This window comes from Streptomyces seoulensis (assembly GCF_022846655.1).
Taxonomy (GTDB): domain Bacteria; phylum Actinomycetota; class Actinomycetes; order Streptomycetales; family Streptomycetaceae; genus Streptomyces.
The window spans coordinates 2,266,606-2,489,956 of the sequence record NZ_AP025667.1 but is presented as its reverse complement, the minus strand read 5'-3'; the positions used below and the strand labels follow the sequence as shown (position 1 = coordinate 2,489,956).

226 protein-coding genes, 3 rRNA genes, 2 pseudogenes and 2 riboswitches (2 of these 233 running past the window's edge) are annotated in these 223,351 nt (G+C 72.1%); of the genes and pseudogenes, 80 read left to right on the top strand and 151 right to left on the bottom strand.

Annotated elements, in window-relative coordinates:
• From HEK131_RS11610 to HEK131_RS11600, 3 genes are all read left to right on the top strand, one after another.
• On the top strand, positions 1-417 hold the 3' portion of the coding sequence (locus tag HEK131_RS11610) for an alpha/beta fold hydrolase (RefSeq protein WP_244334728.1). The gene continues 357 nt to the left of window position 1, outside the view; only the last 417 of its 774 coding nucleotides appear in the window; its start codon lies off the left edge, out of view; the stop codon is at positions 415-417.
• 111 nt (positions 418-528) lie between these two features.
• On the top strand, positions 529-1,374 hold the full coding sequence (locus tag HEK131_RS11605) for an alpha/beta fold hydrolase (RefSeq protein ID WP_244334726.1): 846 nt from the start codon (positions 529-531) through the stop codon (positions 1,372-1,374).
• 291 nt (positions 1,375-1,665) lie between these two features.
• Positions 1,666-3,015 (top strand): GNAT family N-acetyltransferase, encoded by a 1,350-nt coding sequence (locus tag HEK131_RS11600; protein ID WP_244451992.1) that lies wholly within the window; start codon positions 1,666-1,668, stop codon positions 3,013-3,015.
• A 76-nt stretch (positions 3,016-3,091) separates the two neighbouring features.
• On the opposite strand, the gene HEK131_RS11595 is transcribed toward HEK131_RS11600, so the two are convergent.
• Positions 3,092-4,291, bottom strand: a complete 1,200-nt coding sequence (locus HEK131_RS11595) for a trans-sulfuration enzyme family protein (protein ID WP_244334724.1) — start codon at positions 4,289-4,291, stop codon at positions 3,092-3,094.
• Between the two features lie 59 nt (positions 4,292-4,350).
• On the opposite strand from HEK131_RS11595, the gene HEK131_RS11590 reads away from it, so the two are divergent.
• The 6 genes from HEK131_RS11590 to HEK131_RS11565 all read left to right on the top strand — a co-directional run bounded on the left by HEK131_RS11590 (position 4,351) and on the right by HEK131_RS11565 (position 10,371).
• Positions 4,351-4,836, top strand: a complete 486-nt coding sequence (locus HEK131_RS11590) for an Lrp/AsnC family transcriptional regulator (protein ID WP_217460553.1) — start codon at positions 4,351-4,353, stop codon at positions 4,834-4,836.
• Positions 4,837-4,889: 53 nt separating this feature from the next.
• Entirely contained in the window at positions 4,890-6,578 is a 1,689-nt protein-coding gene (locus HEK131_RS11585; RefSeq protein WP_244334722.1) for a DUF885 domain-containing protein, read from the top strand.
• Positions 6,579-6,669: 91 nt separating this feature from the next.
• Positions 6,670-7,341 (top strand): hypothetical protein, encoded by a 672-nt coding sequence (locus tag HEK131_RS11580; protein WP_244334720.1) that lies wholly within the window; start codon positions 6,670-6,672, stop codon positions 7,339-7,341.
• Between the two features lie 107 nt (positions 7,342-7,448).
• Complete coding sequence (locus HEK131_RS11575; RefSeq protein ID WP_217460550.1) at positions 7,449-7,709, top strand: ferredoxin; 261 nt, start codon at positions 7,449-7,451, stop codon at positions 7,707-7,709.
• Positions 7,699-9,090 (top strand): NAD(P)/FAD-dependent oxidoreductase, encoded by a 1,392-nt coding sequence (locus HEK131_RS11570; protein ID WP_244334718.1) that lies wholly within the window; start codon positions 7,699-7,701, stop codon positions 9,088-9,090. The genes HEK131_RS11575 and HEK131_RS11570 overlap by 11 nt, the downstream gene beginning before the upstream one ends.
• A gap of 45 nt (positions 9,091-9,135) precedes the next feature.
• Positions 9,136-10,371, top strand: coding sequence for a cytochrome P450 (locus HEK131_RS11565; protein WP_217460548.1), 1,236 nt, complete (start codon positions 9,136-9,138; stop codon positions 10,369-10,371).
• A 4-nt stretch (positions 10,372-10,375) separates the two neighbouring features.
• Here the strand turns inward: HEK131_RS11565 and HEK131_RS11560 are convergent, their stop codons facing one another.
• The 3 genes from HEK131_RS11560 to HEK131_RS11550 all read right to left on the bottom strand — a co-directional run bounded on the left by HEK131_RS11560 (position 10,376) and on the right by HEK131_RS11550 (position 15,232).
• Entirely contained in the window at positions 10,376-13,366 is a 2,991-nt protein-coding gene (locus tag HEK131_RS11560; protein ID WP_244334716.1) for an AAA family ATPase, read from the bottom strand.
• The gene (locus tag HEK131_RS11555; RefSeq protein WP_244334714.1) at positions 13,363-14,526 is read right to left on the bottom strand and encodes an exonuclease SbcCD subunit D; all 1,164 of its coding nucleotides are present in this window, start codon (positions 14,524-14,526) and stop codon (positions 13,363-13,365) included. The genes HEK131_RS11560 and HEK131_RS11555 overlap by 4 nt, the downstream gene beginning before the upstream one ends.
• Positions 14,527-14,605: 79 nt before the next feature.
• Positions 14,606-15,232: a YigZ family protein gene (locus HEK131_RS11550; protein ID WP_244334712.1), complete on the bottom strand. Its 627-nt coding sequence runs from the start codon at positions 15,230-15,232 to the stop codon at positions 14,606-14,608.
• 123 nt (positions 15,233-15,355) lie between these two features.
• On the opposite strand from HEK131_RS11550, the gene HEK131_RS11545 reads away from it, so the two are divergent.
• Complete coding sequence (locus HEK131_RS11545; protein WP_217460544.1) at positions 15,356-17,338, top strand: amino acid transporter; 1,983 nt, start codon at positions 15,356-15,358, stop codon at positions 17,336-17,338.
• 6 nt (positions 17,339-17,344) lie between these two features.
• Here the strand turns inward: HEK131_RS11545 and HEK131_RS11540 are convergent, their stop codons facing one another.
• Positions 17,345-18,082 (bottom strand): hypothetical protein, encoded by a 738-nt coding sequence (locus HEK131_RS11540; protein ID WP_217460543.1) that lies wholly within the window; start codon positions 18,080-18,082, stop codon positions 17,345-17,347.
• Positions 18,083-18,223: 141 nt separating this feature from the next.
• Between HEK131_RS11540 and HEK131_RS11535 the strand changes: the two genes are divergently transcribed.
• Entirely contained in the window at positions 18,224-18,631 is a 408-nt protein-coding gene (locus HEK131_RS11535) for a CoA-binding protein (protein WP_244451991.1), read from the top strand.
• Here HEK131_RS11535 and HEK131_RS11530 read toward each other — a convergent pair.
• The 3 genes from HEK131_RS11530 to HEK131_RS11520 all read right to left on the bottom strand — a co-directional run bounded on the left by HEK131_RS11530 (position 18,628) and on the right by HEK131_RS11520 (position 20,707).
• Positions 18,628-19,188 carry a YbaK/EbsC family protein gene (locus HEK131_RS11530; RefSeq protein ID WP_217460542.1) on the bottom strand — a complete coding sequence of 187 codons (561 nt, stop codon included), beginning with the start codon at positions 19,186-19,188 and terminating at the stop codon, positions 18,628-18,630. The two genes, HEK131_RS11535 and HEK131_RS11530, sit on opposite strands and share 4 nt — an antisense overlap.
• A gap of 30 nt (positions 19,189-19,218) precedes the next feature.
• A complete protein-coding gene (locus tag HEK131_RS11525; protein ID WP_244334710.1) occupies positions 19,219-19,791 on the bottom strand; it encodes a helix-turn-helix domain-containing protein in 573 nt (190 codons plus the stop codon).
• Between the two features lie 151 nt (positions 19,792-19,942).
• Positions 19,943-20,707, bottom strand: a complete 765-nt coding sequence (locus tag HEK131_RS11520; RefSeq protein ID WP_244334708.1) for an acyltransferase — start codon at positions 20,705-20,707, stop codon at positions 19,943-19,945.
• A 154-nt stretch (positions 20,708-20,861) separates the two neighbouring features.
• On the opposite strand from HEK131_RS11520, the gene HEK131_RS11515 reads away from it, so the two are divergent.
• Positions 20,862-21,389: a gamma carbonic anhydrase family protein gene (locus tag HEK131_RS11515; RefSeq protein WP_244334706.1), complete on the top strand. Its 528-nt coding sequence runs from the start codon at positions 20,862-20,864 to the stop codon at positions 21,387-21,389.
• A 20-nt stretch (positions 21,390-21,409) separates the two neighbouring features.
• Here HEK131_RS11515 and HEK131_RS11510 read toward each other — a convergent pair whose 3' ends face one another.
• Both HEK131_RS11510 and HEK131_RS11505 read right to left on the bottom strand, forming a co-directional pair.
• Positions 21,410-22,063, bottom strand: coding sequence for a DedA family protein (locus HEK131_RS11510; RefSeq protein ID WP_244334704.1), 654 nt, complete (start codon positions 22,061-22,063; stop codon positions 21,410-21,412).
• Between the two features lie 161 nt (positions 22,064-22,224).
• Positions 22,225-22,677 carry a DUF4442 domain-containing protein gene (locus HEK131_RS11505; RefSeq protein ID WP_161147355.1) on the bottom strand — a complete coding sequence of 151 codons (453 nt, stop codon included), beginning with the start codon at positions 22,675-22,677 and terminating at the stop codon, positions 22,225-22,227.
• 119 nt (positions 22,678-22,796) lie between these two features.
• On the opposite strand from HEK131_RS11505, the gene HEK131_RS11500 reads away from it, so the two are divergent.
• From HEK131_RS11500 to HEK131_RS11490, 3 genes are all read left to right on the top strand, one after another.
• Positions 22,797-23,789, top strand: a complete 993-nt coding sequence (locus tag HEK131_RS11500) for a hypothetical protein (RefSeq protein ID WP_244334702.1) — start codon at positions 22,797-22,799, stop codon at positions 23,787-23,789.
• A gap of 58 nt (positions 23,790-23,847) precedes the next feature.
• Positions 23,848-25,155 carry an MFS transporter gene (locus HEK131_RS11495; RefSeq protein ID WP_244451990.1) on the top strand — a complete coding sequence of 436 codons (1,308 nt, stop codon included), beginning with the start codon at positions 23,848-23,850 and terminating at the stop codon, positions 25,153-25,155.
• Between the two features lie 159 nt (positions 25,156-25,314).
• Positions 25,315-25,455, top strand: a complete 141-nt coding sequence (locus HEK131_RS11490) for a hypothetical protein (RefSeq protein ID WP_217460537.1) — start codon at positions 25,315-25,317, stop codon at positions 25,453-25,455.
• 32 nt (positions 25,456-25,487) lie between these two features.
• On the opposite strand, the gene HEK131_RS11485 is transcribed toward HEK131_RS11490, so the two are convergent.
• Positions 25,488-26,333, bottom strand: coding sequence for a spermidine synthase (locus HEK131_RS11485; protein WP_244334700.1), 846 nt, complete (start codon positions 26,331-26,333; stop codon positions 25,488-25,490).
• Positions 26,334-26,395: 62 nt separating this feature from the next.
• Positions 26,396-27,565 (bottom strand): elongation factor Tu, encoded by a 1,170-nt coding sequence (gene tuf / locus HEK131_RS11480; protein ID WP_244334698.1) that lies wholly within the window; start codon positions 27,563-27,565, stop codon positions 26,396-26,398.
• A gap of 314 nt (positions 27,566-27,879) precedes the next feature.
• Between tuf and HEK131_RS11475 the strand changes: the two genes are divergently transcribed.
• Positions 27,880-28,659, top strand: a complete 780-nt coding sequence (locus HEK131_RS11475; RefSeq protein WP_217460534.1) for a TVP38/TMEM64 family protein — start codon at positions 27,880-27,882, stop codon at positions 28,657-28,659.
• Between the two features lie 159 nt (positions 28,660-28,818).
• Positions 28,819-29,697 carry an undecaprenyl-diphosphate phosphatase gene (locus HEK131_RS11470; RefSeq protein ID WP_217460533.1) on the top strand — a complete coding sequence of 293 codons (879 nt, stop codon included), beginning with the start codon at positions 28,819-28,821 and terminating at the stop codon, positions 29,695-29,697.
• 51 nt (positions 29,698-29,748) lie between these two features.
• Here the strand turns inward: HEK131_RS11470 and HEK131_RS11465 are convergent, their stop codons facing one another.
• On the bottom strand, positions 29,749-30,411 hold the full coding sequence (locus HEK131_RS11465) for an HAD family hydrolase (RefSeq protein WP_244334696.1): 663 nt from the start codon (positions 30,409-30,411) through the stop codon (positions 29,749-29,751).
• A 37-nt stretch (positions 30,412-30,448) separates the two neighbouring features.
• Positions 30,449-31,059, bottom strand: a pseudogene (locus tag HEK131_RS11460) (DUF4291 domain-containing protein).
• Between the two features lie 117 nt (positions 31,060-31,176).
• Between HEK131_RS11460 and lnt the strand changes: the two are divergent.
• Positions 31,177-32,757, top strand: a complete 1,581-nt coding sequence (gene lnt / locus HEK131_RS11455) for an apolipoprotein N-acyltransferase (protein ID WP_244334694.1) — start codon at positions 31,177-31,179, stop codon at positions 32,755-32,757.
• On the opposite strand, the gene HEK131_RS11450 is transcribed toward lnt, so the two are convergent.
• On the bottom strand, positions 32,675-33,586 hold the full coding sequence (locus tag HEK131_RS11450; RefSeq protein ID WP_244334692.1) for a Gfo/Idh/MocA family protein: 912 nt from the start codon (positions 33,584-33,586) through the stop codon (positions 32,675-32,677). The two genes, lnt and HEK131_RS11450, sit on opposite strands and share 83 nt — an antisense overlap.
• A gap of 160 nt (positions 33,587-33,746) precedes the next feature.
• On the opposite strand from HEK131_RS11450, the gene HEK131_RS11445 reads away from it, so the two are divergent.
• Both HEK131_RS11445 and HEK131_RS11440 read left to right on the top strand, forming a co-directional pair.
• On the top strand, positions 33,747-34,259 hold the full coding sequence (locus tag HEK131_RS11445) for a DinB family protein (RefSeq protein WP_244334690.1): 513 nt from the start codon (positions 33,747-33,749) through the stop codon (positions 34,257-34,259).
• Positions 34,260-34,438: 179 nt separating this feature from the next.
• Entirely contained in the window at positions 34,439-34,831 is a 393-nt protein-coding gene (locus tag HEK131_RS11440) for a hypothetical protein (protein ID WP_347881852.1), read from the top strand.
• A 1-nt stretch (position 34,832) separates the two neighbouring features.
• Here HEK131_RS11440 and HEK131_RS11435 read toward each other — a convergent pair whose 3' ends face one another.
• The 7 genes from HEK131_RS11435 to HEK131_RS11405 all read right to left on the bottom strand — a co-directional run bounded on the left by HEK131_RS11435 (position 34,833) and on the right by HEK131_RS11405 (position 40,958).
• Entirely contained in the window at positions 34,833-35,354 is a 522-nt protein-coding gene (locus HEK131_RS11435; RefSeq protein ID WP_217462495.1) for a hypothetical protein, read from the bottom strand.
• A gap of 145 nt (positions 35,355-35,499) precedes the next feature.
• Positions 35,500-36,183 carry a uracil-DNA glycosylase gene (gene ung, locus HEK131_RS11430; protein WP_217462530.1) on the bottom strand — a complete coding sequence of 228 codons (684 nt, stop codon included), beginning with the start codon at positions 36,181-36,183 and terminating at the stop codon, positions 35,500-35,502.
• An 82-nt stretch (positions 36,184-36,265) separates the two neighbouring features.
• Positions 36,266-37,855, bottom strand: a complete 1,590-nt coding sequence (locus HEK131_RS11425) for an ABC transporter substrate-binding protein (RefSeq protein WP_244334686.1) — start codon at positions 37,853-37,855, stop codon at positions 36,266-36,268.
• A gap of 196 nt (positions 37,856-38,051) precedes the next feature.
• The gene (locus tag HEK131_RS11420; RefSeq protein WP_244334684.1) at positions 38,052-38,813 is read right to left on the bottom strand and encodes an SDR family oxidoreductase; all 762 of its coding nucleotides are present in this window, start codon (positions 38,811-38,813) and stop codon (positions 38,052-38,054) included.
• Between the two features lie 27 nt (positions 38,814-38,840).
• The gene (gene fabG, locus HEK131_RS11415) at positions 38,841-39,602 is read right to left on the bottom strand and encodes a 3-oxoacyl-ACP reductase FabG (protein WP_217462498.1); all 762 of its coding nucleotides are present in this window, start codon (positions 39,600-39,602) and stop codon (positions 38,841-38,843) included.
• Positions 39,603-39,747: 145 nt separating this feature from the next.
• Positions 39,748-40,197 (bottom strand): DUF3037 domain-containing protein, encoded by a 450-nt coding sequence (locus tag HEK131_RS11410; protein WP_217462499.1) that lies wholly within the window; start codon positions 40,195-40,197, stop codon positions 39,748-39,750.
• On the bottom strand, positions 40,194-40,958 hold the full coding sequence (locus tag HEK131_RS11405; RefSeq protein WP_244334682.1) for a HipA family kinase: 765 nt from the start codon (positions 40,956-40,958) through the stop codon (positions 40,194-40,196). Before HEK131_RS11405 ends, HEK131_RS11410 begins: the two co-directional genes overlap by 4 nt.
• A gap of 173 nt (positions 40,959-41,131) precedes the next feature.
• Here HEK131_RS11405 and HEK131_RS11400 point away from each other — a divergent pair.
• Positions 41,132-42,376 (top strand): annotated as a pseudogene (locus tag HEK131_RS11400) (cytochrome P450 family protein).
• 7 nt (positions 42,377-42,383) lie between these two features.
• On the opposite strand, the gene HEK131_RS11395 reads toward HEK131_RS11400, so the two are convergent.
• The gene (locus HEK131_RS11395) at positions 42,384-42,986 is read right to left on the bottom strand and encodes a ScbR family autoregulator-binding transcription factor (protein ID WP_217462502.1); all 603 of its coding nucleotides are present in this window, start codon (positions 42,984-42,986) and stop codon (positions 42,384-42,386) included.
• Positions 42,987-43,397: 411 nt separating this feature from the next.
• Here HEK131_RS11395 and HEK131_RS11390 point away from each other — a divergent pair, with 411 nt between their 5' ends.
• The 3 genes from HEK131_RS11390 to HEK131_RS11380 all read left to right on the top strand — a co-directional run bounded on the left by HEK131_RS11390 (position 43,398) and on the right by HEK131_RS11380 (position 45,170).
• Complete coding sequence (locus HEK131_RS11390) at positions 43,398-44,117, top strand: HAD family hydrolase (RefSeq protein WP_217462531.1); 720 nt, start codon at positions 43,398-43,400, stop codon at positions 44,115-44,117.
• Positions 44,118-44,250: 133 nt separating this feature from the next.
• Entirely contained in the window at positions 44,251-44,682 is a 432-nt protein-coding gene (locus HEK131_RS11385; RefSeq protein WP_217462503.1) for a Rieske (2Fe-2S) protein, read from the top strand.
• 17 nt (positions 44,683-44,699) lie between these two features.
• The gene (locus tag HEK131_RS11380; RefSeq protein WP_217462504.1) at positions 44,700-45,170 is read left to right on the top strand and encodes a pyridoxamine 5'-phosphate oxidase family protein; all 471 of its coding nucleotides are present in this window, start codon (positions 44,700-44,702) and stop codon (positions 45,168-45,170) included.
• Positions 45,171-45,174: 4 nt separating this feature from the next.
• Here the strand turns inward: HEK131_RS11380 and HEK131_RS11375 are convergent, their stop codons facing one another.
• Positions 45,175-46,077: a LysR family transcriptional regulator gene (locus HEK131_RS11375; RefSeq protein WP_217462505.1), complete on the bottom strand. Its 903-nt coding sequence runs from the start codon at positions 46,075-46,077 to the stop codon at positions 45,175-45,177.
• A gap of 74 nt (positions 46,078-46,151) precedes the next feature.
• Here HEK131_RS11375 and HEK131_RS11370 point away from each other — a divergent pair, with 74 nt between their 5' ends.
• Positions 46,152-47,093, top strand: coding sequence for a DMT family transporter (locus tag HEK131_RS11370; RefSeq protein WP_217462506.1), 942 nt, complete (start codon positions 46,152-46,154; stop codon positions 47,091-47,093).
• A gap of 9 nt (positions 47,094-47,102) precedes the next feature.
• Here HEK131_RS11370 and HEK131_RS11365 read toward each other — a convergent pair whose 3' ends face one another.
• Complete coding sequence (locus tag HEK131_RS11365; protein WP_244334680.1) at positions 47,103-48,431, bottom strand: aminotransferase class I/II-fold pyridoxal phosphate-dependent enzyme; 1,329 nt, start codon at positions 48,429-48,431, stop codon at positions 47,103-47,105.
• A 49-nt stretch (positions 48,432-48,480) separates the two neighbouring features.
• Here HEK131_RS11365 and HEK131_RS11360 point away from each other — a divergent pair, with 49 nt between their 5' ends.
• Positions 48,481-49,197, top strand: a complete 717-nt coding sequence (locus tag HEK131_RS11360) for a pyridoxamine 5'-phosphate oxidase family protein (RefSeq protein WP_244334678.1) — start codon at positions 48,481-48,483, stop codon at positions 49,195-49,197.
• Between the two features lie 87 nt (positions 49,198-49,284).
• Here the strand turns inward: HEK131_RS11360 and HEK131_RS11355 are convergent, their stop codons facing one another.
• Both HEK131_RS11355 and HEK131_RS11350 read right to left on the bottom strand, forming a co-directional pair.
• Positions 49,285-50,277: an EamA family transporter gene (locus tag HEK131_RS11355; protein WP_244334676.1), complete on the bottom strand. Its 993-nt coding sequence runs from the start codon at positions 50,275-50,277 to the stop codon at positions 49,285-49,287.
• Between the two features lie 80 nt (positions 50,278-50,357).
• Complete coding sequence (locus tag HEK131_RS11350; protein WP_244334674.1) at positions 50,358-50,918, bottom strand: Clp protease N-terminal domain-containing protein; 561 nt, start codon at positions 50,916-50,918, stop codon at positions 50,358-50,360.
• Positions 50,919-51,111: 193 nt separating this feature from the next.
• On the opposite strand from HEK131_RS11350, the gene HEK131_RS11345 reads away from it, so the two are divergent.
• Positions 51,112-51,309: a hypothetical protein gene (locus HEK131_RS11345; RefSeq protein WP_244452183.1), complete on the top strand. Its 198-nt coding sequence runs from the start codon at positions 51,112-51,114 to the stop codon at positions 51,307-51,309.
• Between the two features lie 3 nt (positions 51,310-51,312).
• Here the strand turns inward: HEK131_RS11345 and HEK131_RS11340 are convergent, their stop codons facing one another.
• On the bottom strand, positions 51,313-51,957 hold the full coding sequence (locus HEK131_RS11340) for a PadR family transcriptional regulator (RefSeq protein ID WP_244451989.1): 645 nt from the start codon (positions 51,955-51,957) through the stop codon (positions 51,313-51,315).
• A gap of 153 nt (positions 51,958-52,110) precedes the next feature.
• On the opposite strand from HEK131_RS11340, the gene HEK131_RS11335 reads away from it, so the two are divergent.
• The 4 genes from HEK131_RS11335 to HEK131_RS11320 all read left to right on the top strand — a co-directional run bounded on the left by HEK131_RS11335 (position 52,111) and on the right by HEK131_RS11320 (position 55,364).
• A complete protein-coding gene (locus tag HEK131_RS11335) occupies positions 52,111-52,848 on the top strand; it encodes a VOC family protein (RefSeq protein WP_244334672.1) in 738 nt (245 codons plus the stop codon).
• A 118-nt stretch (positions 52,849-52,966) separates the two neighbouring features.
• Entirely contained in the window at positions 52,967-53,560 is a 594-nt protein-coding gene (locus HEK131_RS11330; protein WP_244334670.1) for a DinB family protein, read from the top strand.
• 86 nt (positions 53,561-53,646) lie between these two features.
• Positions 53,647-54,477, top strand: a complete 831-nt coding sequence (nadE, locus tag HEK131_RS11325) for an ammonia-dependent NAD(+) synthetase (protein WP_244334668.1) — start codon at positions 53,647-53,649, stop codon at positions 54,475-54,477.
• Positions 54,478-54,551: 74 nt separating this feature from the next.
• Positions 54,552-55,364, top strand: coding sequence for a PhzF family phenazine biosynthesis protein (locus HEK131_RS11320; RefSeq protein ID WP_244334666.1), 813 nt, complete (start codon positions 54,552-54,554; stop codon positions 55,362-55,364).
• 20 nt (positions 55,365-55,384) lie between these two features.
• Here HEK131_RS11320 and HEK131_RS11315 read toward each other — a convergent pair whose 3' ends face one another.
• Complete coding sequence (locus HEK131_RS11315; protein WP_217462533.1) at positions 55,385-56,152, bottom strand: CPBP family intramembrane glutamic endopeptidase; 768 nt, start codon at positions 56,150-56,152, stop codon at positions 55,385-55,387.
• A 189-nt stretch (positions 56,153-56,341) separates the two neighbouring features.
• Entirely contained in the window at positions 56,342-57,859 is a 1,518-nt protein-coding gene (locus tag HEK131_RS11310; RefSeq protein ID WP_244334664.1) for a glutamate--cysteine ligase, read from the bottom strand.
• 574 nt (positions 57,860-58,433) lie between these two features.
• On the opposite strand from HEK131_RS11310, the gene HEK131_RS11305 reads away from it, so the two are divergent.
• From HEK131_RS11305 to HEK131_RS11285, 5 genes are all read left to right on the top strand, one after another.
• On the top strand, positions 58,434-59,018 hold the full coding sequence (locus HEK131_RS11305) for a hypothetical protein (RefSeq protein ID WP_217462516.1): 585 nt from the start codon (positions 58,434-58,436) through the stop codon (positions 59,016-59,018).
• A gap of 372 nt (positions 59,019-59,390) precedes the next feature.
• The gene (locus tag HEK131_RS11300) at positions 59,391-59,597 is read left to right on the top strand and encodes a DUF5999 family protein (RefSeq protein ID WP_161149892.1); all 207 of its coding nucleotides are present in this window, start codon (positions 59,391-59,393) and stop codon (positions 59,595-59,597) included.
• Between the two features lie 194 nt (positions 59,598-59,791).
• Positions 59,792-60,322 (top strand): universal stress protein, encoded by a 531-nt coding sequence (locus HEK131_RS11295; protein ID WP_244334662.1) that lies wholly within the window; start codon positions 59,792-59,794, stop codon positions 60,320-60,322.
• A gap of 352 nt (positions 60,323-60,674) precedes the next feature.
• Positions 60,675-62,627 carry an APC family permease gene (locus HEK131_RS11290; protein WP_217462518.1) on the top strand — a complete coding sequence of 651 codons (1,953 nt, stop codon included), beginning with the start codon at positions 60,675-60,677 and terminating at the stop codon, positions 62,625-62,627.
• Positions 62,628-62,706: 79 nt separating this feature from the next.
• Positions 62,707-63,102 carry a TOBE domain-containing protein gene (locus HEK131_RS11285; RefSeq protein ID WP_217462519.1) on the top strand — a complete coding sequence of 132 codons (396 nt, stop codon included), beginning with the start codon at positions 62,707-62,709 and terminating at the stop codon, positions 63,100-63,102.
• A gap of 54 nt (positions 63,103-63,156) precedes the next feature.
• Here the strand turns inward: HEK131_RS11285 and HEK131_RS11280 are convergent, their stop codons facing one another.
• Entirely contained in the window at positions 63,157-63,624 is a 468-nt protein-coding gene (locus HEK131_RS11280) for a molybdopterin-dependent oxidoreductase (protein ID WP_244451988.1), read from the bottom strand.
• 229 nt (positions 63,625-63,853) lie between these two features.
• Here HEK131_RS11280 and modA point away from each other — a divergent pair, with 229 nt between their 5' ends.
• Genes modA through HEK131_RS11260 form a run of 4 tightly spaced genes read left to right on the top strand, consistent with a single transcriptional unit; the run spans position 63,854 to position 67,122 of the window.
• Positions 63,854-64,675 (top strand): molybdate ABC transporter substrate-binding protein, encoded by an 822-nt coding sequence (gene modA / locus HEK131_RS11275; RefSeq protein ID WP_244334660.1) that lies wholly within the window; start codon positions 63,854-63,856, stop codon positions 64,673-64,675.
• The gene (gene modB, locus HEK131_RS11270; RefSeq protein WP_432215621.1) at positions 64,672-65,529 is read left to right on the top strand and encodes a molybdate ABC transporter permease subunit; all 858 of its coding nucleotides are present in this window, start codon (positions 64,672-64,674) and stop codon (positions 65,527-65,529) included. The genes modA and modB overlap by 4 nt, the downstream gene beginning before the upstream one ends.
• Before the next feature lie 59 nt (positions 65,530-65,588).
• The gene (locus HEK131_RS11265) at positions 65,589-66,674 is read left to right on the top strand and encodes an ABC transporter ATP-binding protein (protein ID WP_217462522.1); all 1,086 of its coding nucleotides are present in this window, start codon (positions 65,589-65,591) and stop codon (positions 66,672-66,674) included.
• Positions 66,675-66,702: 28 nt separating this feature from the next.
• Complete coding sequence (locus HEK131_RS11260; RefSeq protein ID WP_244334658.1) at positions 66,703-67,122, top strand: TOBE domain-containing protein; 420 nt, start codon at positions 66,703-66,705, stop codon at positions 67,120-67,122.
• A gap of 64 nt (positions 67,123-67,186) precedes the next feature.
• On the opposite strand, the gene gcvP is transcribed toward HEK131_RS11260, so the two are convergent.
• Entirely contained in the window at positions 67,187-70,072 is a 2,886-nt protein-coding gene (gcvP, locus tag HEK131_RS11255; protein ID WP_244334656.1) for an aminomethyl-transferring glycine dehydrogenase, read from the bottom strand.
• Positions 70,073-70,247: 175 nt separating this feature from the next.
• A riboswitch (glycine riboswitch) is annotated at positions 70,248-70,342 on the bottom strand.
• A 119-nt stretch (positions 70,343-70,461) separates the two neighbouring features.
• On the opposite strand from gcvP, the gene HEK131_RS11250 reads away from it, so the two are divergent.
• The gene (locus tag HEK131_RS11250; RefSeq protein WP_244334654.1) at positions 70,462-70,833 is read left to right on the top strand and encodes a PRC-barrel domain-containing protein; all 372 of its coding nucleotides are present in this window, start codon (positions 70,462-70,464) and stop codon (positions 70,831-70,833) included.
• 7 nt (positions 70,834-70,840) lie between these two features.
• Here HEK131_RS11250 and HEK131_RS11245 read toward each other — a convergent pair whose 3' ends face one another.
• From HEK131_RS11245 to HEK131_RS11185, 13 genes are all read right to left on the bottom strand, one after another.
• On the bottom strand, positions 70,841-72,226 hold the full coding sequence (locus tag HEK131_RS11245; protein WP_244334652.1) for a DNA polymerase IV: 1,386 nt from the start codon (positions 72,224-72,226) through the stop codon (positions 70,841-70,843).
• Positions 72,227-72,301: 75 nt separating this feature from the next.
• Positions 72,302-72,985 carry a MerR family transcriptional regulator gene (locus HEK131_RS11240; protein ID WP_217462526.1) on the bottom strand — a complete coding sequence of 228 codons (684 nt, stop codon included), beginning with the start codon at positions 72,983-72,985 and terminating at the stop codon, positions 72,302-72,304.
• Between the two features lie 265 nt (positions 72,986-73,250).
• On the bottom strand, positions 73,251-73,724 hold the full coding sequence (locus tag HEK131_RS11235) for a bifunctional nuclease family protein (RefSeq protein ID WP_026281837.1): 474 nt from the start codon (positions 73,722-73,724) through the stop codon (positions 73,251-73,253).
• A 97-nt stretch (positions 73,725-73,821) separates the two neighbouring features.
• A complete protein-coding gene (gene ftsR, locus HEK131_RS11230) occupies positions 73,822-74,559 on the bottom strand; it encodes a transcriptional regulator FtsR (protein WP_217462527.1) in 738 nt (245 codons plus the stop codon).
• 43 nt (positions 74,560-74,602) lie between these two features.
• The gene (locus HEK131_RS11225) at positions 74,603-75,427 is read right to left on the bottom strand and encodes an FHA domain-containing protein (protein WP_244334649.1); all 825 of its coding nucleotides are present in this window, start codon (positions 75,425-75,427) and stop codon (positions 74,603-74,605) included.
• 190 nt (positions 75,428-75,617) lie between these two features.
• Entirely contained in the window at positions 75,618-76,499 is an 882-nt protein-coding gene (locus HEK131_RS11220; RefSeq protein WP_244334647.1) for a DUF881 domain-containing protein, read from the bottom strand.
• A gap of 5 nt (positions 76,500-76,504) precedes the next feature.
• Positions 76,505-76,837: a small basic family protein gene (locus tag HEK131_RS11215; RefSeq protein WP_030808725.1), complete on the bottom strand. Its 333-nt coding sequence runs from the start codon at positions 76,835-76,837 to the stop codon at positions 76,505-76,507.
• Positions 76,834-77,754 carry a DUF881 domain-containing protein gene (locus HEK131_RS11210; protein WP_217462529.1) on the bottom strand — a complete coding sequence of 307 codons (921 nt, stop codon included), beginning with the start codon at positions 77,752-77,754 and terminating at the stop codon, positions 76,834-76,836. Before HEK131_RS11210 ends, HEK131_RS11215 begins: the two co-directional genes overlap by 4 nt.
• 100 nt (positions 77,755-77,854) lie before the next feature.
• Positions 77,855-80,350 carry a mannose-1-phosphate guanyltransferase gene (locus HEK131_RS11205; protein ID WP_161146903.1) on the bottom strand — a complete coding sequence of 832 codons (2,496 nt, stop codon included), beginning with the start codon at positions 80,348-80,350 and terminating at the stop codon, positions 77,855-77,857.
• Positions 80,351-80,441: 91 nt separating this feature from the next.
• The gene (locus tag HEK131_RS11200; protein ID WP_161146904.1) at positions 80,442-81,074 is read right to left on the bottom strand and encodes a CDP-alcohol phosphatidyltransferase family protein; all 633 of its coding nucleotides are present in this window, start codon (positions 81,072-81,074) and stop codon (positions 80,442-80,444) included.
• Between the two features lie 109 nt (positions 81,075-81,183).
• Positions 81,184-81,300 (bottom strand): 5S ribosomal RNA (gene rrf / locus HEK131_RS11195).
• An 89-nt stretch (positions 81,301-81,389) separates the two neighbouring features.
• Positions 81,390-84,511, bottom strand: a 23S ribosomal RNA gene (locus HEK131_RS11190).
• A gap of 293 nt (positions 84,512-84,804) precedes the next feature.
• Positions 84,805-86,330 (bottom strand): 16S ribosomal RNA (locus HEK131_RS11185).
• Together the 16S, 23S and 5S rRNA genes form the textbook arrangement of a ribosomal RNA operon.
• Positions 86,331-86,904: 574 nt before the next feature.
• Here HEK131_RS11185 and HEK131_RS11180 point away from each other — a divergent pair.
• A complete protein-coding gene (locus HEK131_RS11180) occupies positions 86,905-87,354 on the top strand; it encodes a PTS sugar transporter subunit IIA (protein ID WP_217460689.1) in 450 nt (149 codons plus the stop codon).
• Between the two features lie 88 nt (positions 87,355-87,442).
• Positions 87,443-89,113 carry a phosphoenolpyruvate--protein phosphotransferase gene (ptsP, locus tag HEK131_RS11175; protein ID WP_244334645.1) on the top strand — a complete coding sequence of 557 codons (1,671 nt, stop codon included), beginning with the start codon at positions 87,443-87,445 and terminating at the stop codon, positions 89,111-89,113.
• 75 nt (positions 89,114-89,188) lie between these two features.
• On the opposite strand, the gene HEK131_RS11170 is transcribed toward ptsP, so the two are convergent.
• Both HEK131_RS11170 and HEK131_RS11165 read right to left on the bottom strand, forming a co-directional pair.
• Positions 89,189-90,082 carry a hypothetical protein gene (locus tag HEK131_RS11170; protein ID WP_244334643.1) on the bottom strand — a complete coding sequence of 298 codons (894 nt, stop codon included), beginning with the start codon at positions 90,080-90,082 and terminating at the stop codon, positions 89,189-89,191.
• 25 nt (positions 90,083-90,107) lie between these two features.
• Complete coding sequence (locus HEK131_RS11165; RefSeq protein WP_279614250.1) at positions 90,108-91,376, bottom strand: MFS transporter; 1,269 nt, start codon at positions 91,374-91,376, stop codon at positions 90,108-90,110.
• 45 nt (positions 91,377-91,421) lie between these two features.
• Here HEK131_RS11165 and HEK131_RS11160 point away from each other — a divergent pair, with 45 nt between their 5' ends.
• Complete coding sequence (locus HEK131_RS11160; protein WP_244334641.1) at positions 91,422-92,741, top strand: aminotransferase class I/II-fold pyridoxal phosphate-dependent enzyme; 1,320 nt, start codon at positions 91,422-91,424, stop codon at positions 92,739-92,741.
• A 6-nt stretch (positions 92,742-92,747) separates the two neighbouring features.
• Here the strand turns inward: HEK131_RS11160 and HEK131_RS11155 are convergent, their stop codons facing one another.
• Positions 92,748-94,715, bottom strand: coding sequence for an acetoacetate--CoA ligase (locus HEK131_RS11155; RefSeq protein ID WP_244334639.1), 1,968 nt, complete (start codon positions 94,713-94,715; stop codon positions 92,748-92,750).
• A gap of 211 nt (positions 94,716-94,926) precedes the next feature.
• Between HEK131_RS11155 and HEK131_RS11150 the strand changes: the two genes are divergently transcribed.
• Positions 94,927-97,269 carry a glycoside hydrolase family 31 protein gene (locus HEK131_RS11150; RefSeq protein ID WP_244451985.1) on the top strand — a complete coding sequence of 781 codons (2,343 nt, stop codon included), beginning with the start codon at positions 94,927-94,929 and terminating at the stop codon, positions 97,267-97,269.
• Here HEK131_RS11150 and HEK131_RS11145 read toward each other — a convergent pair.
• The 6 genes from HEK131_RS11145 to HEK131_RS11120 all read right to left on the bottom strand — a co-directional run bounded on the left by HEK131_RS11145 (position 97,263) and on the right by HEK131_RS11120 (position 105,721).
• Complete coding sequence (locus HEK131_RS11145; protein WP_244334637.1) at positions 97,263-97,796, bottom strand: NUDIX domain-containing protein; 534 nt, start codon at positions 97,794-97,796, stop codon at positions 97,263-97,265. The two genes, HEK131_RS11150 and HEK131_RS11145, sit on opposite strands and share 7 nt — an antisense overlap.
• A gap of 76 nt (positions 97,797-97,872) precedes the next feature.
• Positions 97,873-98,481 (bottom strand): GTP-binding protein, encoded by a 609-nt coding sequence (locus HEK131_RS11140; protein WP_217460696.1) that lies wholly within the window; start codon positions 98,479-98,481, stop codon positions 97,873-97,875.
• Entirely contained in the window at positions 98,459-102,115 is a 3,657-nt protein-coding gene (locus HEK131_RS11135; RefSeq protein ID WP_244334635.1) for a hydantoinase B/oxoprolinase family protein, read from the bottom strand. The genes HEK131_RS11140 and HEK131_RS11135 overlap by 23 nt, the downstream gene beginning before the upstream one ends.
• Positions 102,116-102,139: 24 nt before the next feature.
• On the bottom strand, positions 102,140-102,535 hold the full coding sequence (locus tag HEK131_RS11130; RefSeq protein WP_217460698.1) for a DUF742 domain-containing protein: 396 nt from the start codon (positions 102,533-102,535) through the stop codon (positions 102,140-102,142).
• A 10-nt stretch (positions 102,536-102,545) separates the two neighbouring features.
• Positions 102,546-102,980 carry a roadblock/LC7 domain-containing protein gene (locus HEK131_RS11125; RefSeq protein WP_217460699.1) on the bottom strand — a complete coding sequence of 145 codons (435 nt, stop codon included), beginning with the start codon at positions 102,978-102,980 and terminating at the stop codon, positions 102,546-102,548.
• Entirely contained in the window at positions 102,977-105,721 is a 2,745-nt protein-coding gene (locus HEK131_RS11120; protein ID WP_244334633.1) for a sensor histidine kinase, read from the bottom strand. The genes HEK131_RS11125 and HEK131_RS11120 overlap by 4 nt, the downstream gene beginning before the upstream one ends.
• 413 nt (positions 105,722-106,134) lie before the next feature.
• Here HEK131_RS11120 and HEK131_RS11115 point away from each other — a divergent pair, with 413 nt between their 5' ends.
• The gene (locus HEK131_RS11115) at positions 106,135-106,665 is read left to right on the top strand and encodes a hypothetical protein (RefSeq protein ID WP_217460729.1); all 531 of its coding nucleotides are present in this window, start codon (positions 106,135-106,137) and stop codon (positions 106,663-106,665) included.
• 31 nt (positions 106,666-106,696) lie between these two features.
• Here HEK131_RS11115 and HEK131_RS11110 read toward each other — a convergent pair whose 3' ends face one another.
• Entirely contained in the window at positions 106,697-107,869 is a 1,173-nt protein-coding gene (locus tag HEK131_RS11110; protein ID WP_244334631.1) for an NAD(P)/FAD-dependent oxidoreductase, read from the bottom strand.
• Positions 107,870-107,900: 31 nt separating this feature from the next.
• Positions 107,901-108,224 (bottom strand): bifunctional 3-phenylpropionate/cinnamic acid dioxygenase ferredoxin subunit, encoded by a 324-nt coding sequence (locus tag HEK131_RS11105; RefSeq protein WP_244334629.1) that lies wholly within the window; start codon positions 108,222-108,224, stop codon positions 107,901-107,903.
• A gap of 400 nt (positions 108,225-108,624) precedes the next feature.
• On the opposite strand from HEK131_RS11105, the gene HEK131_RS11100 reads away from it, so the two are divergent.
• From HEK131_RS11100 to HEK131_RS11075, 6 genes are all read left to right on the top strand, one after another.
• Positions 108,625-109,368, top strand: coding sequence for an IclR family transcriptional regulator (locus HEK131_RS11100; protein ID WP_244451984.1), 744 nt, complete (start codon positions 108,625-108,627; stop codon positions 109,366-109,368).
• A gap of 262 nt (positions 109,369-109,630) precedes the next feature.
• Positions 109,631-110,716 (top strand): S-(hydroxymethyl)mycothiol dehydrogenase, encoded by a 1,086-nt coding sequence (locus HEK131_RS11095; protein ID WP_244334627.1) that lies wholly within the window; start codon positions 109,631-109,633, stop codon positions 110,714-110,716.
• 120 nt (positions 110,717-110,836) lie between these two features.
• On the top strand, positions 110,837-113,353 hold the full coding sequence (locus HEK131_RS11090) for a GcvT family protein (protein WP_244334625.1): 2,517 nt from the start codon (positions 110,837-110,839) through the stop codon (positions 113,351-113,353).
• A 31-nt stretch (positions 113,354-113,384) separates the two neighbouring features.
• Positions 113,385-114,554 (top strand): N-methyl-L-tryptophan oxidase, encoded by a 1,170-nt coding sequence (gene solA, locus HEK131_RS11085; protein ID WP_244334623.1) that lies wholly within the window; start codon positions 113,385-113,387, stop codon positions 114,552-114,554.
• Positions 114,551-115,681 carry an aromatic ring-hydroxylating oxygenase subunit alpha gene (locus HEK131_RS11080; protein WP_217460707.1) on the top strand — a complete coding sequence of 377 codons (1,131 nt, stop codon included), beginning with the start codon at positions 114,551-114,553 and terminating at the stop codon, positions 115,679-115,681. The genes solA and HEK131_RS11080 overlap by 4 nt, the downstream gene beginning before the upstream one ends.
• A gap of 60 nt (positions 115,682-115,741) precedes the next feature.
• Entirely contained in the window at positions 115,742-117,304 is a 1,563-nt protein-coding gene (locus HEK131_RS11075; RefSeq protein ID WP_217460708.1) for an APC family permease, read from the top strand.
• Between the two features lie 11 nt (positions 117,305-117,315).
• Here HEK131_RS11075 and HEK131_RS11070 read toward each other — a convergent pair whose 3' ends face one another.
• The 4 genes from HEK131_RS11070 to HEK131_RS11055 form a co-directional block, all read right to left on the bottom strand.
• Entirely contained in the window at positions 117,316-121,968 is a 4,653-nt protein-coding gene (locus HEK131_RS11070; RefSeq protein WP_244334621.1) for a hypothetical protein, read from the bottom strand.
• Positions 121,969-122,024: 56 nt separating this feature from the next.
• Positions 122,025-122,897 (bottom strand): hypothetical protein, encoded by an 873-nt coding sequence (locus HEK131_RS11065; RefSeq protein ID WP_244334619.1) that lies wholly within the window; start codon positions 122,895-122,897, stop codon positions 122,025-122,027.
• A 97-nt stretch (positions 122,898-122,994) separates the two neighbouring features.
• Positions 122,995-124,524 carry a hypothetical protein gene (locus HEK131_RS11060; protein WP_244334617.1) on the bottom strand — a complete coding sequence of 510 codons (1,530 nt, stop codon included), beginning with the start codon at positions 124,522-124,524 and terminating at the stop codon, positions 122,995-122,997.
• 108 nt (positions 124,525-124,632) lie between these two features.
• Entirely contained in the window at positions 124,633-125,325 is a 693-nt protein-coding gene (locus tag HEK131_RS11055; protein ID WP_217460712.1) for a GntR family transcriptional regulator, read from the bottom strand.
• Positions 125,326-125,510: 185 nt separating this feature from the next.
• Here HEK131_RS11055 and HEK131_RS11050 point away from each other — a divergent pair, with 185 nt between their 5' ends.
• Genes HEK131_RS11050 through HEK131_RS11030 form a run of 5 tightly spaced genes read left to right on the top strand, consistent with a single transcriptional unit; the run spans position 125,511 to position 129,936 of the window.
• A complete protein-coding gene (locus tag HEK131_RS11050) occupies positions 125,511-126,815 on the top strand; it encodes an MFS transporter (protein WP_244334615.1) in 1,305 nt (434 codons plus the stop codon).
• Complete coding sequence (locus HEK131_RS11045; protein ID WP_244334613.1) at positions 126,812-127,651, top strand: putative hydro-lyase; 840 nt, start codon at positions 126,812-126,814, stop codon at positions 127,649-127,651. Before HEK131_RS11050 ends, HEK131_RS11045 begins: the two co-directional genes overlap by 4 nt.
• 37 nt (positions 127,652-127,688) lie before the next feature.
• A complete protein-coding gene (locus HEK131_RS11040) occupies positions 127,689-128,456 on the top strand; it encodes a LamB/YcsF family protein (protein ID WP_244334611.1) in 768 nt (255 codons plus the stop codon).
• On the top strand, positions 128,453-129,070 hold the full coding sequence (gene pxpB, locus HEK131_RS11035) for a 5-oxoprolinase subunit PxpB (RefSeq protein ID WP_244334609.1): 618 nt from the start codon (positions 128,453-128,455) through the stop codon (positions 129,068-129,070). The genes HEK131_RS11040 and pxpB overlap by 4 nt, the downstream gene beginning before the upstream one ends.
• Positions 129,067-129,936 carry a biotin-dependent carboxyltransferase family protein gene (locus HEK131_RS11030; protein ID WP_217460717.1) on the top strand — a complete coding sequence of 290 codons (870 nt, stop codon included), beginning with the start codon at positions 129,067-129,069 and terminating at the stop codon, positions 129,934-129,936. The genes pxpB and HEK131_RS11030 overlap by 4 nt, the downstream gene beginning before the upstream one ends.
• 54 nt (positions 129,937-129,990) lie before the next feature.
• Here the strand turns inward: HEK131_RS11030 and HEK131_RS11025 are convergent, their stop codons facing one another.
• The gene (locus tag HEK131_RS11025) at positions 129,991-131,409 is read right to left on the bottom strand and encodes a HEAT repeat domain-containing protein (RefSeq protein WP_244334607.1); all 1,419 of its coding nucleotides are present in this window, start codon (positions 131,407-131,409) and stop codon (positions 129,991-129,993) included.
• A gap of 319 nt (positions 131,410-131,728) precedes the next feature.
• Entirely contained in the window at positions 131,729-132,121 is a 393-nt protein-coding gene (locus HEK131_RS11020) for an ankyrin repeat domain-containing protein (RefSeq protein WP_161146008.1), read from the bottom strand.
• Positions 132,122-132,341: 220 nt separating this feature from the next.
• Between HEK131_RS11020 and HEK131_RS11015 the strand changes: the two genes are divergently transcribed.
• Positions 132,342-132,536, top strand: coding sequence for a hypothetical protein (locus HEK131_RS11015; protein WP_030810431.1), 195 nt, complete (start codon positions 132,342-132,344; stop codon positions 132,534-132,536).
• A 142-nt stretch (positions 132,537-132,678) separates the two neighbouring features.
• Entirely contained in the window at positions 132,679-134,229 is a 1,551-nt protein-coding gene (locus tag HEK131_RS11010) for an ATP-binding protein (protein WP_244451983.1), read from the top strand.
• Positions 134,230-134,343: 114 nt separating this feature from the next.
• Here HEK131_RS11010 and HEK131_RS11005 read toward each other — a convergent pair whose 3' ends face one another.
• Positions 134,344-135,849: a PLP-dependent aminotransferase family protein gene (locus HEK131_RS11005; protein ID WP_244334605.1), complete on the bottom strand. Its 1,506-nt coding sequence runs from the start codon at positions 135,847-135,849 to the stop codon at positions 134,344-134,346.
• A 118-nt stretch (positions 135,850-135,967) separates the two neighbouring features.
• Here HEK131_RS11005 and HEK131_RS11000 point away from each other — a divergent pair, with 118 nt between their 5' ends.
• The 4 genes from HEK131_RS11000 to HEK131_RS10985 all read left to right on the top strand — a co-directional run bounded on the left by HEK131_RS11000 (position 135,968) and on the right by HEK131_RS10985 (position 139,435).
• On the top strand, positions 135,968-136,621 hold the full coding sequence (locus HEK131_RS11000; protein ID WP_244334603.1) for a YczE/YyaS/YitT family protein: 654 nt from the start codon (positions 135,968-135,970) through the stop codon (positions 136,619-136,621).
• Positions 136,618-137,382: a glycerophosphodiester phosphodiesterase gene (locus HEK131_RS10995; protein WP_217460721.1), complete on the top strand. Its 765-nt coding sequence runs from the start codon at positions 136,618-136,620 to the stop codon at positions 137,380-137,382. Before HEK131_RS11000 ends, HEK131_RS10995 begins: the two co-directional genes overlap by 4 nt.
• 64 nt (positions 137,383-137,446) lie before the next feature.
• Positions 137,447-138,793 (top strand): MFS transporter, encoded by a 1,347-nt coding sequence (locus HEK131_RS10990; protein WP_244334601.1) that lies wholly within the window; start codon positions 137,447-137,449, stop codon positions 138,791-138,793.
• 267 nt (positions 138,794-139,060) lie between these two features.
• Positions 139,061-139,435, top strand: a complete 375-nt coding sequence (locus HEK131_RS10985; protein ID WP_003977404.1) for an RNA polymerase-binding protein RbpA — start codon at positions 139,061-139,063, stop codon at positions 139,433-139,435.
• A 125-nt stretch (positions 139,436-139,560) separates the two neighbouring features.
• Here the strand turns inward: HEK131_RS10985 and fxsA are convergent, their stop codons facing one another.
• The 4 genes from fxsA to HEK131_RS10965 form a co-directional block, all read right to left on the bottom strand.
• On the bottom strand, positions 139,561-140,115 hold the full coding sequence (gene fxsA / locus HEK131_RS10980; protein ID WP_244334599.1) for an FxsA family membrane protein: 555 nt from the start codon (positions 140,113-140,115) through the stop codon (positions 139,561-139,563).
• 75 nt (positions 140,116-140,190) lie between these two features.
• The gene (locus HEK131_RS10975) at positions 140,191-140,979 is read right to left on the bottom strand and encodes a polyprenol monophosphomannose synthase (protein WP_244334597.1); all 789 of its coding nucleotides are present in this window, start codon (positions 140,977-140,979) and stop codon (positions 140,191-140,193) included.
• A 575-nt stretch (positions 140,980-141,554) separates the two neighbouring features.
• A complete protein-coding gene (locus HEK131_RS10970; protein ID WP_244334595.1) occupies positions 141,555-143,159 on the bottom strand; it encodes an amidohydrolase in 1,605 nt (534 codons plus the stop codon).
• 59 nt (positions 143,160-143,218) lie between these two features.
• Complete coding sequence (locus HEK131_RS10965; protein WP_161150974.1) at positions 143,219-143,662, bottom strand: Lrp/AsnC family transcriptional regulator; 444 nt, start codon at positions 143,660-143,662, stop codon at positions 143,219-143,221.
• Between the two features lie 235 nt (positions 143,663-143,897).
• On the opposite strand from HEK131_RS10965, the gene HEK131_RS10960 reads away from it, so the two are divergent.
• Both HEK131_RS10960 and HEK131_RS10955 read left to right on the top strand, forming a co-directional pair.
• Positions 143,898-144,341: a hypothetical protein gene (locus tag HEK131_RS10960; RefSeq protein ID WP_217460725.1), complete on the top strand. Its 444-nt coding sequence runs from the start codon at positions 143,898-143,900 to the stop codon at positions 144,339-144,341.
• 156 nt (positions 144,342-144,497) lie between these two features.
• On the top strand, positions 144,498-144,734 hold the full coding sequence (locus HEK131_RS10955) for a hypothetical protein (RefSeq protein WP_217460726.1): 237 nt from the start codon (positions 144,498-144,500) through the stop codon (positions 144,732-144,734).
• Here HEK131_RS10955 and HEK131_RS10950 read toward each other — a convergent pair.
• The 5 genes from HEK131_RS10950 to HEK131_RS10930 all read right to left on the bottom strand — a co-directional run bounded on the left by HEK131_RS10950 (position 144,697) and on the right by HEK131_RS10930 (position 151,067).
• Positions 144,697-145,869, bottom strand: a complete 1,173-nt coding sequence (locus HEK131_RS10950) for an acyl-CoA dehydrogenase (RefSeq protein WP_244334593.1) — start codon at positions 145,867-145,869, stop codon at positions 144,697-144,699. The genes HEK131_RS10955 and HEK131_RS10950 overlap by 38 nt on opposite strands.
• Positions 145,870-146,086: 217 nt before the next feature.
• Positions 146,087-146,785 (bottom strand): TetR/AcrR family transcriptional regulator, encoded by a 699-nt coding sequence (locus HEK131_RS10945; protein ID WP_432215620.1) that lies wholly within the window; start codon positions 146,783-146,785, stop codon positions 146,087-146,089.
• Between the two features lie 130 nt (positions 146,786-146,915).
• On the bottom strand, positions 146,916-148,286 hold the full coding sequence (locus HEK131_RS10940) for a peptidase C39 family protein (protein WP_244334589.1): 1,371 nt from the start codon (positions 148,284-148,286) through the stop codon (positions 146,916-146,918).
• A gap of 238 nt (positions 148,287-148,524) precedes the next feature.
• Positions 148,525-150,066, bottom strand: coding sequence for an amino acid permease (locus HEK131_RS10935; protein ID WP_217460962.1), 1,542 nt, complete (start codon positions 150,064-150,066; stop codon positions 148,525-148,527).
• A 44-nt stretch (positions 150,067-150,110) separates the two neighbouring features.
• Entirely contained in the window at positions 150,111-151,067 is a 957-nt protein-coding gene (locus HEK131_RS10930; protein WP_161147851.1) for a hypothetical protein, read from the bottom strand.
• 254 nt (positions 151,068-151,321) lie between these two features.
• Here HEK131_RS10930 and HEK131_RS10925 point away from each other — a divergent pair, with 254 nt between their 5' ends.
• Both HEK131_RS10925 and HEK131_RS10920 read left to right on the top strand, forming a co-directional pair.
• On the top strand, positions 151,322-151,894 hold the full coding sequence (locus HEK131_RS10925; RefSeq protein ID WP_244451982.1) for a uridine kinase family protein: 573 nt from the start codon (positions 151,322-151,324) through the stop codon (positions 151,892-151,894).
• 489 nt (positions 151,895-152,383) lie between these two features.
• Entirely contained in the window at positions 152,384-154,246 is a 1,863-nt protein-coding gene (locus HEK131_RS10920) for an AAA family ATPase (RefSeq protein ID WP_244451981.1), read from the top strand.
• Between the two features lie 22 nt (positions 154,247-154,268).
• On the opposite strand, the gene HEK131_RS10915 is transcribed toward HEK131_RS10920, so the two are convergent.
• From HEK131_RS10915 to HEK131_RS10875, 9 genes are all read right to left on the bottom strand, one after another.
• Positions 154,269-155,390, bottom strand: coding sequence for a hemolysin family protein (locus HEK131_RS10915; protein WP_217460961.1), 1,122 nt, complete (start codon positions 155,388-155,390; stop codon positions 154,269-154,271).
• Complete coding sequence (locus tag HEK131_RS10910) at positions 155,387-156,721, bottom strand: hemolysin family protein (RefSeq protein WP_217460960.1); 1,335 nt, start codon at positions 156,719-156,721, stop codon at positions 155,387-155,389. Before HEK131_RS10910 ends, HEK131_RS10915 begins: the two co-directional genes overlap by 4 nt.
• 281 nt (positions 156,722-157,002) lie before the next feature.
• Positions 157,003-157,473, bottom strand: a complete 471-nt coding sequence (locus HEK131_RS10905; protein WP_217460959.1) for a PH domain-containing protein — start codon at positions 157,471-157,473, stop codon at positions 157,003-157,005.
• A gap of 14 nt (positions 157,474-157,487) precedes the next feature.
• Positions 157,488-158,336 carry an ATP phosphoribosyltransferase gene (hisG, locus tag HEK131_RS10900; protein ID WP_217460958.1) on the bottom strand — a complete coding sequence of 283 codons (849 nt, stop codon included), beginning with the start codon at positions 158,334-158,336 and terminating at the stop codon, positions 157,488-157,490.
• Between the two features lie 51 nt (positions 158,337-158,387).
• A complete protein-coding gene (locus HEK131_RS10895) occupies positions 158,388-158,660 on the bottom strand; it encodes a phosphoribosyl-ATP diphosphatase (RefSeq protein ID WP_006378313.1) in 273 nt (90 codons plus the stop codon).
• Positions 158,661-158,694: 34 nt separating this feature from the next.
• A complete protein-coding gene (gene ribH / locus HEK131_RS10890) occupies positions 158,695-159,183 on the bottom strand; it encodes a 6,7-dimethyl-8-ribityllumazine synthase (RefSeq protein WP_161147126.1) in 489 nt (162 codons plus the stop codon).
• Positions 159,184-159,204: 21 nt separating this feature from the next.
• Positions 159,205-160,530, bottom strand: coding sequence for a bifunctional 3,4-dihydroxy-2-butanone-4-phosphate synthase/GTP cyclohydrolase II (locus tag HEK131_RS10885; protein ID WP_244334587.1), 1,326 nt, complete (start codon positions 160,528-160,530; stop codon positions 159,205-159,207).
• Positions 160,527-161,168: a nicotinamide mononucleotide transporter family protein gene (locus HEK131_RS10880; RefSeq protein ID WP_244334585.1), complete on the bottom strand. Its 642-nt coding sequence runs from the start codon at positions 161,166-161,168 to the stop codon at positions 160,527-160,529. Before HEK131_RS10880 ends, HEK131_RS10885 begins: the two co-directional genes overlap by 4 nt.
• Positions 161,165-161,770: a riboflavin synthase gene (locus HEK131_RS10875; protein ID WP_244334583.1), complete on the bottom strand. Its 606-nt coding sequence runs from the start codon at positions 161,768-161,770 to the stop codon at positions 161,165-161,167. Before HEK131_RS10875 ends, HEK131_RS10880 begins: the two co-directional genes overlap by 4 nt.
• A 156-nt stretch (positions 161,771-161,926) precedes the next feature.
• Positions 161,927-162,057: riboswitch (FMN riboswitch) on the bottom strand.
• A 352-nt stretch (positions 162,058-162,409) separates the two neighbouring features.
• Here HEK131_RS10875 and HEK131_RS10870 point away from each other — a divergent pair.
• Together HEK131_RS10870 and HEK131_RS10865 are read left to right on the top strand one after the other, a co-directional pair.
• Entirely contained in the window at positions 162,410-163,150 is a 741-nt protein-coding gene (locus HEK131_RS10870; protein WP_244334581.1) for an SDR family oxidoreductase, read from the top strand.
• Positions 163,151-163,258: 108 nt separating this feature from the next.
• The gene (locus HEK131_RS10865; protein ID WP_244334579.1) at positions 163,259-163,471 is read left to right on the top strand and encodes a hypothetical protein; all 213 of its coding nucleotides are present in this window, start codon (positions 163,259-163,261) and stop codon (positions 163,469-163,471) included.
• A gap of 6 nt (positions 163,472-163,477) precedes the next feature.
• On the opposite strand, the gene HEK131_RS10860 is transcribed toward HEK131_RS10865, so the two are convergent.
• Positions 163,478-164,698: an ROK family transcriptional regulator gene (locus HEK131_RS10860; protein ID WP_244334577.1), complete on the bottom strand. Its 1,221-nt coding sequence runs from the start codon at positions 164,696-164,698 to the stop codon at positions 163,478-163,480.
• Between the two features lie 121 nt (positions 164,699-164,819).
• On the opposite strand from HEK131_RS10860, the gene HEK131_RS10855 reads away from it, so the two are divergent.
• Entirely contained in the window at positions 164,820-166,031 is a 1,212-nt protein-coding gene (locus tag HEK131_RS10855) for an MFS transporter (RefSeq protein WP_244334575.1), read from the top strand.
• Here HEK131_RS10855 and HEK131_RS10850 read toward each other — a convergent pair.
• A complete protein-coding gene (locus HEK131_RS10850; protein WP_217460950.1) occupies positions 165,991-166,449 on the bottom strand; it encodes an acyl-CoA thioesterase in 459 nt (152 codons plus the stop codon). The two genes, HEK131_RS10855 and HEK131_RS10850, sit on opposite strands and share 41 nt — an antisense overlap.
• Before the next feature lie 623 nt (positions 166,450-167,072).
• On the opposite strand from HEK131_RS10850, the gene HEK131_RS10845 reads away from it, so the two are divergent.
• On the top strand, positions 167,073-167,324 hold the full coding sequence (locus HEK131_RS10845) for a helix-turn-helix domain-containing protein (RefSeq protein ID WP_244334573.1): 252 nt from the start codon (positions 167,073-167,075) through the stop codon (positions 167,322-167,324).
• A gap of 23 nt (positions 167,325-167,347) precedes the next feature.
• On the opposite strand, the gene HEK131_RS10840 is transcribed toward HEK131_RS10845, so the two are convergent.
• The 4 genes from HEK131_RS10840 to HEK131_RS10825 form a co-directional block, all read right to left on the bottom strand.
• Positions 167,348-167,773, bottom strand: coding sequence for a DUF6082 family protein (locus HEK131_RS10840; RefSeq protein WP_244334571.1), 426 nt, complete (start codon positions 167,771-167,773; stop codon positions 167,348-167,350).
• Between the two features lie 100 nt (positions 167,774-167,873).
• Positions 167,874-168,077, bottom strand: a complete 204-nt coding sequence (locus tag HEK131_RS10835; protein WP_244334569.1) for a DUF397 domain-containing protein — start codon at positions 168,075-168,077, stop codon at positions 167,874-167,876.
• Between the two features lie 57 nt (positions 168,078-168,134).
• Complete coding sequence (locus tag HEK131_RS10830) at positions 168,135-168,716, bottom strand: hypothetical protein (protein WP_244334567.1); 582 nt, start codon at positions 168,714-168,716, stop codon at positions 168,135-168,137.
• The gene (locus HEK131_RS10825) at positions 168,713-169,114 is read right to left on the bottom strand and encodes a hypothetical protein (RefSeq protein ID WP_244334565.1); all 402 of its coding nucleotides are present in this window, start codon (positions 169,112-169,114) and stop codon (positions 168,713-168,715) included. The genes HEK131_RS10830 and HEK131_RS10825 overlap by 4 nt, the downstream gene beginning before the upstream one ends.
• Positions 169,115-169,213: 99 nt before the next feature.
• Here HEK131_RS10825 and HEK131_RS10820 point away from each other — a divergent pair, with 99 nt between their 5' ends.
• Positions 169,214-170,260 (top strand): helix-turn-helix domain-containing protein, encoded by a 1,047-nt coding sequence (locus HEK131_RS10820; protein ID WP_244334563.1) that lies wholly within the window; start codon positions 169,214-169,216, stop codon positions 170,258-170,260.
• Here the strand turns inward: HEK131_RS10820 and HEK131_RS10815 are convergent.
• The 39 genes from HEK131_RS10815 to HEK131_RS10625 all read right to left on the bottom strand — a co-directional run bounded on the left by HEK131_RS10815 (position 170,257) and on the right by HEK131_RS10625 (position 202,168).
• Positions 170,257-170,460, bottom strand: coding sequence for a hypothetical protein (locus HEK131_RS10815; protein WP_244334561.1), 204 nt, complete (start codon positions 170,458-170,460; stop codon positions 170,257-170,259). The two genes, HEK131_RS10820 and HEK131_RS10815, sit on opposite strands and share 4 nt — an antisense overlap.
• Positions 170,461-170,597: 137 nt before the next feature.
• The gene (locus tag HEK131_RS10810; RefSeq protein WP_244334559.1) at positions 170,598-170,954 is read right to left on the bottom strand and encodes a hypothetical protein; all 357 of its coding nucleotides are present in this window, start codon (positions 170,952-170,954) and stop codon (positions 170,598-170,600) included.
• Positions 170,947-171,366 (bottom strand): hypothetical protein, encoded by a 420-nt coding sequence (locus tag HEK131_RS10805; RefSeq protein ID WP_244334557.1) that lies wholly within the window; start codon positions 171,364-171,366, stop codon positions 170,947-170,949. The genes HEK131_RS10810 and HEK131_RS10805 overlap by 8 nt, the downstream gene beginning before the upstream one ends.
• Positions 171,363-171,677 (bottom strand): hypothetical protein, encoded by a 315-nt coding sequence (locus tag HEK131_RS10800; protein ID WP_244334555.1) that lies wholly within the window; start codon positions 171,675-171,677, stop codon positions 171,363-171,365. The genes HEK131_RS10805 and HEK131_RS10800 overlap by 4 nt, the downstream gene beginning before the upstream one ends.
• 116 nt (positions 171,678-171,793) lie before the next feature.
• On the bottom strand, positions 171,794-172,600 hold the full coding sequence (locus tag HEK131_RS10795; protein ID WP_244334553.1) for a CHAP domain-containing protein: 807 nt from the start codon (positions 172,598-172,600) through the stop codon (positions 171,794-171,796).
• Positions 172,597-172,884 (bottom strand): hypothetical protein, encoded by a 288-nt coding sequence (locus HEK131_RS10790; protein WP_244334551.1) that lies wholly within the window; start codon positions 172,882-172,884, stop codon positions 172,597-172,599. Before HEK131_RS10790 ends, HEK131_RS10795 begins: the two co-directional genes overlap by 4 nt.
• An 83-nt stretch (positions 172,885-172,967) precedes the next feature.
• On the bottom strand, positions 172,968-173,765 hold the full coding sequence (locus HEK131_RS10785; protein WP_244334549.1) for a hypothetical protein: 798 nt from the start codon (positions 173,763-173,765) through the stop codon (positions 172,968-172,970).
• An 11-nt stretch (positions 173,766-173,776) separates the two neighbouring features.
• Positions 173,777-175,294, bottom strand: coding sequence for a glycoside hydrolase family 55 protein (locus tag HEK131_RS10780; protein ID WP_244334547.1), 1,518 nt, complete (start codon positions 175,292-175,294; stop codon positions 173,777-173,779).
• Positions 175,294-176,232 (bottom strand): hypothetical protein, encoded by a 939-nt coding sequence (locus tag HEK131_RS10775; protein WP_244334545.1) that lies wholly within the window; start codon positions 176,230-176,232, stop codon positions 175,294-175,296. The genes HEK131_RS10780 and HEK131_RS10775 overlap by 1 nt, the downstream gene beginning before the upstream one ends.
• A gap of 16 nt (positions 176,233-176,248) precedes the next feature.
• Positions 176,249-177,400, bottom strand: coding sequence for a siphovirus ReqiPepy6 Gp37-like family protein (locus HEK131_RS10770; protein ID WP_244334543.1), 1,152 nt, complete (start codon positions 177,398-177,400; stop codon positions 176,249-176,251).
• A 13-nt stretch (positions 177,401-177,413) separates the two neighbouring features.
• Positions 177,414-178,394 carry a phage tail family protein gene (locus tag HEK131_RS10765; protein ID WP_244334541.1) on the bottom strand — a complete coding sequence of 327 codons (981 nt, stop codon included), beginning with the start codon at positions 178,392-178,394 and terminating at the stop codon, positions 177,414-177,416.
• Positions 178,395-182,762: a phage tail tape measure protein gene (locus HEK131_RS10760; protein WP_244334539.1), complete on the bottom strand. Its 4,368-nt coding sequence runs from the start codon at positions 182,760-182,762 to the stop codon at positions 178,395-178,397.
• A gap of 3 nt (positions 182,763-182,765) precedes the next feature.
• On the bottom strand, positions 182,766-183,191 hold the full coding sequence (locus HEK131_RS10755) for a hypothetical protein (RefSeq protein ID WP_244334537.1): 426 nt from the start codon (positions 183,189-183,191) through the stop codon (positions 182,766-182,768).
• A gap of 41 nt (positions 183,192-183,232) precedes the next feature.
• Positions 183,233-183,565 (bottom strand): hypothetical protein, encoded by a 333-nt coding sequence (locus HEK131_RS10750; RefSeq protein ID WP_244334535.1) that lies wholly within the window; start codon positions 183,563-183,565, stop codon positions 183,233-183,235.
• Between the two features lie 102 nt (positions 183,566-183,667).
• Positions 183,668-184,324 (bottom strand): phage tail protein, encoded by a 657-nt coding sequence (locus HEK131_RS10745; protein ID WP_244334533.1) that lies wholly within the window; start codon positions 184,322-184,324, stop codon positions 183,668-183,670.
• A 76-nt stretch (positions 184,325-184,400) separates the two neighbouring features.
• Complete coding sequence (locus tag HEK131_RS10740) at positions 184,401-184,811, bottom strand: hypothetical protein (protein ID WP_244334531.1); 411 nt, start codon at positions 184,809-184,811, stop codon at positions 184,401-184,403.
• A complete protein-coding gene (locus tag HEK131_RS10735) occupies positions 184,811-185,083 on the bottom strand; it encodes a hypothetical protein (RefSeq protein WP_244334529.1) in 273 nt (90 codons plus the stop codon). The genes HEK131_RS10740 and HEK131_RS10735 overlap by 1 nt, the downstream gene beginning before the upstream one ends.
• 2 nt (positions 185,084-185,085) lie before the next feature.
• Complete coding sequence (locus tag HEK131_RS10730; protein ID WP_244334527.1) at positions 185,086-185,439, bottom strand: hypothetical protein; 354 nt, start codon at positions 185,437-185,439, stop codon at positions 185,086-185,088.
• On the bottom strand, positions 185,436-185,882 hold the full coding sequence (locus HEK131_RS10725) for a hypothetical protein (protein WP_244334525.1): 447 nt from the start codon (positions 185,880-185,882) through the stop codon (positions 185,436-185,438). Before HEK131_RS10725 ends, HEK131_RS10730 begins: the two co-directional genes overlap by 4 nt.
• A 4-nt stretch (positions 185,883-185,886) precedes the next feature.
• On the bottom strand, positions 185,887-186,213 hold the full coding sequence (locus HEK131_RS10720) for a hypothetical protein (protein ID WP_244334523.1): 327 nt from the start codon (positions 186,211-186,213) through the stop codon (positions 185,887-185,889).
• A complete protein-coding gene (locus HEK131_RS10715) occupies positions 186,210-187,256 on the bottom strand; it encodes a major capsid protein (protein ID WP_244334521.1) in 1,047 nt (348 codons plus the stop codon). The genes HEK131_RS10720 and HEK131_RS10715 overlap by 4 nt, the downstream gene beginning before the upstream one ends.
• 14 nt (positions 187,257-187,270) lie before the next feature.
• Positions 187,271-187,660: a head decoration protein gene (locus HEK131_RS10710; protein WP_244334519.1), complete on the bottom strand. Its 390-nt coding sequence runs from the start codon at positions 187,658-187,660 to the stop codon at positions 187,271-187,273.
• A gap of 17 nt (positions 187,661-187,677) precedes the next feature.
• Positions 187,678-188,400, bottom strand: coding sequence for a hypothetical protein (locus HEK131_RS10705; protein ID WP_244334517.1), 723 nt, complete (start codon positions 188,398-188,400; stop codon positions 187,678-187,680).
• A gap of 59 nt (positions 188,401-188,459) precedes the next feature.
• Positions 188,460-189,266: a hypothetical protein gene (locus tag HEK131_RS10700; RefSeq protein WP_244334515.1), complete on the bottom strand. Its 807-nt coding sequence runs from the start codon at positions 189,264-189,266 to the stop codon at positions 188,460-188,462.
• A complete protein-coding gene (locus HEK131_RS10695; RefSeq protein WP_244334513.1) occupies positions 189,259-190,689 on the bottom strand; it encodes a phage portal protein in 1,431 nt (476 codons plus the stop codon). The genes HEK131_RS10700 and HEK131_RS10695 overlap by 8 nt, the downstream gene beginning before the upstream one ends.
• A gap of 20 nt (positions 190,690-190,709) precedes the next feature.
• The gene (locus HEK131_RS10690; RefSeq protein WP_244334511.1) at positions 190,710-192,386 is read right to left on the bottom strand and encodes a terminase; all 1,677 of its coding nucleotides are present in this window, start codon (positions 192,384-192,386) and stop codon (positions 190,710-190,712) included.
• Positions 192,387-192,399: 13 nt separating this feature from the next.
• Complete coding sequence (locus tag HEK131_RS10685) at positions 192,400-192,891, bottom strand: hypothetical protein (protein ID WP_244334509.1); 492 nt, start codon at positions 192,889-192,891, stop codon at positions 192,400-192,402.
• 50 nt (positions 192,892-192,941) lie between these two features.
• Positions 192,942-193,529: a DNA primase gene (locus tag HEK131_RS10680; protein ID WP_244334507.1), complete on the bottom strand. Its 588-nt coding sequence runs from the start codon at positions 193,527-193,529 to the stop codon at positions 192,942-192,944.
• A gap of 896 nt (positions 193,530-194,425) precedes the next feature.
• Complete coding sequence (locus HEK131_RS10675) at positions 194,426-194,725, bottom strand: HNH endonuclease (RefSeq protein ID WP_244334505.1); 300 nt, start codon at positions 194,723-194,725, stop codon at positions 194,426-194,428.
• Positions 194,722-194,997: a hypothetical protein gene (locus tag HEK131_RS10670; protein WP_244334503.1), complete on the bottom strand. Its 276-nt coding sequence runs from the start codon at positions 194,995-194,997 to the stop codon at positions 194,722-194,724. Before HEK131_RS10670 ends, HEK131_RS10675 begins: the two co-directional genes overlap by 4 nt.
• A 521-nt stretch (positions 194,998-195,518) precedes the next feature.
• A complete protein-coding gene (locus HEK131_RS10665) occupies positions 195,519-195,695 on the bottom strand; it encodes a hypothetical protein (RefSeq protein ID WP_244334501.1) in 177 nt (58 codons plus the stop codon).
• Positions 195,696-195,699: 4 nt separating this feature from the next.
• Positions 195,700-195,942 (bottom strand): hypothetical protein, encoded by a 243-nt coding sequence (locus HEK131_RS10660; protein ID WP_244334499.1) that lies wholly within the window; start codon positions 195,940-195,942, stop codon positions 195,700-195,702.
• A gap of 72 nt (positions 195,943-196,014) precedes the next feature.
• Positions 196,015-196,299 carry a hypothetical protein gene (locus HEK131_RS10655; RefSeq protein ID WP_244334497.1) on the bottom strand — a complete coding sequence of 95 codons (285 nt, stop codon included), beginning with the start codon at positions 196,297-196,299 and terminating at the stop codon, positions 196,015-196,017.
• A gap of 14 nt (positions 196,300-196,313) precedes the next feature.
• Positions 196,314-196,727 carry a hypothetical protein gene (locus HEK131_RS10650; protein WP_244334495.1) on the bottom strand — a complete coding sequence of 138 codons (414 nt, stop codon included), beginning with the start codon at positions 196,725-196,727 and terminating at the stop codon, positions 196,314-196,316.
• Between the two features lie 55 nt (positions 196,728-196,782).
• Entirely contained in the window at positions 196,783-197,043 is a 261-nt protein-coding gene (locus HEK131_RS10645) for a hypothetical protein (RefSeq protein ID WP_244334494.1), read from the bottom strand.
• Complete coding sequence (locus HEK131_RS10640; protein ID WP_244334493.1) at positions 197,040-199,139, bottom strand: hypothetical protein; 2,100 nt, start codon at positions 199,137-199,139, stop codon at positions 197,040-197,042. Before HEK131_RS10640 ends, HEK131_RS10645 begins: the two co-directional genes overlap by 4 nt.
• 11 nt (positions 199,140-199,150) lie before the next feature.
• Positions 199,151-200,638: a hypothetical protein gene (locus tag HEK131_RS10635; RefSeq protein ID WP_244334492.1), complete on the bottom strand. Its 1,488-nt coding sequence runs from the start codon at positions 200,636-200,638 to the stop codon at positions 199,151-199,153.
• A gap of 124 nt (positions 200,639-200,762) precedes the next feature.
• Positions 200,763-201,008 (bottom strand): hypothetical protein, encoded by a 246-nt coding sequence (locus HEK131_RS10630; protein WP_244334491.1) that lies wholly within the window; start codon positions 201,006-201,008, stop codon positions 200,763-200,765.
• 17 nt (positions 201,009-201,025) lie between these two features.
• Entirely contained in the window at positions 201,026-202,168 is a 1,143-nt protein-coding gene (locus tag HEK131_RS10625; protein WP_244451980.1) for a DUF2637 domain-containing protein, read from the bottom strand.
• 212 nt (positions 202,169-202,380) lie between these two features.
• Here HEK131_RS10625 and HEK131_RS10620 point away from each other — a divergent pair, with 212 nt between their 5' ends.
• From HEK131_RS10620 to HEK131_RS10610, 3 genes are all read left to right on the top strand, one after another.
• Positions 202,381-202,662 carry a hypothetical protein gene (locus HEK131_RS10620; protein ID WP_244334490.1) on the top strand — a complete coding sequence of 94 codons (282 nt, stop codon included), beginning with the start codon at positions 202,381-202,383 and terminating at the stop codon, positions 202,660-202,662.
• Positions 202,652-202,867, top strand: a complete 216-nt coding sequence (locus tag HEK131_RS10615; RefSeq protein ID WP_244334489.1) for a hypothetical protein — start codon at positions 202,652-202,654, stop codon at positions 202,865-202,867. The genes HEK131_RS10620 and HEK131_RS10615 overlap by 11 nt, the downstream gene beginning before the upstream one ends.
• Positions 202,868-202,999: 132 nt before the next feature.
• Positions 203,000-203,227: a hypothetical protein gene (locus tag HEK131_RS10610; protein ID WP_244334488.1), complete on the top strand. Its 228-nt coding sequence runs from the start codon at positions 203,000-203,002 to the stop codon at positions 203,225-203,227.
• Between the two features lie 3 nt (positions 203,228-203,230).
• On the opposite strand, the gene HEK131_RS10605 is transcribed toward HEK131_RS10610, so the two are convergent.
• From HEK131_RS10605 to HEK131_RS10495, 23 genes are all read right to left on the bottom strand, one after another.
• Complete coding sequence (locus HEK131_RS10605; RefSeq protein ID WP_244334487.1) at positions 203,231-204,196, bottom strand: hypothetical protein; 966 nt, start codon at positions 204,194-204,196, stop codon at positions 203,231-203,233.
• A gap of 96 nt (positions 204,197-204,292) precedes the next feature.
• Entirely contained in the window at positions 204,293-204,625 is a 333-nt protein-coding gene (locus HEK131_RS10600; protein WP_244334486.1) for a hypothetical protein, read from the bottom strand.
• A 34-nt stretch (positions 204,626-204,659) separates the two neighbouring features.
• A complete protein-coding gene (locus tag HEK131_RS10595; RefSeq protein WP_244334485.1) occupies positions 204,660-205,247 on the bottom strand; it encodes a hypothetical protein in 588 nt (195 codons plus the stop codon).
• Positions 205,240-205,386: a hypothetical protein gene (locus tag HEK131_RS10590; protein WP_244334484.1), complete on the bottom strand. Its 147-nt coding sequence runs from the start codon at positions 205,384-205,386 to the stop codon at positions 205,240-205,242. Before HEK131_RS10590 ends, HEK131_RS10595 begins: the two co-directional genes overlap by 8 nt.
• Positions 205,383-205,583, bottom strand: a complete 201-nt coding sequence (locus tag HEK131_RS10585; protein ID WP_244334483.1) for a hypothetical protein — start codon at positions 205,581-205,583, stop codon at positions 205,383-205,385. Before HEK131_RS10585 ends, HEK131_RS10590 begins: the two co-directional genes overlap by 4 nt.
• Positions 205,580-206,236: a zinc finger domain-containing protein gene (locus HEK131_RS10580; RefSeq protein WP_244334482.1), complete on the bottom strand. Its 657-nt coding sequence runs from the start codon at positions 206,234-206,236 to the stop codon at positions 205,580-205,582. The genes HEK131_RS10585 and HEK131_RS10580 overlap by 4 nt, the downstream gene beginning before the upstream one ends.
• Positions 206,233-207,003, bottom strand: a complete 771-nt coding sequence (locus tag HEK131_RS10575; protein ID WP_244334481.1) for a hypothetical protein — start codon at positions 207,001-207,003, stop codon at positions 206,233-206,235. The genes HEK131_RS10580 and HEK131_RS10575 overlap by 4 nt, the downstream gene beginning before the upstream one ends.
• A gap of 11 nt (positions 207,004-207,014) precedes the next feature.
• Positions 207,015-207,371, bottom strand: a complete 357-nt coding sequence (locus HEK131_RS10570; protein ID WP_244334480.1) for a hypothetical protein — start codon at positions 207,369-207,371, stop codon at positions 207,015-207,017.
• On the bottom strand, positions 207,368-207,811 hold the full coding sequence (locus HEK131_RS10565) for a hypothetical protein (RefSeq protein WP_244334479.1): 444 nt from the start codon (positions 207,809-207,811) through the stop codon (positions 207,368-207,370). The genes HEK131_RS10570 and HEK131_RS10565 overlap by 4 nt, the downstream gene beginning before the upstream one ends.
• A gap of 2 nt (positions 207,812-207,813) precedes the next feature.
• Positions 207,814-208,086 carry a hypothetical protein gene (locus tag HEK131_RS10560; RefSeq protein WP_244334478.1) on the bottom strand — a complete coding sequence of 91 codons (273 nt, stop codon included), beginning with the start codon at positions 208,084-208,086 and terminating at the stop codon, positions 207,814-207,816.
• On the bottom strand, positions 208,083-208,457 hold the full coding sequence (locus HEK131_RS10555) for a hypothetical protein (protein WP_244334477.1): 375 nt from the start codon (positions 208,455-208,457) through the stop codon (positions 208,083-208,085). The genes HEK131_RS10560 and HEK131_RS10555 overlap by 4 nt, the downstream gene beginning before the upstream one ends.
• A complete protein-coding gene (locus HEK131_RS10550) occupies positions 208,454-209,077 on the bottom strand; it encodes a hypothetical protein (protein ID WP_244334476.1) in 624 nt (207 codons plus the stop codon). The genes HEK131_RS10555 and HEK131_RS10550 overlap by 4 nt, the downstream gene beginning before the upstream one ends.
• Positions 209,074-209,535, bottom strand: coding sequence for a phiSA1p31-related protein (locus HEK131_RS10545; RefSeq protein WP_244334475.1), 462 nt, complete (start codon positions 209,533-209,535; stop codon positions 209,074-209,076). Before HEK131_RS10545 ends, HEK131_RS10550 begins: the two co-directional genes overlap by 4 nt.
• Entirely contained in the window at positions 209,532-210,344 is an 813-nt protein-coding gene (locus HEK131_RS10540; protein ID WP_244334474.1) for an exonuclease domain-containing protein, read from the bottom strand. The genes HEK131_RS10545 and HEK131_RS10540 overlap by 4 nt, the downstream gene beginning before the upstream one ends.
• On the bottom strand, positions 210,341-211,423 hold the full coding sequence (locus tag HEK131_RS10535) for a hypothetical protein (RefSeq protein ID WP_244451979.1): 1,083 nt from the start codon (positions 211,421-211,423) through the stop codon (positions 210,341-210,343). Before HEK131_RS10535 ends, HEK131_RS10540 begins: the two co-directional genes overlap by 4 nt.
• A gap of 2 nt (positions 211,424-211,425) precedes the next feature.
• Complete coding sequence (locus HEK131_RS10530; protein WP_244334473.1) at positions 211,426-212,250, bottom strand: hypothetical protein; 825 nt, start codon at positions 212,248-212,250, stop codon at positions 211,426-211,428.
• Positions 212,247-212,519: a hypothetical protein gene (locus tag HEK131_RS10525; protein WP_244334472.1), complete on the bottom strand. Its 273-nt coding sequence runs from the start codon at positions 212,517-212,519 to the stop codon at positions 212,247-212,249. Before HEK131_RS10525 ends, HEK131_RS10530 begins: the two co-directional genes overlap by 4 nt.
• Positions 212,516-213,181, bottom strand: coding sequence for a hypothetical protein (locus HEK131_RS10520; RefSeq protein ID WP_244334471.1), 666 nt, complete (start codon positions 213,179-213,181; stop codon positions 212,516-212,518). The genes HEK131_RS10525 and HEK131_RS10520 overlap by 4 nt, the downstream gene beginning before the upstream one ends.
• On the bottom strand, positions 213,178-213,555 hold the full coding sequence (locus HEK131_RS10515) for a hypothetical protein (protein WP_244334470.1): 378 nt from the start codon (positions 213,553-213,555) through the stop codon (positions 213,178-213,180). Before HEK131_RS10515 ends, HEK131_RS10520 begins: the two co-directional genes overlap by 4 nt.
• Positions 213,552-214,043: a hypothetical protein gene (locus tag HEK131_RS10510; protein ID WP_244334469.1), complete on the bottom strand. Its 492-nt coding sequence runs from the start codon at positions 214,041-214,043 to the stop codon at positions 213,552-213,554. Before HEK131_RS10510 ends, HEK131_RS10515 begins: the two co-directional genes overlap by 4 nt.
• Positions 214,040-214,393, bottom strand: coding sequence for a hypothetical protein (locus HEK131_RS10505; RefSeq protein ID WP_244334468.1), 354 nt, complete (start codon positions 214,391-214,393; stop codon positions 214,040-214,042). Before HEK131_RS10505 ends, HEK131_RS10510 begins: the two co-directional genes overlap by 4 nt.
• Positions 214,394-214,495: 102 nt before the next feature.
• On the bottom strand, positions 214,496-214,711 hold the full coding sequence (locus HEK131_RS10500) for a hypothetical protein (protein ID WP_244334467.1): 216 nt from the start codon (positions 214,709-214,711) through the stop codon (positions 214,496-214,498).
• Positions 214,711-214,959: a helix-turn-helix domain-containing protein gene (locus tag HEK131_RS10495; protein ID WP_244334466.1), complete on the bottom strand. Its 249-nt coding sequence runs from the start codon at positions 214,957-214,959 to the stop codon at positions 214,711-214,713. The genes HEK131_RS10500 and HEK131_RS10495 overlap by 1 nt, the downstream gene beginning before the upstream one ends.
• Positions 214,960-215,700: 741 nt before the next feature.
• Here HEK131_RS10495 and HEK131_RS10490 point away from each other — a divergent pair.
• The 5 genes from HEK131_RS10490 to HEK131_RS10470 all read left to right on the top strand — a co-directional run bounded on the left by HEK131_RS10490 (position 215,701) and on the right by HEK131_RS10470 (position 220,891).
• The gene (locus HEK131_RS10490) at positions 215,701-216,069 is read left to right on the top strand and encodes a hypothetical protein (RefSeq protein WP_244334465.1); all 369 of its coding nucleotides are present in this window, start codon (positions 215,701-215,703) and stop codon (positions 216,067-216,069) included.
• 17 nt (positions 216,070-216,086) lie between these two features.
• Positions 216,087-217,691, top strand: coding sequence for a recombinase family protein (locus HEK131_RS10485; protein ID WP_279614249.1), 1,605 nt, complete (start codon positions 216,087-216,089; stop codon positions 217,689-217,691).
• A gap of 10 nt (positions 217,692-217,701) precedes the next feature.
• Positions 217,702-219,093 (top strand): uracil-xanthine permease family protein, encoded by a 1,392-nt coding sequence (locus HEK131_RS10480; RefSeq protein ID WP_244451978.1) that lies wholly within the window; start codon positions 217,702-217,704, stop codon positions 219,091-219,093.
• 89 nt (positions 219,094-219,182) lie between these two features.
• Entirely contained in the window at positions 219,183-219,869 is a 687-nt protein-coding gene (locus HEK131_RS10475; RefSeq protein ID WP_244334463.1) for a DUF5995 family protein, read from the top strand.
• Between the two features lie 92 nt (positions 219,870-219,961).
• Positions 219,962-220,891: an LLM class F420-dependent oxidoreductase gene (locus HEK131_RS10470; RefSeq protein WP_244334462.1), complete on the top strand. Its 930-nt coding sequence runs from the start codon at positions 219,962-219,964 to the stop codon at positions 220,889-220,891.
• A 23-nt stretch (positions 220,892-220,914) separates the two neighbouring features.
• Here the strand turns inward: HEK131_RS10470 and HEK131_RS10465 are convergent, their stop codons facing one another.
• The gene (locus tag HEK131_RS10465; protein ID WP_244334461.1) at positions 220,915-222,612 is read right to left on the bottom strand and encodes a flavin monoamine oxidase family protein; all 1,698 of its coding nucleotides are present in this window, start codon (positions 222,610-222,612) and stop codon (positions 220,915-220,917) included.
• Positions 222,613-222,664: 52 nt separating this feature from the next.
• Positions 222,665-223,351, bottom strand: the 3' portion of a protein-coding gene (locus HEK131_RS10460) for a carbon-nitrogen hydrolase family protein (RefSeq protein ID WP_244334460.1). The gene runs 114 nt beyond the window's last position; only the last 687 of its 801 coding nucleotides appear in the window; the start codon falls outside the window, past its right edge; its stop codon occupies positions 222,665-222,667.

Genomic DNA, 223,351 nt, shown 5'->3' with positions numbered 1-223,351 from the left:
CGGCTGGTGCTGATCGACGCCAACCTCGACCCGGTCGACCCGGTGGAGGGGGCCCTCGGCAGCAGCGGCATCGCGGCCTGGGCCGAGGCGGAGTTCGTGGACGGCGGGTGGGAGGAGATCCGCGACCGGGTCGGCCCGTTCTGGTGGGCCACCATGCGCCTGACCGACCCTACGGCGCTTCACCGCAGCGCGGTGGGGCTCACCCGCGGCACCGTGCCCACCATGCGCGAGCTGCTGGTGCGCTCGCGCATCCCGCGCACCTTCCTGTACCCCGAGGCCGACGGGCCGCTGCCCGGCGAGAACGGCCTGCGGGAGGCCGGGGTGTCCGTGGTGGCGGTGGCGGACTGCGGCCACAACATCATGCTCGACGCGCCGGAAGCCTTCGCGAGCCTGGTCGCGGCGGCGCTCGCGGCCTGACGGCACACGGGTTCCGCGACACGGCACCGGGGGCTACCCGCCGGTAGCCATTGCTGACAAGCTGTCTACGGCGTCCGTCAGCAGTCCGGCAGTGCGATTGAGGTGTTCCCTATGACCGCCACCGTCTCCTTCAAGGTTCCCGTCCCGGCCGGGACGAAGGATGTGACCGTCTCGTACCAGCGGGTGGGGCGGGGTGATCCGCTGGTGCTGCTGCACGGCATCGGGCACCACCGGCAGGCGTGGGACCCGGTGGTGGACATCCTGGCCACCGAGCGCGAGGTGATCGCCGTGGACCTGCCCGGCTTCGGCGCCTCGCCGGGCCTGCCGAACGGCCTGACCTACGACCTGCCGACGACCAACTCCGTGCTGGGCTCGCTGTTCGAGGCGCTGGAAATCGACCGCCCGCACGTGGCCGGGAACTCGCTGGGCGGCCTGCTCGCCCTGGAGCTGGGCCGGGCGAAGGCCGTACGGTCCGTCACCGCGCTGGCGCCGGCCGGGTTCTGGACCGAGGCCGAGCGGCGCTACGCCTTCGGGGTGCTGCTCACCATGCGGGGGCTCGCCCAGCGGCTGCCCCTGCCGGTGGTGGAGACGATGTCGCGCAGCGCGGTCGGCCGCACCGCGCTGACCAGCACCATCTACCGCCGCCCCGCGCGCCGGGCCCCGGAGGCGGTGGTCGCCGAGACACTGGCGCTGGCCGGGGCGACCGGGTTCGAGGCGACGCTGCGGACCGGCAACACCGTGCGGTTCACCGACGCGCTGCCGGGTGTTCCGGTCACCGTGGCCTGGGGCGAGCACGACCGGATCCTGCTGCGCCGCCAGGGCGTACGGGCCAAGCGGATCATCCCGCACGCCCGGCTGGTCCGGCTGCCCGGCTGCGGGCACGTCCCGATGAACGACGACCCGGCTCTCGTCGCCCGCGTCATCCTCGACGGCAGCAGCCGACCGGCAGGTCTCTGACGTCCCGTACCCTCGAAGGCGTGTCGCGCACCGGCGTCATCCCCCGGAGCGCGGCACGCCAAGTGCTGTGTCCAGCAGACCTTCTGACGAGCCGTCCGTCGTTCTGTCCGATGGTAGAAAGCGCGACGAACTCGGGCACAAGCACGCTTAACCCATCGGTCACAGAGCGTTCGTGATCACGCAACACCATTCCTGCACAGTGGCCGCATGACTGCGGACATCTCTCGAACGAACCGGACCTCGAACCGGAAATCGGCGCGGAACTCGGCCCGGACCAAGCACGGGCGGCCCGTGCACCACTGGCGGCGCGACCTCGTCGAGCTCGCGGCGCTGTTCACGGCCGTCGCGGTCGCCGACGGGGTGGCGAACCTGATCGGACACGGCCCCGACGGCCCCGCACTGCTGCTGATCTCGGCGCTCACGCTGGCCGCGACGGCCGGCTTCCACACCTGGTGGGCACGGCGCCATGTGCACGCACCGCCCACCGGCGACACCGGCGATACCGGCGCCCGGCCGAGCGCGCACGCGCACGCGGCCGGGCCGTCCGAGCAGGCCGCGACCGGCGTCCTGTGGCGGATGCGGACGACCGTACGGGACGAACCCGGCTCGCTGGCCGCGCTGTGCACGGCGCTGGCCACCCGCCGGGTCGACATCCTGAGCCTGCAGACCCACCCCCTGGCCGACGGCACGGTGGACGAGTTCCTGCTGCGGGCGCCGGACTCCCTGGTGGCCGCCGAACTGACCCGCGTGGTCGCGGAGTCGGGCGGCAGCTCCACCTGGACCGAGCGGGCCGACGCCCACGATCTGGTCGACGCCCCCACCCGCATCCTCGGCCTCGCCACCCGCACCGCGCTCGACGCGGCCGAACTCCCGCTGGCACTGCGCCAGTTGCTGGGCCGCTGCACGATCCGTTCGCTGCCCGTCGGTACCGGCGGCGAGCCGGTGCCGGCCGAAGGGGTGCTGGAGGACACCGTGCTGCGCCTGCGGGCACCGGGCGGTGGCGTGCTGAGCGTGGAGCGGCCGTATCTGCCCTTCACCCCGACCGAGTTCGCGCGGGCGCGGGCGCTGGTGGAGCTGGACAGCCGCCTCGGCCCGCGCATCCCGCGCGCGCGGGACGTGCTGACGCTGCCGGAGGGCAACGCCATCACCGTGCGCCGCGTCGACACCGGGGACCTGGACGCGGCCAGGGCGATGCACGAACGCTGCTCGGAGCGCACCCTCGATCTGCGCTACCACGGCCCGGTCCGGGACGCCGACCGCTACCTGAACCACCTGCTCAGCCCGCGCTTCGGCCGCACCCTGGCCGCGCAGACCGCGTCGGGCCGCCTGGTGGCCCTCGGCCATCTGCTGTGGGACGGCGAGGAGACCGAGGTCGCCCTGCTGGTCGAGGACGACTGGCAGCGGCGCGGCGTCGGCACCGAACTGCTGGAGCGGCTGGTACGGATGGCGACGGACGCGGGCTGCGCGAGCGTGTACGCGGTGACCCGGTCCGCCAACACCGGGATGGTCGCGGCGATGCGCGGCCTCGGGCTGCCCCTGGACTACCAGGTCGAGGAGGGCACGCTCGTCATCACCGCCCGCCTGACGCCCACCCGCTCCGGCGCCCCTCGGGTGAGCGGCGGCGAGCAGATCCGGCTCTGAGGCCATGAGCGTGGCGGACGGCCCGGCGGTGACCAGCCGCCGGGCCGTCGTCATGTGATCCCCCGTGCGGGACGCCTCAGTTGACGGCCTCGTGCAGCGGCACAGGCACCCGCACCGGCTCCCCGAGCGCCCCGGACAGGTCCGCCCACAGGTCGTCGGCGTCCTCCAGACCGACCGAGAGCCGCAGCAGCCGGTCGCTCACCCCGGAGTCGTGCCGGTCGGCGCTGTCCACGATGCGGTGGCTGATGGACGCGGGATGCTGGATGAGGGTGTCGACGCTGCCCAGGCTGACCGCCGGGGTGATCAGCCGGACGCGGGCGATCACCTCGTGCGGGTCGCCGTGCACCTCGAAGGCGACCATCGCACCGCCCAGCTTCGGATAGTGGACGCGGGCCACGCGCGGGTCGTCGGCGAGCCTGCGGGCCAGCTCGGCGGCGGTCGCGGAGGCCGCGCGGACCCGGACCGGCAGCGTGGGCAGCCCGCGCAGCAGCAGATAGCCCGCCAGCGGATGCAGCACCCCGCCGGTGGCGAACCGTATGCGCCGCAGTTGCCCCGCGAACTCCTCGTCGCAGGCCACCACTCCGGCCATCACGTCACCGTGGCCGCCGAGGTACTTGGTGGCGCTGTGCAGCACCAGCCGCGCGCCGTGCTCGGCGGGGCGCTGCAGCACGGGCGTGGCGAAGGTGTTGTCGACGAGCAGCGGTACCGAGCCGCAGGAGTGGGCGACGGCCCGGAGGTCGACCTCGGTGAGGGTGGGGTTGGCCGGGGACTCGACCAGCACGAGACCGGTGTCGGGGCGCAGCGCGTCCGCGATACCGGCCGGGTCGGTCCAGGTGACCTCGGTGCCGAGCAGCCCGGCGGTGAGGAGGTGGTCGCTGCATCCGTACAGCGGGCGGACGGCGACCACATGGCGCAGGCCGGCCGCCGACCGGGCGAGGAGGACCGCGCTGAGCGCGGCCATGCCGCTGGCGAACGCGACGGCGGACTCGGTGCCTTCGAGCCGGGCGAGCCCGGTCTCGAAGCGGGCGACGGTCGGGTTGCCGAGCCGGGCGTAGACGGGCTGCCCCTCGGGGAGGATGCCCTCGGCCGCGAAGGCGTCGATGCGGGCGGCCTCTTCCCGGCTGTCGCGGGAGGGGTAGGTGGTGGACAGGTCGATGGGCGGGATGTGCAGGCCCTGTGCGGCCAAGTCCTCCCGTCCGGCGTGCACGGCCTCGGTGGCCAGTGCCCTGGTCGCGGTGCGTACGGTGTCGGCGGCGCCGTTGCTGCTCGAATCCATGACCGAAGGGTGAACACCGGACGGGTCCAGGTGGCTAGGAGCCGTGTTACGTTCGGCCGATGGACGCCTCCGTCGTACTGGATCCGGTGGATCTGCATCTGCTCCGGCTGCTGCAGAACGACGCCCGGACCACGTACCGCGATCTCGCCGCGCGGGTGGGGGTGGCGCCCTCGACCTGTCTGGACCGGGTGGCCCGGCTGCGCCGGTCGGGTGTGATCCTCGGCCATCGGCTGCGGCTGGACCCGGCGAAGCTGGGGCGGGGTCTGCAGGCGTTGCTGTCGGTGCAGGTCCGGCCGCACCGGCGGGAGCTGGTGGGACCGTTCGTGGAACGCATCCGGGCGCTGCCGGAGGCCCGGACGGTGTTCCATCTGACCGGCCCGGACGACTACCTGGTGCATGTGGCGGTCGCCGACATGGCCGATCTCCAGCGGCTGGTGCTCGACGAGTTCACCTCCCAGCGCGAAGTGGCGCGGGTGGAGACCCGGTTGATCTTCCAGCAGTGGGAGTGCGGGCCGCTGCTGCCGCCCGGTCATGCCGAGAGCTGAAATGGCCGGTGCACGGGTGACGTGGACGCGCTCTCGGTATCAGGATGGGCGCCATGTCCGACACCAAGAGCTTGCTGCCCCGTCAGGTCGCCGACGCCTACGTCGACGGCCTCATCGCACTCGATCCGGTCACCGGCACCTACCTCGGCGTACGGGAGAGTTCCAGCCGGCTGCCCGACTACTCCCCCGCCGGCCAGGCCGCGCTGGCCGGCCTGGCCCGGACGACGCTCGCCGCGCTGGACGAGGCCGAGCGCCTGCCCGGCGCGGACAGTGACGCCGAGCGCCGCTGCGGACGGCTGCTGCGGGAACGGCTGACCGCCGACCTGGCCATGCACGACGCGGACGAACACCTGCGCGCGGTCGGCAACATGCACACGCCCGGCCACTCGGTGCGGGACATCTTCTCCGTGACCCCGGCGGAGACGGACGAGGACTGGGCGGCGATCGCCGAGCGGCTGCGCGCGGTCCCGGCCGCCTACGAGGGCTACCGCGCCTCCCTCGCGCTGGGCTTGGAGCGCGGACTGTACGCGGCGCCCCGGCCGACGGCGACCTTCGTCGGGCAGCTCACCGAGTGGGCGGACACCGGCGAGGGGCGCGGCTGGTTCGAGGACTTCGCCGCCGCCGGTCCGAAGGCGCTGCGCGCCGAGCTGGACGAGGCCGCCCGCGCGGCGACCGCCTCGGTGGCCGCGCTGCGCGACTGGATGCGGGACGTGTACGCCCCGGCCGTCGCGGGCGCCCCGGACACGGCGGGCCGGGAGCGGTACGCCCGCAGCGCCCGGTACTTCAACGGCACCGACCTGGACCTGGACGAGGCGTACGCGTACGGCTGGTCGGAGTTCCACCGGCTGCTGGGCGAGATGGAGAAGGAGGCGCAGAAGGTGCTGCCGGGCGCCGGGACGCCGTGGGTGGCGCTGGCGCACCTGGACGAGCACGGCCGGCACATCGAGGGCGTGGACGAGGTCCGCGAATGGCTCCAGGGCCTGATGGACCGGGCCATCGCCGACCTGGACGGCACGCACTTCGAACTCGCCGAGCGGGTACGGCGGGTGGAGTCCCGTATCGCCCCGCCGGGCGGCGCCGCGGCCCCGTACTACACGGGTCCGTCGGAGGACTTCTCCCGGCCGGGCCGGACCTGGCTGCCGACCATGGGCGAGACCCGGTTCCCGGTGTACGACCTGGTCTCCACCTGGTACCACGAGGGCGTCCCGGGCCATCACCTCCAGATCGCGCAGTGGGCGCACGTCGCCGAGGACCTGTCGCGCTACCAGGCCACGGTGGGCATGGTCAGCGCCAACGCCGAGGGCTGGGCGCTGTACGCGGAGCGGCTGATGGACGAGCTGGGCTACCTGGCCGACGCGGAGGAGCGGCTCGGATATCTGGACGCGCAGATGATGCGCGCGGTCCGGGTGATCATCGACATCGGCATGCACCTGGGTCTGGAGATCCCGGCGGACTCCCCGTTCCACCCCGGTGAGCGGTGGACGCCGGAGCTGGCCGAGGAGTTCTTCCGGGCGCACAGCAGCCGCCCGGCGGACTTCGTGGTGAGCGAGCTGACCCGCTATCTGACGATGCCGGGCCAGGCGATCGGCTACAAGCTGGGCGAGCGGGCGTGGCTGACGGGCCGGGAGCGGGCGCGTGAGCGGCACGGCGACGCCTTCGACCTGAAGGCGTGGCACATGGCGGCGCTGTCCCAGGGTTCGCTGGGCCTGGACGACCTGGTGGACGAGCTGTCCCGGCTCTGACTCGGCCGTACGGCCCTGTCGCGGTGGCGCGTCCCCCGTACCGGCTGCTTGCTGGTGCGGGGGACCGTCGCTCGCGGGAGGTGGGCCGTTCATGCAGCGCAACAGGCCGGGTCGGCGGGCGCTCGAGACGCCTCGGGCGGCCGGGCTGGCCGGGGTGGTGTTCGCGCTGCTGCTGGCGGCGACGATCGTGCTGATGCGGCTCGGCATCCCGGAGGGGGCCGACGCGGCCGGCGCCGGGGCGTTCACGGACTCGGCGCGGCGGGACGCGGTGCGTACGGCGCTGGCGCTGATCCCGTTCGCCGGCATCTTCTTCCTGTGGTTCCTGGGCGCCGTGCGCGCCCACGTGGGCGATGTGGAGGACCGGTTCCTGGCCACCGTGCTGCTGGGCAGCGGGCTGGTCTTCACCGCGACCCTGTTCGGCGCGGCCGCCTCGGCCTCGGCGGTGCTGGCCCTGGCGCGTCCGGCCGGTGCCGCGCCCTCGCCCGCCGCCTGGGACTTCGGCCGCCATTTCGCGTACACGCTGATGACGGACTACGCGATGCGGATGGCGGCCGTCTTCGTGTCGTCCATGTCGGTGATCGGCAAGCGCATGGGTGTGCTGCCGCGCTGGCTGACAGTGGTGGGCGCCGTGAGCGCGCTGCTGCTGCTCTTCGTCTCCTCGAACGTGCCCTGGGCCGAACTGGTCTTCCCCGCCTGGTCGCTGCTGCTCAGCATGCACATCCTGCTGGTCGGCGGGCGTCGGCGGCGGGTGAGGCTGTCCTGACCCGCTCACCCGATCGGCGGGCCCCGGCGCGCGGCCCGCACCCCGGCGCGCCGATGCTTGCGTTCGGGGGACGACCGGAGCAGACCACCGGAAAGGGCGGAGCGTCGATGCGGATCGTCGTCGATCTCAACAAGTGCCAGGGATACGCCCAGTGCGCGTTCCTCGCCCCCGACGTCTTCACCATGCACGGCGAGGAGGCGCTCCTCTACGACCCGCGCGCCGCCGACGAGCACCGCGACGCGGTCGCGCGGGCGGCCGCCGCCTGCCCGGTGCAGGCGATCACGGTGGAGGGCCTGCACCAGGGCGCCCCCGCCGAGCCCGAGCAGGTCCTCACCGGTGCTCCCTGGGAGCCGCGCGATGGCCGCTGACTACGTGGACTGGCTGCGCCGCGAGGGCCGGATCGTGATCGTCGGCGCCTCGCTGGCGGGGCTGCGGGCCGCCGAGACGCTGCGCGAGGAGGGCTTCACCGGTTCCCTCACCCTCATCGGCGACGAACCGTACGAGCCCTACGACCGGCCGCCGCTGTCCAAGTCGGTCCTGCTGGGCAAGGCGTCGCCCGAGCACACCGAGCTGCCCCGGCGCCGGGAGCTGGACGCCGAGTGGCGGCTCGGCGTACCGGCGGCGGGGCTGGACCTGACGGGCAAGCGGGTGCTGCTCGCGGACGGCGAGGAGGTGGACTACGACCGGCTGCTGATCGCCACCGGTGTGCGCGCCCGCCCCTGGCCGGTGCCCGAGGAGGCGGAGCTGGACGGCGTGTTCGTGCTCCGCACCCGCGACGACGCGACCGCCCTCACCGAGAAGCTGCGGGCGGGGGCGCGGCGGGTGGTGGTGATCGGGGCCGGGTTCGCCGGGTCCGAGGTCGCCTCCGCCTGCCGGGAGATGGGCCTGGAGGTCACGGTCGCCGAACGCGCGGGCGCCCCCCTGGTGGGCGCCCTCGGCGGGGTGATCGGGGCGGTCGCCGCCGAACTCCATCTGGAGAACGGCGTGGACCTGCGCACCCGGGTCACCGTGACCGCGCTGGAGGGCGACGCGATGGGCAGGGTGCGCGCGGTGCACCTGTCCGACGAGAGCGTGGTCGAGGCGGACGTCGTGGTGGTCTCGCTGGGGTCGATGCGCAACACCGAGTGGCTGAGCGGTTCGGGGCTGGGGGCGGGGCCGCGCGGCATCGCCAGCGACGCGGGCTGCCGGGCCTTCGACTTCCGGGGGATCGTCACCGACGATGTGTTCGTCGCCGGTGACGTGGCCCGCTCCCCGCATGCCCTGTTCGGCTACCAGTTCCTGTCGCTGGAGCACTGGGGCAACGCGGTGGCACAGGCGGAGACGGCCGCGCACAACATGATCTGCCCCGCCTCCGACCGGCGCCCGCACATGTGGATGCCCGCCTTCTGGTCCTCGCAGTTCGGGGTGAACATCAAGTCGGTGGGCGTACCGCCCATGGGCGACGAGCTGATGATCATCCAGGGGTCGACGGCCGAGCGCCGGTTCGTCGGCGTGTACGGCTTCAAGGGCCGGGTCGTGGCCGCCGTGACCTTCGACAACGCGCGCTGGCTGGAGTACTGCCAGCGGCAGATCGAGCAGGGCGCGCCGTTCCCGGTGGAGTACCCCACGGTGGACCGCCGCCCGGAGGGGCGGCAGCCGGTCGCGGCGGACTTCCCCGACCCTTCCCTGCCGACCCACGGCCCGACCGTGACCCTCAGCGGCTACTCACCGGCCGACCGCCGTCTGGTCTTCACCCCCGGCCACCACTGACCGCCGTCCGGCCCCGCTGCCGCGCCCGAGCCCCTAGGACCTGTCATGACGCAACCCTCGCTGGTGGCCCGGATCACCGACTTCGCCAACCGCGCCGACCCCTACCCGCTCTACGCCGAGCTGCGCCGCACCCCGGTGCTGCACGAGGAGGAGGGCGAACCGTACGTCATCAGCTCGTACTGGGACATCGAGAGCCTGCTGCACGACCCCCGGATCAGCTCCGACGCGGCCAACATGACGGCGGCGGGCGCGGACGAGCTGCAGTCGGAGAGCACCGGGCTGCCGCCGTCGTTCATCCGGCTGGACCCGCCGGAGCACGACCGGCTGCGGCGCATCGCCAACAGCGCGTTCGGGCCGCCGCACGAGCCGCGCCGGGTCGACGACATGCGGGGCGAGCTGCACACGATCGTCACCGAGCTGATCGACGGGTTCGCGGGCCGGACCGAGGTGGACCTCGTCGACCAGTTCGCGTACCCCTTCCCGGTGACGGTGATCTGCCGGCTGCTCGGGGTGCCCCGCGAGGACGAGCCGAGGTTCCGTTCCTGGGTGGACCCGCTGGTGGCGAGCCTCGACCCGGAGACCCGGCAGAGTGCGGGCCCCGAGTTCGTGCAGGCCGCGCAGGAGGCGCGCACCCAGCTCGGCATGTATCTGGCCGGACTGGTGGAGGAGCGGTCCAAGGACCCGCGCGACGACATGCTCTCCGACCTGGCCGCCGGGAAGGGGCCGGACGGCGCCATGACCATGATGGAGGTGCTCAGCACGGCCGTGCTGCTGCTGATCGCCGGTCATGAGACCACCGTCAACCTCATCACCAACGGGATGCTGACCCTGCTGCGCCACCCGGAGTACCTGCAGCGGCTGCGGGAGGACCCGGAACTGGCGGTCAACATCGTGGAGGAACTGCTGCGCTACGAGCCTCCGGTGCAGCTCGTGCCGCAGCGCACCTGCATCACCGACATCGAGGTGCGCGGGGTGACGATCCCCAAGGGCTCGCGGATCTGGCTGATGCTGGCTGCAGGCAACCGGGACCCGGAGCGCTTCAAGGACCCGGAGCGTTTCGACCCCGACCGGGACGACCTCCAGCACCTCGGGTTCGGCAGCGGAATCCACAGTTGCTTCGGCGCCCCCGTGGCCCGGCTGGAGACGCAGATCGCCCTGGCCGAGCTGGCCCGGCGGCTCCAGGACCCGCGTCTGGTGGCGGACCCGCCGCCGTACCGGCCGAACGCGGTGCTGCGCGGCCCGCGCCATCTGACGGTCACCTTCGACGGCCTCAACCCCTGACGCCTCAGGCACCGCGCCGGCGCAGCGACGACCCCGTCCGGTCCTTGACTACCTCCAGTTGGGCGTGGATGCGGCGGCGCAGGTCGCCGACGTGGCTGACGATGCCGACGCTACGGTCGCGTTCACGCAGGGAGTCCAGGACGTCGAGGACCTCGTCGAGCGTCTGGTCGTCCAGGCTGCCGAAGCCCTCGTCGATGAAGAGGGTGTCGAGCCGGACACCGCCTGCCTCGTCGGTGACGACGTCGGCGAGGCCCAGGGCGAGGGCGAGGGAGGCGAAGAAGGTCTCGCCGCCGGACAGGGTCGCGGTGTCCCGCTCCCGGCCGGTCCACGCGTCCACGACATGCAGGCCGAGACCGCTGCGCCCGCGCCCGCTGCGGTCGTCGGAGTGGACGAGGGTGTAGCGCCCGGCGGACATCAGCCTGAGGCGTGCCGTCGCGGCGGCGGCGACCTGCTCCAGGCGGGCGGCGAGGACGTAGGACTCCAGGCGCATCCGGCGTTCGTTGTCCGCGCTGGTGCCTGCCGCGAGGGCGGCGAGCCGGGCCACCCGGTCGTACTCCTCGCGCAGCGGGGCGAGGCGGCGGGCGCCGTCCTCGGCGCGGGCGGAGAGCCGGTCCAGCTCGGCCGTGCGACGGGCGGCCTCGTCGCGGGCGGAGGCGGCTTCCCGCAGCCGTCGCTCGGCACCGGCGGCGCGCTCTCCCGCTGCGACGAGGTCGGCGGGGGCGTGCCGGGAGGCCGCCACCGTCTCGGGCTCGGCGAGGACCGCGCGTACGGCGGACTCCTCCGACTGCCTTTCGTCCAGGCGGTGTTGGAGTGCGCGGTGGGTGGCGGGGTCCAGCAGGGCACCGGCCGCGGCGCTCGGGGTGTCGAAGCCGGCGCGGTAGGCGGCGTCGGCGAGGCGGGCGTCGGCTTCCTTCAGGCGTACGGCGGCTTCCTCGGCGGTTCGGGCGGCGTCGGCGGCCTCGGTGAGCACGGCCGCCAGCCGCTCCAACTGCGCGGCACGGGCGGCGACGCTCTCGGCGGCTCCGCGCGCCCGCGTCAACTCGGCTTCGAGGGTGGTCTGTTCACCGTCGAGTGTGTCGCGCCTCGTCAGCCGGGCGGCGGCCCGGACTGCGGACTGCTGGCGCGACTGGAGCCGCTGCTCGCGCTCCGCCTCGGCCCGGCGCAGCTCCTCGCGCGCGGCGTGCAGGGCGGAGGCGCCCTGGCGGGCCTGCTCGAACTCGCGCTCCAGCTCGGCGACTTCGTCCGCGATCCGGTCGGCGGGGGTGTCCCCGGCCTCGGCGGTGACGGCGTCCAGCGCGGCTCGCAGTTCGGTGCCGCGTTGCTTGTGCTCGCCGTGCTCCCGCTCGGCCTCCTGGTGCTCCTCGAAGGCGTGCTGCTCGGCCTCGCGGTCGACGTGTCCGGCGTCCTTGCGGGCCGGGGCGGGGTGCTCGGTGGCGCCGCAGACCGCGCAGGGCGCGCCGTCGGTGAGGTGGGCGGCCAGCTCGGCGGCGATGCCGGTCAGGCGCTGTTCCTTGAGGTCGAGCCAGCGCCCGCGCAGGTCCTGGGCGCGCTGACCGGAGTCGAGGGTCTGACGCTCGGCGGCCGTGAGGTCCGAGGTCAGCCGGTCGCGGCGGCGGGCCGCGTCCAGCCGCCGCCGGGCGGGCTCGCGCCGGGCGGCGAGGGCCTCGGCACGGGACGCGGACTCCTGGGCGGACTCGATACGGGTCTGGAGGGCCGCGCGGGCGGCCTCCCAGCCGTCGAGCCACGCGTCCGCCTCGCGGGCGGTGTCCTCGTCCTCGCGCTCCTCCCGGTCGAGGCCGTCGCGTTCGGCGAGCAGTCCGGTGAGCCGGTGCTCGGCGCGGCGGGCGGAGGCGAGGCCGCCCAGCTCCTCGGCAGCGCGCCGGGCGCCGGCCGCGAGACCGGGGGCGCCGGAGTCCGCGTGATCGTCGGGCAGGGCCCGCCGGGCGTCCTCCTCGGCCTGGACGGCCCGCCGGTGCGCCCGCTCGGCGTCCTCGCGCAGCTCCAGCGCGGGCGCCACGTTCTCCGCCTTGCGGCCGCGCTCCATGCGGGCCCGCGTCTCCTCGTACTCCCCGGCCCGCTCCGCGAGACGCGCGGCGCGCTCCCGGGCCTCGGCGAACCGGTGCTGGAGCCGGGCGATGTCGCGGGTGCCGGCCAGCTCCTCCTGGGCGCTGCCGTGGGCCGACTCGGCGGCGGTGAGTCGGCAGTGGGCCACGGTGAGGCGTTCGCGGGCGGTGCTGCGGGCGACGGCAGCGGCCGCGAGGACGGCGACGGCGAGACCCGGGTCGCCGGGCGCGAGGTCGGGCAGCTCCATGGCGTCACCGGCCGCCTGCTGCATGCGGTGGGCGTCGGCGAGCAGGGCGGTGTCGCCCTCGCGCACCCGTGCCTCGGTGGCGCGCCTGCGCTCCGCCAGCCGCTTCTCCACGTCGGCGAAGCGCCGGGTGTCGAAGAGGCGACCGAGGAGCTTGCCGCGTGCCTCGGCGTCGGCGCGCAGGAAGCGGGCGAAGTCGCCCTGGGGCAGCAGGACGACCTGGCAGAACTGCTCGCGGCTCATACCGAGGAGCTGGGTGATCTCCTCGCCGATCTCGTTGTGCGAGCGGCTGAGGTCCTTCCAGGCACCGCGCACGGCGTCGTACTCGCGCAGCCAGGTCTGGGCCTTGTCGAGGGTGGTGCCGGTGCCGCGCTTCTTGGGCCGTTCCCAGGGCGGCTGCCGGGTGATCTCCAGCCGGCGTCCGGCGACGGTGAGTTCGAGCCGGACCTCGGTGCGGGTGCGGGGGTCGGCGTGGTCGCTGCGCAGGTGGGTGCCCTGGCCGCCCTGCCGGGCGCCGGGGACGGAGCCGTAGAGGGCGTAGCAGACGGCGTCGAGCACGGAGGTCTTCCCGGCGCCGGTCGGGCCGTGCAGCAGGAACAGTCCGGCGGCCGAGAGGGCGTCGAAGTCGACGCTCTGGGCGCCGCCGAAGGGCCCGAAGGCGGTGATGTCCAGCCGGTGCAGCCTCATCGGGCCACCTCCCGCACCGCGTCGTCGGCGCGCACGGCGTCGAAGGCGTCGCGCAGCACGGCGGTCTCCCGCTCGTCGGGGGCACAGCCGCGCACATGGGCGACGAAGTCCTCGGCGATCTGCTGGTCGCCGCGTCCGGCCAGGCGCCGGGCGTAGGACACGGCGGGGTCGTCCTCGGCCCGCTCGGGGGCGAAGACGAGGCTGAGGGTGTGCGGGAAGCGGGCGGCGATCCGGGCCATGGGGTCGGCGGGGCGGACGGCGTCGGTCAGGGTGGCCTCGACCCAGGCGTCCTCGTGGCGGCTCAGCGCGGGGTCGGCGAGCAGCTCCTCCAGGGTGCCCCGGACCCGCGCGAGCGGGCGCGGCACCGGGCAGTCGAGGCGCTCGGCGGTGACGGCGCCCTCGGCGTCCAGGTCGACGAGCCACATGCTCTTGCGGTGGTCGGTCTCGGAGAAGGAGTAGGCGAGCGGGGAGCCGGAGTAGCGGACGCGCTCGCCGAGGGTCTGGCAGCCGTGCAGGTGACCGAGGGCGACGTAGTCCGCACCCGCGAAGATCCCGGCGGGGACGGCGGCCACTCCCCCGACGGTGATGTCCCGTTCGCTGTCGCTCGCCTCGCCGCCGGTGACGAAGGCGTGGGCGAGGACGACCGAGCGGGTGCCGGGCGCGCGGCCGGCGAGGTCGGCGCGGACGCGGTCCATGGCGGCGGCGAGGACGGCCTCGTGTCCGGCCTTCGGTACCGCGAACTCGTCCTTGACCAGGGCGGGTTCGAGATAGGGCAGGCCGTAGAAGGCGACGTCGCCGTGGTCGTCGGCGAGGACGACGGGCGTGCCGACGGCGGCCGGGTCGGTGCGCAGGTGGATGCCCGCGCGGTCGATGAGCCCGGCGCCGACACCGAGGCGGCGGGCCGAGTCGTGGTTGCCGGAGATCATCACGGTGGGCACGCCCAGCTCGGCGAGGCGGTGCAGCGTGTCGTCGAACAGCTCGACGGCGGCCAGCGGGGGGACCGCGCGGTCGTACACGTCTCCCGACACCACGACGGCGTCCACGGCCCGCTCGCGCACGGTGGCGACGAGGTGACCGATGAACTCGGCCTGGGCACCGAGCATGTTCACCCGGTGGAACGCCCGGCCGAGATGCCAGTCGGAGGTGTGCAGGAGTCTCATGGCTCCCGAGACTAACGGGAGGCTCGGACAACGCGCCCCGGTCACTGCGAATTTGGGCGTTATGCCCTATTGGTCCCAATCAGGCGTCGCCGTACGCCTCGCCGCCCAGCTCGAAGTCCGCCGAGCCCGCCGTCGCGTCGGCGAGCCACCCGCGGAAGGCGTCCACGTCGGCGTCCGGCAGGGCGATCTCGATGGCGACCGCCTCGCCGTAGCGCACGTCGCGGACCTCGCGGCCGGTGGAGCGCAGGTCGTTCTGCACCTTGCCCGCCCGCTGGTGGTCGACGGTCACCGTGGCCAGCCGGTAGCGGCGCCGGGTGCGGGTGCCGACGGCGTCCAGCGCCTCACCGACCGAGCCGCCGTAGGCGCGGATCAACCCGCCCGCACCGAGCTTCACACCGCCGTAGTACCGGGTGACGACGGCGACGACGTACCGCATGTCGCGGCGCAGCAGCATCTGGAGCATGGGCACTCCGGCGGTGCCGCCGGGCTCGCCGTCGTCGCTGGCCTTCTGGGTGGAGGCGTCGGCGCCGATCACGTACGCCCAGCAGTTGTGCGAGGCGTCGGCGTGCTCCTTGCGGATGGCGGCGACGAACTCCTGCGCCTCCCGCTCGGTGGCGGCCGGGGCGAGCGCGCACAGGAAACGGGAGCGGTTGATCTCGGTCTCGTGCACACCCGCGCGGGCCACTGTGCGGTACTCGTCCTGCATCCCGCCAGCCTATGCGGAGCGCCGAGCCCGCCCGTCCCCGGTGTGCGGGGGAGGATGCGGGGCACACGCGCTCAGCGATCAGGCGGCCCGCGCGGTGGGCCGCGGGTGAGGAGGCAGCAGCGTATGACCAGCGTCCCCGTGCAGCCCTCGGACCCCGGCGGCCCCACCCCGGACTCCGTGCGGGCCCGCTGCCGCGGCTGGCTGCTGGAGGGCCTGAGCGAGCGGACCGCCCGCCATCCGGGACCGCACCGCACCCCGCATCCGGACCAGAAGGAACACCGGTGGTGGCGGGTGATGTGCCTGACGGGGGTGGACTACTTCTCCACGCTCGGCTACCAGCCCGGCATCGCCGCCCTCGCGGCCGGCACCCTCTCGCCGCTGGCGACCCTGGTACTGATCGCGCTCACCCTCTTCGGCGCCCTACCGGTCTACCGCAGGGTCGCGCACGAGAGCCCGCACGGCGAGGGCTCGATCGCCATGCTGGAGCGGCTGCTGTCCTGGTGGTCGGGGAAGATCCTGGTCCTGGTGCTGCTGGGGTTCGCCGCCACCGACTTCATGATCACCATGACCCTGTCCTCGGCGGACGCGGCCGCCCATGTGCTGGAGAACCCGTTCGCCCCGCACTGGACCGAGGGCGGCAACGTCTGGATCACCCTGGTCCTGCTCGGGCTGCTCGGCGCGGTCTTCCTGAAGGGCTTCCAGGAGGCCATCGGGATCGCCGTGGTCCTGGTCGTCACCTATCTCACGCTCAACGTGGTGGTGCTCGCCGTCTGCGGCTACGAGATCCTCTCCCACCCGGTGCGCGTCGAGGACTGGACGAACCTGCTGACGACGGAGCACTCCTCCCCGCTCGCCATGGTCGGCGTGGCCCTGCTGGTCTTCCCCAAGCTCGCGCTCGGCATGTCCGGCTTCGAGACCGGGGTGGCGGTGATGCCGCAGATCAAGGGCGCCCCGCAGGACACCTACGAGAACCCGGCGGGCCGTATCCGGGGCGCCCGCAAACTGCTGACCACCGCCGCGCTGATCATGAGCTGCCTTCTGCTGCTGTCCAGCCTGGCGACGACGATCCTGATCCCGGAGAAGGACTTCGAGTCCGGCGGCCCCGCCAACGGTCGCGCCCTCGCCTATCTGGCCCACCGGTACCTGGGCGAGATCTTCGGCACGGTCTACGACCTCTCCACCATCACCATCCTGTGGTTCGCGGGCGCCTCCGCCATGGCCGGGCTGCTCAACCTGGTCCCGCGCTATCTGCCCCGCTACGGCATGGCTCCCGAGTGGGCGCGGGCGGTACGGCCCCTGGTGCTGGTGTTCCTGGTGGCGGCGGTGCTGATCACCCTGTGGTTCCACGCGAGCGTGGACGCGCAGAGCGGCGCGTACGCGACCGGCGTGCTGGTGCTGATGCTCTCGGCGGCCTTCGCCTCCACGGTCGCCGTGCACCGGCGCGGGCGCCGGGCCGCCACGACCGGCTTCGGGGTGATCACCGCCGTCTTCGCCTACACCCTGGTCGCCAACGTCATCGAGCGGCCCGACGGCATCAAGATCGCGTCCATCTTCATCGTGCTGATCGTGCTGACCTCGATCGGCTCGCGGGTGCACCGCGCCTTCGAACTCCGCGCCACCGACGTGGTGTTCGACGAGGCCGCGCTGCGCATCATCGACGCGGCCGCCGAGCACGGCCCGCTCCAGCTCATCGCCAACGAGCCGGAGGAGCACAGCCGGCAGGAGTACCGGGCCAAGGAGCGGGAGCAGCGCCAGCACACCCGGCTCCCCAAGGGCGCCTCCGTGGTGTTCCTGGAGGTCTTCGTCCAGGACTCGTCCGAGTTCACCGGCGAGATCACGGTCCACGGCGACGAGAAGCACGGGGTACGGCGGCTGCGCGCGGACGGGCCGACGGTGCCCAACACCATCGCGGCCGTGCTGCTGGCGCTGCGCGACCGCACCGGCCAGGTGCCGCACGTCTACTTCAACTGGACCGAGGGCAACCCGGTCGGCCATCTGGTCAAGTTCCTGGTCTTCGGCAACGGCGAGGCGGCGCCGGTCACCCGCGAGGTGCTGCGGCGCGCGGAGCCGGACCCGGAGCGGCGTCCCTGGGTGCATGTCGGCTGAGCGGGCTCACAGCGGGTTGCCCAGCTCCCCGGCGAGGTCGAGGGCGAGCAGCCGGTCGGCGTAGAGGAAGGTCTCGAAGCGGGCGCCGTCCGGCAGGTCGGGCGACTCCGCCACGTCCCGCAGCACCGCGAGCACGCCGGGCAGGTCGAGGTCGTCCTCCCAGGCCGCGCGGAGCCGGGCCCGCACCTCGTCCGGCACCGGGCGCGAGGGCCGGTTGCCCCACCGGGCCACCCCGGCCCGCCACTCGGCCACGGTCCGCGCGGCCTCGTGCAGCGCACCGTCGTCCAGCCGGGCGGGCTCGTCGCGCGGGACGCGGAGCAGAGCCAGGCGCAGGGCGGCGGGGTCGTCGAGGAGTCCCTGTACGTCCTCCTCCGCCCCCGCCCGCCCGGCCGGGGCCACGGCGACCACCACTCCGGCCTCGGGGGGCTCCTGCGTCGCCGCCCGTACATGGACGACCTGCGCCTCCCCCAGGCCCGACGCCACATCCCGGCTGTCCTCGAAGGGGCGGATGCTCAACGCGTTGGCCGCGCTGCCGAGTTCGGCCTGTTCACGGGGTGCGGTGAGCATCGTCCAGACGGGGGTGCCGCCGAGTTCGAGGGCGCGGACGAGGAGGTCGGCGGTGAGCAGGACGCGCAGCGCGGTCAGGTCGAGGCCACCCGCGTGGGCCTCCACGCGGGTCAGACCGCGGCGGGCGGGGGTTGCGGGGACGGGCTCACCGGTCCGGGCGTCCAGGATGTGCAGCACGCAGCGAGCGTAGGCGCGCGGACGCCCGGACGCAGCACCTTGTGCCGATTCCGGACAGCGTGGCGGGCCGATCGGGGGAATCGGCGCGCGGTGTCCGCTGTTGTCCGGACGGCACAGTTCCCGCGCTTGGAGGAGGCCGCCGTGTACGGCGACGAGGCGACGATCCGCAGCATCCTGACCGGACCGGGCGACACCTGGGCGGTGGTCGGCCTGTCGAACAACCGGTCCAGGGCCGCCTACGGGGTGGCGGAGGTGCTGCGGCGCCACGGCAAGCGGGTCGTGCCGGTGCACCCGAAGGCGGAGCCGGTGGCCGGCGAACCGGGGTACGCCCGGCTCGCCGACATCCCGTTCGACGTGGACGTGGTCGACGTGTTCGTCAACAGCGAGCTGGCGGGCGCGGTGGCCGACGAGGCCGTGGCCCGGGGGGCCCGCGCGGTCTGGTTCCAGCTCGGTGTGGTGGACGAGGCCGCGTACGAGCGGACGCGGGCGGCGGGGCTCGCGATGGTGATGGACGCCTGCCCGGCGATCGAGATCCCCCGGCTCGGTTAGAGCGCCACTCCGAGTCCCTCGATCACGGTCGCACCGGGGATCTCCGCGAACGCCTTGCCCGGCAGTAGGAGTTTGCCACGCCTGCGGCCGCTGCCGACGAGCACGTAGGGCAGGTCCACCACGGCCGAGTCGATCAACAGCGGCCAGGCGGCGGGGAGTCCGAGCGGGGTGATGCCGCCGTACTCCATGCCGGTCTCGCCGGTCGCCAGGTCCATCGGGGCGAACGAGGCTTTGCGGGCGCCGAGTTGACGGCGCACCGTGCCGTTGACGTCGACCTTGGTCCGGGAGAGCACCAGGCAGGCGGCGAGCGTGGTCTCACCGCCGCGCTTGCCCGCCACCACCACGCAGTTGGCGCTGCGCTCGGGCAGGTCCGCGCCGTAGTGCTCGACGAAGACGGCCGTGTCCGCGAGGTCGGGGTCGGTGTCCACGTAGAGGATCTGCTCGGCGGGGACGGCCCCTTGCCAGTTCCGTACGGCGTCGGCGACCGGTGTGGTCAGCTCGGCCAGGCAGTCGGGGGCGGGGATGGCGTTGTCGAAGTCTCCGATGGGCGCGCGCATGGCGGCACGGTAACAGCCCGTGCGGGGGCCTCAGCGCACGGGCGGTACGGAGACCGCCATCACCATCCGCATCGGCACGTCGCCGTCGTTGCCGTAGGTGTGCGGGGCGTCGGCCTCGAAGGTGGCGCTCGCCCCGGCGGGGACCGCGTGCCGTACCCCGTCCACTTCGAGGGTGAGTTCGCCGGAGGTGACGTGGACCAGTTCGACCGTGCCGGACGGGTGCGGGTCGGCGCTGCTGTGCTCGCCGGGCATCAGCTTCCAGTCCCACAGCTCCAGCGGGCCGGGCGCCTCGGTGCCGGCCAGCAGCCGGTTGTAGCTGCCGCCCTCAGTGTGCCAGAGCCGGACCGCCTGGTCGGCGGGGACGACGCGGACCCTGGGGCCCTGTTCGTAGTCGAGCAGGGTGGTGACGCTGATGCCGAGCGCGTCCCCGATCTTGACGACGGTGCCGATGCTGGGGTTGGTGCGGGCCTGCTCGATCTGGATGAGCATGCCCCGGCTGACCCCGGCGCGGGCGGCCAGCGTCTCCAGCGTGAAGCCGCGCTCGGTGCGCCAGCGGCGGACGTTGCGCGCAAGGAACTGGGTCAGCAGGTCGAGGTCCGCCACATCACGTCCATCGGGGTTCACAGGGGCCACAGGGGTCCCGGAGGTCACGGGAAGGAATGACCGGATCGAGTGCACGGGACCGCGGTGTGCCGCACCCGATCGTGCACCGCACTGTACTGCGCGGTCCGGTACGGAGCACGCGCCCGCCCGCTCAGCCCTCCGCGTCCAGCTCGGCCAGCCGCTCGACCTGCTCCTCGTCCAGGGCGGCCAGCGCGCCCAGTTGCGCGGAGGTCACCCCGGCCGGGGGCGGCACCGGGGCGGGTGTGCGCAGCGGAGGCTGCCAGCCGTCCTCGGGGGTCCAGCGCCGTACGACGCGGGCGGGCGCCCCGGCGACCACGGCGTGGTCCGGGACCGTGCCGCGCACCACCGCGCCGGCCGCGACCACCACGTTCCGGCCGATGCGGGCGCCGGGCAGGATCACCGCACCGGTGCCGATCCAGCAGCCGGGGCCGATCTCCACCGGTTCCATCCGGGGCCACTGGCGGCCGATGGGCTCGTGCGGGTCGTCGTAGGAGTGGTTGGTGGAGGTGACGTAGACGTAGGGGCCGAAGTAGCAGTCGCGGCCGATGGTGACCGTGGTGTCGGCGATGACGTGGCTGCCCCGGCCGAGGACGACGCCGTCGCCTATCCGCAGGATCGGCTCGGGGCCGAGGTCGAGGTCCGGCATGAGCCCGGCGGTGAGGGTGACCTGTTCGCCGACGATGCAGTGGGAGCCGAGCGTGATCCAGCGCTCGCCGAAGACCGTGCCGAGCGGGAAGGCGAGCCGGGTGGCCTCGCCGATCGCGCCGAACCGGAACCGGCCCGGATGCGCCGCGGTGACCGCTCCGCTGCGCTGCGCCCAGCCCCACGCCGCATGGACGGCGCGCTGGGCGAGCCCCTGTCGCCAGGAGGAGAACGTGTTCTTGCGCTTCGGCACCCGCCCACGTTACTCAGCGGTCGCTCACCGGGAGGCGCCGGACGGCTGTGATCTTCACCCCATCCGATGAGCCCTGTGATGCCCTACCGTGCGCGGGGAGACCGCCCGGCGCGGTCTCCCTCGATTTCGCCCGGCAGAGAGACGGTGGACACGGATGACGCACAAGGCCCTGATCGCAGGGATCGGCGGCAGGGAACCGGCGATCGACCCGGAGGCGTTCGTCGCCCCGAACGCCTCGGTGATCGGCGACGTGACCCTGCGGGCGGGGGCGAGCGTCTGGTACGGCGCGGTGGTGCGAGGGGACGTGGAGCGGATCACCGTCGGCGCGGACGCCAACGTCCAGGACAACGTCACCCTGCACGCCGACCCCGGCTTCCCGGTCACGATCGGCGAACGCGTCTCCATCGGCCACAACGCCGTCGTCCACGGCGCCACCGTCGAGGACGACTGCCTGATCGGCATGGGCGCGACGGTCCTGAACGGCGCGGTGATCGGCGCGGGTTCCCTGATCGCGGCCCAGGCCCTGGTCCCCGAGGGCATGGTCGTACCCCCCGGCTCCCTGGTGGCGGGCGTCCCGGCCAAGATCCGCCGTGAACTCTCGGAGGAGGAACGCCAGGGCGTCACCCTGAACGGCACCCTGTACGCGGACCTGGCGAAGACCCACCGGGCGGTGCACGAGTAGGCCGGACGCGGACAGGGCCCCTACGGCTGGTCGGCGCCGACCGGCTCGGCCTCGGGGGTCCGCTCCGTGGACCCGTTGCGCTTCGCGCGGCGCTTCATGAGCAGGAGGGAGGTGAGGCCGATGACGACGGCGGCGACCAGGCCCAGCCAGGAGAAGCGCTTGAGCCAGTCCTCAGCGACCATGCCGACGTAGTAGACGACGGCGGTGGTGCCGCCCGCCCAGACGATGCCGCCGAGGACGTTGGCCATCAGGAACTTCCAGTAGGGCATGCGGAGCACGCCCGCCAGGGGGCCGGCGAAGATGCGGAGCAGGGCGATGAAGCGGCCGAAGAAGACCGCCCACATGCCCCACTTCTCGAAGGACCGCTCGGCGGTGGCGACGTGCGCCTCGCTGAAGTGGCTCGGGAACTTCTGCCCCAGCCACGCCAGCAGCGGGCGGCCGCCCTTGCGGCCGATCGCGTAGCCGATGGAGTCACCGATCACCGCGCCGGCCGTGGCGCACACACCGAGGACGACCGGGTTGATCCCGGTGTGCTGGGAGGACATGAGCGCGGCCGAGACGAGCACGATCTCGCCGGGCAGCGGGATGCCGAGGCTCTCCAGCCCGATCACCAGGCTCACCACGGCATAGACGGCGACCGCGGGCACCGAGTCGAGCCATTCCTGCACGTGCACCGCCGGTTCCTCCCAGTCGCTGTCGCACCCTGCCGAAGACGCCGCGCACGGGCACCTTCGGGGGAAGGCTACCCGGTCGGCGCACACCGGCGACGAGCGCGAACCGGCGGCCGGGGGCGCGGGCCGGTGTCCGGCGCGCCCCCGGGAGTCCCCGAGCGGCCTCAGCCGTTCGGACGCAGGGTCCAGACCACGGTCATCTCGCCGGAGACGGAACCGTCCTCGCGCTCGATGGTGATGGCGACGGGGAACTCCGGACGGCTGCCCGCGTCGAGCTCCGCGACGACCTCGGCGGCCGGGCGGCCCAGGGTGGCGGTGGCGGTCACCGGGCCGAGGGCGAGCTTCTTGTAGTCGATCTCGGCGCGCACCGCGAGCGGCACGGCCCGCGAGAGCTGGTCGCCGAAGGCGGTGAGCACGATGGCGCCGCTCGCGGACTCGGCCAGCGTGAACATCGCGCCGGCGTGCGGTCCGCCGAGGTGGTTGTGGTACTCGGACTGGTCCGGCAACCGGAGCACCGCGCGCTCCGGGGTGACCTCGATGAACTCCAGGTTCAGGGTCCGCACCATCGGCACGGCGGCGGCCAGCATGTCGCCCATGGAGGCGCTCTCAACTGTCATGACCGTGATGTTACCGACGGGTAGCGAGCCTGGCCAGCCCCGCCCCTCTCCGTTTCGGTACGCCCCTGACGAGGGACGGTGACCGAAACGTGTCCCGTGGCGCATTAGGGTTGCTGGCCATGTGGCCAGGAGAGCAGCCGCCAGGGGGCGCGCAGAACCCGCAGGACAACCCGTACCAGCAGCCGGGTTACCAGCAGCCGAATCCGTATCAGCAGCCCGGCTACCAGCAGTACCCGCAGCCGAACCCCTATGGGCAGCAGCCCCAGTGGGGTCCGCCGCAGCCGCCGGGGAAGCCGGGGGGCGGGAGCAAGCGGGTCAAGGTCGTCGCCATCGTCTCGGCTCTCGCGGTCGTCGTCACCGCTGGGGTGACGGGGTATCTGGTCCTCGGATCCGAGGACGACGGCCCGAACGAGGCCAAGGGCGGCGGGAGGACGAGCCAGTCGCCCACGCCCGAACCGTCGGTGAGTGAGTCCGCGACGGACGACAACCCGCGCGGCGGTGACGGCGAGAAGCCGGTCATCGCGGGCTGGAAGGTCGTCGTCAACCCGAAGTTCGGCACCGCCTTCGACGTACCGGCGGACTGGCAGCTCGAGTCCACGGACACCTCCTACTTCATGGAGGACCACGCGGACGACGACAAGCTGATCACCTCGGTGTCCGCGCCCGCCGTCTACAAGTCCAAGTGGTGCACGGACGACAGCGACAAGGACGGCCGCAAGGAGGACACTTCGCTCGCCGTCGCCGGCACGCGTGGCGAGAGCGGCGCGAAGAGCCCCGAGCAGGCCGCGGTCATGCGGGTGCCGTGGTACGTCTACGGCGGCTACACCCAGCCGGACAAGAAGAGCCTCACGTACGACAAGAAGACCAAGTCCTACGTCACCACCTCGGGCGTCAAGGGCGCCTACGCGTGGGCGCGTTCGTCGGGCAGCCCGCAGAAGGGCAAGTGCGCGAGCGACGGCAAGGCCATCTCGTTCGCCTTCCGCAACTCCGCACAGGACATCGTGTCGTTCGACTTCTACGGCGCCAAGGGCGTGAAGGGGGAGGTCGACACGGCGACCATCATGAAGATCCTCTCCTCGGTGCGGCTGCACGGCGACCCCACGGAGAGCTGACGGACGGCTCGTAATCGGGTTGGCAGTCCCGGGGTCACGCGGCCATAGTCGGCCGGTGATCCCGGACTCCTCCGCACGCCCCTCCTGGGCGGGCCGCAACTACTCCCTGCTGACCGCCGCGGCCGTCGTCGCCGGCCTCGGCGCCAACGGGTCGCTGATAGCGGCCGCGTTCGCGGTGCTGGACGCGGGCGGCGACGGCGGCGACGTGGGCCTGGTCGCCGCCGCCCGCACCCTGCCGCTGGTGGTGTTCCTGCTCATCGGCGGCGCGGTCGCGGACCGGCTGCCCCGGCACCGGGTGATGGTCGCGGCCAACGCCCTCAACTGCGTCTCGCAGGGCGCGTTCGCCGTGCTGGTTCTCACCGGTGAACCCCGGCTGTGGCAGATGATGCTGCTCAGCGCGCTCGGCGGCACCGGTCAGGCGTTCTTCAGCCCGGCGGCCGAGGGCATGCTGCTCTCCTCCGTGGAGGGGGAGCACGCGGGCCGGGCCTTCGCCCTGTTCCGGATGGCCACCCAGGGTGCGGCGCTCGGCGGGGCGGCACTGGGCGGCGCGCTGGTGGCCATGATCGGCCCCGGCTGGGTGCTGGCGCTGGACGCGGCCTGCTTCGCCCTCGCCGGTGCGCTCCGCGCGTTCCTCGACGTGAGCCACATCCCGGCCCGCGAACCGGGCAGCGGCATGCTGGCCGATCTCCGCGAGGGCTGGCGGGAGTTCATCGGCAGGCCCTGGCTGTGGGGCATCGTCGTCCAGTTCTCCCTGGTCAACGCGGTGGTCAGCGCGGCCAACGCGGTCTACGGCCCCCTGGTGGCCCGCGACAGCCTGGGCGGTGCGGGCCCCTGGGGCCTGGCCCTGGGCGCCTTCGGCGCGGGCACGGCGGCGGGCGCCCTGCTGATGACGCGCTACCGCCCCCGTCGGCTCCTCCTCGCCGGCACCCTCTGCGTCTTCCCCCTGGCCCTCCCCTCGGCCGCCCTGGCGGTGCCGGTGCCCGTGGGGGTCCTGTACGGGGTCATGTTCGTCGCCGGTGCCGCGGTGGAGGTGTTCGGCGTCTCCTGGATGACCGCCCTGCACCAGGAGATCCCCGAGGACAAGCTCTCCCGCGTCTCGGCCTACGACTGGTTCGGCTCGGTGGCCCTGATCCCCCTGGCCACGGCCCTGGCAGGCCCCACCCAGTCGGCCTTCGGCCGCACCCCGGCCCTGTGGGGCACCTCAGCCCTCATCCTCCTGGCCACGGCCCTGGTCCTCCTGATCCCGGACATCCGCACGCTGCGCCGCGGGGACGGGCGGGATGCGGCGGCGCCCCACTTGCCCCTCGACACCAAGAGCACGCCGGTAGCGGCAGCCAGCCAAAAGTCAATGGCCTCTGATGACTAGTCATTTATGACCAGGGCCGGAATGCTGGGCGGAGCGTCGGTCCGGACGCACTCGCGCACCCGTCGAGAGGCAGCATGCATGTCTTCCGAACCTGCAACCGAGTCATCCAAGTCACGCCACTCACCCGAATACAGGCCGCCGGTCCCCTGGTGGGTCATCGTGCTGGCGCTGATCATCTCCACGGGGGCGTACGTCCTTTTGGTGGTGCTCGGAAAGCAGGACGGCGCGGCCACTGCCGGCTCCCTGGCTGCCCTGCTCACAGGTGTCCTGGCAGCTTTGGCGGCCTTCGGACGCAAGTAGTAGCGCGACAGGCCGAACTCGCAGCGCGCCCCTCAGCCGATGCCGAAGGCCCCGGCCGGGGGCTCGGGGGACGGGACGGCGTCCGGGTCGGAGACGGGGCGGGCGGAGCCGATGAACTTGCCTAGGGAGGCGCCGTGTTCGACGCGGGCGGGGAAGGCGTCGGCGGCGGTGCGGCGGGCCAGGGGAGCCGTGTCCAGGGGGTGGTGGGAGGCGAGGAGGACCGCGTTGCCGAAGCGGCGGCCGCGCAGGACCGCCGGCTCCGCGATCAGGGCCAGCTCCTCGAACGTCGCCGCCAGGTTGGCCAGTTGGGAGCGGAGGAAGCCGAACGGGGCCGCGTCGGCGAGGTTGGCCAGGTAGACGCCGTCCGGGCGGAGCACCCGTTCCGCCTCGCGGACGTAGTCCAGGGAGGTGAGGTGGGCCGGGACGCGGGAGCCGCCGAAGACGTCCGCCATCAGGACGTCGGCGCTGTCGTCGGGGGCCGCCTCCAGCCAGGCGCGGGCGTCGGCGGCATGCGTGGTGATGCCCGAGCCGGGCGGCAGCGGCAGGTGCTCGGTGACCAGGTCCAGCAGCCCCTTGTCGGCCTCCACCACGTCCTGCCGGGAACCGGGCCGGGTCGCGGCCACGTACCGGGGCAGGGTGAGGGCTCCCCCGCCCAGGTGCAGCACGTCCAGTGGCCGGCCGGGCTCGGCCACCACGTCGAGGGCGTGGCCGAGCCGCCGGGCGTACTCGAACTCCAGGTGCTCCGGCTCGTCCAGGTCGACGTAGGACTGCGGAGCCCCGTCGACGGTGAGCAGCCAGGCCCGGTCCCGGTCGACGTCGGGCATCAGCTTGGCGGTGCCGTGGTCGACGGTCCTGCTCACGGGTACGGATTCACTCACCCGGCCATTGTCGCCGCTCGGGCGGGGTGCGCGGGGACGAGCCCCCGCGCACCCCGCACCGCTCAGCCGACGGAGGTGACCGTCCCGGCGCCCACGGTCCGCCCGCCCTCACGGATGGCGAACCCGAGCCCCGGCTCCAGCGGGACCTCCCGGTCCAGCTCCACGGTCATCTCCACCGTCTCGCCGGGCCGGGCGACCGCCAACGGGCCGAGGTCGATGTCACCGGCCACGTCCGCCGTGCGGATGTAGAACTGCGGCCGGTACCCGGTGGACAGCGGCTTGGTGCGGCCGCCATCGGACCCGGCGAGCACGTACACCCGCGCCGAGAACCGGCGGCTCGGCACCACACTGCCGGGCGCCGCGACGACGTGCCCGCGCCGCACCGCGTCCCGCGGCACCCCGCGCAGCAGGATCGCCACGTTGTCCCCGGCCTGCGCCTCCGGCATCGGCTTGCCGAAGGTCTCCAGCCCGGTGACCACGCTCTCCACCCCGGCGCCGAGCACCTCCACCCGGTCGCCGACGCGCAGCGTGCCCCGCTCGACGGCACCGGTGACGACGGTGCCGCGACCGGTGATGGTGAGCACGTTCTCCACCGGCAGCAGGAACGGCGCGTCCAGGTACCGCTCCGGCATCGGCACGTACGTGTCGACCGCGTCGAGCAGCGCCTCCACGGAGGCCGTCCAACGGGGCTCGCCCGCCAGCGCCTTGAGCCCGGAGACCCGTATGACGGGCACGGTCTCCCCCGGATACCCCTGCGAGGTGAGCAGTTCCCGCACCTCGAGCTCGACCAGGTCGGTCAGCTCCTCGTCACCGGCGTCCGCCTTGTTCAGCGCGACCACGATGTGGTCGACACCCACCTGCCGGGCGAGCAGCACGTGTTCGGCGGTCTGCGGCATGATCCCGTCGAGCGCGGAGACGACCAGGATCGCCCCGTCGAGCTGGGCGGCGCCGGTCACCATGTTCTTGACGTAGTCCGCGTGGCCGGGCATGTCGACGTGGGCGTAGTGCCGGGTGTCGGTCTCGTACTCGACGTGCGCGATGTTGATGGTGATGCCGCGCGCGGCCTCCTCCGGGGCGCGGTCGATGCGGTCGAAGGGCACGAAGGTGCCGGTGCCGCGCTCGGCGAGCACCTTGGTGATGGCGGCGGTCAGCGTGGTCTTGCCGTGGTCGACGTGGCCCATGGTGCCGATGTTCAGGTGCGGCTTGGTGCGCACGTACGCCGTCTTGGGCATGGCTGTTCCTCGTGGTCTTGGTGGTGCGTGGAGAGCACGGGGACCCCTGGGACTCGCCGACCCTCCCCTCGCGGGGTCCGCCGGACTATCCGGAGAGGGTCAGCTTCGGGCGCCGTCGACGGCGGCCACGAGGACGAGGACGGCAGCCTTCGGTGCGTCCGCGACCGCGGATGCTGCGAGGAAGGCGTACCGGAACATGACGCAGATCATGGCGCACGCGTCGTCCCACGTCGAACGGTTTTCCGCGGCCCGTAAGGGGTCAACGGCCGTGAACCATACGCCGATCACACCCCTGTGTCGGTTAGTGTCGCCGAATGCCCGATGCCACCACCCGCTCTGGGGGCACCGCCACGGCCGCTCCCCCGGCCGTCGCCCTGAGGCCGACCGTCGCCGTGCCCGTCCCCCTCCTCACCCGCGCCGGACTCGTCGCGCGCGCCACGCTCGTGTGGCCGTCGCCGTACGCCCGCCTCGCCCTGCTGCTCCTGCTGCTCGCGGGCGCGGCCACGACCGTGCTGGTCCTCGATCCGCAGCGTTACCTCACCCAGGGCTGGCCGCCGCAGCTCGGCGGGTTCACGGCGGCCGGGGTGTTCGCGCTGGCGTACGGGGTGTGCACGGTGGCGTTCGTGCCGCGCCCGCTGCTGAACCTGGCGGCCGGCGCGCTGTTCGGCTCCGCGCTGGGGCTGACCTCGGCGCTGGCGGGCACGGTGCTGGGCGCGGGGCTGGCGTTCGGCCTCGGCCGGGCGCTGGGCCAGGACGCGCTGCGCCCGCTGCTGCGCGGGCGCTGGCTGAAGGCGGCCGACGGGCAGCTCAGCCGGCACGGCTTCCGGTCGATGCTGGCGGCCCGGCTCTTTCCCGGCGTGCCGTTCTGGGCGGCGAACTACTGCGCGGCCGTCTCCCGGATGCGCGCGCTGCCCTTCCTGCTCGCCACGGCGCTCGGCTCGATCCCGAACACGGCCGCCTACGCCGTCGCCGGGGCCCGCGCCTCCACGCCGACCTCCCCCGCGTTCCTCATCGCGCTGGCCGTGATCGGGCTGCCCGCGCTGGCCGGTACGGCGCTGGCCTGGCGCAAGCGGCACCAGTTGCGCGGGCGTTGACGCCACCGCCCCGACGCCCCTCGTACCCCCGCCGATCGCCCGCCGTTCATGACCAGCGCATGACCAACCCCCTGTGAAGGCTTTGCCAACGGCGCCCGCTACGCTGCCCTGCGTCGCATGATCCCCCTACGCTCCCCAGCGCTTGGACGCCACACCTCCATGTCTTGGTTTGAATCCCTCGTCCTCGGACTCGTCCAGGGACTCACCGAGTTCCTGCCCGTCTCCTCCAGCGCGCATCTGCGGCTGACGGCGGCCTTCTCGGGCTGGCAGGATCCCGGCGCGGCCTTCACCGCGATCACGCAGATCGGTACGGAGGCGGCGGTCATTATCTACTTCCGCAAGGACATCGGGCGGATCATCTCGTCCTGGTTCCGCTCGCTGTTCGACAAGTCGATGCGGCACGACCACGACGCGCAGATGGGCTGGCTGGTGATCGTCGGCTCGATCCCGATCGGCGTGCTCGGGGTGACGCTGAAGGACCAGATCGAGGGGCCGTTCAGGGACCTCAGGATCACGGCGACCATGCTGATCGTGGTCGGTGTGGTCATCGGCATCGCCGACCGGCTGGCGGCCCGCGACGAGTCCGGCGGACGGCACCGCAGCCCGAAGCAGCGCAAGACCCTGGAGAACCTCGGCATCCGGGACGGCCTGATCTTCGGCCTCTGCCAGGCATGCGCCCTCATCCCGGGCGTCTCACGCTCCGGCGCCACCATCAGCGGCGGCCTGTTCATGGGTTACAAGCGCGAGGCCGCGGCCCGCTACTCCTTCCTCCTCGCCATCCCGGCCGTCCTCGCCTCCGGCGTCTTCGAGGTCAAGGACTCCCTGGGCGAGAACAGCGAGGTGGCCTGGGGTCCCACCCTCTTCGCCACGGTCATCGCCTTCGCGTCGGGATACGCGGTCATCGCATGGTTCATGAAGTGGATCTCCAACAAGAGCTTCATGCCCTTCGTCTACTACCGGGTGGTCCTGGGCATCGTCATCATCGCCCTGGTCGGCGCGGGCGTACTGAGCCCGCACGCGGCGGAGTCGTCGGGGTGATCGCGGGCACCGCCGGTCCAGCGATGACGGACGGCCGGCGGGGCCCGGACCTCAGCGTCGGCTGGTGTTGAACTCCCTGATCAGCCCCGACAGTTCCAGCAGGCTCTCGATGCGGAACAGGGGAAGCCGTTCCGCGTCCCTCGTGTTCCAGGTCAGCCGCGCCCAGGGGCCCCGGTGGATCAGGGCCGTGTGCGTGCCGGCCCGGCGAGCCGGGCGGAGGTCGTCGTCCAGGCGGTCGCCCACGTAGAGGATCTCGTCCGGTTCGGCCGGGACCATGGTGGTCAGGCGGGCGAAGAAGGCGGGGTCGGGCTTGGAGACACCCCAGTCGGCCGAGGTGCCGATCAGGTCCACGTCCGTCGCGAAGAGCTCGCGCAGGACGCGGGCCGCGTGCTCGTCCTGGTTGCCCGCGATGCCGAGCCACAGGCCGTCCGCCCGGAGCGTGGCCAGGGTGTCGCGGACATCGGGGTACACGTCGGCCTCGCCGAACATCCGGGGCACCCCGGCTGCGGCCCGCCGCTCCCGCTCCTCCGCCAGGTCGAAGCCGGGCCGGAACTCCTCGAAGACCTCGTGGTGATCACGCCCCTGGGCGATCACCGCGCCGAACACCGCCGAGAACGTGTGCCGGGGCACGCCCAGCCAGTCCGCCCAGGTCCCGAACTCCGTCGTCTCGTCCACCAGGCACTCACCGACATCGAAGACCGCGGCGCGAATCATGGTGGCCAGCGTAGTGCGCGCACCCGGTCCCGGTGATCTACGCGCCCAGGTGGGCCAGAAGTCCTCCGGCCACGGGGTACGGGCTCTCCCGCGGCAGCAGCCCGGCCGCCTCCTCCAGCCGCCCCGCCCGTACCGCCCCGTGGACCTCCCGCGCCAGCGGGGTCACGTCGCGGATGCCCACGATCCACTCGTCGGCGTACCGGGCGGCCGCCTCCCCCGCGAGGCCCAGTTGGAGGGCGCGATGGGGAAGCGGGTTCAGGTGCAGGTCCCGCTCGGGGTCCCACTGGACGCGGCCGGAGCCTCGCGGAGACGGCGCTTCCAGTCGGCCGGGGTGCCGTGCAGCTCGGCCACGTGGTGCGAGAGGCAGGCGTTGCGCAGGGCCCATTCGAAACCGTCACGGGTGATGTCCACGGCGAGGACCGTCTCCTGGCCCTCCTTGGCGCTCCAGCCGCAGCGGTACATCATCCACAGGAAGGAGGGCTTGATCCAGGTCATCCGGGACCGGCTCCAGGCCGCGGGGAAACGGCCGGTACGGGCCGCCGCCTCGCCGATCTCCGGCCGGTACGCCTGGTACACCGTGATCGTGTCGGACGTGTGGGCGGCGCGGATGCGGAACTTCGGCTCGGTGGCGGCGGGTTGGTCGATCATGGGACCAGGTTCGGCCACCCGGGCCCCGGCTGCCACCCGATTTCGCCGGTGGTCCCCTGTCATGGATCACGCGACGCGCGCACACTGGAGTGAGGGCCCTGGGGAGGGAGACTCCGGATGAGGAGCACGAGGACGTTCGGCCGGCCGCTGGGCTCCCCCTGGCCCCGTTCCGGCGCCGCCGCCCTGGCGGGCGCGCTGCCGGTGCTCGCGTTCCCGGCGCCCGCCCTCTGGTGGTTCGCCTACGTCGCCCTCGTCCCCTGGATCGCGCTGGCCCGCTCCGCGCCGACCGCCCGCCGGGCCGCGCTCGACGGCTGGTGCGGGGGCGTCGGGTTCATGCTGGCGGTGCACCACTGGCTGCTGCCGAGCCTGCATGTGTTCATCTTCCTGATAGCCGCCCTGCTGGGCGTGCTCTGGGCGCCCTGGGGATGGCTGGCGCACCGCTTCCTGGGCGGCACCCCCTCGCCCGGCCGGGCCTCGGCCGCCCTGCTGGTGCTGCCCTCGGCGTGGCTGGCGGTGGAGCTGGTCCGCTCCTGGCAGGGGCTCGGCGGGCCGTGGGGCATGCTCGGCTCCACCCAGTGGCAGGTGGGCCCGGCGCTGCGGCTCGCCTCGGTGGGCGGGGTGTGGCTGCTCAGCTTCCTGGTGGTCGCCGTCGACGTGGCGCTGGCGGTGCTGATCTCGGTACGCGCCTCCCGCGTGCCCGCCATCGCCTCGCTGATCGCCACCGCGGCCGCCACGAGCGCCGCGTACGCCTGGGCGCCGCGCGCGGACGTGGACGGGCGGGCGCGGATCGCGGTGGTCCAGCCGGGGGTGTACGACGGTCCGCGGGGCCCCGAGCGGCGGTTCGCGCGGGAGGAGTCGCTGACCCGGCGGTTGGCGGGGCGGGACGTGGACCTGATCGTCTGGGGCGAGAGCAGTGTCGGCCACGACCTCGGCGACCGGCCCGACCTGGCCCGCCGGATCGCCGCCCTGTCCCGGCAGACCGGCGCCGAGGTGCTGGTGAACGTGGACGCCCGCCGCTCCGACCGCCCCGGCATCTACAAGAGTTCCGTACTGGTCGGCCCGGACGGCCCCACCGGGGACCGGTACGACAAGATGCGGCTGGTGCCGTTCGGCGAGTACGTCCCGGCCCGCGCACTGCTCGGCTGGGCCACCTCGGTCGGCAAGGCGGCGGGCGAGGACCGGCACCGGGGCGAGGAGCAGGTGGTGATGGACGCCGGGGGCCTCGGGCTCGGCCCCCTGGTCTGCTTCGAGACCGCGTTCCCCGACATGGGCCGCCGGCTCACCGAGGACGGCGCGGACGTCCTGCTCGGCCAGTCCGCCACCTCCACGTTCCAGGAGAGCTGGGCCCCGGAGCAGCACGCCTCGCTGGCCGCGCTGCGGGCCGCCGAGACCGGCCGCCCGATGGTGCACGCCACCCTGACCGGCGTCTCCGCGGTATACGGCCCGGACGGCGAGCGCGTCGGCCCCTGGCTCGGCACCGGCGCGAGCGCCGCCCGTGTGTACGACGTACCGCTCGCGCACGGCGTCACCCCGTACGTCCGGCACGGCGACTGGCCGGTGGACGGCGCGCTGCTGGTGCTGACGGTGCTGGGTGTGGCGGAGGGGCTGCGGACGCTCAGGCCGCGCCGGACGGGTCCTCGGCCGCTCGTACCACGCGCTCGCACAGCTCGTGAGTCGCCAGCGCGTCCCGTGCGCTGAGCGGTTCGCCCGCGCGGACGGCGTCGAGGAAGGTGAGGACGGCTCCCTCGATGCCGCGCTGCCGCGACACCGGGACCCAGTCGCCCCGGCGGCGCACGGTGGGCTGGCCCTTGTGGTCGATCACCTCGGCGAGGTTGACCACCTGGCGCTTGGTGTCCTGCCCGGAGACCTCGAGGATCTCCTCGGCCGAGCCGGAGAGCCGGTTCATCACGCCGAGCGCGGTGAAGCCGTCCCCGGAGAGCTGGAGCACGACGTGGTGGAGCAGCCCGGCCTCGCTGCGGACCCGCACGGTGACGTCGTCCACCGGGCCGGGCGCCAGGAAGCGCAGGGTGTCGACGACGTGGATGAAGTCGTCCAGGATCATCGAGCGCGGCTCCTCGGGGAGGCCGACCCGGTTCTTCTGGAGCAGGATCAGGTCGCGCGGGTGCTCCAGGACCTGCGCGTAGGAGGGGGCGTAGCGGCGGTTGAAGCCGACGAAGAGGGGGACGCCCCGGCGCTCGGCCAGCTCCACCAGCCGTTCGGAGTCGGCGAGTTCGTAGGCGAGTGGCTTGTCCACGTACGTGGGTACGCCCGCCTCCAGGAGCCGGGTGACGATCTCCGGGTGGACGGCGGTGGGCGCGTGCACGAAGGCGGCGTCGAGACCCGCGTCCAGCAGGGAGTCCAGCGTCTCGTGCCGCCGCTCGGCGGGCAGGTGCAGCGAGTCGGCGACGCGGGCGAGCGTGGCGGGGGTGCGCGTCTGGAGGTGGAGGTCGAGACCGGGCTGTGTGCCGAGGACCGGCAGATACGCCTTCCGCGCGATGTCGCCGAGTCCGATGCAGCCGACCTTCACGTGTGCTCTCCCTACCGCTGTCCTGCGTCTTCCTCCTCGGAAGCATACGGCGGGCGCCGGTCGGCGATGCCGTCGAAGGACTGCGGCGGCAGGTCCCGCCCGGCCTTGGCGAGCCGAAAACTCCTGTCCATCACGCGGGAGTTGGGCGAGGATGCGCGGCATGACGAACATACGCCGAGAGCCCGCCATCGACGCCGGTGAGCGCGACATGCTGGAGGGCTGGCTGGACTACCACCGGCAGACCCTGATCGAGAAGTGCGCGGACCTGACCGACCAGCAGCTCCGGACCCCCTCCGTGGAGCCCTCCACCATGACGCTCCTGGGCCTGGTGCGGCACCTGGCCGAGGTCGAGCGGTACTGGTTCCACGAGATCCTGCTCGGCGAGGACCCGGGGGTGCTGTACTCCACCGAGGAGGACCCGGACGCCGACTGGCACATCACCGAGGCCGACACCTGGCAGGACGCGTACGCGACCTGGCTGACCGAGGTGGGGACGGCGCGGCGCAACGCGGCCGGTTTCGGGCTGGACGACTTCTCCAAGGGCCTGCGCAGATCCGCGGGCGATCCGTTCAACGTCCGCTGGATCTACACCCACATGATCGAGGAGTACGCCCGCCACAACGGTCACGCCGACCTGATCCGTGAGCGGGTCGACGGGCGGACCGGCGAGTAGCGTCAGCCCGCGTCCGCGCCACGCCCTCCCGGCGGGGCGAGAGATCACTCGTGCGGGGCATCGGCGGCCCGTCACCGACGCCGGGCGGACGGCGGGGCGCGCAGAGTGGTCGGGTGGATCGAACTACGACTGCCGCAGCGCTTCTTGTCACCGTGGCCGTCTCGGCTCTCACCGGGTGCATGACCGTGCACGGGCCGGCGGTACCCGCGTCGGGCCCGGCCGGCCCGCCGTCCCGGCCCGCGGCGGCACGGCCGGACGGGAGCGCGCTGCCCCGGATGGAACAGGGGCCCGCGCGGGAGGCGCTGGAGCGTACCGGGCACTCCCCCGCCGCCCCCGCACCGCGCCCCCCGGCCGCCGCCGCGCCCGCCCCGCCCGAGCCGCAGCGGCCCCCCGCGGCTCCCGCGCCCCGCCGGGCGTACCCGGAGCAGCGGCGCCAGCGCGCCGACACCCCGCACCCGCCGCCCCGGACGGTGCCGAGGGTCCCGAACGTGTGCGCGCTGGGCAAGAAGTACGGCGGCTGGCCCAGGAACAGCCCCCAGTCGACGATCTGCGACCGGGCGTACGGGCACTGAGCTAGCTCTGCGGCCGCTGTCTCGGCGGGCCCCAGCCGTCCCCCTCGGCGGGGCCGGTGTCGGGGAAGCGGAGTTCGAGGCGGGTGATCGCGGCCCGGACGCCGGTGCCGTAGCCGTCGTCGGCGAGGGTGTCCGCCGCTCTGCGGGCGCGGCGCAGGTGGGTGCGGGCGGCTTCCGCGCGGTCCAGCTTGAGGTAGTCGGCCGCGAGGTTGAGGTGCAGGGAGGGATAGAAGCCGCGCACGCTCGTGGGGTCCGCGCCGGGGCGGCCGTCGGTCAGTTCGTCGGCCGCCGACAGGGCCCGCAGATCCCAGGCGAGTTCGTCCGCCGGGTCGTCCTGGGTGTCGGCCAGGTAGTGGGCGAGGGTGCAGCGGTGCAGCGGGTCACCGGACTCGGCCGCCTGGGCCCACAGCTCCAGCAGCCGGCGCCGGGCCTCCTCGCGGTCGCCGCCGCGGTGGAGCATGACGATCTGTCCGACCCGGGTGAGCAGGGCGTCGGGCGCCGTCTGCTCCTGTCGCTCCGCCACCGCGCCCTCCGGACCCGTCATCCGGCCGCTCGTCGGCCGTCCGCCCCCGACGCTAACCGCAGGCGGGGGCGATACCGGGCAGGCGGCCCCGGACGACACGGCGACACGCCCGGACCGGCGCCACCGCGGTCCGGGCCGGTGCAGGTCAGCCCAGGTCGGGAATGCGCCAGTCGATCGGCTCGTGCCCCTGCGCGGCGACGGCCTCGTCGATCTGGGTGAAGGGCCGCGAGCCGAAGAACTTCTTCGCGGACAGCGGCGAGGGGTGCGCGCCCTTGACCACCACGTGCCGCGTCTCGTCGATCAGCGGCAGCTTCTTCTGCGCGTAGTTGCCCCACAGCACGAAGACCGCCGGGTCGGGACGGGAGGCCACCGCGCGGATCACCGCGTCCGTGAACTTCTCCCAGCCCTTGCCCTTGTGCGAGTTGGCCTCGCCGGAGCGCACGGTGAGGACCGCGTTCAGCAGCAGGACGCCCTGCTCGGCCCACGGCATCAGATAGCCGTTGTCCGGGACGGGCAGGTCCAGCTCCTGGTGCATCTCCTTGTAGATGTTCCGCAGGGACGGCGGGGTCTTCACACCCGGCCGGACCGAGAAGCACAGGCCATGCCCCTGGCCCTCGCCGTGGTAGGGATCCTGGCCGAGGACGAGGACCTTGACCTTCTCGTAAGGCGTCGCGGCGAGCGCGGCGAAGACCTCCTCGCGCGGCGGGTAGACGGGACCGTTCGCCCGCTCCTCCTCGACGAACTCGGCCAGCTCCTTGAAGTACGGCTGCTGGAGCTCGTCACCCAGGACGCCCTGCCAGGACTCGGGCAGCATGGCGATGTCGGTCACGTCGGTGTCCCTCACGATCGGCGGTCACTTCCAAGGCTTCAGAACCTACAGGCGACCACTGACAACGCGTGGGGCAGGCCGCTCACCAGCTCGTCTTACGGTGCAGCTCCCACATCGTCATGATCGTCGAGGGGTCGAGGGCGCGCTCGCCGCCGGCGATGTCCTGGCTCGCCGCGACGTACTGGCGTCCCTGCCACAGCGGGATCAGCCGGGCGTCCTCCACCATGATCCGCTGGGCGGACGTCATGTCCTTGACCACCTCGGCGCGGTTCCCCTGCGCCCGCGAGCGGGGCAGCAGCTCGCCGGTGATCTTCTTGGTGACGTACGGGGTGCCGAGGGCGTTGTGCTCGCCGACGAAGGGCGCGATGAAGTTGTCCGCGTCGGGGAAGTCCGGGAACCAGCCGCGGCCGAACACCGGGTACTCCCCCTTCTGGTAGCCGGTCACGTAGGTCTTCCAGGGGCGGGTGCGCAGGGTGACCGTGAACAGTCCGGAGCCCTCCAACTGCCGCTTCAGCTCCTGGAACATCACGGCGGTCTCGGAGCCGTAGCGGTCGGAGGTGTACCAGAAGGTGAGCGGGACCCGCCGGTCGATGCCGGCGCGGGTGAGGATGGCGCGGGCCTTGTCCCCGCTGGGGTCGCCGAAGCGGTCGAAGTAGGAGGTGGCGTGGCCGGTGAGGCCCTTGGGGACCATCGAGTACAGCGGTTCGACGGTGTCCCGGTACACCTTGTGCGCGATCGCGCCCCGGTCCACGACCTGCGCGACGGCCTTGCGCACGGCCGCGTTGCCGGCCCAGCGGTCCTTGGGGTTGAACACCAGGTAGCTGATGTCGGTGCCGGTGCCGTCGACCAGTTGGAGATCGGCCGGGGACTGCTTCTGCAGGGCGAGGATGTCGTCGGCGGCGAGTCCCCGGTAGGTGACGTCGATCCGCTTCTCGCGCAGCGCCTTGACCATCGCGCCGGAGTCCTGGAAGTAGCGGATGGTGACCGCGTGGTTCTCCCGCTCGGCGAAGCCCTTGTAGCTGTCGTTGCGCACCAGCACCGCCTCCTCGCCCTCGTCGTAGGACTCCAGCCGGTAGGGGCCGGAGCCGCGCACGTCCTTGTCCGTGCGCAGCGAGTTGGCGGGGTACTCGCGCGGGTCGACCAGCGACATGGCCGGGGTGGCGAGCACGAACGGGAAGGTGGCGTCGGGCTTCTTCAGATGGAAGACGATCTCCCGCGTGCCGACGGTCTCCACCCGGTCCAGGCCCTCCAGCAGTCCGGCCGGGCCGCTGGGGGCGTTGATGGTGCGGATGCGGTCGATGGAGTGCTGGACGGCCTTGGCGTCCAGCGGGTCACCGTCGGCGAACTTCAGCCCGGACCGCAGCTTGCAGCGGTAGGTGCGGCTGGTGGAGTCGGTGAAGGAACAGCTCTCGGCGGCGTCAGGCTGGGGGGTGGTCGCGCCGTTCGGGTAGGCCAGGAGGGTCTGGTAGACGTTGCGGAACAGTTCCCAGGAGCCGTCCCAGGCGCCGGCCGGGTCCAGGGTGCTCGGCGCGCTCGTCGTCCCCACCACGATCGGACTGCTGTCGTCGGGGCCGCCGTCGGAGAGCAGGCCACAGCCGGGCAGCAGGGTGATGAGTGAGGTCAGGGACGCGGCCGCCGCGACCCTGCGCCGGACTCTGTTCCGCTTGAACACGCGCTCGCTCCTCGATCCGCCGTACCAAGGTCGGCAGACCATACCGCAGCCCGAGACCTCCTGAACCTCCCCTGAAACATGGGTTGTTGAACGGTTACCGATGACTACGTTGTCATGACCGCGCCCCGCTCGGGAACGCGTACGGGCGCCGCTCCCCGAAGGGAACGGCGCCCGTGGTGGCGCGGGCCGGGAGGGGTCAGCCCACCCCGGCGTTGAGGAAGATGCCGCCGTCCACGACGAGCGTCTGACCGGTGACCCAGTCGGACTGCTCGGAGGTGAGGAAGGCCGCGGCCCCGCCGATGTCGGAGGGGACGCCGAGCCGGCCGAGCGGGTAGGCGGCGGCCGCCTCCGCCTCGCGGCCCTCGTACAGGGCCTCGGCGAACTTGGTCTTCACCACCGCCGGGGCGATGGCGTTGACCCGCACCTTGGGCGCGAACTCGTGCGCGAGCTGCTGGGTCAGGTTGATCATCGCGGCCTTGCTGACGCCGTAGGCGCCGATGAACGGCGAGGGCGCGAGTCCGGCGACGGAGGCGATGTTGACGATCGCGCCGCCGTTCTCCCGCTGCCAGGCGTGCCAGGTCTTCTGGGCGAAGCCGAGCGCCGAGATCACGTTGGTCTCGAACACCTTGCGGGCCACGTCCAGGTCGACGTCGGCGATGGGGCCGAAGACCGGGTTGGTGCCCGCGTTGTTGACCAGGAAGTCGACGCGGCCGAACGCCTCCATGGCGCGTTCGACGGCCTCGGTCTGGTGGGCGAGGTCGTGGGCCTTGCCGGCGACGCCGATGACGCGGTCGGCACCGAGCCGCTCGACGGCCTCCTTCAGCGCATCCTCGTTGCGGCCGGTGATGACCACGCGGTCGCCGCGCGCCACGAGGGCCTCCGCGACGCCGTAGCCGATGCCCCGGCTGGCGCCCGTGACGAGCGCGGCCTTGCCGGAGAGTGCGGGAAGTTCAATCATGTCCGTGTGCTCCAGGGTCCCGAGTGACTAGTCGAGCGGTCCGCCCGCGACGTACAGCACCTGGCCGGAGACGAATCCGGCCGCATCCCCGGTGAAGAAGGCGATGGCGTTGGCGATGTCCTCGGGCGTCCCGACGCGCTGGACCGGGATCTGGGTGGCGGCGGCCTTCTTGAAGTCGTCGAAGTCCATGCCCACGCGGTCGGCGGTGGCCTTGGTCATCTCGGTGGCGATGAAGCCCGGCGCGACGGCGTTGGCGGTGATGCCGAACTTGCCCAGCTCGATGGCGAGGGTCTTGGTGAAGCCCTGCAGACCCGCCTTGGCGGCCGAGTAGTTGGCCTGGCCGCGATTGCCGAGCGCTGAGGACGAGGACAGGTTGACGACCCGGCCGAAGCCCGCGTCCACCATGTGCTTCTGGACCGCCTTGGTCATCAGGAACGAGCCGCGCAGGTGCACGCCGAGCACGGTGTCCCAGTCGGACACGCTCATCTTGAACAGCAGGTTGTCGCGGAGCACACCGGCGTTGTTGACGAGGATGGTCGGCGCGCCCAGCTCTTCCACGATCCGCGCCACGGCCGCCTCGACCTGCGCCTCGTCGGAGACGTCGGCACCGACCGCGACGGCCTTGCCGCCCGCCGAGGTGATCTTCTCGACGGTGTCCTTGCAGGCGGCCTCGTCCAGGTCGATCACGGCGACGGCGTGACCCTCGGCGGCCAGCCGTACGGCGGTGGCGGCGCCGATACCGCGCGCCGCGCCGGTGACTACCGCGACCCGCTGTTCATTGGTGGACATTGCTGCTTCTCCTCGCCCTTGAGAGAACCCGACGGGTCCGGCACCGGACCCGCCGTGCGGTGAGCGACCGCTTAGTACCTTCAGCACCCGTGACGCTAGAAGCCCTGGCACCCGGTGTCAACGGGACACCGGGCGGTGTGATCCATTACCTCACCAGGAGGTCCAGCAGGCGCTCGGTCTCGGCCACCGGGTCGGCGGTCAGTCCGGTGTGCACCGGGCCGGGCCGGACGATGGTCGAGCGGGGCGCGATCAGCCAGCGGAAACGCCGCCCGGCGTCGTCGCGGGCCGCCTGGCCGGACTCCTCCCCGCCCGCGCAGATCCGCTCCACGGCACCGAGCGCGGCGCGCACCCCGGCCACGTCCGCCGCCGGGTCGAGCGCGAGCAGCCGGGCCTCGTCCAGGTGGGTGCGGGCACCGACGTAACCCCGGGCGCGGCAGTAGACGAGGACACCCGCGTTGATCCGCTCGCCGCGCTCGACGCGGGGTACGACCCGCAGCAGGGCGTACTCGTACACCTCGCGGTCGCCGCCCTGGCCGCCCCGGATGATGTGGCGCTCGACCACGCTGCCGGCCATGTGGATGTGGTGCTCGCTCACTTGCTCTCCTTGAGGCCCTCGATGCGTTCGTGGACGGTGCCCGCGCGGGCGAGCAGCGGGCGCGCGTAGGCACGGCGCAGGTCGTCGGGGGTGTCGAAGCCGGGCTCGTCGGCCAGCCAGGCGTCGGGGATCTGGGCGGTGACCTCGGCGAGCAGGTCCTCGGTGACCAGGTGGGCCAGGTCGGCCGCGGCGGCGGTGACGTCGGGCGCGAAGCCCGCGAGGGCGTGGTCGGCGGCGTCGTAGGGCCGGGCGGCTGAGGCGTCGACGGAGGGCCAGTTGTGGTGCCAGATCATGGTGGCGCCGTGGTCGATGAGCCACAGCCCGCCCCGGTGCACCAGGAGGTTGGGGTTGCGCCAGGAGCGGTCGACGTTGTTGACCAGCGCGTCGAACCAGACGATCCGGCCGGCCTCCTCCGGGTCGACGGGGAAGGCGAGGGGGTCGTAGCCGAGGGCGCCGGAGAGGAAGTCCATGCCGAGGTTGGCGCCGCCGCTGGCGCGCAGCAGATCCTGCACCTGCCGCTCGGGCTCGCCGAGACCGAGCACGGGGTCCAGCCCGACGGTCACCAGTCCGGGCACCCGGAAGCCGAGGCGCCGGGCGAGTTCCCCGCAGACGACCTCGGCGACGAGGGTCTTGCGGCCCTGCCCGGCGCCGCTGAACTTCAGGACGTAGAGCCCGAGATCGTCGGCCTCGACGAGCCCCGGCATGGAACCGCCCTCACGCAGGGGCGTGATGTACCGGGTGACGGTGACTTCGGTCAGCATCCGCCCAGGCTATCGCGCATGCGGCGGCCCGACGGGGCCCCTTCGAACCGGACGACGGCGGCCACGCGCACCACCTCGGCCGAGCCCCCTCCGTCCGGGCCCGCGCGCGCCTACGATCGGCCACGCACCCTCCCCGCACCACCCGGACCGGCCGTACGACCGTCAGGAGAACCGTGGAGAGCTCACCCACCGGACCCCCGCACCGCCTGAACCCCGCCGGGGGCTGCCCGCACGCCGACAACGCCCGCCTGCTGGCCCTCGGCGGGGTGGCCCCCGTCGAACTGCCGGGCGGGATCGAGGGGATGGCCGTCCTGGGGCACGACGCGTTGCGGGAGTTTCTCCAGCATCCCGAAGTCGCCAAGGACGTAAGGCACTTCAGGGCCCTGCACGAGGGGCGGATCGAGCCGGGCTGGCCGCTGCTGACGTTCGCCACCGTGCGCGGGATGACCACGGCCGACGGGGACGACCACCGGCGGCTGCGGTCCCTGGTCAGCCGTGCCTTCACCCCGCGCCGGGTGGAAGGACTGCGGCCTCGGGTCGAGGAGTTGACCGACACGCTGCTGGACGGCCTGGCCGCGGCGGGTGACGGTGCCGTCGACCTGCGGCGGCACTTCGCGCTGCCGCTGCCCATGGGCGTCATCTGCGAACTCCTCGGCGTGGAGGAGCGGTTCCGCGACCGCCTGCACCGCCTCAGCAACCTCGTGGTGGCGACCGGCATCGAGCCGGAAGCGGTACTGGCGGCCAACCGCGAACTCCTGGCCGTGCTGGGCGAGATGGTGGCAGGCAAGGCCGAGCGTCCCGGCGACGATCTGACCAGCGCCCTCATCGCGGCCCGCGACGAGGGCGGCGACCGGCTCGGGCAGGAGGAGCTGATCGGCACCCTGGTGCTGCTGATCGTCGCGGGGCACGAGACCACGCTGAACCTGATCACCAACGCCGTGCGGGCGCTGTGCGGCCACCGCGACCAGCTCGACCTGGTCCGCACGGGCGGCGCGAGCTGAGCCGACGTGGTGGAGGAGACCCTGCGCTGGGACTCGCCGGTGAGCTACTTCCCGTTCCGCTACCCGGTGCGGGACCTCACCGTCGAGGGAACGACGATCCCGGCGGGCACCCCGGTCCTCGCCGGCTACTCGGCCGCCGGGCGCGACAAGAAGGCTCACGGCCCGGACGCCGACCGGTTCGACGTCCGGCGCCCGGCCCGCGCCGACGCCGTGCGCAGCCTGTCCCTCGGCCACGGCGCCCACTACTGCCTGGGCGCTCCCCTGGCGCGGCTGGAGGCGACGGTCGCGCTGGAGCGTCTGTTCACCCGCTTCCCCGACCTCGAACCGGCCGTGCCGGAGACGGATCTGCCCGCGCATGCCGGCTTCGTCGGCAACAGCGTGCAGGAGCTGCCGGTGCGGCTCGCGCCGCGCGCCTGACCGGTCCTCAGCGCTTGGGCGCCGCCTGGAGGGACGGCAGGGTGAGGTGCCACCACTCGGCGAGGCGGGCGGTGATGGTCGCCGTCCCCTCCAGCGCCTCGGTCAGGGAGCAGAGGCCGAAGAAGGCGCGCACCAGGGCGCGGGCGGTGGGGGCGGGCCGGATGTGGGGCGCCAGTTGACCGGTGGCCCGCGCCTGGGCCAGCAGGCGGGTGGTGGCGGCGGTCCACAGGGCGAAGGGGTCGGGGAGCGTCGCGTTGATGGTGTCGCGCTCGGCCCACAGCCGGGCGCCCCCGCGCGTCACGGGGTCCTCGGCGAGGGCCTTGGCGATGTCGTAGCTCAGCGCGACGAGCCGCTCCATGGGCGGGACCGTCTCGTTCGTATACCGCGCGGTGAGGCCGGGCCAGGTGGCGAAACGATCCTGGACGACGGCGAGGGCGATGCCCTCCTTGCTCGCGTAGTGGAAGTACACGGAGCCGCTCGTCCGTCCCGACCTGCTGCTTATGTCGTTGACGCTGGTGCCCGCGTACCCGCGTTCGGCGAAGAGGGAGGCGGCCGCCTCCAGGAGTGATCGGCGCGTTGCCCTGGCCCGTTCCTGCAACGTCCCGTCCACCCTCGCTCAACGTTCCCGACGCCGAAGAATCTAGTGCGCCCGCGTGCGCCGGGAGGCCCGGCAGCCACACTCGCGCGGTAATTGCGCATTTCTTTCGAGGATGAACGCGGGCGAGTGGTAAAGGGTGCGCTCCGCCACCGTTTCGGTACCGCACCGGCGGATCGGCGGTGACGGCACGGCGGGACCGGCCGTCCGGCGAACACGCCTCAACTGTGCCTTCACACAAAGATGTTGGCGCCTCGATCGGCGACTCCCGCCTCCGACACCCCCGCCTGCGCATACACCCCGGAACCTCTCACGTCGATAACTCTTTGTAGTCATTTCCTCACTCTGGGCGCATGAATAACGTAGCGGCCACGATGTTTCCGTTTCCCGAGCTTTGCCGGGAATGCCCGTTCCAGGGAGGTCATGGTGTCCACCACAGGTCATCACCTGCTCGACTGGTCCCCCAGGGCCGTCGTCTTCGACTGCGACGGCACGCTGATGGACAGCGAGCGCCACTGGCAGGACGCCCGCAGCCGGGCCTTCCGGGGCTTCGGCCTCCAGGCGCCGCCGGGGTTCGCCGAGCAGGCCAAGGGGGTGCACTACGCCGACTGCGGGCGGCTCATGGCCGAGTCGGTGCACAAGCCCGAGCTGACCGCCGACCTGACGGCGGCGCTCCTCCACCACTTCCTGGAACTCGTCGCGGACGACCCGGTGACGATGCCCGGCGCCGTCGAACTCGTACGGCTGCTCTCCGGCCGGCTCCCCCTGGCCGTGGCGAGCAACTGCCCCTCGGAGGTGGTGGAGGAGAGCCTGGAGCGGGCCGGGCTGCGCTCCCACTTCGAGCACGTCGTCGTGCCGTCGGCGAGCCCGTCCGGCGACGCCGGGACGCCGGTGCGCCCCAAGCCGTGGCCGGACGTGTACGAGACCGCGGCCCGGCTGTGCGGGGTGCCCGCGGACGAGGCCCTGGCGGTCGAGGACTCGCTGACCGGCGTCGAGTCGGCCCGCCGCGCCAAACTGCGTGTACTGGGCATCGGCCCCCGGCCGCACGGCGACGACGCGCACCGGGCCGACCTGTGGGTCCCGGCGCTGCACACCCCGGAGTTGCTGACGTGGGTGCACTCCTGGGCGCCGCTCGCCGGGCGTTGATCCGCCGCACCGCCCTTACGCCCTCCTCATGCCCCGGACGCGAGGATCGGGCCCGTCGCTGAACGGCAGGTGCCACGGGGCCGTACCCCTGGACGGATCAAGAACGCTTCACTCCGGCGGAAGGAAACGCCCCATGACCAGCGCATCGCCCCGACCCACAGCCGGACCGGACCGACGTACCGTGATCGCGGCGGCGGGAGCGGCCGGACTCACCGTGGCGCTGGCGGCCTGCGGTTCGGACGACGGCGGTTCGGACGCGGCCGGCACCGGTTCCGCCGGGGACGCCCTCGCGAAGACCTCCGACATCCCGGAGGGCGGCGGGAAGATCTTCAAGGACCAGGGCGTGGTGGTGACCCAGCCGAGCGCGGGCACGTACAAGGCGTTCTCCGCGAAGTGCACCCACCAGGGCTGCGCGGTGGGCAGCGTCGCCGACGGGGTGATCGTCTGCCCCTGCCACAACAGCCACTTCTCGGTGACGGACGGCAGCGTGAAGCAGGGGCCCGCGACGGCGCCGCTGCCCGAGGAGAAGATCACCGTGTCCGGCGACGAGATCAAGCTGGCCTGAACGGCGAGGGGGGCCGCATGACCGTCACTCAGCAGCGCCGGGGCCGGAAGATCATGATGACGCCCGGTGAGCTGGACGAGTTCCTGACCAGCCAGCGCACCTGCCGGGTGGCGACCGTCTCGGCGGACGGCACCCCGCACGTCAGCGCGCTGTGGTTCGTCTGGGACGGCACCTCGCTCTGGCTCTACTCCGTGGTGCGCAGCAGACGCTGGACCCAGTTGCGGCACGACTCACGGGTGGCGGTGGTCGTCGACTCGGGCGAGGAGTACGACCAGTTGCGCGGGGCCGAGCTGTCCGGGCGGGTGGAGTTCGTGGGCGAGGTGCCGCGCACGGGCGAGCTGTGCGCCGAACTCGACACGGCGGAGACGCTGTTCGCGCGGAAGAACTTCGGCATGGACGAGATGCCGCACGACGGCCGCCACGCCTGGGCCCGGCTGACGCCGGAGAAGGTGGTCTCCTGGGACTTCCGCAAGCTCGGCGGCCGTTGAGGGTTCAGCCGAGCCGCGCGGCCGCCGCGCGCAGCGCCTCGACGGCGGCACGGATCGAGGGCCGCCGGTCGGCGTCGGCACGCCACAGCACGTAGACGTGCCGCCGCACCCGCTGCCTGAGCGGGACCAGGGCGACGCCGGGCGGTACGGGGTCACGGCCCAGCACGGGCGCGATGCACACCCCGAGCCCGGCGGCGACCAGCGCGAGCTGGGTGTGGGTCTCGCCCGCGCGGTGGCCGACGATGGGCTCGACTCCCTTGGAACGCAGGGTGAACAGCAGCCACTCGTGGCAGAACTCGCCCTCGCCCCAGGTGATCCACTCGTCCCCGGCGAACTCCGCGAGGTCCACCTCGTCCCGCCCGGCGAGCGGGTGCCCGGCCGGCAGCGCGACCTCGGCCGGGTCGTCCAGGAGCTGTTCCTTGACCAGGCCGTCGGGCACGGGCATCGGCTTGTTGTACCAGTCGAGGACGACCGCGAGGTCCAGGTCGCCGCGCGCGACCCCGGCGACGCCGAGTTCCGGCTCCAGCTCGCAGGAGCGCAGCCGCAGGGCCGGGTGCCGGGCGCGCAGGGAGGCGAGCGCGGTCGGGAAGAGTCCCCTGGCGGCGGTGGGGAACGCCGACATCCTGAGCTCCCCGGCGACCTGGCCCCGGTGTGCCTCCAGGTCGGACTGGGCCAGCTCGACCTGGGAGAGGATGCGCGCGGCGTGCTCGGACAGCAGGCGTCCGGCGTCCGTGAGCCGCACCCCGCGCCCGTTCTTGGCCAGGAGCCGCTGTCCCGCCTCCCGCTCCAGCTTGCCGAGCTGCTGCGAGACCGCGGACGTGGTCACATGCAGCGCCTCGGCGGCGGCGCTGACCGAGCCGTGCCGGGCGAAGGCGTGCAGGGTGCGCAGGCGCTCCAGGTTCAACATGTAAGCGATCCTAAAAGGTATCGAGCGGGAATTCTCGATTGTGCTACGAAGTTGCGTCCAGCATCTTTGACGGCATGAGCACGGTCACCCCTTCCCGGACCCAGTCCCCCGCCGCCACTTCGGCCCCCACCCGCCCGCCCCGCCTTCTCGACTGGCGCCTGCGCTTCGGCCTGCTGTCCCTGATCTGGGGCTTCAGCTTCCTGCTGATCAAGGTCGGCACGGGCGCCTACGCCCCCTTCCAGGTCACCCTGGGCCGCCTGCTGTTCGGTACGGCCGTGCTGGTGGCGGCCATGGCCGTGAAGCGGGAGCGGCTGCCGCGCGGGGGCCGCACCTGGGCCCACCTGACGGTCGCCGCGTTCTTCCTGAACGCCCTGCCCTTCTCCCTCTTCGCGTTCGCCGAGCTGACGATCCCCTCCACGCTGGCCGGCATCTGCAACGCCACCTCACCGCTGTGGGGCATGGCGTTCTCCCTGGTCGCCCTCTCCGAGGACCGGCCGACCAGGGTCCGCGTCGCCGGGCTCGGGCTCGGCTTCCTCGGGGTGCTCACCGTCCTCGGCGCCTGGCAGGGCTTCCACGGCCTGGACGCCAGGGGCACCGCACTGGCCCTGCTGGCCTCGCTGAGCTACCCGGTCGGCTGGATCTACGTGCGGCGGACGCTGGCGGGCACGGGCAACTCGCATCTGTCGATGACCGGCGCGCAGTTGCTGCTCGCCACCGTCCAGCTCGCCGTCGTCACGCCGCTGTTCACCTCGCTCCCGGCCCGCTTCGCGGTGGGTCCGCTGCTGGCGGTGGCCGCGCTGGGCGCCGTCGGCACGGGCCTGGCGATGCTCATCCAGTACGGGCTGGTCGCCGAGGTCGGCCCGACCACGGCTCAGATGGTCACCTACTTCGTCCCGGTGATCGCCACCGTGGCCGGGGTGACGATCCTCGGCGAGTCGCTGCGCTGGACCACTCCGGTGGGTGCGGTGATCGTCATCGTCGGGGCGGCGCTGACGCAGGTCAGGCGCAAGGGCTGAGCCCCACGCTCACCCGTAGGAGCGGGCCGGGGACGGGCGTACCGCGGCGGCCACCGCGTCCGCGAGCGGTGCGATGTCCGCCTCGGTCAGCGGCGAGACCGTGATGCGGACCGCGGGCGGTGAGTCCAGCCGGAAGCGGGCGCCGGGGGCCACCGCCCAGCCGTGCTGGAGGAGCCGGGCGACCGCGCCGGTCTCGTCGGGCACCGGCACCCAGACGTTCATGCCGCTGCGGCCGTACGCGGCGACCCCGCGTACGGCGAGCGCGTCGAGCAGCCGCCGCCGGCGCGCGCTGTACGCGGCCGCCACCTCCGGCCCCACCGCGTCGTCCGCCCAGAGCCGGGCGACGGCGCGCTGCATCAGGTGGCTCACCCAGCCGGGGCCGAGCCGCTGACGTCCGCGCACCAGGTCGACGGTGCGGGCGTCCCCGGCGAGGACGGCGAGCCGGAGATCGGGTCCGTAGGTCTTGGACACGGAACGGACGAACGCCCAGTGCCGGGTGGCGCCCGCGAGGGGGTGCGCCGGGAGGTCGACGAAGCCGTGGCCGTGGTCGTCCTCGATCAGCACGGTTCCCGGATGCTCGCGCAGCACGGCGCGCAGCCGGCGTGCGCGGGAGGCGCTCACCGAGGCGCCGGTGGGGTTCTGGGCGCGGGCGGTGACGATCAGGGCGCGGGCGCCGGAGCGCAGGGCCACGTCCAGTCCGTCGGGCAGCGGGCCCTCGTCGTCCACGCCCACGGGGACGACTCGCAGCCCGAGCGCGGGGATCAGGTCGAGCATGCTCCCCCAGCCGGGATCCTCCACGGCGACCGCGTCGCCCGGCCTCAGGTGGGCTGCGAGGACGCGTTCGACGGCGTCGAGGGAGCCGGAGGCGAGGGTGAGCGGCCCGGCGGGGACACCGTCGGCGTCGAGTGCGGCCCGGGCGGCGCGGACGAGGCCGGGGTCGGCCGGGTCGTCGCCGTAGAGCACCGGGTCGCGGTCGGCGTGGGCGGCGGCCGCCGCGAACGCCGGGGCGAGCGCGGGCAGCAGTGCGGGGTCGGGGTTGCCGGTGGACAGGTCCCGCGCACCCTCGGGCACGTCGACGCGCAGCTCCTCCCGGCCGGTCGTCGCCGGTTTCGGGCGGACCCTGCTCCCCCTGCGGCCGGCGGTCTCGATCACTCCGCGCTCGCGCAGGGTGCGGTAGGCGGCCGCGACCGTATTGGGATTCACGTCGAGCCGGGCCGCCAACTCCCGCATGGGCGGCAGCGATTGGCCCGGCAGCAGCTCCCCTGAGCCGACCGCGTGTTCGACGCTGGCCGCGATCTCAGCCGCGCCGCGCCCCTGAATCGGATACTCTCCTAGCACAAACATCATTATGCACTAGTGCAATTGAGCAGTCCAGGGAGGGACCGCCATGCAGGGGACCGGACAGGAAGCACCGCAGGCCGCCTACGCACCGACCGACCGCACCGTGCCCACGCGGGCCGCGCAGCGCGCGTCGTACGACCGGGAGGCGGTGCACGCGATCCTCGACGAGGGCTACCTCTGCCACCTCGGCTTCGTCCGCGACGGCGCTCCCGTGGTGCTCCCGACGCTGTACGGCCGGGTCGGCGAGCGGCTGTACGTGCACGGGTCCACGGGTTCGCGCCCGCTGCGGATGACCGGCGCCGCCGATCCCGGACTCCCGGTGTGCCTGACGGTCACCCATGTCGACGGGCTGGTGCTGGCGCGGTCCGCGTTCCACCACTCGATCAACTACCGCTCGGTGGTGGTGCACGGCGTCGCCCACGAGGTCACCGACCCCGAGGAGCGGCGGATCGCGCTGGACGCCGTGGTGGACCAGGTGGTGCCCGGCCGGTCGGCCGACTCCCGCCCCGCCAACCGCAAGGAGCTGGCGGCCACGGCGGTGATCCGGCTGGACCTGGAGGAGGTGTCGGCCAAGGTCCGCACCGGCGGCGTGAACGACGAGCCCGAGGACCTCACCCTGCCGTACTGGGCCGGAGTCGTCCCCGTGCACAAGACCTACGCGGCCCCGCTCGCCGACGCCGACCTCGCGCCCGGCACCGGACTCCCCGGCTATCTCGCGGAGTTGACCGGCACGGATGCGGCTCAGCCGGCCACGGGCGCCTGACCGGTCCCACCCGTGACCACCGGGGTGCCGGTCACCGGCACCCCGGCGCCTCGTCGGCGATCGGCGGCACGCGTCACCGGACAGGCCCTACGCGGCGGTCCCCCGCGCCGACAACTCCCTTTCCGCGCCGCCCTCCGCGACCGGCTCGCAACTCCCCTCGGCGGGTGCCGAGGACTGCGCGATGAAGGCTCCGACGAGGACGACCGCGCCCCCGGCCACCTGCGGCAGCGACAGATGCTCGCCGAGCAGCACCCAGGCCAGCACGGTGGCGATAACCGCCTCCAGGCACGCCACGACACCCGCCACCTGCGGCGACAGCCGCCGCACCGACAGCACGCCGGTGACATAGGCGACGACCGTGGCGACGAGCACGATCCAGGCGAGCAGCGCGAGAGCGGGCACCGGGGTGCCGTCGAGGCGCGCGGTGCCGGTCAGCACGGACCGGTCCATGGTCCAGGGCCGGGCCACGGCGGTGAGCACGACGGCGCCGACCAGCAGGCCGTACGCGATCACGCCGAGCGGGTCGGGTGCCCGCTCCCCGGCCTCGCCACCGTGGTCGGACAGGACGAAGTAGCCGACCTGGCAGCAGGCGGCACCGAGGGCGAGAAGCAGACCGAGCGCGTCGAAGCGCAGCCCGGACCACACCTCGACCACGCAGGCGAGTCCCCCGGCCGCGAGGACCACACCGAGCGCGGCCGCCCTCGTCACCGGTCGGCGCTGCACGAACCGCACCCAGCCGAGCACCAGCGCCGGGGCCAGGTACTCCACCAGCAGCGCGACGCCGACCGGGATGCGGGAGAGCGCGGCGAAGTAGCACGCCTGCACTCCGGCGACCGCGAGCAGCCCGAACCCGGCGAGCAGCGCCGGGCGTTGCCGGAGCAGCGCGCGGTGCCGCACCGCGAGGGGCAGCATCACCAGGGCCGCGCCGGTCACCCGCAGCCAGACGACGTGCAGCGGGTCGAGGCCCGCTTCGATCAGCGGCTTGGCCGCGACTCCCGACCCGCCGAAGGCCAGCGCCGACGCCAGCGCGAGGCCGAGCCCCGCCCCGCGGCCGCTCCAATTGTTTCCGGACGAACGCACGCGCACATGATGACAGGCGATGACATGAGCGTCACCCCCGTTCGCACCTGTCTCAGAGGCTGGACCGGGGGGTGCGTGGTTCAGCGCTCGGTGCCGTCCGTGGCGCGGGGTGCGTGCCGGGCGGGCAGGCCGCCCGCGGGGATCCCGGCGCGCTCCAGGACCTCGACGGCCCGCGAGCGGGGGTCGGCCACCAGGGCGGCGAGCAGATCGACGCCGGTGGCATGGGATTCGCCCCGGCGGGCGGCGCGGCGGCGGGCTTCCCGCATGGCCTCGGCCGCCGTCGGCGACCAGCGTTCGGGGCCTTCGAACGTGCCGTCGCCCCGCACCGGCCTCGGCACGGCGCCCGGCGGGCCGCCGCCCTCCGCGCCGCGCTGCCAGCCGAGTCCGTAGCCGATGCTGCGCTGCACGAGATAGCCGAGCAGCCGGACCAGTTGGGGGCCGATGGCGGCGCGGGCCTCCGGATCGGCGTCGAGGAGCGAGTGCAGCAGATGCGCGGTGTCGATCTGCCGGTCACCGTCCCGCACCGCGCGGCGGCGGGCACCGGCGACGACCGCCGCCAGTGTCGCGTCGATACCGGTGTCGTCCTGTGCGCCGGCGCCGCCCTCGTCAGGGACGGCCCGGCCGGCTGTACGGGGTTCCACGGACCCACCCCATCAGTCACGGCGGTCCCTTCACATCAGCGAGGGGAACCATTCGCGGGTCCCACGCAGAGTGGAGACCCGCGCCCGCCGTCTCCTCCTCACGGATGAGGCCGGGCCGCGCCACTCAGGGGCGCACCCGGCGCGCCACGCGCCCCGGCGCAACCACACGGCACCCTCACACGTCTCACACGAAGTGGAGGAAGGTCGCCTGTGCTGGCTGGTGGGTCTGCCCGCGGTCGACGGCAAGCAGTACGTGTACCGGGTGTACGCCCCGTCGGACGCACTGCCCGCCGACCTGTTCTGGGACGCCTGGCACTGCCACGACGAGAGTCCCTTTCCGCGGGCGTGGGACCTGTTCGACGCGGCGGTGATACGACGCGTGCCCGCGTGAACCTCAGTCCTCGTCGGCGAGGATGAGGTACAGCTTCTTGCGGGCGTCGTTGAGGACGGTCAGCGCCTTGTCCCGCTGCTCCTTGGTGCCGGTCTTCCAGACCTGGCCGAACGCCTCCATCAGGCCGGCCCCGGCCTGGCGGATCTCGCCGAGCGCCTCCCAGTCGACGCCGCGTGAGGCCTCCTCCCAGGGGGCGTCCGGCCCCTCCTCGGCGGCGGTGCGGCCGCTGTCGGTGAGGGCGAACAGCTTCTTGCCGCCCTCGCTCCGGCTGACGATCAGACCCTCGTCCTCCAGCAACTGCAGGGTCGGGTAGACCGAGCCGGGGCTCGGCTTCCACGCGCCGCCGCTGCGTTCGGCGATCTCCTGGATCATCTCGTAGCCGTGCATCGACCGGTCCTTGAGCAGGGCCAGGATCGAGGCCCGCACATCACCGCGCCGCGCCCGTCCCCTGGGCCCGCCGCGCCCGCGTCCGCCTCCGAAGCCGGGGCCGCCTCCGAAACCGGGGGGCCCGCCGAACACAGGGCCGCCGAAGCCGGGACCACCCGGCCCGAAGGGCCCGAAGGCGCCCCGCTCCCCCTCGAACCCGCCCCGACCGTGCCCACCGGGACCGGCGGCCCAGGGTCCCCGCCTGAATCCATGACCGTGCATCACGATCACTCCGTCCTGTCGTCGATCCATCACATCCCATCGCGTTCTTTACGCGACACGTCAACGATATATCGGTAATCTGCTCACCGACAAGCCCCTGCCGCGAGAAAAATGGTCGTCTGCCGCGAGCGGCGCGGGCATACGATCTGCCGCATGACGACGCGTCTGGTGCAGATCTCGATGAAGGCCACGGACAAGTCCGCGCTCGGCCGGTTCTGGGCGGACGCGCTCGGCTGGACGGTCACCGGGGACACGCCCGACGAGACCGACGTCCAGCCCGAGGGCGTCACCTACCCCTCCCCCGAGGCCGTCCGCATCGACGTCCTCACCGTCCCGGTCCCCAAGACGGTGAAGAACCGCGTCCACCTCGACCTCGCCACCACCAGCACGGCCCACCAGGCGGAACTGGTCGCGCGCCTGAGGGACCTCGGCGCCACACCCGCCGACGTGGGCCAGGGCGACGTCCCCTGGACGGTCCTCGCGGACCCGGAGGGCAACGAGTTCTGCGTACTGGAGCCTCGGGAGATCTACCGGGACACCGGCCCGGTGGCCGCGGTCGTCGTCGACTGCGCGGACCCGCACGCCATGGCCCGCTTCTGGGGCGAGGCGACGGACTGGACCGTGCACGAGGTCACCGACGGCCACGCGAGGCTCCGCTCCGCCAGGGCCGCCGGCCCCTACCTCGAGTTCATCAGCACTCCCGACGTGAAGACCGGCCTGAACCGGGTCCACCTCGACATCCGCCCCTACCCCGGCGACGACCGGGCGGCGGAGGCGGACCGGCTGCGCGCCCTCGGCGCCACCGACCTCGACCTTGGCCAGGGCGACGTCCCCTGGACGGTCCTCGCGGACCCCGAGGGCAACGAGTTCTGCGTCCTGACCCCACTGTGACGCGGACCGACGAGCCCCGCCTGACCGTCCGCCGCCGGGACGCCCGGTCCGTCGGCGCGACGTCCCGCTACCGGTCCGGCCTCCGGCACCTCCTGGCCGGGAAAGAGGAAGGCACCCCATGACCCCGCCCGGCCCCAAGGCCGACCTGCTCCGCTATCTGCGGTCCGCCCGCGAAGCCCTGCTCTGGAAGCTCGACGGGCTCTCGGAGTACGACGCCCGCCGCCCGCTCACCCCGACGGGCACCAACCTCCTGGGCCTGGTCAAGCACGCGGCCGGGATCGAGCTGGGCTACCTCGGGGACACCTTCGGACGCCCGTCCGGCGAGGAGCTGCCCTGGCTCTCCGAGGCCGCGGAGACCAACGCGGACATGTGGGCCACCCCAGAGGAGTCGCGCGCGGACATCGTGGGCCTCTACCGACGGGCCTGGGCGCACGCGGACGCGACCGTAGAGGCGCTGCCGCTGGACACCGTCGGCCGGGTGCCCTGGTGGCCGAGCGGCCGGGACGAGGTGACCCTGCACCACGCCGTCGTACGTGTCCTCGCCGACACCCAGCGCCACGCCGGGCACGCCGACGTCGTCCGGGAGCTCATGGACGGCGCCACCGGCATGGACCGGGGCGACACCAGCATGCCGTCGGACGACCCGGCCTGGTGGGAGGAGCACCGGGCGCGGGTGGAGCGCGCGGCGAGGGAGGCCGGGCAGCGGGCGTGACCCGTCGCGTGCCGGCGGAAGGGGCGTTTGCCAGAATGGCACCCGGCCCGCAGGTGAGGGCCGCCGCCGAAGTGTGAGGAACGAGCATGACCGACCTGGCCGCCGCGTCGCAGCAGCAGGAGATCGCCCGCGATCTCCAGGTGCCCGAGTCCTTCGACGCGGAGCACGAGATCGAGCGCCGGATCGCCTTCCTCGCGGAGCGTCTGACCTCCACCGGCCTGCGCGCGCTGGTGCTCGGGATCAGCGGCGGGGTGGACTCGACCACGACGGGCCGGCTGTGCCAGCTCGCGGTCGAGCGTGCCCGCGCGGCCGGGCACGAGGCGACCTTCTACGCGATGCGGCTGCCGTACGGCGTCCAGGCCGACGAGGCCGACGCCCAGCGGGCGCTGGAGTTCATCCGCCCCGACCGGACCCTGACCGTCGACGTGCGGCCCGCGAGCGACGCCGCGCTGGACGCGGTCGTCGCGGGCGGCACGGTCTTCCGCGACGCGCACCACCAGGACTTCGTGCACGGCAACATCAAGGCCCGCCAGCGCATGATCGCCCAGTACGCGGTCGCGGGCGCCCACAACGGTCTGGTCGTCGGCACCGACCACGCGGCGGAGGCGGTCTCCGGCTTCTTCACCAAGTTCGGCGACGGCGCGGCCGACGTGGTCCCGCTCACCGGCCTGACCAAGCGCCGCGTGCGTGCCGTGGCAGACGCCCTGGGCGCCCCCGCCGAGCTGGTCTGGAAGACGCCCACCGCCGACCTGGAGACCCTGGACCCGGGCAAGGCCGACGAGACGGCGCTCGGCGTCACGTACGACGACATCGACGACCTCCTGGAGGGCAAGCCGGTGGCGGAGCCCGCCTTCACCACCATCGTCGACCGCTACCGCCTCACCGAGCACAAGCGCCAGTTGCCGCTGGCCCCCTGAGCCCCGCCGGCCAAGGCCACCGGTCTCCAACTGGCCTTGGCCGCCCAGGTGTCGGACCCCCTAGGGTCTGCCGCATGCGCATCCGAATCGTCGACGCCTTCGCCGACCTCCCCTTCACCGGCAACCCCGCCGGAGTCCTGCTCCTGGACGACGTGTTCCCGGACGACGACTGGCTCCAGCAGGTCGCCTCCGAGGTCAACCACTCCGAGACGGCCTTCGCCCACCGGCTGCCCGGCGGCGGCGAGGCCGACTGGGCGCTGCGCTGGTTCACCCCCGTCACCGAGGTGGCGATGTGCGGGCACGCCACCCTCGCCACCGCGCATGTCCTGTATTCCACCGGCGCCCACGAGGGCCCGGTCCGGTTCGCGACCCGCAGCGGTGTCGTCGTCGCCACGCCGGGCGAGGACGGGGAGATCACCCTGGACTTCCCCACCGCACCGCTCACCGAGGTCGAGGTCCCGGAGGGCCTCGCCGAGGCACTGGGCGCGGAGCCGGTGGCCGCGTTCGACACCGGGCCGAACGTCGGGGACCTGCTGGTGGAACTGGCCGACGAGAAGTCCGTGCTGGAACTGACCCCGGACCACCGGGAGCTCACCGGCTGCTCCAGCAGGGGCGTGATCGTGACCGCACGCGCCGAGGACCCCACGCTGGGCTCCGACTACGTCTCCCGCTGCTTCTTCCCGAACGTCGGCATCGACGAGGACCCGGTCACCGGCAGCGCCCACACGGCGCTCGCCCCCTATTGGTCCCCGCGCCTGGGCCGGGACGACCTCACGGGCCTCCAGGCGTCCCGCCGCAGCGGCCGCATCCGCACCGGCCTGCGCGGCGAGCGCACCCTGCTCACCGGACGCGCGGTCACCGTCATCGACGGCGAACTCCTGGCCTGAGCAAGGGTGGTCGTCACCGCTCACGCGGTGGGCAGCCACCCCACCTTGCCCGCCAGCAGGGCGTAGCCGACGAAGGCACCGATGTCCAGCAGCGAGTGGGCGACGACCAGCGGCCCGACCCGGCCCCACCGCCGGTACAGCCAGACGAACACCACGCCCATCACCATGTTGCCGATGAAGCCGCCGATGCCCTGGTAGAGGTGGTACGAGCCCCGCAGGACCGCGCTGGCCACCAGCGCGGTCCCCGGACTCCAGCCCAACTGGCCGAGCCTGCGCAGCAGATAGCCGACGACGATGACCTCTTCGAGGACCGCGTTCTGCAGGGCGGACAGCACCAGCACCGGGTACTTCCACCACACGTCGGGCAGCGCCTCGGGCACCACGGTGAGGTTGAAGCCGAGACCGCGCGCCGCGAGGTAGAAGGCGATGCCGGTACTGCCGATCACGGCCGCGACGGCGGCGCCCCGCGCGAGGTCGGACCAGGGCCGTCCCCGGTCGAAGCCGATCACCTTCAGGCTCTCGCCCTCCCGGCACAGCAGGTACGCGACCAGTGCCACCGGCACCAGCGCGGACGCGATCCCGAAGAGCTGCCAGGCCAGATCGAGCCAGGGACGGCCGGGCGCGGCCGAGGCGTTGAGGGTGGCCGCCTGGTCCTTGAGCCCGCCGGGCTTGGTGACCGAGCCGATGAAGCTGATGAGCGCGGACACCCCGCTCGCCCCGAGCGAGAGCGCCAGCACGATCAGCGTCTCGTCCCGCAGCATGCGCCGGGAGAGGTGCTCCCCCGCCATGGACTCGGCCACCGGTTCCGCCTCCACCCGCGTTCCGGGCGCCGGGCGGCCCACCTGCCCCCGCGCGCCTGTCGTCCCGCAAAGGATCGCAGAAGGACGCGGCCGGCCCGCGCACCGGGTCGGGCACGGCACGGCCGTACGCGGACGGGGCGTCCAAGTCCGCGTACGGCCGTGCCGGTGCGAGCGCCCTCAGCCCAGCGGCACCGGCTCCGGAATGCCCACCGGCCAGGTGTGCACCGGTTCCCCGGCGTGCATCAGCTCGGCGTACCGGCGCGTCGTCGCGGCCAGCGCCTCCTGCCGGCCGTGGCCCTTCTCCAGCGCGCGGTGGAAGGTGGCGGCCTGCCAGGACGCGCCGTTGACCCGCTTGCGGCAGCGTTCCTCGATGACGCCGAGGTAGAAGTCCCGGTCGGCGGGCTCGATCCCCCAGCCGTCGAGCCCCGCCGCGGCCAGCGGCAGCAGCTCGTCGCGGACCAGGGTGACGGCGTCGACCTCGGCCGTGCCGCCGTAGCGGCCGCGCCGGGGCCAGACGAAGCGGGAGTCGATGCCGTACCGGCAGGCCGCGTCGAAGTTGGCCTCGGCGGCCTCGAAGGGCAGCCGGGTCCACACCGGGCGGGACTCCTCGGCGAGCGAGCGCACCAGGCCGTAGTAGAAGGCGGCGTTGGCGATCACGTCGGTGATGGTGGGTCCGGCGGGCAGCACCCGGTTCTCCACCCGCAGATGGGGCACGCCGTCGGCGACGTCGTACACCGGGCGGTTCCAGCGGTACACCGTGCCGTTGTGCAGGACGAGTTCGGCCAGCCTGGGCACGCCTCCGGCGTCGAGGACCTCCAGGGGCTCCTCGTCGTCGCAGATGGGCAGCAGGGGCGGGAAGTAGCGCAGGTTCTCCTCGAACAGGTCGTGGGCGGAGGTGATCCAGCGCTCGCCGAACCACGTGCGCGGCCGCACGCCCTGTGCCTGGAGTTCGGGCGGGCGGGTGTCGGTGGCCTGCAGGAAGAGCGGCGGCCGGGACTCGCGCCACAGCTCATGTCCGAACAGGAAGGGCGAGTTGGCGCCGACCGCGATCTGCGCGGCCGAGGCCGCCTGCGCGGCGTTCCAGACATCGGCGAACCGGTCGGGCGTCACCTGGAGGTGCAACTGCACGGAGGTGCAGGCGGCCTCGGGCACGATGGAGCGGGAGGTGCACCGCAGATGCTCCACCCCCTCGATGTCGAGCCGGAAGTCCTCTCCGCGCGCGGCGACGATCTGGTCGTTGAGGAGGGCGTAGCGGTCCACCTCCGAGAGGTTGGACGAGACCAGGTCGTCCCGGCCGAGCGTGGGCAGGATGCCGGTCATCACGATTCCGGCGTCCACCTCGCCCGCCTTGCGGTCGGCGTAGGCGAGGGAGGTGCGCAGCTCCTCCGCGAGCCGGTCGAATACCCGGTCGCCCAGCCGGTGCGGGGCTATGTTGACCTCCAGATTGAACATGGCCAGTTCGGTCTGGAAATCGCGGCTGGCGATCCGCTCCAGTACCTGGCCGTTCAGCATTTTCGGCATACCGTCGGGGCCGGCGAGATTCAATTCGATCTCCAGCCCCATGAGGTTCTTGGGACGGTCGAACCGTTTCTCTGCCAGCAGTAGCTCCAGTCCCGCCAGGCACTTCTGGAGCTTTTCGCGGTAGCGCTGGCGATCGGACAGGTCGAACGGCCCTGCCACGACCTTCTCCCCCATGGAAGTGTCCCTCCTCGCATGGGCGGCCCGAGGGTCCGGCCGCCGGGGTCCCGGATCAGGTGGGATGATGCCCAGCGGAAGCGATCGATAACGCCGCATCCGGCCTCGCCGCCCATTATTCTGTCGGAAGTGTCCTGCGGCACATTCACGAGGCATGCCGCATCACGCATCTTCGGGTGCCCTGATCGCCTCGTGAAAAACGCCGATGACAATCGGCCGACCGCGGTGACGGCGTACGGCGAGGTCAGGACCGCCACGTGGTCAGGAAATCGGGATGTTCAGCGCGTATCCGCGACCGGATATCGCCTTGCCCGGACTATCGGAATCGGATAGCCGAAACAACGGGTGAACACGTGTCGTATAAACTTCGCGGACAGGGCCGAAGGATGGTGCCTCGGTACCGGTTTCTGACGCGTTTCCGCCGTGTTCCGGCCGTCCGGTGACGGCCGGCAGACCCCAGTCGCAGTCGCGTCCGCGCCGGGCCCCCGCCTCCCCGGTCCACCTGTGAGCTGACAGTGCCGTCCGCCCCACCCTCCTCGCGCCGCCGCGCCTGTCGAACGAGAGGCGACCCACCATGCCGCTGCACGTGCCCCCCGCGCCCGCGCCCGCACTGCACTCCGTCCTCACGGCCCTCGGTTCCCCCACCGCGGTCCGTGAGGCGCGCACCCCCGCCCTGCGTGCCGCACAGGGCCCCGTCACCCCTGAACTCCCGCTCGCCCTGCATGTGTTGGACCACATCACTCCCGAGGGCCTGTCCGCGACGCGGCTGACGGGCTGGCGCTTCGTCATCCGCTCCGGCGACCGCCCGGTCGCCGCGGCCGACACCGTGCTCACCCCGGACGGATGGGCCTTCTCGCACTTCTTCGAGGGCCCCTACATCCCGTCCACCGAGCGGGCGCTGCTGCAGGCCGAGGCCCTGCTCCAGCCCTATCAGCCGCGCCTGCTGTCCGTGCCCGGCCTGTACATGCTCACCCTGTGGCTGCACGGCGACCCCACGGCCGACCCGGCCGAGGGCCATCCCGCCGCCACCGACCTCCTGGTGCCGCTCGCGCCGGCACCACCGGGCATCCGGGCCCACCGGCCGCACAGAGTCTCGGAGTTGCTGCCCGTACTGACCCATCGTGCGACTCCCGCGCCCCTTCTCGGCTCACCTGCCTGACCGACGCCCGCGTACCCCGCTTCCCGGCGCGGAAGCGGGGTACGGCCTTTTCTCCGGGTACGCCTGATTCCTGCTCGGGGTGCGGGTATTTCCGTGGGCCACACATATTTCGCTCGTGCGAGTAATTGCCCGCTCCTACGAGCGGAAAGGACGCACTGCGCCGAGTGGACTAGCCCTTTCCGGTCACGCCGAACCACCCAAAGGGACAGTGGGGTTGGATTGAACCGTCCGCGCGGGTGATGCGTCATGAACGAGTAAGGAGCGGTGCTGCGAAATCCCTGCGGAACGACGCCCAGCGGGCAACACTGGATTCCGACCGATGTTTCACCACGGGGGACGGACATGACCACGACAAAGCGAGAGATCCCGCCCATGTGCCAGCATCAACCGACCTGCCCGCCAGCCGAGTCCGCCGACCGTGAGTCGGCCCGTCTCGTGGCGCACCACCCGGAACAGGGGTGGAGTCTGCTGTGCAACGGCGTTCTGCTCTTCGAGGACACCGGTGAGCTGCTGCCCGACGGCCGGGTCATCGCCCCGCACCGCCCGCTCGCCGCGACCCAGGTGATGACCGCCGCCTGAGCCGCACCCGGGGCGGCCCGCGAAGACCGCCCGACGACCCGGAGGGGCCGGACGCACACACGGTGCGCACCGGCCCCGACTCGCGTCCGGAGCGGTTACGCGCGGCGCCCGCCGTCGGCTGGTCGGATCGGCCGTACGGGAGTGGGATGGAAGGAGGATGCGCGAGCGGTCCGTCCCCCGAGGAGCGTGGAGTGATGTCCGGTTACGACGCCCTCTCGGCCACGCGGGTGGTCGTCGGTGTGAGCGGCTCCCTGGGCAGCGTCACGGTCCTGCGCCGTGCCACCGCGCTCGCCCGCCGCCTGGCCGCCGAACTCTGGCCGGTCCTGGCCTGGACGCCGCCCGGCGGAGATCCGGCCGGCCGGCGCTCCGCCGTCGCCGACCCGCTGGCCGAGGAGTGGCAGCGGATGGCGGAGCAGCGGCTGACCACCCTGCTCGACGACCTCTTCGGCGAGGAGGGCCCCGGCATCCCCCTGCACGCCGTGCTCGTACGCGGCACGCCGGGCCGCGCGCTGCTGGCGGTCGCGGACCGCGAGGACGACCTGCTGGTGGTCGGCACGGGCCGCCGCGGGCTGCGCCGGGCCTTCTCCGGCCGGGTCTCCCGGCACTGCCTCGCCCACGCGGCCTGCCCGGTGCTCGCGGTACCGCCCTCCCCGCTGGAGTCCGAACTGTCGGCCGTGCGCCGCCGTAACGCCTGGCACTGGCGCATGGACATCCGCGGCCTGTGACCCGCCCGGCCGTACGGGGTCCACCGGGCTGCGGAGCGTCCCCGCCGGGGGCAGCATGGACAGGGTGCACGCGACGCCCGAAGGATCTTGTACGAGATGACGCTCGGTGTCCGCCCCCGGAGCCCGCGGCGGCCCTCCCCCCGCGTCGCCCGCACACCTCGTCCTCCCCCGAAGCAGGCTCCGGGCCTTCACTTATCGGTGCGTCAGCAGCCCCCGTCGGCCCATTCTTAACGCAGGATTGACGCCCTCCCGGTCCGGAATCCATGGGTCAAGCGTCACTCTCCGCATACGCTGGTCCGGCTGTCCGCGCGATGACCGCAGGCAGCCGAGCCGCACCACCTGGAGCACGCCGATGGCCACGACCGAGCACCCTCCCAGTCGCCTGCGCGCCTGGATGCTTCAGGGGCTCTCCGACATGGGCAAGAGGGGCGGCCTGACCGGGCCGCACGCCGAGCCCGAGCCCCCGCACCGGGGCCAGCGCTGGTGGCGGGTGATGTGCCTGACGGGCGTCGACTACTTCTCCACCCTCGGCTACCAGCCGGGCATCGCGGCCCTGGCGGCCGGTCTGCTCTCCCCGCTGGCGACCATCGTGCTGATCGTCGTCACCCTGGCGGGCGCCCTCCCGGTGTACCGGCGGGTCGCCCAGGAGAGCCCGCACGGGCAGGGCTCCATCGCCATGCTGGAGCGGCTGCTGTCCTTCTGGAAGGGCAAGCTGTTCGTCCTGACCCTGCTGGGGTTCGCGGCCACCGACTTCCTGATCACCATCACCCTCTCCGCCGCCGACGCCTCCACCCACCTGGTGGAGAACCCGCATCTGACCAGCACGCTGCAAGGCCATCAGATGCTCATCACGCTGATCCTGGTGGCGCTGCTCGGCGCGGTGTTCCTCAAGGGCTTCCTGGAGGCCATGGGCGTCGCGGTGGCACTGGTCGGCGTCTATCTCGCGCTCAACGTCGTCGTGGTGATCAGCGGGCTGTGGCACGTGCTGACCGCCGAGCACGTCGTGACCGACTGGGCCAACGCCCTCACCATGGAGCACGGCAACGTCTTCGCGATGATCGGCGTGGCCCTGATCGTCTTCCCGAAGCTCGCCCTCGGCCTGTCCGGCTTCGAGACCGGCGTCGCCGTGATGCCCCACGTCCAGGGCGACGAGGGCGACACCGAGGAACACCCGGCGGGCCGCGTCCGGGACACCAAGAAGCTGCTCACCACCGCCGCCGTCATCATGAGCTGCTTCCTGATCACCACCAGCTTCATCACCACGCTGCTCATCCCGGAGAGCGAGTTCGAGCCCGGCGGCCAGGCCAACGGCCGCGCCCTCGCCTTCCTCGCGCACGAGTACCTGGGCAACGCCTTCGGCACGGTCTACGACGTCTCGACCATCGCCATCCTGTGGTTCGCCGGCGCCTCCGCCATGGCCGGCCTGCTCAACCTCATGCCCCGCTATCTCCCCCGGTACGGCATGGCCCCGCACTGGGCACGCGCGGTGCGCCCGATGGTCATCGTCTTCATCCTCATCGCCTTCCTCGTCACCTGGCTCTTCGACGCCAACGTGGACAAGCAGGGCGGCGCCTACGCCACCGGTGTGCTGGTGCTGATCAGCTCGGCCGCCATCGCGGTGACCATCGCCGCGCGCAAGGCCGGGCAGCGCGGCTGGACCATCGGATTCGGCGTCATCTCCGCGGTGTTCCTGTACACGACCGTCGCCAACGTCATCGAGCGCCCGGACGGCGTGAAGATCGGCGCCTGCTTCATCGCGGGCATCATGCTCGTCTCCCTGCTCTCCCGGCTGGCCCGCTCCTTCGAGCTGCGCGTGACCAGCGTGGCGATGGACCCGATGGCGGAACGATTCGTCAGGGACATGGCCAGCAGGAAGATCCGGTTCATCGCCAACGAGCCCGATAACCGGGACCGGGCCGAGTACCGCGACAAGATCGAGCAGATCCGCACCGACAACGACATGCCCGAGCAGGAGGACTTCGTCTTCGTCGAGGTCACGGTGGCCGACCCCTCGGAGTTCGAGACGTGTCTGACGGTGCGCGGCGAGGTCCTGCACAACCGCTACCGGGTGCTGACGGTGGAGTCCTCCTCCATCCCCAACGCCCTCGCCGCGCTGCTGCTGCACGTACGGGACCTGACCGGGCGTACCCCGCACATCTTCTTCGAGTGGACCGAGGGCAGCCCGTTCGCCAACTTCCTGCGGTTCTTCCTCTTCGGCCAGGGTGAGGTCGCCCCGGTCACGCGTGAGGTGCTGCGCGAGGCGGAGCCGGACCGGGCCCGCCGCCCGCGGGTGCACACCGGTTGACCCGTCCGGGCGCTCCCGTGTCCCACCGGGGGCCCGCCCCGGTCCACGGCCGCCGACCTCTCGTTTTATGGTGACCAGCATGCAGTCCTACACGATCGGCCAGGCAGCCCGGCTCCTCGGCGTGAGCCCCGACACCGCCCGCCGCTGGGCCGACGCCGGCCGGATGGCCACCCACCGCGACGAATCGGGACGGCGCCTCATCGCCGGCCGGGACCTCGCCGCGTTCTCCGTCGAGCTGGCCCAGACGGGCGGCACCGAGGAGGAGACCTCCTCCACCTCCGTGCGCAACGCGTTCCCCGGCATCGTCACCGCCATCAAGCTCGGTGACGTGGCCGCCCAGGTGGAGATCCAGGCGGGGCCGCACCGGCTGGTCTCGCTGCTCACCCGCGAGGCCGTCGACGAACTCGGCCTGGAGGTCGGCATGGAGGCCACCGCGCGGGTGAAGTCCACGAACGTGCACATCGACCGCGTCTGAGCGGCCCCGGACGCGGGCCTCCGTGCCGCCCGCGTCAGCCCGCATCAGCCCGCATCAGCCCGCCGCGAGCGTCGCCCGGTCCGCGAGGGCGGGCGTGACGGCGCCGAAGTGATAGCCCCCGTCGACCCGGATCGCGGTGATCCCGCTGATGTGCCGACCGCCGCAGCGGTCCTGCGGCAGCACGAGCTGGGGCCCGGCCGCGTCCAGCGGCGTCCCGTCGACGGCGACCGCGAGCAGTACGGGGGCGTCCGCGAAGTCGGGGTCGATCTCGGCCCAGCTCAGCACCGCCCGGTGCCCGTCGGTGCCGGTCACGGAAATCAGGAATCTCAGCCGGTCCTTGCGGCGCACCGGGTCGAAGCCGGGCCCCGCGTCGGTCAGCACGTGGTACAGACGCGGCCCGGAGAACCGGTGCCGCTGAACGCCGCTGGTGGCGCACTCGAAGCTGACGTCCGCCACGAACTGCGGCCATTTGTGCAGGTCAGGCACGGTAAGTCGAGCAGGCCGGGCCAGGTCGCCGGTCATGGCCAACTGAGCGAGCGTCACCGCGACCACCTCCCCTGGATAGCTACCCCCCGCGCACTCCCGGACAAACGCATATGCCAGCTCCGGATAACAACTTCGCAGCTCATGCAACGTGACAGATGACTTACGTCTGGCAAATGCGGCAGTATCATCGGCCCTGTGGCCGACCTCCGGCCCCTTTGGAAGGGCGCGACCGCTGTTCCGCCGAGACGAGGAGTAGACAACCGTGATGACCCGTTCCGCACGCCGGACCCGCCGGATGCTGCCGCTGGCCGGTGTGGGAGTCGCCGCCCTGCTGGCCCTCAGCGCCTGCTCCAACTCCGACGGGTCCACGCCCGCCAAGGCCGACACCTCCGGCTCCGCCTCCCCGAAGCTGTCCGGCACGGTCACCGTGTTCGCGGCCGCCTCCCTCAAGGAGAGCTTCACGACCCTGGGCGAGCAGTTCGAGCAGCAGCACCCCGGCACCAAGGTCGCCTTCAACTTCGGCGGCAGTGACACCCTCGCCGCCAGCATCACCAGCGGCGCCCCGGCGGACGTGTTCGCCGCCGCCAGCCCCAAGACCATGTCGATCGTCACCGGCAAGAAGGACACGGCGAGCGCCCCGTCGACCTTCGCGCGCAACCAGTTGGAGATCGCCACCCTGCCGGGCAACCCCGACAAGGTCTCCTCGCTGAAGGACCTCACCGACCCGAAGCTCAAGGTCGTCCTGTGCGACAAGACCGTGCCGTGCGGCGCGGCCGCGCAGAAGGTGCTGGACGCCAGTGGCGTCAAGGTCACCCCGGTCTCCTACGAGCAGGACGTCAAGGCCGCCCTGAACAAGGTGGAGCTGAAGGAGGCCGACGCCTCCCTGGTCTACAAGACCGATGTGAAGTCCGCGGGTGGCAAGGTGGAGGGCGTGGAGTTCCCCGATTCCAAGGACGCGATCAACGACTACCCGATCGCCCCGCTGAAGAACGCGCGCAACGCCGACGCCGCCGAGGCGTTCATCGCCCTGGTCAAGTCCCCCGAGGGCCAGAAGGTGCTGACCCAGGCCGGCTTCCTCAAGCCGTGACCGGGCTGAAGCAGCGCGACGCCGTGGCCGGCCCCGACGGGGGCGGGTCGCGGCGCCCGCGTGTCCGCGCCGCCCGCCGTGGTGTGCCGCTGCCGCTTCTGGTGCCGGGCCTGCTGGCCATGGCCTTCCTGCTGGTGCCCCTGCTCGCCCTGCTGGTCCGCGCCCCCTGGCGCAGCCTGCCGTCCCAGTTGTCCAGCACCGAGGTGTGGCAGGCGCTCCAGCTCTCCCTGATCAGCGCCACCGCCGCCACCGCCGTAGCCCTGGTGCTCGGCGTGCCGCTGGCCTGGCTGCTGGCCCGTACGGAGTTCCCCGGCCGGGGCCTGGTGCGGGCCCTGGTGACCCTGCCGCTGGTGCTGCCGCCGGTCGTCGGCGGTGTGGCGCTGCTGCTCGCCCTCGGCCGCAACGGCATCGTCGGCAAGTCGCTGGACGACTGGTTCGGGATCACCCTGCCGTTCACCACCGCCGGTGTGGTCGTGGCGGAGGCGTTCGTCGCCATGCCGTTCCTGGTCATCAGCGTCGAGGGCACCCTGCGGGCGGCCGACCCGCGCTACGAGGAGGCCGCCACCACGCTCGGCGCCTCCCGCTTCACCGCCTTCCGCCGGGTCACCCTGCCGCTCATCGCCCCCGGCATCGCGGCGGGCGCCGTGCTGGCCTGGGCCCGTGCGCTCGGTGAGTTCGGGGCCACGATCACCTTCGCGGGCAACTTCCCCGGCCGCACCCAGACCATGCCGCTGGCGGTCTACCTCGCCCTGCAGAACGACCCGGAAGCCGCCATCGCCCTCAGCCTGATCCTGCTGGCGGTGTCGATCGCGGTGCTGGCGTGCCTGCGGGACCGGTGGATGACGGGAGCCTGACGGTGCCACGAGGATGGAAGACAGCGACCACGCCGGCGCCGACGGAGGACGACCGCCCCATGACCGACATCGACGCGCCTCCCGCCCTGCTCAAGGCGGCGGGCGAACAGGGGCTGGACGCCCGCCTCGTGGTCGACCGGGGCGATTTCCGGCTGGACGTGGCCCTGCGCGCGGCTCCCGGTGACGTGGTCGCGCTGCTCGGCCCGAACGGCGCGGGCAAGACCACCGCGCTGCGCGCCCTCGCGGGCCTCGTCCCGCTCTCGGAGGGCCATCTGCGGCTGGACGGTACGGCGCTGGAGCGCACCCCGCCGGAGAACCGCCCGGTAGGCGTGGTCTTCCAGGACTACCTGCTCTTCCCGCACCTGTCCGCGCTGGACAACGTGGCCTTCGGCCCGCGCTGTCACGGCGTCGGCAAGACCGAGGCCCGCGCGCAGGCCGCCACCTGGCTGGAGCGCATGGGCCTTGCCGAGCACGCGGGAGCCAAGCCCCGCCGCCTGTCCGGCGGCCAGGCCCAGCGGGTCGCGTTGGCCAGGGCCCTGGCCACCCGGCCCCGGCTGCTGCTCCTGGACGAGCCGCTCGCGGCGCTGGACGCCCGTACCCGTCTGGAGGTCCGTTCCCGACTGCGGCGGCATCTGGCCGAGTTCGAGGCGGTCGCCGTGCTCGTCACGCACGATCCGCTGGACGCCATGGTGCTCGCGGACCGCCTGGTGGTGGTGGAGCACGGCCGCGTGGTCCAGGAGGGCGCCCCCACGGAGATCGCCCGCCATCCGCGCACGGACTACATCGCGCAGTTGGTCGGCCTCAACCTCTACCGGGGCGAGGCGGACGGGCACGCGGTACGGCTGGACTCCGGGCCGTCGATTACGACCACCGAGGAGCTGACCGGACCGGTGTTCGTCGCCTTCCCGCCGGTCGCGGTCACCCTGTTCCGGGACCGCCCGACCGGGGCCAGCGCCCGTAACCTGTGGCGCTGCGAGGTGGCCGGACTGGAGACCCACGGCGACCAGATCCGCGCGGACCTGACCGGGGAGATCCGGCTCGCCGCCGATCTCACCACGGCGGCGGCCGCCGAGCTGGACCTGCACACGGGCGCACCGGTCTGGGCGACCGTCAAGGCGACGCAGACGCACGCATACCCGGCATGAGGCCACCCAGCCACTACGGTGTGGCCCCATGAGCATGAGCATCCGCAACCAGCTTCCCGGCACCGTCACGGCGGTCCACCCCGGCGAGGTCATGGCGACCGTCAAGATCCGGCTGGACGGCGGTCAGCACCTGACCGCGGCGATCACCGAGGAGGCCACCAAGGAACTGCGGCTGGCCGAGGGCACCCCCGTGCACGCCCTGGTGAAGGCGACGGAGGTCTCCCTGGCCACCGAGCCCGTCGACCACATCTCGATCCGCAACCAGCTCGCGGGCACCATCAGTGAGATCACCATGGGCACGGCCATGGCCACGGTGAAGGTCGCGGTGCCGGGCGCCGAGGTGACGTCGGCCATCACCCACGAGTCGGCCGCTGACCTCAAGCTCTCGGAGGGCGATCAGGTGGTGGCGCTGATCAAGTCGACCGAGGTCTCGCTGGCCACGGCCTGAGCGGACACGAGGAAGGCCCCCCGCCCGGTTCGGGCAGGGGGCCTTCGTCCACTCACGAACGCGCTCAGTCCTCGTACGCGTCCAGCGGCGGGCAGGAGCACACCAGATTGCGGTCGCCGAACGCCTGGTCGATGCGGCGCACCGGCGGCCAGTACTTGCCGGCGGGCGAGACACCGGCCGGGAAGACGGCCTCCTCACGGCTGTACGCGTGCGTCCAGTCGCCGCCGAGGGCGGCCGCGGTGTGCGGTGCGCCGCGCAGCGGGTTGTCCTCGGCGGGCCAGGTGCCGGAGGCGACCTTGTCGATCTCCGCGCGGATGGCGATCATCGCGTCGCAGAACCGGTCCAGCTCCCCCAGGTCCTCGGACTCGGTCGGCTCGATCATCAGCGTGCCGGCCACCGGGAAGGACATGGTCGGCGCGTGGAAGCCGTAGTCGATCAGGCGCTTGGCCACGTCGTCCACGCTCACGCCGGTCGCCTTGGTCAGCGGGCGCAGGTCGATGATGCACTCGTGCGCGACGAGGTTGCCGGGGCCGGTGTAGAGCACCGGGAAGTGCGGCTCCAGGCGCTTGGCGACGTAGTTGGCGGAGAGCACGGCCACCTGGGTGGCGCGCTTGAGGCCCTCGCCGCCCATGAGGCGGACGTACGCCCAGGAGATCGGCAGGATGCCGGCGCTGCCCCAGGGGGCCGCCGAGATCGGGCCGACGCCGGTGGCCGGACCGGCCTCGGGCTGCATCGGGTGGTTGGGCAGGTACGGCGCCAGGTGGGCGCGGACCGCGACCGGGCCGACGCCGGGACCGCCGCCGCCGTGCGGGATGCAGAACGTCTTGTGCAGGTTCAGGTGGGAGACGTCGCCGCCGAAGTGGCCCGGCTTGGCGAGACCGACCAGGGCGTTGAGGTTGGCACCGTCCACGTAGACCTGGCCGCCCGCGTCGTGCACCTGGGCGCAGATGTCGGCGACGTGCTCCTCGAAGACACCGTGCGTCGAGGGGTAGGTGATCATCAGCACGGACAGCTCGTCACGGTGCTGCTCGATCTTGGCGCGCAGGTCCTCGACGTCGATCTCGCCGTCCCCGGCGGTCTTCACGACGACGACCTTCATCCCGGCCATCACCGCGCTCGCCGCGTTGGTGCCGTGCGCGGAGGACGGGATGAGGCAGACGGTGCGCTGAGCGTCGCCGTTGGCCCGGTGGTAGGCGCGTACGGCGAGCAGTCCGGCCAGCTCGCCCTGGGAACCGGCGTTGGGCTGGAGCGAGACCTTGTCGTACCCGGTGACCTCGGCGAGCCGGTCCTCCAGCTCGCGGATGAGGGTGAGGTAGCCCTCGGCCTGCTCGGCGGGGGCGAAGGGGTGCAGCGCGCCGAACTCGGGCCAGGTGACCGGCTCCATCTCGGTGGTCGCGTTCAGCTTCATGGTGCAGGAGCCGAGCGGGATCATGCCGCGGTCGAGGGCGTAGTCGCGGTCGGACAGCTTGCGCAGGTAGCGCAGCATGGCCGTCTCGGACCGGTGCTCGTGGAAGACGGGGTGGGTCAGGTAGTCGTCGGTGCGCAGCAGCGCCTCGGGGAGCGTGTCCTCGGCCGACCCGTCGAGCGCCGCGATGTCGCCCTCGACGCCGAAGGCGGCGAAGACGGCCTCGACCTGAGCCCGGTTGGTGGTCTCGTCGCAGGCCAGGGAGACGTGGTCGGCGTCGACCGGGCGCAGGTTGACCCCGCCCTCGCGGGCGGCGGCGACGACCTCGGCGGCCCTGCCGGGCACACGCGCGGTGAGGGTGTCGAAGTAGGCGCCGTGGACGATCTCGACCCCGCCGGCGCGCAGGCCCTCGGCGAGGATCGTGGCGTAGCGGTGGGCGCGGCGGGCGATCGTCCGCAGGCCGTCGGGGCCGTGGTAGACGGCGTACATGCCGGCCATCACGGCGAGCAGCACCTGGGCGGTGCAGATGTTGCTGGTGGCCTTCTCGCGGCGGATGTGCTGCTCGCGGGTCTGCAGCGCGAGACGGTACGCGCGGTTCCCGTCGACGTCGACGGACACGCCGACCAGGCGGCCGGGCAGGCTGCGGGCGAACTTCTCGTGCACGGCCATGTAGCCGGCGTGCGGCCCGCCGAAGCCCATGGGCACGCCGAAGCGCTGGGTGGTGCCGATGGCGATGTCCGCGCCCAGCTCGCCGGGCGAGGTGAGCAGGGTCAGCGCGAGCAGGTCGGCGGCGACGGTGACGAGGGCGCCCAGCTCGTGCGCCTGCTCGACGACCGGCTTCAGGTCGCGTACGGCACCGGAGGCGCCGGGGTACTGGAGCAGGACGCCGGTGATGTCGCGGGCGGCGACGTCGGCCGGGATGCCGTCGCTCAGATCGGCGACGACGACCTCGACACCGGCCGGTTCGGCGCGGGTCTGGATGACGGCGATGGTCTGCGGCAGGGTGTCCGCGTCGACCAGGAAGAGGCCCTTCTTGTTCTTGCCCATGCGCCGCGACAGCGCCATCGCCTCGGCGGCGGCGGTGCCCTCGTCCAGCAGGGAGGCTCCGGAGGTGGGCAGCCCGGTGAGGTCGGCGACCATCGTCTGGAAGTTCAGCAGGGCCTCGAGACGGCCCTGGGAGATCTCCGGCTGGTACGGCGTGTAGGCCGTGTACCAGGCGGGGTTCTCCATGACGTTGCGCAGGATGACCGGCGGGGTGAAGGTGCCGTAGTAGCCCAGGCCGATCATGGAGCCGAGTACCTGGTTGTGGTCCGCGAGACCGCGCAGCTCGGCGATCACCTCGGCCTCGGTGCGGGCGCCCGGCAGGTCGAGCGCGTCGGCGTTCTTGATCACATCCGGGACCGCGGCGGCGGTCAGCTCGTCGAGGGAGCCGTAGCCGACCTGCGCGAGCATCTTGGCCCGCGCCTCCTGGTCGGGCCCGATGTGGCGCTGCTCGAAGGGGATGCCCGCTTCGAGGTCGGCGAGCGGAATGCGAGGGGCGGTCATGTGCGGAGGCCTCCTGGTCTGACGCGACCTGCGAGGGGCACCACGGCTCGGGTGCCCACCGGCCTCCCCCTCTGTCATCTCTTACCTGAGAGCTTCACCGGGGGCCAGCGGACCCCGGCTTGCACCGTCGGTGAGAGCGGGAGCCATGGACGCCCGCCCTGCTTTCCAGAGTGACCTCGTCCGTGCGGTACGGGGGCCTGAGAGATTCCGGGGAGGAGTTGCTCCTTCGGCGCCTCCGAATTGCTCGGAGGACTCTCCCGCACGGGGTCAGCAGCCTTGTTCAGCCTACCAGCGGGGTCCTGAGCGCGGCGTTCGAGTGGCCGCCCGGCTGATTCTGCTCTTTTGTAGTGCTTACGGATGAGTTGCGACCATGTGGAGGGAGAGGGATCGTGCAGACCGACATCGATCCGCGCAGCCTGATCGGCCGCAAGGCGTTCGACCGAGCCGGCACCAAGATCGGCACCATAGACGAGGTGTACCTCGACGACGCGACCGGCGTCCCGGAGTGGGCGGCGGTGCGCACCGGCCTCTTCTCGCGCGACGCCTTCGTCCCGCTGGAGCCCAGCGAACTGGTCGACGGCGCGCTCCGCGTCCCCTTCGAACGCGCCCTCATCAAGGACGCCCCCGACTTCGGCGTGGGCCGTCACCTCTCCCCCGAGCAGGAACTCCAGCTCTACCACCACTACGGTCTCGACGTGGGCCCCTCCGCCAGGACCCCGGACCGCGACTTCGGCAAGGTCGCGGGCACCGAGGAGACCTGAGCCCCCCTCATCCGCCTCCCGTGGCCCCGCCCGCGCCGGTCGCCTCCTCCCGCTGCCCGCACACCTCCCCCACCAGCGGCAGTGGCTCGGCCGGTGTCAGGTCGGGGTCGTCGGCACGCAGCGTCCGTACCCGGCCCGGCGCGGAGGTCGGGGTCTCGAAGCGCACGGTGACCCGCCCCAGGCCGCTGCCCTGCACCCAGCCGTGGCCGTACTCGGGGTGCCGCACGTCCTGGCCCGCCCGCCACTCCGGCGCGGCGGGCTCGGGTCTCTCGGGTCCGAGATCGGGAGCGCTCTCCTCCGGCGTCTCCTCGGCCGGCTCCCCCGCCGCCTGGGCGAACAGGTCCTCCTGGGTGTAGTCGGCCAGCCCGGAGACGCCCACGCCGAGCAGCCGCACCCCTCCCGTGGTGTCCACGGAGTCCAGCAGCCGCGCCGCCGCCTCCCGGATCACCGTCGGATCGTCCGTGGGCCCCCTCAGCGTCTCGGAGCGGGTCAGGGTGGAGAAGTCGTACCGCCGGACCTTGAGCACGATGGTCCGGCCGGACAGCCCGGCCCCGCGCAGCCGCCGCACGCACCGGTCGGCGAGCCGGCGGACCTCCAGGCCGATGCGCGGCCGGTCGTGGATGTCCACGGCGTAGGTGTCCTCCACCGACACCGACTTCGCCTCGCGCTCGGCCACCACGGGCCGGTCGTCACGGGCCAGCGCCATCGCGTACAGCGAGTGTCCGTGCGCCTTGCCGAGCAGCCGGACCAGTTCGTCCTCGCCCGCCTCCGACAACTCCAGGACGGTGGTGATCCCGGCGCGCCGCAGATGGTCGCCGGTGGCCGGTCCCACGCCGGGCAGGGTCCGCACCGGCATAGGTGCCAGCAGGGCCCGCTCGGTGCCGGGTTCGATGAGCACCAGGCCGTCGGGCTTGGCCCGCTCCGAGGCGATCTTGGCCAGCATCTTGGAGGCGGCGAGCCCCACCGAACCGGTCAGCCCCGTCACCGCCAGGATGTCCGCGCGCAGCCGCGCCCCGGCCTCCCGCGCCGACGCCTCGTCCCAGGCCGTGTCACCGGCCTCCAGGTCCACGAACGCCTCGTCCAGGCTCAGCGGCTCCACCAGCGGGGACAACTCCCGCAGCAGCGCCATCACCTGGTCGCTGATCGAGCGGTACAGCGCGAAGCGGGGCGTGAGGTAGGCGGCGTTCGGCGCCAGCCGCCGCGCCTGCGCGGTGGGCATGGCCGAGTGCACGCCGAACACCCGTGCCTCGTACGACGCGGTGGCCACGACCCCGCGTGGCCCGATGCCGCCCACGACGACGGCCTTCCCCCGCAGGCTCGGCTTGGACGCCTGCTCCACCGAGGCGAAGAAGGCGTCCATGTCGAGATGGAGGATGGTGGGCGCGTCTCTCACATGTCCGATGCTGCACCACGCCACTGACAACGACCCCGTGCGGGGGCCTTCGACGGGGCGGGGCGCCGCCGGGCCTCAGACGGCCCGGTTGCGCCGCCGCGCCAGTTCATCGGCCGGGTTGGGCCCGATGAGCGTCTCACCGGTGTCGATGCGCTCGCCGTGGAGCTGGGACAGGGCGCTCTCCACGTCCCGCCACACCACGCCCACGGCGATCCCGAAGATGCCCTGGCCGCCCTGGAGCAGCGCGTGGACCTCGTCCGGGGAGGTGCACTCGTAGACCATGGCGCCGTCGCTCATCAGGGTCATGCGCTCCAGATCGCGGAACCCGCGCTCCCTGAGGTGCTGCACGGCCGAGCGGATGTTCTGGAGGGAGACACCCGTGTCCAGGAACCGCTTGACGATCTTCAGCACGACCACGTCACGGAAGCTGTACAACCGCTGTGTGCCCGAGCCATGGGCCGGCCGCACACTCGGCTCGACCAGTCCCGTACGGGCCCAGTAGTCGAGCTGCCGGTAGGTGATCCCGGCGGCCGCACAGGCCGTGGGACCGCGATAGCCGATCTCCTCGGACGTCATGGCCGTCGCCCCTTCACCGTCAGGCACCACCGTCGGCCGCTGCGGAGCGTGATCAGCCGCGCCGCCGAGCTGTGGGTGTCCCCCGCTTGGCCGAAGCCGTGCGCCCGGGGGAGGGTACGGGCCGCTCTCCCCGAAACCGTGTCCGGGGGCACCCCCAGCCGTACCGTCGCCGCTCATTCTCACGCCGACCTCCGTCCTTGACCTGCCTTATCGACGGTAGGCAGTCACCAGGGGTGCGTCAACGATCGCCACACTCGGCACGCCGAGTGATAATCACCCTGAGAGTGGTTTCCCGTGTCCCACCGCGGGGAAAGGCTAGCCGAATGCGCTCGCGGGAAGGCGTAGGACGCTCTCACGGGCCGTTGGCAATTGCCCTCGCGGCGCGGTCACAGCGCGCCACCGGCCGGCCGGACGCGGACCCGTCGGTCCGCCCGGCCGGCCTCGGGCGTCACTGGCTGCTGCTGCCGAAGTCCTCGGGCGAGATCTGGTCGAGGAACTCGCGGAACTTCTCCACCTCGTCCTCCTGCTCGTCGGGGATGGCGATGCCCGCGTCGTCCAGCACCCCGTCACTGCCGTAGATCGGCGTGCCGGTGCGCAGGGCGAGCGCTATGGCGTCGGACGGCCGCGCGCTCACCTCGACTCCGCTGGCGAACACCAGCTCCGCGTAGAAGACGCCCTCTCGCAGATCGGTGATGCGGACTTCGGTCAGCTCCTGGCCCACCGCCTCCAGCACGTCCTTGAACAGGTCGTGCGTCAGCGGCCGCGCGGGAGCCATGCCCTGCTGGGCGAAGGCGATCGCCGTCGCCTCCCCCGGCCCGATCCAGATGGGGAGGTAGCGGTCGCCTCCCACTTCGCGCAGGAGCACGATCGGTTGGTTGGAGGGCATTTCGACCCGGACACCTACGACATCGAGCTCGTTCACACAGCAACCCTAGGCCGTGCTCGGGACGTTTGGGTAGTCGGGCCGGGAACAGGTGGGCGATCCGGCGCAAGTCAGCCGGGTCGGGACACACCGCACCTCAGGGCACCCGCACCCCGAGCGCCGCCTTCACCAGAGCCGAGTGCAGCTTCATGGTGAGCGCCGCGAGCTCCTTCGTCCGGGTCTCCGCGAGCACTCTGGTCTGCGGATTACGGTGCCGCTTCAGGGGCGCGACGACCTGGTCGACCAGCCCGGCCTCACGCTCGGCGGCCGCCTTCATCACCCGCAGATGGCGGGGTTCGATGCCGAACCGGCCCAGTTCGGCCACCAGCGCGGCCACGGTGACGGCCTCGGCGTCATAGACACCCTCCGCCAGGGGGGCGAGGAGTCCGTACGACTCCCACTCGCGCAGTTCGGCCTCGTCGACGCCGGCCGCCGCCAGCAGCTCGTCCCGGCCGATACGGGCGACCGTGGAACGCTCGGCCTCCTCCGGCTCCTCGCCGGGGCCGCGCTGACGGCCGACCACGGGGAGCTGGACCGCCTCGCCGCGCTCCATGGCGTCCAGATGCTCGCGGATCACCTTGAGCGGCAGATAGTGGTCCCGCTGCATCCGCAGGACGGCCCCGAGACGCTCCACGTCACGGGGACTGAACTTGCGATACCCCGACGGGGTCCGCTGCGGCTCGATGAGCCCCTCCGACTCCAGGAAGCGGATCTTGGAGATGGTGACTTCGGGGAACTCCTCGCGCAGCAGGTTCAGCACCGTGCCGATGCTCATCAGCCCACTGTCCCTGGCGGCGGTACCGCTTCCGGCACCGCCGCTCGGTGTTTGAAGCATGGACCTTCCCTGGGGTTCCCCCGGACGAGTGTCCGGGGGTGGGTCAGACTCCCTGCCGGCTCGCGTAGAAGACCAGCCGGTACTTGCCGATCTGCACCTCGTCACCGTTGGCCAGCGCCACCTGGTCGATCCGCTCACGGTTGACGTAGGTGCCGTTGAGGCTGCCCACGTCGGCCACCGTGAAGGAACCGTCCGGCGAGCGGCGGAACTCCACATGGCTGCGGGAGACCGTCACGTCGTCCAGGAAGATGTCGCTCTGCGGGTGACGCCCCGCCGTGGTCAGGTCGCTGTCCAGCAGGAAGCGGCTGCCCGAGTTCGGGCCACGGCGCACCACCAGCAGTGCCGAGCCGACAGGCAGTGCGTCGACCGCCGCCTGCGCCTCGGGCGACAGCATGGGCATCGCCGTCTGACCGGTGACCTCGGAGTCGTACGCCTCGATGCCGGAGATGGAGATCGTGGAAGTCGTCTCCGACGGACGCTCCGGCGCCACACCGGGACGCAGGGGCGCGCCGCAGTGGGAGCAGAAGCGGGCGTTCTCCGCGTTGCGGTTCCCGCACCTCGTACACACCAGGGCCGACATGGACGGAGCCTCCTGCCGCGGCTGCCCCGCGGGGGCGTTGGACGCGTGCGGGTCGGAGGGGAACCCTCCACCCGCGGTCGACGGTTGCCCGAAACCTATGCCGCCGCCCTGGCCAGGGTCAACGGACGCCGCGCCCTGACCACCGGAAGTGCCACCACCCGGACCAGCCACCTGGTCCCGGAACAGCGGACGCTGCCCATCCTCGTCGGTCTGTGCGCGATGACGGGCCGTCGCGTTGTCGCCGCCCTCTCGCGCGCTCTTGCCGAACAACTTCCCAAACAACTTCACGGGCGATTCCCCTTGACCGAAACAGACCCGCCCGTGGGGCAGGACGAACCCAGAATGCCTACACCGACCGATCCGGACATCTTCACAACGTCCGTATCCACCCGACAGTTTCCACCACGCACCACCCCTTCGGTGCGGCGACCCCCCGCAACCTCATGCCCCCGCCCGACGCCGCCCATGCACCGCCGGTTCACCGGGAGGACGACCGAGCGTAGTCAGGCTGCTTCGCCTGCCGCAAGGCGTCCACGACGATCTTGTCCGAGCGCTCCACACTCACCGTGGCCTGCTCCTTCTCCAAGCTCTGCACCACGCCTCCAGGGATGTTCAACGCCGGTTCCAGGTCCTGCGGCTTGCCGATGACCTTGAAACGATAAGGGGCGTTGATCTTGTTCCCGTCGACCGCGACGCTACCGCCGGAGTCCGCCAAGTACGTGTTCGCCACCACGCGCACCCCATTGACCTGTATCGCCTCGGCACCGGCCGCGCGCAGCTCCTGGATCGCGTCGAGCAGCATGTCGGACTCGACGGCTCCCTTCGTGTCCTGGACGGTCATGGTGATACCGGGCCCCGTGGCCGCCACGGTGCCCGCGAGCACGCCGAGTTGGCGCTCCTTCTCGGCGGTCTGCCTGCGCGCCTCGGCGGCCTGGTCCGAACTGCTCTGCAGCTCCTGGCGCTGCTTCTCGAGACCCTGCTTCTCGTCCTCAAGACGCTGAGTACGGTCATCCAGTTCATCGAGGATGCGGACCAGATCCTCCTGGCGTGCCCCGCGCAGCGCGCTGTCGCCGTCGCTGTTGGACGCCACCTGCACCGCCAGCCCGAAACCGAGGCCGAAGAGCAGCAGCGCCACGATGAGTTGCGCACGCGTCAGCCGGGGCGGCCAGAGACCGTCCACCAGCCGCTGACGCCCGGTGAGCTGCGGCTCGTCGGGCTGCGGGGCCGGCGCGGGCTCGGGGGCGGGCGTGGGCGCCGGCGCGGGTGCGGGTGCCGGGGCGGGCTCGGGGGCCTTGGGCGGCACCTCCGCGGGCAGTTCCTTGCGCAGCCCGTTCTCCGGCCGCTCGTCCTTCTCGCTCATCGCGCTCACGCCCGGAAGACGTGGCGCCGGATCGCGGCGGCGTTGGAGAAGATCCGGATGCCCAGGACCACGACGACGCCCGTGGACAACTGCGCGCCCACGCCCAGCTCGTCGCCCAGGAACACGATCAGCGCGGCCACGACCACGTTCGACAGGAACGACACCACGAAGACCTTGTCGTCGAAGATGCCGTCGAGCATCGCCCGAAGACCGCCGAACACGGCGTCCAGCGCCGCCACGACGGCGATGGGCAGATACGGCTCGACGACCGCCGGAACCTCGGGCCGGACCAACAGTCCGGCCACCACTCCCACGACGAGGCCCAGTACGGCGATCACGATGTGCCCTTCTCAGTCTTCTCGGCCTGCTCGGCGCTCGGCCTTGCTGTTCGTACGATCACACTCGGTGCGGCGGGCAACCGGACGTCGCCCTCCGCGGAGATGGCGGTGCGGATACCGAAGTTGTCCTGGAGCGCGTGCAGATACAGTCCGTCGGCGCTGTTCTGGAACCTGGTGCTGAACCGTTGCCCGTCCCCCACCGCCAGCACCGTGTACGGCGGTACCAGCGGCCTGTTGTCGACCAGTATCGCGTCACCCGCGGCCCTGATCGCGGACAGGGCGGTCAGCCGCTGCCCATTGATGGACACCGCCTCGGCGCCGGACGCCCACAGCCCGTTGACCACGCGCTGCATGTCCCGGTCGCGCACCCGCCCGGTGTCGGAGAAACCGGCTGACTCACGCGGGTTGGTGCCGTCTCCGGCGCTCGACTCCTTGGCGTCGTTCACCACGAGCCTCACACCGGGCCCGTGCACCGCGGTGGCACCGGACAGCAGACCGACCAGGTCCGCCTGACTGCCCCCGGCCTCCCGCAGCGCCGACCGCTGCCGCGCGCCGACCTCCTCGCGGAGCCGGTCGACACCGCTCTCCAGCTTGTCGGCGGCGGCGGTCTCCCGGTCGATGCGGTCGATCAGCTCCTGGCGCTCCTTGGCCACGACCGGGGCCGTGACATGCGCCTGCGCCGCACCGACCGTCACCACCAGGGCCGCGAGCACCAGTCCGCCCGCCAGGCCCAGCTTGGCGCGCAGCGTCTTCGGCAGGCCGCCCTCGCCGAGGGCCTCCTTGCGGGCGGCTGCCTCGGCGTACCCGTCGTCGAGGCTGTGGTCCATGACGTTGGTGATCAACGACATGGAGGCGTCCGGACGCCTCGGCCGCGCGGGGCTGCTCCGAACGGGGGGTTGCTGCGGCATGCCGCACATCGTCGCATGCCGCGAGCGATGCCTTCGAACGAGCCCCGTACACGTGCCGGACGGCGCCCCTGGCGGGGGCGCCGTCCGCCACGTCGGTGCGTTCTAGGGATCAGCGTCCGGCGCTGTCCACCACGGCCGACCACTCGTCCAGCAGGGCCTGCGCGGAGGCGTCGTCCGGTCCCTCCGCCCACAGGTGGGTGACCGCCTCGGCCGGGTCGGGCAGGACCATCACCCAGCGCCCGTCGCTCTCCACGACCCGCACACCGTCCGTCGTGTCGACGGACCGGTCGCCGGCCGCCTCGACCACGCTGCGCATGACCAGACCCTTGACCGCCCACGGCGTCGCCAGGTCCCGCTTGAGGACGTGGGCCCGGGGAATCCGGGCGTCGATCTGGCTCAGCGTGAGCTGGGTGCGCGCCACCAGCCCGATCAGCCGCACGAACGCGGCTGTACCGTCGTAGACGCTGCTGAACTCGGGGACGATGAAGCCGCCCATGCCGTCGCCGCCGAAGATGGTGCCCTCTTCGCCGCCCACGCGCGTCAGGTCGTCCGGCGACGTGGTGGTCCACTCGACCTGCGTGCCGTGGTACGCGGCCACCTGCTCCGCGATCCGGGTCGTGGTCACCGGCAGCGCCACCCGCCCGCTGCGCCGCTCGGCGGCCACCAGGTCGAGCATCACCAGCAGTGCCCGGTCGTCCTCGATGATGCGGCCCTTCTCGTCCACGAGCGACAGCCGCTCGCCGACGGGATCGAACCGCACGCCGAAGGCCGCCCCGGAGGACGCCACGATCTCGCCGAGCCGCTCCAGACCCTTGCGCCGCATCTCGACGGTCTCGGTGGGCCGGGACTCGTCCAGACCGGGGTTGATGGTCAGCGAGTCCACGCCGAGCTTGCCGAGCAGGCTGGGCAGCACCAGACCGGCGCTGCCGTTGGAGGCATCGACGACGACCTTCAGTCCGGACTCGGCGATCCCCGTCGTGTCGACGTTGCGCAGCAGCGACCCGGTGTAGGAGTCGTAGACGCTGGACGGGAAGTACAGGTCACCGATCTCGCCGGGGAACGCCCGCCGGTACTCCTGCCGGGCGAAGACCCGGTCCAGCTTGCGCTGGCTGCCCTGGGAGAGGTCCGCGCCCTTGGGGTCGAAGAACATGATGTCCACGGAGTCCGGCACACCCGGCGAGGTCCGGATCATGATGCCGCCGGAGCTGCCGCGCGCCGTCTGCTGCCGGGCCACGGGCAGCGGCACGTTCTCCAGGTCGCGTACGTCGATCGCGCTGGCCTGGAGGGCCGAGATCACCGCACGCTTGAGCGCACGGGCGCCTCGGGAGTGGTCACGGGCCGTGGTGACCGTGGTGCCCTTCTTCAGGGTGGTGGCGTACGCGCCGGCCAGCCGTACGGCCAGCTCCGGCGTGATCTCCACGTTCAGGATGCCGGTCACCCCGCGCGCCCCGAAGAGGTGCGCCTGCCCTCTGGATTCCCAGATGACGGAGGTGTTGACGAACGCGCCGGCCTCGATGGTCTTGAACGGGTACACCCGGACGTTGCCCTGGATGATCGACTCCTCGCCGATCAGGCACTCGTCACCGATGACCGCGCCGTCCTCGATCCGCGCGGCCCGCATGATGTCGGTGTTCTTGCCGATCACGCAGCCACGGAGATTGCTCTGCTGCCCGACGTACACGTTGTCCGCGACGACGGCCTTGTGCAGGAAGGCACCGCTCTTGACGACCACGTTGGAGCCGACGACGGAGTGCTCGCGTATTTCCGCGCCCGCCTCGACCTTGGCGTAGTCGCCGATGTAGAGCGGCCCGCGCAGCACCGCGTCGGGGTGCACCTCGGCACCCTCGGCCACCCAGACGCCGGGCGAGATCTCGAATCCGTCGATGTCGACGTCGACCTTGCCCTCGAGAACGTCGGCCTGGGCCTTCACATAGCTCTCGTGGGTGCCGACGTCCTCCCAGTAGCCCTCGGCGATGTAGCCGTAGATGGGCTTGCCTTCCTTCATCAACTGGGGGAAGACATCTCCCGACCAGTCGACGGGGACATCGGGATCGACGTAGTCGAACACCTCGGGCTCCATCACATAGATGCCCGTGTTCACCGTGTCGGAGAAGACCTGGCCCCAGGTCGGCTTCTCGAGGAAGCGCTCGACCTTGCCCTCCTCGTCGACGATGGTGATGCCGAACTCCAGCGGATTGGGGACCCTGGTCAGGCAGACCGTGACCATGGCTCCCTTCTCCTTGTGGAAGTTGATCAGCTCGGTGAGGTCGAAGTCCGTAAGGGCGTCACCGGAAATGACGAGGAAAGCGTCGTCCTTCAGCGCGTCCTCGGCGTTCTTGACGCTTCCGGCGGTACCGAGTGGCTTCTCCTCATTGGCATACGTGAGCTCCATACCGAGCTCTTCGCCGTCTCCGAAGTAGTTCTTGACGAGAGACGCCAGGAACTGCACGGTGACCACGGTCTCGTTGAGCCCATGCTTTTTGAGCAACCTGAGCACATGCTCCATGATCGGGCGGTTGACCACGGGCAGGAGCGGCTTGGGCATGCTAGAGGTCATGGGGCGCAGGCGTGTGCCTTCGCCTCCGGCCATCACGACGGCCTTCATGTCGGAAGCGTCCTCCTCGAAGAGACGACGGTCTAGCCGACTTCACCCGTCCAGATTGTCCCGCACTTTCGCGTCGCGGGCCATCGAAGCGTCACGTCATGGACGATCGCGGAGTTCCGTCGGCCAACGCGTCCGCGCGCACCAGACGGCGGACCTGGACCATATAGAGCACTCCTGCCCACCAATACAGGGTTGTACCCCATCCGGCGAACGCCCATCCGAAAACAGCGGCCAGTGACGCGATCCAACCGCTTCCGTCGCTGAGCAGCAGCAACGGGAAGGCATACATCAGGTTGAAGGTGGCCGCCTTGCCGAGGAAGTTCACCTGGGGCGGCGGATAGCCGTGCCGCCGGAGGATACCGACCATCACCAGGAGAACCAGTTCACGGGCCAGCAGCAGGGCGGTCAGCCAGAGCGGCAGGATCTCGCGCCAGGTGAGGCCGAGGAGCGTGGAAAGGACATAGAGCCGGTCCGCGGCGGGATCGAGCAGCCGGCCGAGGCTGCTGACCTGGTTCCAGCGCCGGGCGAGCTTGCCGTCCAGATAGTCGCTGACTCCGCTCAGTGCCAGGACCAGGAGAGCCCAACCATCGCTCTTGGGGCCTCCGAACTCCGGCCTGAGGATCAGCCACAGGAACAGAGGGACACCGGCAAGCCGAGCCATGCTGAGGATGTTGGGGATGGTGAGGACCCGGTCCGTCTGGACGCGGGTCTCCTGGACCTCCACCCGGAAGCCTCCTGTACGAAAAGTGCCGACAATGCACCCTGACCCTACCGCAACGCAAAAAAGCTCCGGCTCTCGGGCTGTATGCCCAAGAGCCGGAGCTGTAAAAGGAGTTCGGCGGCGTCCTACTCTCCCACAGGGTCCCCCCTGCAGTACCATCGGCGCTGTGAGGCTTAGCTTCCGGGTTCGGAATGTAACCGGGCGTTTCCCTCACGCTATGACCACCGAAACACTATGAAACTGTTTCAGCCAAAACCCATGTGTGGCACATGGATGCTGTTCGTGGTTTCAGAACCAACACAGTGGACGCGAGCAACTGAGGACAAGCCCTCGGCCTATTAGTACCAGTCAACTTCACCCGTTACCAGGCTTCCATATCTGGCCTATCAACCCAGTCGTCTACTGGGAGCCTTACCCTCTCAAGGAGGTGGGAATACTCATCTCGAAGCAGGCTTCCCGCTTAGATGCTTTCAGCGGTTATCCCTCCCGAACGTAGCCAACCAGCCATGCCCTTGGCAGGACAACTGGCACACCAGAGGTTCGTCCGTCCCGGTCCTCTCGTACTAGGGACAGCCCTTCTCAATATTCCTACGCGCACAGCGGATAGGGACCGAACTGTCTCACGACGTTCTAAACCCAGCTCGCGTACCGCTTTAATGGGCGAACAGCCCAACCCTTGGGACCGACTCCAGCCCCAGGATGCGACGAGCCGACATCGAGGTGCCAAACCATCCCGTCGATATGGACTCTTGGGGAAGATCAGCCTGTTATCCCCGGGGTACCTTTTATCCGTTGAGCGACGGCGCTTCCACAAGCCACCGCCGGATCACTAGTCCCGACTTTCGTCCCTGCTCGACCCGTCGGTCTCACAGTCAAGCTCCCTTGTGCACTTACACTCAACACCTGATTGCCAACCAGGCTGAGGGAACCTTTGGGCGCCTCCGTTACTCTTTAGGAGGCAACCGCCCCAGTTAAACTACCCATCAGACACTGTCCCTGATCCGGATCACGGACCCAGGTTAGACATCCAGCACGACCAGACTGGTATTTCAACGACGACTCCCCCTGAACTGGCGTCCAGAGTTCACAGTCTCCCAGCTATCCTACACAAGCCGAACCGAACACCAATATCAAACTGTAGTAAAGGTCCCGGGGTCTTTCCGTCCTGCTGCGCGAAACGAGCATCTTTACTCGTAGTGCAATTTCACCGGGCCTATGGTTGAGACAGTCGAGAAGTCGTTACGCCATTCGTGCAGGTCGGAACTTACCCGACAAGGAATTTCGCTACCTTAGGATGGTTATAGTTACCACCGCCGTTTACTGGCGCTTAAGTTCTCAGCTTCGCCCTGTCGAAACAGAGCTAACCGGTCCCCTTAACGTTCCAGCACCGGGCAGGCGTCAGTCCGTATACATCGCCTTACGGCTTCGCACGGACCTGTGTTTTTAGTAAACAGTCGCTTCTCGCTGGTCTCTGCGGCCACCCCCAGCTCACCGAGTAAATCGGATCACCAGTGATGGCCCCCCTTCTCCCGAAGTTACGGGGGCATTTTGCCGAGTTCCTTAACCATAGTTCACCCGAACGCCTCGGTATTCTCTACCTGACCACCTGAGTCGGTTTAGGGTACGGGCCGCCATGAAACTCGCTAGAGGCTTTTCTCGACAGCATAGGATCATCCACTTCACCACAATCGGCTCGGCATCAGGTCTCAGACTATGTGCTGCCCGGATTTACCTGGACAACGTCCTACACCCTTACCCCAGGACTACCATCGCCTGGGCTGGACTACCTTCCTGCGTCACCCCATCACTCACCTACTAACCGCTTGGGCCGACGGCTCCACCACTTTCCTTTCCCCGAAGGGTCCGGAACGGCTTCACGGCCTTAGCATCACGATGCTCGATGTTTGACGCTTCACAGCGGGTACCGGAATATCAACCGGTTATCCATCGACTACGCCTGTCGGCCTCGCCTTAGGTCCCGACTTACCCTGGGCAGATCAGCTTGACCCAGGAACCCTTAGTCAATCGGCGCACACGTTTCTCACGTGTGTATCGCTACTCATGCCTGCATTCTCACTCGTGAACCGTCCACAACTCGCTTCCGCGGCTGCTTCACCCGGCACACGACGCTCCCCTACCCATCACAGCACCCGTTGGGGCTTATTGCTGCAATGACACGACTTCGGCGGTACGCTTGAGCCCCGCTACATTGTCGGCGCGGAATCACTAGACCAGTGAGCTATTACGCACTCTTTCAAGGGTGGCTGCTTCTAAGCCAACCTCCTGGTTGTCTCTGCGACTCCACATCCTTTCCCACTTAGCGTACGCTTAGGGGCCTTAGTCGATGCTCTGGGCTGTTTCCCTCTCGACCATGGAGCTTATCCCCCACAGTCTCACTGCCGTGCTCTCACTTACCGGCATTCGGAGTTTGGCTAAGGTCAGTAACCCGGTAGGGCCCATCGCCTATCCAGTGCTCTACCTCCGGCAAGAAACACACGACGCTGCACCTAAATGCATTTCGGGGAGAACCAGCTATCACGGAGTTTGATTGGCCTTTCACCCCTAACCACAGGTCATCCCCCAGGTTTTCAACCCTGGTGGGTTCGGTCCTCCACGAAGTCTTACCTCCGCTTCAACCTGCCCATGGCTAGATCACTCCGCTTCGGGTCTTGAGCGTGCTACTGAATCGCCCTATTCGGACTCGCTTTCGCTACGGCTTCCCCACACGGGTTAACCTCGCAACACACCGCAAACTCGCAGGCTCATTCTTCAAAAGGCACGCAGTCACGAGATATGTGCAAGCACATATCCGACGCTCCCACGGCTTGTAGGCACACGGTTTCAGGTACTATTTCACTCCGCTCCCGCGGTACTTTTCACCATTCCCTCACGGTACTATCCGCTATCGGTCACCAGGGAATATTTAGGCTTAGCGGGTGGTCCCGCCAGATTCACACGGGATTTCTCGGGCCCCGTGCTACTTGGGTGTCTCTCAAACGAGCCGCTGATGTTTCGACTACGGGGGTCTTACCCTCTACGCCGGACCTTTCGCATGTCCTTCGCCTACATCAACGGTTTCTGACTCGTCCTGTCGCCGGCAGACGACAGAAGAGAGATCCCACAACCCCGTACACGCAACCCCTGCCGGGTCTCACACGTATACGGTTTGGCCTCATCCGGTTTCGCTCGCCACTACTCCCGGAATCACGGTTGTTTTCTCTTCCTGAGGGTACTGAGATGTTTCACTTCCCCTCGTTCCCTCCACACTGCCTATGTGTTCAGCAGCGGGTGACAGCCCATGACGACTGCCGGGTTTCCCCATTCGGAAACCCCCGGATCAAAGCCTGGTTGACGGCTCCCCGGGGACTATCGTGGCCTCCCACGTCCTTCATCGGTTCCTGGTGCCAAGGCATCCACCGTGCGCCCTTAAAAACTTGGCCACAGATGCTCGCGTCCACTGTGCAGTTCTCAAACAACGACCAGCCACCCATCACCCCGAACCCTTACGGTTCGAGTGCACTGGGGCCGGCGACTGAGGAAATCCATTCCCTCAGACACCCAACAGCGTGCCCGACACCCTTCCCGGCTTTCCCGTTCCACGCCGAAGCAGTACTAGGAGAAAGTCAGTGAAGTGTGCCGAATAATCAACGTTCCACCCATGAGCAACCAGCATCGAACATTCGCCGATGTACTGGCCTCTGACCAACCGTGGCTGGTAAGAAGTGCTCCTTAGAAAGGAGGTGATCCAGCCGCACCTTCCGGTACGGCTACCTTGTTACGACTTCGTCCCAATCGCCAGTCCCACCTTCGACAGCTCCCTCCCACAAGGGGTTGGGCCACCGGCTTCGGGTGTTACCGACTTTCGTGACGTGACGGGCGGTGTGTACAAGGCCCGGGAACGTATTCACCGCAGCAATGCTGATCTGCGATTACTAGCAACTCCGACTTCATGGGGTCGAGTTGCAGACCCCAATCCGAACTGAGACAGGCTTTTTGAGATTCGCTCTACCTCACGGTTTCGCAGCTCATTGTACCTGCCATTGTAGCACGTGTGCAGCCCAAGACATAAGGGGCATGATGACTTGACGTCGTCCCCACCTTCCTCCGAGTTGACCCCGGCAGTCTCCTGTGAGTCCCCATCACCCCGAAGGGCATGCTGGCAACACAGAACAAGGGTTGCGCTCGTTGCGGGACTTAACCCAACATCTCACGACACGAGCTGACGACAGCCATGCACCACCTGTACACCGACCACAAGGGGGGCACCATCTCTGATGCTTTCCGGTGTATGTCAAGCCTTGGTAAGGTTCTTCGCGTTGCGTCGAATTAAGCCACATGCTCCGCTGCTTGTGCGGGCCCCCGTCAATTCCTTTGAGTTTTAGCCTTGCGGCCGTACTCCCCAGGCGGGGAACTTAATGCGTTAGCTGCGGCACCGACGACGTGGAATGTCGCCAACACCTAGTTCCCACCGTTTACGGCGTGGACTACCAGGGTATCTAATCCTGTTCGCTCCCCACGCTTTCGCTCCTCAGCGTCAGTAATGGCCCAGAGATCCGCCTTCGCCACCGGTGTTCCTCCTGATATCTGCGCATTTCACCGCTACACCAGGAATTCCGATCTCCCCTACCACACTCTAGCTAGCCCGTATCGACTGCAGACCCGAGGTTAAGCCTCGGGCTTTCACAATCGACGTGACAAGCCGCCTACGAGCTCTTTACGCCCAATAATTCCGGACAACGCTTGCGCCCTACGTATTACCGCGGCTGCTGGCACGTAGTTAGCCGGCGCTTCTTCTGCAGGTACCGTCACTTTCGCTTCTTCCCTGCTGAAAGAGGTTTACAACCCGAAGGCCGTCATCCCTCACGCGGCGTCGCTGCATCAGGCTTTCGCCCATTGTGCAATATTCCCCACTGCTGCCTCCCGTAGGAGTCTGGGCCGTGTCTCAGTCCCAGTGTGGCCGGTCGCCCTCTCAGGCCGGCTACCCGTCGTCGCCTTGGTGAGCCATTACCTCACCAACAAGCTGATAGGCCGCGGGCTCATCCTTCACCGCCGGAGCTTTTAACCGCAGACCATGCGATCCGCAGTGTTATCCGGTATTAGACCCCGTTTCCAGGGCTTGTCCCAGAGTGAAGGGCAGATTGCCCACGTGTTACTCACCCGTTCGCCACTAATCCCCACCGAAGTGGTTCATCGTTCGACTTGCATGTGTTAAGCACGCCGCCAGCGTTCGTCCTGAGCCAGGATCAAACTCTCCGTGAATGTTTACCGGTAATCCGGTGCACACACACGAGAGCGGAACCACCGGAGGAATAGTCCGATGGTTCACAGCGTCCTCGCTGTGTTTATTTCAAAGGAACCTCGTCCCGGTCGTGATGACCGGAGACGGGGTATCAACATATCTGGCGTTGATTTTTGGCACGCTGTTGAGTTCTCAAGGAACGGTCGCTTCCTTTGTACTCACCCTCTCGGGCTTTCCTCCGGGCTTCCCTTCGGTGTTTCCGACTCTATCAGATCGTTTTCCGATCCGATTTCCTCGGTGCTTTCCAGGTTCTCGCTTTCGCGTTTCCCTTTCCGGCGGTTCAAACTCTAGCAGGGTTTTTCCGTGTCCCTGACCAGTCGTTCGCAAGCATGCGAGAACTGATCCCGAGTTAGGATCTGACGAGTTTGGGTGCTGCCGAGGGTGAGCGCGCTGTCGCGCCGCCCGGTCTCAGGCAGGACGATGACTGTACACAAGTCCTGGCGATGACGCAAACCCCCGAGGATGGTGGTCTAGACCACTAGCTGCTAACTTCTCTGGGGAACCGCCACTACCCCACTCATCGGGAGGCCCCCCATGACCACCGTGACGTCCCCCCTCGCCGGACGCGCCATCGGACTGGCCAACGTGCCCGATCCGGTCTTCTCCGGGGCCATGGTCGGCCCCGGTACCGCGATCGACCCCGTACGTGAGCCCTCCGAGGTGGTGTCTCCCGTGGACGGCGTCGTCGTCTCCCTGCACCCGCACGCCTTCGTCGTGGTCGACGAGCAGGGGCACGGTGTGCTCGTGCACCTCGGTATCGACACGGTCCAGCTCAACGGCCAGGGCTTCGAGCTGCTCGTCAACAAGGGGGACACCGTCACGCGCGGCCAGGCCGTCGTGCGCTGGGACCCCGCCGCGGTCGAGGCCGCCGGCAAGTCCCCCATCTGCCCCGTCGTCGCACTCGAGGCCACGGCCGAGTCCCTCGCCGAGCTGTGCGAGAGCGGCGACGTGAAGACCGGCGACAGTCTCTTCTCCTGGTCCTGATCTCCTGGTCCGGACGGCGCGGCCGTCCGACGGTGTGTACGACAACCAACGCGGCGGCGGGGGCCGCCGCATTAGCGGAGACGGTGAGATGGAGACAACGCTGCGAGGCGTCGGTGTGAGCCACGGTGTGGCGATCGGCGAGGTCAGGCACATGGGTACTGCGGTGCTCGAACCGCCGGCCAAGCAGAACCCGGCGCAGGACGCGGAGCGCGAGCAGGGCCGCGCCCGGCAGGCCGTGGACGCCGTGGCCGCCGACCTGACCGCACGCGGCAACCTGGCGGGCGGCGAGGCGCAGGACGTGCTGGAGGCCCAGGCCCTGATGGCCCAGGACCCCGAGCTGATGGCCGACGTGGATCGGCGGATCACCGTGGGCAGCACCGCCGAGCGCGCCGTGTACGACGCGTTCGCGGCCTACCGCGAGCTGCTGGCCAACGCCGGTGAGTACCTGGCCGGGCGGGTGGCCGACCTGGACGACGTGCGCAACCGCATCGTGGCGCGGCTGCTCGGTGTGCCCATGCCGGGTGTGCCGGACAGCGACCACCCCTATGTACTGGTGGCCCGCGATCTGGCTCCCGCCGACACCGCGCTGCTCGACCCGGCGCTGGTGCTCGGTTTCGTGACCGAGGAGGGCGGGCCTACCAGCCACAGCGCCATCCTCGCGCGGGCTCTCGGGGTACCGGCCGTGGTCGCGCTGCCGGGTGCGGGTGAGCTGGCCGAGGGCACGGTGATCGCGGTCGACGGCAGCTCGGGCGACATCTTCGTGAACCCGAGCGAGGAGACGACGACCCGCCTGGAGTCGGCCGCCGCGGAGCGGAAGGCGGCGCTGGCCGCGTCGAGCGGTCCCGGTGTGACCGCCGACGGGCACAAGGTGCCGCTGCTGGCCAACATCGGCGGTCCGGCGGACGTGCCGGCCGCGCTGGAGGTCGGGGCCGAGGGTGTCGGTCTGTTCCGTACCGAGTTCCTGTTCCTCGACGACAGCAAGAAGGCGCCGTCCGAGGAGAAGCAGGTGACGGCCTACCGGCAGGTGCTGGAGGCGTTCCCCGAGGGCCGGGTCGTGGTGCGGGTGCTCGACGCGGGCGCGGACAAGCCGCTGGACTTCCTGACTCCGGCGGACGAGCCGAACCCGGCGCTCGGTGTGCGGGGTCTGCGGACGCTGCTCGACCACCCGGAGGTCCTGCGTACGCAACTGACCGCGCTGGCGAAGGCCGCCGAGGGGCTGCCGGTGCACCTTGAGGTCATGGCGCCCATGGTGGCGGACCGCGCCGACGCCAAGGCGTTCGCGGACGCCTGCCGTGAGGCGGGGCTGCGGGCGAAGTACGGCGCGATGGTGGAGATCCCGTCGGCGGCGCTGCGGGCGCGGTCGATCCTGCGGGAGGTCGAGTTCCTGTCGCTGGGCACCAATGACCTCGCGCAGTACACGTTCGCGGCGGACCGGCAGGTGGGTGCGGTGTCGCGGCTGCAGGACCCGTGGCAGCCCGCGCTGCTCGACCTGGTCGCGCTGTCCGCCGAGGCGGCGAGGGCCGAGGGCAAGAGCTGCGGGGTGTGCGGTGAGGCCGCGTCCGACCCGGTGCTGGCGTGTGTGCTGACGGGTCTGGGTGTCACCTCCTTGTCGATGGGTGCGGCGTCGATCCCCTACGTGCGGGCGACGCTGGCGAAGCACACGCTGGCGCAGTGCGAGCGGGCGGCGGCCGCCGCGCGGACCGCGGACAGCGCCGACGAGGCGCGGGCCGCGGCTCAGGCGGTGCTGTCCGGCGAGTAGCCACTCACGCGCGGACCTGCGTGTCCGTGCTGGTCAGGGGCGTCCCATCTTCGGGTGGGGCGCCCCTGGTGCGTTTCAGTGGTGGTGTCCCTGTCGTGGGTCGTCGTCCGCGAGGTCGGGTGCGGCGCGGTAGTCGACGCCTGATTCGGGGGCGATGAGGTCGCCGGTGTCGATGTCGGTGCAGTAGGCGTCGAAGACCTCGGAGGCGGTCAGCGGCTGGAGGTGTCCGGCGCGCAGGCGCCAGCCGTGGACGCGGTCGGGGTGGCCCGGTGCGCTGACGCGGATGACGAGGCCGCCGGGGCTGCGGGTGGCGAGGCCGAGGGCGAGGACGCTGGTGAATTCGAGCGTCTCAGCCTGGTCCGGTTCAGCGGTGCCGTCGGTGTCCGCGTCGGCGTGGAGGACGGCGACGAGGGGCTCCGGCGGTCCGGCGATGCTGCAGACGAGGTGCTGGGCGCCCGGTGGCGCGCTTTCCAGGACGCGGGCGAGGAGGGCGGAGGCGCGGACGAACGCGGCGCGGCCGATGTCCTCGCCGCAGGTGGCGCAGGGGCCGAGGCGAGTCAGCAGGTTGGTGGCGTACTCCCAGGTGGCCTGGCGGACGGCTTCGCCGACGAGGGCGGGCAGGAGTGCGGTGAGGGGTTCGCCGTCGTAGGGGATGGTGGGGCCGAGGACCGCGAGTTCGGCGGTGAAGCGGCTGCGGCTGGCGGGGGCTTCGGGGTCGATGCCGGTGGCGGTACAGAACTCGGCGTACTCGTCGGGGTCGAAGAGGGCGAGTGCGGTGTGACTGCCCTCGGCGGCGCGGGATTTGAGGACGGCCTCCATCTGGCGCAGGTAGGTCGTGTGGTCGTCGAAGGTGAAGCTGCGGTAGCGCCGCATGGCGCGGAAGTCGTGTTCGTCGGTGAGCAGGCCGACGGTGCCCGCGATCTCGCGGCGCAGGACGCGTCGCATGGTCCGGTGGTCGGTGTGCGCCATGGTTTCCCCCTGTGTGCGCTGTCGATCAATGCTCACTCACGGTAACCGGGGGCACTGACAACGGGGCCGGGCGGAGGCGGTCGCGGACCAGGCGGTGCTGGATTGCGCAGGTCAGGGCGATGGTGGTGCCGAGTACGGTCCAGCCGAGGGGGCCGAGGGTGAGGGCGGCGGTTACGGCGAGGGGGCCGAGGGAGCGCTGTCCGGCCTGGGCGAGGCCGTGGACGCCGAGATAGGCGCCCTGGGCGTCGTCGGGGGCGAGGGCGACGGAGAGTTCCCAGGAGATGGTGGCGTGCAGCATCTCGGCGAGGGTGAAGAGGGTGGCCGAGGCGGTGAGCAGGCAGGTCGCGCGGACGGTGTCACCGGTGGCGGACAGGGTCATGGTGAGGCCGCCCAGGGCGAAGGCGGCGGAGAGCGGTACGAGGAGCCGGCGGCCCGCCTCGGTGGTGGCGCCGAAGCGGGCCAGCGGGACCTGGAAGGCGACGACCAGCACGCTGTTGAGCACGAGGAGCAGGGGTGCGAGGCCGTGGGGGACACCCGGGGTGTGGGCGATCCACAGCGGCAGACCGATCTTGAAGTAGGTGTCGTCGAGGAAGAGGACGGTCTCGGTGCCGACGTAGGCGAGATAGGTGCGGTCGCGCCAGGGGGTGCGGGGGCGGGCGCGTGGTGCGTCCGAGGCGGTGGCGGCCACGCGGCTCGCGGAAGGGGGTTCGGCGCAGGTGAGGGTGAGCAGGGCGACGAGGACGAAGGAGAGCGCGTCGCCGGTGAGGAGCCAGCGGTAGGCGGTGGTGGTTCCGAGGGTGAGGGCGGCCGCCGCGGCGAGACCGCCCAGGGCCCATCCGGCGTTGGAGGCGGTGCGGTTGATGGCCTGGTAGCGGACGCGGTCGGGTCCGGCGACGCGGGTGGCGTAGAGCCTGGTGAGGATGCTGGCGGCGCGGTCGCCGAGGGCGCCGAGGGCGGAGGAGGCGACCAGGAGGCCGTGGTGGTCGGTGGTGAGGAGGGCGAAGGAGGCCAGGGCGCGCAGGAGTTGGAGCGCGATCAGGACGTGGGTGAGCGAGAAGCGGTCGGCTAGGCGGCCGCCCAGGGGTGCGCCCGCGATGCCGATGGCGCCGGAGACCGCGGCGAGGGTGGCGACCTGGGCGGCGGAGAGGTGGGAGACGTAGGTGAAGTACAGGACGGAGACGGAGGCCCACAGGCCGCTGCCGATGCGGTCGAGGAGGGTGACGGCCAGCATCCGGCGTCCGTCGCGGCCTCCGGGTATGCGTGCTCGGTCGGCTGCGCCGGGCTTCGCGGCCACGGTTCCCCCTTGCCTCGTTTTATGTACTGATACATAATCAGTTACGTGGCAACACAATATGAGATCAGTGGTACGACCGCCAAGGGGATTACGCGTTCCGTCGAACGCGGCGTGTCCGAGGGCATGTTGGCGCCGGGGGCCGCGCTGCCCCCGGTGCGACGGCTCGCCGAGGAGCTGGGGGTGAGTCCGGGCACGGTGGCCACCGCGTACAAGGAGCTACGGCGGCGCGGGATCGTGGTGACCCTCGGCCGGGGCGGAACGGTCGTGGCGGAGGCTCCTTCGGTGGCGTCCCGACGGCCGCCCAAGGTGCCCGAGGGGCTGCGGGACCTGGCCGGCGGCCATCCCGATCCGGCGCTGCTGCCCGCGTTGGCGCCGCCCTCGCGCCTCTCCCCCGGCGTCCGCTCGCACCGCTCCGCCCCACGGCTGCCCCGGCTGGAGGACGCGGTGCGTGACTGGATGGGAGCGGACGGAGTGCCCGTGGAGCACGTGACGTTCGCGCACGGGACGCTGGACTTCGTCGCCCGGGTGCTCTCGGCCGAGCTGCGGCCGGGTGACGCCGTGGCGATGGAGGACCCGGGGTATCACCATCTGCTGGACCTGGTCGCGGCGTTGGGGCTGCGCGCGGTGCCGGTCGCGGTGGACGACGAGGGAATGCGCCCGGAGGAGCTGCGGGGCGCGCTGCGGGCCGGGGTCCGGGCGGTGGTGCTCAGTCCGCGGGCGCAGAATCCGTACGGTGGAGCCCTCTCGGCGGCCCGCCGGGACGCGCTGGCCGAGGCGCTGCGGGAGGCACCGGAGACGCTGGTGCTGGAGAACGACCACGCCTCCGACGTGTCCGACGCGCCCCTGCACTCCCTGAGCGGGGCGGGCGTGGCCCGCTGGGCGCATGTGCGGACCGTGAGCAAGTTCCTCGGCACCGACCTGCGGTGGGCGGCCGCCGCGTGCGACCCGGTGACGCTGGCCCGGCACGACGGGCGGCTGCTGCTGACCTCGGGCTGGGTCAGTCACCTGCTCCAGGAGACGGTGCACGGCCTGCTGACGGACTCGGACACGAGCGCGCTGGTGGCACGCGCGCGTGCCCAGTACGCGCTGCGCCGGACCGCGCTCGCCGATGCGCTGGCCGGGCACGGCGTCCCGGCGCACGGGGCGAGCGGGATGAACCTCTGGGTGCCGGTGCGCGACGAGTCGGCCGTGGTGAACGGGCTGCGCTCGCGCGGCTGGTGGGTGGCGGCCGGGGCGCGGTTCCGGCTGGCCTCGGAGCCCGGCGTACGCATCTCGACGGCGGCTCTCCAGCCGGCGGAGGCGCCGCGGCTGGCCTCGGACTTCGCGGCCGTGCTGGGCGAGTCCGAGGCCACCTACGGGGGCTGACCGGGATCAGCCGCGTTCGCGGGCCAGCTTCTCGTAGAAGCCGAGCAGGGTCAGGTCGTCGATGGAGCCGGGGTTGACCGCCTTCTCCAGCGGGGTGCCCTGGAGGAGGCGCTTGACCGGGACCTCGATGCGCTTGCCGGTGAGGGTGTGCGGGACGCCGGGCACCTCGATGATCTCGTCCGGGACGTGCCGGGGCGAGAGCTGTTCACGGATGGCCTTCTTGACCCCGTCCCGGAGGGCGTCGTCCAGGACGGCGCCGGGGGCCAGGTGCACGAAGAGGGGCATCCAGTAGCCACCGTCGGGCTGTTCGACGCCGATGACCAGGGACTCCTTGATCTCCGGCAGGCGTTCGACGACCTCGTAGATGTCGGCGGAGCCCATCCGGACGCCCTGCCGGTTGAGGGTGGAGTCGGAACGGCCGTGGATGACGACCGAGCCGCGTGAGGTGAGGGTGATCCAGTCGCCGTGCCGCCAGACGCCGGGGTAGGTGTCGAAGTAGCTCTCGCGGTAGCGGCTGCCGTCGGGGTCGTTCCAGAAGCGGATCGGCATGGAGGGCATGGGGTTGGTGACGACCAGCTCGCCGACCTCGTCCACCAGCGGTTCGCCGTCCGGGTCCCAGGACCGGAGGTCGGTGCCGAGGCCGGGTGCCTGCAGTTCGCCGGTGTACACGGGCAGGGTGGGCACGGCGCCGGCGAAGCAGGAGCAGACGTCGGTGCCACCGCTGACGGAGGCGATCCACAGGTCGTCGCGGACCTCGTCGTGCAGCCAGCTAAAGCCGTCCGGGGGCAGCGGGGAGCCGGTGGTGGCGACGCACTGGACGGTGGAGAGGTCGAAGTCGCGGGCCGGGTGGACGCCCGCCTTGCGGCACGCCATGACATAGGCGGCCGAGGTGCCGTAGAGGGTGGTCCCGGTGCGTTCGGCGACGCGCCACTGGGCGGCGGTGTCGGGGTGGCCGGGGCTGCCGTCGTACAGGACGATCGTGGTGCCGGTGAGCAGGCCGGAGACGAGGAAGTTCCACATCATCCAGCCGGTCGAGGTGTACCAGAAGAAACGGTCCTCGGGGCCGAGGTCGCAGTGCAGGCCGAGCTGCTTGAGGTGTTCGACGAGGATGCCGCCCTGGGACTGGACGATGGCCTTCGGCAGGCCGGTCGTGCCGGAGGAGTACAGCACCCACAGCGGGTGGTCGAAGGGGACCTGTTCGAAGACGGGTGCGGTGTCGCCGGCCGTCAGCTCCGCCCAGTCCAGGGCGCCCTCGGGGGCGTCGGTGCCGAGCAGCGGGATGTGCACGACGGCGCGCAGGGTGGGAAGTTCGCGGCGGAGTTCGGCGACGGCCTCGCGGCGGTCGTGCTCCTTGCCGCCGTAGCGGTAGCCGTCGACGGTGAACAGGACGACGGGCTCGACCTGCTGGAAGCGGTCCAGGACGCTGCGAGCGCCGAAGTCGGGCGCGCAGGACGTCCACACGGCGCCGACGGCGGCCGTGGCGAGCAGGGCGACGACCGCCTCGGGGATGTTGGGCAGGTAGCCGCTGACCCGGTCGCCGGGGCGTACGCCGAGGTCGCGCAGGCGGGCGGCCAGCGCGCCCACCTGGCGGCGCAGTTCGGCCCAGGTCACCGGGCGCGGCTCGTGGGTCTCGTCGACGTACAGCAGTGCGGGCTGGTCGGCCCGGTCGTCGGCGGCCCGCAGGGCGTGCTCGGCGTAGTTGAGGGTGGCACCGGGGAACCACTGGGCGCCGGGCATGGCGCGGTCGCCGAGCACGCGCGCGTGGGGCGCGGAGAACCGTACGTCGAACCACTGGACCACCGCTTCCCAGAAGTCCTCCGGCGCGGTGACGGACCACTGGTGGAGGGCCGGGTAACCGCCCTCGGCCGGGGCGCCGTGGTGCTCGGCCGCCCATGCCTGGAACCGGGTGATGCGGGCACGGGCGATCCGCTCGTCGGTGGGCTGCCAGAGCGGCTGCGGATTCGCTGTGGACATGAAGGGGCTCCCGGACTGTACGCGTCGTTGCGTCGTCCGCACACGGCCTGGTGGGTGCGCGGGACAGGGCTGACAGGGACGATGCCATGTGATCGACTTCGGCACCAGGGCACGCCCCACATAGTGCGTGTGTCGACGATGTGGTCCCACCACGGTGAACGGCAGTTGAACGACACACGCGCGTGGGGCGCACAGTGACAGGGTGAGCAGCATGAACGGTCGTGACCTGGTGCGTTCGTGGGGTGGGGTCGGCGCGGGGCGTGCCGCGCGAGGAGTACGGGCGGTGCGGGCGGCCTGGCACCGCAGGCGCAGCGACGCCGTGGGGCTGCCGCCCAGAGGCGCGGAGCGGGCACGGGTGCCAGGTCAGGTGCGGGATGCTCAGCCGGAGCCGGGTGGTGGGGTGATCCGGTTCGCGCGCTCGGAGCTGCGGATCGTGGTGGCGGTCGGCGGGGCGGTGTTCCTGGGCTGGGACGGGGCGGGGCCGGAGCCGTCGTACGCGCTGGCCGGCGGGCCGCCGGAGGTGGACCCTCGGGCGCTGCTGGAGCCGGACAAGGACGGCGGCTGGCGGGTGGTGGCCGAGCGGGTGACGGTGGTGGTCTCCCGGCACGGGGCGGTGGAGGTGTGCACGCCCGGCGGGCTGGTGCTGCGCCGGGAGCTGCCGCCGCGCTGGTGGGAGCCCCTGGCGGGAGGTAACGCCCGCTGGACGCAGCGGGCCGAGGTGGCGGCGGACGCCCGGTTCTTCGGCCTGGGTGGGCGCACCGAGGGGCCCCGGCTGCGGGACGGGACGTACCGGCTGTGGAACGGCGACGCGATACCCCTGGCCATGCCGGCGCAGTTGGTGGTGGCGGACGCCGCGGCGCATCTGGTGTTCCACGACACCACGTGGGACGGGACGGTGGTGCTGCGGGAGGGCGAGGAGGGGGCGGGTTCCGGGCACGACCGGGCCGGGCGCTGCGAGGTGCGGATGGAGGGGGGTCCGCTGCGCTGCTGGGTGATCGTGGGCACCCCCGCGCGCGTGCTCAACGCCTGGGTGTCGCTGACCGGCGCGCCCGCGCTGCCGCCCGCGTGGGCGCTGGGCCATCAGCACGCGCGGGACTTCGGGGACGAGCAGGAGGTGCGCGAGGCCGTCGCGGGATTCCAGGAGCGCGATCTGCCACTCGACGCACTGCATCTGGACGCCGGCCATCACGACGACGGCCGGCCCTTCACCGTCGACCCGGACCGCTTCCCCAAGCTGGCGGTGCTCGCCGAGGAGCTGCGCCGGGACGGTGTACGGCTGGTGTCGGCCGTCGACGCGGCGGTACGGGTGGTGCCGGGGGACGCGGTGTACGAGGGCGGGTCGGCCGTGGACGCGTTCGTGCGGGACGCGTCGGGGCGGACGGTGCGGGGTGAGGGGCGCTCCGGTGAGTCGGTGTTCCCGGACTTCACGCACGCGCGGGCGCGCGCGTGGTGGGGCGGGCTCTACGAGGAGCGGCTGGATCAGGGGTTCGCCGGGTTCTGGCACGGCGCCCACGAGCCGTCCGCGCGGGACGCGTTCGGGGAGCCCCCGCTGCCGCGCTCGGCCCGGCACGCGCTGGAGGGGCGCGGCGGCGACCACCGGGAGGCGCACAACGTGGACGCGCTGTGCATGGCGCGGGCGGCGTACGAGGGGCTGCGCGAACTCTCGCCCGACGGGCGGCCCTTCGTGCTGTCCCGGTCCGGCTGGGCGGGGTCGCAGCGGTACGGGGGTGTGTGGTCGGGGGAGGTGCCGACGGGCTGGCCGGGGCTCCGGGCGTCGTTGTCGCTGGTGCTGGGGCTGGGCCTGTGCGGGGTGCCGTACTCGGGGACGGACGTGGGCGGGCTGGGCGGTGATCCGTCGCCTGAGCTGTATCTGCGGTGGTTCCAGCTCGGCGCGTATCTGCCGCTGTTCCGCACGCACACGGGCGCGCGGGCGCGCGGGGAGCCGTGGGAGTTCGGGGCGGGGGTGCTGGAGCACGCGCGCGTGGCGCTGCTCGAACGGCGCCGGCTGTCGCCGTACTTCGTGACGCTCTCGCACCTCGCCCGGTGGACGGGGGCGCCCTTCGTGAGGCCGGTGTGGTGGGGGGCGCCAGAGGACCGGGGGCTGCGGGACTGCGAGGACGCGTTCCTGCTGGGCGACAGTCTGCTGGTGGCGCCCGTGCTGGACCCCGGCACCGAGCGGCGCGCGGTGCGGCTGCCCCGGGGGCGCTGGTACGACACGGTGACGGAGCGGGCGTACGAGGGTCCGGGGCAGGTACTGGTGGACGCGCCGCGGTCGCGGATCCCGGTGCTGGCGCGCGCGGGTGCCGTCGTCCCGGTGCGGGGTGCGGACGGCGCCCTGGAGCTGGAGGTGTGGCCGCCCGCTCCGGGGCGGTCCGGGGGCGGTCTCGTGGTGCCGGATGCGGGCGACGGCTGGGGTGGGCCGGAGATCGAGCGGTACGTCACCCGCTGGGACGGCACGCGCGTGGTCGTCACCAGGGAGTGGGACGGCGGCACCGCCGAGCCGTCCCGGCCGGTGCGGGTGCGGGGGCTCGGCGGGGCCGCCGACGGTCAGTAGCGGCCCTGGAACCAGGCGCGGACGGCCAGGGTGTGCAGCGGGAAGGCGAGTTCCTCGGGGCCGCGCAGCAGGTGCCAGCCCTCGGTCTCGTCGGTGGCGGAGGAGGACGGCAGGGCGTCGGCCGGGCGTTCCGGGAGGAGCCCGAAGAGGAGCAGATGGCCGTCGGGCGAGCTCATGGCGTCGACCAGCCGCAGGTCGCGGGCGTCGGCCTCGATGCCGGTCTCCTCGCGCAGTTCGCGGACGGCGGCGTGCTTCCAGTCCTCGCGGTCGTCGACGAAGCCGCCGGGCAGGGCGACGCCGCCGCGCTGCGGGGCGACGGTCCGGGTGATGACGACCAGGGCGGCGCCATGGGTGTCGTACACGGGCTGGAGCACGACGGCCACCGGCAGCGGGTTGCGGTAGGCGGTGGTGCCGCAGGAGGGGCAGGTGCGCGGCCAGCCGGTGACACCGTCCCCGTAGGGGGCTCCGCAGCTCGAACAGTGGGAGCCGGGGCCGGAGTTGGCGGACGGCTGCTGATTCTCGGACACGCGCGGACTGTATCCGATCACGGCGGGTGTGTCGCGGGGTGCCGGCGGGACGGGTGGGGCGGGCCCGCCCCACCCGTCAGGTGGCGAGGGCGCGGCGGCGTTCGGCGGCCAGCTCCATGGCGTGCTGGACGACCCCGATCAGCACGGTCTTGACCGATTCCCGGTCGCGGGCGTCGGTCAGCAGCACGGGCACTTCCGGGTCGAGGTCGAGCGCCTTGCGGACCGACTCGGCGGGGTAACGGTCTGCTCCCTCGAAGCAGTTGACGCCGACGACGAACGGGATCGACCGCCGCTCGAAGTAGTCGACGGCCGCGAAGCAGTCCTCCAGGCGGCGCGTGTCGGCCAGGACGACCGCGCCGAGCGCACCCTCGGACAGCTCGTCCCACATGAACCAGAACCGCTCCTGGCCGGGCGTGCCGAACAGGTAGAGCACGAGGTCGGCGCGGAGGGTGATGCGCCCGAAGTCCATGGCCACCGTGGTGGTGCGCTTGCTCTCGACGCCGTCGGTGTCGTCGACGGGCCGCCCGGCCTCGGTCAGCACCTCCTCGGTGCGCAGCGGCCGGATCTCGCTGACCGCGCCGACCATGGTGGTCTTGCCGACGCCGAACCCTCCGGCCACCAGGATCTTGAGCGTGACGGGCTCGACGGGGGGCTTGCCGCGGTCAGCTCGTCGCTCGAAGACCATCGCTCGCTTCTCCTGCTCGGTGGGGATCTGTCGGGTGGGCGTTTCTACCGGAAGGGTCGGGCGGTGGCGTGCCGTAGCCGCCGCCACCAGGGGTCTCGACGACGAGCACGTCACCGGGCGCGACCTCGGCCGAGCCGCTGGCGCCCAGGTCGGTGACCGTGCCGTCGGCATGCTCGACCCGGTTGGCGCCGAGGGCGCCGGGTGCCCCGCCCGCCATACCGTACGGGGGGACGCGGCGGTGCTGGGAGAGGGTGGAGACCGTCATCGGTTCGAGGAAGCGGATGCGGCGCACCGCGCCGTCCCCGCCGCGCCGCCGCCCGGCGCCGCCGCTCCCCCGTCGTACCGCGAACTCGTCGAGGCGGACGGGCAGTCGCCACTCCAGCACCTCGGGGTCGGTGAGCCGCGAGTTGGTCATGTGGGTCTGCACCACATCGGCACCCGGAAAGGTGTCTCCCGCACCCGAACCGGAGGCGATCGTCTCGTAGTACTGGTGGCGGTCGTTCCCGAAGGTGACGTTGTTCATCGTGCCGGCGCCCTCGGCCTGCACGCCGAGCGCGCCGTACAGGGCGCCGACGAGGGCCTGGGAGGTCTCCACGTTGCCCGCGACGACGGCGGCGGGCGGCTCGGGGGCGAGCATGGAGCCGGGCGGGACGACGATGTCGAGGGGGCGCAGGCAGCCGTCGTTGAGCGGGATGTCGTCGGCGACGAGGGTGCGGAAGACGTACAGGACGGCCGCGTCGACGACGGCCGAGGGGGCGTTGAAGTTGGTGCCGAGCTGGGCGGAGGTGCCGGTGAAGTCGATGGTGGCGCGGCGCGCGGCACGGTCGACGCGCACCCGGACGCGGATGACGGCGCCCGCGTCGGTCTCGTAGGCGTACTCCCCGTCGTCCAGGGTGTCGATGACGCGGCGGACGGATTCCTCGGCGTTGTCCTGGACGTGTCGCATGTACGCCTGGACGACGTCGAGGCCGAACTCCTCGATCATGCGGCTCAGTTCGTCGATGCCCTTCTGGTTGGCGGCGATCTGGGCGCGCAGGTCGGCGAGGTTGGTGGCGATGTCGCGGGAGGGGTGGGGGGCGTCGGCGAGCAGGCGCCGGATCTCCTCCTCGCGGAGGCGGCCGTCCTCGGTGAGCAGCCAGTTGTCGAAGAGGACTCCCTCTTCGTCGATGGTGCGGCTGTCGGCGGGCATGGAGCCGGGGGCGATGCCGCCGATCTCGGCGTGGTGGCCGCGCGAGGCGACGTGGAAGAGGATCTCGGGCTCACCCGGCCCGCCGCCGAACACCGGGGTGATCACGGTGACGTCGGGCAGGTGGGTGCCGCCGTGGTACGGGTCGTTGACGGCGTAGCTGTCGCCGGGCCGCATGTCCGCGCCCCTGCGCCGGACGACCTCTTTGACGCTGGTGCCCATCGAGCCCAGGTGGACGGGGATATGCGGGGCGTTGGCCACCAGGTTCCCGTCCGGGTCGAAGAGGGCGCAGGAGAAGTCCAGGCGTTCCTTGATGTTGACGGACTGGGCGGTGGACTCCAGCCGGGCGCCCATCTGTTCGGCGATCGACATGAAGAGGTTGTTGAAGACCTCCAGCAGGACCGGGTCGACTTCCGTGGCGGTCTGGGAACTCTCCATGACGACTGTCCGTTCCATCACCAGATGTCCGCTGTCGTTCGCGGTCGCGTGCCAGCCCTCGTCGACGACGGTCGTGGTGCCGGCCTCGGTGACGATCGCGGGGCCGGTGACGGTGTCGCCGGGCGGAAGGGTCTCCCGGTGGTGGAGGGGGACGTCGCGCCAGGCGCCACCGGTGTGCAGGCGGACCGTCCCGGGGGTGGCGGGGTGGCCCTCGTAGGGGGCGAGGGCGGAGAGATCGGGGGGCGGGGTGATGCCGGTGGCTTCCACGGAGAGGGCTTCGACGACGATCTCGCGGTCGAGGGTGAAGGAGTAGGTGGCGCGGTGGCGTTCTTCGAAGGCGTGCCGCATGGCGCCGGGGTCGGTGAGTTCGACGGTGAGCGTGGTGTCGGTGCCGTCGTAGCGGAGCTGGGCGCGGCGGACGGTCTCGACGCGGTCCTCCGGCACGTCCTCCGCGCTCAGTTCGGCGCGGGCGGCCGCCTCGAGTGCGTCGGCGGTCTCTCGGACGCCGGGCATGGCCGCCTCGGTCAGGGGTGCCTCGACGGACTGCTCGCGCATGGCGGTGGTGTCGGCCAGGCCGATGCCGAGCGCGGAGAGGACACCGGCCATGGGCGGTACCAGGACGGTGCGGATGCCGAGGGCGTCGGCGACCCGGCAGGCGTGCTGGCCGCCGGCTCCGCCGAAGGTGGTGAGGGCGTAGCGGGTGACGTCGTGGCCCTGCTGTACGGAGATCCGCTTCACCGCGTTGGCGATGCCCGCGACCGCGATGCGCAGGTATCCCTCGGCCACCTGTTCCGGGGTGCGGTCGTCACCGGTGGCCTCGCGGATCTCGCGGGCGAGCGCGGCGAAGGAGTCGTGTACGGCGGTGACGTCCAGCGGCTGGTCGCCCTCGGGGCCGAAGACGGCCGGGAAGTGGGCGGGCTGGATGCGGCCGAGGATCACGTTGGCGTCGGTGACGGTGAGCGGGCCGCCCGCGCGGTAGCAGGCCGGGCCGGGGTCGGCTCCGGCGGAGTCGGGGCCCACCCGGTAGCGGGAGCCGTCGAAGTGGAGGACGGACCCGCCTCCCGCGGCGACGGTGTGGATGTCCAGCATGGGGGCGCGCAGCCGGACGCCCGCGATCCGGGTGGTGAAGACGCGCTCGTACTCCCCGGCGTAGTGCGACACGTCGGTGGAGGTGCCGCCCATGTCGAAGCCGATGACACGGTCGTGCCCGGCCAGTTCCGACATGCGGGCCATGCCGACGATGCCCCCGGCGGGCCCGGAGAGCACGGCGTCCTTGCCGCGGAACTGCCCGGCCTCGGTGAGGCCGCCGTTGGACTGCATGAACATCAGCCGTACGTCCCGCAGTTCGTCGGCGACGTGCCGGATGTAGCGGTGGAGCACGGGCGAGAGGTAGGCGTCGACCACGGCGGTGTCGCCGCGCGGGATCAGCTTCATCAGCGGGCTGACCTCGCTGGACAGCGAGATCTGGGGGAAGCCGATCCGCTCGGCCAGCTCGCCGACGGCCTGCTCGTGGGCCGGGTGGAGGTGGCTGTGCAGGCAGACGACGGCGACCGCGCGGATGCCGTCGTCGTACGCCCGTCGCAGCTCGCCCTCCAGGGCGTCCAGGTCGGGGGCGCGCAGTTCGGTGCCGTCGGCCGCGATGCGCTCGTCCACCTCGGCCACGCGCGCGTGGAGCCGCTCGGGGAGTTCGATGTGGCGGGCGAAGATGTGCGGGCGGTTCTGGTAGGCGATCTCCAGGGCGTCGCGGAAACCGCGGGTGATCACCAGCAGGGTCCGTTCGCCCTTGCGCTCCAGCAGCGCGTTGGTGGCGACGGTGGTGCCCATCCGGACCGAGTCGACGGGCTCCGGGGAGCCTCTCAGCAGTTCGCGGACGCCCGCCACGGCCGCGTCGGCGTACCGGGCGGGGTTGTCGGAGAGCAGTTTGTGCGTGAGCAGCCGGCCGTCGGGGCGGCGCGCGACGATGTCGGTGAAGGTGCCGCCCCGATCGATCCAGAACTCCCAGCCTGTCACGTCACCACCCCGCTTCCGCGCTGGTCACAGCGCCCGGAGGCCGTCGATCACGTCACGCAGAATACTCTCGTCCGGCAGCTCGGCCGGGGGCACCGGGCGGGTCACATGGACGAGTTCGGCGTGCACGAGGTCGCCGATCAGGACGCGTACGACGCCTACGGGAAGGTCGAGCCCGGCGGCGAGTTCGGCGACCGACTGCGGTTCGTCCCGGCAGAGCCCGACGATCTCCACGTGCTCCGGCGCCAGCGTCGGGTCCTCCTCGGGGTCGCCGGCGTCCGGTTCCGTGACGACGACCGCGATCAGATCGAGGACGTGCTGGCCGGGGCTGGTGGTGCGGCCACGTGTCATGGCGTACGGGCGGACGACGGGACCCGCCTCGTCGTCGAACCAGTGGCCGCTTCTCTGACCCTCTCCGCTCATGTCTTGACGACTACCCGCCCGCGGGCGGCTCGCTGCGCGGGGCACTGCCCAGATGGACGCCGACCCGCTTCACCAGCAGTGTCATCTCGTAGGCGACCTGGCCCACGTCGGAGTCGGCGTCCGAGAACACGGCGAGGCAGCTCCCGTCACCGGCCGCGGTCACGAAGAGGAAGGCGTCGTCCAGCTCGACCACGGTCTGCCGGACGGTGCCCGCTTCGAAGTGGCGGCCCACGCCCTTGGCAAGGCTGTGGAAGCCGGAGGCCACGGCGGCCAGGTGTTCGCTGTCCTCCCTGGTCAGGTCCGAGGACACCCCCATGGCCAGGCCGTCGCCGGACAGGACGACGGCCTTGCGGATGCTGGCGACCCGGTCGACCAGGTCGTCGAGGAGCCAGTTCAGCTCCTTCTTCTTGGTGTCCGTGTGGCCGGTCGCATTCGGTGCGGTCATCGACCGTCTCCCTCAGTCGTTCCTTGTGCTGTGCCGCTGTGGGCTCGGTCGCCCTCAGCGTTCTCCTCGCGGCCGCGCTCCCAGCCGCGCTGGAGCGAGGCCATCCGGGTGCGGACCTCGTCGGCGTCGCGTACGGCGGGCTCGGAGGTGTTCTCGGTACGCCGCTCGGGTTCGCGGCGAAGCTGTGGCGCCAGGTTGGCCTGGCGCACGCGCCGGGGCAGCGGGGCGGTGCCGTCGGCCGCCGCGGGCCGGGTGGTCCCGGGGACAGGTCCGGCGGGTGCGGTTCCGTGGGAGGCCGCCGAGCTGATCGGGTCGGGGGCGCTCGGGTCGGGCCGGGTCCGCCGCGGGAGCTCCGGGGGCATCGCGTCGGGGCCGGCGGACGGGGGCTCGGGCTGCTCGGCGGTGGCGGTGCGGGCGGTCCGGGGGGTGGGGCGCCTGCCGGAGTCGCCGCGGCGCCGGGTGGGCAGCGGGGGCGGGCCGTCGGGTTCGGCGCCGAAGGGTTCCGCGCGCGAGGTGACGGGTTCGCCGTGCGAGCTCACCAGCTTCGGCGGCTCGGGCCGGGGCGGCGGGAAGAGCGGGCCGGACCCGTCGGCGGGGTCCAGGGCGTCGGCCGGCGCGAGGCTGCGGGCGCGGAAGATGCCGCCGAGCTCGCTGTCCTCGTCGGCCAGGGCCCCCGGAAACGTTTCGGCGGAGGTGTCGAGAGCGCGTCGGTCCACGGAGGCGCCCAGCCCGGCCGGTTCGTCCACCACTCGCGCCACGGGCTGGGGCCGGGCAGTAACGCGCTCCCTGGTCCGTTCGGTCTCCTTGGACAGGTCGCCGAGCCGGATGCCGATGCCGTTGGTGTCGGGGGCGTCGTCGGTCAGCAGCGCGTCGGGGATGAGGACGACGGCGGTGGTGCCGCCGTAGGGAGAGGGCTGGAGGGAGACGCGGACGTGCTGGCGCTGGGCGAGACGGCTGACCACGAAGAGGCCGAGACGGTCGGTGTCGGACAGCTCGAACTCGGGGGTCTCCGCGAGCCGGAGGTTGGCGTCGAGCAGCGCCTCGGCGGTCATGCCGAGGCCGCGGTCGTGGATCTCCAGGGCGAAGCCGTTGGCGACCCGCTCCCCCACCACGTGGACGTTGGTGTGCGGGGGCGAGAACAGCGTGGCGTTCTCCAGGAGCTCGGCCACGAGGTGGGTGAGGTCGGAGACGGCCGGGCCGATGACGGCGACGCGCGGCAGCCGCCGTACCTCGAGGCGCTCGTAGTCCTCCACCTCGGCGACGGAGGCGCGGACGACGTCCATGAGCCGTACCGGTCGGCGCCACTGCCTGGAGGGTGCGGCGCCGGAGAGGATCACCAGGCCCTCGGCGTGCCGGCGCATGCGGGTGGTGAGGTGGTCCAGCCGGAAGAGGTCGGCGAGTTCGTCGGTGTCCTCGGTGCGGCGTTCCATGGTGTCCAGCAGGGTGAGCTGCTTGTGCAGGAGCACCTGGCTGCGGCGGGCGAGGTTGACGAACACCTCGGAGACGCCGGCGCGCAGCTCGGACTGCTTGACGGCGGCCTCGACGGCGGCCCGCTGGAGGGTGTTGAGGGCCCGGCCCACCTCGCCGATCTCGTTCTGGTCGTACTCCGGCCGGGGCACCTCGCTCTCCACGTCGACCGGTTCCCCGGCGGAGAGGCGCCGCATCACGTGGGGCAGCCGGACAGCGGACGCCTCGTGCGCCTCCGTCCGCAGCCGCTTCAGGTCGCGGATGAGGCGGCGGCCGACGCGCACGGACAGGACGAGGGAGACGAGGAGGGCCGCGAGGCCGAGGACACCGGCGACGGCGGCCTGGGCGATGACGCCGTAGGCGACGGGCCGTACCCGGTCCCGGAAGCGGGAGCCTGCCTGGTCCTCCATGGTGCCGAGGTCTTCCAGGACGCCTCCGGCGACGGCGTGCCAGCTCGCGGTGGTGACACCGCGCGGGATGCCGGCGCCGGTCTCGACGACATCGCGCTCCGCCGTCCTGAGGGGTGCGGTGGCCGCGTTGTGCCAGTACCGGTCGTACCGGTCGCGTTCCGGGGCGGGCAGCAGCGGGAGGCTGACGTCGTAGAGCAGGGTGCGCTGGGCGACGAGGTCGGAGATCTCGCGGGCCTCCGCGCGGGAGAGGCTGCCGACGACCAGCGCGGAGCCGAGCAGGGCGTCCTCGCGGGAGAGGAGTTCGCGGGCGCGGCCGGTGTTGACGAGGGCCGCGGCCTGCTTGTCCATCTCCACGTCGTCGACGCCGTCGACCGCGGCGACCAGGGCGTAGCAGGGGTCGACCAGGCGGTTGTAGAGGTCGAGGGCCTCGGCGCGGCTGACGGTGCGCGCCTCGACGCTGCGGCGCAGGGACTCCAGACCGCCGAGGGCGTCCAGGGCGGTGGTGAGCCGTTCGCCGTCCTCGCCGCGGATCGCGTCGCGGGTCTCGCGGTTCCGGGCGTTGGCGCGGAGGGTGGCGAGGGCCTGGTCGGTGGCCGTGCGGGAGCGGTGCAGCGTGGCGAGGGCGTTCGCGGCACGCGGGTCCGCGAGGTAGACGAGGCTCTGGCGGCGCTCGCGCTGGAGGTCGCGGACGGTGTCCTCGGTGGGGTGGCCGATGTCCTTCACCGCGCGGGAGACGCGCAGGAGCTGGGCGACCTCGCTGCCGGTGAGAACGGTGGCGAAGCCCCAGACGACGGTCAGGGACACCAGCGGCACGAGAAGCAGCGCCACGATCTTCCGGCGGATCGACTTCCCGCGAAACCGCATGGCCTCCCCCAGCTCGACCCCGTCGGGGTACGTGTGTCCGACTTGGAACGGCGCGAGCCTACTACCGCGTCGCAGGTGACTCGAAGACGTGTCTGGTGCGTGAACTCCCTTGTGCGGGACGAGAGATGGCGAGTTGTCAGGGCATTGGGGGAGATTGCGGCCGCGAGGGGAGGGGTCCAGGGGAAGCGGGCCGAAACAGTACGGACACCGGTTGGCTGGAAATTTTCACAAGTCGGGAATCATCGAGGTGTGCCGTTCGTCGTTCACATGGGGAGACGGGGAGGGAATCGGCCACAGGGCCGCATCCTTCGCCCCGGCCGCGTAAAACAGCGCAAGCCGGGCAGCCACTGGGGAGTCGGGGGCCTTCGGGTCCCGGGGCGAGCGGTCTGTCGGCGGTGGGGAGTGACACGGTGATGGGCACGGCGGAGCGGCGCGATGCGCCCGAGGTGAGAGTGGCGGAGCGCCCTGCGGGGATTCCGGGCCAGGTGGCGCCGGAGCGCGGGACACCGGCGCGCGAGCGGGGCGGCGTGGCGAACGGCGGTCAGCGGTCGGCGTACCGGCCGCTGTGGGTGGAGGAGCCCGCGCGCCGGCGCCGGATGGCGGACCCGGTGCGTACGGCCGCGGTGCGGGCGGTGCTGGTGATCGCGGTGACGCTGGTCCAGGCGATGGTGGCGTTCCTGTGCACGCTGGCGGGGTCCTGGCTGGCGTTCCCGATGGTGATCAGCAGCGTGGCCGGCACGGTGGTGGCGACCTGGGCGGTCGTCGACGTGTGGGTGACCCGCCAGGTGTGGAACCAGCGGTACGGAGTGGTCTCCGAGCCGAGCAGCACGGCCCGGCGGTTGCGCCGGGAGCGGCGGGCGGCGCGGCGGCGCGAGCGGGTCGCGCGGCGGGACCAGGCGCGGATAGCCAGGCGGGGCGGCGCGAAGCGGCTGTCCCACCCCTGAGGTCCGGGTGGCCCGCGCGGGCCCAGGGCACTCACATCGTGGCGGTCCGCACCACCCCTCCGAGTTCGCGCCGGGCGCGGACGAAGGGGCGGGGCCGGTCCACCGCGAGCACGGCGACGGTGTGGCCGTCACGCTCGTAGCGGGCCAGGAAGCCCGCCTCGCCCGGCCCTTGGTCGAGCAGTTCGCCCTCGGTGACGCGGACGGTGTCCCCGGCCCGGTACCGCCCGGCGAACTGGATGCGGGAGCCGTACTGGTCGGACCAGAAGTAGGGCACCGGCCGCAGTGTGGCGACGGTCCGCCCGGCGAGCAGGTTGGTCACGGCGACGCGGGGTTGTTCCGTGGCCGAGGTCCAGTGCTCGGCGCGGATGCCGCCGGCGCGGGCGACATCGCCGACCGCGACCACCTGGGGCAGCCCGGTCACGCAGCCGTCGTCGCAGAGCACACCGTCGCCCACGGCGAGCGTCGAGCCCGCCAGCCAGGCGGTGTTCGGGACCACGCCGATGCCCGTGATCACGACGTCGGCGGTCAGGGTGTGGCCGTCCGTCAGCTCCACGGCTGTGGCCGACCCGCTGTGCCGCACGCTCACCACCCCCGTACCGGTGAGCAGCCGTACGCCCGCCCGGCGGTGCAGCGTGGCGCACACGGCGGCCATCTCCGGGCCCAGTTGGGGCAGCAGCGGCAGCGGGGCGGCCTCCACGACGGTGACCTCGTGGCCGAGGGCGGCGCAGGACGCGGCGGTCTCGGCGCCGATGAAACCGCCCCCGATCACGACGACCCGTCGGGCGCCCTCGGTGAGCCGGGCGCGCAGGGCGCGGGCGTCGTCCAGGGTGCGCAGGGTGTGGACGCCCGCCGGGGCACCGGGCAGGCGCCGGGCCGTGGCGCCGGTGGCGATGACCAGGCCGTCCGTGGCGAGGGTGCGGCCGTCCGCCAGCAGCACGGTGCGGGTCCGGGTGTCCAGGCCCCGCGCGCGGACGCCGAGCAGCCATTCGGCGTCGAGTTCGCCGCTCTCCTCGGCGTCCAGGAGGGCGAGGCGGTCCTCGTCCAGCCGGCCGGTGAGGAAGTCCTTGGAGAGGGGAGGGCGGTCGTAGGGCGGGTGCGGTTCGTCGCCGACGACGACCAGCCGGCCCTCGTACCCCTGCGCGCGCAGCTCGCGTGCCGCGTACAGCCCGGCGAGGGAGGCGCCGACGATGGTCACGGTCCTCATGTGCGGTGACTCCTTGTCCGCGGGGGCGCGTTCAGGCGGCCGTTCCCTCGCGCACCGTGACGTGGACGTGGATGACGCCCTCGTCCACGGTGACGAGGTGGGTGCGCAGCGGGTGGCGGGCCGGAAGGCAGGTGGCGGCGCCGGTACGCAGGTCGAAGGAGGCGGCGTGCAGCGGGCATTCGATGAGACAGCCCTCCAGCCAGCCCTCGGAGAGCGAGGCGTCCTGATGGGTGCAGGTGTCGTCGACGGCGTACAGGGCGCCGTCGACGGTGCGGAACACGGCGATCGGCGGGGTGGTGTCGATACGGACGGACTCACCCTCGGGGAGGTCTTCGACGCGGCAGACGGGAATCACGGGGTCCCCCCTCTCGGTCCGGACGCTCGGCCCGGGCCGGGGTCGGTGCAGACGGTCGGCAGGGTCGCGCACGGCGGGGACGCCGGAGGCGCGAAAGGGCGTGAACGGGTGCGGGGCAGGGTCGGCCGGACAGGTCCGGGAGATCCGCACCCCTTCCGGGACACGGACGCTTCGGTAACATGATGTTGCGCATGGCGCACCAACCAGCGCCATGCGCAACAGAATCCGCGCGGGACGACCGTCGCGTCAAGGGCTTCCCGCAGATGCGGCCCGGACCGGGCCGCCAGGTGGTGGGAGTTGAGCCATGAGCCGCACGCAGAAGCGGTCCGACGCCGACGGGAAGACCAGCGGGAACGACGATTCCCCGGAGCGGGGCGGAGGTCGCGGCACGACCGGTTCCGTGCAGTCGGTGGACCGCGCGGTGAGCGTGCTGGAGATCCTCGCCCGGCACGGTGAGGCGGGCGTCACCGAGATCGCGGACGAGCTGGACGTCCACAAGTCCACGGCGTTCCGGCTGCTCGGCGTCCTGGAGAACCGGGGCCTGGTGACCCGGACCGGCGACCGCGGCAAGTACTACCTGGGTGCCGGCGTGCTGCGCCTGGCGGGCGCGGCCGCGGTGCGGCTGGACATCTCCCAGGAGGGCGTCCCGGTCTGCCGCGAGGCGGCCGACGAGCTCGGCGAGACCGTGAACATCGCGGTGCTCGACGACGACGCCGCCGTCAACGTCATGCAGGCCCGCGGCACCGCCTCCGTGACCGCGCAGAACTGGCTCGGCAGGCGCACCCCGCTGCACGCCACCTCCAGCGGCAAGGTGCTCCTCGCGCACATGCCGCCGACCCTGCGCGAGGGCTTCCTCGCCCGGCCGTTGCCCCGGTTCACCGAGCGCACGGTCACGGGGACCGCGCTGCTGCGCACCGAGCTGGAGTCGGTCCTGGAGCGGGGATACGCCGTGACCACCGACGAGTTGGAGCTGGGTCTCGCGGCCGCCGCGGCGCCGATCCGCGCGCACGACGGCAAGGTCATCGCGGCGATCAGCGTGTCCGGGCCGGTGTACCGGCTGGGCCCGGAGCGGCTGTCGGTGGTGGCGAAACGGATGGCGGCGGCGGGCGAGGAGCTGTCCCGGCGCATGGGCTACGGCTTCTGACGGAGGGCCGGGCGGACATCGGTCGGACCGGCCCTGCGACCACCGCCCATCAGGGCGATCACGGCGCGGCACCAGGGAGTTCCCGGTGCCGCGCCGCCGTGTGCGGGGGCTCCGGACCGCCGTGTGTCGGGGCGGTTTCGGCACCCCGGACGCGTTTTGCCAAGGGTTAACGCGTACCTCTTGACGGTGCTGTCGCGGCGTTCTCACTATGTTCCTCACCACGCAACCCGTCGTGCACAGCGCAACAGCAGAGGAGCTTGTCGTGCCACACGAGGTCCGTGCCGTAGTCGCCGCGAAGCGCGGGGCGCCCGTCGAGCTCCGGACGGTCGTCGTCCCCGATCCGGGTCCGGGTGAGGTGCTGGTGGACGTGCGCGCGTGCGGGGTCTGCCATACGGATCTGCACTACCGGGAGGGCGCGGTCACGGACGACTTCCCGTTCCTCCTCGGCCACGAGGCGGCGGGGACGGTGTCGGCCGTGGGTCCGGGAGCCGGGGATCTCCGGCCGGGCGACTACGTCGTACTGGCCTGGCGGGCGCCCTGCGGCCGTTGCCGCTCCTGTCGCAGGGGCCGCCCCTGGTACTGCTTCGACTCCCGCAACGCCGCCCAGCCGATGACCCTCACCGACGGCACCCCGCTCACGGCCGCGCTCGGCATCGGGGCGTTCGCCGAGAAGACGCTGGTCGCGGCGGGGCAGGCGGTGAAGATCGACCCGGCGGCCCGGCCCGAGGCGGCCGGTCTCATCGGCTGCGGGGTGATGGCCGGTTACGGCGCGGCGGTCAACACCGGCCAGGTGGGCCGGGGCGACTCGGTGGCCGTCATCGGCTGCGGCGGCGTAGGCGACGCGGCCATCGCCGGCGCCTGTCTGAACGGCGCCATGAAGGTCATCGCCGTCGACATCGACGACCGCAAGCTGGACCAGGCGGAGAGATTCGGCGCCACGCACACCGTCAACTCCCGCGGCACCGACCCGGTGGCCGCCGTCCGCGAACTCACCGGCGGCTTCGGCGTGGACGTCGCCATCGACGCGGTGGGCCGCCCGGAGACCTTCACCCAGGCCTTCTACATGCGCGACCACGCCGGGCTGCTGGTCCAGGTCGGCGTGCCCGAGCCCGGCCTGAAGGTCGAACTGCCCCTGATCGACGTGTTCTCGCGGGGCGGCGCGATCAAGTCCTCCTGGTACGGCGACTGCCTGCCCAGCCGCGACTTCCCGTTCCTCATCGACCAGTACCTCTACGGGCTGCTCGACCTGAACGCCTTCGTCTCGGAGACCGTCGCCCTCGACGAGGTCGAGAAGGCGTTCGCCAGGATGCGGCGCGGCGAGGTGCTGCGCTCGGTCGTCGTCCTCTGACCGAGACCTCGCCCGACCCGACACCCGGCCTGCCCGACGCCCGCCCCACGCTGCCCCGCCTTGCCCCGGTACGACACCCGGCACGACCCGGTCCCCATCCCCGCCCGCACAAGGAGGGGCATGTCCGTCACGCCCGAAGACCGTCCGTACCCGTCCCCCGAGACCTCCCCGCGTGTCGTCGTCATCGGCGCCGGGATCGTCGGCTGCTCCCTCGCCGACGAGCTGACCGCGCGCGGCTGGACGGACGTCACCGTCCTCGAACAGGGCCCGCTGCCCGCCCCCGGCGGCTCCACCTCGCACGCGCCGGGGCTCGTCTTCCGGACCAGCCCGTCGAAGACGCTGACGGAGTTCGCCCGGTACACCGTCGAGAAGTTCGGCTCGCTCGGCCACGGCGGCGTCCCCTGCTTCGAGCCGGTCGGCGGCCTGGAACTGGCCACCACCCCCGAACGCCTCGCCGACCTGCACCGCAGGGCCGGGCTCGCCGCGGCCTGGGGAGTACGTGGCGAGGTGGTGAGCGCCGCCCGCTGCAAGGAACTGTGGCCGCTGCTGGACGAGTCGGCGGTGCTGGGCGGCTTCCACACCCCCGAGGACGGGCTGGCCCGTGCCCTGCCCGCCTGCCGCGCCCAGCTCGAACGGGCCACGGCGCGCGGTGCCCGCTTCCTCGACCGGCACACCGTCACCGGCATCGAGCGGGCGGACGGCCGAGTCACCGGAGTCGTCACCGACCGGGGAGTCTTCCCCGCCGACCATGTCGTCTCGGCGGCGGGCTTCTGGGGGCCGGTGATCGGCCGCATGGCCGGGATCGACGTACCGCTGCAGCCGCTGGCGCACCAGTACGCGCGGACCGGGCCGGTGCCCGGGCTGGGCGGGGCGTCGGCCGAGGCGACCCGGCCCGTCCTCCGCTTCCAGGACGCCGACCTGTACTTCCGGGAGCATCACGACCGGATCGGCATCGGCTCGTACGCGCACCGGCCGCTGCCGGTGGACCCCTTCACCGTCCCGGCGTACGACGAGGCGCGGGCGCGGGACATGGAGATGCCGTCCTCGTACCCGTTGACCGAGGCGGACTGGGAGCCGAGTTGGGCGGACGCCCGGCGGCTGCTGCCCGCGTTGCGCGGGGTGGAGGTGGAGAGCGGGTTCAACGGGGTCTTCTCGTTCACACCGGACGGCATGCCGCTGCTCGGGGAGGCCCGTGAACTGCGCGGCTTCTGGCTGGCCGAGGCGGTCTGGGTCACACACTCCGCGGGTGTGGCGCGGGCGGTGGCCGAGTGGATGGTTGACGGCCGACCGTCGATCGACGTGCACGACTGCGATGTCACGCGATTCGAGGAAGCGCAGCATTCACCCGCTTATGTCCGTGAACGCGGTTCACAGCAGTTCGTCGAGGTGTACGACGTCATCCACCCGCTGCAGCCGATGGAGCGGCCCCGCCCGCTGCGCGTCAGTCCCTTCCACTCCCGCCAACAGGAGCTCGGCGCGGTGTTCCTGGAGGGCGGTGGCTGGGAGCGCCCGCACTGGTACGAGGCGAACGCCCCGCTGGTGGCCCGGCTCGGCGAGGACCTCCCGGAGCGGGACCCCTGGTCGGCCCGCCACTGGTCCCCCGTCGCCGCCGCCGAGGCCCGCGCGACCCGCGAGGGCGTCGCCCTGTACGACATGACCCCCCTGCGCCGGCTGGAGGTGACCGGCCCCGGCGCGCTCGCCTTCCTCGACCGCATGACCAGCAACAACCTGCGCAAGAAGCCGGGCGCGGTCACCTACACCCTGCTCCTGGACGAGTCCGGCGGCATCCGGTCCGACCTCACCGTGGCCCGGCTGGCCGAGGACCACTTCCAGGTGGGCGCCAACTCCCCGGCCGACCTGGACCATCTGCTCCGGCACGCCCCCGCCGGGGGCTCGTCCCGCCCGAGCGGAGCCGAGAGTGCGGGAGTGCGGATCCGGGACATCACCTCCGGCACCTGCTGCATCGGCGTCTGGGGCCCGCTGGCCCGTGCCCTGGTCCAGCCGCTGACCGGCGACGACTTCTCCCACGAGGCCTTCGGCTACTTCCGGGCCAGGCGGACCCACCTCGGGCACGTGCCGGTCACGGCCATGCGGCTGAGCTACGTGGGCGAGCTGGGCTGGGAGCTGTACACCACCGCCGACCTGGGCCTCCGGCTCTGGGACACGCTGTGGGAGGCGGGCCGGGAGCTGGGGGTGATCGCGGCCGGGCGGTCCGCCTTCGACTCGCTCCGGCTGGAGAAGGGCTACCGCGCCTGGGGCACCGACATGACCGCCGAGCACACCCCGTACGAGGCGGGCGTCGGCTTCGCCGTCCGGATGGACAAGGGCGACTTCGTGGGCCGCGACGCCCTGCGCGACCGCCCCGAGCCCGCCCGCAGGCTCACCCCGCTGCTGCTGGACGACCCGGCCGCCGTGGTACTCGGCAAGGAGCCGGTGTCGGTGGACGGCTCCACGGCGGGCTACGTGACCAGCGCCGCCTACGGCTACACACTGCGCCGGTGCGTGGCCTACGCCTGGCTCCCGGCGGGCCTCGCCCCCGGCACCGGCGTGCACATCGGGTACTTCGGCGAGAAGGTCCCCGCGACCGTCGCCGAGGAGCCGCTGTTCGACCCGCAGATGACCCGCATCCGCCGCTGACCGGCCGGCCCGCCCCAGGAGGTCCGCATAAGTGTCCCCCACCTACGACGTGATCGTCATCGGGCTAGGCGGCATGGGAAGCGCCGCCGCCCACCATCTCTCCGCGCGCGGCGCCCGGGTGCTCGGGCTGGAGAAGTTCGGCCCGGTGCACGACCGGGGCTCCAGCCACGGCGGCTCCCGCATCACCCGGCAGTCCTACTTCGAGGACCCGGCGTACGTGCCGCTGCTGCTGCGCGCCTACGAGCTGTACGAGGAGGTGGAGCGGGCCACCGGCCGCAACGTCGCCGTGCTGTGCGGCGGGGTGATGGCCGGGCCGCCGGGCTCCCGTACCGTCTCCGGCTCATTGCGCTCGGCGACCGAGTGGGACCTGCCCCACGAGCTGCTGGACGCCAAGGAGATACGCCGGCGCTTCCCGACCCTCGCCCCGGCCGACGACGAGGTGGCCCTGTTCGAGGCGAAGGCGGGCCTGCTGCGCCCGGAGAACATGGTCGCCGCCCATCTCCAGCTCGCCACCCGGCAGGGCGCGGAGCTGCGGTTCGAGGAGCCGGTGCTGCGCTGGGAGCCGTACCGGGACGGGGTGCGTGTGCACAGCGCCGAGAACACGTACACCGCCGGGCAGTTGGTGATCTGCCCCGGCGCCTGGGCGCCGCGGCTGCTCGCGGACATCGGGGTACCGATCACGGTCGAGCGGCAGGTCATGTACTGGTTCCAGCCGAAGGGCGGCACCGGAGCGTTCGTGCCGGAGCGCCACCCCGTATACATCTGGGAGGACGCGGACGGCGTCCAGGTGTACGGCTTCCCGGCCATCGACGGGCCCGACAAGGGCGCCAAGGTCGCCTTCTTCCGCAAGGGGCAGGACACCACGCCGGAGACCATCGACCGGACCGTGCACGAGCACGAGGTGCGGGCCATGGCGGACCACATGTCCGCGCTGATCCCCGATCTGCCGGGCACCTTCCTGAAGGCCGCCACCTGCATGTACTCCAACACCCCGGACGAGCACTTCGTGATCGCCCGGCATCCCGCGCACCCGGAGTCGGTCACCGTGGCCTGCGGGTTCTCCGGGCACGGCTTCAAGTTCGTGCCCGTCGTCGGCGAGATCCTGGCCGACCTCGCGCTGACCGGCTCGACCGCGCACCCGACCGGCCTGTTCGATCCCGCCCGCCTCACCGCCCCGGCCGCCCGAGGAGCCCAGCCATGACGACGTCCCCGGTCTCCCCCAGCCTGATCGCCACCCTCCCCGGCCGCTACTACACCGACCCCGGGGTCTTCCGGCGCGAGCAGGAGGCGCTGCTGGAGTCGATGTGGTTCTGCGCCGTGCGCAGCGCCGACCTGGACCGGCCCGGCGCGTTCCGCACGGTCCAGGTCGGCCGGGAGAGCGTGCTGGTCACCCGCGACCGCACCGGCGCGCTGCGCGCCTTCCTCAACGTCTGCCGCCACCGGGGCGCCCGGCTGTGCACCGAGGAGTCAGGCGAGGTCCGCCGCGGCCTGCAATGCCCGTACCACGCCTGGACGTACGGGCTCGACGGCAGGCTGGCCGCGGCGCCCGACCTGACGAAGATGCCGGACGTGGACCGGGACCGGTACGGGCTGATCAAGGTCGCCCTGCGCGAGTGGCTGGGCTACGCCTGGGTGTGCCTGGCCGACGAACCGCCCTCCTTCGAGGAGACGGTGGAGCACGCGGCCGTGGAGCGGCTCGGCGACCCGGCCGCCATCGAGCACTACGGCACCGAACGCCTGGCCCTCGGCAAACGCGTCACCTACGACGTGCGGGCCAACTGGAAGCTGATCGTCGAGAACTTCATGGAGTGCTACCACTGCGCCACGATCCACCCCGAACTCACCGATGTGCTGCCGGAGTTCGCGGACGGTTACGCGGCCCAGTACTACGTGGGCCACGGCGCGGAGTTCGGCGCGGACGTCGAGGGGTTCACGGTGGACGGCAGCGCGGGCTTCGGCCGGCTCCCGGACGTCGCCGCCGAGCAGGACCGGAGGTACTACGCCATCACGGTCCGGCCCAACGTCTTCGTCAACCTCGTCCCCGACCACGTCATCCTGCACCGCATGTTCCCGCTGGCCGAGGACCGCACGGTGGTGGAGTGCGACTGGCTGTACGCGCCCGAGGTGGTGGCGTCCGGCGCCGACGTGTCGAAGTCGGCGGAACTGTTCCACCGGGTCAACGTCCAGGACTTCGAGGCGTGCGAGCGCACCCAGCCCGCCATGTCCTCGCGCGCCTACCGCGAGGGCGGGGTGCTGGTGCCGACCGAGCACCACATCGGGGCGTTCCACGCGTGGCTGCTGCGGATGCTGGGCGAGGAGGCTCCGTGAGGGCCGAAGCGGGGTAGGAACCGGCCACCCCTCCTCATCCCACGGCCCCCAGGAGTCCCGATGACCACCCCAGGCCCGGCACCGGACGCGCACGGCGAGGACGACAGCGAACTGGCGGAGTTCGGGTACCGGCCCGAACTCAAGCGCACCCTCGGCAACTTCCACACCTTCGCCGCCGGGATCAGCTACATCTCGATCCTGACCGGCACCTTCCAGCTCTTCTACTTCGGCTACGGCAGCGGCGGCCCCGCCTACTGGTGGTCGTGGCCGCTGGTGTTCGTGGGCCAGTTCGCGGTGGCCCTGTGCTTCGCGGAGCTGGCGGCCCGCCATCCGGTGGCGGGCTCGGTCTACAACTGGTCGAAGCGGATAGGCAATCCGCACCTGGGCTGGCTGGCGGGGTGGATGATGCTGATCGCGTCCATCGTGTCGATCGCGGCGGTGGCGCTCGCCTACCAGCTCACGCTGCCGCAGATCTCGTCCGTCTTCCAGTTCGTCGGGGACGGCACCGGCACCTACGACGTGGCGACCAACGCGGTCGTCCTGGCGACCGTGCTGATCCTCTTCACCACGCTGGTCAACGCCTTCGGGGTGAAGCTGATGGCCACGATCAACGCGGCCGGGGTGTTCATCGAGCTGATCGCCAGTGTGGTGCTGATCGTCATGCTGGCCGTCCACATCACCCGCGGGCCGCAGGTGGTGCTGGAGACCAACGGCACCGGGGCGGGCCACGACGCCGGTTATCTCGGTGCGTTCATGGTGGCGTCGCTGGCGTCCGCGTACGTCATGTACGGCTTCGACACGGCGGCCTCGCTCGGCGAGGAGTCGCTGAACCCGTCCCGCAACGCGCCCCGCGCCATCCTGCGGGCGATCATCGCCTCCTTCGTGCTGGGCGGTCTGGTGCTGCTGCTGGCGCTGATGAGCGTCTCCAGCCTCAAGGGCGACAAGCTCTCCACCGACGGGCTCCAGTACGTGGTGCTGGACGTGCTCGGGCCGACGGCCGGCAAGGGGATGCTGTGGTGCGTGCTGATCGCGGTCACGGTGTGCGCGCTGGCCGTGCACACGGCGGCGATCCGGCTGGCGTTCGCCATGGCACGGGACAACAACCTGCCCGCGTCCTCGCTGCTGGCCCGCGTCAGCCCGCGCTTCCGGACCCCGGTGGTGCCCGCCGTGGTGATCGGGGTGCTGGCGCTGGCGATCCTGGTGGTCAACATCCGCCAGCCGCAGATCTTCACCGTGGTCACCAGCATCGGCATCATCATGATCTACCTGGCCTACCTGGGCGTGACCGCGCCGATGCTGGTGGCGCGGCTGCGCGGCCGGTGGACCCCGGCCGGTGAGGGGCGGTTCTCCATGGGCCGCTGGGGTCTGCTCGTCAACGTGGTCGCGGTGGTGTGGGGCGCGGGCATGACCCTGAACCTGATCTGGCCGCGCGCCGCCGTCTACAACGCGGCCCCGCCGCAGCACTGGTACCTGCGCTGGGGCGCGGTGCTGTTCGTGGCCGTGATCGCGGGCGGCGGCTTCGCCTACTACTGGTTCGTCCAGCGGCACCGCACCGGCGTCCTGGCCGAACACCGCCTGGAGGTCCCCGAGGAGACCTCCCTGCCCGCTCCCGCGTCCGACTGACCGCCCTACGCCTAGGACGTGACGGCCGCCGGGCGCTTGTACATCCGGGTCGCGGTGATCTCGCTGCGCACCGTCTCCCCCGCGACCGGCTGCTGGGGAAGGCCCGGCCGGAGGTGTTCCTCGACGCTGATGTACTTCAGCCCCGCCCGGAGGTCGGCGTCGTTGCGCAGCCGGATGACGAGCGGGAACTCGGCCAGCGCGGTGGTGTCGAACAGACCGGTGGTGTAGAGGAGCTGGACGCCCAGCGCGTCGGACACGGCCCGCTGGAGCTCCAGCAGGTACGTCGCGTTGGCGCGGCCGATGGGGTTGTCGAGGAACAGCGTGCCGGCGTGCCGGTGCTTGTCGCGGCCCCGGTCGTTGGAGCGCAGGGCGGCCATCGTGCAGTACAGCGCGATGGCGGCGGTGAGCAACTGGCCGCCGGAGAAGACGTCGCCCATCTGGCCGACGGGGACCCGCTCGGCGCGCAGCACGGCGTCCGGCTTGAGGATCTCCACCGCGATGCCCCTCGGCTGGAGCGCGGCCGCGACTCCGCGCAGCAGCAGGGACATGCCGTCCCGGCGCAGGTCGGAGTTCTTCTTGACGGCGGCACGGGTGGCCTCGTCGATGACCTCGCCGAGGCGCTCGGTGAGGGTGGCCTGGTCGGGCTCCTCGAAGCGGATGCGGAGGAACTCCTGGCCGGACCACTCGCCGAGCCCCTCGGGCAGCCGGGAGAGCCGCTGTGCGGAGCGGAGCGTGGCGAGGGAGGACTCCACCAGGCCCCGCAGCCGGTCCACGATCGAGTCGCGGTTGCGCTCCAGTTGGGCCAGCTCGTCGGTGAGGACGCGCAGCCGGGGCGCGAAGGCGTCGGCCCACTTCTGGGCGTGCTCGGGCAGCGCGGCGGCGGGCAGTTCGCGGATCTGCTGCCTGGCGGGGGTGCGGACCTGCTCGTAACGGGTGGAGTTGGCGTGCCGGACGAGAATGTCGCTCGCCTCGCGGACCGCGGCGTCGGCGGTGGAGAGGTCGGCGGCGCAGCCGCGCAGCGAGCGGCGGGCCTCGGTGGCCGCCTGCCGGGCCTCCTCCAGGGTGCCGGGGTAGGGCTCGGGGTCCTCGCGCTCGTCCTCGGCGGCCGGTTCGCGCAGGAGGTCGCGGAGCATGGCCGCGGTCTCGTCGAAGCCTCCGGCGGCGTCCTCGGCGGACCGGTGGGCCTGCTGGAGCTCGGCATGGGCGGCGCGGGCCTCGGTCAGCGCCTCGGTGCGGGTGGCGAGTTCGCCGGTGGCGGTGCGCAGCAGGGCCTGGGCGTGCTCGGCGTCGCGCGGGACCAGTTCCTCGGACAGCTCGGTGTGCGCCTCGCCCTCCTCGGGGGCGTGCCGCTCGGCCTCGCCGCGCAGCCGGCCGAGCTGTTCGCTCGCGGTCGACATGCGGGTCTCCAGCAACTGCACCAGTTCCTCGGCGCGGGCGGCGGCCGACTGCCGGGAGGGGCCGTCGGAGCCGTCGGGGGACTGCAGGAGCTGTTCGGCGCGGGTGCGGACCTTGTTGCTGAGCCGGTCCAGGTCGGCGCGGGCGCCGCTCTCGTCGCTCTCGGCGCGGGCCTGTTCGGCGCGCAGGTCGGCGCCGACGCCGACCTTCTCGTACACCTGGGAGGCGGCCCGGTACGCCTCGCGGAGCGCGGGCAGGGACGACTTCGGGGTGCCGTCCTCCGCCTCGGGGACGTCGTCGGGGGCGCCCGCGATCTCGGCGCGCTCGGCGCGCAGGGCGCGGGCGGTGCGGCGGGCGTCGTCGGCGGCGCGCTGGGTGGCGCGGCGGTCCTCGTCGGCGGCGCGGGCGCGCTCCAGGCAGGACTGGGTACGGGCCTCGGACTCGGCGGCGTCGTCGGCCAGTTCGCGCAGCTTGACCTGCCAGGTGGCGCGCTCGCGCAGCCGGTGGGCGAGTCCGGCGAGGGCGTCGGCGACGCGGCTGGCGCGCTGGGCGGCCTCCTGCCGTTCGTCGCGCAGCCCGGTGGCCTCGGCGGCGGTCTCCTCGGCCTCCGCGCGGGCGGTGCGCGCCTCGGTGAGTTCGGCCTCGGCCTCCTCGGCGAAGGCGCGGGCCTCTTCGGCGCCGGCGGCGAGTTCGACGATCCGTCCGGCGGGGCAGCCGGTGCGCCAGGAGCCGAGCCGGGCGGCGAGTTCGCGGTCCTTGCCGAGGCGTGCGGCCAGCGTCCGGATCTCTTCGTCGCGTTCGGTGGCCCGTGCGCGCAGCGCCTGGCGTTCCTCGTCGGCGGCGTGCTCGTCGTGCATGGCCGGGTTCGGCGGCACCAGGAAGACGCTGGAGGCGTCGGAGGGCTGCGCGTCGGCGGCGGGCGCCGGGGCGAGCAGGGCGGCGGCGGTGCCGACGGCGACGGCGGAGCGGGGCAGCAGGGCCGCCTCGCCCAGGGTCTGGCGGGCGCGGGCGTGGGTGTCGGGGTCGGTGATGATCACACCGTCGACCAGTTCGGGGCGGGTGGCGAGCACGCGCGCGTGGTCGGCGGGGTCGACGGCCTGGGCGAGGTAGCGCCAGCCGGGCAGGGCGGGGATGCCGTGCTCGCCGAGGAACTCCACGGTGGCCAGCACGTCGGGACCGGGCGGCAGCAGGCCGCCGTCGCCGAGCGCGGAGAGGATGCGGGTGTCGTCGGCCGCGGCGGTGCGCAGGTCGAACAGGGTGCGCTCGGCTGCGGACACGGCGGCGTCGAGCAGGCCGCGCAGTTCGTCGGCGAAGCGGTCGAGTTCCTCGGCGGTGAGCGGGCCCTCGGTGGCGCTGTCGCGCACCGGCTCACCGGATTCGGAGCCGTCGCGCGGGGCGGGGATGGCCGAGCGCGCGGAGCCGGCGGCGGGGAGGCTGAGCAGTTCCGCGAGGCGCTCCTCGGCGGCCAGTGCCTCGGCGAGGCGCCGCTCCGCGTCGTGGGCGCGTCCGGCGGCGGTCGCGGCGTCGGCCGCGCGGGCTGCGGTCAGTTCGGCGCGGGACTCGGCGGCGGCCGCTTCACGGGCGTGCTCGACGGCCGCGCGGGCCGCCTCGCGGGCGGTGTCCCAGGCGGCGACGGTGGTCTTCTCGGCGTCGCTGGCGGCGAGCGCGGCCCGCGCGGGGTCGGCGTCGGGGGCGCTGTCGTCCAGCCAGCCCGCGCGGACCGCCTCGGCCGTCTCCTGCTCGACCTCGGTGAGGCGCTGGCGCAGGTGCCCGATCTCGCTGCGGGCGCGCTGGGCGTCGGTGGCGGCGGAGGTGGAGTCGCGGTAGGCGCTGTCGCTGACCTCCTGGAGGGCGGCGGAGCGCTCCTCCTCCTCGTTGGCGAGGGCCTCGGCGTTCCCGGCGGCGGCGTGCAGGGCGCGTACGAGGTCGACGGCGGCCCTGGCACGGGCGGCGAGCGCGGGCGCGGCGTCCCGCTCGGCCTCCTGGATGGCGGCGGAGACACGGGCCACGCGGTCGGCGGCGGCGCGGTGGCGCAGTACGGCCTCGGCGGCCTGCCAGGCGGAGAACAGGGTGCGGGCGTCGGCCAGTTCGCGCTTCTGCGCGGCGGCGGCCTTCTCGGCGGCGGCGAGGGACAGCGAGGCATGCCGGTAGGCGAGTTCGGCGGCGACCAGGGAGCTGCGTTCGCGGGCGCCCTCGGAGTGGGTGACGGCGTAGGCGGCGGCGGTGACGCGCTGGGCGAGGTCGGAGGCGCGGACCCGCTCGCGCACGGCACGCGCGGACAGCCGCCGGGCCAGGGTGCGGGTGCGGCGCTCGGCACCGGTGTGCACGTCCCGCGCGCGGGCGCGGGCGTCGGCGGCCTCGACGATACGGCCGAGCAGGTCGACCGAGCCCGCGGTGAAGTCGCGTTCGGCGATGAGTTCGGCGCGGCGGCCCAGCTTGTTGCCGAAGCCGCTGACGAGGTCGGCGAGGCCGTCGGTGTCGCGGGTGTCGGTGACGGCGCGCAGCAGCAGGTCGGTGAAGTCGGAGTCCTTCTTGACCGCGAAGAGGCCGGCCGCCTCGCCCTCGTCGGCGTTCATCTCCCGCTGGTAGCGGAAGAGTTCAGGGTCCAGGCCCAGCTCGCCGAGGTGCTCGGTCCAGCGCTCGTGGGTCTCCTCCCAGTGCGCCTCCAGGTGCGGGTAGTTCTTGCCCGCCTCCATGAGGGCGTCGCGGAAGCCCTTCATGGTGCGGCGGCGCCCCTGGGCGCCGGAGGCACCCTCCACGATCGGCCGTACGGCGGTGGACTCGGCGACGGGCAGGTTGTCCAGGCTAAGGCCGGGGCCGGGCCGGAAGGAGTACCAGGCCTCGGCGAACTTGCGCGGGTCGTTGGAGACCTGACGGCCGCGCCACTCGCTGACCTTGCCGACGACCACGCACTCGCCGGTCTGCACGTGCTGCCACTCCAGCGCGACGTGCCCGCAGTCGTCGGCGAGCAGGAACTTGCGCAGCACGCCGGAGCTGGCGCCGCCCAGGGTGTTGCGGTGGCCGGGCAGCATCACCGAGAAGATCAGCTTGAGCAGCACTGACTTGCCGCCGCCGTTCTCCAGGAACAGCACACCGGCGGGCGCGGGGCGGCGCGGCGGGCCGACCGGCTCCTCCTCGAAGAACTCCGCCTGGGTGGGGGCCGGGTCGGGCACGGGCGCGCCCACGCCCCGCATATCGAGCACGGTGTCGGCGTATCGCGCGCCGGCGGGCCCGATGGAGTAGAGGCGGACGCGGGACAGCTCGTACATGGCGGACTCTCGTCGTAAGTCTTCGAAAAGGTGCGGTGGTTCGGGGGGGGAGCGGGTCAGGAGTGGAAGGGCAGTCCGGCGTCGGCCACCAGGTCCAGGTCGTCGGTGTCCTCGGCGGGCAGCAGACTGGCGGCGGCGCCGGTCTCGGCCACGACGCCCAGCTCCAGCAGTTCGCTGAGCGCGGCGCCGCCCGCCATGTCCCGCACCTGGAGCTGGTAGCGGGCGGTGGTGCGGTAGGTGCCGCCGTGGTCGTCGCCGGTGCGCTGGAGGAAGCCGGAGTCGGTGAGGAAGCCGAGCGCCTTGGCGACGATGCCGGTGGTGGAGGCGGCCGGGCGGCGGGCGTCCTTGGTGGCACCGGTGGCGCTGCGCCGGGCCCAGATCCGCCAGGCGGCCTCCAGGCCGGGGGCGTCGGTCACCGGGTCGGTGTTCTCCCCCGACTGCTCGGCCCGCTCCTCCAGCCTGCGGCACGCCTGCCGTACGAAGGCGTCCACGCCGTTGACCGTGACGCGTCCGATGTAGGAGTCGTCGGCCAGGTCCTCGGGGCGCGGGAACGCCAGCGCGGCCACGGCGAGATGGGCGAGGCCGTGCAGGAACCGGTCGGCGGAGTCGGCGGTGGTACGGCGGGCGTAGTCGCCCATGCGCACGGCGAACACCGAGTCCTCGGCGGCCGTGACGGCCATCCCGGCCCGCGGCGACACCTCCAGCACGACGAGCCCGAGCCCGGTGGCCACGGCATCGGCGAGCCGCGAGAACGCCCCGTCCTCCCGGTACCGGCGCAGCAGCTCGGTGTACTCCTGGTCCCGCGCGGGCTGCAGCTTGGGCTGCAGCCCGAACGCCACGAGCCGAGCCGCGTCGGCGGCGTCGGCGGGGGTGACGGCCGGCGGCGGCGCCGGCGCTTCGACGTCACTCCACTCGACGTGCTCGGTCACGGTCGGATCTCCTCGGGCAACTTGGAAACAGAGGGACAGGTGGCTTCCTCAGGGGCGCGGGGAACCGCGCGACGAGCCACGACGGCGGGAAGGCCACTCACCCGGCCACCGCCCGGTCGCTGGCCATCCCGACGGCATCCAGCAATGCGGTCCCTACGATGAGATCGGCCCCGCCGAAGTCCGGATCATCCAGCTCGGTACCGTCATCGACGGCGAACAACAACTTCTCCTCGCCCTGCCGGTAAGCGGTACCGACAGCGGGGCTGGCCGCGTGAACGGCCATCAGCGCGACCAGATAAGCCAGCTCGAACCCCTCGGCCGCCCGGGCCTCCGCAAGCAGCCCCGAGAGCCTCCGGGGAGCGTCGGCCGGCAGGTCCAGCAGAGCCCTGGCCGCGGCCATCTGCTCCTCCGAGAACCGGCTGTCGTCCGGCGTGGCGATGAGATCCGGCTCGGGCATCTCCGCCCCGAGGTGCTCCCGCTCGACGGGCGGAGTGAGCAGGATGTCGACGAGGTCCCCCACCCGCACCGACACCGGCGTGCGCAGACCCACACCGCTGGCGAAGAACGCGTCGGTGACCCGGATCGCCTGCTGGAGCGGCAACGGCAGCACAGGCGCGACCAGATGCCCGTACAGGTCCATGCCGGAGGTCCCCGTGGGTGTGGCGAACGCCTGCCGGTCCTGCTCCGCGCGGAACAGCGGCCCCGCCTCCAGCAGCCGGGACTGGAGCTGGGTGTGGCGCCGGATGCAGTCCTTGACGATGTCGACCAGCTCGGCGGCACGCCGCTTGTGCTCCGGCTCCTCCGTCTCGTCGCGGGCCTTGCGGATGTTGGTGAGGATCGCGTTCTCGTGGCGGTAGCGGTCGGCCACGTGGTCCAGCGCCTCGGCGATCATGTCCGGCACGGAGTTGAGCCAGTCGACCGCGCGGACGTTGCGCCGGGTGGCGTCCAGGGCGCGGCGCAGGGTCTCGGAGTACTGCACGGTGCGGTAGCGGGCCTGCTCGGCGGCGAGCTGGGCGTCGGCCAGGCGGCCCCGGTTGATCAGCACCTCCAGCTTGACCTCGGCGGCGATCTGGGCGCTGGTCACGTCGGTGTCCAGGGCGCCGACGAGAACGTTGACGGCTTCGTCGGTGGTGCGCAGGTAGACCGTGCCGCCGGGGCCGGGGACCTCTTCGATGAGCTTGAAGTCGTAGTCGCGGCGGACGTAGGTGCCGTCGGAGGCGAAGGTGCCGTACACCGCGCGGAAGCCGCGGTCGGCGCTGCCGACGTTGATCAGGTTCTCCAGCACCCAGCGGGCCACGCGCTCGTGCTCGGCGGTGGTGCGGTGGGGGGCCTGGGCGGTGATGCGCGGGACGAGGCGGGCGACGATCTGCTCGTGGTCGGCGCCCGTGTCGAAGTCCATGTTGAGCGTGACGAGGTCGATGGCGGCGAGCGCCACCTCGGCCATGCCGTACGTCGAGTACTCACCGGCCAGGTTGGCCTTGCGGGCGTCCAGGTCGTGCAGCGGCGCGGTGCAGGCGAGCGCGCGCAGCCGCCGCGCCAGGCCCTCGTCGGCGGCCGGGCCCGGCGCGGGGCGCGGCGCCGCGCTGAGCTGGGGCGGAACGCTGTCCGTCGGTGCAGGCGAAGTCACGGTGCACAGATTAGGTCCTCGGTCCGACAACAACCCAAACGGTGCGGAAGCGACGGCCGTCACAGTGGCGCGAGACCCCCGTTCCCGGCGGCCGCAACACCCTTTGCGTCACTCCTCGTCGACCCGGCGCCGGTAGACCTCCACCACCCGTTCCAGCGAGTCGGCGAGGTAGGTCGACAGCAGCCGTTCCGCCCCGCCGGGGTCGCCGGCGCGCAGGGCGTCGAGAATCTGGCGGTTGCGGGCGAGGTAGGGCTCGTGGAGGCGGCGGGGGTGGTCGACGAGGTGGAAGGCGAGACGGAGTTCGGCGAAGACGCTGCGCATCAGCTCGTCGGTGCGTGCGCTGCGGGCCAGCGCGACCAGTTCCCGGTGGAAGTGGAAGTTGGCCGTCCCCAGCGATTTCCAGTCACTTTCCCGTGCCGCCACCTCCCCCTCGGCGACCGCGCCGGCGAGCTCGTCGAGGGCGTACGGGGGCTCGCCGAGGCCGCGTACGACGGCGCACTCGACCAGGGCGCGGGTGCGGTAGATGTCCTCCACGTCCGCGACGCTGAGCACCCGGACGAAGACACCGCGGTTGAGTTCGTGGACGAGCAGCCGTTCGTGGGTGAGCAGCCGGAACGCCTCGCGCAGGGTGTTGCGGGACACCCCGAGGGCGCCGCCGATGCTGTCCTCCGACAGCCGGGTGCCTGGCGGGAAATAGCCCTCCGCGATGCGGCTCCGGAGGATGTCGGAGACGCGTTCGGCGGTGCTGGTCCGGCCCAGGAGGGCGCGGTCGTCGGCCAGTTGGGTCAACTGCTCTGCCATGCCCGGAATTCAACCGCAGAGCCGGGGACGGGACAACGTACCCATTGAAGGATCGTTGAACGATCCTCTACGGTGCTCCGCACGGCCCTCCCCCACGAGGCCCGCACCCGCACGTCCCCGCACCGCACGACCCCCGCACTGCTCACCGACCCGCACCCCCCTCACGCTTCTGCGAGGTGCCGCCCATGAGCACGACTCCCCCACCCGAGCTGACCGTCGCCCCGGACCGCCCCGCCCACGAAGAAGGCCCGCTCGGCTGGTTCCGCGCCCTCGGCCCGCGCGGCCGCCGCGCCTTCGCCGGGGCCTTCGGCGGCTACGCCCTCGACTCCTACGACTACTTCACGCTGCCGCTGACCATGGTCGCGCTGGCGGCGTACTTCGACCTGGACAGCGGCCAGACCGGCCTGTTCACCACGGTCACCCTGGTGCTGTCCGCCCTCGGCGGCGCGCTGGCGGGCGTGCTCGCGGACCGGATCGGCCGGGTCCGGGCCCTGATGATCACCGTCGTCACCTACGCGGTGTTCACGGTGGCCTGCGGCTTCGCCCCGAACTACGAGACGCTGCTCCTCTTCCGTGCCCTCCAGGGCCTCGGCTTCGGCGGTGAGTGGGCGGTCGGGGCGATCCTGGTCGCCGAGTACGCGAGCGCCCGTCACCGGGGGCGCACGCTGGGCGTGGTGCAGAGTTCCTGGGCGGTCGGCTGGGCCCTGGCCGCGATCGTCTACACGCTGGTGTTCTCCTTCGTGGACGAGGACCTCGCCTGGCGGGTGCTGTTCTGGACCGGGGCGCTGCCCGCGCTGCTGGTGGTGTGGCTGCGGCGCCGGGTGCACGACGCCCCCAAGGCCGCGGCGGCCCGTGAACGCAGCCCGGAACGCGGCTCGTTCACGGCGATCTTCCGGCCGGGTACGGCGAAGTCGCCGGGCCTGCTGCGCATCACCCTCTTCGCCAGTCTGCTCTCCACCGGTGTGCAGGGCGGCTACTACACGCTGGCGACCTGGGTGCCGACGTACCTGAAGACCGAGCGCGGCCTGTCCGTCGTCGGCACCGGCGGCTATCTGGCGCTGCTGATCTCCGGGGCCTTCCTCGGCTACCTGACCGGCGGCCACCTCACCGACAAGCTGGGCCGGCGCCGCACCATCTGGCTGTTCGCGCTGCTGTCGGCGGTCTGCGTGCTGGCCTACGCGAACATCCCGCCCGGCGCGGGCACCCTGCTGCTGGTGCTGGGCTTCCCGCTCGGCTTCTGCATGTCGGCCATCTTCAGCGGCTTCGGCTCCTACCTGAGCGAGCTGTACCCGACGCCGGTGCGCGGTACGGGACAGGGCTTCACGTACAACACCGGCCGCGCGGTGGGCGCGGTCTTCCCGACGCTGGTGGGCTTCCTCGCCGACAGTTGGGGCGTCGGCGGCGCGCTGATGTTCGGCGCGGCGGGCTACGGCCTGGCCGCGCTGGCGCTGTTCGGGCTGCCGGAGACCCGCGGGCGGGAGCTGGCATGACGCGCCCCGACCTGACCGGTGACCGGCCGGTGGCCCTGACCGACACCGGCGCCCGTGACTGGAGCCCCCGGACCGCGCGGGCCCGCTTCCGGGCGGGCCTGACCGGCCCCACGGCGGGCGTCGCCGCGGGCCGCACCCAGGCCAACCTGATCGCGGTGCCCGCCGACTGGGCCTACGACATGCTGCTGTTCTGCCAGCGCAACCCCCGGCCCTGCCCGGTGCTGGACGTGACGGACGCGGGCGCGGTCACGACCGTCCTCGCCCCGGACGCGGACCTGCGCACCGACCTGCCCCGCTACCGGGTGTGGCGGGACGGCGAGCTGGTGGCCGAGCCGACCGACGCGCGCGAGTACTGGCGGGACGACCTGGTGGCCTTCCTGCTGGGGTGCAGCTTCACCTTCGAGTGGGCGCTCGCCGGGGCGGGCGTACCGATCCGCCATGTCGAGCAGGGCCGCAACGTCCCGATGTACGTGACCGACCGGCAGTGCCGGCCGGCGGGGCGGCTGCGCGGGCCGATGGTGGTGTCGATGCGCCCGGTGCCGCCGGAGCACCTGCGGGCCGCGATCCGGGAGAGCGGGCTGCTCCCGGCCGTGCACGGCGGCCCGGTGCACTGCGGCGACCCGGCCGGGCTCGGCATAGCGGACCTGGCCCGGCCTGACTTCGGCGATCCGGTGGAGCCGGCGCCGGACGACATCCCGGTGTTCTGGGCGTGCGGGGTGACCCCGCAGGCAGCGGTGACGGCGTCCCGGCCACCGTTCGCCCTCACGCACGCGCCGGGGCAGATGTTCCTGACCGACGCGCGCGACGAGCAGTACCGCGTGGTCGGCGTCGACTGATCACGTGTGTCCGGAAACGACGGAGGTGCCGCAGACGATGACCGCGACCGAGCCGATCGATCTCAACGCCGACCTCGGCGAGGGCTTCGGCCGCTGGCGGCTGACCGACGACGAGCAACTGCTCTCCGTCGTCACCAGCGCCAATGTGGCCTGCGGCTTCCACGCCGGGGACGCGCCCACGATGCGCCGGGTGTGCGAACTGGCGGCCGCGCGCGGGGTGACGATCGGCGCCCAGGTGTCCTACCGGGACCTCGCCGGTTTCGGACGGCGCGCGATGGACGTCCCGGCCGCCGAGCTGGCGGCCGAAGTCGCCTACCAGATCGGCGCGTTGGAGGTGTTCGCACGGGCGGCGGGAGCCTGCGTGGCGTACGTCAAGCCGCACGGCGCGCTCTACAACCGGGTCGTGCGCGACGAGGAGCAGGCCCGCGCGGTGGTCGAGGGGGTGCTCCTCGCGGACGCCCGGCTGCCGGTGCTGGGGCTGCCCGGCTCGCGCCTGCTGGAGGTCGCCGCGAAGGCGGGCCTCCGCGCGGTGCCGGAGGCGTTCGCGGACCGCGCGTACACCGACGAGGGCACGCTCGTGCCGCGCGACCGGGAGGGCGCGGTGGTCAGCGACCCGGAGGCGGTGGTGGCGCGCTCGCTGGACCTCGCCCGGTCCGGCGAGGTGGCCGCGCTGTCGGGCGCCCGCATCCGGGTACGGGCCCGTTCCCTGTGCCTGCACGGCGACACCCCCGGCGCGGTCGAACTGGCCCGGCGGGTGCGGACCCGGCTGGCCTCGGCGGGCGTGCCGGTGGAGGCGTTCGCATGAGGGCGCTGCCGGTGGGCGAGCACGCGCTGCTGGTGGAGGTCGCCTCGGCCGAACAGGCGCGGGCCCTGCACGCGGAGTTGCTGCGGCGGCGCGCGGAGGGCTCGCTGTCGGCCCGTGAGATCGTCCCGGCGGCCCGGACGGTCCTGCTCGACGGTGTGGACGACCCGGTACGCCGGGCCGCCGAACTGACCGGCGCCGAGGTGCCGCCCGCTCCCCCGGCCACCTCCGTCCCGGTCGAACTCCCGGTGCGCTACGACGGGCCGGACCTCGCGGAGGTCGCCGCGCACTGGGGGGTGACGCCGCGTGAGGTGGCCGAGATCCACGCGGGCACGGTGTTCACGGTGGCCTTCTGCGGCTTCGCCCCGGGCTTCGGCTACCTCACCGGCCTGCCGGAGCACCGGTACGCGCCGCGCCGGTCCACCCCGCGTACGGCGGTCCCGGCCGGGTCGGTCGCGCTGGCCGGGCCGTACACCGGGGTGTACCCGCGCTCGTCGCCGGGCGGCTGGCAGTTGATCGGGCGTACGGACGCCGTGCTGTGGGACACCGCGCGGGAACCGGCCGCCCTGCTGGCACCGGGCACGCGGGTGCGCTTCGCCCCGGTGGGGGCAGCGTGACCGACCGTGCGCTGGTGGTGGTGCGGGCGGGCGCGCTGACGACCGTGCAGGACCGGGGGCGGCCCGGCCATGCCCACCTGGGCGTGCCCCGCTCGGGTGCGCTCGACCCGCCCTCGGCCGCGCTCGTCAACCGGCTGGCCGGCAACTCCCCCGACGCGGCCGTGCTGGAGACGACGCTCGACGGCTGTGCCGTACGGGCGCGTTCGTCGGTGACCGTGGCGGTGGGCGGCGCGCCCTGCCCGGTCACGGTGGGCGGCCGCCCGGCGCCCTGGGGCGCACCGGTCCGCGTGCCCGCCGGCGAGGTGCTGGAGGTGGGGACGGCGGTGGCGGGGGTGCGTACCTACGTGGCGGTGTCGGGAGGTGTCGCGGTGGAACCGGTGCTCGGCAGCCGTTCCACGGACCTCCTGTCGGGCCTGGGCCCACCGCCCCTCACGGACGGCACGGTGCTCCCCCTCGGCGCCCCGGCCGGCCCTCCCGCCCGCACGGACACCGCCCCGCAGCCCGCTCCCCCGGCCGAACTGGTCCTGCGGATCACTCCGGGACCCCGCGAGGACTGGTTCACCCCGCGGGCCCTGAGCGACCTGACGACCGTCGCGTACCGGGTCTCCCCCGCCAGCAACCGCATCGGCCTGCGCACGGAGGGACCCACGCTGGAACGCTCGCGAGCGGGCGAACTCCCCAGCGAGGGCATGGTCCTGGGCGCGGTCCAGGTCCCCCCGGACGGCCACCCGCTGATCTTCCTTGCCGACCATCCCACGACCGGCGGCTACCCGGTCCCGGCGGTGGTCCACCCGGCCGACCTCGCGGGCGCGGCCCAGGCGAGGCCGGGCACACCGCTGCGCTTCGTGCCCGTACGCCGCCGCTGACCGAAAAAAGGGGGGCTCACCGGCGTGCCGGTGAGCCCCCCTTTTCGGGTCTCGTCACAGAGGCTGCGGGTCCTGGTCGAAGCGGCTGCGGACCGCCGTCTGGACCTCGTCCTCCTCGGCGGGGTCGGCGGCCAGGCGGCGGAGGCGTTCGACGACGCGGGCGTCGCCGGTCTCGGCGTGGCGGGCGGCCAGTTCGCGGGTGGTCTCCTCGCAGTCCCAGAGGCACTCGACGGCGAACCCGGCGGCGAAGGAGGGGTCGGTGGCGGCGAGGGCGCGGGCGGCACGGCCGCGCAGATGGGAGGAGGCCGTCTCCCGGTACACATGGCGCAGCACGGGTGCCGCGCAGGCGATGCCGAGGCGTCCGGCGCCGTCGACGAGGGTCCACAGGGTCGGCGCGTCGGGGCCCTCGCCCCGCACGGCCTCGCGCAGGGCGCCGAGGACGAGGTCGCTGTCCTGGGCGCCGCCCCGGCAGGCGAGGACGCGTCCGGCGGCGGCGCCGAGCGCGTCGGGCCGCTGGGCCCAGCGGCGGGCGCGGTCGACGGCGGCCGGGGTGGGCATCCGCTCGAACGCGTCGAGGGCGGCGTCCACGACGACCCTCGTCCCGTCCGCGACGGCGGCCTCGACCAGGTCGAGCGTCTCGGGCGCCTCGCTGTCGGCGAGGTAGCGCAGGGCGGTGCAGCGGGCGCCGTCGGTGCCCGCGCGGGCGGCGGCCAGGATCTCCGGCCGGTCCTCGGGCGCGGCGACGGCGGCCAGACAGCGGGCGGCGGGGACATGGAGGGCGGCACCGCGCTCGATGCCCTGCTGGGCCCACTCGAAGACGGCGCCCACGCTCCAGCCGGGGCGTGGCCCGGTGGGCCGCATCTGCCGCTGCCAGCGGTCGAAGCTGCCGGCCTCGCTCGCGGCCCGGACGCGGGTGGAGACGGATTCGCGCGGGTCGTCGGCCCACAGGCGCCAGGGCCTCGGTTCGAAGGCGTCGCGGACGGTGGCCGCGAGTTCGGCCTCGCCCGCCGGGTCGGTGCCGAAGCGGGCCAGCACGGGGGCGGCGAGGGCGCGCAGGCCCGCGTCGTCGTCGCGCAGGGCCAGCTCGTCCAGCGCCCAGGCCCAGTTGGCGCCCGTGGCGGCGTACCGGCGCAGCAGGGCGAGCGCGTCGAGCCTGCCGTAGGAGGCGAGGTGGCCGAGCACGGCGAGGGCGAGTCCGGTGCGGGACTCGTCGGTGTGCAGGGCGTCCTCGGGATCGAGGAGGTGGGCCTCGATGGCGTCCAGCTCGCCGTGGAGGTCGAGGTAGAGGCGCGCGTAGTACAGGGAGCGGTTCTCCACCTGCCAGTCGTGGCGGGGATCGTGGAGCACGCAGTGGTCGAGGGCCTGGAGCGCTTCCGCGCGGGGGGCGGTGAGCGCGTGCAGGGTGCCGTCACCCCGGCCCCGCTGGAGCAGGCCGAGCAGGGTACCGCTGGGCGCTATGACCGGATCGAACATGGGAAACAGCCTCACATCAAGCGTCGACGCAACCGGGGAACACTCATCACCTGGCCGCGTGACACAACGTCGGAGCGCCCGCCGTCTTCTGCTTGCTGCTACCCATTTCCCTCTGCCTCTCGTCGGGGCCCCTTGCGGGCCGCTTCACGGCCCGCGTGGTGCGGCAACACCTGCCCAGCCATCGCGTCCGTGAATCACGTCGTCATGATGACCCGCGGTTTGTGCCGCCGCGACCGTATTTCCCGGCGGTCCCCCTCCGCCTCCCCCCGTGGTTCTCCGTGTGGTTCTCCGCCGCCTCGCGGAGGCGGTCGCCGAAGGATCAGCGCGCGCCGAACAGTTCCAGCAGTTCCGTCTTGCCGAACATGCGGGCGGTGTCGACGGCCGAGGGGGTTCCCGCGGCCGGATCGGCGCCGCTGTCGAGCAGGGCCCGGATGACCGCCGTCTCACCCTTGAAGACGGCTCCGGCGAGCGGCGTCTGCCCCCGGTCGTTGATCCGGTCGGCGTCGGCGCCGCGCGCCAGCAGCGCCCGGACCGCGTCGGCGTGCCCGTGGTACGCGGCGAGCATCACGAGGCTGTCGCCGCGGTCGTTGGTGAGTCCGACCGGGACGCCCGCGTCGACGTACGCCACCAGATCCTCGGTCCGTCCCTGCCGGGCCAGGTCGAAGATCTTGGTCGCCAGCTCCACGACCTCCGGGTCGGGGGCTTCGCTCATCGGCCGGACCGCCTCTCATGACTTCCGTTCGGGTGAATCGCCAGCGTACTGGCTCGCGCACCGGCGTGGGGGCTCTGCCCGGCCGGGTGACCGGCGGCTCCACCACACGTGGGAAAAACGCCGAATTTCACCCACTTGCACCTTTTATCGTATGGATACATTCTGTGATCCTGGAAGTACTCATGGTGACTGTCCCCCCTTCGACACCAGGAGGTCCCAAATGATCCTCTCCATGTCCGGCGTGGTCCTGCTCGGCATCATCGTCTTCCTGTTCTTCCGCAAGGACGGGCTCAAGGGTTCCCACGCCGTCGTCTCCGCCCTGTTCGGCTTCTACCTGGCGAGCACGGCGATCGCCCCCAGCATCAAGGCGGGCGGCGAGAGCCTGGCGAGCCTCCTCGGCGGCATCAAGTTCTGACCCCGTTCCTCCCCCGAGGCCACGCGGACCGGCGGGTCCCGTCCGAGGGGGAGCTCCCCACGCCCGTACGCACCCACAGGAGACAGCAGTGGCCCGGCCTCTCCCCCGCATTCTGAGCAAGGACAGCGCGCAGGTCGCCCGGATGCAGATCGCCCGGAGCCGGGAGCTGGCCCGGACTGCGGCGGACAGCGCCACGGACGTCCTCCACCCGCTGATCACCATCTCGCGCGGCCTGCGCCGACTGGCCCTGGCCGGGCGGGCCAAGTGGGCCGCCACCCCGAAGGAGAAGCGGGGGCCGCTGCTGTTCCTGGCGGCCGCCGTGATCATGGCGGTGGCGCTGATGCCGTACGGCCCGCTGCTGGCCGCCGTGAGCCTGATGGTCGCGGCGGCCTGGTACGGGCGCGACCACGCACCGGCCGCGCCCGAGGGCCCCGACCCCGCGCAGACCGAACGGCTCCAGTCGCTGTACGAGGCGCTGGTGCCCTGCTTCTCCCTCGCCGACGACCCGGCGCCGATGTACGCGCACGGCGGCGAGTGGGACGCGGTCTTCGCGGAGCACGAGTTCGACGAGGGCGGCCGGCTCGAACGGATCACCATCCGCTACCCGGCGTACTTCCCGGACGGCGACCCGGAGACCCGCACGCGGGTCGAGCGGCTGCTGACCGCGAAGGCGGGGCGGGGCCGGGAGTACCGCTTCTCCTGGGAGGAGGAGGGCAACCGGCTCACGCTGAGCGCCCTCGCCCCCCTGCCCACCGGCATCACCGCCCAGCGCTTCGTCACCGCGCCGGGCGAGACGGTGCTCGGCTTCACCGACCCCGACGAGGTCCAGCGCACCCTCCCGCTCTCCTACGGCGACGAGCGGTGCGACGTGCCTCCGGTGGTCTGGCGCACCGGCAGCCGCTCGCCGGAGCCCCATCTGCTGGTCATGGGGCACCCCGGCAGCGGCACCTCCACGCTGGTGCGCTCCATCGCCCTCCAGGCGCTCCGGCACGGCGACGTCATGATCGTCGACGGCGGGGGCACCGGCGAGTACTCCTGCCTCATCGGCCGGGAGGGCGTGCTCGCCGTGGAGTGCGCACCGGCCGGCGCGGTGACCGGGCTGGAGTGGGCCGCCCAGGAGACGGAGCGGCGGCTCATCGCGGTCAACCAGGCCCGGCAGGCGGGCAGTCCGCCGCCGGAGGACACCACGCGTCCCCTGTGGGTCCTCCTGGACCGCCCGACCGTCTTCACCCACCTCGCGGAGGCGGAGCACCGCACCGACCCGCAGGCCCTGCTGCAGGTCCCGCTGCGGCACGGGCGGGCGGCGGGCGTGACCGTGGTGGTCGCCGAGCAGTTCGACAGCGCGGACCACCTGAGCGAGGCCATCGGCCAGCACACCCGCGCCCGGGTGGTCCTGGGCCCGGCGTCACCGGACCAGGTCGCCGCGACCCTGGGCGCACCTGCGCACACCACCCCGCCGGACCAGATCCCCCCCGGCCGCGGCTACGCCCGCCTCGGCTCCGGTCCGGTCCACCGTCTCCAGGTCCCGGCCACCCCGGACCCCTACGACGAGGCGGCCCCGGAACCGGCCCGCCAGGCCGTGCTGTCCCTGCTCCCGGCCCGCACCACCCCCGCGGAGACGGAGCCGACCCGCTCACCGGAGGTCGTGTCCCCGGCCGAGCCCGCCGACGCGGTACCGGCGGACCGCGCCTGACCCGAGGCAGACGCCCGTGCCCGCTCCACCTCCTGGAGCGGGCACGGGCGGTTTCTGCGGGCCGTCGCCACGAGCGGCGCGAGGATGCCCCGTGGACGCCCCGCCCCACGGCCCCTACGCCACGAACGCCCCCGGCGCCTCGCCGCCCCCGGTGACCCCCGACTCCACCAGCCGCGCGGCCGACGCCAGCCGGGAGGCGGCCTCGTCCGCGACCGCGCCCCCCACGGTGAACGGCAGCCGCAGATACCCCTCGAAGGCGCCGTCCACGCCGAAGCGGGGGCCGGAGGGGACGCGGACGCCCACGCGTTCGCCCGCCTCGGCGAGACGGGAGCCGGAGAGTCCGCCGGTGCGCACCCAGAGGGTCAGACCGCCGGACGGCACCTCGTACTCCCAGTCGGGCAGCTCCCGGCGCAGCGCGGAGACCAAGGCGTCGCGGTTCTCGCGGGCCTGGGCCCGGCGCAGCGCCACGGCCTGTTCCCAGCCGCCGGAGCTGAACAGCCAGTGCACCGCCAACTGCTCCAGCACCGGCGTGCCGAGGTCGGCGTAGGCACGCGCGGAGACCAGGCTGCGGATGACGTCCGGGGCGGCCCGCACCCAGCCGATGCGCATCCCGGCCCAGAACGCCTTGCTGGCCGAGCCGACCGTGATGACGGTCGAGCCGGCCGGGTCGAAGCCGCACATCGGGCGCGGCATGTTCCGGCCCAGCTCCTCCTCGAACCACAGCTCGCTCATCGTCTCGTCGGCGACCAGCACGGTCCCGGCCGCGCGGGCCGCGTCGACGAGCCGGCGCCGCTGGTCCTCGTCGGCCAGCGCGCCCGTCGGGTTGTGGAAGTCGGCGACGACGTAGGCGAGCCGGGGCGCGGCCTCGCGCAGCACCTGGCGCCAGCGGTCGAGGTCCCAGCCGCTCAGCCCCTCGGCCATGGCGACCGGGACGAGCCGGGCGCCCGCCTCCCGCATCAACTGGAGGATGTTGGCGTAGGACGGCGACTCCACGGCGATCCGCTCGCCCCGGCCCGCGAAGAGGTGGCAGATGGCGTCGATGGCGCCCATGGCACCGGTCGTCACCATGATCTGCTCGGGCATGGTCGGGATGCCCCGCGCGGTGTACCGCTCGGCGATCATGGCGCGCAGCGCGGGCAGCCCGGCCGGGTAGTCGCCGTGGGTGTGGGCGTAGGGCGGCAGGTCCTCCAGCGCGCCGGTGACCGCGCGGGTGAGCCAGGGCTCGGGCGCCGGGAGGGCCGCGCAGCCGAGGTCGATCATGGAGCCGAGCGCCTCGGGCGGGAGGGGTTCCAGCCCGCGCGCCGGCAGCGGGTTGCCCGCCGGGACGGCCGTCCAACTGCCCGCACCGCGCCGGGACTCCAGGAAGCCCTCGGTGCGCAGGGTCTCGTACGCGGCGGCGACGGTGGTGCGGCTGACGGAGAGGGCGAGGGCCAGCTCGCGTTCGGCGGGCAGCCGGGCCGCCACGGGGACGCGGCCCTCGAGGACGAGCAGCCGGATGCCGTCGGCCAGGGCACGGTAGGCGGGCGGGCGGCGCGTGCCGGGGCCGCCGGGGCGGTCCTGCTGGGAGCCGAGCAGCCGGGCGAGCTGTGCGGCGCCCACCGCCGAGGTCCAATGCGCCATGCAGATCAGTCCACCTTCCCCGAATTGGCCATGGATGGCTTCGCATCCCAAGCCACAGAGTGGCACGGGTCAGGCCACTGTCACCACTCCAGGTGTCACCGACCCAGGGGGGTTTCCCATGTCCGCTCCAGACCGTCTCGCCCGCCGGCTGTTCCAGCTCTACGCGGGACTCGCGCTGTACGGGGCGAGTTCGGCGCTGCTCGTCAGGTCGGGTCTCGGCCTGGAGCCGTGGAACGTGCTGCACCAGGGACTGGCCGCCCGCACGGGGCTCAGCATGGGTGTGGTCCTGACCCTGCTCGGCGCCGTCATCCTGCTGCTGTGGATACCGCTGCGCCAGCGCCCGGGCCTCGGCACGGTCTCCAACGTGCTCGTGATCGGCTTCGCCATGGACGCCACCCTGTCCGTGCTGCCCGGTGTGCACGGCCTGGCGGCGAGGATCGCGCTGCTGGTCGCCGGGATCGTGCTCAACGGCGCGGCGACCGGCCTGTACATAGCGGCGGACTTCGGCCCGGGCCCGCGCGACGGCCTGATGACCGGCCTGCACCGCCGCACCGGCCGCTCGATCCGGCTGATCCGTACCTGCGTGGAGGTCACGGTCGTGGCGACCGGCTTCGCCCTCGGCGGCACGGTCGGGATCGGCACCGTGCTGTACGCGCTGTCCATCGGACCGCTCGCCCAGTTCTTCCTGCGCGTCTTCGCGCTGCGCCCGGTTCCCGCGGCGACCAGGGTGGTTGCCACCGGTACGCCGGAGCGCGCGATACTGCGCCGGTGACCCCGATACGCCATCCGTACCTGGACCATCCCGGCCCGATCGCCTTCGCCCACCGGGGCGGGGCGGCGGAGGGGGTGGAGAACACCGTGGCGCAGTTCCGCAGGGCGGTCGCGCGGGGCTACCGCTACATCGAGACCGACGTGCACCTCACGGCGGACGGCACGCTCGTCGCCTTCCACGACGACTCCCTGGACCGCGTCACCGACGGCACCGGCCGCATCGCCGACCTGCCGTGGGCGGAGGTCCGCCGCGCGCGCGTGGGCGGCAAGGAGCCCGTACCTCTCTTCGAGGAGTTGCTGGAGACGTTCCCGGAGGTCCGCTGGAACGTGGACGTCAAGGCCGAGGCCGCCCTCGGCCCCTTCCTGGACCTGGTGGCGCGGACGGACGCCTGGGACCGGGTCTGCCTGGGCTCCTTCTCGGAGGCGCGGGTGCGGCGCGCGCAGCGGCTGGCGGGGCCGAGGCTCGCCACGTCGTTCGGCACCCTGGGCGTGCTGGGGCTGCGGCTGAGCTCCTGGGGGCTGCCCGCCCCGGTGCGCGGCTCGGCGGTGGCGGCACAGGTGCCCGAGGCCCATGCGGGCGTCCCGGTGGCCGACCGGCGCTTCGTCCGCGCGGCGCACGCGCGCGGGCTCCAGGTGCACGTGTGGACGGTCAACGAACCCGAGCGGATGCACCGGCTCCTGGATCTGGGGGTCGATGGCATCATGACCGATCACATCGACACGTTGCGCGAGGTCATGGAGGACCGCGGCGTCTGGGTCTGACCGGGACCCGCGACGCCTCCCCCGCCTTCGCACGGCACTGCGGCGGGGAAGCGAGGGGCGCGGGGTGGATATCGACACCGTGCGGGCGGGGGCGCCCGACGAGACGGCCGCACTGAGACGCGAGCAGCGCGGCTGGTACGTGTACGACTGGGCGTGCTCGGTGTACTCCACGAGCGTCCTGACCGTATTCCTCGGCCCGTACCTCACCGCGGTGGCCCGGCACGCGGCCGACGCCGACGGCTATGTGCATCCGCTCGGGGTGCCGGTGCGGGCGGGCTCGTTCTTCGCCTACGCGGTCTCGCTGTCCGTGATCGTCGCCGTGCTGGTGATGCCCCTGGTGGGCAGCCTGGCCGACCGTACGGGCCGCAAGAAGCCCCTGCTGGCGGCGGCCGCGTACACCGGGGCGGCCGCGACCACGGGCATGTTCTTCCTGGACGGCGACCGCTATCTGCTCGGCGGGCTCCTGCTGGTGGTGGCCAACGCGGCGCAGTCGGTCGGGATGATGCTCTACAACTCCTACCTGCCGCAGATCGCCCCGCCCGCCGACCGTGACGCGGTCTCCTCGCGCGGCTGGGCCTTCGGCTACGCGGCGGGCTCCCTGATGCTGGTCGCCGACCTGGTGCTGTACTCGGCACACGACTCCTTCGGCCTCTCCGAGACGGCCGCCGTGCGGGTGTGCCTGGCCTCGGCCGGGCTGTGGTGGGGCGCCTTCGCGCTGGTGCCGCTGCGCAGACTGCGCGACCGGCACGCGCGCGTGGAGGGGGCTGCCCCGACCGGCCTGCGCCAGCTCGCGGCGACGGTGCGGGACATGCGCCGCCACCCCCGCACCCTCGCCTTCCTGCTGGCGTACCTCGTCTACAACGACGGCATCCAGACGGTGATCACCCAGGCGTCGGTGTACGGCTCGGAGGAACTGGGCCTCGGCCAGTCCACGCTGATCGGCGCGGTCCTGCTGGTCCAGGTGCTGGCGGTGGCGGGCGCGCTGGCGATGGGCCGGCTGGCGCGGGTGCACGGCGCCCAGCGCACGATCCTCGGCTCCCTGGTGGCATGGACGCTCACCCTGGCCGCCGGGTACTTCCTGCCCGCCGGGGCGCCGGTGTTCTTCTACGTGCTGGCGGCCGGGATCGGCCTGGTGCTCGGCGGCAGCCAGGCGCTGTCCCGCTCGCTCTTCTCGCACCTGGTCCCGCCGGGCAAGGAGGCCGAGTACTTCTCCGCGTACGAGCTGAGCGACCGGGGCATGAGCTGGCTCGGCCCGCTGCTGTTCGGGGTGACCTACCAGCTCACCGGGAGCTACCGGTCCGCCATCGTCTCGCTGGTGGCCTTCTTCGTGATCGGCTTCGTCCTGCTGGCGCGGGTGCCGGTGCGGCGTGCGATCGGCGAGGCGGGGAATCCGGTCCCGGAGAGAATTTAGCGTTCAACACGAAAGGGCGGTAGTGTACGCGTTTGGCCTGCCAGGCGTACCGTTACTGCGCGTCAAAGACAGCGAAACGCTGTGTCATATCTGCGAGCAGATGTGACAAACCGGGCGCCTGTGGGTAGAACAAAGGGCGGCTACGACGGCGACGCACGACCCGGAACGGGACTCGGAACGGGAATCTTTACCGCCGACCGGACGTTGACCGGATGACGACGACAGCGACACCTGTCCTGTGGGCGACAAGCCCGGGAGGCACGATTCATGAGTGAGCGAGCTCTTCGCGGTACGCGCCTCGTGGTGACCAGCTACGAGACGGACCGCGGTATCGACCTGGCCCCGCGCCAGGCCGTGGAGTACGCATGCGAGAAGGGGCATCGTTTCGAGATGCCCTTCTCGGTCGAGGCGGAGATTCCGCCGGAGTGGGAGTGCAAGGTCTGCGGGGCCCAGGCACTCCTGGTCGACGGCGACGGCCCTGAGGAGAAGAAGGCCAAGCCCGCGCGTACCCACTGGGACATGCTGATGGAACGACGCACCCGCGAGGAACTCGAAGAGGTCCTCGAGGAGCGTCTGGCGGTCCTGCGTTCGGGCGCGATGAACATCGCGGTACACCCGCGCGACAGCCGCAAGTCGGCGTAGCCCCCAGGGGCTGCGCCAGGACGAGCGCACAGTAGAACCGCGGGCGCCGTACATCTCACGATGTACGGCGCCCGCGGTTCTGTGCTGCCCGGACCCGGTCGCGCGTGACGCCCGGCCCGCCCGCTTCAGCGGTTGAGCGGAGGCCGGGGCTCGTCGGTGGAGTCGTCGCGCCGCTCGCGGACGACCTCGCCCTGTACGACCTTGCCGTCGGGCCGGTGGATACGGGCCTGCTGGAAGGCGTCGCCGAGGGAACCCTGTGTGGCTCCCCGGAGCTTGCGGTTCACCACGTGCTCGGTGCGGCGGCGTACGAGCTTCTGCACCGGGGGCAGGAGCAGGAGCAGTCCGGCCACGTCGGAGAGCATGCCGGGAAGCATCAGCAGCAGCCCGGAGAGCATCAGCAGGCCGTTGCCACCGCCCGAGGAGGGCGCGGTGCCGCGGCGCAGCGCCTCGTCCAGGTTCCGGAAGGCGCGGCGGCCGGCCCGCTTGACGATCACGCCGCCCGCGACGAAGCCCGCCGCCAGCAGCAGGAACACGGCCAGACCCCCGGCCGCGTCGGCGACCAGGATCAGCAGCCAGATCTCCAGCACCAGCCAGGCGGCGATGCCCAGGGGCAGGTACGTGCGCAGCGCCGAACGCCGGGGCCGCCCGGTCTGCGGAGGGGTGGAGGGGCCAGTCGTCATGCTTCCAGTGTGCCTGGGCCCGGCCCGGCGGCGCACGAGGGGTTGATCATCCGCCTCGGCCGGGCCCGTCGGGCGCTACCTGCCCTTGGCCTTGATCTTGCCGACGCGGTCGCCCACGCCCCACGCGGTGACCCGCCACAGGGCCTCCACGAGGATGTCCCGGCTCATCTTGGAGTCACCGAACTCGCGCTCCACGAAGGTGATGGGGACCTCCACCACGTGGTAGCCGGCCTTGACCGCGCGGCGGGCCAGGTCGACCTGGAAGCAGTAGCCCTGGGAGGCGACCTCCTCCAGACCGAGCCCCTGGAGCGTCTCGGCACGGAAGGCGCGGTAGCCGCCGGTGATGTCGCGCAGCGGCAGGTCGAGGGCGATGCGGGAGTACAGGCTGCCGCCCCGGGAGATGACCTCGCGGGACCTGGGCCAGTTCACCACCCGGCCGCCGGGCACCCAGCGCGAACCGAGCACCAGGTCGGCGCCCTTGAGGGCGGTCAGCAGGCGGGGCAGCTCCTCGGGCTGGTGGGAGCCGTCGGCGTCCATCTCGACCAGCACGCCGTAGCCGTGCTCCATGCCCCAGCGGAACCCGGCGAGGTAGGCGGCGCCCAGCCCCTCCTTGCCCTTGCGGTGCAGCACCTGGACGTGGTCGTCCGCGACGGCCAGCTCGTCGGCCAGCTTGCCGGTGCCGTCCGGGCTGTTGTCGTCCGCCACGAGGACGTGCGCCTCGGGGACGGCCTTGCGTACCCGGCCCACGATGGTCTTGATGTTCTCCGCCTCGTTGTAGGTCGGAATGATCACCAAGGCCGTGCCGAGCGGACCGAACTGCCGCCCTCCGGCCTTGGCCGCGAGGGTCCCGTCGCCGTCGTTCACTGCTGCCCCTTCATGTCGTGCGCAGGCGTCCACCATAGTGGTCACGGCCTGCGATGACGCGGCGGCGCGGGCCTCGGGCGGTGTCGGAAGCCGGCGAGCGGGGTAGGAGCGCGCTTTTCGGCGCCTTTCCCCGCGGTCTCCCACGGCTCTTCCGCAGCTCTTCCACGGCTCTCCCGCGGCGGATGGGGGCCCGGCGCCCTTCGGGCCGACCTGGGACCCGCTGGCTGCGGATCTACCGAGAGCCGTTGTCTACTGAGCGCGCGGGCCCCATCCGGGTCACACCTTGCCGACCGGCCGGAGCGCTCCCTCGTCGGCGCGAGCACTGCGCCTGGCTGCCGTCGACGGTGCCCCGGTACGGCACACCGTCCTGACCCAGTGGCGCTGCGACGAGTGCGCGAACACTCCCCGGTCGAACGTCCGTTGGTGGACGCGGCCGAACCTACCGGCCCGCCGCCGTCGGCTGTCAACAGCCCCCTGACCAGCGCGTACGCCGGGAAGGCGCGGAAAACGGGGGGGATGCGCAGGTCGGGCGACCGACCGGTGCCACCCGTTCGGCGGGACGGTGGGGCGGGAAGTCACTCGCCCGGCCGTACGAACACCGTCCGCCCCCCGACCACCGTCCGCAGGCAGACCGGGAGCCCGGAGCCGGGGGTGAGGTCGGGCAGGCCGGGGGTGCCCGAGCGCGGATCGGTGGACCAGCGGGCCACCCGGTCGTCGGGGGCCTGCACGATCAGGTCCCCGGTGTGCCAGACCGCGTAGTCGGCGGGCGCGCCCGGCACCAGGACACCCGCGTCGTCCCGGCCGACGGCGCGCCAACCGCCGCGCGTGTGCGCGGTGAACGCCGCGCGCACCGAGACCCGGTGCTCGGGGGTGCGGTGGAAGGCGGCGGCGCGGACGGTGCCCCAGGGGTCGAGCGGGGTGACCGGGCTGTCGGAACCGAAGGCGAGCGGCACCCCGGCGCGCAGCAGGGCCGCGTACGGGTTGAGGGTGCGGGCCCGCTCGACGCCCAGGCGACGGGCGTACATGCCGTCGTCGCCGCCCCAGACCGCGTCGAAGGCGGGCTGCACGGAGGCGATCAGGCCCAGCTCGGCGAAGGCGGCGACGGTGTCGGGGGTGAGCATCTCGGCGTGCTCGACGCGGTGCCGGGCGGCCCGCACGCGGGCGAGGCCGACCTTCTCGGCGGCGGCGCGCACGCCCTCGACGACGGCCGTGACGGCCAGGTCGCCGATGGCGTGGAAGCCCGCCTGGAGTCCGGCCTCGGTGCAGGCGACGACGTGCCCGGCGACCGCGTCGGCGTCCAGGTAGGCGATACCGGTGTGCGCGGCGTCGGCGTACGGCTGGTGCAGGCAGGCGGTGTGGGAGCCAAGGGCGCCGTCCACGAAGAGGTCACCGGCCGCGCCCACCGCGCCCAGCTCACGGGCCTTGTCGACGTCCTGCTCGGCCCAGTAGCCGACGACGCGCGGGCCGTCCACCTCGGCGGCGAGCTTCAGCAGACCGGTGAAGTCGTCCTCGGAGGAGATCTGCGGGCCGCCGCACTCGTGCACGGAGCCGATGCCGAGGGAGGCCGCGTGGGCGAGCGCGGTGCGCTGGGCCTCGGCGCGCTGGGCCGGGGCGAGGGCGGCCAGGGCGGCCTCGCGGACGGCATGGTGGTCGTCGGCGGTGAGCGGGGCGTCCGCGCGGCTCACCGTGTCCGGGACCAGGTCCAGCAGGGCGCTGCTGACGACGGCCGAGTGGACGTCGGCACGGGAGAGGTAGAGCGGGCGGCCACCGGTGGCGGCGTCCAGTTCGGCGCGGAGCGGCGGGCGGCCGCCGGGCCAGCGGGCGGCGTCCCAGCCGTGGCCCAGCAGGACCCGGTCGGCGGGGCTGGCGGCGGCGAAGTCCCGGACGAGGGCGAGGGCGGCCTCCAGCGTGGGGGCGCCGGAGAGGTCGAGCCCGGTCAGCGCGAGGCCCGTGGCGGTGGTGTGCACATGGGCGTCGGTGAAGGCGGGGGTGACCAGGGCGCCGTCGAGGTCGACGACCTCGTCCACCCCGTCGGCGAAGGCGTCTGCGGCGCCCTCGGAGCCGACCCAGGCGACCTGGCCGTGCTCCACCACCATGGCGGTGGCGAAGGGGTCGGCGGGGCTGTGGACCTCTCCGCGGCGCAGGAGGACGGTCCGGGGGGCGGCGGGCTGCTCACTCATGCCCACCAGTCTCCCCCGTCACCGCGGCGCGCCCGGAACCGGGGCGCGTGTCGGCGGGCTCAGGAGATCTTCGGCGGGCGAGCCTCGTAGGGCGTGGACAGCACGACCGTGGTGCGGGTGGAGACCCCGGCCAGCGAGCGCAGCCGGGCGAGCAGTTCCTCGAGTTCGTGCGGGGTGGCGACCCGCACCTTGAGGATGTAGTTCTCGTCCCCGGCGACGCTGTGGCACGCCTCGATCTCGGGGACGTCCGCGAGCCGGTCGGCGATGTCGTCGGGGGCGCTGGGGTCGAAGGGTTTGACCGAGATGAAGGCGGTCATCGGCAGCCCGACCGCCTCGGGGTCGACGACGGCGGCGTAGCCGCGGATGACGCCCCGCTGTTCGAGCCGGCGCACCCGCTGGTGCACGGCCGACGTGGACAGGCCCGTGGCCTTGCCCAGGTCCGTGTAGCTCATGCGCCCGTCCTTGACGAGCAGCTCCACGATCTGACGGTCCAGCTCCTCCATGCCGCCAAAACCTACCCTGTGGGTTCGCGCGCGTGCGCGCGGGGGAACTTCGGGGCCGCCCGATGGCGCGGCACGCGGCATCTGGGCGGATATCCACCGTTAGCCTGTGACGAACGCCACACCACTTGAACGCGCTCCGTGAGGTTCTCACGATTACCGCCGAGATCCGCCGGGAAGTGCTTGCTGTGGTCGAGGCCGCAGCGCCTTCACGGCCCAGCCTTAGGGGGAGAATCCCATGCAGAGTGTCAAGCGCCCCGTTCGCTCCGTTTCCAAGCGGCAGCAGTCGGTGGTCGAGCCCGAGCCGGAGGGCGTCGAACCCGACGCCTCGGACGCCTACGGGCTCGACGCCGACTACGACACCTTCGAGATGTACCGGGTGATCTGCCCGGACTGCGCGCAGGCCATCGCGCTGCTGGCGGACGAGGAGAGCCTGCCGGAGCACGCGCTGTGCGCCTCGCCGTGGAACCCGTTCGGGCTGACGGCCTGCGCCGGTACGGGCCGCGCGGCGAGCGACGCCCGCCCCGCCGACGCGTCCGTCGAGCCGCAGGAGCAGGACACCGCCCTGCTGCTGACGCTCCCCCAGGGCCTGGACTGGCGTACGCAGCCCTTCTCACACGTGGGCGGTCCGGGCTCGCGCCCGATGCGGGTGCCCTTCATGCGCGGCCGGGCCGCCGCCTAGCCCTTCCGGGCCGCGACCGTCGAAGTGACCCCGCACCAGGGCGTACCGCGCCCGTGCTGCGGGGTCTCCGCGTTCTCGCGGGGTGTGGACGGCGCTGAACTGACGCTCGATTCCGCGCGCCGGTGACCTGCCCGGCCGCGCTCGCGTTGGCCAGGCATGACTCCCACCCAGACGGCCACCGGGCGTCAGCGCCGCGTCTACGTGCCCCGCCCCGCGGACACGGCCGCGCAGCACCCGGACCCGCCCATCTACACCGAGCTGATGCGGGTGTGGGCCGACCGGGGCCGCACGCTGCCGGGGCGCCATGACCCGGAGTGGGTCGAGCTGGCGGCCCCGACGGTGCGCAGGGGGCAGTTCAGCGACTCTCCGGCCCCGCCAGATGACGAGCGATGACCATCCGCTGGATCTGGTTGGTGCCCTCGACGATCTGCAGCACCTTGGCCTCGCGCATGTAGCGCTCGGCCGGGAAGTCGGCGGTGTAGCCGTAGCCGCCGAGGATCTGCACGGCGTCGGTGGTGACCCGCATCGCCGTGTCGGTGCAGTGCAGCTTGGCCATGGCCGCCTGCTTGGCGAACGGCCTGCCCGCGTCCTTCAGCCGGGCCGCGGCCAGGTACAGCGCCCGGCCGGCCTCGATCTGCGTGGCCATGTCGGCCAGCATGAAGCGCAGTCCCTGGAAGTCCGCGATGGGGTGGCCGAACTGCCGGCGCTCCGCGGCGTACGACAACGCCTGGTCCAGGGCCGCCTGGGCGACGCCGATGGCGCAGGCCGCTATGCCGAGCCGGCCCGAGTCGAGCGCGGACAGGGCGATGCCGAAGCCCTGGCCCTCCTCGCCGATCCGGCGCTCGTCCGGGACGCGTACGCCGTCCAGGTGAATCTGGGCGGTGGGGCTGCCCTTGAGGCCCATCTTCTTCTCCGGCGCGGCCGCGCCGAGGCCCTCGGCGTCGCCGGGCACCAGGAACGCGGTGATGCCGCGCGGGCCGTCCTCGCCGGTGCGGGCCATCACGGTGTAGAAGTCCGCGATGCCGCCGTGGGTGATCCACGCCTTGGTGCCGCTCAGCACCCAGTCCTCGCCGTCCCGGACGGCCCTGGTGCGCAGGGAGGCGGCGTCCGAGCCGGAGGACGCCTCGGAGAGGCAGTAGGCGCCCAGCAGGCCGCCGCCGAGCATGGCGGGCAGGTGCTCGACCTGCTGCTGCTTGGTGCCGTGGGTGGCGAGCGCGTACGCGGCGAGGGTGTGCACGCTGACGCCGAGGCCGACGGTGAGCCGGGCCGCGGCCAGTTCCTCCAGCACCTGGAGGTAGACCTCGTAGGGCTGCTCGCCGCCGCCGTGCTCGGGGTCGTAGGGCAGGCCCAGCAGGCCCGCTTCCGAGAGCAGGGTGAAGACCTCGCGGGGGAAGCGTCCGGCGTCCTCCTCCTCGGCCGCCTTCGGCGCGATCTCGCGCTGTGCGATGTCCCGGACCAGGGCGAGCAGATCCCTCGCCTCGTCCGTGGGCAGTTGACGCTCCACCGGCTGCGTTTCGCGGTCGGACATGGCGTCGGACTCCTCCCTGTGCGGGCACATCGGCGGATGTGCGCCTTGGGTGGGGCGGCTCCGCGCGATCGCTCCGGTTGCGCCGAGGGCCCGCTTCCGGGTCTCGGAGGCGGCTGACCAGCGGCTTGTGCCGTGAGTATGCCCGATCGAGGACGTCCCGTCACCAGTTAACGACCGCTTACCTGAAGAATCCAGCCGGGGCCGTTCCGGGGCTCGCTCAGCCGTCGCGGCGGGCCGGCGGCGGGGCCGGACAGGAGGGGTCCAGCTCCTCGATGGCGCGCAGGGTCCCGCCGAGCGTCTTCACCAGCAGCTCACCCAGGGCGGCGCGGGTCAGCTCCGGGCGGCCGATCCAGTCCAGCGTGGTGCCCTCGACGCTGCACACCCAGGAGAACAGGCCGGTACGGGCCAGCGGACCGATGTCGGTCCGGCCGTAGGCGCCGTCGGCGATGGTGGCGACGATGGCCTCACGCACCCCGTCCCGGATGGCGTGCACCTCGGCGTCGAAGCCGACGCCGCCGCTGACGATGGTGCGGTACGCGGCCTGGTGGTGCTCGGCGAAGCGGAGGTAGCCGTCGATGGTGCGCTGGAGGCGGTCCACGGCGGGCAGTTCGGCGCCGCTCGCGGCGAAGGCGACCAGTTCGGCCACGGAGTCCTGGACGATCGCCAGGTAGTAGCCGCGCTTGGAGCGGAAGTAGTAGTAGATCAGGCCCTTGGCGACATGGGCCTGACGGGCGATGTCGTCCATGGACAGCGCGTCGTAGGAGGTGTCCGCGAACAGCGCGCGCCCGATGGCTATCAGCTCGGCGCGGCGGGCCGCGGAGCGGTCGGTGCCGCGCGCCCGGGCGGGGGCGCCGCCCGCGCGGCCCGGGCCGTGGGCCGGAGGGTGGGCGGCGGCACGCTGTTGACCCACGTTCAATTTCCACCCTGGTCTCGGCAGTAGGCGGGACCTTCGCAGTATGGCAGAGGGTGCCGGGCGGCCCGGGGGCGCTGCGAGGGGCGCACGCGGCGGGCGGCGGGCGGGCCGGAGCCCGGCCGCCGCCGGCGGGTCAGCGCACGCCCACCGCCGCCAGGGCGCGTGCCTGGCGCGGGGTCGGGTCGGCCGGGAAGTACAGGTAGCAGACGCCGCCGGTGCCGGAGGCGACCTGGCCGGAGGCGTTGTACCGCTTGGTCCTGAGCCAGATGTTCTCCCACTCGCGCCGCGCGTAGACCCGGCGCACCTCGGCATCGCTGGGCGAGGCCGGGTCATTGGCGATGACGTCCCCGTCGGCGGTGAAGCCGATCACCGTCATCAGGTGGCCGGAGGTGCCGTAACCGGCGCCGGTCAGCTCGGTCTTGAGGAAGGACTGGGAGGTGATGGCCGGGATGCCCGCCGCGATCAGGGTCTCCAGATCGGTGAGCGAGGTCAGCCGGGTCACCACGCCCTGGACACCGGGGAAGGTGGCCGCGTAGGCGGCGTTGAACGGCCAGTTGCCGCAGCCCGTGTACTGGTGGTCGTAGGTGTACCGGGCCGCGTGGTCGACCTGCGGATCGGCATAGGAAGGGTCGACCCAGGAGAGCTGCTCCGGGGTGAGCCTGCCGCCCCAGTACTCGACGATCATCTGCGAGGAGGTGGGGCTGCACCATGCCTCGCCGCCGTTGTCGTACTGCGGGTACTGGCCCTTGTGGATCTCCTGCGAGTAGCGCGGTACGACGAGCTCGCGGGCGAGGCCGGGGGTGGAGGCCGGGACGGTGAAGCGGTCGGGGATGTCGGAGCCCATGGCGCCGATCCGCCACACGGTCGGGGTGCGGCGGGTGCCCGGGGCCCGGTACAGGGTGAGCCGCAGCCGGTACGCCACCGCGCGCAGGCCGGTGCTCGCGTCGTCGATGGCGAAGGTGTCGGTCCACACCGAGCTCTTGCCGTCGCTCTGGTCGTCCACCGAGGTCCGCTTGATGTCCTCGTCGCCGGCGGCCCAGCGGCCCATCACGTACCAGGGGGCGGAGGCGCCGTCGGAGTACGTGGCCTGGAGCTCGACCTGGAGCCAGGTGCCCGCGGGGGTGTCCGCGTTCCAGGAGGCGATCAGCTCGGTCGCGGGCACCTTGAGCCGGTGGAGCGGGGAGGTCCAGGTGGCGTACTCCCAGGTGGCGGTGGTGCCGGTGTGCGGGTCGGTGTAGTCGGTGCGGCCCACGGGCGCGGCGATGGCGACGCCGGGCCGGTGGCCGGGGACGGCCCGGACGCCGCGCGCGGTGCCGCTCCGCCAGTCGGTGTACGTGGTCCAGGCACGGTTGTCGACGGGACGGGCGGGCGCGCGGCCCGAGTCGTCGGCGTCGGCGGCCGCCTGTGCGGTGGCGGCGGCCGCGGGTACCGTTCCGGCGGCCATCGCGACGGCGACGGCTGCGGCGAGGACGGTTCGGCGGGACGGCTGCTGGGCTTGGCTCATGGGCGCGACTACCCCCAGGTGTCCGGGTCGGGACGGGTCAGGTGCACGGTTGTGCGCCAACTATGGAGCAGGCGACATGCCCCTGCCAGCACTTCGGCGCATGCCGCGCCCACGAATATTGGTCTCGGCCAATGAAGGGGCGCGGCGGACCGGGCACGGGGACGGCCCCGGTGCGGGCGGGATGCCGCGCACCGGGGCCGTGGTGGCCCGCCGTGGCAGGCTCATGTCATCCGGGGACTCAGACCAGGTCCATCGCCGCGACCTCGTCGGGGCGGCCGTAGCTGACCGGGCCCTGGAAGCGGCGGCGGGCGGTGGTGAACCACCACACCGTGGCGATGAGCAGGACGGCCGCGAGCGCGATCGGCGCGTAGTTGAAGGAGTCCACGGTGATCGGGGACGCCTGCGGCAGCATGAACAGGACGCTGCTGACGAGGATCCAGGTCACCGCGACCCAGCCGATCGGCTTGCCCCAGCGGCCCAGGTGCCAGGGGCCGGGCTGGAACTCGTCGCCGAGCCGCAGCCGCAGGAAGATCGGCACCGCGTAGGCGAGGAACAGCCCGACCACGTTGACGCTGACGATCGCGGTGAACGCCGTGTGGGACCACCAGCCCGGCACCACCAGGGCGAGCGAGCAACCGACGGCGAGCCACACCGCCTTGACGGGCGTCCGGGTGCGCTGCGAGACGGAGTGCCACCAGCGCGAGCCCGGCATGGCGCCGTCGCGCGAGAAGGCGAAGATCTGCCGGGTGTTGCTGGTGAGGTTGGCCAGCCCGCAGAAGAGCATGGCGCCGATGACGATGAGGAGCATGACCTTGGCGGTGGCGAGGCCGAGCCCGTCGATGAGAATCTGGACGGGCGGGGCGTCCGAACCGGCCACCTTGGTGTAGTCGCTAATGCTGTAGACCAGCGCGAGCATCAGGATCAGGCCGGTGATCGCCGAATAGCCGATGGCTCGGGTGATGCCCTTCGGCGCGTTGACCGTCGCCTGGACCGTTTCCTCCGACATGTGGAAGCTGCCGTCGAAGCCGGTGAAGGTCCAGCTCGTGACCAGCAGGCCGAGCATGCCGCCGTAAAGGCCGTTGGTGAAGCCGGTGTTGTTCTCGAAATGCGTCACGAAGGACGCCGACTGATGATGATCGGGAATCACGATGAGTGCGCCCACGATCACGACGAGTCCGATCAGCAGCCACCACACGGAAATCCGGTTCAGCACCGCGACGAGCTGGACGGTGAAGGTGTTGGCGAGTCCCTGGAGCACGATCACCAGCGCGGTGATCAGCACCGTCTGGTGGGCGGTCGGCTCGTAGGACGGCCACTGGAGGGCCACGAACGCCTGGATGAAGGTGGCGGCGGCGTAGCCCGTGGCGGCGGTGCCGCCGATCTGGCCGACGAAGTTCAGCCAGCCGGTGAACCAGGACCAGGCACCCTTGTGCCGCTTGGCGAGTTTACCGGCGGAGAAATACAGCGCCCCGCTCGTCGGATAGGCGGAGGCGACCTCCGCCATGGCGGCGCCGATGAACAGCACCATCACCGAGACCCCGATCCAGCCGAACACGAGAATACGGGGGCCGCCCGCACTCAGGCCGAATCCGAAGGACGAGAAAATGCCCGAGAGGATATTGATGATGGTGAAGGAGATCGCAAAATTGTCGAACGCTTTGAAACGACGCGTGAGTTTACGCGGATAACCCATCGCGTGCAGGGTCGCGTCGTCGTCGAGCACGACCGGTTCCTCGGCCGCCGAGGCCTTGGCCTCCGGCGGCGATATCCGTTCCGACACTGATCTGCCTTTCTGTTGGGGGGTGGACGCTGCGGGTGCGGTTCTCAGCCTGGTCCGGGGACGGCCAGCCCGCAGGCGCGCCGGGCACGGGAGAGCTGTTCGGCGGGGTCGCCGAAGGCGCTCCAGGGCATGCGCGAGGCGTACGGGCCCATCGCCGCGAAGACCGCCCGCGCCTCGAACTCGCTCTGGCCCATGACCAGCGCGTGCGCGAGGTAGGCCAGGTCGAGCACCGGGGTGAAGCGGCTGCCGGCCACCGTGGGCAGCCAGTTGCGGTAGGCGGCCAGTGCGGTCGAGCGCCACTGCGGCTGCTCCCAGACCCGGTCGGCGAGCAACTGGGTCGGGTTGTAACTCTCCACCAGCGCGACCAACGGCAGCAGCCTGAGCGCGGAGTCGGCGGGCGCGCGCTGGCTGAGGAAGGCGGCCACGTCCCAGGCGGCGTTGACCGAGCCGCCGTGCCGGGTGAAGAAGAAGGACAGGAAGCGGTGGTGGCCCTCGCGGTGATAGGGGTCCAGGGACAGGATGTGGGCGAACAGCCGCCAGGGGCCGGGCGGCGCGGTGAGCAGGCCCTGCGGCGCGGGTTCGCGCAGTTGGTGCAGCCGGGCCATGGCCAGCTTGGCGACCCAGGGCGTGGGGTCGCCGGGGGCGAGGGCGGCGGCGCGCTCGCAGGCGGCCAGGGCGATCCGCTCCAGCGCCTCGGCGCGTTCGTCGCGCGCGTCGGCGGCCCGCATGGCGCGCTGCACGGCCACGCGGGCCCACATCAGCGCGGCCTCGGGCGACGGCTCCTCGGCGAGCCAGCGCTCCACGAGGTCGGTGCCGGCCGCCTCCGAGGCCAGCACCAGCGAACGGTGGGCGCGCAGCGCGAAATCGGACCGCGTCTCGGCGAGGGCCTCGTAGGCGTAGCGATGACGTCCGGCGCGCACATCGACGCATACGCTCGCCAGGACACGGTCGTCGGCCGCCGGGTGCCAGACGTACTGCCCCTCGAATAACTCCGCGGCCATGCTCCCCTGTCCGTCCCGATACGACGCGTCGCAGTTGTGCAGGAGGCACCTTACTCATCGGCCGACGCACCTGGAACGCCTAATTTCACATATCGGTCGGCGGATTCCGAGCGAAAATCTCCACCGATTGACCGAAGGTCAGCGGGCGGTTCGGGAAGTGCCGTTTTCCTGGCGCCGGGCGGTGCCCCCATCTGCCCCTACTAGACTGTTTCCGGCAGAACTCCCCCACACCGCACCACACCTCAGGAATCGCCATTCACGACCTCGCCGGCCGTCTGCGCGGCCTCTCCCCCTCCCTGGGGCCGGTCCGGCTGGTCGGCGTCGACGGACACGCGGGCTCCGGGAAGTCCACCTTCGCCGGGCACCTGTCCGCCGCGCTCGGCGGGGCACCGGTGCTGCACCTGGACGACATCGCCCGCCACGACGAGCTCTTCTCCTGGACCGGCCGCCTGACCGCCCAGGTGATCGAGCCGCTGGGCCGGGGTGAGCACGCGCGGTACGCCCCCTACGACTGGACCCTGCGCGCCTTCGGACCGCCGCGCGACCTGCCGCCCGCCCCCGTGATCCTGGTCGAGGGGGTGGGAGCGGGGCGCCGGGCGCTGCGCCCGCATCTGGCGTCGCTGCTGTGGATGGAGCTGCCCGAGCGGGAGTCCTGGGCGCGCGGACGCCGCCGGGACGGTGCCGCGCAGCGGGAGTTCTGGGACGGCTGGACGGCGGCGGAGCGCGCCCACTTCGCCGACGACCCCTCGCGCCCCCACGCGGACCTCTTGGTGCGCGCGACGCCGCAGGGGTACAAGGTGCTGCCAGGGCCCGCGAGCCCCCTCTGACCGGCCGGGCCAGGCCCGATTCTCACTCAGGGTGATGACCCGTCCGCTGTGTGCTCAACTTGTGAAGGCGGCCGCACCGGAACTTCGCCGGGAGCCCCGACCTGGCTTGACCAGGGGCCCGTACAGGTCTTACGTTCTCAACACGCGGCCCGTCGAGGGTCGCCCGAAGACACGAAGCCCCTGGTCGTTCCCCCGTGACCGGGGGCTTCGTTCTGCCCGGATCCCCTCTCCGGGCCGCCGAACGCACCGATTCGATCACCCACGGTGACCGCGCCCCATGCGCCCCGCATGCTCCCACCTCGTAGAACGTCCCCTGCGCCACCCTTCGGCAGCCGGTAGTACCACGGGTACGATGCCCTCGGTGCGACCTTCGAGCGACTGCCTCGCGCACCTGCAACTCCGGTCCGCGGCAGAGCGGTTCGACCGCGGCGACCGCCGAGCGCCTGCCCGGTGGGCAACCAACGGGGGGCACGGTTCGTGGGGGACGTGATGGACTTCGGCACGCAGGGCCCCGAGGCCCCCGCCGACCTCGCCTGGATGCGAGGCGTGGACGCCTACACGATGGGCGCCTATCCGCAGGCGGAGGAGGAGTTCCGCGCCGCCGCGCGGATGGACCCGGGGATGGCCGACGCCTGGCTCGGACTGCACGCGCTCAGGGTCGACACGACCACGGCGCTGCTCAGGATGTACCGGCACCGCGACCGCTTCGGCGAACAGCGCGCCCGGCACCGCCGCGCCCTCAACTCCTGGTACTGGCTCGGCTGGTGGGTGCAGCCGGTGCTCGAGAGCCCGCGTGACCTGCTGCTGGCGCACGCCTCGCACTGGCTGGACGGCCGCCATGTGCCGGAGCTGGACCGGGCGCTGGCCGGACTGCCGCCCGTGGACACCGACCCGCAGGTGCGGTTCCTGCACGCCTGCCGCGCCTATCTGGTCAAGGACTGGGACCAGTTGGTCCGGCACACCGACCCGCTGCTCGACGACCCCCTGCTCGGCATAGAGGCCGGCCTGTTCGGCGGCATGGCCCGCGTCCGGCTGGAGACGTACGGGCAGGCCGAGCCGCTGCTGGCGACCGCCCTGATGCGCTGCCGCAGCGAACAGCCCCAGCGCAAGGAGCTGCGGTACTGGCTGGCCCGCGCGCACGAGGGCACCGGCCGCAGCGCCGCCGCGCTCCCGCTGTACCGGGCCGTGCACCGGGTCGACCCGGCGTTCATGGACACCTCCGCCCGGCTCGCCGCCATCGCCGAGGGCGACGGGTACGACGACCCGGCCGACTTCGCGGCGATCACCCTGTCCGGCGCCGGGCAGGACACGATGGACGGCCCCGACGGCCTCGACCCGCTGTTCGGCACCGAGGGCCGGGACCTCAGGCTCTCCGAGCCGGACCTGCCGACCGGACCGCTCCCCTCGGTGCCGGACCGGGCGGTCCGGGTGAAGAGCGGTGTCCCCGTCTCTCCCCTGCCGGCCGGGCCGACCGATCCGGCCTTACTGGAGGAGGCCCTCGCCGAGCTGGAGCGCATGGTGGGCCTGGAGCCCGTCAAGCGGCAGGTGAAGGCGCTCTCCGCGCAGTTGAACATGGCCCGGCTGCGCGCCGGGCAGGGGCTGCCGGTGCAGCCGCCGAAACGGCACTTCGTCTTCTCCGGCCCCTCAGGCACCGGCAAGACCACGGTGGCCCGCATCCTCGGCCGGGTCTTCTACGCCCTCGGGCTGCTCGGCGGCGACCACCTGGTGGAGGCGCAGCGGGCCGATCTGGTCGGGGAGTACCTGGGCCAGACCGCCGTGAAGGCCAACGAACTGATCGACTCGGCCATCGGCGGGGTCCTCTTCGTGGACGAGGCGTACGCGCTCTCCAACTCCGGGTACGGCAAGGGCGACGCCTACGGCGACGAGGCGCTCCAGGTGCTGCTGAAGCGGGCCGAGGACAACCGGGACCACCTGGTGGTGATCCTCGCCGGGTACCCCGAGGGCATGGACCGGCTGCTGGCCGCCAACCCCGGCCTGTCCTCCCGCTTCACCACCCGCGTGGACTTCCCCTCCTACCGCCCCTCCGAACTCACCGAGATCGGCCGGGTGCTCGCGGCGGAGAACGGCGACGAGTGGGACGAGGAGACGCTGGAGGAACTGCGCTCCATAGCGGGACACGTGGTCGACCAGGGTTGGCTCGACGAACTGGGCAACGGCCGGTTCCTGCGGACCCTTTACGAGAAGAGCTGCGCGTACCGGGATCTGCGGCTGTCCATCTGTCCGGGCATGCTCTCCCGCGAGGACCTGGCCACCCTGCGGCTGCCCGACCTGATGCAGGCGTACGGCGAGGTGCTGTCGGGCCGGGCACCGCAGGACCCGTCGGCGATGTGACGGGTCCCGCGGCGCACTCGGCCTAGGTGGCGAGTGCCTGTTCCGGTTCGCCGCTCTGGCGCGGCCGGGCGGGGGCCGGGCGCAGGGGCACCGGTTCCGCCTTCGGCGCGACGGGCTCCGGGGTCTCCGGGTGGGCCGGGTCGTGGACCTCGCCCACCAGCAGCTCCAGCGCGTCCTCCAGCGCGACCAGGCCCAGCACCCGGCCGGAGGCGTCCGCCACCTGGGCCAGATGCGTGGCGGCCCGGCGCATGACGGTCAGCGCGTCGTCCAGCGGGAGTTCCGCCCGCAGCGTGGCCATCGGACGCCACACGTGCTGCGGCACGGCGCGGTCGGAGTCCTCCAGGTCGAGGACGTCCTTCACATGGACGTACCCCATGAAGGCACCCGTGCCGGCGGCCACCGGGAAGCGGGAGTAGCCGGTGCGCGCCGTCAGCTCGACGATCTCCCCCGGTGTGACCGACGGGGGCACCGTCACCAGGGTCTCGCGCTTGAGGAGGACGTCGGTGACCGGGCGGGAGCCCAGTTCGAGGGCGTCCTCCAGCCGCTCCTGCGCCTCCGGGTCGAGCAGACCGGCCTGGCCGGAGTCCTCCAGCAGGCGGTTGAGCTGCTCGCTGGTGACGACGGCCTCGACCTCGTCCTTGGGTTCGACGCGGAAGAGCCGCAGGATGCCCTGGGCGCAGGCGCCGAGCGCCACGGTGACCGGCCTGCAGATCCGGGCGAAGTACACCAGGCCCGGACCGAGCCACAGCGCGGCCTTCTCGGGCGCGGCCATGGCCAGGTTCTTCGGCACCATCTCACCGATGACCAGGTGGAAGAAGACCACCGCGGCCAGCGCGATCACATAGCCCAGCGGGTGGATCACGCCCTCGGGGAGACGGACGGCCTCGAACAGCGGCTCCAGCAGGTGGGCCACGGTCGGCTCGGCCACCGCGCCCAGGGTCAGCGAGCAGACGGTGATGCCGAACTGGGCCGCCGCCATCATCTGCGGCAGCCGCTCCAGTCCGTGCAGCACCTGGCGGGCGCGCGCGGTGCCGAGCGGCTCGATCTGGCTGCGCCGCACGGAGACGAGCGCGAACTCGGCGCCGACGAAGAATCCGTTGGCGAGGACGAGCAGCGCGGCGAAGAGGAGTTGGACGACGCTCATCGGGCGGCCTCCATCGGCTGGGCGACGGGTGCCGTCCGGACCAGGCGGACCCGCTCGGCGCGGTAGTGGCGGACCTGGCGCACGGAGAGCCGCCAGCCGGGCAGTTCGGCCCGGTCGCCGGGGGCCGGGATGCGGCCGAGCAGGTCGGCCACGAGTCCGGCGACGGTCTCGTAGGGCCCCTCGGGGGCGTCGAGGCCGATGCGGTGCAGTACGTCGACGCGGCAGCCGCCGTCCACGTCCCAGGCGGGGTGGCCGTCCTCGGGCGGGGCGGGGGCGACCTCGGGCACGTCCTGGCGGTCGTGCTCGTCGCGGACCTCGCCGACCAGTTCCTCGACGATGTCCTCCAGCGTGACCACGCCCGCCGTGCCGCCGTACTCGTCGACGACGACCGCGATGGGCTGCTCGCTGCGCAGCCGGGTCAGCAGGGGGCGCACCGGCAGGGTCTCGGGGACCAGCAGCGCCTTGCCGGCGATGCGGGCCACCGGGGTGCGAAGGCGTTCGTGCGCCGGCACGGCCAGGGCGTCCTTGAGGTGGACCATGCCGACGACCTCGTCGATCTTCTCCCGGTAGACGGGGAAGCGGGACAGGCCGGTGGCACGGGTGAGGTTGACGACGTCCTCGGCGGTGGCCGAGTCCTGGAGCGCGCTGACCTTCACGCGCGGGGTCATGACGTGCTGGGCGGTCAGGTCGCCGAGGGACAGGGTGCGGACGAACAGGTCGGCCGTGTCCTGCTCCAGGGCTCCGGCCTGGGCGGAGTGCCTGGCCAGGGAGACCAGCTCGCCGGGGGTGCGGGCGGAGGCCAGCTCGTCGGCCGGTTCGACGCCGAGGGCGCGCACCAGCCGGTTGGCGACCGTGTTGAGCACGGAGATCACCGGCCGGAACAGCCGCGAGAACACGTGCTGCGGGCCCGCGACGAAGCGTGCGACCTGGAGCGGCTTGGAGACCGCCCAGTTCTTGGGGACCAGCTCACCGACCACCATCTGGATCGCGGAGGCCAGCAGCATGCCGAAGACCACGGCGACACCGGAGACGGCGCCCTCGGGCACGCCGAGCGCCCTGAACGGGCCGCTGAGCAGGTCGGCCAGGGCCGGTTCGGCGAGCATGCCGACGACGAGCGAGGTGATGGTGATGCCGAGCTGGGTGCCGGAGAGCTGGAAGGAGAGTTCCTTCAGCGACTGGACGACCGTACGGGCGCGCTTGTCGCCCTCGGCCGCGGCCTGCTCGGCGTCCTGGCGCTCGACGGTGACGAGGCCGAACTCGGCGGCCACGAAGAAGCCGTTGGCGAGGATCAGCAGGAAGGCCGCTCCAAGGAGCAGCAGGGGGATGCTCATGATGCCGCCGCCTCCGCGTGCACGCGGACCGGGTGGTCCGCGGTATGTCGGCAGGGGGCGGCGCAGGTACTACAGGACGATCCGTCCATCGCCGGAGAGGGTCACTCCTCGGATAGCAGGGAAAACCTCCGCGCGCCGGGCGTGGCACGACGGAGGCGGAGGCGCCATGGAAACGCCTCCGCCAACAGATTAGTCAAGACCTGGGCAGGTGCGGCAAGAGTGGCCGCCCCGGATCGGCCCCTGAGCCGGGACCCCGAGGGGCCCCGGAGCCCGCTGAAGGCTCAGCTCCGGGGGAACTCCGGATCGCGCGGCGCCTGCTGCTCCACCAGAGTGCGCAGTGTCCGCGCGTCGGCGATGGCACGCTGCTTGGCGACGCCGGGCTGGATGCCGAGCGCGGCCAGGCTGGTGCCGTCGTTGAGGTCGAGGAACACCCAGGGGTCCCCCGGACGCAGGTTGACCCGCACGATCTCGGCCCAGGCCAGGCGGCGGCTGCCCGCGATGTTGACGACGGTGACGCCGGAGTCGTCGGCGACGACCTTGACGCGGGCCAGCCTGGCCAGCACCCAGGCCATCAGGGCCCCGGTGACGATGAAGGTGAGCCGCTCCCCCGGTCCCATGTCCAGCAGCAGGGCGATGACGGCGACGACCAGGAAGATCGCCACGCCGGCGGTGAGCAGGATCACCCGGGTGTGTCCCGGCCGGAAGGTGAGCGGGAGGGCGGGCGGAGCGGGGGGCTCGGGAAGCTCGGACACTGGCTCGCGGTTCCTCAGAGACGGCAGGCGTGGATGGCCGTGGTCAGGATGGCCCGCGCGCCGATGGCGTACAGGTCGTCCATGATCCGCTGGGCCTCCTTGGCGGGGACCATGGCGCGCACGGCGACCCAGCCCTCGTTGTGCAGCGGGGAGACGGTCGGGGACTCCAGGCCCGGCGTGAGCGCGACGGCCTTCTCGAGCTGCTCCACGCGGCAGTCGTAGTCCATCATCACGTAGGTCCGCGCGACCAGGACGCCCTGGAGGCGGCGCAGGAACTGCTGGACCTTGGGCTCGTCGGTGTCGGCGCCGGTGCGGCGGATCACGACGGCCTCGGACTTCATGATGGGCTCGCCGAAGACCTCGAGCCCGGCGTTGCGCAGCGAGGTGCCGGTCTCCACCACGTCCGCGATGATCTCCGCCACGCCCAGCTCGATCGCGGTCTCCACCGCGCCGTCGAGGTGGACCACGGAGGCGTCGATGGCGTTGTCCGCGAGGTGGCGGCCGACGATGCCCTCGTAGGAGGTGGCGACCGTGCGGCCCTTGAGGTCCGCCGTACCCGCGAAGGTGCCGGGGCGGGCGGCGAAGTGGAAGGTGGAGCGGGCGAAGCCGAGGGGGAGGATCTCCTCGGCGCCGGCGCCGGAGTCGATCAGCAGGTCGCGGCCGGTGATGCCGATGTCGAGCTGCCCGGAGGAGACGTAGATGGCGATGTCCCGGGGGCGGAGGTAGAAGAACTCGACCTCGTTCACCGGGTCCACGGTCCGCAGTTCCTTGGACTCCCGCCGCTGCCGGTAGCCGGCCTCATGCAGCATGTCCCCCGCAGGTCCGGACAGGGAACCCTTGTTGGGGACGGCGATGCGCAGCATGAGGTCGGCTTCCTTCGTGTGACGGGGTGGTGCGGTGGGTGGGGGTACGGATCACAGGTGGGCGTAGACGTCGTCCAGCGAGATACCGCGGGCGACCATCATCACCTGGACGTGGTACAGCAACTGCGAGATCTCCTCGGCAGCGGCTTCCTTGCCCTCGTACTCGGCGGCCATCCAGACCTCGGCGGCCTCTTCTACGACCTTCTTGCCGATGGCATGGACACCTTTGCCGACCAGTTCCGCGGTGCGGGAGGTGGCGGGGTCGCCGGTGGCTGCCTTGTGCTGGAGCTCGGTGAAGAGCTCCTCGAACGTCTTATTGGACATGGTGGTCCTCACCCTACGCGGTCCGTGCGGTGTCTCAGTGCCAGGGTTCGGACACCGAGCGCAGGGTGGCCGCCGTGGCGACCGCCGCGGTGACCGCCTCGTGGCCCTTGTCCTCGCTGGAGCCCTCGATGCCGGCCCGGTCCAGGGCCTGCTCCTCGGTGTCACAGGTGAGGACGCCGAAGCCGACGGGGACGCCGGTCTCCACCGAGACCTGGGTGAGGCCCTGGGCGACGCCCTGGCACACGTAGTCGAAGTGGGGGGTGCCGCCGCGGATGACGACACCGAGGGCGACGACGGCGTGGTAGCCGCGGTCGGCCAGGACCTTGGCGGCGACGGGGAGTTCGAAGCTGCCGGGGACCCTGATCAGGGTCGGCTCGTCGATCCCCAGGTCGTGCAGGGCGCGCAGGGCGCCGTTCACCAGACCGTCCATCACCTTCTCGTGCCACTGCGCCGCGATGACGGCGACCCTGAGGTCGCTGACGTTGCTGCGTACGGAGATCTCCGGTGCACCCTTGCCGCTCACGTTGCTCCTTCGTGCTTTCGCTTACTGGTTGCCACAGGTGGACACGGCGGGGGTGTCCAGCCAGGGCAGGTCGTGGCCCATCCGGTCGCGCTTGGTGCGCAGGTACCGGACGTTGTGCTCGTCGGCGTGGACCGGCATCGGCTCGCGGCCGGTGACACGGATGCCGTGCCGGGTGAGCGCGTCGGTCTTGTCGGGGTTGTTGGTCATCAGGCGGACGTCGCGCACGCCGAGGTCGGCGAGGATCTGGGCGCCGGCCGCGTAGTCGCGGGCGTCGGCGGGCAGGCCGAGTTCCAGGTTGGCGTCCAGGGTGTCCCGGCCGCGCTCCTGGAGTTCGTAGGCGCGCAGCTTGGACAGCAGGCCGATGCCGCGTCCCTCGTGCCCGCGCAGGTAGACGACGACGCCCCGGCCCTCGGCGTGGATGCGGGCGAGGGCCGCGTCCAACTGGGGGCCGCAGTCGCAGCGCAGGGAGGCGAAGACGTCGCCGGTGAGGCACTCGGAGTGGACGCGGGCGAGTACGCCGGTGCCGTCGCCGAGGTCGCCGTGGACGAGGGCGACGTGTTCGACGCCGTCGGGGGCCCGGTAGCCGTAGGCGGTGAAGGTGCCGTGGCGGGTGGGCAGGCTGGTCTCGGCCTCGCGGCGGACGGTGGGCGCGGCGGCGACCACGGCCTGATCCCGCTCGGCCGCGGCCTCGGGGGCGCGCAGGTGGGTGACGAGGTCCGCGATGGAGATGATCGTCAGGCCGTGCTTGCGGGCGAAGGGGATCAGCTCGGGCAGGCGCAGCATGCGGCCGTCCTCACCGGCGATCTCCACGATCGCCCCGGCGGGACGGAGCCCTGCGAGGCGGGCGAGGTCGACGGCGGCCTCGGTGTGGCCGTCGCGGACCAGGACGCCGCCCTCCCTGGCGCGCAGCGGGAAGATGTGGCCGGGGCGCACCAGGTCGGTGGGCTCGGCGGTGCCGCTCGCCAGCAGCTTCAGGGTGGTGGCGCGGTCGGTGGCGGAGATGCCGGTGGTCACGCCGTGCGCCGGGGAGGCGTCCACGGAGACGGTGAAGGCGGTCTTCATCGACTCGGTGTTGTCCTCGACCATCTGCGGCAGCCGCAGCCGGTCGAGTTCCGCGCCCTCCATGGGGGCGCAGATCAGGCCCCGGCACTCGCTCATCATGAAGGCGACGATCTCGGGGGTGACCTTCTCGGCGGCGATGACGAGGTCGCCCTCGTTCTCGCGGTCCTCGTCGTCCACGACGACGACGGGGCGGCCCGCGGCGATGTCGGCGATCGCCTGCTCGACGGGGTCGAGCGGGAAGTCTTCGACGCTGTCACCGGGGTGCAGCGGGGGTGCCGAGGTCATGCGGGCGTTCCTTCCAGGACGGGCCGCGTGTCCTTGCGGGAGCGCAGCCACCAGTCGCGCATGCCCCACAGGACGAGCGCGCCGTAGATCACGTAGACGAAGCCGGAGAAGGCGTAGCCGTTGGCGAAGTTGAGCGGGACACCGACGACGTCGACGAGCAGCCAGGCGATCCAGAACTCCACCATGCCCTTGGCCTGGGCGTACATGGCGACGATGGTGCCGACGAAGATGTAGGCGTCGGGCCAGGGGTCCCAGGACAGGCTCGGGTAGGCGGTGAAGAGCAGGGCGACGCCGACGGTGCCGACGGCGGCCGCGGCGGCCATGGCGGCGCGCTCGCGCCAGGTGGCGAAGCGGGGGGTGATGTGGCCGTCGGCGGCCTTGCCGCGGCCCCGGTTCCACTGCCAGAAGCCGTAGACGGCGACGGCCATGACGACGACCTGCTTGCCCGCGCTGCCGGCGAGGTGGCCGTAGAAGGCGGCGAAGAGGATCAGGCCGGAGACGAACTGGACCGGCCAGGTCACGAGGGAGCGGCGCCAGCCGAGCCCGAGGGCGGCCAGGCCGAAGAGGTTGCCGATCATGTCCGACCAGAGGATGTGCTGGCCGAACAGGGTGAACGCCTCGGTGTTGAGCGAGTTCACGCGCCTGCCCCCTGTCCGGCCGCGAGCAGCCGCTCGACGTACTTGGCGATGACGTCGACCTCGAGGTTGACCGGGTCGCCGGGCTGCTTGTGGCCGAGCGTGGTCAGGGCGAGGGTGGTGGGAATGAGGCTGACGGTGAAGAAGTCGGGGCCCGCTTCGACCACGGTGAGGCTGATGCCGTCGACCGTGATGGAGCCCTTCTCCACGACGTAGCGGGAGAGGGCGGCGGGCAGCGAGATCTTCACGATCTCCCAGTGCTCGGACGGGGTACGGGCCAGCACCTCGCCGGTGCCGTCGACATGGCCCTGCACGATGTGCCCGCCGAGGCGGGCGCCGACCGCGGTGGGGCGCTCCAGGTTGACGCGGGAGCCGACGGCGAGCGCGCCGAGGCTGGAGCGGTTCAGGGTCTCGGCCATCACGTCGGCGGTGAACTCGTCGCCCTCGTGGTCGACCACGGTGAGACAGACGCCGTTGACGGCGATGGAGTCTCCGTGCCGGGCGTCTTCGGTGACGACGGGGCCACGGAGCCGGAAACGGGAGGCGTCGCCGAGGTTCTCGACGGCGGTGACCTCGCCCAACTCTTCCACGATTCCGGTGAACACGTCCCCGGTCCTCCTGCCTCTTCGGGCACGGACTCCGGGGGCCGGTCGATGACGACGGCATGGACGGGTGGGGCGCACCGGGTACGACGCCGAAGGGGACTCGTCCGGAACACGGACGAGACCTGATACGGCGGCGTGCATGGTGATGCCCGCCCGCCGCGCACTGCCTCCCATCCGGACTTTAACCGTCGGTCCAGGAATTTCACCTGGTCAACCGGCCGCTGGAAGCGACCGGGTCGCGGACTGTAACCGCCGGTTCGGACTTTCACCGACCCCGGAGTGCGCTGCTTCTGGTACACGGCAAGTCTGCCACGCCCGCTCCTCGGCCATACAGGTGACCGGTGTGGGCTGCCTCACAGCAAAGCCGTTCGAGTGAACGCACGGGACAACACCCCTGGATAACAAGGGAATTGAGCTTGGTCCGGACCTATTGACCGTAGTGGTCTAGTCCTCTTATGGTGCGACCGGACCCGGCGGTGGTGACGAAGGCCCTTGCCCGCCGCCGGGTTCCCACCAACCCCGAGGGCACTGCCGACGGCCGCCGCGGCCGGGCATGTCACATTTCCCGGGGGTGCGGCCGTCCGAAGGTCATGGGGCGCCCGACCGGGCCGCCCGGGACCTTCGGGGAAGGCGAACGGCATGACCACGATCCTGGTGACGGGCGGCACCGGCACGCTCGGACGGCTGGTGGCGGAACGGCTGCGGGCGGACGGCCACGAGGTGCGGGTGCTCAGCCGGCACAGCGAGCCGTACGCGGTCGATCTGCGCGAGGGCGGCCCCGCGCTGGACGCCGCGCTGGCGGGCGCGGAGTGCGTGGTGCACTGCGCGAGCACGCCGGCCGGGGGCGACGAGAAGGCCGCGGACCGGCTGATCGGCGCCGCGCGGCGGGCCGGGGTGGCGCACCTGGTGTACATCTCCATCGTCGGCGTGGACCGGGTACCGCTGCGCTACTACCGCGCCAAGCTCGCGGTGGAGCGGCGGATCGAGGAGTCGGGGCTCGGCTGGACCGTGCTGCGTACGACCCAGTTCCACGACCTCATGGCCACCTTCCTCGGCAAGCTGACCGCGCCCCCGCTGGCCCTGCTCCCGGCCGGGCTGGCGGACCAGCCGGTGGAGGTGGCCGAAGTGGCCGAACGCCTGGCCGGGGCGGCGCTCGCGGCACCCGCGGGCCGCCTGCCCGACATGGGCGGCCCCGAGGTCCGTTCCGTGGACTCGCTGGCCCGCGCCTATCTGCACGCCACCGGCCGGCGCCGCCGCCTGCTGGAGGTCCCGCTGGCCGGGCGGACCTACGGGGCGTTCCGCACCGGCGGGCATCTGGCGCCGGAACAGGCGGTCGGGAAGGGGACGTTCGAGGAGTACCTGGCGCGCCGTTTCGACTGAGGGCTGCCGGGGGCCGGAAAGGTGACGGGGTCCCAAGATGCCGGAAGCGGCTCTTCGCCGGCCGTGGCGTGCTCGCTACGTTGCCATGGACGGGAAGGGGTGGTCCGCTTGCTGTTCGCCCTCGTGGCCGTGGCGCTGGTCCTGGCGTGGTCGGTCGCCATGCTGGTCCGCCGTGACCGGCGCCGCTCGCCCGGAAGTCCCGAGGCCCGGCGGATCGAGGCGCGGGCGACGCGGGGGCTCCGTGAAGCCCGGCGCCAGGCACGCGCCCGCCGGCACTTCGACGACATCGGCGGCGTGAGCGCCCTGAGGGACCGGGACTGAGCCTCCTCAGGGCGCGAACAGCTCGTCCTGCGCCCGGTCACGAGCGGTCAGCAGTGCCCCGCGCAACACCGCCGCGCCCCCGAGCACGCTAGGGCGCACCTCGGTGGGCAACGGCGACATCCGCGCCAGCCGGGCGGCCACCCGCGCGGCCAGCTCCGCTCCCCCGGCCTGCCCGACCTCACCCCCGAGCACCACGCAGCCGGGGTCGAGGATCGCGGTGACGGCGGCGGCGCCGATGGCGAGACGGTCGGCGAGGGCGGCGAGGAAACGGGCGGCGGGCGAGTCGGCCTCGGCCGCCGCCTGCCCCTGATCCCCCTCCAGCGCCGCGACCGCCTCCGCGACCACCCGCGCGGCGCCGGGGCCGTCCGGCGGACCGCCCACCGGCAGCCCGGACTCGCGCGCGAGGGCACCGATCGCCGCCGCGCCCGCCAGGGCGTGGAAGCCGCCGTCGCAGTCGGTCGCCGAGGGCAGCGAGCCGGTGCCGGGGACCGGCAGGAAGCCGATCTCGCCCGTGCCGCCGGAGGCACCCCGGCGCAGCCGGCCGTCGAGGACGACCGCGGCGCCGACGCCGTGGCCGAGCCAGAGGAGGACGAAGGTGTCCCGGTCTCGGGCGGCGCCCTCGCGCTGCTCGGCCAGGGCCGCCAGGTTGGTCTCGTTCTCGACGGTGACCCGCGCTTCGGGCAGCCGTCGCTGGAGCGCGGCGACCAGGCTGCGGTGCCAGGCGGGCAGCCCGCTGGAGTCGCGCAGGTCGCCGGTGGCGGGGTCGACCAGGCCGGGCGCGCCGATGCCGACGGTGTGCAACGCGCCCCAGGCGTCCGGGCCGGCCTTCCGCGCGGCCCGCTCCACTGCGGCGACCGCCTGCTCCACGGCGGGCCCGGTGCCGCCGTCCGCGTCGATGGGCACGGCCACCTCGGCGAGCACCCGCCCGACGAGGTCGGAGACGAGCACGAGGACACCGCCGGTGCGTACGTCGAGGGCGGCCAGATGGGCGCGGTCGGCGGCGATGCCGTACAGCCGGGCGTTGGGACCGCGGCGCTGTTCGCCGGACTCGCCCACGACCCGGATCAGGCCGGAGGCGGTGAGGCGTTCGACGAGGTCGCTCACGGTCGGCCGGGACAGTCCGGTCAGTTGCTTGAGCTGTCCCGCCGTCAGCGGGCCCTCCTGCTGCAACAGCCGCAGGGCGAGCCGGTCGTTGATGGCCCGTGCGGTGCTCGGTGATGCGGGCATGACGGGAATCCTCCCAGAGGCCGGGCTGCCGGACGCACTCTATCTATCAGGCAGGGTCCCTGATAGTTTGCGCGGGTGCCGAGGACGGCACAGCGGGCGACTCCCCGGGGAGGGACGGAACATGGGTGACGTGAGCTGGTCGGCCGGTGAGGTCAGACGCGCCCGGTATGCCGTGGCCGCCGTGTTCGCCGTGCACGGCGCCGTGACGGGCTCCTTCGCCACCCGCGTGCCCTGGATCCAGGACCACGCGGGGCTCAGCGCGGGACAGCTCGGGTTCGCCCTGGCCTTCACCGCGCTCGGCGCCTCCGTCGCGATGCCGCTGGCGGGCCGGATCGGTCACCGCTTCGGCAGCCGTACCGCCCTGCGCGGGCTGCTCGCATTGTGGACGCTCTCCCTGGTGCTGCCCGCGCTGGCGCCGAACCTGCTCACGCTGTGCGTGGCGATGTTCGCCTACGGTGCCGCCTCCGGCATGGCGGACGTGGTGATGAACGCGCTCGGTGTGGAGATCGAGCGGCTGCTCGGCAAGTCGATCATGTCGGGGCTGCACGGCATGTGGAGCACGGGCGCGCTGATCGGCTCGGCGGCGGGCACGCTCGCCGCCCACCTCGGCTCGGACGCCCGGCTCCACCATGTGCTGGCCGCCGCCGTGCTCACCCTGCTCGGCCAACTGGTGTGCGGCTGGGTGCTGGACGTACAGCCCGCCGAGGACGAGGAGCCGCCGCCGAGGTTCGCGCTGCCGCCCCGCTCGGCCCTGCTGATCGGCGCGGTCGGCTTCTGCGCGGTGTTCGCGGAGGGGGCGAGCCTGGACTGGTCGGCGGTGTTCCTGCGGGACCGCCTCGACGGCTCACCGGGCCTCGCGGCGGCCACGACGACCGGGTTCATGCTGACCATGGCCATCGCCCGGATCGCCGGGGACGCGGTGGTGAACCGCTTCGGCGCGGTACGCACCGTACGCACCGGCGGCCTGCTGGCCGGGGTCGGCGGGCTGCTGGTGGTCCTCGCGGACCGGCCGCCGCTGGCCATGACCGGCTTCGCGCTGATGGGGCTCGGTATCGCGGTCGTCGTCCCGCTGTGCTTCGCGGCCGCCGGGCACGCGGGGCCCAACCCGAGCCAGGCCATCGCGGGCGTGGCCACCATCACCTACACCTCGGGGCTGATCGCGCCGAGCCTGATCGGCGGGGTGGCCCAGGCGACCAGTCTGACCGTGTCGTTCGTCGTGGTGACCGTGCTGGCCTGCGGGCTCGCGGCGTTCGCGGGCGTACTGCGCACGGCCGAGCGCGGTGGCACCGAGGTCAGCCGGCGGGCCGCAGCAGTTCCCGGCCCACCGTCCTGAACGCCTCGCTCCAGGGCGCGGGCCGCAGCGTGGCCGCGTCCAGCCGGACCAGTACGCGGGTGCCGCGGGCGTAGGTCGTGGTGCCGTCGGCCGAGCAGAGGCGGAAGCCGTAGGTGAGGCCGGTGGTGCCGAGCCGCTCCAGCCAGAGGTGGACGGCGTAGGTGCCGGGGCGGGTGACGGGCGCCTCATAGCCGATGACGAGTTCGCGCACCGCGTTGCAGGCGTCGCCGGCCGCCGCCCAGTCGCCGTCGAAGCGGACGCCGTGGCCGTTCCACAGCTCGGTCCAGGCCCGCTCGACCAGCAGCGGGTAGCGGGCGTTGTGCAGGAGTCCGAGCGCGTCCAGGTCGTCGAAGTGCACGGCGACGGGGACGAGTTGCCCGTAGGGCAGGGCGGGGGCGGTCGGGGCTTCGGCGGTCACGGCGGGACTCCTGGGCGGCGCGGGCGGGGCGGCGCACGCCCCCGGACCCGGACATACTAAGCGACCGCTCAGGGCCTGGGGCAGGCAACTCCCCTGGTCAGACCGGGTCCCCGCCGAAGGCTCCGGACACGCGTTCCGGGCGCGCGAACGGCACCGCGGGCGCGAAGCGCACCTCCGTACCCCTGACAATGGTGCGGACCGTCTTCAGTACAGAGAAAGCGAAACCCCACCATGGACCTCGGCGTGCGCTGGAAGCTGCATAGCAACCATCCATAAACACACCGGGATTGATCTGCGGGAATGCCGACGCCCCGACCCTGTCTTGCGGAGACGAGGGGTCGGGGCGTCGGTGTCACCTCCTCGGCGTGGGGCACCGAGTCGGTGACGCTTTGGTGCCGCTCCGTCGAGGCGAGCGGAACGGTTCTCCCCCACACATGCCCGAGGTATGTGTATGGGGCATATTCATGACGACACTGTCACACACCGTTCTCGCTTGTGCCCCTCACGTGACCGGCAAGTTTCCGGCGAGCCGGGCTATACCCGGCCATACCAGTGGTCGAGATCCGCAAAAATTAGGGTAGACCCTAATCACATGTGATCATGACCTCGACCACGGTGGACGGGTGTCACGCCCCACCCCACCCGACGACCGGGTCATCGCCCGCCGCCGCCAGGTCGGGGAGCAGATCCGCCGTACCCGCCGGCGCCTGGGCCTCACACAGCTCGACGTCTGCGGCCTCACGGGGCTCGACGTGGCGACGTTCAGCAGGATCGAGATGGGACACAGCTCGCCCAAGATCGACACGCTGATTCGGATTGCCGACCGGCTCGGCGTCGACCTCGCCGAGCTTGTCCGGCTCCCCGACTGCGAGTAGCTCTTGCGGCAGAGATCGGCGTGTCAGTCGGCGCGGGCGTGTGCGGCGGTGAACGCGTTCTCCATGATCGTGTGGAAGCGCCGGTCTGCGCGGGTCTCGCTTTCCGCGTCGCGGGCCGCACCGTTCCGCTCCCAGTAGAGCCGGATGGAGGGGGTCTTCATCATCGACGCGGCCACCAGCCGCAGCGTCCGGTCGGAGAGTTGCCCGATCCCGTACTTCGCCCCGACCAGGGACAGCGATCGGTTCGCGTGGATGAACAGCGCCTTGTCCGTGGCCGACAGGTCGCTGTAGCCATACTCCTCAGCGAAGTTCGCCGCGGTGTCGGCGCAGAGACGCTGGTGCATCCCGGCCATGCTGAGTTGCTGCCTCCGCCGTTCGTGGACCTCGCGCCGTACGAGGCCGGCGACGTGGACCCCGGCAGCGAGGAGGAGAGCGGTTGAGGTGCGCATGTGAGTCCTTCGATCGTGAGGTGGTACTGCCCGAAGGCGTGGGCCAGGGCGGCCGCCCCCGCCGGGATGGCGGGAGCGGCCGCAGATGGTGGTGCCTCGGCTAGTTGTCGAACTCGCCGGCCTTGGCCCCCGCGAGGAACGCGCTCCACTCCGCCTCGTCGAAGAGGTGGACCGGGCCGTTGGGGTGCTTGCTGTCGCGGAGGGCCCGCCCGCCGTTCGGGAGCAGGGCGACCTCGACGCAGGCGTTCGTCACGGAGGCCGACGACTTCTTGAAGCTGAGTTCGGCGACGTTGGGCTGCTGCATGTTTGTGCCTTTCTGTGTTCCAACCGGCGCAGGGAGCGCCGGGGGTTTGTGGGGCTGCTACCGGGTGACGGTCACCTGGCACAGCTCGCGGACGGCCTGGCGGGCGACGACGAACCGGAGGTCCGGGGAGTCGTACAGGACCAGGGCGTCCGGGTCGGGGGGGCCGGGCATGCCGGGCCGGGGGTGGAGCGTGCCGCGTACGCCGATCGTCTCGGCCTCGCGCACGCGCAGCCGCACGTGACCGTCGCGCAGCACCGGACACACGGTCGGTGCCAGCTCGGCGCAGGCCGCGCACATCGGCGGGATCGCCGCGTGCATGCCCTCCCAGCAGGTTTCGGGGCCGGCGCCGAGCAGGGGGAGGACCCACAGCATCCCGTCCGGTCCCCGGTCGGCGGGCCCGCAGCAGCCCGCGCACAGCAGGCCCTCCATCGCCTCCCGCTGACGGGCCGGGTGGAGCTCGGCGAGGTAGGCGGGCGGGCCGATAGGGGTGCCCTCGCGTACCTCCCAGAGCACGCCGTCGAGGTCGCGGCAGGCCGCGGCCTGGACGGGGTCGGGGTAGGTGACGCCGGCCGAGGTGACGATCACAGGCACGCGGGCCCCGAGTTCACCGGTGCGGGGCAGCACGTAGGGCATCGTCACCGGGCGTCCCTAGGGCAGGTACCCCCCGGCTGACGGAGTGCGTCGACCCGCAGCCGGTGGAGGGCGCCGCCGGTGGGGCAGTCCCGCCAGTGGTCTCGGTCGTGGCAGGGGGCACAGTCGACGGAGTGCGGGGCGAGGGCGCGGTAAGCCTGGGCGGCGATGCACGGCGAGCAGGACTGCGGGAAGATGCGCACGCCGTTGTGCTCGTGCTCGCCGAGGTCGACAGCGGTGGCGAGGGTGAGCGGCCCGCCGCCCCACACACAGGCGCGGCCTGCGGCCTGCGCGTCGGTGAGGTCGTCCGGCGCGGGGAGCCCGAGCAGCGGGAGCAGGTCGGCCGGGAATCCGGCGGGCGGCCGCTCGCAGGGCATGGGCGCGACGGTGCGCGATGTATCGATCATGGCTGTCTCCGACCCGACTCGGTGGTGTGACCTCATCGTGGGAGCGGCGCGCAGCCGAACCGATACACGCGGTGTATCAGCAGGGCGTATCGTCCGAGGATGAGTAGTCGGGGACTCTGGACGGACGTCCGGTTGCGCGCCGCATGGGCACGCCAGGACTGGGCCGCGATCCTGCGTGAGTACCGGCGCGCAGCAGGCTTATCTCAGCGCGGGCTCGAACCTCTCGTCGGACTACCGCAGCCCCACATTTCCGCTATCGAGTCAGGTCGGCGGCAGGTCACATCAGCCGACCTGATGGCTCGCATTACCGAGGGGCTGCACGTGCCGGACGAACTCACCGGAATTACCACCCACACCGGGCCCACCGAGTGGGACCCGCCGGGAGAGTTCCGCGCCCGGATCGCGCACGCCCATGCTGTGGGCCGGGCCGATCTGCGGACCGCCGATTGGATCGGCCGCGTCCTCACCGAGCACCGCCGCGCCGAGGACGAGGTCGGGGGACGCGAGCTGTGGCCTGTTGTCCGGGCACAGCTCGACTCTGTTACCGCGCTTCTGCCGCATGCGGCCGGCGCGGCCGCCGACCGCCTGCTACTCCTCGCCGCCGAGCACGCGCACTGGCTGTCCTGGGTGGCCTGGCAGGAGAGACGGCGTGGGCCCGCGCTCGCCTGGATCGACCTGGCGCACGGGTGGGCAGTCGACGGCGGGCATACCGATATGGCGTCGTGGGTGCAGCGCATCCGCTCGTACTACAGCCTTGAGCACGGCGACCCCGTGCGGGCTCTGCGCACGGCCGAGAGCGCGCGGTTCGCCGGGCCCCGGCCGCTGTCCCCGGCCGCCGAGGCTGCTGCGGTGCATCAGGCGGCGATGGCGGCGGCGGCCTGCGCTGAGCGGGACACGGCGCGGCGCCTGGCTGACGAGGCGGTAGAGCTGGCGCTGCGTGTCCCGGACGCGAGCGAGCGGCCGGGCTGGCTGTACTGGCTCGACCCCGTCCGGGCCCGCGTGCAGGTGGCCGATGCGGCGTACGCGTGCCGGGATTGGGCCGACGCTGCCTCCGGATTCCGTGAGGTGCTGCCCGCCCTGGAGGGGTACCCCCGCGATCACGCGTACTACCGGGCGCGCATGGAGGACGCCGAGCGGCGGGCCTAGTCCAAGAACCGGATGCCGATGGGCTCGCCGCCGTCGAGCATGTCGCGTAGCACGTCCTTCACGTCCGGGATCGCCGGTCCGTAGCCGTCGCCGGGGTCGGGCAGATCGACCGTGTCGGTTCGCTGCTCCAACTCGTGCGGTTCGTAGTCGTCCGGGCCTACACCGGCGGGCAGAACACGGTAGGCGATGCGGTATTCCACGGGTCTCCTGCTTCCGACAGCAAGGCGCCCCGAGGGTCGGGCCTCGGGGCGTTGTCGAGCAGCATAGCGGCAGATACCGACAGGGCCCAGACGCACGAAAGCGCCCCCGCCCGGCACGAGGCCAGGCAGGGGCGCAGTCACTGCTCGATCAGGTGTCGCCGGTCGGTCCGGTCCGGCTCGGGTACCTCGCCGCCGAGCCCACGGATCGTGGCGCGCAGCAGCCTGATGTACCGCCACAGGGCGGCGATTCGCTCGCGGGTGTCTCGCTCCCGCGCCTCGACCGCGGCGAGCCGGGCCATGGTCTCGGTGAGCGCGGCCGCGAGCCCGGCGATCGTCGACAGGTCGCTGTCCTCGACCTCCCCCTCGCCGTCGGTGGGAACTTCTACTCTCTGCTGCCGGACCCGGCTGCCTATCCACGCCGTGGCGACGGCGCCGGCCGTGGTGATGGTGACCGCGAACGCCGCCCACCACGACCCCGCTTCGGGTTCAGGCATGTATCACCACCACCTTGCGCGGGCGCGTGACCACGGCCACGACAAGGATGATCAGGGCGTGCGAGGCCCACGCCACGATGGACCCCCCGGCCCTCGACTCACCGCCCACGCTCGCGCCGAGGGTGTAAGCGGTCGACCACAGCAGCGGCGGCGCCATCGCGGCCGCGACGCCGGGCCGGTCCCGGTCGGCGGGCATGAGGCAGTACGCCGCCGAGATGATGCCGCAGGCCACCCACAGCGCGCCCCACGCCCACACGGGCATGAGGTTGAGCAACACGGAGATCCCGCGCACGGTGCCGTATCGGGGGTCGGTGGCGATCTGCGCGCCGTAGCCCACCCAGGCGGCGCCCGAGCTGAGCAGCGTGAGGCCGCGCCAGTCCATGCGCGCCCACACCGCTCGGGCCCAGCTCACGAGAGGGGTGTAGAGCCGCTCGGGTAGTGGCTCGGGTCGACGGGGTGCAGGGTCGGCAGGTGCGGGTACGTCGGCGGCCGCGCCCAGCCGAGGAAGGCGCCGGCGACGTTCTGCAGCATCGTGCCGCGCGCCCGCTCACCCGCGAGTTCGAGCAGCCGGAACAGCAGGTAGTAGCCGAGCGCGAGCGCGACGGTCACCGCACCGGTGACGGCCTGCGAGTCGATGTCGAGCCCGGCGCGTACGGCGAGGGTGAGCAGCCATCCGGCGACGAGCGGTACGCCCGTGCGCATGGCAGAGATGAACAGGCCCACGGTGGGCCCCCTTCCGATCGGTGAGGAACCCGCCCGCCGACACCGCGCCGACGGGCGGGCCAACCTCGAGCATTGTCGTCACTGTGACGACAATGCTCGAGGTGGGGTGGTTCCGGTCAGGCGACGACGTCGAACCCGTGGGCCTTGCCGAGCCGCTTCAGTGAGGCCATGCCGGGAATGCCGTTGGCGTCGTCGCCGTGGTACCCGTAGCGCTGCTGCAGCAGGGCGTACCCACTGCGCGTGGCGGTCCCGGCGTGCCCGTCGGCGTACCGCTTGGCGAGCAGCCCCTCAGCGACGAGGGCATCCTCGACGTACTCGGTCGGGGCGTACGAGACCGGCGTGCCCTTCTTGGGCGCGTCCTTCTCGAAGGCGGCGACGAGCTTGGCGAGGGACACCTGCGGCCGCTTCGAGCCCGTGCCCGGGCTGGTGGTCGTCGGCTTCTTCGGCTCGGGCTTGTACGCGGGCCGGCCGAACCCGGCGATCTCCTGAACGGTGCGCACGCGGCGGGCGCAGACGTTCGCGGTGTTGCCCTCGACGGTGAACACGTAGCGCTTGTCGGCGGACACCCCGGTGACGATGCCGACGTGGTCGATCGCGCCGATCGAGGACGAGCCGTCCCAGTCGAAGAACACGATGTCCCCTCGCCTGATACCGGACTTGGCGATGCCGGTGGTCATGGCGTGCCAGGCGCCCGCCTCCTTGAAGCGCTGCGCGTGGGCCACGGTGTACGCGAAGTCGGTGCCGAAGCACACCGCGTCGTACTCGCCCGCCTCGATGGCGGCGCGGGTCATCGTGGCGTCGCACCACGGCCAGTTGCCCCGGTAGGCGCTGCCGTTGCGCTGCTCGTACCAGCGTTGGATTTCGTTGGGCTCGCCGGTCCCGATCCAGCGCTCGACCGCGTGCACCATGGTCTCGACGCTCATGCGGACTCACCGCCCTCGGCGGCGGGCGCGGCCGGGGCCTCGTCCTGGTCGGCCGGCTCGGGGGGTGCGGGCACGTCGCCCTGGTGGTCGTCCGGGGCGGCCGCGATGCCGTCGAGGAAGCCGCGGCCGACGTAGTGCCCGGCCATGTCCGGGGGGCCGTAGTGCGCGGCGAGCAGCTCCTCCTCGTCGGCCACGGTCGGCCCGTTGCCGGTGCGGGTGAGGTGCTCGGCCTGCTCGACCTGGTCGCCGAGCCTCTCGGGTATGGGTCGCTCGGTGTCACCCATGGGTGAGCCTCCTGAGTGCGTGCATGAGGAACGCGCCGGCCGGGTTGGCTCGGGGCGTACGGAGTGCGGTAGTTGGGGCCGGGTCAGTGGCTGTGCGGGACCTGCAGCGCCCGCCAGATCGTCTCGCCGGGGTATCCGGGGTATGCGCCGCCGGGCGATCCCTGCGTCGTGTGCCACGCGCCCCAGGCGTTGAGGTCGCTCTGCCCGATGTCGGCGCTCGGGGTGAAGGTGCCGGCGCCGACGGCGACGAGCCGTTTGCCGGACGCGAGGGCGAGCGGCGAGGTCCGGCCGATCCGGAACCAGTCGGGTCCGGGGTATGGGGCGTATGCGGCGGCCGATCCTGACGAGATTTTGAGCAGCGCCGGGTCGTCGACCCAGTTCGGGTCTGAGGTGACCATCGGTGCGGCGTACTTGGGGTAGCCGTAGCCGTAGACCTTGGGGTCGGAACGGTTACGGACGCGCAGGTACACCCCGTCGCCCTCGCTGCTGCCGGTGTTGTTGCTGTTGAATTCGATCGTCCAGATTTGCGCGGAGTCGTACCGGTAGACGAGCGCGGTGTGTTCGGCTCCCCCCGATCCGAGCATCACCTGTGCGCCGACGGCCGGGTACCAGCTCCAGCGGCTCCACGACTGGTAGGTGCTCACGGCGACGTCGCACGCCGGGGTCTGCGGCATGATCGTGACGTCGCCCGCCCGGTGCGCGAGCCACAGCAGCCCGATCAGGCACCACGATTGGCCCTGGTAGGGCGACATGCCGGGCGTCTCGGCGGCGTACTTGTTGACGTTCGTCCATGTGCCGCCCGCGTAGTCCTCCTGGTACTTGATCGCGGCCTCCTGCTGGCCGAGTTCGATGAGGGTCTGCGGCGCGATCGCTGCAACCATGACGTCTCCAATCAGCTCGGGTCGAGGATGCGCCAACCGACCGTGCTGGTATCGCTGGCCGAGGTGCTCTTGATCGTGAACGAGGTACCGGCCACACGGGCGTTGACGTAGGGCGAGCCGACCGTGCCGCCGGGCGTCTGTGTCGTGAGCTGCACGACGCTCGTCGCGGTGATCGCCGTCGTGGTCACGGTGACCGTGCCCGCCGCGAGGGTGGCGGTGCCCATGCGGGCGGCGGTCCCGCCGCTGGGCACGACGGTCTTGCCGGTGATGACGAGCGAGCCGTCGCCGGGGTCGAGCCGGGTGGCGGCCCCGTTCAGCGTGTTCGGCTTCACCGCGGTGAGGCCGAGCACGGTGGCGATGGTGCCGGCGTCGGTGCGCAGGCACGTCGTCGCGCCGGACCCCGGCGACACCTCGGCGACGCCGACCAGGACCACGCCGGTCGCACTGCCCGTCAGCCACACGGACGTGCCGTCGGAACCCTTCGTCGTGAACCCGGTTGCGGCCGCGCCCTTGCCGCCGTACACCGTGAGTCCCGTGGTGCACTGCTCGGCGCCGCAGCCGGTGAGCGTGGCGGCCGTGCAGGTTTCGAGCCGGTAGCCGATCGGGCTGCCCTGCGCGGCGCAGGCGGTGAGGCTGGCCGAGGCCATGCCGACCAGCCAGTACCCGGCGACGACGCACCCTTCGGCCGAGCAGCCGACCAGGGCGGTCGACGAGCCGCCGAGGACGGTGTCGGCGGGCGCCTGGAGGTGGAACCCGACGCCGCCGCAGTTGCGCACGCGCACCCGCTGCAGCGTGCTCGACGCCAGTTGGTGACAGAACACCGCGTCGCCACCGAAGGACTGCACCAGCATGTCCCGCAGGGTGATGTTCGCGGCCGCCGGTGCCGAGTACCGGGTGAAGCGCAGCCCGCTGCCGAACCCCCGGCCGGGCCCGGACAGTTGCAGGCCCTGCAGGGTGACGCTGCTGATGTCCGTACCGGTGATGCAGTCGAGGTTCGCGTTCGTCGACTGCAGGATCGACGCCCGGTCGCCGGCGCCGACCAGGTTGACGCCGCTTGCCCAGTTGAGCACGGCGTTGAGCAAGTAGCGGCCGGCCGGTAGGTACAGCGTGCCGCCGCCCGCTGCGCTCACCGCGCTCACTGCGGCCTGAATGGCGGGGGCGTCGTCCGTGATGCCGTCGCCGCGGGCCCCGTAGTCCCGCACGTTCACCCAGTCCAGGGGAGCCTTGGCGCCGCTGCCGGTCCCCGCAGTCAGGTTGTACGCCTCGACCCACACGCGGGAGGTACCGCCCGCGTCCGCCCACATACCCGTCACGCCGTCGGGGCCGCGGAACCTGGGCAGGAACCCGTACTCATCGGCCCGGACCGACGTCATCGGCGTTCCGCCGGCGTCCTGCAGGTCGGTGTACTGAACGCCCCCGTCGGAGGAGTTCCAGAACGTGACGGTCGCGCCCGAGACCACGCGCCACAGCCCGTCGGAGGGGGCGACGACGTAGTCGGCGATGCCGGCCCCGAACTCGAAGCGCGCCATCAGTCCACCACCCAGCTACTGCCGCCAGGGATCACGTAGTCGTCCTTCTCGATCGAGGGGTGATTGACGAGCCACACCTGACCCGGCTTGTCGGTGGCGGCCGAGTAGATGACGGCCCGGCTCACCTGCAGACCGGTGGTGTAGCAGATCAAGTTCTGGTCGCGGTTGGGGTGCACGTAGGCGGCCGGGATCGTGATCGGCAGGCGGGACTCGGTTTCCCCGGCCAGGGTCGCGCCGGTCCGCTGGAAAAGGGCGGTGCGCAGGTAGACCACGCCGTTACGCTTCTGCAGCACACTGTCGCCGCTGGACTTCCAGCCGCTCGCCGACGAGGTGACGACCACCTGCCCGGAGTCGTCGAAGACGAGGTTCCACGCGGTGCCGGTCCACACCCGCACGCGCCGGGTGTCGGTCTCGAAACACAGCTCGCCCAGCGCCGGGGTGGGGTTGCGGGTCGCCGACGTGCACGCTCGGATGCGCGTTCCGACGTACTGCTCGCCGCGCGCCACGGTGACCGAGTTCCCCGCGGACGCGGTCGTGACGATGCCGACCGGCACCTCGTACACCCCGGTATCGCCCACGTCCTGAGTCAGGGTGGGGGCGCCGCTGCCGGGGGTGCCCAACTTGACGACCGCGCGGACGGTCCACGCCGCCCGGTCCAGCCGCAGCACGACCCGGTCGACTCGCGTACTGCCGCTGGTGTTGGCGGGAACGGGCAGGTTGACCGTCGACGTGCCGGACGTCCACGCGTGCCCGCGCACCGAGGCGTACACCCCTGCCCGCACGTCCACCGTGAGCCCGGCGCCCGCGGTCACGACGGGGGTGTCGTCGGGAGTGCCGTACACCCCGTCGCCCGAGAACCTCGCGGCGATCTTCTCGTACTCGGTGTCAGTGATCGCGCGGGCGTTGTGAGCCGGTGACGGCCACGAGTCCTGAGCCACGCGTGCACCTCCTTCGCTATCGGGATTCGAGCCGGCCGAGTCGTCGGCTCAGCGTGCGTATGGCCTTGACCATCGCCGGATCGGTCGTGGCGTCCGGTGAGCCGACCAGGGTCGTCACGTACTCACCGGCCTCGGGAGTGGCCTGCAGGCGGATCGAGCGCACCAGGTCGGCGACCTCGACCCCGAAGGGCAGCGCCACGGTGACCTTGTCGCCGAGATCGAAGTCACGGCCGGCCTTGAGATCGGGGGTGTCCACGGTGACCGTTGCCAGCTCGACCGGCGCGGCGCCGCCCGCGGTCTCCTCGGTCCCGGCCTGCGTGAGCTCGCCGTTGCCGTCGGTCTGTGCCGAGCCGTCGACGTACCGCTCGACGCGCCACCACATGGCGGCCGCCGAGGTGTCGGCCACCTGTACGTAGGTGCGCCCGGTGGTGCCGATGTCCGGCTCGGTGCCTGCGATCAGTGCGTGCGTGACGGTCGGCGCGGACCGTTTGAACTGAAGCGATCTCAGGTTGCCCAGACCCTGACTGAACCGCGCGGTGGCGGTGAGGTCGCGGGGCTGGTAGCAGTCGAACAGGATCTGCCCAGCGGTCTGCTGGGTGCGGAACCCGATCCCGCCGGCCAGCGCGATACGTCTGCAGACGTCGAGCAGCGGCTCGAACCGCGTCGACAGCGTCGTCGCGGTGCCGACACCCGCCGGGGCGCCGAGCGCCAGGCGCGGGATGCGCCGCTCGACTAGTGCACCGGGCCCGCAGTTCTCGCCGACCAGGGCGCGGATGATGGTCTCGGCGTTGGTGTTGAGCGTCCGGTAGGTGTTGGCGGGCTGCGCCGTCCACGCGGACGCCGGTGCCGGCCAGGTGATGTACCCGGCGACGGTGGCGAGGTCGTCCGCGAACGACACGGTGACCTTGCCGTGCGGCTCCTCGGTGACCGACCACGTGTAGTCGGTCGGGATCTCCATCGGCCCGGCCATCCATACCGCCCCGTCGCGGATGACGACCAGCCGGTTCCCCGGCTGCAGTTGGGCCATGATGTCCGGCCGCGCGGGCAGGTCCACCGACCCCGAGCCGGGTTCGTTGTGCCGTTTCGTGGCGTCGAGGTTCGTCCAGCCGTCGAGCGGGTCGCCCTGAACGGCGAGGTTCTCGTCAGTGATGAGCAGGTGCACGGCCACCGGCCGCCCCCTTTCAGGCTGTCTCGTACCTCGGGTTGAACCGCAGATCGACTGCGCTGCCGGGACCTGAGCCGTCCAACTGGAACGTCACGGGGTTGGTGCCGGGGGCGAGTCCCCACAGCACGGCGCTTGGCCAGGAGAGCCCGCCGGTCCAGTTGGAGCCGTCCTGATAGCGGACCGAGGGCGGGTCGGTGGCGATGGTGACCCGCTCGCCCGCGAGCAGGTTGCCGTGCCCGGTCGCCGCCGGACTGAGCGAGAACGAATCCCCGGTGCCCTGGTGGGTGAAGGTGATCAGGCTCGCGGGCCCGGTGACGGTCCACGTTGGCCAGACGATCACGTCACCAGGGTTGGCGACCTCGGTCGCGCCGAGCACCTGAGACGACGAGACGGTCGGGTACGGGGTGAAGAAGCTCGACAGGGTGCCGGCCTCCCGGTGCACGGGGATCTCGACGGGGTCGACCCAGTACGGGTCTTCGCACCACAGCGTGATCGCTGCGGCGTCCGACACGATGCCGCTGCCCTTGGTGCCCTTCCCCTCGAACCCCTCCTGATAGAACACCCGGATCTGCCGCCGGGTGCCGTCCGGCCGGGCGATCTCCAGCACGCCCGGCGTCCGGCTGCCGTCCGCGCCCTCGCGCAGCGTGCGCGTGAAAGCGGCGGCGAGCGCCCGCCACCGCTCGACGAACTCCATGTGGTCCTCGCCGTACACGTACAGCGGCCACACGATCGCCCGCGCCAGCGGCTGCGCGTACCGCAACCGTGCCCCGCCGCGCGGGTGCGCGTCGCTGGTCAGTGAGTACGACGTCGCGCCGAGCCCGGACACGCCGTCGGCGAGGGTGAACCATCCGGCGTCTTCGTCGGTGAGCGGCCAGACCTTGCCGGTCGGGTCGATGTACGTGGCGGTCGCATAGCCGACGTCGGGGAGCGGGACCGGTGTTGTGGTCCCGCCCCCGGTGTCGGGTGGGGTGATGACCGGAGCTGTGATCAGCGGCATCTAGCGCGGCCTTCCTACCCGAGCGAGCGCATCCTGTCGCCGCTGCAGCAGCTCCAGGTCGCGCACGGTGATGTCCGCCGTGCGCGCATAGACGTTGTACGTATGGCCGGACGCCTCGCCCGACGCCTGCCCGGCCGCGCGTACCGCCTCGGCGGTCGGCATGACGGGCGGGATCGCCGCCCGGCCGAGCCGCTTGGCGCCCGCCCGCACGTCGCCGAGCGACTTGTCGGTGCCGACGACGACGCCGGCACCGACCATGGCGCCGACCCGTTCGGTCTCGCGGCTCGGCGAGTGAATCCGCAGCCGGTGCTCGATGTCGTCGATCAGGCTGCCGCCGAGCTTGGTCATCTCACCCTTGAGCGCCTTCTCCTGCGACTGCAGACCGGTCAGGAAGCCGCGCCCCGCGTCGACGCCGGCGTCGTACATCGCGTCGGCCATGGTCCGGCCGTACGACGTCGACAGCGTCGATCCGCTCTTGGCGAGCGCGTTGATCTTCTTGATGTCGCCTGCGGACGCTCCGGAGATGAGCTGTGCGAGCCCGCTGTCGGCCCCGGCGGCGACCATCTGCTGAATGACGGACTGGTCCACTCCCTTCTTCTGCGCCGTCGTGATCAGCGACTCGAAGTTTTTCAGCGTGGACTGCCGGGTCTCCATGCCTGAAATCAGGTCGGCGACCGTGGCGATCTTCCCGCCGTTGATGTTCGTCAGCCCGAGATAGTCCTGCGCAGTACCGGTCTGGTCGGTAGCCGCCTGCCGCGCCGTCGCCAGGGTCGAGGTGACAAGGTCCCGGCTCTTGGCGAGCGTCTGCAGCCGACTGGAGACCGCGTCGGTCTGGGCCGCGAGCGCCTTTCCGGCCCGGCCCGTCTTCCGTAGATCCTCGGTAAGGCTCTTGGACGCGGCCGCAATATCAGACGCCGACCCGGTCAGCTTCCTGGTGAAGGTGCCCAGGTCGCCGCTGATCTCGCCGCGCAACTTCACCGCGGCGGCCCTCGACTTCGCGGCCGCCTTCGCCTTGGCGTTCGTCGTCCCCTTGGCGAACCCTCGGGCGCCGAGGCCCTCGACCATGCCGAGCGACGTGCGGTGGTCCCAGATCCGCGCGCTGCCGGACCCGAGCTGCATCAGCTCGGGCCCCTGCTCGCCGACCCAGAACGTCTCGCCCGGCCGCGGGGTGCCGCCCTTGGCGTAGCCGCCGGGCCGGTTGTACGCGGAGGCGAGCGAGCCGTACCTCGACAGGGCGTACCGCATCGAGGCGTACAGGTTGGCGAGCGGGTCGTAGATGCCGCGCCCTGCGAGCTTGCCCGCGTACGCGTGGAACGTGGACCCGATCACCTGCATGAGTCCGCGACTCGGGTCGCCGTTCTTGGCGTTGATGTCCCAGTTGTTGATGGCGCGCGGGTTGCCGCCCGACTCCTGGTTCATCCGGCGCAGCACGGTCGGCAGCAGACTCGCGGGCTGGCCCACGAGCTTCAGTGCCTGCAGCACGACGGACGACCAGCGCTTGACGCCGGACCCGCCGATGTCGCCGCCGCCGAACGCGCTCTTGGCCGCGTTGACGGCCTTGTCCTTCAGCGCGCCGAGCATCTTGGCCGGCACCTTGCCGACCATCTGCGCGATGCCGCTCGACCCGATCGAGGCGATCTTGTCCCGGATGGCCCCGGTTGCCTTGTCCCACATCTTGCTGGGGTCGGTGAGGAAGTCGAGGCCGTCCATCACGGCGCCGCCGATCGCCTTGGCCTTGCCGCCGACCCAGTCGGTCACCTTCCCGACGAGCCCGCCGTCGGCGAACTTCTGCACGGGCAGCTCGCCCGTGCGGTTGATGTAGTCCAGCGTGCCGAACCCGACCTTGCGGGCGCTGCTCCGCTTGACGACGTACTCGTCGGCCATCATCAGCGCCGGGATCGAGTCCCTGCCCGGCACGCCGCCGTGCGTGCGGCCGCCCTCGGCGAGCAGCTTCGGTGCCGCCGGGAGCTTCCCGAGTCCGACGAACCCGGCGACCTTGTCCCACACGGCCTTGATCCCGTGGGTGTAGACCATGTCGATCACGAAGTTCACTGGCCGCTTGGTAACGCCGATGATCTTCCCGAACGCCTTGTCGATCCCCTTCTGCGCCGTGTCGAACGCCGAGGCGACCAGGGCAACGCCGTGCTTCACGGAGTCGAACGCCGGGCGCACGCCGTGATCCCAGAGCCACGACGCGCCCGCGCTGATCCCGTCGAACGCCGGTTTCAGCGCGGTGCGGTAGAGCCACGTACCGGCGTCGCCGACGGCGTGCACGCCGCCCATGAAGTAGCCGAAGATCAGTTTCACGCCGGACCAGAAGTAGCCGGCCGCGACCTCGGCCCCGTGGAACGCGGGCTGCAGCGCGTTGTGATAGAGCCACATGCCCACCGCGCCGGCTGCGTGCAGAGCCGTCATGACCCCGTCCGCGGCTGGCTTGACCGCGTTCCGGTACAGCCACGTCGCCACGGCGGCGATCCCGGTGAATGCCGGACTGATCGCGTTGTTCCAGAGCCACGTGGCGGCCGCGCCGATGCCGTGGAATGCGGGCTGCAGCGCGGTAGTCCACAGCCACGCACCGACCGCGCCCAGGGCCCGGAACGCCAACACGATCGGCGTCACCACGGCGACGACGACGATCGCAAACAGGATCTTCGCCCCGAGGGCGATCCCGGAGAACACGGGCGACAGCACGGTCGTCCAGAGCCACGACGCGGCCGAGCCGATCGCGCGCAGCCCGGTCATGAAGTACCCGAACCCCACCTGCAGGGCGCCCCACAGGTAATCCCATCCGACCTTGATCCCCGCCCAGGTGGCCTGCACGATCCCGCGGAACGTGTCGGACTTCTTGTAGGCGATGACCAGGGCGGCGCCGAGCGCGACCAGACCGATCACGACGAGCGTGATGGGGTTGAGCGCCATGATCCCGTTGAACAGGGCTTGAGCGACCGCCCACGCCCGCGTCACCGCGACGACGCCGCGCACGCCGAGCGAGTACGCGCCCATCACGCCCATGGCGAGGCCGGTAGCGATCGCGGATGCGTTCATGGCGATCGTGACCCCGCCGACCGCGATGGCCAGCGGCACCAGCCACACCCCGTAGTCCCGGACGATCCGGCCGCCCGTGGCGAGCGCCGACCCGAAGCGCTGCACCGCAGGCACGACGTCGGTGACCAGGACCCCGCCGACCCGCTTCGCGGGCGGCAGCAGGTACGTGTTCAGGAACCGGCCGGTGTCCCGCAGCGCGGGAAGCGCGTACTTGCTCGTCGCGTTGGCGAGGCCCTGCAGCGCCTGCCTCTTGAAAACCTCGATGTCGTTCGAGGCGGTGGTGTGGAGCTGCTTGCCCATGCGGCTCGCAGCGCCGCCGACCTTGCCGAGCCCCTTCGCTGCGGTGGTCGGGTCGAGGGCAAACAGCGCGGCGCCGAGGTCCTCGGCCTGAGTACCGAACAGGCTCGTTGCGGCCTGCGCCTGCGTGACCGGGTCCTTGATCCCGCGCAGCCGGTCGAGGGTGAGCGCCAGCACACCGTTCGCGGACTTGCCGCCCTTGGCGAACCGCGATGCCATGTCGTCGGCGTTGAGCCCGAGCATCTTGAAACCGGCCGCGGTCGTCGTCGACCCGTCGACCGCCCGGATGGAGAATTCCTTGATCGAGTCCGCGACGAGGTCGCCGTCGCGGGCGCCCGCCTTGAGTCCCTGGTTGATCAGGCCGATCGCGGTCGCGCCCGAGATTCCGGCCTTACGCCACTGCGCCGAGTATTCGTTGACCGTGTCGATCAGGTCGCCCGCCTGGTCGGCGCCCGACTGAAACCCGGCCGTCAGCAGGTCGAACCCCTGCTTCGCATTCTTGACCAAGCCAGTCGACATGAGCTTGCCGACGGCTTTCGTCGAGTCGGCGACGTCGGCGTCGAACACTTCCGCGAGGCTCAGGGCGTCCTTGGACAGCCCAGCCAGTTCCTTGCGCGGCGCGGACAGCGCGGCAACGCCGTTGCGCTGTAGGGCTTTCAGCGAGTCGTCGACCTGCTCGACCGACTCGCCGTACCCCTTGGCGTAGATGCTGCCCGCGATCTTCCCGGCGCGGGCGGTGTCCTTGTTGCTCAGCCCGAGCGACGCACCCAGCTTCGCCGTGGACTTGTCGTCCTCGGCGGCCTTGGCGAACCCGGCCGCGAACAGCGCCCCGCCCGCGGCCGCGACCCCGGCAACGCCCACCTTCAGCGCACCGCCCATGCCGCCGAGGAATCCGCCGCCGGCGTCCTCGCCCGCCTTGGTGCCGGACCGCTCCGACTCGCGGCCGATCTGCTCGTCGAGCAGCCGGCCGAATCCCCGCGTCTCGGGAACGATGGACACGTACCCGACGCCGACCTCGACCGGCATGACTCACCCCTCTCCGGGCAGCACCTGCGCTGTGATGTGCTCGTACGCGGCCCGTGCTCTGGCCCGGTTCCGCTCGGCCGTCGCGTCGGCCTCTTCCGGCATGGGGTCGCCCGGCCGCCACCGCGGCTCGGGGTACTTCATCGGCGGTTTCTTCGGGTCGCGGTTGGCGTTCACGAACGCCGTGAACAGCAGCCCGAGCAGATCGCTCGTGTCGGCGGCCGCGTAGTCCGCGTGCCGCCACTCGTGCCCGTTGACGGCCCGCGCGACCGCACCGGTCGGCGGCAGATGCTCGACCATCACGCGCAGCCACCGCAGGCTGATCTCGCCGCGCCAGTACGCGGCGAGCGGCCCGCCGGGGCCGTACCCCTGGTAGTGGTGCGCGAGGTCCGCCTCGACGGCCTCGGGCTGCTCGCCGAGGACGTCGAGCACGGAGTACGTGTAGACCTCGACGACGTCCTCGCCGTCGGGGGCTACCCCTTCGTAGGGCGGACCTTCTGCACCTTGTCGGTCGCCTCGTTACGGATGCCGACGTACAGCAGCATCACGCTGTTGACGTCGCCGCCGGCCGCGAGGAACTCGGGGTACTGGTCGCCGAGCAGGATGCGGGCACCGGCCTCGTCGCCCTTCGCCTCGTTGAGTTCCTGCTGCATGTCGTCGGGCGTGAAGATCGGGTGCGGGAACGAGAACACCCTCGGGTCGTCCTCGGGGCCGACCTCGAACTCGACGCGCTCGCCGCCGACGGCGTCCGCGTACGAGCGGCGTACGGTCTCCAGCCGGTACCGCTTGCCGTTGGGCTTGCTCATGGTGGTGCCTCTCTCTCGGGTGAGCTACGGGTGAGCGTTCGAGGGCGAGGGGCGGTCGGGGCTCACCCAGAACCGCCGCCCCCCGCCCGTCCAGAGGGACCGTCAGCCGCCGGACGGCGCGAGCGAGCGCCATCCGGGGCCGTCGATCCAGTTACGGCACGACGTGCCGACCGTGCTGTCGCGGTACGCGGTGACCGTGACCGGCCGGGTCGTCGGATCGGACCGCGACCACGTCTCGTCGTCCTTGTCTGTGAGCCGCGCGCGCGGCATGTGCCGGACGACGTAGATCTCTCCGCCGTCGTCGGCGTAGTCCAGCCCGATGAACAGCAGCCGCCGGAACGGGTTCCGCGGGGTCTTGGCTCGGTCCCACGTCCACGCGGCCGAGCCGATCGGGGGCAGTGCGCCCGTGCCGGACAGCGGCAGCCCCTCGTACATGGCGACGGTCGCGGCGTTGGTCTCCTGCGGCGCCCAGGACGCGGTGAGCACGTCGGACTCGACGTCGGACCGGGTCGGCTCGGCCGACTGCGACGAGGTGACGTCGGACATCGACACGTCGCTCGGGAAGCTGATCCCGTCGTCGGTGGTGTAGCCGATGGGCACGTACCCGGTCGGGATCGCCACGAGGTTGCCCTCGGAGTCGAACGGGTTCGAGATCGCCGCGGTCGAGATGTCCGCCGCGAAGATCGCCTGCACGAGCTGCTTGCGGATGTACTCGGTGTGCAGCCCGGCTTCGAGCGACACCGGGGTCGGTGTGGACATGGTGAGTCCCTCCATACGGAAACCCCCGGCCGGCTTGGCGGCTCGGGGCGGGTGGTCAGGGGGTCGGGTGAGCCGGTCAGAGGGCGGACAGGGCGCGGCCACGCAGCGACACCTCGACGGCGAACGCCGCGCGGTCCTGCCCCGAGACGGGGTCCGGTGACGGGGTCGGTCCGCCGACGTCGGCGACGTCGTACGCGGCCACGCCTCGCCAGCCGGGCATGGCGAACACGAGCGCCCGTGTGACCTTGACGAGGTCGGCGAGCTGCTCCTCGTCGGGCCCCCAGCACTCGATGTCGTAGCGCGGCCGGTCCGTGATCCGGTCGATCCGGCTACCTCCGACGCGCCTGACCCGGACGAACAGTGCCGGCCGGGGGTCCGGCACACGGGTGCCGACCCGGACGTCGAGCCCGGCCGCCGCGAGCGCTGCTCGCAGGTATCGGCACATCACCTCGACCGCGTCCGGGAACTCGACGGGCTTGCCGCCCATCAGTCGGTCCCGCGCGCGGCGTCGAGGGCCCGCAGCAGGGCCCGCCGGGACACGTCCGGGTCCGATGTCGAGTAGTCGCCGATCACGGCGCCGCGTACGCGCTTCTTGCCGGCCTCGATGTCGACCCGGAAGTCGCCGTCGGCGCCGTCGGACTGCGCGGCCGCGGACGCAGCGGCCGCCGCCGCTCGGGTCTTCCGCTCGATCAGCGCCCGCGTCTCCGGGGTGCGCAGGAAGGAGACGACGCCGCGCCGGTTGGGCACTATGCGGGTCATGGTCACCCCTCGACGGTTCTGAGCCGGATCTCGTAGTGGTGCATCTCGGCCGGGGTGTACGCCGGTCCGGGCGGCCCGATCACCTCGAAGCGGAGCGCACCCCAGTGCACGCGGGCCCGGCCGTGCACGGCGAGCGGGTTGCCCGTCGTGTCGACCGGGTTGCAGAGCATCAGCCACTCGCCGACCTGCGCGTCGCGCCGGTCGGTGTCCTCGCTGCTTGTGTTCTGCTGCAGCCACGCGGCGACCTCGGTGCGTGTGGACGTCGACCAGTCGTTGACGTCGTTGCCGTACCGGTCCTCGCGGGTGCCGGGGTGCTCGACGTCGACCAGGTGCGGCAGCATCTGCTCGTCGATCACCACACACCGCCGGCCCAGAATCCGGGTGCCGGGTCGTAGGGTGACCAGTCGCTCGGGTCGGGGCGCCAGACGGGCAGGCCCTCGTCGCGCATCCCGATGGTGTACGCGGCGTCGGCGTCCGGGTCGGTCACGTCCTCGGGCGCGAGCTGGGCCTTCTCGTCGGCGGTGAGGTACAGCCCGCCGTCCTCGCCGAGCGACTCGGAGTACTGGCCGATCGTGCGCTGCCGGTACCCGCCGGGGTTGGCCATGACCCGGCGCACGACCGACACGGCGATCGCCTTGAGCGTCGCCGGGTCGGGCTCGTACCCGGTCGGGATGTGCCGCCGCATGAGGGCGGACGCGTCGTCGAGGTACGCCTCGACCTGCGCCCGCCGCGGGCTGCCCTCGGCGAGGGTGACGGCGGCGCGCGCCGTGTAGTCGTCGACCGTAGCGAACGCCGCCACCGCCCTACTCCTTCCGCTGCTCGGGCTCGATGAGTTCGGCCGCCTCGCACGCCGCGATGATGTCCTCGCGGCTCGCGTCGGCGGCGACCTCAACGTCGTGCTGCTCGGCGAACACCCGCCATGCCTCGACGCCCGAGCCGCGGCCCGAGCGGGGCGGCGCCTCGTCCTCGGAGCCGCCGCCCGCGCCCGTGGGCGCGGGCACCTCGGGCGAGGAATCGGCGTCGGTCCACGCGTGCTCGCCGATCTGCTTCGCCACCTTGGGCGGCACCTCGCTGTCGGGCCCGTACGCGACGCCGTCGACGTGCACGTACGCGATCAGCCGTCGACTCATGCCAGCACCTGCGCCTTGAAGGTGAGGTTCGGCTCGCGCAGGACCGGGATACCGACGGCGGCCGCGTGCGTCCACAGCCGTACGGGGTCCTTCGTCTTCCACGTCGCCGCGACGACTCCGGGCTGCTCGCCGGGCTGCAGCGCGTAGTCGTCTTCGAGCGACTCGGCGGTCGTGCCGAGCAGCGTCGCACCGAGGTCGGTCGGCGCGGCCGCGGACGTCGAACCGGGCTCGGGCAGCAGCGCGATCGCGTTGCCCGGCGTGATCCGGGTCGCCACGCCATCGACCTTGACGCGCGCGTCGTAGATCTCGATCGGCGGCAGACCCATCGCGGCCAGCACGGCATTGAGCTGATCGTTCGTCGCCATGGGGGCCGAGCCGGCCGGGGCGAGCGGGTACACCTGCCGGATGACCTGAGCGCACATGGTCATGTGCTGCACGGCGGCCTTGGGCGCGAGGATCACGGCAGGCGACTCGCCGTTGGTGTCCTCGTAGGTGGCGACCCACGACTGCAGGTCGGTAAGCGGCGTCGCGTTCGCGTGGTCCGACCACAGGGTCGCGGCGACAACCGAGTGCGAGGCCGTGCGACCGAAGTCGATGGTCTGCTGCAGCTCGGCGACCGGCATCGAGGCGTTGACGAGCACCTGCCCGCGGCCGACCTCGAACCGGGCCGCGATGTTGCGGGCCAGGCGCGCGGCGTCGCGCGCGATGAACGGCAGCGCCTCGTCGCGGGACAGCTTGCGCAGGCGCAGCCGGTCGTACTCGTTGAGCATGATCTTTTCGCTGATGGGCGGGAGTTCGCCCATCACCTTGCCGAGCCCCTCACGCCGTCCGATCTTCGACTCGGCGTCCCACGAGCGGTAGCTCGACGCCTCGGCGAGACCGCCACCGCCCTTCAGGAACTCGTACGTGATGTCGTCGACCTCGACGTTCGGCAGCCACCGCGACAGGGTGAACCGGTTCACCTGCAGATCGGCGAGCGCCGCCCTGATCAGGCCGGTCAGCTCGGTCGGCTCGATGAACTCCGTGTCCAGAATCCAGCTCATCTCTTCACTTCCTCTCAGACGAACCGGATCGAGCCGGCCACGTCCGCCTTACCGGCGGCGTCGACCGGGACCGGCAGACGCGACTCGCGCACCTTGCCGTGGGTGAACAGGGCGGCGGCCGGGTCGATCGTGTTGACCGACGGGGCGCCGACCGCGGCGAACAGGAACCCGACGAGCGTCTGCCTGCCGTCGGTCGCGCCGTCGTTGTACGGGCCGTACTTCCCGCCCGCCGTGATCTTCCCGAGCGGGATGCCGCTCCTGAAGAACCCGTCGGGGTAGTGGGTCGCCGGGGTGAACAGGGACGTGTCGAGTGCGATCGACTCGGTCGCCTGCGTGCCGTGCTCGGAGCCGAGCCACGACTGGTCGTCCCCCGCGAACATGGTCGTGCGCTGTGTGAGGTCCATCGGTGATCCCTCCCGGATCAGGTCTTGTCGCCGCCGAGCAGCGTCTTGTACAGCTCGCGGCCGCCCGCGAGGGAGCCGCCCTTGTCGTCACCCGACCGGCGTCGGCTGCCCTGGTATCCGGCGCCCCGTCGGCGGCGCGTGTCGCCCCCGCCGCTCTGGTCGCCGTCGCCCTGGTCGCCGTCGTCGCCGTCGCCCTTGTCGTTCTTCTTGGGGGCGAGACGGTCGATCAGCTTGGCGAGACCGTCCTCGTCGACGTCGCCGTTCGCGTCGATGTACTTGGACAGGTTCACGTCCTCGACGACATCGGCCGGGCTGTCGAGGCGGCCCGCCGCACCCGCGAGGAACACCTGCCGAGCCAGCTTCGCGGCGCCGGCCGAACGCTCCTCGGCAACCGCCTTCTTTACCGCCTCGGTGATCGCCTTCTCGCTGTCGGTGGCGTTCGCGGCCTTGAGCTCGGCGAGCTCGCGCGCCGCGTCGGCGTTCTCCTTGGCTCGCGCCTCGTGCTTGCGCGACTGCGCCTTCCACTTCTCGGCTTCCGAGTCGCCACCCTTGCCCGTGTCGGTCTTGGTGTCGTCGGTGCCGCTGCCCTTGCCGTCCTTGTCGGCGTCCGGCTTGCCGCCCTTGTCGTCGCCCTTGTCGTCGCCGTCCGCGTAGAACACGGGCGAGAACGGGTGGGTCGGGTAGGGGTGCGCCCATGCCGACTCGATGCCGGGCAGGGTGGGCAGGGTGCGTGCGCGCATGGCTGTGTCTCCCGTGTCGGGTGGGGGTGAGCGGGGATGCGCCGTGTCGGCGCCGTCCGTCACGCGGCCGGAATGTCGTCCGGTCCGGTGAAGTTCTGTCGGCGGACCGCGAGCAGCGGCCCGTATTCGCCGTGCTCGCGGGTGACGATGATCTGCCGGTAGTCAGGGGTGCGGCCGCCTGCGTCGCTCTGCCCGGTGTCCCGGGCGATCGCGTCGTGCGCGTCCTTGAGTAGCTGCTCGTCGATGATCTGCCCGGGGTCCTTGGTGCCCGGCAGCGGCACGGGCTCGCAGTGGCAGCCGGGGTGAATGGGCATCAGGTCGGCGACCCGGTACCGCTGGGTCGAGGCGATCGTGCACAGCGCGCAGTTCCCGGTGCCCGTCATCCGGCGCCGGTAGAACTGCGCGCCCCCGCGCCGGGTCATGGACTGCCGTGCGGCCTGCGTGCGGGCGAGCTGCATGTCGGTCTCGGTGATGCTGAGCAGCCGCGTACGCGCCTGCCCGATCGCGTCGACATAGTCGTGCCCGCGAGAGAGCGCGGTGTACGCGGTGACGAACGGCCGGCGGTACACCTCGTCGGGCGGGACCCCGCGCACCGCCTGGTCGACGGCGACGCCGACCGGGGCCGCGGTGCCGCCCGCCATATCGGCGATCATCGCCGACAGGTAGGCATCCGTGACCGTGCCCATCTGCTGTTGCGCGGCGAGCACGACCGGCAGCACGCGGTCGAGGAACAGCGCGGCGTCAGCGTCGCGGTAGCTGCCGAGGCTGTCGAATGCGTCGAGGACGAACGACACGACCCGGTCGCGCAGCGACGTCGACAGCGCGCTGTACCGGTCGGTGAGCGCGTTCTGCAGCGCCTCACCCATCGGGCTCCCCCTCGTCGGGCAGGTTGCCCGCGCTCGGCGCCGGGGTGGCGGGCAGCAGCGACGCCGCGAGCAGCGCCTGCGCGGCAGCGCCCGACGTGATCCGGCGGACCGTCGCAGGGGTCTCGCCCATCTGCTCGGCGATGACGTCGAGCGGGTACCCGATGCTCTTGAGCTTGGTTGCTGCGTCGGCCTTCACCGCGAGGGTGACGTGCGCCGGGTTGGCCCACCGCACCTCGGCCTCGGTGTAGTCCTCCGCGACGCCCGCCTGCGCTGCGGCGAGGGCCATCACCGTTTCGAGCTGCTCGCCGAAAGCCGCGATGTGCTCCTGCATCTTCGCCACGTGCAGGATGTCGAGCGCGCCGATCGTGTCCGCGCTGATGTTCACCAGGTCGCCCGCGTAGTAGTAGGCGGGGGTCTGGGACAGGATCAGCATGTCGCGTACGTCGGCGGCATGTTCGTCGAGGAACGGGCGCAGGTCGGTCGCATCGAGCTGCCCGAACTGCGCTTGTTCGCCCGAGCTGACCCACACCGTGTTGGGGCCCGGCGCGAACGGCTGCTCGACGACGGTCAGACCGGTCGCCGGGTCCGTCCGCTTGTTGAACTTGTGCCCTCTGACCCACTTCTGGCGAAACCCGCTGTAGCGCGAGGCGGCCATGCGGTTCAGGATGCCCAGGTTTACCCGGTCCTGAATGTCGAGGACGCCTGCGAACTCAGGCTCGGGGTCCTCTCCGAGATCGGGCATGCGGGCGAACTCGACGATCGGCAGCCCGCCGAGGTCGTGTGGTTCGCCCTCGTCACTCTCGCCGGCGTACTCCCACGAGTCCGGCCCCCACGGTAGGCGCCGGCTGTAGCAGGGCTCCTTGGTTCGGTACGGAAATGCGGTGTCGTCGAACATCACCCAGGCGTATCCGTAGCCGTCGACCTCGTCGTGCCGAGCCTTGAGCGCGACGTACGGCAGGCCGGTCTCGGGGTCGTAGTCGACGATGCACTCACTCGGGTGCTCGGGGGTGATCAGCGGCGAGGGCCGGCCGTTCTCCTCCAACCGGGTCGGGTGGGGGCCGACCGACATGTACCCGACGCTCTGCGCCATGGCCACGCGCCACACGAGTTTCTGCCGGGAGTCGAGCCGGTTCGCCTGCCACCAGCGCAACGCGTTCTTGTCCGGTTCGCCGTCCGGGCCTGTCACGCCGAGCGCGTTGAGCCGGTGTACGGACGCGTTGGCAATCAGCCCGCAGAAGTTGGTTCGTGCCTTCCGCTGGAAGTCGAGGAACGCCTGCTCGGCAGTCTTGTTCGGCAACTCGGGAAGCATCGGCCGGCCGCGGTAGTACCGCCACCACTCGTCGAGCTGCCCCTGCCGCTTGCGCAGCTTCCGGCCCAGCCGAAGCAGCCACCAGTCGGGCGAGTCCGGGGTGTCGTCGAGCATGTCGCCCCCTTCTGGGCTCGTCAGAACGTGCCGCCGAACATCTCTTCTTCTTCCGCCGCAACACCCTTGGCGATGGCGTCGAGGCGGCACTGCCACGCCAGCACTGCGGCGACCGCGGCGTCGATCTTGTTCGGGCTGTCGGGGTTGGCCTTGCCGATCTGCAGACCCGACTTACTGGGCCGACGGCGGGCGTTGCACAGGTGCCGCACCAGCGCCGACGACCCGTCATGCGTCAACTCGCCTTCAGTGAGCGCCGTGTGGAACTTCTCCAGCGCCCGCACGATCAACGTGCTGCGACCGCCGGTCATCCACCACTCGACCGGATGGTTCCGGGTCGCCTGCACCTTGAGCCGCGGCCCGTACGCCGCTTCCCAGTCGGCGACGTGCGATTCCCACTTGGCGGGGTCGGCGTAGAACCCGACGACGTCGTACGTGCCGAACGCCTCATGCACGGCCGCGAGCACCTCGACGACCGGTACCTGCCACTCGACGACCTTGCCGTCGGCGTCGACCGGCAGCCGGTCGGGCTGCTCCCACACACCGATCGTGAACAGATGCCCATCGGAGAGACGGCAGCCGATCAGCGCAGTCGCGTCCGTGACACCGCGCGCCCGCTTCCGCGAGCCGTCGAACCCGAGCACGATCCGGTCGCCCGGCCGGACCTCGCGGGAGAGATCCGACGAGGCGCGCACCTCGGGCTCGGTCAGCCATGCGTCCGACGCGTGGGTGATCTGGTTGAGCAGGTCCGCGCGCAGATCCTGAGGCTCGTTCGAAGTGTCGTAGAACTCGCTCGTCAGCCGCTCGATCGGCGACCAGCCGGGCCCGCACGGCGGGTCGTGCAGCACACACCCGCCGGGGTGATCGCTGCTGTCGCCGTACGCGTACCGCAGCCCGGCGACGAGCGACTGCTCGTCGGTCATGTCCGTGTCCGGTGGCGCCTCGCGGTGGTCAACGAGGATGCCGCGCGCTCGTGACCGGCCGTCGATGATCGCCTGATAGTCGGCCGCCGACTTCTCCGCGACGCTGCCCATGCCGGGCGTGAAAGCGTTCGGGGTCTCGATCAGGCTGCCGCCGAGCTTGGCCGCGTTGAAACGCATCGTCTTGGCGAGCCGGACGCCGCCGTTCGACGCCGTCCACTCCTCGGTCTGGTCGAGCGAGGCGAAGCACGCCGGGTCGCCCTTGGTCGAGGTGGCACTCGACGTGATCGGAGAGACCTCGCCGCGGGGTAGGTAGATCACGGTGTCGAGGACGTCGAGTCCGTAGTCGGCCGCCAGGTCCCGGCCGCGCGCCATCTCCAGCAGCGGTATCCACGTGTTGTCGGTCTGCTGCTCGGTCACGGCCGCGATCCGTACGAGCGGCGTGCGCAGCGAGTGCCACGGCCGGCCGACCGGCTCGCCGTATGCGTCGTACCCGTCCGGGACGACGTCGGCGCACGCCTCGGCGAGTGCGATCGCCCCGACGAACGGACTCTTCCCCCACCCTCGCGGGCGGGAGAGCAGCGCGCGGTGAATGAGCCGCTTGCCGGTGATCGGGTGCAGCTCGTAGTACCGCAGCAGGAACTCGGCCTGTTCAGCGGTCGGGATGTACGGCTCGCCGTCGTCGCGGCCGGGCTGCGCGAGGTTCCCGGTCATCCAGTCGATGACGTACCAACCGAGCGTCGGGAAGTCGTCCTCGTCGTCGGGCCCGCGCCACGGCATGCCGGCCCCCTTGCTACGGGCTGCTCGTGCCCTCGTCGGTCTTCCCGCCCCGGATCTGCCGCAGGTTGCCGTACCGCTCACGCGCCGACGGCACGCCAGAGCTGCCGCGGCCCTGGTCGGCGTCGTCCGCCTCGGCGAACACCATGCGCAGCCGAGCCCGGCTGGACGGGGTCGCGCCGAACTCGGCGACGCGCAGCCGCAGCTCGCCCGCCAGCGACAGATTCCCCAGCCAGTACCGGGCGTGGATCACCGCCGTGTCGAGCAGGTACTCCCAGTCGGACGACCCGAAGTGCTCGGCCTGCGGACTGTCGATCCACTTCTGCCACCACTCGCGGGTGCGCTGCGGCCAGTAGAACTCGACGAGCTGGTCGCCCTTCTCGATCCGGAAGTCGGGCAGCTCGGGCGCCTCGGCGCGCTCCCACCGGAGCACGGTCTGCGGGACGGTGTCCTTGTTCCTCCGCGCCTTCCTGCCCTCGGGCTTCGGCGCCGGCCCCATGCCGCCCATGTGCGGTACCTCCCGTGTCGGGTGCGCCACAGCGCGCCCGTGTCGGGCCGCTACAGCAACGAGTCGATGACGTGCTGCAGGTCGCCCAGGCGCGAGGGCGTGCCGCCCCACGACCGCCCGGTGACCGCGATGTACCGGCCGATGCCGTACAGCTCGACCGAGCCGGACCCGACCGGGATGCGCCGCCCCTGCGCCAGCGAGCCGCGTCCCCAGATGTGCAGCCCGGTCCCGGACTGCGACACCTCGACCCACGTCCCGGCCGCCGCGTCGACGATCGGCTGCGCCCACGGCAGCAGCTCCCCGTCGGCGAGGGCGTGGTCGAGGTCGAGGCAGACGACGCCGTCGCCGTCGAGGACGAACCCGAGCCCGGCGCCGGCGGTGCTCGCGGCGGCGTGCGCGTACGGCGACCACGTCGACCGGTCGGTGCTGCTCGCGGCGGCGCCGTGCACGGTCAACGGCACCTTGCGGGTGGTGTGCCGGACCCAGCGCGGCCGGCTGGTCAGCTCGGCCGGGATCGTCCGGCGTGCCCGGCAGGCTGCGGTGCGGCAGCGGCCCGAGCAGTACCGGGCGTCGCGCCGCGCGGTGATCGGCAGCGGCCGGCGGCACGGCTCGTGCTGGCAGCGGGGCGTCGGGGGCATGCCCCCATCCTACCGGCTGTAACGGCTATAGCGCTCTGACCTGCATGTATCGGGTTGGCATCGGTAGGGCGGCAGGCCGAGAGGCGATCTGCGGGCCACATCCCGCGCGTCATCGAATCAGCCCACCGCCCCGGTGCGCGCGCCCCTGCGCGCCAGCCACGCCCCGCAGCGTGGCCGTTTTCCCCAGACCCGTACAGACCGACAGCCACAGCACCTCCCGGAGCCCAGACGGGGTGGGGAGGGGAGTCACCCCCCAGGGGGTGGGGGTGGCGTTCGGTGCACGGGTGAGGTCGATTTCGAGTGCCGGTCATCCTGCAAGCCTCTGACCTGCATGTTTGTGGAGACTTGCGTAAACGTGCAGGTCAGAGCGTTGCGACTGTCTGTCGACCGTGCAGATTCGGCGTGGTGCTGAATCTGCCCGGCTCGTACGCCACTCGCAAGCCTCTGACCTGCGGTTTTGCGCATGTGGCTACAAACGTGCAGGTCAGAGCGTTGCGGGTCCGTTCGGTGCGGTGTGCCGTCGTGAACGGACCGGATCGGCTCGCGCCCCGGTCGGCGTCGAGCTTCCTCGACTGCACAAACATGCAGGTCAGAGCGCTGCGATTGTCGTGCGGCACGCCGGATTTGGTTGCCGCGCCAGCAGTTGCCGATGCGGTACCGAATTCGCGTGCCATGCGCGCGAGTTGCAGCGCTCTGACCTGCGGGTTTGTGCAGTTCGATCAGGCAGGTTGCTCGCGGGGTCAGCGTCGTCGAGCGGTACGTCGAGACCGCTGTGAGCGACAGTGCTCTGACCTGCGGTTATGTAGGCATCTGCGTAAACACGCAGGCCAGAGTGTTGCGTATTCACGCAACCGGGGCCGGTTCAGCACGAGGTGGGGTGACGCCCGGGCGGGGGGTCAGAGCAGACCGGGGTGCCGCTCGGGGGGTCTGGTCATGCGTACGGCCCAGCGGGCGGCACTGCCCTCGCGGCTGCTCTTGAGCGCGTGGTGGTCGCGGCAGAGCGCCTGCAGGTTCTCGTACCGGTGATCGTCGCCGGGCGTGATGTGGTCGACGTCGGTGGCGGTGCGGCCGCAGACGGTGCGCTGCTCGCGCCAGCGGCATCGGTGCTCGTCTCGGGCGAGGACGTAGGCGCGGCGCTCGGGCCAGTCGGCGGGCAGCTCGTGCCGGCGGGTGCTGCCTGCCCATCCTCCGCTCACAGGTCGTCGTCCTCGTCGTCGTAGTCGTCGCGGCCGGGCTCGTAGTAGGGCTCGGCTCGTTCGGTGGTGGCGTCGAGGGAGACGCGGTCGAGGTCGAGGTCGCGGGTGAACCCGAACGGCTCGTCGTCCTGGTCGTCGTCGGCTGGCGCGGGTTGGCGTAGCCGGGCGAGCAGCCGGTGCGCGGTGTGCTCGATCCGGTGCATGCCGTGCCGCGTGAAGGCGGGTGCGGTGATCTCGACTTCGAGGGACCCGTCGGTGAGGCGTACGCGCATCGGCGGTGTCCTCTCGGACGGGAAGGGGTGGGCCGCGCGCCCGTGGGGAGCAATCCCGCCAAGGAGTCTCGTAGGCCCAGGGGCGCGCGGTGTTCGAGGGGGAATGCAGAACGCCCCGCGGTGGGCGGGGCGTTCGGCGTGGTTTCTGTGTCCGGGCATGGCGGACTTGCCGCCAAGAGTGCGACACGTGATCACCTCTCGTCAAGTCGTGGCGGCGAGTTGAGAGAGAGCCGGGTGTGTGGGCGCGCGCCCTACTACCGGTAGTCGATCTCTCTCCGGTCCCCCCCATAAAGGGGAGGGGAGGGGAACGCGCGCGCGCGAGGGACCGGTGAGTCCCCCAGGGACAAAACGCTGTGACCTGCGATGATGTGATTTCTTCAGCGATAGATGGTGCGTGCAATTGTTGATAGATGCACTGTGCATATGTCGACGGATCGCACGCGGATCGTGTGTTCGGGCAGCAGGACGCCCCGCCCTGCAGGGGGTTGCAGGACGGGGCGGGAGCCAGCGACGGCAGGGTGCTACTCGGGGTCGGCGACGCTCACGACGAGCTGCTGCAACTTGCCCCCGAACGAGAGCCGGCCGTGCGGGATGTCGGCGCCGTTCGCGCCGGCCGCGTACGCGTCGGCGACGAACGCCGCGATCTCGTCGAGGGTCAGAAACTTGCCCGCGGGCTCGTGCTCGATCTTCTTGGGCATGGGCCTACCTCTCTGCTCCCTGAACGCCGACGATGTGCCCAGCGTTGATGCTGACAGACTGAAGCAGCGGGGCATCGACCTCGATCTCGAACGCTGCGCCGCTGGCGAGGAAGCTCGGCACTCCATCGTCGGTGGGGCAGGTGATCACAGCGGGCACGTGCACCTCGGCGTCGTGCGGGCCAGTGACGATCAGTTCGCACCGCATACGCCCGTCGCCGAGGTGCTGTGCTGCGATCCGTACTCTCATGGGCTCGATCCTCTCGTGACGGCGCCCCGTACCGCGAGCGTGCGATACGGGGCGCTGGACATACGGCAGTTGCTAGTCGCGGTCCTGGTCGTCCTCGCGGAGGCTCTGCACGATGGCGCCGAGATCCTCGACGCCGCGAGCGCCGAGCGGGTAAGTGATCCCCGCTTTGCCCAACGCCTCGTTGACGTCGTCGAGTTCGGACCGCAGCCGGGCCACCTCGGCGTCGCGGGCTGCGGGAGTGCGCAGCAGATCGACGAGGCGCTCGAACACCTCGAAGTGCTCGCCAGGGATACCGAGTCGGTCGGCGGCCTGCTCGATGGTGAGGCGGTTCGGGGCGGGGCGGGGCGTGGTGGACACGGTGTCTCCTGTACTCATCGGCGCGGGCCGTTCTGCGAGCGCCAGCCTGCCAGAAACCCCCGGTTGTTCGTGACGTAAGTCGGGGCATCGCGCCCCGCTCGGCGGCCGCCCTGCAGCGCCCACGCGGCCCCGGCCACGGCCAGCACGGCGAGCAGCCGCACGAGACTGTCGACGAGTATCTGCAGCGCCTGCATGCCGAAGTACGCGCCGATCCCGACGCCGGCGGCGAGGACCCCGCGGGCTGCGGTGCGTTGGGCCTGCGGGTCGAACCCGGCCGGGGCGGGGGCGGGGGCGGCCTGCTCGTAGGCGGGCCCGTACTGCGGGTGCAGCACACCATCGATCCGCACGTACCCGACCACGCGCATGCCGGGCGGCGGGGCAGGCGCGAGCTGCTGCTCGACACCGGGCACCACACTGGTCGGGGTCACAGTCCGGGTCAGGGGCGCCGGTCGTGCGGCGCGGCGTTCGGGATACATGACGGTCCTAGCTCGCGGTGGCGGGGCGGCGGCGGTCGATGTGGTGGCCGAGGTCGAGCAGCCACAGGCCGAGCCGGTCGATGCCGAGCCCGGCGAGCAGCACGACGACCAGGTGCAGCAGCGGCAGCGTGAGGTGCAGGCCGCCGTCGGCGTCGAGGTGCAGCACCATCACGACGACCGGCCCCACAGGGGCGGCGGTCCGAGCGACGTCACCGGCCGCACGTACGGCGCGGGCGGTACGGCGGCGGGCGGGCGAGGGGCTGCTCACGTCGAGGTCCCTTCATCGGGGCGGACGGCGTACCGCCCATAGCGCGGCTTGTGTACGCGCGGGTCGGCGCCGAGCCATCGGCCGATGGTGGCGGCGTGCGGCACCTGAACGTCCGGGTGCAGGCGGGCGATCGCGTCGCGGATCGCCTCGGGCCCGATCCCGTCCGGGCCCGCCTTGAGCACGACCTCGAACACGAGCTGCTCGCGCGGGTCGCTTCCGGCGGCCTGCGCATCGTCGAGACTTGCGGGCCGGGTGTAGGCCAGCCCGTTCGCCTCGAAGATCGCCCGCGCCTGCGCGTCGAGGTCGGGGTCGCGGGAGGTGCTGTCTTCGATCTGCCCACGGATGCGGCGCAGCGTGGCGTCGGCGTCGGCGATCGCGTCCTCGGCGGCCGCGCCCGTGTCAGCCGGCTTGTCCCATCCGGCTGTCGGGTCCGTCCACCCCTCGCGTACGGGCCGCTCCTCGACCGGCTGCTCGGCGGCGGCCTGGTCCACGGCGGGCGCCGGGGCGAGCCCGAACATGTGCTCTGTGCCGTCCCAGCGCTGCTCGTACGCCTCGCCCGCCGCGCGCCGGGACAGCTCGTCGAGGATGGGCCGGTACTCGGCGGTCGCGGTGACGATCTGCGCGATCAGGCTCGGCACGAGCCGGTATGCCTGGAACGGGCGGGCCGGCCGGTCGAGCACCTTGATCGCGCCCGTGCCGGGCGTGGGCATGTCCTGCGGGCTGATCTTGTCGGCCCAGCCCATGAGGTAGTTGAGCTCCCGCTCGTCACTCTGCATGGCGATCTTGAGTCCGGACTGCACGACGAGCTGCGGTTCTTCGAGGACGTCGCCGGTCGCCCGGAGCGCGGTCATCATCACGTTGCAGGCGACCGCGCGGGCCAGCTCGACCACCTGCAGCAGCAGATCGCCCGCCTTGCGCAGCGTGGGGTTCTTGCGCGCCTTCGTGCTGTACAGCTCGGCGATCTCGTCGCCGTTCACGATGATCGCGGGCACCTCGGGCGACACGGGCAGCTTGTCGTCGTCGGCCTCGATCTGCAGGTTCGCGTACCCCGGCTTACGGGCCTTGGCGATCCGCAGCAGCGCCCCCGCCATGGCGAGCACCCGCTCGGGCGTGTCCGCGACCCAGTCGATCGGCGGGCGGCCGGGACGGCCCGCGTTGTGCCAGGCGCGCAGCCACGGCAGGGCGATCCCGCCGCCGTTCAGGTCGATCACCCACGAGAGGACGTCGACCATGCGCATCTGCCCGGCGAGCCACACGTGCATCAGGTTCGTCTTACCGGCACCGCGGCGGGCGGCGGCGATCGCGCACAGCTCCCGGCACACCGGGTCGACCTCGCTGCCGTCGCGGTGCACGCCCATCTGCAGGCCGTCGTTATACGAGCGGGGCGAGTAGTCGTCCGGGTACATCGTGGCCTCACCCACGACCGCGTTCGACGTCTCGACGTTGGCGAGGAAGCTGCCGCGGTCGGCGCCCTCGGTGATCTCGATCGTGCAGCCGGTCTGCAGCCGCGCGTCACCGGCGAGCCCGTCGGCGCACCGCAGCATGTCCCGCCACGTGTACCCGCCCGCAGGCAGGCGGCCCTCGATGGTGAACCCGCCGCCGTGCTCCCACAGCTCGATCCCGATCACCTGCACCGCCAGCCCGGACACCCGCTCGAAGCGGGCTGCCCACTCCTGTGCGAGCGCCCGGTGCTGGCGCACGGTCCCGTCGTATGCGGCCGCGCCGTCCTCGCCAGCCTGCGCGGCAGCGGCCCGCCGCCGGGCGGCCCGGTTCCCGGCCATAGCCGTGCCGAGCGCGGCCGCGCCCGTGGCGAGCGCGGCCAGACAGTTGGTGGTCCACGGGCCGTCGACGAGCGCCCACGAGCACCAGGTGCCCGCGCCCACCCACGCGGCCGCGCGCAGCACCAGCTCGCTGCGGCCGGCGCCGGACTGGCGGCCCGCGATGTGCGAGCCGACGAGCCCGGCGCCCGCGACGGCGGCACCCCACCAGGGGGCGGCGCCGGCCGCGTTCGCTGCGTAGGCGGCGGCGAGCGCGGACCCGGCGGCGCTGATCGGAGCCGTCAGTGGCCCGTGGCCCGACTCCCAGTCGATCTGCACTGACGTTCCTCTCAGTAGGCGCCGGTGTTGCGGGACACGTCCCACATCGACTCGGCAGCGGCACCCTTGCGCGGGGCCTCGATACGGGCGATGTCGAGGTCGTGGCACGACCGGAAGGCGGGCGCGAGCTCACGGGCCAGCTCGACCGCCTTCATCTGAAGGGTGAAGATCCCCTGCATCAGCTCGACGATCCGCGGGTCGAGGGGCTGCTCGGCGTCCGCGCGGGCCGTCGAGATCCGCAACGAGTTGGCGATGTGCTCAAGCGAGTCGGGCAGCGCGGCGAAGTCGCGGCCGACCTGCATCATGTTGTCGGGGCTGTATGCGCCCGCGATCCGCTCCATCTCCATTGCCGGGGCAAGGAAGTGGTGTCCGGACATGGGTCCTCCCAGAGTTGAAGGTGAGCCGCCGGCCATCGCCGGGCGGCGGACGAACGTGGCGACCGGCGGGGCGGCGTCGGCGATCGCCGGGCCGGTCATGGCGGGCCCGGCAGCGGCGCGGCGTTCCGCCCGACGCTGCCGACGGCGCCGCCACATGGCGCCGACACCCCACAGCCCGCGGCGCACGCTGCGCTGCCAGAGACCGGTTGCCAGACCTACGAGACCGGCGAGGGCGCCGTCGACGGCAGCGCCGCCGAGCTTGCGGGCGTGCCGGGCGACCGCCCGCCGCAGCAGCGCGCTGCGCTTCCACTCGGCGCGCAGCGGACCCGCCACCGAACGCCCCGCCCGGCCGAGCCCACGAGCACTGGCGACGACAGCACGCCCCACGCTCCGCCCCGCCGTGCCGAGCCCGCGCCCCGTGGCCCGAAGCGCCCGCCCCGCACCGGCCATGCCGCGCCGGGCCGCGCTCGCAGCGGGGCGCAGCACGCCCAGCCCGCTGCGCCCCAGGGGCGTGCGCCGCGAACGCTTCGGGGCGGCGGGGCGGCGGTGCTTGCCGGGGCGCTTGAGCTTCGAGGGCCGGGGCGCCGTGATCCGCCCCGCCCCGCCCTGACCGAACCGGCCGAGGGCGCCCCGGCGGGTACGCCCCGCCCCGAGGGCGCCGCCCCGGCCGGACGCCCCGCCCCGCCCCAGGGCGCCCCGCCCCGAACCGAACGAGCCGCCCTGCCCCGGCGAGTACGCCCCGCCCCGCGACCCGGTACCCGCCCCGCTCCGGACCCGCCCCGCCCCGGCCGTCGCACGGGCCCGGACTGTGCGGCGACGCTGCACCACCGCCCCGGCCGCCAGCACCACGGCGGACCCGGCGGCGGCCGCGAGCCCGACCGGCCCGACCGCCTGATACGCGGCGGTAGCCCCGATCACGCTCGTGTTGCCGACGCCTATCACGAGCGGCTCAACCGGCACACCACGGCGCCGGGCGGCCCGCGGCTCGGGCTCGGGCCCGTCGACCTCGTACTCGTACTCGGGCTCGGGCTCGACGTCCTGCTCGGCCTCCTCGTACTCCGGCTCGACCGCCTCGTCGGCGGCCGCCGTGTCTGCTGCGGGCGGTGCATCGGTGTGCGACACCGGGGTCTCTCCTTCACTGCGACTGCAGTCGCGGCGCTACGGGGGTGTGTCTGCGGGCGTGTGTGGGCCGGTCAGGGGGGTGAGGTGCGACTGCAGCCGCAGTCACAGTCACAGTCACGGCGATTCAGTCGAGTACGAGCCCGTCGGGGATCTCGCCGTCGCGCAGTGCGGTGGCGATCTCTCGGTACTCGGAGGCGTGCCCGCGGGCGATCTCGGCGGCACGGGCGGCGCAGGCGCGGGTGTGATCGCTCCTGGTCGGGTCGGCGGCGACGTACTCGCCGTCGGCTGCTGCAGCGTCCGAGCGGACAGCGGCGACATTCTCGAAGTAGTCGGCCTCGGCGTTCATGCGGGCTCGGGTGATGCGCGGCATGACGGTGTCCTTCCTGGTCAAGATCCGGTGAGCGCGCGGACGTTCGGCGAGCCCAGTTCGACCAACTTCGGGTCGTCCGCCTCGACCTCGTCGCGCAGCTTCTGCGCGTGCCGGCGGGACTTGTACGGATAGCCGAGCGCGGCCCCGTCTTCGAGCAGCTTCACGATCACGCCCTCGCCCGGCCGGCCCCCGAGTTCGGCGTACAGCGCCTTGATCTTCGCCTTCAGCTCGGCTCGGGTCGGGGGCCGCTGCTCGTCGCGGGGCGCCTCGTCGTCGCCCTCGCCCTCGGGGCGCTCCGGGGCGCCCTCGGTGGCGGGGGCGTCGCCCGGCGGGGCGCCCTGGTCGTCAGGGGCGGGGCGCTCGGGGGCGCCCTCGTTCGGCGGGGCGGTCTCGGCCGGGGCGCCCTCGGGTTCCGGGGCGGGGCGCTGCGGGGCGCCCTGCGTCGGGGCGGCCGGGGCCGGGGGCGCCAGAGCCGGGGCGCCCTGCAGGGCGGGGGCGATCGCCGGGGCGGCCGGGGCGGCGTCGACGACGACCGGGCCCAGAGGGCGCCCGTACCGGGTCAGCCGCAGGGCGAGCACCTCGTCGAGCGGGGCGGCCGAACGCCAGCGGAGACCGTAGCGACGGCGCAGGCGCGCACGCTCGATCACCCGCGCCTGTTCGAGGGCGATCACCTCGTCGTACGACCGCAGCTCCCACAGCTTCATGCGCCGCCACAGGCGGAACGTCGACCACGGGGCGAGCAGCCACCGCGAGATCCGCACCGACTCCATGTACCGGTCAGCGGTGATGTCCGCGACCCGACCGACCGCGTGCCGAGCGGCCTCGACCACGGCGACGAACAGCACGGGGATCACTGCGTGCATGCCCGTGCCGATGGGGTCCGGCCACGCCGCCGCCGCGTTGAACGCGATCGTGGCGACCGTCAGCATCCACGCGATGTGGCGCAGCAGCGGCAGCGGCATCCGGAGCCACGTCAGCATCAGGTCGAGGGCGAGCAGCACGAGAATGCCCGCGTCGAGTCCGATCGGGAACAGCCGCGCGAACGTGCCGAACCCTTTCGCTTCCGCGAGGGTGCGCACCGCGGCGTACGAGCCGACGAACCCGATCAGGGCGATCACGGCCCCGCCGACCGCGATGCCGCCGATGACGCGGCGCTGAATCGGGGTGAGCGCGGTCCGGTCATTGCTGGTGGGCGGGGGGATCGACGCGCCGTTACCATCACGCACGGATCAGACCTCTCGGCTTAGCGACTGCGAGGGACGGTCCGCCCCGACCCTGCGACGTGCCAGCGTCGGTCGGGGCATCCCGTGTTGCAGTTCCAAGCTAGGTACTGACTTGCCATATGGCAAGTCAGAATCGGAGAATGAGGGTCATGACCGACGGAGGAGAGGCGCCCGACATGGTGTCGTTTCGTGAGTGCGCCCGCCGGGTCGTTGCCGAAGGCATCGCGCCGACGATGACGCATCAGCGTGTGTCGCAGCTACGGACCCACCCCGGTTTCCCGCCGGTCGTGCAGATCGGCCGATCAAGTGCGGTCGACTGGAACCTCGCCCGTCCCTTCTTCAAGGCGCTCGCCGAACGAGCGGCCGCCCGCGACAGCAGGCGACGGGCGGACCCGATAGAGGAGAGCAGCGGTGACGAGAATGAGCGATAAGACGGTTGTGACGAACGCCGTGGCGGCCTACGAGGTGACCTTTCGTGACGGGACGACGAAGGTCTTCGAAGCGAAGCGAGTTGACTTCGGTGAGTACGGCGTGACCTTCAGCGGGCGGCGCCACGCACAGGGGCACTCATTCGTCGCGTTCGTCCCCTACGGCGATCTCCGGGCGGTCGAGGATCGGCCTGAAGGAAAGTTGTAGCCGCCTGAGGGCCTATACCGATGCCCCTGCCTCGATCAGATAAGGCGGGGGCATCGGTGTGTCCTCACGGACTGCGCCGTGCCGGTCCGGGCCCGCGCTGCCGTCGGTGCCGTTCGGCCGCAGCATGGACTCATGAGTCAGCAACGTCCCGTCGTGGTGAACCCGCCCACGCCGAGCGGCGGCCGCCGGGTGTACGCGCGCGGTGGGGAGATCCTCGGTCTCGCCCGCGACCTCCGGGACCTGGCCGAGTTCCTGCGCCGTGCTGGACTCGACCTCGACCCGGCCGAGGTCGCCGAGTCCGACCTGATCGAATGGCGCGGCGGCGGCCCCCACGTCTGGGAGGCCGCCGCCGATCAGTAGCTGCTACGCCGCGTCGGCCCGGGCCCGCGCCTCGGCACGCTGCCGGGCCCGGGCGTCAGCCCGCTTCCGCCGGCGGGCGGCATCCTCGAGGTCCCGCTGCAGCGCGGCGAGCTGCTCCGGGCGCGACCATGTGCGCCGGCCGTCGACGAGCCCGACCGGGGCGTCGCAGCCGGGGCCCGCGCACGTCACCTCGTCGTCGAGGCCGCCGCCGCTGTGCATGGTGAGCACGCTGCCGCAGTAGGGGCACGGTCGGCCGTCCATGGGGATGGCGTGGCGCTCGCCGGTGCCGCCGATGGTGCGGTCGACTCGGCGGGCAGCCTCACGGGCGACGCCAGCGATATGTGCACGGTGGTGGTCGCGCAGGGGCAGGCACGGACCCGTGTCGCCACGGAGCCGGCCGATCAGCCACTCGGCGGCCCGCACAGCGGTGCGCTCGCCCATGGTGAAGTGCCAGCGGGCGGGGTCGGCCTCGTCGCGGGCGGCGAGCATGGCGAGGGCGAGTCCGGTCGGGTCGCCAGGGATGGCCCGGATCAGGGGCTTGATCGTGTCGCGCTGGATGTCGGCCGCGACCTGGTCGGCCAGCGCGCACAGTGCGGCCTCGACGGCGCGGCAGGCGTCGACGACGTGCAGCCGAAGCGGGACGGGGCGCTCGCCGAGCTGGATGCCGTCGCGGTCGGGGCGGGGGGTGTGGGCGCGGCCTTCGCCGACGTAGTCGCAGCGGGTGCACTCGTACTGAGGGCGGCCGTGCTCGTCGTAGCGGGTGACGAGGTGCTGCGCGTGCTCCAGCGACCGGGCCGTCTCGTCGCGGTCGTGGTCGTCGAGGGCACGGAGGTACTCGGCGCGGCCCATGGTGGGCGGCCACGTGCCGGTGTTCTGCGAGGTGTCGATCAGGGCGCGCATGTCGGACCAGTGGTCGACGACGGTCTGCAGGTCGTCGAGGGCGGTGCGGGGGCGGGCGGTGTGCTGCATGGGTGTGCGCTCCTGTGGTGCGGGTGGGGCGTAGGGTGATCACACCGCGTGGGGCGCCCCGGACATCTGGCCGGATGGGGGCGCCCCGTCGTCGTGTCAGTAGCGGGTGGGCGGGAGTCCGCCCGAGCGGCGTACGCCGCGGATCACGTCGGCCACGTGGGACGGGTCGGGCTGGACGTGGATGTGCGTGTGTATCTGCGACTGTTCTTCGGCGGCGGTCTCGCCGGCGGGCCGCTCAGTGACCGTGGTGGTCCTCTCCATCAGCCGGTGTTCCCAGTTCGGCTGCATCTCACGGCGGGCGGCGAGGCGGGCCCGAGCCTTAGCCCCGGACTCCCATGACGCAGCGACGCCGGTAGCGCGCTGCCAGGGTGCGTTGCGGTGGGGGCGGGACTCGATGAAGTAGCTGATCCTTGTGCGCTGTTCGGGCATTGATTCCTCACAGGTTGTGGATGGGCGAGCGAGATCAAGCGGCCGTGTCGGTACCGGTGTTGAGCCACGGCGCGAGCGCCTTGAGGACGGCGTCGATCCGGCCCTCGGTCCGATCGGCTCCCAGGCAGCGGCACAGCGAGGTGCGCTGGCACTTGGGGCAGGGCACCGGGGTGTGCAGAGCGCGGTCGAGGATGCGGCGCACGACGAGCGGGGCCTCGACGGCCGGGCGCGGGCCGGGCACGGTGGGCTGCTCGTCGTCCTGGTCGAGCCACACGATCTCGGTCGCGCCGCCGTGACCGTGGATGCGGTCGACCGAGGTGCGGCCGCGGTCCCAGTGCACGGTGGAAGGGTCCTCGCCGCGCCAGCGGACGACGGCGGTGCCGTCGGGCCAGAGCACGCCGTCGGCGACGTCGCCGACCCCGCTGACTCCGGATATGTCCCGGTGTCGGCGCAGCACGAACCGGCGGGCCGTGGCGGGGTCGGCCGGGTAGACCACGGTGCGCCCGGTGAGTTCGTGGGTGGCCTCGGCGATCAGGGCCTGCACGGCGGCCGGGTCGGTGTAGCGGCCGGCGAACTCGGCGAGGGCCTCGACGGCGGTCATCGGCATGTCGTTGCTACTCATGGTCATTCTTCCGATCTGCCTCGGTGGTGCGGTGGTCGAGTAGGGCGGTCACAGCGGCGGCCGCGAGGCATCCGACGGCGATGCCGGCGGAGACCAGGGCGGCGATGATCAGATGTGCGACGGCGGCGGGCTCGGTCATGCTGCGGACTCCGTGTTCTGTCGGTGCTGCAGGTGCACGCCGTAGCCGTGTTCCTCGTCGATCTCGGCGACGGTCCGGGCCAGTTCGGCGAACCGGGCGGGGCCGTCCGGGTCGGGCTCGCCCTCGGGCCTGCGCGGCGTCCGGCCGTACGTGCCGGTCGGGTACAGCTCGGCGAGCATCGCGTCGGGGTCGGTCACGTCTGCCCTCCCTCGGTGGCCTGCTGCGCGGCGTACAGCTCCTGTCGGGACCAGTGGGTGTTGTGGTGCAGCACGCGGCCGCGCTCCTGACTGCGGCACGGCTTGTTCGGCGAGGCGCCACAGGCCGGGCAGAGCACCGCCCGCTCAGGCGGTCCGGCCGGCATGGCGCGCTTCGGGTACCGCGCGGCCTTGGCCTCCCGGAACTGGTCGTTGGCCGGAACGAGTTCGGTAGTGCGGCCGCCGCCGAGCCGGGAGCCGACGGCGGGCATCAGCTCGCGCAGCCCGATCGGCTCGGACTTCTCTCGGGCGACGGCCTGCCGCTGCGCCCGGAGCACGGCGACGAACGCGTCGCCGGTCTCGTCGTCCGGGGAGACGCTCGGGTGATCGGTCGGCTCGAACGTGCCCACGGCTCGGTTGAGCCGGTCCTTCACGTGGACCCGCCACCGCGACGCGATGTCCTTCGGCATGACCGGCCACGCCGACTCGGCGTAGTGCCGGCCGACGGCCTCGCCCGCGAACTGCAGCGGGATGTCGCGGAGTACGGCGGCCCACATGGTGACCTGCGCGGCCTGCTCGGTTTCGGTGGTCTTGACGACGCGGTCGTCGATGAGGGCAACCTGCTGGAGCAGGTCGAGGGTGTCGTCGATGTTCACGACGCGCTACCTCCGTTGAGACGTTCACGCAGCCGGTCGAGTCCGGCGACCTGCTGCTGAGATCGGGTGGGCTGCTGCAGGGGCACGACGACGCCGCCCGGCGCGGCCAGCTCGGTGCGTTCGTTCTCGGCCCACTGCTGCCAGCGGCCGCCCCACGCGGGCGCGACCCGCTGGTCGTCGAGCTGCCGCCGCACGAACTTGCGCGTGACTTGGTCGAGCTGCTGCGCGGTGAGCTGCGGCAGACCGGCGTCGGCGCGGGCGAGCTGCGCCGTCTCGACGTCCTCGGCGCTGGGCTGCCAGTCCGCGGGAATCGGCCGGGCCGCGCTCGTCGGCGGCGCCGGGTCGGGCAACGGCTGCTCGTCGTACGCGGGTTGCTGCGGCCGGCGGCCGCCCTGCGCGCCGGGGGCCTGCTGTCGCTCGCGGTAGTCGCGCTTCTTCGCGGCGGCACGCTCGCGCCGGGCGGTGACCTCGGCCCGAGCGGGGTTGTATTCGAGGTAGTCGTGCATGTAGTAGTCGCCGGGGGCGGGCTGTTGGCACTTGGGACGCGGGCAGGTGTGGCCGTGCTCGTGCCACAGTCCGACCTCGACCAACTTCGTGATCTGCGCTTTCGAGCCGTACATCTTGGCGATGACGCCGGGCACGATGCCGTCGGTCAGGTGCTGCGACGCGTAGCTGCCCGCGCGCATCCACAACCCGACGGCCGCGTTCTTGGCGGCGATGATCTTCGGGTGGGTGTCGGCGTTGTCGTCTACGGCGAACCAAGACATCGGGTCTGCTCCTACGCGTCGAGGGCGAGTTGTCCCTCGGAGACCGGGGGCGTACGGGTGGGGCGGCGCCGGGCCGGGGGGCCGGGCGGGGCGGTGCACTGGTGGTCGATCACGTGCGGGCGAGGGCAGTCGCCGCGGCGGCGGTGGCAGTCCGCCCACCGCAGGTCGGTGCCGTGCTTCGTGGCCCGCACGCACCAGTCGAGCCGGTTCGGCTCGCGCAGCGCAGCGGCCGCCGCGGCGGGCAGCTCGTCGGCGTTGGCGACAACGTCGAGCGCCGCCCGCTGTCCGACGAGCTGCCGCAGCACGGTCCGGCCGCAGCGGCAGCGCACTCGGCGCGCGCCGCCACTGCTGCTGGGGCGGTAGGTCATCCGAACTGCTCGACCCGCGACCCGCGCCGCCGGCGCGTCGTCTCCTGGTGCGCCTCGAACTCCGCCTCAGTCGGGTGACCGGCGAGGGCCTCGGTGACCGCCTCCTCGACGACGGTCTCGCCGGGGCCGACCTCGTCGAGGGTGTCGGTCATCTTCCGGCGCCGCATCATGGCCCGCATGACCTCCAGCACGAGCCCGGTCTGCTCGTCGTCGCGGGCAGCCTCGACCAGCCGCATCCTGAGCCTGACCTGCGCGGCCTTGTCCTCGGAGTCGGCGTGCCCGGTGTAGGACACCGAGTGCAGCTCGGCGATCACGATCACGCACATGCCGGGGTGCTCGAACAGTCCACGGCGCTGCTCCTCGGTGAGCGCGGCCTCCAGCATCGCGGCGGCGCTGTCGAGCTTGACCTCGACCGGGGCATCCTTGTCCAGCTTCGGCATGGTCACTTCCTCTTTCGCTTACTCATGGAGTGCTGCAGCGCCGCGTACTGGCGGGCGGCCGCTGCTCGGATCTCGGGGTTCGGGCAGGCGTCGCGGCGGTGCCGGCCGTACCGGATCACCAGGGCCTCGACCTCGGCGTGACCGACGGCGTCCTCGGCGTGCCCGCAGGGGCACCAGAAGTCGGCGGCGGCGAGATCCTTCGCCTTGCTGTCGAGGCGGACCCGCAGCCCGTAGCCGGGGTGCGGGTTGCCGATCGTCGGCCCGAGCCCATTCACTTCGCCTCAGCCCGCCAGCGGGCCACGGTGCGCGGCACCACACGGACCCGGTCGGCGATCTCGGCCGCGCTGTGCCCGCGCTGGGTGAGGTGCCAGCACGCGAGCCGGGCCTCGTCCCGCGTGAGCACGGGCAGCGGGCTGATCCCGTCCACGACGCGGCGCACCGCGGCGTCGTCGATGTCGGGGCGCTGCGGGCGCTGCACTCGGTGCAGCGGCCGGGGCGGGCGCACCATGCAGTCGAGCTGCCGGGCGACGCCCCGCCAGTGCCGTGCCTGCCCGACGTCGGCCTGCTCGGACGCGGCGGTGCGCAGCAGCTCGGCGAGGGTGCGGGCGGCGGCGCCCGAGGTGAGGCGCACGGTGATCTCGATCATGCGTCGGCCCCCAGCACGTACCGCTGCCGGTACAGGTCGGGCCACTCACCCTTGGAGAGGTAGTCGCGCTGGGCCTGCGGCATCGTGAACAGCGGCCGCCCTGCCCAGTCGTAGCCCGCCGCCCGCAGCCACCACGCGTCGGCCTGGTCGCCGCCCTTGTCGTCGGCGAACTCGACGCCGTCCGCGAGGTACGCGGCCGCCTGCATATCGGCCTTGTCCGCCTTGCCGTTGTCGCACGCGAACGCCTTGAGCGTCGACGGCGGGATGTACGCCCACGGCACGTCGGCGTCGATGAACACCGACAGCACCACGCCGTGCAGGCCAGCGATCGCCTTCAGGTTGGCGATGCTCATCCGCCCCGTGATCATCGGCAGGTCCTCGATCACAGCCAGGTGCGGGCGCTGCTCGGCGACCTCGATCGCCAGTCGGTCACGGATCTGCGTGACCCGCTTGTGGCGGTCCTTGAGCCGCGTCTTGATCCGGAACGTCGAGCCGTCGACACGGGCCACCCCGGTCGAGGTGATCGACACGTCGAGACCCATGATGCGCACCCCGAGCGGCATGCGGCGCTGGTCGTCGAGGCCGAGGGAACCGGGCGCGATCAGTCCGGGGATCGTCACGCCGCACCCCGGTTCCGCGCCGGCGAGATCGGCCCGCACACCTCGCGCAGCACGTCGAGCGACTGCACGTCGGTGCGGTACTCGGTCCGCATCAGCGGGATACCCGAGACCTGGTCGAGGTCGCCCGTCCACTGCCAGGCACGCCCGTAAGCGTCGACCCAGTCGCAGGTCAGGTCCCAGGCATGGCCGGTGCCGTCCGTCCACACCGCGAACTCGCGGTCGAGGGTGGCGGCCTGCTCCTGCAGGGGCTCAAGGGCACGTTCGGCGCGCGAGGTCGGCCGACAGACGGCGTTCTCGTGCGCGGCCTCGTAGAACAGGGCGATCCGGAACATGACCTCGGCCAGGATCAGCGGGCAGACCCTGTCCTCGCCCTCGATGGTGGCGTTGCCCTGGTCGTCGATGAGCACCACCACCGGGTGCTCGGCCAGGTCCACGAAGCGGAAACGGTCGCCGATCATGCGGGCTCCTCAGTGCTCGACGGCTCGACCCAGGGGCGCAGCGGCCACGAGCCGTCGACGCGCGCCTCGGGGTCGGTCTTGCGGAAATGGGCCTGCAGCCCGGCGGCCTGCTCGGCGGCGAGCTCGACCTGCCGGGCGTGCAGCTCGGCGACCGACAGCCCGCAGAAGTCGCCGTAGCGCGGCCGGCGCACGGCCTTGATCCGGTCCGGCCAGTCCTCGCGCGGCGTGTGCGCGAGCGTCCCGATCCGATGCGCGATCCGCGCGGCGACAAGCGCGTCGTACGAGCAGCCGTGCGCCTGGTCGTCGTCCCACGGCAGTTCGTAGACCTGCGCGAGAGTGATGAGCTGCCTCGGCCCCTGCTTCTCCGACACCCGCTTGCGGTACGGGTCGGCGTGCTTGTCGAGCACGGCCGTGTCGATGACGTGCAGCGGGCGCATGCCGAGCCGGTCCTGCAGGGTCGGCAGACCGTAGCGGCGGCACTCGCGGTCGAGCAGCGTCAGGTCGTACACGACGTTGTGCCCGACGACGGTCGCCTCCTGGTCGGCGTAGGAGACGAGTACCTCGGTGATGTAGTCCACCGCGCCCTTGGCGGGCTCGCCCTTGGCCTGCGCCTCGGCGGTGCTGATGCCGTGCACGGCGGTGGCCTCGGCGGGGATGTCGACGTCGGGGTTCACGAACCAGTCGTGCGGCTCGACCGGCTGCCCACCGCCGAGCCCGTGCACGGCGGCGGTCACGATCCGGTCGTTCTCGACGTCGACACCGGTCGTCTCCAGATCGAACGCGGCCAGTCGGCCCAGGTGCCACGTCATCGGCGGGCCCCCGATCCGGGCTGCGCGGCGTCCGGCCACGCGCTCAACGTGCTGCTGCCGACGTCGACGCCATGGGCGTCGGCCGGGGGCTCGTCGTCAACGAACTCGGCGTCGACGACGCCCTCGTCGTCGTCCTGGCCGCCGACGTCACCGGTCTGCGGGTCGATCCCCTGGTCGATGTCCTCGGCGATCCGCATGAGGTCGCGCGACAGCTCATCGGACCCGTCGCGGGCGACGTGCCCGGCGCGATTGGCCTTGTGCCACACCTGCCGCACCTCGTCGGACGTGCGGCACTTACGCGCCTCTTCGAGGTAGTCGGGCACCTCGGCCGGCGCCGCGGCGATGGCAGGCCGCTCGATCGTCGCCGGGTCGAGGGCGGCCGCCATGGACAGCGGGCCCGACAGGGCGTGGCGCAGCGACGGGATCGCGGGAACCACCATGACGACCGGGAAGCGCTTCGTCTTGCCCTTGCGCTTCACCTCGCGCTGCTCGATCCACATGCGCAGCGGCATGGGCGACTTGCCGTCGGTCGCCGCGAGCACGGCGTCGATCCCGCCCGCCATGGCGTCGGCGGCGTAGTACGAGTGCGTCTCCAACCGCCACACACCGAAGTCGGGGAGGTCGGCGAGCATCACGTTCAGGCGCGAAGTCGGCTTGCACACGGTGCCCGCGGGCTGCTCGTGCCACTGCTCGCCGTGTTCGGCGAGGCACAGGCACGGCCGGCGCGACAGTTTCTCGGTGATCCCGTCGCAGCGCCGGGCGCAACCGCCCCCGGTCCACAGCTCGTTGTCCTGCGACAGCGGGTCGCCGGGCGGCAGGATCGCCCGCAGCTCGCGCGCCTCGGTGATCACCCGGAACTGCTCGATCTTCGAGCCCTGCGGGGTCCACTCCTCGACGATGCCGCCGTACAGAGCGGCGGCCCGCTCGACATAGTCGCGCGAGTGCGACGACAGGATGAACGTCGCACTGCGCTGCGCGATCGCCCGCTTCTTCGGGTCGGGGTGAGGGGTGCTGTATCCGGTGCGGATGCGGCCGAGTTCGGCGCCCGCCCGCTTCATGGTCATGATGCGGGAGCCCATGCTCACGCTGCCTTTCGGTCGGCGCCCGGCGCCCACGGCGGCAGCACCGTGGGGTACGACGCGGGCGCGTCGTGCAGGTATCGGGCGGTACGCGTGGCACCGAGGAACGCGCGGAACTGCTCCCGGCCGGAGGGCACTTCGATCAGCCGGTGCGAGCGCGGCCGCAGGTTCAGCAGTGCCGTGCGGTGGACCCGCGGGGCGGGCTCGGACGTGTCGTCGGGCAGCAGCCACTCGGGCGCGTGCCGCAGCGCGGCGAGCTGCAGCGGCTGCTCGTCGTACACCGTGTCGGCCGGCTTCTTCGCGCTGGTCTTGTAGTCGACGAGCCAGAGCTGACGGCGCCGGAACCGGCCGGTCGGGAGCCACAGCCACACGTCGCCGGTCCCGGCGTAGCCGTGGTGGCGGTGCATGACGGTCGTCTCGACGGCCTCGATGTCGCGGTCGAAGTCGACGCGCCACAGCCGGTAGAAGGCGGCGAGCTGCACCGCGTACGGCTCGACCTCTTCGTCGTACGGGTACGGCGTGTTCAGCACCAGGGCGACCGCGCGCAGGTGCACGCGGGTGCCAAGGTTCTGCGCCCGCTCGGTGTACTGCCGGTGCGCGGCGACGAGCGCGGTGCGCAGCGCGGCCGGCTCGGTGCGGGCCCGACGGGCGACACCGATCGGGTCGGCGAGCACCTGGTCGGCAGCCATCCCGGCGGCCCACGGCAGCAACGCAGGCTTGGCGATGGCCGACAGGGCGTTCGTGATGCTGATCAGGTCCGGCCCCCCGGCGGGGTCGCGGTAGTAGCGACCCCGCTCGGTGGCGACGGCCCATTTCGGGTCGGTCACGTGGTGCCCCGCATCTCTGCAGCAGTGCGCCGGCCAGCGCTCGCGCACCGGAAGAAGGCGCCGATGCGCTCGCACTGCCACGCGCGGGTGACCGTGGGAGTGGGCTCGCCCTGGTGCGGCGATCCGCCGCGGGTGCCCTTCTCCTCTGCGTCCGCAGCGGTGCGCAGGTACAGCGCGAACTCGACTGCCGTGGCGCCCCGCCCGAAGTCCCGGGCGTATTCCTCGGCCATGACGGCGATCTCGCGCAGCATCTCGGTGTGCGGGTTCATCGCTGCTCACCACCCTTGCCGTGCGCGGCGATCCGCTTCGCGTGCAGCTCGCCCTCGATCTCCGCGACCTCCTCGGCGATGTCGAGGGCCTCGTCGAGCGAGTACACGAACGCCTCGGCGCGGCCGATCTCGGAGACGTACTGCCAGCCGTCCGGGTCCCGCCACGCCCGCAGCCCGGTCAGCGCGCCGTCGGTCACGGCCCACCGGTCAGAGTCGGCGGCCTCGCGGCGCACGACGATCTCGCCGTACCCGCCGCCGACGCCCGCAGGAAGCGGCACACGGAACTCGGACGTGAGCGCCATCTGCGCGGTGAGCGCCGCGACTTCGCGGGCGGCGTCCTCGGCGAGGGCTTGCGTCGGCGCGATCCGTCGTGTGATCCCGTCGGCCGTGGGGCAACCCCACGCATGGCCGTTGAATCGCTTCGGGCAGCCGCACGGGTGGCACGGGTCCTCGGCGGATGCCTCCCACGGCGGGGTCAGCGCGATGTCGAAGATCGCCCGCAGCTCGTCCTGTCCGACGTAGTCCTGCGTGACCAGGGGCGGAGTGCGTCCCTGCTGCCACTTCTGACCCGCCCGAAGCCGGACCGCGAGCGCCGCACGCTGCGACTCCAACTCGGCCAGCCGAGCCTGCATCTGCTCGGACGTCATCGGGGTGTCGCTCACGCGGCCGCACCGCCCTTGGTGGCCATCCCAACAGCCACGGCCACCGCCGCGAGCCGCCTGATCCGGTCGGCCAGCGCCAGCCCCTGCCTGCCGTACACCGGCAGCTTGGTGCCGGCCACGGCGACCAGGTCGGCGACGAGCGACTCGAACCCGAGGTCGCCCGGCCGCAGCACCGCATGCGGGTCGACGGGCAGCGCCTCGTACAGGTCGCCGAGCCGGTCGGCGAAGTGGTCGTCGGTCAGCAGCGCGGTGACGACGTCGGTCACGACGTGCTGCACGAATGCCTCGACGTCGAGGGTCACGCCGGTCGGGATCGACTCGACGGTGATCCGGAACGGCCCGTCGACGGGCGTGTTCTTCGGGCGCTTGCTCATCGGGCACCCCCCGCCGCCACAACGCGGGACGCCGTGATCTGCCCGTACAGCGCGGGCACGCCGACGCCGACGAGGCGGGTCCGGACACCCCCGTACGTGCAGCGCACAACCATGGCCGTGCCGGTCGAGTCCCCGCGGGAGTCACCCGTGTTGAGGGTGTGCATCCACGCCTTCCAGTCCGCCAGCGTGCGCGGGTGGACGACGATGGTCACCTCGCCCCGGAGCGCCGTCACAGTCGGCTCACCGGGCATGCCCGCCGTCTCCACGGACGCGGTGCGCGCGGCCGCCTGCGCCTGGCGGCACTCGGCGAGCAATTTCACGGCGGCGGGGCTCGGCGTGGGCCGGGACAACCGGCCCGGCAGCTCGTCGGGCGCGAGCAGGCGCGCGTCGTCGAGGGCGCGGGCCGCGTCGAGCGCCGGGTCGGTCGAGGTGCCGTGGACGAACGCGCCCGCGATGATCCGGGCGGCGTGCTCGGTACGGGTCGTCATCGGCCGGCCCCCGGTCGCACCTCGGCGAGCACGTCCTCGCCGTCGACGACGGCGACGTGCACGCGGATCAGGACCGGGGCGCCCTTGGTGCCCCGCTCGGGGGTCTCGGTGTACAGCGTCCACAGCGTGACGCCGCCGGAGCTGGGGCCCTTGTCGATGCGGCCGCCCAGCTCCCAGACCCACAGGGCCAGTTCGCGGGAGCTGACGACGGTGATGTGCACGGCGTCAGCGCGCGGCGTCATCGCGCCGACGGGCAGGGGCAGGTAGTCGACCAGGGCGGACACGGCGAGTTCGCCGATGGCCTCGCGGTCCCAGTTGCTGAGGGGGCGTTCGGTAGGCTGAGCGCTCATGGCGCGGGCCTCCCTTTCTTCCTAGCTGGATGAGTGGGGCTTGCGCCCCTGGGTCGCCTCGCTCCTTGGCCGTTGCGGGACGGCCCTTTGGTCTGTGCGGGCCTAGGCGGCGAGCGGCAGCTCGGCCAGCGCAGCGTGCCGCTGGCGGCGCCGGATGATCTCGGCCTCGATCGCCTCGACGGAGCCCAGCGGGTGGCCCGGGTAGTACGCCGCCTGGGCGGCCTCTCGGGGCGTGCGGGACGCCCGCAGGCGAACGGCGCTGACCAGCACCTCGGCGGCCCCGCGGATGCACTCCTCGCGGGTGGGCGTCGCGGTCATCAGGCGGCCGCCGGGCTCTTGAGCGCGGGGGCCGCGGCCGGGGTCACCTCGAAGACGTCGCCGAACTCCACGCCGTAGGCGACGCAGATCGCGGCGACGGCCGTCGCGGAGGCGGGCCCCCCGTTCCGCAGGCGGTGGATGGTGCCGGCCCCGAGGCCGGCGGCGACCGCCCGCTGCCCGTAAGTCAAGTGGCCGTTACTCTCGGCAAGTTCGTCGTACTGCACGGTGCGCAGTCGGATGATGTACACAACGTGTTCCTTCCATCGGCGGAAGTTCCATCGATGGAAGGAAGCTAGCACAGTCCTTCCTTCGACGGAAGGAAGGATCAAGATCTTCTTGTTCGATTGCGCTGTTCGAACGCATGTCCTTAGATGGTCCCGAGCAGCGAGAACGGCAAAAGGTTGCCCACAGCAGCCCTTGTGCCTTTCTTCCGTCGATGGAACATCGACATATGGACGTTCCATCGGCGGTAGCCTGCGCGTATGCGGAGACGAGACAACGACGAGCCCGCCAGCGGCGGAGAGGCACAGAGGCCAACGTGGCTTGTGTGGCTGACAGGAGTTCTTACAGAGCAGGGATACGACGTCACGAGCCCCCGTGGAGGAGGACAGGCCAAGCTCGCCCGTGAGACGGGTCTAGCTGGGTCGACGATCAACAGGATTTTGAGAGATGCGCAGGTTCCCGACTATGACTCCCAGCGGCGACTAGCCCGACATCTAGGTCTATCCCTGCAGGAATTCCTCGTGCGCACGGGGAAGGCTGAGCCCGGCGACTTTCATGCGGAACAGGGATTTCCGGTTGGCGAGGCAGAAACCGGCCATTGGCAGGTATCGTCCGACATGCGCTTGACGCCCGAGGAGATCGCGGCGCTCGCTGGCGTGCCAGATGAAGACCTGAATTGGTTCACGACCATGGTCCGGTCCATGCGACGTCATGGGCCATCAGACGGAGGCAGTGCCACGGGGGGTGCTGCTGCAGAGGGGTGACACATGCGGGCGCAGTGGGCGATAGGCATTCTGTCCAGCGCAGCGGCGGCAGTGGGGGCCGCGCTGATCAGCTACGGGATCGCCACCCGTGAGGCCACGCCGTATCGAGCGGGAATGGCTCTGCTCATCATCGGCATGGCCGGACTTCTGCTCGTCCATCAGCGCCGCACAGCAGCGAGAGTGATGGCCCATCAGGCGCGTATGGCCCGACTGTCGCAAGCAGAGCGGGACCGGTACACGCGGATGGGGTGGAGAGCTGCCATGTTCGACAGCCATAACCAGACGGGTACGGGTGCGGGCGCCGGCCAGGTCGTGCAACTGCCGGGCACCCGCGCCACGTCTGCAGCCCGGACCAAAGGCAGCGCGTCGTGATTTGGGGGTAAACACGCGTGGGTGCAATTCGTAGCCTCTACGTACCCAATGTTTCATCCATCCCGAATGGGGACCTTATCCCCGTCATTGGATACGCCCGCGTGTCCACATGGCGCGAGGAAATGATCAGCGTCGACATTCAGAAAAGCGTCGTCGAGGATGCGGCCGCTCGTCGCGGCCGGTACGTCGCCGAATGGGTCATCGACCCAGACGACACCGGCCGAAATTTCAAGCGCCGGGTGATGCAGGCGATCGAAATCATCGAGGACCCTGAACGCCCCGAGCGTGAACTGTGGTCCTGGAAGTTCAGCCGATTCGGCCGCAACAGGCATGGCGTCGCCATCAACCTCGCCCGGATCGAGAACGTCGGCGGCGAGCTCGTCAGCGCCACCGAGGATGTCGACTCCAAGACCGCCGTTGGCCGCTTCACCCGCGGCATGCTCCTTGAGGTCGCCGCCTTCGAGTCCGACAGGGCTGGCGAAATCTGGAAGGAGACCCACGCCCTACGCAGGAAGCTCGGGCTTCCCTCATCGGGCGGCCGGCGGTTCGGCTACACCTGGCACCCCCGCCGCATCCCGGACAACCGCGGTGGCTTCACGACCCAAGAGGAATGGTACGAGCTGCGGCCCACTGAGGCCGAGCTGATCCACGAGGCGTACACCGAGTACACCAAGGGCGTGACCGGGTTCAGCAAGCTCGCCCAGCGCTGGAACGACCTGGGAATGCGAACGGCCCGCGGATCGGTGTGGCTCGACCAGACAGTGCGGGGATTCCTCGACTCGGCGTTCCCCGCCGGCGTCCTGCGCGTACACAACCCCGAGGCAATCTGCGGCGAGCCCGGCCGCTGCCAGAAGCCTGCTCATCTCGTCTTCATGGCGGCCGAGCACGAGGCGGCGATCGACGGGGATCTGTGGGACGCCTTCCGCGCCATGCGCGCCGAGCGGGCCAACACGCCCCGCCGCGCCCTCCGGGCTGTCTACCCGCTGTCTGGGCTGATCTGGTGCGGCCTGTGCGGCAGCAAGGCCCAGACCACCGGCAGCGCCGAGAGGCCAGCGAAGGGGTACCGCTGCAACGCACGCGCGCGTAAGGGAACGGATCACGAACCGGTCTGGGCCACGCGATGGATGCTCGAAAAACAAGTGCGGGACGATCTCGACGAGGTGCTCGCCGAGATCGACGACATAGCGGCCGGACAGGTAGTCATCCCCGAGCCTCGCCGCGAGCCCGACTTGGAACTCGTGCGCGCGCGTCTCACGGCCACGCTCGAACGGGCGACGAGTGCTCTGGACCGAGCCTTCAACGCGTACGCCCTTGGCGACGTCGACCGCGACACCTATCTGAGGACACGGGTCGAGCATCAGAAGAACCGGGATGAGGCGAAGGCCAAGCTTGCCGAGCTGGACGAGCCCGACGAGCCCGAGCCCACGTCCCCCCTACCGTTCCGGGACGTGGTCGCTGGCCTGATCGAGGAATGGGACACTATCGACGTGCCATCCAAGCGACTTCTTCTGAGCCGAATCATCACCCGCATCGAGCTATGGCCTGTGGGTGAGCAGCGCATCATCTGGCGTTGGACCCCCGCCGAGCCCCTTCCCAAGTGGTCGGTGCGTCGTGCCGACTAGTAGGGGTGTTATTGGATGGTCACTGCACGGTGATGGAAAATCACCCGCACCCGGAGCGGTGGTACGCCCCGACGAACGGCTGACCTGGCCGCGCACGGTGGGCCTGGGCGCCCAGCACGTCGTGGCGATGTTCGGAGCCTCCTTCGTCGCGCCCGTGCTCATGGGCCTGGACCCCAACCTGGCGATCATGATGTCGGGTGTGGCGACGGTGATCTTCCTGCTCGCCACGCGCGGCCGGGTCCCCAGCTACCTGGGCTGCTCCCTGTCCTTCGTGGGCGTCGCCGCCGTGATCCGCGCGGACGGCGGCACCAGCGCGACGGTGACCGGCGCGATCCTCGTCGTCGGCGCGGTGCTGTTCCTGGTGGGTCTCGCCGTGCAGCGGTTCGGGGCGCGGATCATCCACGCCGCGATGCCGCCCATCGTCACGGGCGCCGTGGTCATGCTGATCGGCTTCAACCTGGCGCCGGTGACCGCCACGACGTACTGGCCGCAGGACCAGTGGACGGCGCTGCTGGTGATGCTGTTCACCGGCCTGGCCGTGGTCTGCCTGCGCGGCTTCTGGTCGCGCATCGCCATCTTCCTGGGCCTGGTCTTCGGCTACCTCATCTCCTGGATCTTCGACCTGACCCTCGGCAAGATCCACTCGACGGACGCGAGCGGCAAGGTCACCGACCACTGGCGCCTGGACCTGTCCGGCGTCTCCAAGGCGGACTGGATCGGGCTGCCCACCTTCCACGGGCCGTCCTTCCAGTGGTCGGCGATCCTGGTCGCGCTGCCCGTCGTCATCGCCCTGGTCGCGGAGAACGCGGGCCACGTCAAGGCGGTCGGCGAGATGACGGGCGACTCGCTCGACGACAAGCTCGGCACCGCGATCTCGGCGGACGGCGTCGCCTCGGTGCTGTCCACGGCGGTCGGCGGCCCGCCGAACACCACCTACTCCGAGAACATCGGCGTGATGGCCGCGACCCGCGTCTACTCCACGGCCGCCTACTGGGCCGCCGCCTGCTTCGCCCTGCTGTTCGGCGTCTGCCCGAAGTTCGGCGCGGTGGTGGCCGCGATCCCCGGCGGTGTCCTCGGCGGCATCACCGTCATCCTGTACGGCATGATCGGCCTGCTCGGTGCCCAGATCTGGCTGCACGGCAAGGTGGACCTGCGCAACCCGCTGAACCTGGTCCCGGCGGCCGCGGGCATCATCATCGGCGTCGGCAACGTCACGATGAAGTTCACCGACACCTTCTCCCTGAGCGGCATCGCGCTGGGCACCCTGGTGGTCATCACCGGCTACCACGCGCTGCGCGCGTTCGCCCCGGCGCACCTGAAGGGGCAGGAACCGCTGCTGGACGAGGGCACCTCCTCCTACGACGAGTCGTCGGACGGCACCACGGGTCCCGGCAAGGCGTAGCCGCACGGTCCGGCCCGGCGTTCGCTCGTTCCGGCGAAGCACCGGGCCGGTCGGCCCGCCGCCCGGCGCGCGGCTGCCACCCTTCCCCCATGGCGCTGCCGCGATACTCCACCACCCCCGTCGACGCCGTCCTGTCCCGGATGCGCGCGCTCGGCACGGAGCTGCCCGAGCGGGACGGGGTCGCCGTGTTCAACCGGGTCTACCTCACCGTCACCGAGGAGGTGGACCGGCGGCTGGACACCGGGGCGTTCACGGACCCGTGCGCGGCGGCCGCGCTGGACGTGCGGTTCGCCGAGCGCTACCTGGCGGCCGTGGACGCGGTCACCGAGGACCGCCGGCCGCCCGCCTGCTGGCGCCCGCTGTTCCAGCTCCGCCGCCATCCCGGTGTGACCCCGCTGCAGTTCGCACTCGCCGGGATCAACGCCCACATCGGGCACGACCTGGCGCTCGCCGTGGTGGACACCTGCCGGGCGCTGGGGTGCGAACCGGCCGACCTGGAGGACGAGTTCGACCGGGTGGGCGAGCTGCTCGCGGCGCTGGAGGAGCGCATCCGCGAGGATCTGATGCCGGGTCCCGACCTGCTCCAGATCGCCGATCCGATCACCCATCTGCTGGGCTCCTGGAGCCTGGAGCGGGCCCGTGACGCCACCTGGTCGGCGGCCCGCGTCCTGTGGGCGCTGCGCCGCTGCGGGGACGTGGCCGAGGAGTTCGCCGCCCGGCTGGACGCGGCGGTCGGCCTCGCGGGCCGGATGCTGCTCACCCCGCTCCGCGACTGATCCGGCCTGAACTCACCCCTTCGGGTGACCTACGGAACAGCCGGGCGATCGCCGCGCGTTGAAGGGGCATCCCGACGCGAAGGAGCAGCGGTATGACGACCAGGCTCGGCCTCGGCCTTCCCCAGATGCGCCAGTACGATATCGGCAGGGACGTGCCCGACGTGGCGCGCGCGGCCGAGGAGATCGGCTACGACAGCCTGTGGGTCTTCGAGCGGGCCCTGGTCCCGGAGCCCGCCACCCAGGGTCTGTACGGCATACCGGGTCTGCCCTGGCCGGACCAGTACCGGCACGTGGCCGACCCGCTGGTCACGCTCGCCCTGGCCGCCTCGGCGACCACGCGTGCGGAGCTGGGCTCCAGCGTGCTGGTGGCCCCGCTGCACCTGCCGTTCCAGCTCGCCAAGTCGCTGGCCACCCTGGACGCGGCGAGCGGCGGCCGGGTCCTGGCGGGCCTCGGCACGGGCTGGTCCCTGGACGAGTACGCGGCTTCCGGCGTGCGCCCCTTCGAGGAGCGCGGCGCGGTGCTGGACGAGATCATCTCGGTGTGCCGGGCGGCCTGGGGTCCGGATCCGGTCGTCCACCGGGGCGAGATCTCGGACATCCCCTCCGCCGTGGTCGGGCCGAAGCCCGCGCGGCCGATCCCGATCCTGCTGGCGGCGGGCAGTGGCCGCGCGCTGCGCCGGGTGGTGGACCGGGCGGACGGCTGGCTGCCGGTGAGCCAGGGCGCCGAACAGGTCGCCGCCCAGTGGCGCGAGCTGCGGGAACTGGCCGAGGAGCGGGGGCGTACGGAGCCGCTCCGCGCGGTGCTGCGGGTGAACGCGGTGTTCCGCTCCAAGACGGCGCAGAACGCCGACCGCGCGCCCTTCGAGGGAAGCGTGGACCAGATCGTGGCGGACCTGGTGGAGCACTCCCGGATCGGCATGACGGACATACTCGTCGACCTCCAGTCCGGCGCGCGGGACGCGGCGGAGCTGAAGGACACCGCGGCCGAGGTCTACGAGAAGGCGCGGGCGGCCGGGGTCTGAGACCCGGCCGCCTCCTCCCCGGATCAGTCCTCGGGCAGCTCGACGGGCGCGATCTCGTCGTAGACGTCGCCGGGGCCCGGGTTGGTCGGGTCGGTCTCGCCGCCGAAGTGCCGCATGACGCCCCAGACCGCGTTCAGCGCGGTCTGGACCGCGCCCTCGGCCCAGCCGGCCGTCCAGGAGATGTCGTCACCGGCGAGGAAGACGCCCCGCTTGTCCTCGGGCAGCCGGTCCTGCATGAAGTGCGTGAACAGGCGGCGCTGGTAGCGGTAGTGGCCGGGCAGGTTGGCCTTGAACGCGCCCATGAAGTAGGGCTCGTTCTCCCAGGAGACGGTCACCGGGTTGCCGATGATGTGCTTCCTGATGTCGACCTTCGGGTAGATCTCGCCGAGCGACTTCAGCATGACCTCCATCCGCTCGTTCGCGGACAGCGGCAGCCACTTCAGGCTGTCGTCGCACCAGGTGTAGGAGAGGCAGATGACGGCGGGCTTGTCCGGGCCCTCGTCCAGCAGGTAGGTGCCGCGCGTCATGCGGTCGGTGAGCGTCATCGACATGACGTCCCGGCCGGTCTCCTCGTCCTTGTCCAGCCAGAAGGGCCGGTCGACCGGCACGAAGAGCTTCGAGGACTCCATGTAGTGGGTCCGCTCGATCGCGGTCCAGTGGTCGATCGGGAAGAGCGAGTCGTCGCAGGCGATCTTGGAGAGCAGCATCCAGGACTGGGCCGTGAAGATCGCCGCCTGGTAGGTCCGGATGTCGCCGTTCGCGTCGGTGACCGTGATCCGGTTGCCCGAGGTGCGGTTCAGCCGGGTCACGGCCGGGCGGGGCTCGCCGTTCACGTGCAGCGAGGCCAGCGAGGTGCCGTAGGGCCAGTGGACGATCTTCTCCGGCTCGCGCTCCCACATGCGCAGCGGGAGCTGCTGGGAGCCGCCGACGATGCCCCGGTGGTGGTCGTCGGCCTCGGTGTAGACGACGCGCAGGATCTCCAGGATGGAGTTGGGGAAGTCGGTGTCCCAGCCGCCGGTGCCGAAGCCGACCTGGCCGAAGATCTCGCGGTGCCGGAAGGACTTGAACGCCTCGGAGTCGCAGAGGAAGCCGTAGAAGGTCTGGTTGTCGAGCTTCTCGACCAGCTTCGCCCAGATCTCGCGGATGCGCGGCACGTCCCGCTCGCGCATGGCGCGGTTCATGTCGGAGAAGTCGGCGCCCTCCTCCAGGCACTTGTTCCACGCGGCGGCGACGTCCCGGTAGACCTGGGGCAGGTCGGCGACGGTCTCCGCGTAGTGCGACTCGCCCTTGAGGTCCACCACGGTCGACGGGGTGCCCTCGGCCAGCGGGTTGGGGAAGGGGCGGGTGTGCAGGCCGACCAGGTCGATGTAGTGCTGGAGGGCCGTGGAGGACGGCGGGAAGCGCATCGCGCCCATCTCGGCGGTCAGCGACTCGTCGCAGCCCTCGAACCCGACGGTGCGCAGCCGGCCGCCGAGCTGGTCGGCCTCGTAGACGACGGGCTTGAGGCCCATCTTCATCAGCTCGTACGCGGCGACGATGCCGGACAGGCCGCCGCCGATGACGGCGACCTCGGTGCCGTGCTCGGTGGCCGGGATCTGGCCGAGGCCCGCCGGGTGGGCGAGGAAGTCGTCGTAGGCGTAGGGGAAGTCCGGGCCGAACATGGTGATCGGCGGCTGCTGCTCGTCGGCGTGCTCGACGGCGTTGGGCACCGTGGACGTCATGGGGTACGGACTCCTTGCGCGGAAGTACTGCGAGGAACTGGTGGGGGGAGGTTCAGGAGGCGCGGGTGAGCGACCCGTACAGGCCGGGGCGGCGGTCGGCGAGGTACGGGTTGGCCTCGCGGGAGGCGGCCAGGAAGGCGGGGTCGGCGTCGGCGAACACCAACTGGGCCTCGGAGCGCCCGGCGCGGACGCGGGCCACGCCGTCGGGGCCGGCCAGCGTGGTGAGCCCGACGAACTCGAACTCCCCTTCCCTGCCGACCCGGTTGACGTAGGCCACGTACATCTGGTTCTCGAAGGCGCGCACCGGGATCATCGACTCCGGCACGAACTGATACGGGTGCATCTGCGCGGTCGGCACGATCAGCAGGTCGGTGCCGGCCAGCGCGTGGGCGCGCACGTTCTCCGGGAACTCGACGTCGTAGCAGATCATCAGGCCCACGGTGAGGCCGTTCAGCTCGGCCTGGACGACCTGCCGTTCGCCCGGGGTGAAGTGGTCGCGCTCGAAGCAGCCGAAGAGATGGGTCTTGCGGTAGCCCGCGAGCCGGACGCCCTCGGCGGAGACGATCTGGGCGGAGTTGTACACGGTGTCACCGTCGCGCTCGGGGTAGCCGTAGGCGATGGCCAGGCCGTGCCGGGTGGCGATGTCGGCGACCGCGTCGGCCGAGTCGCCGTCGGCGGGCTCGGCGAGGTGCGGGATCTCGCCGCCGATCGCGTACCCGGTCAGGAACATCTCCGGTGC

Excerpts from the sequence above, each read along its gene's own strand:
- HEK131_RS11605 (WP_244334726.1), top strand. The coding sequence starts at position 529 with ATGACCGCCACCGTCTCCTTCAAGGTTCCCGTCCCGGCCGGGACGAAG.
- HEK131_RS11595 (WP_244334724.1), bottom strand. The coding sequence starts at position 4,291 with ATGGATTCGAGCAGCAACGGCGCCGCCGACACCGTACGCACCGCGACC.
- HEK131_RS11590 (WP_217460553.1), top strand. The coding sequence starts at position 4,351 with ATGGACGCCTCCGTCGTACTGGATCCGGTGGATCTGCATCTGCTCCGG.
- HEK131_RS11585 (WP_244334722.1), top strand. The coding sequence starts at position 4,890 with ATGTCCGACACCAAGAGCTTGCTGCCCCGTCAGGTCGCCGACGCCTAC.
- HEK131_RS11580 (WP_244334720.1), top strand. The coding sequence starts at position 6,670 with ATGCAGCGCAACAGGCCGGGTCGGCGGGCGCTCGAGACGCCTCGGGCG.
- HEK131_RS11575 (WP_217460550.1), top strand. The coding sequence starts at position 7,449 with ATGCGGATCGTCGTCGATCTCAACAAGTGCCAGGGATACGCCCAGTGC.
- HEK131_RS11570 (WP_244334718.1), top strand. The coding sequence starts at position 7,699 with ATGGCCGCTGACTACGTGGACTGGCTGCGCCGCGAGGGCCGGATCGTG.
- HEK131_RS11565 (WP_217460548.1), top strand. The coding sequence starts at position 9,136 with ATGACGCAACCCTCGCTGGTGGCCCGGATCACCGACTTCGCCAACCGC.
- HEK131_RS11560 (WP_244334716.1), bottom strand. The coding sequence starts at position 13,366 with ATGAGGCTGCACCGGCTGGACATCACCGCCTTCGGGCCCTTCGGCGGC.
- HEK131_RS11555 (WP_244334714.1), bottom strand. The coding sequence starts at position 14,526 with ATGAGACTCCTGCACACCTCCGACTGGCATCTCGGCCGGGCGTTCCAC.
- HEK131_RS11550 (WP_244334712.1), bottom strand. The coding sequence starts at position 15,232 with ATGCAGGACGAGTACCGCACAGTGGCCCGCGCGGGTGTGCACGAGACC.
- HEK131_RS11545 (WP_217460544.1), top strand. The coding sequence starts at position 15,356 with ATGACCAGCGTCCCCGTGCAGCCCTCGGACCCCGGCGGCCCCACCCCG.
- HEK131_RS11530 (WP_217460542.1), bottom strand. The coding sequence starts at position 19,188 with ATGCGCGCGCCCATCGGAGACTTCGACAACGCCATCCCCGCCCCCGAC.
- HEK131_RS11515 (WP_244334706.1), top strand. The coding sequence starts at position 20,862 with ATGACGCACAAGGCCCTGATCGCAGGGATCGGCGGCAGGGAACCGGCG.
- HEK131_RS11505 (WP_161147355.1), bottom strand. The coding sequence starts at position 22,677 with ATGACAGTTGAGAGCGCCTCCATGGGCGACATGCTGGCCGCCGCCGTG.
- HEK131_RS11500 (WP_244334702.1), top strand. The coding sequence starts at position 22,797 with ATGTGGCCAGGAGAGCAGCCGCCAGGGGGCGCGCAGAACCCGCAGGAC.
- tuf (WP_244334698.1), bottom strand. The coding sequence starts at position 27,565 with ATGCCCAAGACGGCGTACGTGCGCACCAAGCCGCACCTGAACATCGGC.
- HEK131_RS11475 (WP_217460534.1), top strand. The coding sequence starts at position 27,880 with ATGCCCGATGCCACCACCCGCTCTGGGGGCACCGCCACGGCCGCTCCC.
- HEK131_RS11470 (WP_217460533.1), top strand. The coding sequence starts at position 28,819 with ATGTCTTGGTTTGAATCCCTCGTCCTCGGACTCGTCCAGGGACTCACC.
- HEK131_RS11465 (WP_244334696.1), bottom strand. The coding sequence starts at position 30,411 with ATGATTCGCGCCGCGGTCTTCGATGTCGGTGAGTGCCTGGTGGACGAG.
- lnt (WP_244334694.1), top strand. The coding sequence starts at position 31,177 with ATGAGGAGCACGAGGACGTTCGGCCGGCCGCTGGGCTCCCCCTGGCCC.
- HEK131_RS11445 (WP_244334690.1), top strand. The coding sequence starts at position 33,747 with ATGACGAACATACGCCGAGAGCCCGCCATCGACGCCGGTGAGCGCGAC.
- HEK131_RS11440 (WP_347881852.1), top strand. The coding sequence starts at position 34,439 with ATGACCGTGCACGGGCCGGCGGTACCCGCGTCGGGCCCGGCCGGCCCG.
- HEK131_RS11420 (WP_244334684.1), bottom strand. The coding sequence starts at position 38,813 with ATGATTGAACTTCCCGCACTCTCCGGCAAGGCCGCGCTCGTCACGGGC.
- fabG (WP_217462498.1), bottom strand. The coding sequence starts at position 39,602 with ATGTCCACCAATGAACAGCGGGTCGCGGTAGTCACCGGCGCGGCGCGC.
- HEK131_RS11405 (WP_244334682.1), bottom strand. The coding sequence starts at position 40,958 with ATGCTGACCGAAGTCACCGTCACCCGGTACATCACGCCCCTGCGTGAG.
- HEK131_RS11385 (WP_217462503.1), top strand. The coding sequence starts at position 44,251 with ATGACCAGCGCATCGCCCCGACCCACAGCCGGACCGGACCGACGTACC.
- HEK131_RS11380 (WP_217462504.1), top strand. The coding sequence starts at position 44,700 with ATGACCGTCACTCAGCAGCGCCGGGGCCGGAAGATCATGATGACGCCC.
- HEK131_RS11375 (WP_217462505.1), bottom strand. The coding sequence starts at position 46,077 with ATGTTGAACCTGGAGCGCCTGCGCACCCTGCACGCCTTCGCCCGGCAC.
- HEK131_RS11370 (WP_217462506.1), top strand. The coding sequence starts at position 46,152 with ATGAGCACGGTCACCCCTTCCCGGACCCAGTCCCCCGCCGCCACTTCG.
- HEK131_RS11360 (WP_244334678.1), top strand. The coding sequence starts at position 48,481 with ATGCAGGGGACCGGACAGGAAGCACCGCAGGCCGCCTACGCACCGACC.
- HEK131_RS11340 (WP_244451989.1), bottom strand. The coding sequence starts at position 51,957 with ATGCACGGTCATGGATTCAGGCGGGGACCCTGGGCCGCCGGTCCCGGT.
- HEK131_RS11335 (WP_244334672.1), top strand. The coding sequence starts at position 52,111 with ATGACGACGCGTCTGGTGCAGATCTCGATGAAGGCCACGGACAAGTCC.
- HEK131_RS11330 (WP_244334670.1), top strand. The coding sequence starts at position 52,967 with ATGACCCCGCCCGGCCCCAAGGCCGACCTGCTCCGCTATCTGCGGTCC.
- nadE (WP_244334668.1), top strand. The coding sequence starts at position 53,647 with ATGACCGACCTGGCCGCCGCGTCGCAGCAGCAGGAGATCGCCCGCGAT.
- HEK131_RS11320 (WP_244334666.1), top strand. The coding sequence starts at position 54,552 with ATGCGCATCCGAATCGTCGACGCCTTCGCCGACCTCCCCTTCACCGGC.
- HEK131_RS11315 (WP_217462533.1), bottom strand. The coding sequence starts at position 56,152 with ATGGCGGGGGAGCACCTCTCCCGGCGCATGCTGCGGGACGAGACGCTG.
- HEK131_RS11310 (WP_244334664.1), bottom strand. The coding sequence starts at position 57,859 with ATGGGGGAGAAGGTCGTGGCAGGGCCGTTCGACCTGTCCGATCGCCAG.
- HEK131_RS11305 (WP_217462516.1), top strand. The coding sequence starts at position 58,434 with ATGCCGCTGCACGTGCCCCCCGCGCCCGCGCCCGCACTGCACTCCGTC.
- HEK131_RS11300 (WP_161149892.1), top strand. The coding sequence starts at position 59,391 with ATGTGCCAGCATCAACCGACCTGCCCGCCAGCCGAGTCCGCCGACCGT.
- HEK131_RS11295 (WP_244334662.1), top strand. The coding sequence starts at position 59,792 with ATGTCCGGTTACGACGCCCTCTCGGCCACGCGGGTGGTCGTCGGTGTG.
- HEK131_RS11290 (WP_217462518.1), top strand. The coding sequence starts at position 60,675 with ATGGCCACGACCGAGCACCCTCCCAGTCGCCTGCGCGCCTGGATGCTT.
- HEK131_RS11285 (WP_217462519.1), top strand. The coding sequence starts at position 62,707 with ATGCAGTCCTACACGATCGGCCAGGCAGCCCGGCTCCTCGGCGTGAGC.
- HEK131_RS11280 (WP_244451988.1), bottom strand. The coding sequence starts at position 63,624 with ATGACCGGCGACCTGGCCCGGCCTGCTCGACTTACCGTGCCTGACCTG.
- modA (WP_244334660.1), top strand. The coding sequence starts at position 63,854 with ATGACCCGTTCCGCACGCCGGACCCGCCGGATGCTGCCGCTGGCCGGT.
- HEK131_RS11265 (WP_217462522.1), top strand. The coding sequence starts at position 65,589 with ATGACCGACATCGACGCGCCTCCCGCCCTGCTCAAGGCGGCGGGCGAA.
- HEK131_RS11260 (WP_244334658.1), top strand. The coding sequence starts at position 66,703 with ATGAGCATGAGCATCCGCAACCAGCTTCCCGGCACCGTCACGGCGGTC.
- gcvP (WP_244334656.1), bottom strand. The coding sequence starts at position 70,072 with ATGACCGCCCCTCGCATTCCGCTCGCCGACCTCGAAGCGGGCATCCCC.
- ftsR (WP_217462527.1), bottom strand. The coding sequence starts at position 74,559 with ATGCTTCAAACACCGAGCGGCGGTGCCGGAAGCGGTACCGCCGCCAGG.
- HEK131_RS11220 (WP_244334647.1), bottom strand. The coding sequence starts at position 76,499 with ATGAGCGAGAAGGACGAGCGGCCGGAGAACGGGCTGCGCAAGGAACTG.
- HEK131_RS11210 (WP_217462529.1), bottom strand. The coding sequence starts at position 77,754 with ATGTGCGGCATGCCGCAGCAACCCCCCGTTCGGAGCAGCCCCGCGCGG.
- HEK131_RS11205 (WP_161146903.1), bottom strand. The coding sequence starts at position 80,350 with ATGAAGGCCGTCGTGATGGCCGGAGGCGAAGGCACACGCCTGCGCCCC.
- HEK131_RS11180 (WP_217460689.1), top strand. The coding sequence starts at position 86,905 with ATGACCACCGTGACGTCCCCCCTCGCCGGACGCGCCATCGGACTGGCC.
- ptsP (WP_244334645.1), top strand. The coding sequence starts at position 87,443 with ATGGAGACAACGCTGCGAGGCGTCGGTGTGAGCCACGGTGTGGCGATC.
- HEK131_RS11170 (WP_244334643.1), bottom strand. The coding sequence starts at position 90,082 with ATGGCGCACACCGACCACCGGACCATGCGACGCGTCCTGCGCCGCGAG.
- HEK131_RS11155 (WP_244334639.1), bottom strand. The coding sequence starts at position 94,715 with ATGTCCACAGCGAATCCGCAGCCGCTCTGGCAGCCCACCGACGAGCGG.
- HEK131_RS11150 (WP_244451985.1), top strand. The coding sequence starts at position 94,927 with ATGAACGGTCGTGACCTGGTGCGTTCGTGGGGTGGGGTCGGCGCGGGG.
- HEK131_RS11140 (WP_217460696.1), bottom strand. The coding sequence starts at position 98,481 with ATGGTCTTCGAGCGACGAGCTGACCGCGGCAAGCCCCCCGTCGAGCCC.
- HEK131_RS11130 (WP_217460698.1), bottom strand. The coding sequence starts at position 102,535 with ATGAGCGGAGAGGGTCAGAGAAGCGGCCACTGGTTCGACGACGAGGCG.
- HEK131_RS11125 (WP_217460699.1), bottom strand. The coding sequence starts at position 102,980 with ATGACCGCACCGAATGCGACCGGCCACACGGACACCAAGAAGAAGGAG.
- HEK131_RS11120 (WP_244334633.1), bottom strand. The coding sequence starts at position 105,721 with ATGCGGTTTCGCGGGAAGTCGATCCGCCGGAAGATCGTGGCGCTGCTT.
- HEK131_RS11115 (WP_217460729.1), top strand. The coding sequence starts at position 106,135 with ATGGGCACGGCGGAGCGGCGCGATGCGCCCGAGGTGAGAGTGGCGGAG.
- HEK131_RS11110 (WP_244334631.1), bottom strand. The coding sequence starts at position 107,869 with ATGAGGACCGTGACCATCGTCGGCGCCTCCCTCGCCGGGCTGTACGCG.
- HEK131_RS11090 (WP_244334625.1), top strand. The coding sequence starts at position 110,837 with ATGTCCGTCACGCCCGAAGACCGTCCGTACCCGTCCCCCGAGACCTCC.
- HEK131_RS11080 (WP_217460707.1), top strand. The coding sequence starts at position 114,551 with ATGACGACGTCCCCGGTCTCCCCCAGCCTGATCGCCACCCTCCCCGGC.
- HEK131_RS11075 (WP_217460708.1), top strand. The coding sequence starts at position 115,742 with ATGACCACCCCAGGCCCGGCACCGGACGCGCACGGCGAGGACGACAGC.
- HEK131_RS11070 (WP_244334621.1), bottom strand. The coding sequence starts at position 121,968 with ATGTACGAGCTGTCCCGCGTCCGCCTCTACTCCATCGGGCCCGCCGGC.
- HEK131_RS11055 (WP_217460712.1), bottom strand. The coding sequence starts at position 125,325 with ATGGCAGAGCAGTTGACCCAACTGGCCGACGACCGCGCCCTCCTGGGC.
- HEK131_RS11050 (WP_244334615.1), top strand. The coding sequence starts at position 125,511 with ATGAGCACGACTCCCCCACCCGAGCTGACCGTCGCCCCGGACCGCCCC.
- HEK131_RS11045 (WP_244334613.1), top strand. The coding sequence starts at position 126,812 with ATGACGCGCCCCGACCTGACCGGTGACCGGCCGGTGGCCCTGACCGAC.
- HEK131_RS11040 (WP_244334611.1), top strand. The coding sequence starts at position 127,689 with ATGACCGCGACCGAGCCGATCGATCTCAACGCCGACCTCGGCGAGGGC.
- pxpB (WP_244334609.1), top strand. The coding sequence starts at position 128,453 with ATGAGGGCGCTGCCGGTGGGCGAGCACGCGCTGCTGGTGGAGGTCGCC.
- HEK131_RS11025 (WP_244334607.1), bottom strand. The coding sequence starts at position 131,409 with ATGTTCGATCCGGTCATAGCGCCCAGCGGTACCCTGCTCGGCCTGCTC.
- HEK131_RS11020 (WP_161146008.1), bottom strand. The coding sequence starts at position 132,121 with ATGAGCGAAGCCCCCGACCCGGAGGTCGTGGAGCTGGCGACCAAGATC.
- HEK131_RS11015 (WP_030810431.1), top strand. The coding sequence starts at position 132,342 with ATGATCCTCTCCATGTCCGGCGTGGTCCTGCTCGGCATCATCGTCTTC.
- HEK131_RS11010 (WP_244451983.1), top strand. The coding sequence starts at position 132,679 with ATGCAGATCGCCCGGAGCCGGGAGCTGGCCCGGACTGCGGCGGACAGC.
- HEK131_RS11005 (WP_244334605.1), bottom strand. The coding sequence starts at position 135,849 with ATGGCGCATTGGACCTCGGCGGTGGGCGCCGCACAGCTCGCCCGGCTG.
- HEK131_RS11000 (WP_244334603.1), top strand. The coding sequence starts at position 135,968 with ATGTCCGCTCCAGACCGTCTCGCCCGCCGGCTGTTCCAGCTCTACGCG.
- HEK131_RS10985 (WP_003977404.1), top strand. The coding sequence starts at position 139,061 with ATGAGTGAGCGAGCTCTTCGCGGTACGCGCCTCGTGGTGACCAGCTAC.
- fxsA (WP_244334599.1), bottom strand. The coding sequence starts at position 140,115 with ATGACGACTGGCCCCTCCACCCCTCCGCAGACCGGGCGGCCCCGGCGT.
- HEK131_RS10970 (WP_244334595.1), bottom strand. The coding sequence starts at position 143,159 with ATGAGTGAGCAGCCCGCCGCCCCCCGGACCGTCCTCCTGCGCCGCGGA.
- HEK131_RS10965 (WP_161150974.1), bottom strand. The coding sequence starts at position 143,662 with ATGGAGGAGCTGGACCGTCAGATCGTGGAGCTGCTCGTCAAGGACGGG.
- HEK131_RS10960 (WP_217460725.1), top strand. The coding sequence starts at position 143,898 with ATGCAGAGTGTCAAGCGCCCCGTTCGCTCCGTTTCCAAGCGGCAGCAG.
- HEK131_RS10955 (WP_217460726.1), top strand. The coding sequence starts at position 144,498 with ATGACTCCCACCCAGACGGCCACCGGGCGTCAGCGCCGCGTCTACGTG.
- HEK131_RS10950 (WP_244334593.1), bottom strand. The coding sequence starts at position 145,869 with ATGTCCGACCGCGAAACGCAGCCGGTGGAGCGTCAACTGCCCACGGAC.
- HEK131_RS10940 (WP_244334589.1), bottom strand. The coding sequence starts at position 148,286 with ATGAGCCAAGCCCAGCAGCCGTCCCGCCGAACCGTCCTCGCCGCAGCC.
- HEK131_RS10930 (WP_161147851.1), bottom strand. The coding sequence starts at position 151,067 with ATGGCCGCGGAGTTATTCGAGGGGCAGTACGTCTGGCACCCGGCGGCC.
- HEK131_RS10920 (WP_244451981.1), top strand. The coding sequence starts at position 152,384 with ATGGACTTCGGCACGCAGGGCCCCGAGGCCCCCGCCGACCTCGCCTGG.
- HEK131_RS10915 (WP_217460961.1), bottom strand. The coding sequence starts at position 155,390 with ATGAGCGTCGTCCAACTCCTCTTCGCCGCGCTGCTCGTCCTCGCCAAC.
- HEK131_RS10910 (WP_217460960.1), bottom strand. The coding sequence starts at position 156,721 with ATGAGCATCCCCCTGCTGCTCCTTGGAGCGGCCTTCCTGCTGATCCTC.
- hisG (WP_217460958.1), bottom strand. The coding sequence starts at position 158,336 with ATGCTGCGCATCGCCGTCCCCAACAAGGGTTCCCTGTCCGGACCTGCG.
- HEK131_RS10895 (WP_006378313.1), bottom strand. The coding sequence starts at position 158,660 with ATGTCCAATAAGACGTTCGAGGAGCTCTTCACCGAGCTCCAGCACAAG.
- HEK131_RS10885 (WP_244334587.1), bottom strand. The coding sequence starts at position 160,530 with ATGACCTCGGCACCCCCGCTGCACCCCGGTGACAGCGTCGAAGACTTC.
- HEK131_RS10870 (WP_244334581.1), top strand. The coding sequence starts at position 162,410 with ATGACCACGATCCTGGTGACGGGCGGCACCGGCACGCTCGGACGGCTG.
- HEK131_RS10860 (WP_244334577.1), bottom strand. The coding sequence starts at position 164,698 with ATGCCCGCATCACCGAGCACCGCACGGGCCATCAACGACCGGCTCGCC.
- HEK131_RS10855 (WP_244334575.1), top strand. The coding sequence starts at position 164,820 with ATGGGTGACGTGAGCTGGTCGGCCGGTGAGGTCAGACGCGCCCGGTAT.
- HEK131_RS10840 (WP_244334571.1), bottom strand. The coding sequence starts at position 167,773 with ATGCGCACCTCAACCGCTCTCCTCCTCGCTGCCGGGGTCCACGTCGCC.
- HEK131_RS10835 (WP_244334569.1), bottom strand. The coding sequence starts at position 168,077 with ATGCAGCAGCCCAACGTCGCCGAACTCAGCTTCAAGAAGTCGTCGGCC.
- HEK131_RS10825 (WP_244334565.1), bottom strand. The coding sequence starts at position 169,114 with ATGATCGATACATCGCGCACCGTCGCGCCCATGCCCTGCGAGCGGCCG.
- HEK131_RS10820 (WP_244334563.1), top strand. The coding sequence starts at position 169,214 with ATGAGTAGTCGGGGACTCTGGACGGACGTCCGGTTGCGCGCCGCATGG.
- HEK131_RS10810 (WP_244334559.1), bottom strand. The coding sequence starts at position 170,954 with ATGCCTGAACCCGAAGCGGGGTCGTGGTGGGCGGCGTTCGCGGTCACC.
- HEK131_RS10795 (WP_244334553.1), bottom strand. The coding sequence starts at position 172,600 with ATGAGCGTCGAGACCATGGTGCACGCGGTCGAGCGCTGGATCGGGACC.
- HEK131_RS10790 (WP_244334551.1), bottom strand. The coding sequence starts at position 172,884 with ATGGGTGACACCGAGCGACCCATACCCGAGAGGCTCGGCGACCAGGTC.
- HEK131_RS10785 (WP_244334549.1), bottom strand. The coding sequence starts at position 173,765 with ATGGTTGCAGCGATCGCGCCGCAGACCCTCATCGAACTCGGCCAGCAG.
- HEK131_RS10780 (WP_244334547.1), bottom strand. The coding sequence starts at position 175,294 with ATGGCGCGCTTCGAGTTCGGGGCCGGCATCGCCGACTACGTCGTCGCC.
- HEK131_RS10765 (WP_244334541.1), bottom strand. The coding sequence starts at position 178,394 with ATGCCGCTGATCACAGCTCCGGTCATCACCCCACCCGACACCGGGGGC.
- HEK131_RS10760 (WP_244334539.1), bottom strand. The coding sequence starts at position 182,762 with ATGCCGGTCGAGGTCGGCGTCGGGTACGTGTCCATCGTTCCCGAGACG.
- HEK131_RS10750 (WP_244334535.1), bottom strand. The coding sequence starts at position 183,565 with ATGAGCAAGCCCAACGGCAAGCGGTACCGGCTGGAGACCGTACGCCGC.
- HEK131_RS10745 (WP_244334533.1), bottom strand. The coding sequence starts at position 184,324 with ATGTCCACACCGACCCCGGTGTCGCTCGAAGCCGGGCTGCACACCGAG.
- HEK131_RS10740 (WP_244334531.1), bottom strand. The coding sequence starts at position 184,811 with ATGGGCGGCAAGCCCGTCGAGTTCCCGGACGCGGTCGAGGTGATGTGC.
- HEK131_RS10735 (WP_244334529.1), bottom strand. The coding sequence starts at position 185,083 with ATGACCCGCATAGTGCCCAACCGGCGCGGCGTCGTCTCCTTCCTGCGC.
- HEK131_RS10720 (WP_244334523.1), bottom strand. The coding sequence starts at position 186,213 with ATGAGTCGACGGCTGATCGCGTACGTGCACGTCGACGGCGTCGCGTAC.
- HEK131_RS10715 (WP_244334521.1), bottom strand. The coding sequence starts at position 187,256 with ATGAGCTGGATTCTGGACACGGAGTTCATCGAGCCGACCGAGCTGACC.
- HEK131_RS10710 (WP_244334519.1), bottom strand. The coding sequence starts at position 187,660 with ATGGACCTCACACAGCGCACGACCATGTTCGCGGGGGACGACCAGTCG.
- HEK131_RS10705 (WP_244334517.1), bottom strand. The coding sequence starts at position 188,400 with ATGCGCGCACGCACCCTGCCCACCCTGCCCGGCATCGAGTCGGCATGG.
- HEK131_RS10700 (WP_244334515.1), bottom strand. The coding sequence starts at position 189,266 with ATGGGTGAGGCGCTGCAGAACGCGCTCACCGACCGGTACAGCGCGCTG.
- HEK131_RS10695 (WP_244334513.1), bottom strand. The coding sequence starts at position 190,689 with ATGCTCGACGACACCCCGGACTCGCCCGACTGGTGGCTGCTTCGGCTG.
- HEK131_RS10690 (WP_244334511.1), bottom strand. The coding sequence starts at position 192,386 with ATGCCGTGGCGCGGGCCCGACGACGAGGACGACTTCCCGACGCTCGGT.
- HEK131_RS10685 (WP_244334509.1), bottom strand. The coding sequence starts at position 192,891 with ATGGGCGGCATGGGGCCGGCGCCGAAGCCCGAGGGCAGGAAGGCGCGG.
- HEK131_RS10680 (WP_244334507.1), bottom strand. The coding sequence starts at position 193,529 with ATGCCCCCGACGCCCCGCTGCCAGCACGAGCCGTGCCGCCGGCCGCTG.
- HEK131_RS10670 (WP_244334503.1), bottom strand. The coding sequence starts at position 194,997 with ATGCGCGTACGCCTCACCGACGGGTCCCTCGAAGTCGAGATCACCGCA.
- HEK131_RS10665 (WP_244334501.1), bottom strand. The coding sequence starts at position 195,695 with ATGCCCAAGAAGATCGAGCACGAGCCCGCGGGCAAGTTTCTGACCCTC.
- HEK131_RS10660 (WP_244334499.1), bottom strand. The coding sequence starts at position 195,942 with ATGAGAGTACGGATCGCAGCACAGCACCTCGGCGACGGGCGTATGCGG.
- HEK131_RS10630 (WP_244334491.1), bottom strand. The coding sequence starts at position 201,008 with ATGCCGCGCATCACCCGAGCCCGCATGAACGCCGAGGCCGACTACTTC.
- HEK131_RS10620 (WP_244334490.1), top strand. The coding sequence starts at position 202,381 with ATGACCGACGGAGGAGAGGCGCCCGACATGGTGTCGTTTCGTGAGTGC.
- HEK131_RS10615 (WP_244334489.1), top strand. The coding sequence starts at position 202,652 with ATGAGCGATAAGACGGTTGTGACGAACGCCGTGGCGGCCTACGAGGTG.
- HEK131_RS10610 (WP_244334488.1), top strand. The coding sequence starts at position 203,000 with ATGAGTCAGCAACGTCCCGTCGTGGTGAACCCGCCCACGCCGAGCGGC.
- HEK131_RS10605 (WP_244334487.1), bottom strand. The coding sequence starts at position 204,196 with ATGCAGCACACCGCCCGCCCCCGCACCGCCCTCGACGACCTGCAGACC.
- HEK131_RS10600 (WP_244334486.1), bottom strand. The coding sequence starts at position 204,625 with ATGCCCGAACAGCGCACAAGGATCAGCTACTTCATCGAGTCCCGCCCC.
- HEK131_RS10595 (WP_244334485.1), bottom strand. The coding sequence starts at position 205,247 with ATGAGTAGCAACGACATGCCGATGACCGCCGTCGAGGCCCTCGCCGAG.
- HEK131_RS10590 (WP_244334484.1), bottom strand. The coding sequence starts at position 205,386 with ATGACCGAGCCCGCCGCCGTCGCACATCTGATCATCGCCGCCCTGGTC.
- HEK131_RS10575 (WP_244334481.1), bottom strand. The coding sequence starts at position 207,003 with ATGTCTTGGTTCGCCGTAGACGACAACGCCGACACCCACCCGAAGATC.
- HEK131_RS10570 (WP_244334480.1), bottom strand. The coding sequence starts at position 207,371 with ATGACCTACCGCCCCAGCAGCAGTGGCGGCGCGCGCCGAGTGCGCTGC.
- HEK131_RS10565 (WP_244334479.1), bottom strand. The coding sequence starts at position 207,811 with ATGCCGAAGCTGGACAAGGATGCCCCGGTCGAGGTCAAGCTCGACAGC.
- HEK131_RS10555 (WP_244334477.1), bottom strand. The coding sequence starts at position 208,457 with ATGATCGAGATCACCGTGCGCCTCACCTCGGGCGCCGCCGCCCGCACC.
- HEK131_RS10545 (WP_244334475.1), bottom strand. The coding sequence starts at position 209,535 with ATGATCGGCGACCGTTTCCGCTTCGTGGACCTGGCCGAGCACCCGGTG.
- HEK131_RS10540 (WP_244334474.1), bottom strand. The coding sequence starts at position 210,344 with ATGACGTGGCACCTGGGCCGACTGGCCGCGTTCGATCTGGAGACGACC.
- HEK131_RS10535 (WP_244451979.1), bottom strand. The coding sequence starts at position 211,423 with ATGGGCTCCCGCATCATGACCATGAAGCGGGCGGGCGCCGAACTCGGC.
- HEK131_RS10525 (WP_244334472.1), bottom strand. The coding sequence starts at position 212,519 with ATGAACCCGCACACCGAGATGCTGCGCGAGATCGCCGTCATGGCCGAG.
- HEK131_RS10515 (WP_244334470.1), bottom strand. The coding sequence starts at position 213,555 with ATGAGCAAGCGCCCGAAGAACACGCCCGTCGACGGGCCGTTCCGGATC.
- HEK131_RS10510 (WP_244334469.1), bottom strand. The coding sequence starts at position 214,043 with ATGACGACCCGTACCGAGCACGCCGCCCGGATCATCGCGGGCGCGTTC.
- HEK131_RS10505 (WP_244334468.1), bottom strand. The coding sequence starts at position 214,393 with ATGAGCGCTCAGCCTACCGAACGCCCCCTCAGCAACTGGGACCGCGAG.
- HEK131_RS10500 (WP_244334467.1), bottom strand. The coding sequence starts at position 214,711 with ATGACCGCGACGCCCACCCGCGAGGAGTGCATCCGCGGGGCCGCCGAG.
- HEK131_RS10490 (WP_244334465.1), top strand. The coding sequence starts at position 215,701 with ATGCGGGCGCAGTGGGCGATAGGCATTCTGTCCAGCGCAGCGGCGGCA.
- HEK131_RS10475 (WP_244334463.1), top strand. The coding sequence starts at position 219,183 with ATGGCGCTGCCGCGATACTCCACCACCCCCGTCGACGCCGTCCTGTCC.
- HEK131_RS10470 (WP_244334462.1), top strand. The coding sequence starts at position 219,962 with ATGACGACCAGGCTCGGCCTCGGCCTTCCCCAGATGCGCCAGTACGAT.
- HEK131_RS10465 (WP_244334461.1), bottom strand. The coding sequence starts at position 222,612 with ATGACGTCCACGGTGCCCAACGCCGTCGAGCACGCCGACGAGCAGCAG.